This window comes from Glutamicibacter sp. NPDC088483 (genome assembly GCF_044753145.1).
Classification (GTDB): domain Bacteria; phylum Actinomycetota; class Actinomycetes; order Actinomycetales; family Micrococcaceae; genus Glutamicibacter.
The window spans coordinates 115,344-344,676 of sequence record NZ_JBIVMP010000002.1 but is presented as its reverse complement, the minus strand read 5'-3'; the positions used below and the strand labels follow the sequence as shown (position 1 = coordinate 344,676).

The 229,333-nt window shown below is 61.8% G+C and carries 215 protein-coding genes, 5 tRNA genes, 1 other RNA gene and 1 pseudogene (2 of these 222 only partly in view); 98 read left to right on the top strand and 124 right to left on the bottom strand.

The genetic code is table 11. From position 1 onward, the window contains the following. From ACIP6G_RS05805 to ACIP6G_RS05755, 11 genes are all read left to right on the top strand, one after another. Positions 1–1,147, top strand: partial view of a dihydroorotase gene (locus ACIP6G_RS05805; RefSeq protein ID WP_400289106.1) — the 3' portion only. 158 nt of this gene lie to the left of the window's left edge; the window shows 1,147 of its 1,305 coding nt (coding positions 159–1,305); its start codon lies off the left edge, out of view; its stop codon occupies positions 1,145–1,147. Then, positions 1,140–1,646 carry a hypothetical protein gene (locus tag ACIP6G_RS05800; protein WP_105658305.1) on the top strand — a complete coding sequence of 169 codons (507 nt, stop codon included), beginning with the start codon at positions 1,140–1,142 and terminating at the stop codon, positions 1,644–1,646. Before ACIP6G_RS05805 ends, ACIP6G_RS05800 begins: the two co-directional genes overlap by 8 nt. After that, on the top strand, positions 1,647–2,816 hold the full coding sequence (carA, locus tag ACIP6G_RS05795) for a glutamine-hydrolyzing carbamoyl-phosphate synthase small subunit (protein ID WP_400289104.1): 1,170 nt from the start codon (positions 1,647–1,649) through the stop codon (positions 2,814–2,816). Continuing rightward, a complete protein-coding gene (gene carB / locus ACIP6G_RS05790) occupies positions 2,816–6,094 on the top strand; it encodes a carbamoyl-phosphate synthase large subunit (protein ID WP_105658307.1) in 3,279 nt (1,092 codons plus the stop codon). Before carA ends, carB begins: the two co-directional genes overlap by 1 nt. Further along, positions 6,087–6,929, top strand: a complete 843-nt coding sequence (pyrF, locus tag ACIP6G_RS05785; protein ID WP_133833341.1) for an orotidine-5'-phosphate decarboxylase — start codon at positions 6,087–6,089, stop codon at positions 6,927–6,929. Before carB ends, pyrF begins: the two co-directional genes overlap by 8 nt. A gap of 147 nt (positions 6,930–7,076) precedes the next feature. Continuing rightward, the gene (gene mihF / locus ACIP6G_RS05780) at positions 7,077–7,412 is read left to right on the top strand and encodes an integration host factor, actinobacterial type (protein ID WP_013349055.1); all 336 of its coding nucleotides are present in this window, start codon (positions 7,077–7,079) and stop codon (positions 7,410–7,412) included. Positions 7,413–7,415: 3 nt separating this feature from the next. Beyond that, positions 7,416–7,982, top strand: a complete 567-nt coding sequence (gene gmk / locus ACIP6G_RS05775) for a guanylate kinase (RefSeq protein WP_105658309.1) — start codon at positions 7,416–7,418, stop codon at positions 7,980–7,982. 8 nt (positions 7,983–7,990) lie between these two features. After that, positions 7,991–8,251: a DNA-directed RNA polymerase subunit omega gene (rpoZ, locus tag ACIP6G_RS05770; RefSeq protein WP_286134300.1), complete on the top strand. Its 261-nt coding sequence runs from the start codon at positions 7,991–7,993 to the stop codon at positions 8,249–8,251. Between the two features lie 102 nt (positions 8,252–8,353). Further along, a complete protein-coding gene (coaBC, locus tag ACIP6G_RS05765) occupies positions 8,354–9,580 on the top strand; it encodes a bifunctional phosphopantothenoylcysteine decarboxylase/phosphopantothenate--cysteine ligase CoaBC (RefSeq protein WP_400289101.1) in 1,227 nt (408 codons plus the stop codon). 76 nt (positions 9,581–9,656) lie between these two features. Then, the gene (gene metK, locus ACIP6G_RS05760; RefSeq protein WP_105658312.1) at positions 9,657–10,862 is read left to right on the top strand and encodes a methionine adenosyltransferase; all 1,206 of its coding nucleotides are present in this window, start codon (positions 9,657–9,659) and stop codon (positions 10,860–10,862) included. Between the two features lie 9 nt (positions 10,863–10,871). Then, positions 10,872–12,833, top strand: a complete 1,962-nt coding sequence (locus ACIP6G_RS05755; protein WP_400289099.1) for a primosomal protein PriA — start codon at positions 10,872–10,874, stop codon at positions 12,831–12,833. Here the strand turns inward: ACIP6G_RS05755 and ACIP6G_RS05750 are convergent. Then, positions 12,830–13,726, bottom strand: coding sequence for an alpha/beta fold hydrolase (locus ACIP6G_RS05750; RefSeq protein WP_388022082.1), 897 nt, complete (start codon positions 13,724–13,726; stop codon positions 12,830–12,832). The two genes, ACIP6G_RS05755 and ACIP6G_RS05750, sit on opposite strands and share 4 nt — an antisense overlap. A gap of 10 nt (positions 13,727–13,736) precedes the next feature. Then, a complete protein-coding gene (locus ACIP6G_RS05745; protein WP_400289097.1) occupies positions 13,737–14,744 on the bottom strand; it encodes a sugar-binding transcriptional regulator in 1,008 nt (335 codons plus the stop codon). Between the two features lie 106 nt (positions 14,745–14,850). On the opposite strand from ACIP6G_RS05745, the gene ACIP6G_RS05740 reads away from it, so the two are divergent. From ACIP6G_RS05740 to glpK, 3 genes are read left to right on the top strand one after another with little or no spacing between them, the layout of a single operon-like run. After that, a complete protein-coding gene (locus ACIP6G_RS05740) occupies positions 14,851–16,530 on the top strand; it encodes an FAD-dependent oxidoreductase (RefSeq protein WP_400289094.1) in 1,680 nt (559 codons plus the stop codon). A 59-nt stretch (positions 16,531–16,589) separates the two neighbouring features. Then, entirely contained in the window at positions 16,590–17,318 is a 729-nt protein-coding gene (locus ACIP6G_RS05735; protein ID WP_105658317.1) for an MIP/aquaporin family protein, read from the top strand. A 17-nt stretch (positions 17,319–17,335) separates the two neighbouring features. After that, positions 17,336–18,856: a glycerol kinase GlpK gene (glpK, locus tag ACIP6G_RS05730; protein ID WP_105658318.1), complete on the top strand. Its 1,521-nt coding sequence runs from the start codon at positions 17,336–17,338 to the stop codon at positions 18,854–18,856. A gap of 111 nt (positions 18,857–18,967) precedes the next feature. Here the strand turns inward: glpK and ACIP6G_RS05725 are convergent, their stop codons facing one another. Then, positions 18,968–20,830: a hypothetical protein gene (locus ACIP6G_RS05725; RefSeq protein ID WP_400289092.1), complete on the bottom strand. Its 1,863-nt coding sequence runs from the start codon at positions 20,828–20,830 to the stop codon at positions 18,968–18,970. A gap of 289 nt (positions 20,831–21,119) precedes the next feature. Here ACIP6G_RS05725 and leuS point away from each other — a divergent pair, with 289 nt between their 5' ends. From leuS to holA, 5 genes are read left to right on the top strand one after another with little or no spacing between them, the layout of a single operon-like run. Next, the gene (gene leuS / locus ACIP6G_RS05720; protein WP_400289090.1) at positions 21,120–23,609 is read left to right on the top strand and encodes a leucine--tRNA ligase; all 2,490 of its coding nucleotides are present in this window, start codon (positions 21,120–21,122) and stop codon (positions 23,607–23,609) included. Positions 23,610–23,618: 9 nt separating this feature from the next. Beyond that, positions 23,619–24,557, top strand: a complete 939-nt coding sequence (locus ACIP6G_RS05715; protein ID WP_400289089.1) for a DegV family protein — start codon at positions 23,619–23,621, stop codon at positions 24,555–24,557. A 15-nt stretch (positions 24,558–24,572) separates the two neighbouring features. Then, positions 24,573–25,220: a helix-hairpin-helix domain-containing protein gene (locus ACIP6G_RS05710; protein ID WP_400289087.1), complete on the top strand. Its 648-nt coding sequence runs from the start codon at positions 24,573–24,575 to the stop codon at positions 25,218–25,220. Then, a complete protein-coding gene (locus ACIP6G_RS05705; RefSeq protein WP_400289085.1) occupies positions 25,217–27,484 on the top strand; it encodes a ComEC/Rec2 family competence protein in 2,268 nt (755 codons plus the stop codon). Before ACIP6G_RS05710 ends, ACIP6G_RS05705 begins: the two co-directional genes overlap by 4 nt. 34 nt (positions 27,485–27,518) lie before the next feature. Further along, complete coding sequence (gene holA / locus ACIP6G_RS05700) at positions 27,519–28,511, top strand: DNA polymerase III subunit delta (RefSeq protein ID WP_105658323.1); 993 nt, start codon at positions 27,519–27,521, stop codon at positions 28,509–28,511. Between the two features lie 175 nt (positions 28,512–28,686). Here holA and rpsT read toward each other — a convergent pair whose 3' ends face one another. Together rpsT and ACIP6G_RS05690 are read right to left on the bottom strand one after the other, a co-directional pair. Beyond that, entirely contained in the window at positions 28,687–28,947 is a 261-nt protein-coding gene (gene rpsT, locus ACIP6G_RS05695) for a 30S ribosomal protein S20 (RefSeq protein WP_105658324.1), read from the bottom strand. 170 nt (positions 28,948–29,117) lie between these two features. Beyond that, positions 29,118–29,687 (bottom strand): type II toxin-antitoxin system PemK/MazF family toxin, encoded by a 570-nt coding sequence (locus tag ACIP6G_RS05690; protein ID WP_400289083.1) that lies wholly within the window; start codon positions 29,685–29,687, stop codon positions 29,118–29,120. Positions 29,688–29,799: 112 nt separating this feature from the next. Here ACIP6G_RS05690 and lepA point away from each other — a divergent pair, with 112 nt between their 5' ends. Both lepA and hemW read left to right on the top strand, forming a co-directional pair. Continuing rightward, entirely contained in the window at positions 29,800–31,647 is a 1,848-nt protein-coding gene (gene lepA / locus ACIP6G_RS05685) for a translation elongation factor 4 (protein ID WP_105658326.1), read from the top strand. Further along, positions 31,648–32,877, top strand: a complete 1,230-nt coding sequence (gene hemW / locus ACIP6G_RS05680) for a radical SAM family heme chaperone HemW (RefSeq protein ID WP_400289081.1) — start codon at positions 31,648–31,650, stop codon at positions 32,875–32,877. 16 nt (positions 32,878–32,893) lie between these two features. Here hemW and ACIP6G_RS05675 read toward each other — a convergent pair whose 3' ends face one another. Both ACIP6G_RS05675 and ACIP6G_RS05670 read right to left on the bottom strand, forming a co-directional pair. Continuing rightward, positions 32,894–33,295, bottom strand: coding sequence for a DUF4870 domain-containing protein (locus ACIP6G_RS05675; protein ID WP_105658328.1), 402 nt, complete (start codon positions 33,293–33,295; stop codon positions 32,894–32,896). Positions 33,296–33,385: 90 nt separating this feature from the next. Beyond that, positions 33,386–34,255, bottom strand: coding sequence for a DUF3097 domain-containing protein (locus ACIP6G_RS05670; RefSeq protein ID WP_133833352.1), 870 nt, complete (start codon positions 34,253–34,255; stop codon positions 33,386–33,388). Between the two features lie 127 nt (positions 34,256–34,382). Between ACIP6G_RS05670 and hrcA the strand changes: the two genes are divergently transcribed. The 3 genes from hrcA (at position 34,383) to ACIP6G_RS05655 (ending at position 37,362) form a co-directional block, all read left to right on the top strand. Next, entirely contained in the window at positions 34,383–35,396 is a 1,014-nt protein-coding gene (gene hrcA / locus ACIP6G_RS05665; RefSeq protein WP_105658330.1) for a heat-inducible transcriptional repressor HrcA, read from the top strand. 65 nt (positions 35,397–35,461) lie between these two features. After that, on the top strand, positions 35,462–36,586 hold the full coding sequence (gene dnaJ, locus ACIP6G_RS05660; protein WP_105658331.1) for a molecular chaperone DnaJ: 1,125 nt from the start codon (positions 35,462–35,464) through the stop codon (positions 36,584–36,586). A gap of 2 nt (positions 36,587–36,588) precedes the next feature. Beyond that, on the top strand, positions 36,589–37,362 hold the full coding sequence (locus ACIP6G_RS05655; protein WP_332594745.1) for a 16S rRNA (uracil(1498)-N(3))-methyltransferase: 774 nt from the start codon (positions 36,589–36,591) through the stop codon (positions 37,360–37,362). A 330-nt stretch (positions 37,363–37,692) separates the two neighbouring features. On the opposite strand, the gene ACIP6G_RS05650 is transcribed toward ACIP6G_RS05655, so the two are convergent. Continuing rightward, the gene (locus tag ACIP6G_RS05650) at positions 37,693–38,604 is read right to left on the bottom strand and encodes a GerMN domain-containing protein (RefSeq protein WP_400289079.1); all 912 of its coding nucleotides are present in this window, start codon (positions 38,602–38,604) and stop codon (positions 37,693–37,695) included. 309 nt (positions 38,605–38,913) lie between these two features. Between ACIP6G_RS05650 and ACIP6G_RS05645 the strand changes: the two genes are divergently transcribed. The 7 genes from ACIP6G_RS05645 to ACIP6G_RS05615 all read left to right on the top strand — a co-directional run bounded on the left by ACIP6G_RS05645 (position 38,914) and on the right by ACIP6G_RS05615 (position 46,734). Continuing rightward, entirely contained in the window at positions 38,914–39,942 is a 1,029-nt protein-coding gene (locus ACIP6G_RS05645) for a PhoH family protein (RefSeq protein WP_105658334.1), read from the top strand. After that, on the top strand, positions 39,939–40,412 hold the full coding sequence (ybeY, locus tag ACIP6G_RS05640; protein ID WP_105658335.1) for an rRNA maturation RNase YbeY: 474 nt from the start codon (positions 39,939–39,941) through the stop codon (positions 40,410–40,412). Before ACIP6G_RS05645 ends, ybeY begins: the two co-directional genes overlap by 4 nt. Positions 40,413–40,416: 4 nt before the next feature. Then, a complete protein-coding gene (locus ACIP6G_RS05635; protein WP_400289076.1) occupies positions 40,417–41,703 on the top strand; it encodes a hemolysin family protein in 1,287 nt (428 codons plus the stop codon). After that, a complete protein-coding gene (era, locus tag ACIP6G_RS05630) occupies positions 41,696–42,658 on the top strand; it encodes a GTPase Era (protein ID WP_105658337.1) in 963 nt (320 codons plus the stop codon). Before ACIP6G_RS05635 ends, era begins: the two co-directional genes overlap by 8 nt. Positions 42,659–43,135: 477 nt before the next feature. Beyond that, positions 43,136–44,875: a 2-isopropylmalate synthase gene (gene leuA, locus ACIP6G_RS05625; RefSeq protein WP_400289074.1), complete on the top strand. Its 1,740-nt coding sequence runs from the start codon at positions 43,136–43,138 to the stop codon at positions 44,873–44,875. Positions 44,876–45,181: 306 nt separating this feature from the next. Then, positions 45,182–45,931, top strand: coding sequence for a DNA repair protein RecO (gene recO, locus ACIP6G_RS05620; RefSeq protein WP_400289351.1), 750 nt, complete (start codon positions 45,182–45,184; stop codon positions 45,929–45,931). Beyond that, positions 45,928–46,734 (top strand): isoprenyl transferase, encoded by an 807-nt coding sequence (locus ACIP6G_RS05615; RefSeq protein WP_400289072.1) that lies wholly within the window; start codon positions 45,928–45,930, stop codon positions 46,732–46,734. The genes recO and ACIP6G_RS05615 overlap by 4 nt, the downstream gene beginning before the upstream one ends. Here ACIP6G_RS05615 and ACIP6G_RS05610 read toward each other — a convergent pair. Then, positions 46,731–47,777: an alpha/beta hydrolase gene (locus ACIP6G_RS05610; RefSeq protein ID WP_400289070.1), complete on the bottom strand. Its 1,047-nt coding sequence runs from the start codon at positions 47,775–47,777 to the stop codon at positions 46,731–46,733. The genes ACIP6G_RS05615 and ACIP6G_RS05610 overlap by 4 nt on opposite strands. A gap of 60 nt (positions 47,778–47,837) precedes the next feature. Here ACIP6G_RS05610 and ACIP6G_RS05605 point away from each other — a divergent pair, with 60 nt between their 5' ends. Next, positions 47,838–48,902 (top strand): quinone-dependent dihydroorotate dehydrogenase, encoded by a 1,065-nt coding sequence (locus ACIP6G_RS05605; protein ID WP_400289068.1) that lies wholly within the window; start codon positions 47,838–47,840, stop codon positions 48,900–48,902. Positions 48,903–49,306: 404 nt separating this feature from the next. Here ACIP6G_RS05605 and ACIP6G_RS05600 read toward each other — a convergent pair whose 3' ends face one another. Then, the gene (locus tag ACIP6G_RS05600) at positions 49,307–49,900 is read right to left on the bottom strand and encodes a DUF3043 domain-containing protein (RefSeq protein WP_105658342.1); all 594 of its coding nucleotides are present in this window, start codon (positions 49,898–49,900) and stop codon (positions 49,307–49,309) included. 69 nt (positions 49,901–49,969) lie between these two features. On the opposite strand from ACIP6G_RS05600, the gene ACIP6G_RS05595 reads away from it, so the two are divergent. From ACIP6G_RS05595 to ACIP6G_RS05570, 6 genes are all read left to right on the top strand, one after another. Next, complete coding sequence (locus tag ACIP6G_RS05595; protein WP_400289066.1) at positions 49,970–51,379, top strand: dipeptidase; 1,410 nt, start codon at positions 49,970–49,972, stop codon at positions 51,377–51,379. 134 nt (positions 51,380–51,513) lie between these two features. After that, entirely contained in the window at positions 51,514–51,888 is a 375-nt protein-coding gene (locus ACIP6G_RS05590; protein ID WP_105658344.1) for an iron-sulfur cluster assembly accessory protein, read from the top strand. A 172-nt stretch (positions 51,889–52,060) separates the two neighbouring features. Further along, positions 52,061–52,984 carry a cytochrome c oxidase subunit II gene (gene coxB / locus ACIP6G_RS05585; protein WP_286134304.1) on the top strand — a complete coding sequence of 308 codons (924 nt, stop codon included), beginning with the start codon at positions 52,061–52,063 and terminating at the stop codon, positions 52,982–52,984. 2 nt (positions 52,985–52,986) lie between these two features. Then, a complete protein-coding gene (gene ctaD / locus ACIP6G_RS05580; protein ID WP_105658346.1) occupies positions 52,987–54,705 on the top strand; it encodes a cytochrome c oxidase subunit I in 1,719 nt (572 codons plus the stop codon). 2 nt (positions 54,706–54,707) lie between these two features. Further along, positions 54,708–55,109: a cytochrome c oxidase subunit 4 gene (locus tag ACIP6G_RS05575; RefSeq protein WP_105658347.1), complete on the top strand. Its 402-nt coding sequence runs from the start codon at positions 54,708–54,710 to the stop codon at positions 55,107–55,109. A gap of 113 nt (positions 55,110–55,222) precedes the next feature. Beyond that, positions 55,223–56,005, top strand: coding sequence for a GntR family transcriptional regulator (locus ACIP6G_RS05570; RefSeq protein ID WP_105658348.1), 783 nt, complete (start codon positions 55,223–55,225; stop codon positions 56,003–56,005). 1,057 nt (positions 56,006–57,062) lie between these two features. Here the strand turns inward: ACIP6G_RS05570 and ACIP6G_RS05565 are convergent. From ACIP6G_RS05565 to ACIP6G_RS05550, 4 genes are all read right to left on the bottom strand, one after another. Then, positions 57,063–58,733: a ubiquinol-cytochrome c reductase cytochrome b subunit gene (locus ACIP6G_RS05565; protein WP_105658350.1), complete on the bottom strand. Its 1,671-nt coding sequence runs from the start codon at positions 58,731–58,733 to the stop codon at positions 57,063–57,065. Between the two features lie 2 nt (positions 58,734–58,735). Beyond that, positions 58,736–59,785, bottom strand: coding sequence for a ubiquinol-cytochrome c reductase iron-sulfur subunit (locus ACIP6G_RS05560; protein WP_105658351.1), 1,050 nt, complete (start codon positions 59,783–59,785; stop codon positions 58,736–58,738). Between the two features lie 71 nt (positions 59,786–59,856). Further along, positions 59,857–60,651 (bottom strand): cytochrome c, encoded by a 795-nt coding sequence (locus tag ACIP6G_RS05555; RefSeq protein ID WP_105658352.1) that lies wholly within the window; start codon positions 60,649–60,651, stop codon positions 59,857–59,859. Positions 60,652–60,727: 76 nt separating this feature from the next. After that, positions 60,728–61,366 (bottom strand): heme-copper oxidase subunit III, encoded by a 639-nt coding sequence (locus ACIP6G_RS05550; protein WP_105658353.1) that lies wholly within the window; start codon positions 61,364–61,366, stop codon positions 60,728–60,730. Positions 61,367–61,652: 286 nt separating this feature from the next. Between ACIP6G_RS05550 and trpD the strand changes: the two genes are divergently transcribed. Beyond that, positions 61,653–62,720 (top strand): anthranilate phosphoribosyltransferase, encoded by a 1,068-nt coding sequence (trpD, locus tag ACIP6G_RS05545; protein WP_332594750.1) that lies wholly within the window; start codon positions 61,653–61,655, stop codon positions 62,718–62,720. 85 nt (positions 62,721–62,805) lie between these two features. On the opposite strand, the gene ACIP6G_RS05540 is transcribed toward trpD, so the two are convergent. Beyond that, positions 62,806–63,087 carry an Lrp/AsnC family transcriptional regulator gene (locus tag ACIP6G_RS05540; RefSeq protein ID WP_105658354.1) on the bottom strand — a complete coding sequence of 94 codons (282 nt, stop codon included), beginning with the start codon at positions 63,085–63,087 and terminating at the stop codon, positions 62,806–62,808. 164 nt (positions 63,088–63,251) lie between these two features. Here ACIP6G_RS05540 and ACIP6G_RS05535 point away from each other — a divergent pair, with 164 nt between their 5' ends. Further along, positions 63,252–63,848: a sigma factor-like helix-turn-helix DNA-binding protein gene (locus ACIP6G_RS05535; protein WP_332486221.1), complete on the top strand. Its 597-nt coding sequence runs from the start codon at positions 63,252–63,254 to the stop codon at positions 63,846–63,848. Further along, complete coding sequence (locus ACIP6G_RS05530; RefSeq protein ID WP_208294227.1) at positions 63,849–64,391, top strand: hypothetical protein; 543 nt, start codon at positions 63,849–63,851, stop codon at positions 64,389–64,391. It begins immediately after the preceding gene. Here the strand turns inward: ACIP6G_RS05530 and ACIP6G_RS05525 are convergent. Further along, positions 64,380–64,754 (bottom strand): DUF3054 domain-containing protein, encoded by a 375-nt coding sequence (locus tag ACIP6G_RS05525; RefSeq protein WP_105658356.1) that lies wholly within the window; start codon positions 64,752–64,754, stop codon positions 64,380–64,382. The two genes, ACIP6G_RS05530 and ACIP6G_RS05525, sit on opposite strands and share 12 nt — an antisense overlap. Before the next feature lie 148 nt (positions 64,755–64,902). Between ACIP6G_RS05525 and ACIP6G_RS05520 the strand changes: the two genes are divergently transcribed. Beyond that, positions 64,903–65,871 carry a bile acid:sodium symporter gene (locus ACIP6G_RS05520; protein ID WP_400289061.1) on the top strand — a complete coding sequence of 323 codons (969 nt, stop codon included), beginning with the start codon at positions 64,903–64,905 and terminating at the stop codon, positions 65,869–65,871. Positions 65,872–66,020: 149 nt separating this feature from the next. On the opposite strand, the gene ACIP6G_RS05515 is transcribed toward ACIP6G_RS05520, so the two are convergent. After that, positions 66,021–66,482, bottom strand: coding sequence for a DUF3817 domain-containing protein (locus ACIP6G_RS05515; protein WP_332486229.1), 462 nt, complete (start codon positions 66,480–66,482; stop codon positions 66,021–66,023). Between the two features lie 227 nt (positions 66,483–66,709). Here ACIP6G_RS05515 and ACIP6G_RS05510 point away from each other — a divergent pair, with 227 nt between their 5' ends. Continuing rightward, on the top strand, positions 66,710–67,297 hold the full coding sequence (locus tag ACIP6G_RS05510) for an HAD family hydrolase (protein WP_400289059.1): 588 nt from the start codon (positions 66,710–66,712) through the stop codon (positions 67,295–67,297). Between the two features lie 55 nt (positions 67,298–67,352). On the opposite strand, the gene ACIP6G_RS05505 is transcribed toward ACIP6G_RS05510, so the two are convergent. Both ACIP6G_RS05505 and ACIP6G_RS05500 read right to left on the bottom strand, forming a co-directional pair. After that, entirely contained in the window at positions 67,353–67,820 is a 468-nt protein-coding gene (locus ACIP6G_RS05505) for an SRPBCC domain-containing protein (protein ID WP_400289058.1), read from the bottom strand. Between the two features lie 172 nt (positions 67,821–67,992). Beyond that, the gene (locus ACIP6G_RS05500; protein ID WP_105659237.1) at positions 67,993–68,355 is read right to left on the bottom strand and encodes a helix-turn-helix transcriptional regulator; all 363 of its coding nucleotides are present in this window, start codon (positions 68,353–68,355) and stop codon (positions 67,993–67,995) included. Positions 68,356–68,673: 318 nt separating this feature from the next. Here ACIP6G_RS05500 and zapE point away from each other — a divergent pair, with 318 nt between their 5' ends. The 6 genes from zapE to ACIP6G_RS05470 all read left to right on the top strand — a co-directional run bounded on the left by zapE (position 68,674) and on the right by ACIP6G_RS05470 (position 73,322). Beyond that, positions 68,674–69,726, top strand: a complete 1,053-nt coding sequence (gene zapE / locus ACIP6G_RS05495; protein WP_400289056.1) for a cell division protein ZapE — start codon at positions 68,674–68,676, stop codon at positions 69,724–69,726. Then, a complete protein-coding gene (gene def / locus ACIP6G_RS05490) occupies positions 69,723–70,364 on the top strand; it encodes a peptide deformylase (protein ID WP_400289054.1) in 642 nt (213 codons plus the stop codon). The genes zapE and def (ACIP6G_RS05490) overlap by 4 nt, the downstream gene beginning before the upstream one ends. Then, positions 70,364–71,215, top strand: a complete 852-nt coding sequence (locus ACIP6G_RS05485) for a putative RNA methyltransferase (RefSeq protein WP_400289052.1) — start codon at positions 70,364–70,366, stop codon at positions 71,213–71,215. Before def (ACIP6G_RS05490) ends, ACIP6G_RS05485 begins: the two co-directional genes overlap by 1 nt. Positions 71,216–71,319: 104 nt before the next feature. Continuing rightward, positions 71,320–71,796 (top strand): NfeD family protein, encoded by a 477-nt coding sequence (locus tag ACIP6G_RS05480; protein ID WP_400289049.1) that lies wholly within the window; start codon positions 71,320–71,322, stop codon positions 71,794–71,796. A 55-nt stretch (positions 71,797–71,851) separates the two neighbouring features. Beyond that, positions 71,852–72,790, top strand: a complete 939-nt coding sequence (locus tag ACIP6G_RS05475; RefSeq protein WP_105657849.1) for an SPFH domain-containing protein — start codon at positions 71,852–71,854, stop codon at positions 72,788–72,790. A 184-nt stretch (positions 72,791–72,974) separates the two neighbouring features. Next, positions 72,975–73,322 (top strand): RNA polymerase-binding protein RbpA, encoded by a 348-nt coding sequence (locus tag ACIP6G_RS05470; RefSeq protein WP_105657848.1) that lies wholly within the window; start codon positions 72,975–72,977, stop codon positions 73,320–73,322. 358 nt (positions 73,323–73,680) lie between these two features. On the opposite strand, the gene ACIP6G_RS05465 is transcribed toward ACIP6G_RS05470, so the two are convergent. From ACIP6G_RS05465 to ACIP6G_RS05390, 16 genes are all read right to left on the bottom strand, one after another. After that, complete coding sequence (locus ACIP6G_RS05465) at positions 73,681–74,409, bottom strand: polyprenol monophosphomannose synthase (protein WP_105657847.1); 729 nt, start codon at positions 74,407–74,409, stop codon at positions 73,681–73,683. A gap of 411 nt (positions 74,410–74,820) precedes the next feature. Beyond that, positions 74,821–76,425: an amidohydrolase gene (locus ACIP6G_RS05460; protein WP_400289045.1), complete on the bottom strand. Its 1,605-nt coding sequence runs from the start codon at positions 76,423–76,425 to the stop codon at positions 74,821–74,823. Positions 76,426–76,481: 56 nt separating this feature from the next. Continuing rightward, positions 76,482–79,256, bottom strand: a complete 2,775-nt coding sequence (locus ACIP6G_RS05455) for a DEAD/DEAH box helicase (RefSeq protein ID WP_400289044.1) — start codon at positions 79,254–79,256, stop codon at positions 76,482–76,484. A 28-nt stretch (positions 79,257–79,284) separates the two neighbouring features. Further along, positions 79,285–80,151, bottom strand: a complete 867-nt coding sequence (gene tatC, locus ACIP6G_RS05450) for a twin-arginine translocase subunit TatC (protein WP_105657844.1) — start codon at positions 80,149–80,151, stop codon at positions 79,285–79,287. Positions 80,152–80,160: 9 nt separating this feature from the next. Further along, positions 80,161–80,376 (bottom strand): Sec-independent protein translocase subunit TatA, encoded by a 216-nt coding sequence (gene tatA / locus ACIP6G_RS05445; RefSeq protein ID WP_105657843.1) that lies wholly within the window; start codon positions 80,374–80,376, stop codon positions 80,161–80,163. Between the two features lie 32 nt (positions 80,377–80,408). Further along, entirely contained in the window at positions 80,409–80,669 is a 261-nt protein-coding gene (locus ACIP6G_RS05440) for a hypothetical protein (RefSeq protein WP_133833372.1), read from the bottom strand. 102 nt (positions 80,670–80,771) lie between these two features. Then, the gene (locus ACIP6G_RS05435) at positions 80,772–82,775 is read right to left on the bottom strand and encodes a helix-turn-helix transcriptional regulator (RefSeq protein ID WP_400289042.1); all 2,004 of its coding nucleotides are present in this window, start codon (positions 82,773–82,775) and stop codon (positions 80,772–80,774) included. A gap of 93 nt (positions 82,776–82,868) precedes the next feature. After that, on the bottom strand, positions 82,869–83,264 hold the full coding sequence (locus tag ACIP6G_RS05430; RefSeq protein WP_013348985.1) for an FKBP-type peptidyl-prolyl cis-trans isomerase: 396 nt from the start codon (positions 83,262–83,264) through the stop codon (positions 82,869–82,871). A gap of 16 nt (positions 83,265–83,280) precedes the next feature. After that, the gene (locus ACIP6G_RS05425; RefSeq protein ID WP_400289040.1) at positions 83,281–84,216 is read right to left on the bottom strand and encodes an FKBP-type peptidyl-prolyl cis-trans isomerase; all 936 of its coding nucleotides are present in this window, start codon (positions 84,214–84,216) and stop codon (positions 83,281–83,283) included. A 119-nt stretch (positions 84,217–84,335) separates the two neighbouring features. Next, entirely contained in the window at positions 84,336–85,709 is a 1,374-nt protein-coding gene (pafA, locus tag ACIP6G_RS05420; RefSeq protein WP_400289038.1) for a Pup--protein ligase, read from the bottom strand. Between the two features lie 78 nt (positions 85,710–85,787). Then, positions 85,788–85,973 (bottom strand): ubiquitin-like protein Pup, encoded by a 186-nt coding sequence (locus tag ACIP6G_RS05415; RefSeq protein WP_105657838.1) that lies wholly within the window; start codon positions 85,971–85,973, stop codon positions 85,788–85,790. 66 nt (positions 85,974–86,039) lie between these two features. Beyond that, entirely contained in the window at positions 86,040–87,656 is a 1,617-nt protein-coding gene (gene dop / locus ACIP6G_RS05410; protein ID WP_400289036.1) for a depupylase/deamidase Dop, read from the bottom strand. After that, the gene (arc, locus tag ACIP6G_RS05405) at positions 87,653–89,290 is read right to left on the bottom strand and encodes a proteasome ATPase (protein WP_400289350.1); all 1,638 of its coding nucleotides are present in this window, start codon (positions 89,288–89,290) and stop codon (positions 87,653–87,655) included. Before arc ends, dop begins: the two co-directional genes overlap by 4 nt. Positions 89,291–89,510: 220 nt before the next feature. Next, the gene (locus ACIP6G_RS05400; RefSeq protein ID WP_400289034.1) at positions 89,511–90,572 is read right to left on the bottom strand and encodes a tRNA (adenine-N1)-methyltransferase; all 1,062 of its coding nucleotides are present in this window, start codon (positions 90,570–90,572) and stop codon (positions 89,511–89,513) included. Between the two features lie 42 nt (positions 90,573–90,614). Continuing rightward, entirely contained in the window at positions 90,615–91,742 is a 1,128-nt protein-coding gene (locus tag ACIP6G_RS05395) for a site-2 protease family protein (RefSeq protein WP_400289032.1), read from the bottom strand. Next, entirely contained in the window at positions 91,739–92,452 is a 714-nt protein-coding gene (locus tag ACIP6G_RS05390) for an HAD family phosphatase (protein WP_105657833.1), read from the bottom strand. The genes ACIP6G_RS05395 and ACIP6G_RS05390 overlap by 4 nt, the downstream gene beginning before the upstream one ends. Positions 92,453–92,535: 83 nt before the next feature. Between ACIP6G_RS05390 and ACIP6G_RS05385 the strand changes: the two genes are divergently transcribed. Further along, a complete protein-coding gene (locus tag ACIP6G_RS05385) occupies positions 92,536–93,444 on the top strand; it encodes a PAC2 family protein (protein WP_332498551.1) in 909 nt (302 codons plus the stop codon). Between the two features lie 33 nt (positions 93,445–93,477). On the opposite strand, the gene mshC is transcribed toward ACIP6G_RS05385, so the two are convergent. From mshC to ACIP6G_RS05370, 3 genes are all read right to left on the bottom strand, one after another. After that, positions 93,478–94,740: a cysteine--1-D-myo-inosityl 2-amino-2-deoxy-alpha-D-glucopyranoside ligase gene (gene mshC / locus ACIP6G_RS05380; RefSeq protein ID WP_400289030.1), complete on the bottom strand. Its 1,263-nt coding sequence runs from the start codon at positions 94,738–94,740 to the stop codon at positions 93,478–93,480. A 127-nt stretch (positions 94,741–94,867) separates the two neighbouring features. Beyond that, a complete protein-coding gene (locus tag ACIP6G_RS05375; protein ID WP_105657830.1) occupies positions 94,868–95,692 on the bottom strand; it encodes an undecaprenyl-diphosphate phosphatase in 825 nt (274 codons plus the stop codon). A 78-nt stretch (positions 95,693–95,770) separates the two neighbouring features. Beyond that, complete coding sequence (locus ACIP6G_RS05370; RefSeq protein WP_105657829.1) at positions 95,771–95,980, bottom strand: hypothetical protein; 210 nt, start codon at positions 95,978–95,980, stop codon at positions 95,771–95,773. 44 nt (positions 95,981–96,024) lie between these two features. Here ACIP6G_RS05370 and ACIP6G_RS05365 point away from each other — a divergent pair, with 44 nt between their 5' ends. Beyond that, the gene (locus ACIP6G_RS05365; protein ID WP_105657828.1) at positions 96,025–96,258 is read left to right on the top strand and encodes a DUF5703 family protein; all 234 of its coding nucleotides are present in this window, start codon (positions 96,025–96,027) and stop codon (positions 96,256–96,258) included. 65 nt (positions 96,259–96,323) lie between these two features. Here ACIP6G_RS05365 and ACIP6G_RS05360 read toward each other — a convergent pair whose 3' ends face one another. The 5 genes from ACIP6G_RS05360 to ACIP6G_RS05340 all read right to left on the bottom strand — a co-directional run bounded on the left by ACIP6G_RS05360 (position 96,324) and on the right by ACIP6G_RS05340 (position 101,977). Next, positions 96,324–97,463 (bottom strand): acyl-CoA dehydrogenase family protein, encoded by a 1,140-nt coding sequence (locus ACIP6G_RS05360; protein WP_400289027.1) that lies wholly within the window; start codon positions 97,461–97,463, stop codon positions 96,324–96,326. 47 nt (positions 97,464–97,510) lie between these two features. Continuing rightward, on the bottom strand, positions 97,511–98,827 hold the full coding sequence (locus ACIP6G_RS05355) for a M20/M25/M40 family metallo-hydrolase (protein WP_400289025.1): 1,317 nt from the start codon (positions 98,825–98,827) through the stop codon (positions 97,511–97,513). 84 nt (positions 98,828–98,911) lie between these two features. Further along, positions 98,912–99,871 carry a TAXI family TRAP transporter solute-binding subunit gene (locus ACIP6G_RS05350; protein ID WP_181148863.1) on the bottom strand — a complete coding sequence of 320 codons (960 nt, stop codon included), beginning with the start codon at positions 99,869–99,871 and terminating at the stop codon, positions 98,912–98,914. Positions 99,872–99,875: 4 nt separating this feature from the next. Next, on the bottom strand, positions 99,876–101,312 hold the full coding sequence (locus ACIP6G_RS05345) for an ATP-binding protein (RefSeq protein WP_400289024.1): 1,437 nt from the start codon (positions 101,310–101,312) through the stop codon (positions 99,876–99,878). Next, on the bottom strand, positions 101,309–101,977 hold the full coding sequence (locus ACIP6G_RS05340; protein WP_105657866.1) for a response regulator transcription factor: 669 nt from the start codon (positions 101,975–101,977) through the stop codon (positions 101,309–101,311). The genes ACIP6G_RS05345 and ACIP6G_RS05340 overlap by 4 nt, the downstream gene beginning before the upstream one ends. A 243-nt stretch (positions 101,978–102,220) precedes the next feature. Here ACIP6G_RS05340 and ACIP6G_RS05335 point away from each other — a divergent pair, with 243 nt between their 5' ends. From ACIP6G_RS05335 to ACIP6G_RS05310, 6 genes are all read left to right on the top strand, one after another. Then, entirely contained in the window at positions 102,221–103,501 is a 1,281-nt protein-coding gene (locus ACIP6G_RS05335) for an Nramp family divalent metal transporter (protein ID WP_105657825.1), read from the top strand. 82 nt (positions 103,502–103,583) lie between these two features. Then, positions 103,584–104,228 carry an NADPH-dependent F420 reductase gene (locus tag ACIP6G_RS05330; protein ID WP_105657865.1) on the top strand — a complete coding sequence of 215 codons (645 nt, stop codon included), beginning with the start codon at positions 103,584–103,586 and terminating at the stop codon, positions 104,226–104,228. 45 nt (positions 104,229–104,273) lie between these two features. Then, a complete protein-coding gene (locus tag ACIP6G_RS05325) occupies positions 104,274–104,474 on the top strand; it encodes a hypothetical protein (RefSeq protein WP_400289021.1) in 201 nt (66 codons plus the stop codon). After that, positions 104,457–104,540: transfer RNA gene (locus ACIP6G_RS05320), tRNA-Leu, on the top strand. The genes ACIP6G_RS05325 and ACIP6G_RS05320 overlap by 18 nt, the downstream gene beginning before the upstream one ends. A 132-nt stretch (positions 104,541–104,672) precedes the next feature. Then, positions 104,673–105,650, top strand: a complete 978-nt coding sequence (locus tag ACIP6G_RS05315; RefSeq protein WP_400289020.1) for an alpha/beta fold hydrolase — start codon at positions 104,673–104,675, stop codon at positions 105,648–105,650. A 67-nt stretch (positions 105,651–105,717) separates the two neighbouring features. Further along, complete coding sequence (locus tag ACIP6G_RS05310; RefSeq protein WP_400289019.1) at positions 105,718–106,911, top strand: glycosyltransferase; 1,194 nt, start codon at positions 105,718–105,720, stop codon at positions 106,909–106,911. A gap of 62 nt (positions 106,912–106,973) precedes the next feature. Here the strand turns inward: ACIP6G_RS05310 and ACIP6G_RS05305 are convergent, their stop codons facing one another. Genes ACIP6G_RS05305 through ACIP6G_RS05295 form a run of 3 tightly spaced genes read right to left on the bottom strand, consistent with a single transcriptional unit; the run spans position 106,974 to position 110,461 of the window. Then, a complete protein-coding gene (locus tag ACIP6G_RS05305; RefSeq protein ID WP_400289018.1) occupies positions 106,974–107,828 on the bottom strand; it encodes a MaoC family dehydratase in 855 nt (284 codons plus the stop codon). Beyond that, positions 107,829–109,166, bottom strand: a complete 1,338-nt coding sequence (locus tag ACIP6G_RS05300) for a 3-oxoacyl-ACP reductase (RefSeq protein WP_332486288.1) — start codon at positions 109,164–109,166, stop codon at positions 107,829–107,831. It lies immediately after the preceding gene. Next, complete coding sequence (locus ACIP6G_RS05295; protein WP_400289016.1) at positions 109,166–110,461, bottom strand: acetyl-CoA C-acetyltransferase; 1,296 nt, start codon at positions 110,459–110,461, stop codon at positions 109,166–109,168. Before ACIP6G_RS05295 ends, ACIP6G_RS05300 begins: the two co-directional genes overlap by 1 nt. Before the next feature lie 75 nt (positions 110,462–110,536). Here ACIP6G_RS05295 and ACIP6G_RS05290 point away from each other — a divergent pair, with 75 nt between their 5' ends. Then, entirely contained in the window at positions 110,537–111,196 is a 660-nt protein-coding gene (locus tag ACIP6G_RS05290; RefSeq protein WP_400289014.1) for a TetR/AcrR family transcriptional regulator, read from the top strand. A gap of 52 nt (positions 111,197–111,248) precedes the next feature. Next, positions 111,249–113,264 (top strand): acyl-CoA dehydrogenase, encoded by a 2,016-nt coding sequence (locus ACIP6G_RS05285; RefSeq protein WP_400289012.1) that lies wholly within the window; start codon positions 111,249–111,251, stop codon positions 113,262–113,264. Positions 113,265–113,321: 57 nt separating this feature from the next. Here ACIP6G_RS05285 and ACIP6G_RS05280 read toward each other — a convergent pair whose 3' ends face one another. From ACIP6G_RS05280 to ACIP6G_RS05270, 3 genes are all read right to left on the bottom strand, one after another. Next, on the bottom strand, positions 113,322–113,768 hold the full coding sequence (locus ACIP6G_RS05280) for a VOC family protein (RefSeq protein ID WP_105657817.1): 447 nt from the start codon (positions 113,766–113,768) through the stop codon (positions 113,322–113,324). Between the two features lie 93 nt (positions 113,769–113,861). Next, a complete protein-coding gene (locus ACIP6G_RS05275) occupies positions 113,862–114,800 on the bottom strand; it encodes a dihydrodipicolinate synthase family protein (RefSeq protein ID WP_400289010.1) in 939 nt (312 codons plus the stop codon). Further along, positions 114,797–115,741 carry a DMT family transporter gene (locus ACIP6G_RS05270; RefSeq protein ID WP_400289008.1) on the bottom strand — a complete coding sequence of 315 codons (945 nt, stop codon included), beginning with the start codon at positions 115,739–115,741 and terminating at the stop codon, positions 114,797–114,799. The genes ACIP6G_RS05275 and ACIP6G_RS05270 overlap by 4 nt, the downstream gene beginning before the upstream one ends. Between ACIP6G_RS05270 and ACIP6G_RS05265 the strand changes: the two genes are divergently transcribed. Beyond that, positions 115,740–117,143, top strand: coding sequence for a PLP-dependent aminotransferase family protein (locus ACIP6G_RS05265; protein ID WP_400289007.1), 1,404 nt, complete (start codon positions 115,740–115,742; stop codon positions 117,141–117,143). The two genes, ACIP6G_RS05270 and ACIP6G_RS05265, sit on opposite strands and share 2 nt — an antisense overlap. Positions 117,144–117,325: 182 nt before the next feature. Here the strand turns inward: ACIP6G_RS05265 and ACIP6G_RS05260 are convergent, their stop codons facing one another. From ACIP6G_RS05260 to ACIP6G_RS05220, 9 genes are all read right to left on the bottom strand, one after another. Continuing rightward, positions 117,326–117,817 (bottom strand): hypothetical protein, encoded by a 492-nt coding sequence (locus ACIP6G_RS05260; protein WP_400289005.1) that lies wholly within the window; start codon positions 117,815–117,817, stop codon positions 117,326–117,328. 246 nt (positions 117,818–118,063) lie between these two features. Next, positions 118,064–118,624 (bottom strand): hypothetical protein, encoded by a 561-nt coding sequence (locus ACIP6G_RS05255; RefSeq protein WP_332727436.1) that lies wholly within the window; start codon positions 118,622–118,624, stop codon positions 118,064–118,066. A 76-nt stretch (positions 118,625–118,700) separates the two neighbouring features. After that, positions 118,701–119,387, bottom strand: a complete 687-nt coding sequence (locus ACIP6G_RS05250) for an N-acetylmannosamine-6-phosphate 2-epimerase (protein ID WP_332498801.1) — start codon at positions 119,385–119,387, stop codon at positions 118,701–118,703. 12 nt (positions 119,388–119,399) lie between these two features. Beyond that, complete coding sequence (locus ACIP6G_RS05245; protein ID WP_400289002.1) at positions 119,400–120,335, bottom strand: ROK family protein; 936 nt, start codon at positions 120,333–120,335, stop codon at positions 119,400–119,402. Between the two features lie 11 nt (positions 120,336–120,346). Beyond that, the gene (locus tag ACIP6G_RS05240; RefSeq protein ID WP_400289000.1) at positions 120,347–121,294 is read right to left on the bottom strand and encodes a dihydrodipicolinate synthase family protein; all 948 of its coding nucleotides are present in this window, start codon (positions 121,292–121,294) and stop codon (positions 120,347–120,349) included. Between the two features lie 43 nt (positions 121,295–121,337). Continuing rightward, complete coding sequence (locus ACIP6G_RS05235) at positions 121,338–122,132, bottom strand: ABC transporter ATP-binding protein (RefSeq protein WP_105657809.1); 795 nt, start codon at positions 122,130–122,132, stop codon at positions 121,338–121,340. Then, a complete protein-coding gene (locus ACIP6G_RS05230; protein ID WP_400288998.1) occupies positions 122,129–124,141 on the bottom strand; it encodes a dipeptide/oligopeptide/nickel ABC transporter permease/ATP-binding protein in 2,013 nt (670 codons plus the stop codon). The genes ACIP6G_RS05235 and ACIP6G_RS05230 overlap by 4 nt, the downstream gene beginning before the upstream one ends. Before the next feature lie 11 nt (positions 124,142–124,152). Continuing rightward, a complete protein-coding gene (locus tag ACIP6G_RS05225; RefSeq protein WP_332488901.1) occupies positions 124,153–125,109 on the bottom strand; it encodes an ABC transporter permease in 957 nt (318 codons plus the stop codon). 108 nt (positions 125,110–125,217) lie between these two features. Continuing rightward, entirely contained in the window at positions 125,218–126,828 is a 1,611-nt protein-coding gene (locus ACIP6G_RS05220; RefSeq protein WP_400288996.1) for an ABC transporter substrate-binding protein, read from the bottom strand. Positions 126,829–126,931: 103 nt separating this feature from the next. Between ACIP6G_RS05220 and ACIP6G_RS05215 the strand changes: the two genes are divergently transcribed. Together ACIP6G_RS05215 and pepN are read left to right on the top strand one after the other, a co-directional pair. Then, positions 126,932–127,690 carry a FadR/GntR family transcriptional regulator gene (locus ACIP6G_RS05215; protein ID WP_286172099.1) on the top strand — a complete coding sequence of 253 codons (759 nt, stop codon included), beginning with the start codon at positions 126,932–126,934 and terminating at the stop codon, positions 127,688–127,690. 44 nt (positions 127,691–127,734) lie between these two features. After that, positions 127,735–130,380: an aminopeptidase N gene (gene pepN / locus ACIP6G_RS05210; RefSeq protein WP_400288994.1), complete on the top strand. Its 2,646-nt coding sequence runs from the start codon at positions 127,735–127,737 to the stop codon at positions 130,378–130,380. 30 nt (positions 130,381–130,410) lie between these two features. Here pepN and ACIP6G_RS05205 read toward each other — a convergent pair whose 3' ends face one another. Together ACIP6G_RS05205 and ACIP6G_RS05200 are read right to left on the bottom strand one after the other, a co-directional pair. Then, positions 130,411–130,536, bottom strand: a complete 126-nt coding sequence (locus ACIP6G_RS05205) for a hypothetical protein (RefSeq protein WP_400288992.1) — start codon at positions 130,534–130,536, stop codon at positions 130,411–130,413. Positions 130,537–130,602: 66 nt separating this feature from the next. Next, a complete protein-coding gene (locus ACIP6G_RS05200; protein WP_365946128.1) occupies positions 130,603–131,658 on the bottom strand; it encodes a biotin/lipoate A/B protein ligase family protein in 1,056 nt (351 codons plus the stop codon). Positions 131,659–131,829: 171 nt separating this feature from the next. Between ACIP6G_RS05200 and ACIP6G_RS05195 the strand changes: the two genes are divergently transcribed. Continuing rightward, positions 131,830–133,428: a DUF222 domain-containing protein gene (locus tag ACIP6G_RS05195; protein ID WP_365946127.1), complete on the top strand. Its 1,599-nt coding sequence runs from the start codon at positions 131,830–131,832 to the stop codon at positions 133,426–133,428. A gap of 489 nt (positions 133,429–133,917) precedes the next feature. Here ACIP6G_RS05195 and ACIP6G_RS05190 read toward each other — a convergent pair whose 3' ends face one another. The 4 genes from ACIP6G_RS05190 to ACIP6G_RS05175 form a co-directional block, all read right to left on the bottom strand. Next, complete coding sequence (locus ACIP6G_RS05190; RefSeq protein WP_013348950.1) at positions 133,918–134,175, bottom strand: type B 50S ribosomal protein L31; 258 nt, start codon at positions 134,173–134,175, stop codon at positions 133,918–133,920. A 147-nt stretch (positions 134,176–134,322) separates the two neighbouring features. Beyond that, positions 134,323–135,156 carry an RNA methyltransferase gene (locus tag ACIP6G_RS05185; RefSeq protein ID WP_105657801.1) on the bottom strand — a complete coding sequence of 278 codons (834 nt, stop codon included), beginning with the start codon at positions 135,154–135,156 and terminating at the stop codon, positions 134,323–134,325. Positions 135,157–135,160: 4 nt separating this feature from the next. Beyond that, the gene (locus tag ACIP6G_RS05180; RefSeq protein WP_133833401.1) at positions 135,161–135,958 is read right to left on the bottom strand and encodes a sulfite exporter TauE/SafE family protein; all 798 of its coding nucleotides are present in this window, start codon (positions 135,956–135,958) and stop codon (positions 135,161–135,163) included. Positions 135,959–135,986: 28 nt separating this feature from the next. Further along, positions 135,987–136,772 (bottom strand): ABC transporter ATP-binding protein, encoded by a 786-nt coding sequence (locus ACIP6G_RS05175; protein ID WP_365946126.1) that lies wholly within the window; start codon positions 136,770–136,772, stop codon positions 135,987–135,989. 187 nt (positions 136,773–136,959) lie between these two features. On the opposite strand from ACIP6G_RS05175, the gene serB reads away from it, so the two are divergent. Together serB and ACIP6G_RS05165 are read left to right on the top strand one after the other, a co-directional pair. Then, positions 136,960–137,880: a phosphoserine phosphatase SerB gene (gene serB, locus ACIP6G_RS05170; protein ID WP_365946125.1), complete on the top strand. Its 921-nt coding sequence runs from the start codon at positions 136,960–136,962 to the stop codon at positions 137,878–137,880. A gap of 161 nt (positions 137,881–138,041) precedes the next feature. Further along, a complete protein-coding gene (locus ACIP6G_RS05165) occupies positions 138,042–139,790 on the top strand; it encodes a VanW family protein (protein ID WP_332727430.1) in 1,749 nt (582 codons plus the stop codon). Between the two features lie 149 nt (positions 139,791–139,939). Here ACIP6G_RS05165 and ACIP6G_RS05160 read toward each other — a convergent pair whose 3' ends face one another. After that, positions 139,940–140,689 (bottom strand): SDR family oxidoreductase, encoded by a 750-nt coding sequence (locus ACIP6G_RS05160; protein ID WP_105661240.1) that lies wholly within the window; start codon positions 140,687–140,689, stop codon positions 139,940–139,942. 34 nt (positions 140,690–140,723) lie between these two features. Beyond that, entirely contained in the window at positions 140,724–141,482 is a 759-nt protein-coding gene (locus tag ACIP6G_RS05155; RefSeq protein ID WP_181148862.1) for a beta-ketoacyl-ACP reductase, read from the bottom strand. Positions 141,483–141,663: 181 nt separating this feature from the next. Between ACIP6G_RS05155 and ACIP6G_RS05150 the strand changes: the two genes are divergently transcribed. Genes ACIP6G_RS05150 through ACIP6G_RS05140 form a run of 3 tightly spaced genes read left to right on the top strand, consistent with a single transcriptional unit; the run spans position 141,664 to position 143,240 of the window. Then, positions 141,664–142,086, top strand: a complete 423-nt coding sequence (locus ACIP6G_RS05150) for a DUF3099 domain-containing protein (RefSeq protein ID WP_332731728.1) — start codon at positions 141,664–141,666, stop codon at positions 142,084–142,086. Further along, positions 142,086–142,331 (top strand): hypothetical protein, encoded by a 246-nt coding sequence (locus ACIP6G_RS05145; protein WP_365946123.1) that lies wholly within the window; start codon positions 142,086–142,088, stop codon positions 142,329–142,331. The genes ACIP6G_RS05150 and ACIP6G_RS05145 overlap by 1 nt, the downstream gene beginning before the upstream one ends. After that, a complete protein-coding gene (locus tag ACIP6G_RS05140; RefSeq protein WP_365946122.1) occupies positions 142,332–143,240 on the top strand; it encodes an SURF1 family protein in 909 nt (302 codons plus the stop codon). It abuts the gene before it with no gap. A gap of 78 nt (positions 143,241–143,318) precedes the next feature. Here ACIP6G_RS05140 and ACIP6G_RS05135 read toward each other — a convergent pair whose 3' ends face one another. From ACIP6G_RS05135 to mptB (ACIP6G_RS05105), 7 genes are all read right to left on the bottom strand, one after another. After that, positions 143,319–143,765 carry a hypothetical protein gene (locus ACIP6G_RS05135; protein WP_365946121.1) on the bottom strand — a complete coding sequence of 149 codons (447 nt, stop codon included), beginning with the start codon at positions 143,763–143,765 and terminating at the stop codon, positions 143,319–143,321. A 68-nt stretch (positions 143,766–143,833) separates the two neighbouring features. Further along, positions 143,834–145,435 carry an ABC-F family ATP-binding cassette domain-containing protein gene (locus ACIP6G_RS05130; protein ID WP_105657791.1) on the bottom strand — a complete coding sequence of 534 codons (1,602 nt, stop codon included), beginning with the start codon at positions 145,433–145,435 and terminating at the stop codon, positions 143,834–143,836. 186 nt (positions 145,436–145,621) lie between these two features. Next, entirely contained in the window at positions 145,622–146,725 is a 1,104-nt protein-coding gene (locus tag ACIP6G_RS05125; protein ID WP_105657790.1) for a GTP pyrophosphokinase family protein, read from the bottom strand. An 84-nt stretch (positions 146,726–146,809) separates the two neighbouring features. Continuing rightward, a complete protein-coding gene (locus ACIP6G_RS05120; RefSeq protein WP_133833406.1) occupies positions 146,810–147,580 on the bottom strand; it encodes a DUF2637 domain-containing protein in 771 nt (256 codons plus the stop codon). 131 nt (positions 147,581–147,711) lie between these two features. Further along, complete coding sequence (locus ACIP6G_RS05115; protein WP_365946120.1) at positions 147,712–148,815, bottom strand: VanZ family protein; 1,104 nt, start codon at positions 148,813–148,815, stop codon at positions 147,712–147,714. Positions 148,816–148,872: 57 nt separating this feature from the next. Further along, positions 148,873–150,357, bottom strand: a complete 1,485-nt coding sequence (mptB, locus tag ACIP6G_RS05110; protein ID WP_365946119.1) for a polyprenol phosphomannose-dependent alpha 1,6 mannosyltransferase MptB — start codon at positions 150,355–150,357, stop codon at positions 148,873–148,875. Positions 150,358–150,362: 5 nt separating this feature from the next. Then, positions 150,363–151,913 carry a polyprenol phosphomannose-dependent alpha 1,6 mannosyltransferase MptB gene (mptB, locus tag ACIP6G_RS05105; protein ID WP_400288980.1) on the bottom strand — a complete coding sequence of 517 codons (1,551 nt, stop codon included), beginning with the start codon at positions 151,911–151,913 and terminating at the stop codon, positions 150,363–150,365. Positions 151,914–152,097: 184 nt separating this feature from the next. Between mptB (ACIP6G_RS05105) and orn the strand changes: the two genes are divergently transcribed. Both orn and ACIP6G_RS05095 read left to right on the top strand, forming a co-directional pair. Then, on the top strand, positions 152,098–152,709 hold the full coding sequence (gene orn, locus ACIP6G_RS05100) for an oligoribonuclease (RefSeq protein WP_365946117.1): 612 nt from the start codon (positions 152,098–152,100) through the stop codon (positions 152,707–152,709). Between the two features lie 158 nt (positions 152,710–152,867). Then, positions 152,868–152,943 (top strand) — tRNA-His (locus ACIP6G_RS05095). Here ACIP6G_RS05095 and ACIP6G_RS05090 read toward each other — a convergent pair. Then, positions 152,932–153,453 (bottom strand): DapH/DapD/GlmU-related protein, encoded by a 522-nt coding sequence (locus ACIP6G_RS05090; protein ID WP_365946116.1) that lies wholly within the window; start codon positions 153,451–153,453, stop codon positions 152,932–152,934. The genes ACIP6G_RS05095 and ACIP6G_RS05090 overlap by 12 nt on opposite strands. Before the next feature lie 376 nt (positions 153,454–153,829). On the opposite strand from ACIP6G_RS05090, the gene ACIP6G_RS05085 reads away from it, so the two are divergent. The 3 genes from ACIP6G_RS05085 (at position 153,830) to def (ACIP6G_RS05075) (ending at position 156,414) form a co-directional block, all read left to right on the top strand. After that, positions 153,830–153,905 (top strand) — tRNA-His (locus ACIP6G_RS05085). 763 nt (positions 153,906–154,668) lie between these two features. Next, positions 154,669–155,817, top strand: coding sequence for an acyl-CoA dehydrogenase family protein (locus tag ACIP6G_RS05080; RefSeq protein WP_400288977.1), 1,149 nt, complete (start codon positions 154,669–154,671; stop codon positions 155,815–155,817). Positions 155,818–155,841: 24 nt separating this feature from the next. Then, positions 155,842–156,414 carry a peptide deformylase gene (def, locus tag ACIP6G_RS05075; RefSeq protein WP_105657783.1) on the top strand — a complete coding sequence of 191 codons (573 nt, stop codon included), beginning with the start codon at positions 155,842–155,844 and terminating at the stop codon, positions 156,412–156,414. 12 nt (positions 156,415–156,426) lie between these two features. Here def (ACIP6G_RS05075) and ACIP6G_RS05070 read toward each other — a convergent pair. The 4 genes and pseudogenes from ACIP6G_RS05070 to ACIP6G_RS05055 form a co-directional block, all read right to left on the bottom strand. Continuing rightward, positions 156,427–157,359: pseudogene (locus ACIP6G_RS05070) on the bottom strand (winged helix DNA-binding domain-containing protein); the annotation flags it as partial. A 438-nt stretch (positions 157,360–157,797) separates the two neighbouring features. Then, positions 157,798–159,255, bottom strand: a complete 1,458-nt coding sequence (locus ACIP6G_RS05065; RefSeq protein ID WP_400288975.1) for a glyceraldehyde-3-phosphate dehydrogenase — start codon at positions 159,253–159,255, stop codon at positions 157,798–157,800. Positions 159,256–159,474: 219 nt separating this feature from the next. Further along, an RNA gene (rnpB, locus tag ACIP6G_RS05060) (RNase P RNA component class A) lies at positions 159,475–159,830 on the bottom strand. A 72-nt stretch (positions 159,831–159,902) separates the two neighbouring features. Continuing rightward, on the bottom strand, positions 159,903–161,345 hold the full coding sequence (locus ACIP6G_RS05055) for a dihydrolipoyl dehydrogenase family protein (RefSeq protein WP_400288972.1): 1,443 nt from the start codon (positions 161,343–161,345) through the stop codon (positions 159,903–159,905). Between the two features lie 117 nt (positions 161,346–161,462). Between ACIP6G_RS05055 and ACIP6G_RS05050 the strand changes: the two genes are divergently transcribed. Beyond that, the gene (locus tag ACIP6G_RS05050) at positions 161,463–162,242 is read left to right on the top strand and encodes a YaaA family protein (protein WP_400288969.1); all 780 of its coding nucleotides are present in this window, start codon (positions 161,463–161,465) and stop codon (positions 162,240–162,242) included. Between the two features lie 74 nt (positions 162,243–162,316). On the opposite strand, the gene ACIP6G_RS05045 is transcribed toward ACIP6G_RS05050, so the two are convergent. Next, positions 162,317–162,700, bottom strand: a complete 384-nt coding sequence (locus ACIP6G_RS05045; RefSeq protein ID WP_400289348.1) for a VOC family protein — start codon at positions 162,698–162,700, stop codon at positions 162,317–162,319. A gap of 12 nt (positions 162,701–162,712) precedes the next feature. After that, positions 162,713–163,666, bottom strand: a complete 954-nt coding sequence (locus tag ACIP6G_RS05040; protein ID WP_400288967.1) for a Nif3-like dinuclear metal center hexameric protein — start codon at positions 163,664–163,666, stop codon at positions 162,713–162,715. 132 nt (positions 163,667–163,798) lie between these two features. On the opposite strand from ACIP6G_RS05040, the gene msrA reads away from it, so the two are divergent. The 3 genes from msrA to epsC all read left to right on the top strand — a co-directional run bounded on the left by msrA (position 163,799) and on the right by epsC (position 166,116). Next, positions 163,799–164,326, top strand: coding sequence for a peptide-methionine (S)-S-oxide reductase MsrA (gene msrA / locus ACIP6G_RS05035; RefSeq protein WP_400288964.1), 528 nt, complete (start codon positions 163,799–163,801; stop codon positions 164,324–164,326). Positions 164,327–164,453: 127 nt separating this feature from the next. Further along, entirely contained in the window at positions 164,454–165,389 is a 936-nt protein-coding gene (cysK, locus tag ACIP6G_RS05030) for a cysteine synthase A (protein WP_105661227.1), read from the top strand. 142 nt (positions 165,390–165,531) lie between these two features. Next, on the top strand, positions 165,532–166,116 hold the full coding sequence (gene epsC / locus ACIP6G_RS05025) for a serine O-acetyltransferase EpsC (protein WP_105657773.1): 585 nt from the start codon (positions 165,532–165,534) through the stop codon (positions 166,114–166,116). A gap of 182 nt (positions 166,117–166,298) precedes the next feature. On the opposite strand, the gene ACIP6G_RS05020 is transcribed toward epsC, so the two are convergent. Together ACIP6G_RS05020 and ACIP6G_RS05015 are read right to left on the bottom strand one after the other, a co-directional pair. Then, positions 166,299–167,579 carry a dicarboxylate/amino acid:cation symporter gene (locus ACIP6G_RS05020; RefSeq protein WP_400288961.1) on the bottom strand — a complete coding sequence of 427 codons (1,281 nt, stop codon included), beginning with the start codon at positions 167,577–167,579 and terminating at the stop codon, positions 166,299–166,301. Positions 167,580–167,877: 298 nt separating this feature from the next. Continuing rightward, on the bottom strand, positions 167,878–168,390 hold the full coding sequence (locus tag ACIP6G_RS05015) for a hypothetical protein (RefSeq protein ID WP_400288959.1): 513 nt from the start codon (positions 168,388–168,390) through the stop codon (positions 167,878–167,880). A gap of 130 nt (positions 168,391–168,520) precedes the next feature. On the opposite strand from ACIP6G_RS05015, the gene ACIP6G_RS05010 reads away from it, so the two are divergent. Together ACIP6G_RS05010 and ACIP6G_RS05005 are read left to right on the top strand one after the other, a co-directional pair. Then, positions 168,521–170,782: an ATP-binding cassette domain-containing protein gene (locus ACIP6G_RS05010; RefSeq protein WP_400288957.1), complete on the top strand. Its 2,262-nt coding sequence runs from the start codon at positions 168,521–168,523 to the stop codon at positions 170,780–170,782. Positions 170,783–170,784: 2 nt separating this feature from the next. After that, positions 170,785–171,285: a GNAT family N-acetyltransferase gene (locus tag ACIP6G_RS05005; RefSeq protein ID WP_400288956.1), complete on the top strand. Its 501-nt coding sequence runs from the start codon at positions 170,785–170,787 to the stop codon at positions 171,283–171,285. Here ACIP6G_RS05005 and ACIP6G_RS05000 read toward each other — a convergent pair whose 3' ends face one another. Genes ACIP6G_RS05000 through ACIP6G_RS04990 form a run of 3 tightly spaced genes read right to left on the bottom strand, consistent with a single transcriptional unit; the run spans position 171,286 to position 173,332 of the window. After that, positions 171,286–171,819: a hypothetical protein gene (locus ACIP6G_RS05000; RefSeq protein ID WP_400288953.1), complete on the bottom strand. Its 534-nt coding sequence runs from the start codon at positions 171,817–171,819 to the stop codon at positions 171,286–171,288. It abuts the gene before it with no gap. Between the two features lie 58 nt (positions 171,820–171,877). After that, positions 171,878–172,888, bottom strand: coding sequence for an NADP-dependent oxidoreductase (locus tag ACIP6G_RS04995; protein ID WP_400288951.1), 1,011 nt, complete (start codon positions 172,886–172,888; stop codon positions 171,878–171,880). Between the two features lie 51 nt (positions 172,889–172,939). After that, entirely contained in the window at positions 172,940–173,332 is a 393-nt protein-coding gene (locus tag ACIP6G_RS04990; RefSeq protein WP_400288950.1) for a DUF1304 domain-containing protein, read from the bottom strand. Between the two features lie 92 nt (positions 173,333–173,424). Between ACIP6G_RS04990 and ACIP6G_RS04985 the strand changes: the two genes are divergently transcribed. Continuing rightward, positions 173,425–174,003 (top strand): TetR/AcrR family transcriptional regulator, encoded by a 579-nt coding sequence (locus tag ACIP6G_RS04985; protein WP_400288948.1) that lies wholly within the window; start codon positions 173,425–173,427, stop codon positions 174,001–174,003. Positions 174,004–174,504: 501 nt separating this feature from the next. Here ACIP6G_RS04985 and gndA read toward each other — a convergent pair. Beyond that, the gene (gene gndA / locus ACIP6G_RS04980; RefSeq protein WP_105657765.1) at positions 174,505–175,944 is read right to left on the bottom strand and encodes an NADP-dependent phosphogluconate dehydrogenase; all 1,440 of its coding nucleotides are present in this window, start codon (positions 175,942–175,944) and stop codon (positions 174,505–174,507) included. A gap of 208 nt (positions 175,945–176,152) precedes the next feature. Here gndA and ACIP6G_RS04975 point away from each other — a divergent pair, with 208 nt between their 5' ends. Then, positions 176,153–176,887, top strand: coding sequence for a FadR/GntR family transcriptional regulator (locus tag ACIP6G_RS04975; RefSeq protein WP_400288947.1), 735 nt, complete (start codon positions 176,153–176,155; stop codon positions 176,885–176,887). A 90-nt stretch (positions 176,888–176,977) separates the two neighbouring features. Here ACIP6G_RS04975 and ACIP6G_RS04970 read toward each other — a convergent pair whose 3' ends face one another. Further along, complete coding sequence (locus ACIP6G_RS04970; RefSeq protein ID WP_400288945.1) at positions 176,978–178,393, bottom strand: GntP family permease; 1,416 nt, start codon at positions 178,391–178,393, stop codon at positions 176,978–176,980. 66 nt (positions 178,394–178,459) lie between these two features. Next, positions 178,460–178,966, bottom strand: coding sequence for a gluconokinase (locus ACIP6G_RS04965; RefSeq protein WP_400288944.1), 507 nt, complete (start codon positions 178,964–178,966; stop codon positions 178,460–178,462). 323 nt (positions 178,967–179,289) lie between these two features. On the opposite strand from ACIP6G_RS04965, the gene ACIP6G_RS04960 reads away from it, so the two are divergent. Beyond that, entirely contained in the window at positions 179,290–179,550 is a 261-nt protein-coding gene (locus tag ACIP6G_RS04960; protein ID WP_105657761.1) for a GlsB/YeaQ/YmgE family stress response membrane protein, read from the top strand. 93 nt (positions 179,551–179,643) lie between these two features. Here the strand turns inward: ACIP6G_RS04960 and ACIP6G_RS04955 are convergent, their stop codons facing one another. Continuing rightward, positions 179,644–180,576, bottom strand: a complete 933-nt coding sequence (locus ACIP6G_RS04955; protein WP_400288942.1) for a zeta toxin family protein — start codon at positions 180,574–180,576, stop codon at positions 179,644–179,646. 110 nt (positions 180,577–180,686) lie between these two features. Between ACIP6G_RS04955 and ACIP6G_RS04950 the strand changes: the two genes are divergently transcribed. After that, positions 180,687–181,376, top strand: a complete 690-nt coding sequence (locus ACIP6G_RS04950) for a hemolysin III family protein (RefSeq protein ID WP_181148856.1) — start codon at positions 180,687–180,689, stop codon at positions 181,374–181,376. Between the two features lie 83 nt (positions 181,377–181,459). Here the strand turns inward: ACIP6G_RS04950 and ACIP6G_RS04945 are convergent, their stop codons facing one another. The 3 genes from ACIP6G_RS04945 to ACIP6G_RS04935 form a co-directional block, all read right to left on the bottom strand. After that, positions 181,460–182,734, bottom strand: coding sequence for an MFS transporter (locus ACIP6G_RS04945; protein WP_105657759.1), 1,275 nt, complete (start codon positions 182,732–182,734; stop codon positions 181,460–181,462). Next, positions 182,731–183,876 (bottom strand): acetylornithine deacetylase, encoded by a 1,146-nt coding sequence (gene argE / locus ACIP6G_RS04940; RefSeq protein WP_400288940.1) that lies wholly within the window; start codon positions 183,874–183,876, stop codon positions 182,731–182,733. Before argE ends, ACIP6G_RS04945 begins: the two co-directional genes overlap by 4 nt. A gap of 115 nt (positions 183,877–183,991) precedes the next feature. Continuing rightward, positions 183,992–184,633, bottom strand: coding sequence for a TetR/AcrR family transcriptional regulator (locus ACIP6G_RS04935; RefSeq protein WP_400288939.1), 642 nt, complete (start codon positions 184,631–184,633; stop codon positions 183,992–183,994). Positions 184,634–184,727: 94 nt separating this feature from the next. On the opposite strand from ACIP6G_RS04935, the gene ACIP6G_RS04930 reads away from it, so the two are divergent. Both ACIP6G_RS04930 and ACIP6G_RS04925 read left to right on the top strand, forming a co-directional pair. Next, positions 184,728–185,960, top strand: coding sequence for a glycosyltransferase (locus ACIP6G_RS04930; RefSeq protein ID WP_400288938.1), 1,233 nt, complete (start codon positions 184,728–184,730; stop codon positions 185,958–185,960). Positions 185,961–186,026: 66 nt separating this feature from the next. Then, a complete protein-coding gene (locus ACIP6G_RS04925) occupies positions 186,027–187,253 on the top strand; it encodes a methyltransferase (RefSeq protein WP_400288937.1) in 1,227 nt (408 codons plus the stop codon). An 86-nt stretch (positions 187,254–187,339) separates the two neighbouring features. Here ACIP6G_RS04925 and ACIP6G_RS04920 read toward each other — a convergent pair whose 3' ends face one another. The 9 genes from ACIP6G_RS04920 to ACIP6G_RS04880 form a co-directional block, all read right to left on the bottom strand. Beyond that, on the bottom strand, positions 187,340–187,534 hold the full coding sequence (locus tag ACIP6G_RS04920; RefSeq protein WP_105657755.1) for a CsbD family protein: 195 nt from the start codon (positions 187,532–187,534) through the stop codon (positions 187,340–187,342). A 161-nt stretch (positions 187,535–187,695) separates the two neighbouring features. Continuing rightward, positions 187,696–187,989, bottom strand: coding sequence for a transcriptional regulator (locus ACIP6G_RS04915; RefSeq protein WP_105657754.1), 294 nt, complete (start codon positions 187,987–187,989; stop codon positions 187,696–187,698). Next, positions 187,976–188,638, bottom strand: a complete 663-nt coding sequence (locus tag ACIP6G_RS04910) for a hypothetical protein (RefSeq protein WP_400288936.1) — start codon at positions 188,636–188,638, stop codon at positions 187,976–187,978. Before ACIP6G_RS04910 ends, ACIP6G_RS04915 begins: the two co-directional genes overlap by 14 nt. 257 nt (positions 188,639–188,895) lie before the next feature. Further along, positions 188,896–189,504, bottom strand: coding sequence for a bifunctional 2-polyprenyl-6-hydroxyphenol methylase/3-demethylubiquinol 3-O-methyltransferase UbiG (locus ACIP6G_RS04905; protein WP_105657752.1), 609 nt, complete (start codon positions 189,502–189,504; stop codon positions 188,896–188,898). After that, on the bottom strand, positions 189,501–189,653 hold the full coding sequence (locus tag ACIP6G_RS04900) for a hypothetical protein (RefSeq protein ID WP_400288935.1): 153 nt from the start codon (positions 189,651–189,653) through the stop codon (positions 189,501–189,503). Before ACIP6G_RS04900 ends, ACIP6G_RS04905 begins: the two co-directional genes overlap by 4 nt. Then, positions 189,617–189,692, bottom strand: a tRNA-Val gene (locus ACIP6G_RS04895). Before ACIP6G_RS04895 ends, ACIP6G_RS04900 begins: the two co-directional genes overlap by 37 nt. Positions 189,693–190,354: 662 nt before the next feature. Then, a tRNA-Val gene (locus tag ACIP6G_RS04890) sits at positions 190,355–190,430 on the bottom strand. Between the two features lie 115 nt (positions 190,431–190,545). Next, positions 190,546–190,998 (bottom strand): redoxin domain-containing protein, encoded by a 453-nt coding sequence (locus tag ACIP6G_RS04885; protein ID WP_332498654.1) that lies wholly within the window; start codon positions 190,996–190,998, stop codon positions 190,546–190,548. Further along, positions 190,998–191,414, bottom strand: a complete 417-nt coding sequence (locus ACIP6G_RS04880) for a DUF3052 domain-containing protein (RefSeq protein WP_105657750.1) — start codon at positions 191,412–191,414, stop codon at positions 190,998–191,000. The genes ACIP6G_RS04885 and ACIP6G_RS04880 overlap by 1 nt, the downstream gene beginning before the upstream one ends. A 362-nt stretch (positions 191,415–191,776) precedes the next feature. Here ACIP6G_RS04880 and aceE point away from each other — a divergent pair, with 362 nt between their 5' ends. Next, positions 191,777–194,521, top strand: a complete 2,745-nt coding sequence (aceE, locus tag ACIP6G_RS04875) for a pyruvate dehydrogenase (acetyl-transferring), homodimeric type (protein ID WP_105657749.1) — start codon at positions 191,777–191,779, stop codon at positions 194,519–194,521. Here aceE and ACIP6G_RS04870 read toward each other — a convergent pair. Then, positions 194,481–194,615: a hypothetical protein gene (locus ACIP6G_RS04870; protein ID WP_286134540.1), complete on the bottom strand. Its 135-nt coding sequence runs from the start codon at positions 194,613–194,615 to the stop codon at positions 194,481–194,483. The two genes, aceE and ACIP6G_RS04870, sit on opposite strands and share 41 nt — an antisense overlap. A 62-nt stretch (positions 194,616–194,677) precedes the next feature. Between ACIP6G_RS04870 and ACIP6G_RS04865 the strand changes: the two genes are divergently transcribed. From ACIP6G_RS04865 to ACIP6G_RS04845, 5 genes are all read left to right on the top strand, one after another. Then, positions 194,678–195,889 carry a PucR family transcriptional regulator gene (locus ACIP6G_RS04865; protein WP_400288933.1) on the top strand — a complete coding sequence of 404 codons (1,212 nt, stop codon included), beginning with the start codon at positions 194,678–194,680 and terminating at the stop codon, positions 195,887–195,889. Positions 195,890–196,065: 176 nt separating this feature from the next. Continuing rightward, positions 196,066–196,989 carry an ACP S-malonyltransferase gene (locus ACIP6G_RS04860; RefSeq protein WP_400288932.1) on the top strand — a complete coding sequence of 308 codons (924 nt, stop codon included), beginning with the start codon at positions 196,066–196,068 and terminating at the stop codon, positions 196,987–196,989. 219 nt (positions 196,990–197,208) lie between these two features. Beyond that, positions 197,209–197,454, top strand: a complete 246-nt coding sequence (locus tag ACIP6G_RS04855; RefSeq protein ID WP_105657746.1) for an acyl carrier protein — start codon at positions 197,209–197,211, stop codon at positions 197,452–197,454. Positions 197,455–197,574: 120 nt separating this feature from the next. Further along, on the top strand, positions 197,575–198,822 hold the full coding sequence (gene fabF / locus ACIP6G_RS04850; RefSeq protein ID WP_400288931.1) for a beta-ketoacyl-ACP synthase II: 1,248 nt from the start codon (positions 197,575–197,577) through the stop codon (positions 198,820–198,822). Between the two features lie 193 nt (positions 198,823–199,015). Then, a complete protein-coding gene (locus ACIP6G_RS04845; protein WP_105657744.1) occupies positions 199,016–199,591 on the top strand; it encodes a dihydrofolate reductase family protein in 576 nt (191 codons plus the stop codon). Positions 199,592–199,597: 6 nt separating this feature from the next. On the opposite strand, the gene ACIP6G_RS04840 is transcribed toward ACIP6G_RS04845, so the two are convergent. The 17 genes from ACIP6G_RS04840 to rpsP form a co-directional block, all read right to left on the bottom strand. After that, entirely contained in the window at positions 199,598–199,984 is a 387-nt protein-coding gene (locus tag ACIP6G_RS04840) for a VOC family protein (RefSeq protein ID WP_105657743.1), read from the bottom strand. Between the two features lie 298 nt (positions 199,985–200,282). Beyond that, a complete protein-coding gene (locus tag ACIP6G_RS04835) occupies positions 200,283–200,786 on the bottom strand; it encodes a DUF3145 domain-containing protein (RefSeq protein WP_105657742.1) in 504 nt (167 codons plus the stop codon). Between the two features lie 141 nt (positions 200,787–200,927). Continuing rightward, positions 200,928–201,923, bottom strand: a complete 996-nt coding sequence (locus ACIP6G_RS04830; protein WP_400288930.1) for a tyrosine recombinase XerC — start codon at positions 201,921–201,923, stop codon at positions 200,928–200,930. Between the two features lie 33 nt (positions 201,924–201,956). Then, a complete protein-coding gene (dprA, locus tag ACIP6G_RS04825) occupies positions 201,957–203,201 on the bottom strand; it encodes a DNA-processing protein DprA (protein WP_400288927.1) in 1,245 nt (414 codons plus the stop codon). Positions 203,202–203,209: 8 nt separating this feature from the next. Then, positions 203,210–204,769 carry a YifB family Mg chelatase-like AAA ATPase gene (locus ACIP6G_RS04820; protein WP_400288925.1) on the bottom strand — a complete coding sequence of 520 codons (1,560 nt, stop codon included), beginning with the start codon at positions 204,767–204,769 and terminating at the stop codon, positions 203,210–203,212. Beyond that, complete coding sequence (locus tag ACIP6G_RS04815; protein ID WP_332595130.1) at positions 204,766–205,128, bottom strand: YraN family protein; 363 nt, start codon at positions 205,126–205,128, stop codon at positions 204,766–204,768. Before ACIP6G_RS04815 ends, ACIP6G_RS04820 begins: the two co-directional genes overlap by 4 nt. Before the next feature lie 161 nt (positions 205,129–205,289). Next, entirely contained in the window at positions 205,290–205,610 is a 321-nt protein-coding gene (locus ACIP6G_RS04810) for a DUF2469 domain-containing protein (RefSeq protein ID WP_105657739.1), read from the bottom strand. Then, a complete protein-coding gene (locus ACIP6G_RS04805; protein ID WP_105661214.1) occupies positions 205,610–206,335 on the bottom strand; it encodes a ribonuclease HII in 726 nt (241 codons plus the stop codon). Before ACIP6G_RS04805 ends, ACIP6G_RS04810 begins: the two co-directional genes overlap by 1 nt. 11 nt (positions 206,336–206,346) lie before the next feature. Continuing rightward, positions 206,347–207,051, bottom strand: coding sequence for a signal peptidase I (gene lepB / locus ACIP6G_RS04800; protein ID WP_286134220.1), 705 nt, complete (start codon positions 207,049–207,051; stop codon positions 206,347–206,349). A 164-nt stretch (positions 207,052–207,215) separates the two neighbouring features. Then, complete coding sequence (locus ACIP6G_RS04795) at positions 207,216–207,803, bottom strand: hypothetical protein (RefSeq protein WP_400288922.1); 588 nt, start codon at positions 207,801–207,803, stop codon at positions 207,216–207,218. 173 nt (positions 207,804–207,976) lie between these two features. Then, entirely contained in the window at positions 207,977–210,163 is a 2,187-nt protein-coding gene (locus ACIP6G_RS04790) for a S1 family peptidase (protein WP_400288920.1), read from the bottom strand. Positions 210,164–210,587: 424 nt separating this feature from the next. Next, complete coding sequence (gene lepB, locus ACIP6G_RS04785) at positions 210,588–211,235, bottom strand: signal peptidase I (protein ID WP_332727385.1); 648 nt, start codon at positions 211,233–211,235, stop codon at positions 210,588–210,590. A gap of 13 nt (positions 211,236–211,248) precedes the next feature. Further along, positions 211,249–211,608 carry a 50S ribosomal protein L19 gene (rplS, locus tag ACIP6G_RS04780; protein WP_105657733.1) on the bottom strand — a complete coding sequence of 120 codons (360 nt, stop codon included), beginning with the start codon at positions 211,606–211,608 and terminating at the stop codon, positions 211,249–211,251. A 250-nt stretch (positions 211,609–211,858) separates the two neighbouring features. Continuing rightward, complete coding sequence (gene trmD / locus ACIP6G_RS04775) at positions 211,859–212,683, bottom strand: tRNA (guanosine(37)-N1)-methyltransferase TrmD (protein WP_400288917.1); 825 nt, start codon at positions 212,681–212,683, stop codon at positions 211,859–211,861. 3 nt (positions 212,684–212,686) lie between these two features. Next, positions 212,687–213,229, bottom strand: coding sequence for a ribosome maturation factor RimM (gene rimM, locus ACIP6G_RS04770; protein WP_105657731.1), 543 nt, complete (start codon positions 213,227–213,229; stop codon positions 212,687–212,689). A gap of 154 nt (positions 213,230–213,383) precedes the next feature. Beyond that, complete coding sequence (locus tag ACIP6G_RS04765) at positions 213,384–213,626, bottom strand: RNA-binding protein (protein ID WP_038991490.1); 243 nt, start codon at positions 213,624–213,626, stop codon at positions 213,384–213,386. A 2-nt stretch (positions 213,627–213,628) separates the two neighbouring features. After that, positions 213,629–214,039, bottom strand: a complete 411-nt coding sequence (gene rpsP, locus ACIP6G_RS04760; RefSeq protein WP_105657730.1) for a 30S ribosomal protein S16 — start codon at positions 214,037–214,039, stop codon at positions 213,629–213,631. Between the two features lie 250 nt (positions 214,040–214,289). On the opposite strand from rpsP, the gene ACIP6G_RS04755 reads away from it, so the two are divergent. Then, on the top strand, positions 214,290–214,919 hold the full coding sequence (locus tag ACIP6G_RS04755) for a LysE family translocator (protein WP_400288913.1): 630 nt from the start codon (positions 214,290–214,292) through the stop codon (positions 214,917–214,919). Between the two features lie 46 nt (positions 214,920–214,965). On the opposite strand, the gene ACIP6G_RS04750 is transcribed toward ACIP6G_RS04755, so the two are convergent. The 3 genes from ACIP6G_RS04750 to ACIP6G_RS04740 all read right to left on the bottom strand — a co-directional run bounded on the left by ACIP6G_RS04750 (position 214,966) and on the right by ACIP6G_RS04740 (position 218,765). Next, entirely contained in the window at positions 214,966–216,702 is a 1,737-nt protein-coding gene (locus ACIP6G_RS04750; protein ID WP_400288911.1) for a hypothetical protein, read from the bottom strand. A 63-nt stretch (positions 216,703–216,765) separates the two neighbouring features. Then, positions 216,766–217,821, bottom strand: a complete 1,056-nt coding sequence (locus tag ACIP6G_RS04745; protein WP_400288909.1) for a FecCD family ABC transporter permease — start codon at positions 217,819–217,821, stop codon at positions 216,766–216,768. Next, complete coding sequence (locus ACIP6G_RS04740) at positions 217,818–218,765, bottom strand: FecCD family ABC transporter permease (protein WP_400288907.1); 948 nt, start codon at positions 218,763–218,765, stop codon at positions 217,818–217,820. The genes ACIP6G_RS04745 and ACIP6G_RS04740 overlap by 4 nt, the downstream gene beginning before the upstream one ends. Positions 218,766–219,018: 253 nt before the next feature. Between ACIP6G_RS04740 and ACIP6G_RS04735 the strand changes: the two genes are divergently transcribed. Continuing rightward, positions 219,019–220,026 (top strand): ABC transporter substrate-binding protein, encoded by a 1,008-nt coding sequence (locus tag ACIP6G_RS04735; RefSeq protein ID WP_400288905.1) that lies wholly within the window; start codon positions 219,019–219,021, stop codon positions 220,024–220,026. 118 nt (positions 220,027–220,144) lie between these two features. On the opposite strand, the gene ACIP6G_RS04730 is transcribed toward ACIP6G_RS04735, so the two are convergent. Beyond that, positions 220,145–220,273 (bottom strand): hypothetical protein, encoded by a 129-nt coding sequence (locus tag ACIP6G_RS04730; RefSeq protein ID WP_286134218.1) that lies wholly within the window; start codon positions 220,271–220,273, stop codon positions 220,145–220,147. Between the two features lie 358 nt (positions 220,274–220,631). On the opposite strand from ACIP6G_RS04730, the gene ACIP6G_RS04725 reads away from it, so the two are divergent. Both ACIP6G_RS04725 and ACIP6G_RS04720 read left to right on the top strand, forming a co-directional pair. Continuing rightward, positions 220,632–222,440, top strand: a complete 1,809-nt coding sequence (locus tag ACIP6G_RS04725; RefSeq protein WP_400288903.1) for a glycosyltransferase — start codon at positions 220,632–220,634, stop codon at positions 222,438–222,440. Positions 222,441–222,518: 78 nt separating this feature from the next. Further along, on the top strand, positions 222,519–223,310 hold the full coding sequence (locus tag ACIP6G_RS04720; protein ID WP_400288901.1) for a CatB-related O-acetyltransferase: 792 nt from the start codon (positions 222,519–222,521) through the stop codon (positions 223,308–223,310). Positions 223,311–223,388: 78 nt separating this feature from the next. Here the strand turns inward: ACIP6G_RS04720 and ACIP6G_RS04715 are convergent, their stop codons facing one another. After that, positions 223,389–224,258 (bottom strand): VOC family protein, encoded by an 870-nt coding sequence (locus tag ACIP6G_RS04715; protein ID WP_400288899.1) that lies wholly within the window; start codon positions 224,256–224,258, stop codon positions 223,389–223,391. Between the two features lie 694 nt (positions 224,259–224,952). Between ACIP6G_RS04715 and ACIP6G_RS04710 the strand changes: the two genes are divergently transcribed. The 3 genes from ACIP6G_RS04710 to ACIP6G_RS04700 form a co-directional block, all read left to right on the top strand. Next, positions 224,953–225,999 (top strand): thermonuclease family protein, encoded by a 1,047-nt coding sequence (locus ACIP6G_RS04710; RefSeq protein WP_388021867.1) that lies wholly within the window; start codon positions 224,953–224,955, stop codon positions 225,997–225,999. 204 nt (positions 226,000–226,203) lie between these two features. Further along, positions 226,204–227,910 (top strand): AMP-binding protein, encoded by a 1,707-nt coding sequence (locus ACIP6G_RS04705; RefSeq protein WP_400288896.1) that lies wholly within the window; start codon positions 226,204–226,206, stop codon positions 227,908–227,910. A gap of 259 nt (positions 227,911–228,169) precedes the next feature. Then, a protein-coding gene (locus ACIP6G_RS04700; RefSeq protein WP_400288895.1) for a GntP family permease crosses the window boundary here: on the top strand, positions 228,170–229,333 show its 5' portion. It continues 258 nt past the right edge of the window; 1,164 of the gene's 1,422 nt are visible here — the first part of the coding sequence; its start codon is at positions 228,170–228,172; its stop codon lies off the right edge, out of view.

The following is a 229,333-nucleotide window of genomic DNA, read 5'->3' as shown; positions in this document are numbered from 1 at the left end:
CACCCACACTCACCTGCGCGAACCAGGCCGCGAAGACGCCGAAACCGTGGAAACCGGTTCGCAGGCAGCGGCCCGCGGCGGCTACACCGCCGTGCACGCCATGGCCAACTCCACCCCGGTAGCCGATACCGCCGGCGTCGTCGAGCAGGTCTACGAATTGGGCCGCAAGGCAGGCTGGGTGGATGTCCGCCCGGTCGGCGCGGTGACCGTCGGGTTGGCCGGCAAGCAGCTGAGCGAAATCGGCGCAATGGCCGATTCCCGTGCCAAGGTGAAGATGTTCTCCGATGACGGCATCTGCGTCTGGGATCCGCTGCTGATGCGCCGCGCCCTGGAATACGTGAAGGCCTTCGACGGGGTCATCGCCCAGCACGCCCAGGAACCGCGCCTGACCGAAGGCGCCCAGATGAACGAGGGCGAAGTCTCCGCCATCCTGGGCATGCCCGGCTGGCCAGCGGTCGCCGAGGAATCGATCATCGCCCGCGATGTGCTCTTGGCCGAGCACGTCGGCGCCCGCCTGCACGTGTGCCATGTGTCCACGGCCGGCTCGGTGGAGATCATCCGCTGGGCCAAGGCCCGCGGCATCCAGGTCACCGCGGAGGTCACCCCGCACCACCTGCTGCTCACCGATGAGAAGGTGCGCACCTACGACCCGGTCTTCAAGGTCAACCCGCCGCTGCGCCGCGAAGAAGACGTGATGGCGCTGCGCGCGGGCGTTGCCGACGGCACCATCGACGTGATCGGCACCGACCACGCCCCGCACCCCTCCGAGGCCAAGGACTGCGAGTGGGGCGCGGCCGCCATGGGCATGACCGGCCTGGAGACCGCGCTGTCCATCGTGCAGCACACGCTGGTGGACACCGGGCTGATGGGCTGGGAGGGCGTGGCCCGCATTACCTCGCAGGTGCCCGCGCAGATCGGCCGCGTTGCCGACCAGGGCCGACCGATCGCCATCGGCGAACCTGCCAACCTGGTGCTGGTCGATCCGGCAGCCCGCTGGATCGTCGACCCGGCCGCCATGGCCACTAAGGGGCGCAACTCGCCGTTCGCCGGCATGGAGCTGCCAGGATCGGTGCGCGCCACCTTCTTCCACGGCCATGCCACCGTGCTCGATGGCCAGCTGGCTACCCCGAGGACGGCCAATGCCTGAGGGAGCCCTGACCCCGTTGATCTGGACGATTGTCGCGATCGTCGCAGGCGTGGGCCTGATCCTTTTCGGCTGGCGGAACCTCAAGGCCAGGCAGTCAGCGATTCCCGAGCCCTTCGAGGACTTCGCCGATGAGGTGGAGCACCATTTCGCAGGCATGTACGTGGTCACCACCCGGTTCGACGACTGGCTGGCGCGCATCGCGGTCCATGAGCTCGGGGTGCGCACCAACGCCACCTTGGAACTGGGACGCGAAGGGCTGCACCTGATCCGTTCCGGAGCGCGCGACGTGCACATCCCGTGGGAGCACTACGAGGACGTGAAGCGCAGCAACGGGATGATCGGCAAGGTCGTGGAGAAGAACGGCCTGATCGTCATCACCTGGAACAAGGACGGCTTCACCTTCGACACCGGATTCCGTCCCCGCTACCACGAGGACACCCCAAAGATCTATCAGTTGCTGGCGTCGCACAACGACGTAAGCCGAGCAGGAGACAAATAAGTGAATTCCCTGAGCAACCTACCAGCCGTGTTGGTACTTGAAGATGGCCGCATCTTCCGCGGGCGCAGCTATGGCGCCGTGGGCACCACCCTGGGAGAAGCAGTGTTCACCACCGGCATGACCGGCTACCAGGAAACCCTGACTGACCCGTCCTACGCGCACCAGATCATCGTGCAGACCTTCCCGCACATCGGCAACACCGGCGTGAACTCGCAAGATCCGGAATCCACCCGCATGTGGGCTGCCGGCTACGTGGTACGCGACGCCGCCCGCCGGCCAAGCAACTGGCGCAGCGAGCGCACCCTTGATGCTGATCTGGTCGAGTACGGCATCGTGGGCATCCAGGGCGTGGACACCCGCGCGCTGACCCGCCACCTGCGCGACGCCGGCGCGATGAAGTCCGGCATCTTCTCCGGCGATGACGCCGCGAAGACCGACGCCGAGCTGGTGGCCCTGGTCAAGGCGCAGCCGTCGATGGCCGGCCGCAACATCTCCGCCGAGGTTTCGGTGGACGCCGCCTACATCGTCGAGCCAACGGACCACGGCTACGATGGCGAGGCCAAGCACACCGTGGCCGCGATCGACCTGGGCATGAAGTCGATGACCCCGCACCGCTTGGCCGAGCGCGGCCTGCGCGTGCACGTGCTGCCGTACAACGCCACCCTGGAAGATATCAAGGCCACCGGCGCTAACGGCGTGTTCTTCTCCAACGGCCCCGGCGACCCTGCCACCGCCACCGCCCAGGTGGAACTGGTCCGTTCGGTGCTCGACGCCGGCATCCCGTACTTCGGCATCTGCTTCGGCAACCAGATCCTGGGCCGCGCGCTGGGCTTCGACACCTACAAGCTGCGCTTCGGCCACCGCGGAATCAACCAGCCGGTGATGGACAAGGCCACCGGCCGCGTGGAAATCACCAGCCAGAACCACGGCTTCGCCGTCGACGCGCCCATCGAGGGCGCCGTCACCGCTCCGGTCGAACGCTTCGGCAAGGTCGAAGTCTCGCACTATTCGCTGAACGACCACGTGGTCGAAGGCCTGAGCTGCCTGGACATCCCGGCCTTCTCCGTGCAGTACCACCCAGAGGCAGCATCCGGCCCCCACGATGCCGCCTACCTCTTTGACCGCTTCATGACCGCGTTGGATTCCGCCGCAGAAAAGGACAGCAAGTAATGCCTAAGCGCACCGATCTGAAATCAGTTCTCGTCATCGGTTCGGGTCCGATCGTCATCGGCCAGGCCGCTGAATTCGACTACTCCGGCACCCAGGCACTGCGTGTGCTCAAGGAGGAAGGCCTGCGGGTCATCCTGGTCAACTCCAACCCGGCCACCATCATGACCGACCCGGAATTCGCCGACGCCACCTACGTGGAGCCGATCACCCCCGAGGTCGTCGAGAAGATCATCGCCAAGGAACGCCCTGATGCGATCCTGCCGACCCTGGGCGGGCAGACCGCGCTGAACACCGCCATCGCCCTGGACAAGTCCGGTGCCTTGGAGAAGTACGACGTCGAGCTGATCGGCGCGAACATCGAAGCCATCGAGCTGGGCGAGGACCGCGAGAAGTTCAAGGGCGTCGTGGAGCGCTGCGGCGCCGAATCGGCCCGCTCGGTCATCGTGCACACCCTGGACGAGGCCTTCGCCGCCGTCGAGGAGCTGAACTACCCGGTAGTCGTGCGCCCGTCGTTCACCATGGGCGGCCTGGGCTCGGGCATGGCCTACAACCCGGAGGACCTGCGCCGCATCGCGGGCGCCGGCCTGCAGTACTCGCCAACCACCGAGGTGCTCCTGGAGGAGTCCATCCTGGGCTGGAAGGAATACGAGCTGGAGATGATGCGCGACAAGAACGACAACGTCGTGGTCGTCTGCTCCATCGAGAACTTCGATCCGGTCGGCGTGCACACCGGCGACTCGATCACCGTGGCCCCGGCCATGACCCTGACCGACCGCGAATACCAGAAGCTGCGCGACATCTCGATCGCGGTCATCCGCGAAGTCGGCGTGGACACCGGCGGCTGCAACATCCAGTTCGCCATCGAGCCTGACACCGGCCGCGTCGTGGTCATCGAGATGAACCCGCGCGTCTCGCGCTCCTCGGCACTGGCCTCCAAGGCCACCGGCTTCGCGATCGCGAAGATCGCCACCAAGCTGGCCGTGGGCTACACCCTGGATGAGATCCCGAACGACATCACCCAGAAGACCCCGGCTTCCTTCGAACCGGCCCTGGACTACGTGGTAGTGAAGGTTCCGCGCTTCGCCTTCGAGAAGTTCCCGGCAGCGGACAAGACCCTGACCACCACCATGAAGTCGGTCGGCGAAGCGATGGCCCTGGGCCGCAACTTCACCGAAGCGCTGCAAAAGGCGCTGCGCTCCCTGGAGCAGAAGGGCTCCGAGCTGTCCTTCGAGCCGATCCCGGAATCCGAGCACGAGGCCGTGCTGGCCTCGATCGTCAAGGGTTCGACCGAGCGCCTGTCGCTGGTCCAGCGCCTGCTGTTCTCCGGCGTGTCCCTCGAGAAGCTGTTCGAGACCACTGCGATCGACCCGTGGTACCTGGACCAGCTGCAGCTGATCAACGAGGTCGCGCAGCTGGTGGCCGCGAACAAGCACCTGCCGGAACACGTGCTGCGCGAAGCCAAGCGCCACGGCTTCTCCGATGTCCAGCTCGCCCAGCTCACCGGCAAGGCCGAATCGGTCATCCGCGGCATCCGCCATGCCCTGGGCGTGCGCCCGGTCTACAAGACCGTGGACACCTGCGCCGCCGAATTCGAGGCCTTCACCCCGTACATGTACTCCTCGTACGACGAAGAGACCGAGCTGGAGCGCCACGAGAAGAAGTCGGTCATCATCCTGGGCTCGGGCCCGAACCGCATCGGCCAGGGCATCGAGTTCGACTACTCCTGCGTCCACGCGGTGATGGCGCTGCGCGCCGAGGGCTACGAGACCGTCATGGTCAACTGCAACCCCGAGACCGTCTCCACCGATTACGACATCTCCGACCGCCTCTACTTCGAGCCGCTGACCTTGGAAGATGTCCTGGAGGTCATCCACGCTGAAGAGGAAACCGGCGGCGTGCTGGGCGTGTTCGTCCAGCTTGGCGGCCAGACTCCGCTGAAGCTCGCCGCCGAGCTGAAGGCTGCCGGCGTGCCGATCCTGGGCACCTCGCCCGAGGCCATCGATCTGGCCGAGCACCGCGGCGCCTTCCAGCAGGTACTGGATAACGCCGGGCTGGTAGCGCCGAAGAACGGCACCGCGGTGTCCTTCGCCGATGCCAAGACCATCGCCGACTCCATCGGCTACCCGGTACTGGTTCGCCCTTCCTACGTGCTGGGCGGACGCGGCATGGAGATCGTGTACGACGAGGCCAACCTCGAGCGCTACATCACCAACGCGACCGAAATCACCGTGGACCACCCGGTACTGGTGGACCGCTTCCTGGAAGACGCCATCGAGATCGATGTCGACGCCCTGTTCGACGGCACCGACCTGTACGTCGGCGGCATCATGGAGCACATCGAGGAAGCCGGCATCCACTCCGGGGACTCGGCCTGCACCCTGCCTCCGATCACCCTGGGCGCCGACGTGCGCGACCGCGTTGCCGCGGCAACCCGTGCGATCGCCGAAGGCGTGGGCGTGCGTGGCCTGATCAACATCCAGTTCGCCCTCGCCAGCGACATCCTGTACGTGATCGAAGCGAATCCGCGTGCATCGCGCACTGTGCCATTCACCTCGAAGGCTACCGGCGTGCAGCTGTCCAAGGTCGCCGCGCTGATCGGCGTGGGCCGTACCCTGGCCGAAATGCGCGGCAGCTACCTGCCAGCATCCGGCGATGGCGCGCACCTGCCGGAATCGGCGGCGATCGCCGTCAAGGAAGCAGTCATGCCGTTCGCCCGCTTCCGCACCCCGGAGGGCAAGGTCGTCGACTCGCTGCTCGGCCCAGAAATGCGTTCCACCGGCGAAGTCATGGGCATCGACAAGTACTTCGACACCGCTTTCGCCAAGTCGCAGGCCGCAGCGAACAACCCGCTGCCAACCGGCGGCAAGGTCTTCGTCTCGGTCACCAACCGCGACAAGCGCTCGATCGTCCTGCCGGTCAAGCACCTTGCTGACCAGGGCTTCGAGATCATCTCCACCGGCGGCACCGCAGAAGTGCTGCGCCGCAACGGCATCCCGACCCAGGTGGTCGGCAAGCTGCACGAAGGCGGGGAGTCCATTGTCGATTTGATCGTAGCCGGCCAGATCGGCCTGATCCTGAACACCCCGTCGGGCTCGGATGCACGTGGCGATGGCTACGAAATCCGCGCCGCCGCGACGTCTGTCGGCACCCCGGTCATCACCACCGTGGCGGAGTTCAACGCTTCGGTCCAGGCGATCGATGCCCTGCGCGAGTACGAGTGGGATGTCACCAGCTTGCAGGTGCACGACGCCAACCTGAACGCAGCGCGCAATGCCTGAGCCGACCCCATTCGGTCAGCGGCTTCGTTCAGCCATGCAGGCTTCCGGCCCGCTGTGCGTGGGGATTGATCCCCACCCGGCGCTGCTGGAAGCCTGGGGGCTGGAAAATACGGCCGAGGGCGTGCGATCTTTCTCACTGACCGTCGTGGAAGCGATGGCCGGTGCGGCGGCAATCCTCAAGCCCCAGGTGGCTCTGTACGAGCGTTTCGGGTCCAAGGGATTTGCCGCATTGGAAGAAACCTTGAGTGCTGCGAAGTCCGCTGGACTGCTCACGCTGGCCGACGCCAAGCGCGGGGATATCGGTTCGACCATGGCAGCGTACGCGAGCGCATGGCTCGATGATGCTTCTCCGCTGGCCGCTGATGCCGTGACTCTGAGCCCGTACCTGGGTTATGAATCGCTGCGTCCGGCATTGGATTTGGCTGCTGGAACCGGCAGGGGAGTGTTCGTTCTCGGACTGACTTCCAACCCCGAGGGGCCATCGGTACAGCACGTAGGCGGGGAAAACTCGGTTGCTAAATCAATTATTGACCAAGTCACTGCGGATAATGCATACGCAGGAGATTTAGGACATGTCGGGCTGGTTGTTGGTGCGACCATCGGGGATGCACCGTCCAAGCTCGGAATCGATCTGGCAGCTTCCAAGGCTCCGCTGCTCACACCAGGGCTCGGCGCCCAGGGTGCCACGGCCGCGGATATTGCCAAGTCATTCGCCTCAAGCTACGGCCAGGTACTGGGCACGAGCAGCAGGGACATCCTCAAAGAGGGGCCGAGTAAGGCCGCTCTCAGGGAAAAAGCCCTGCGGGTTAGGGACGAATTGCTGGCAGCTCGCTAGCAAAAAATTCGAATAAGTGACATAGGCGCGTTGTGGCTATTAGAGTTTCTAGTAGCCACAACGCGTTTAGTCTTGCAAAAGCAGCGTTAGCTCGCTATGTTTCTCAACATAAGCCTTAGTCCACTACAACTGAAGGATGGCTGAACGATGGTACTGCGAGAACTCTCTGACGAAGATCGTATCCGCGCCCGCGCCAAGGCACTCGCCGCACGCACTCGTCGTGCAGAAATCAAGGCCGAGTTCAGTGCCGGCAAAATTTCCATCACCGAGGTACTAGACTTGGTATACGAAGATGAAGCCGTGGGACGCATGCGTGTCATGGACCTTCTGGAATCGGTACCGGGCGTAGGTGAAGTACGCGCGGCAAATTTGCTGGAGCGACTTGGCATTTCCCCTTCCCGCCGTCTGCGCGGACTGGGACGCAAGCAGCGCACCGCAATCACCGAGCACTTCAAGCAAAGCCCGCCAAAAACGAAAGTGTAGTCAATGACCGCTGCGTCGGTAACTGTTCTAGCCGGCCCCACGGCAGTAGGCAAGGGCACCGTCTCTACCTACATCCGCGATAACTATCCAGATGTCTGGCTTTCGGTGTCCGCAACGACCCGCAACGCCCGGCCAGGGGAGCAGGATGGAGTCCACTACTTCTTCGTGGGCCCCGAACGCTTCCAATCCCTGGTCGAGGAAGGCCAGATGCTGGAATGGGCTGTTGTCCATGGCCAGAACAGCTACGGCACGATTCGATCGACGGTTGAAGATGCAGTGGCAGATGGCAAGAAGGTTCTGCTGGAAATCGATCTGCAAGGTGCGCGCCAGGTCAAGGAGTCAATGCCCGAGGCAAAATTCGTCTTCTTGGCACCGCCATCATGGGAGGAATTGGTGCGCCGCCTTGTGGGACGCGGCACTGAAACGGCCGAGGAACAGCAGCGCCGCCTAGAAACCGCTAAACTAGAACTTGCAGCGGAATCTGAATTCGACGTGACCATCGTCAACGACGATGTCGCACGTGCCGCCGAAGAGCTTGTAGCCCTCATGGGGCTAAAGAACGACAAATAGGGAGTCCTGTGTCCAACCCAGAGGGAATCATTAACCCATCGATCGACTCGTTGCTTGAGACCAACGACTCGAAGTACGCCATTGTGCTGAACTCGGCCAAGCGTGCACGCCAGATCAACGCCTACTACGCGCAGCTGAACGAAGGCCTGTTCGAGTACGTAGGCCCACTGGTGGAAACCAAGCTGAACGAGAAGCCGCTGACCATCGCTTTGCGCGAGCTGGACGATAACCTGCTGAAGGTAACCGCAGCCGAGGTCATCGAAGACTAATCGAAAAGTCGGCGCCCCTGAGCGGGCGCCTTCTTTTTCGTTAAGCTCCTTTTTCTCCCGCACCCACCTCATTGCCGCACCGAATCCTCGAGGAAGTACTTCGTGAAGCGAATTGTCCTAGGCGTTTCCGCTGGTATCGCCGCCTACAAGTCCGTACTCCTGCTGCGCTTGCTGCGCGAAGCCGGGCACCACGTCGACGTGATCCCTACCCGGAACGTCACCAACTTCGTGGGCAACGCCACCTGGGAGGCCCTGTCCGGAAATCCGGTCACCTCGAACGTGTTCGACGCGGTGGATTCGGTCAATCACGTGCGCCTGGGCCAGCAGGCCGATCTGGTGATGGTCGTGCCGGCCACCGCGGACGTCTTAGCCAAGGCCGCTGTGGGATTGGCTGACGATCTGCTCACCGGAACCCTGCTGGCCACGCGGGCGCCGGTAGTGATGGCCCCGGCCATGCACACCGAAATGTGGCAGCATCCGGCCACTGCCGCGAATGTGCAGACCCTGCGGGATCGCGGCGTGCGGGTGATCGAACCCGCTTCCGGGCGGCTGACCGGCAAGGACTCGGGACCGGGCCGGCTTCCAGAACCCGATGAAATTTTCGCCGCAATCCAGGACCTGCTCGCCGAACCGGTGCTGGCCGGAGCCAAGGTGCTGATCACCGCCGGCGGCACCCGTGAACCGCTGGACCCGGTGCGCTTCCTGGGTAACCGCTCCTCGGGCCGCCAGGGTGTCGCGCTGGCACAGGCCGCCAGAGATGCCGGGGCCGAGGTCACGCTGATCGCCACCCATCTGGAAGTGCCCGCGCCGCATGGCGTGCGGCTGGTGCACGCCTCCAGCGCACTGGAGCTGCGCGAGGCGGTCTTCGACTGCGCCGAGGGCCAAGACGTGCTGATCATGAATGCCGCGGTCGCCGATTTCCGCCCGGCAAGAATCGAGAACTCGAAGATCAAGAAGCGCGATGAGCATTCGGCTCCGGTCATCGAACTGGTGCGCAACCCGGACATCCTCGCCGAGCTGGTCGCCGCGCGCGGACAGAATCCGCAACTGCCGCCGTTCATTGTCGGTTTTGCCGCCGAGACCGGCGATGAGCAGGGGACCGTGCTGGAGTACGGCCAGGCCAAGCTGAACCGCAAGGGCTGCGAAATGCTCGTGGTCAACGAGGTGGGCGCATCCCTGACCTTCGGGCAGGAAACCAATAGCATCCAGGTTCTTTTCGCCGATGGCGCCGACTCGGTGCAGGCCTCGGGCAGCAAGCTCGAGGTGGCCCGCGTGGTCATCGAACAGATTTCGAATGCAACAAAAAGTCATGCAGCTGTAACAAAGTGAGTGGCGCCATACGGTGCTTGTTCACGAAACGTACCAGATCTGCTTACCGGTCCCAGAGACCAGATAGAGTTATACGGTGACTTCAACAACCCCTGAACTTCGTCTTTTCACCTCGGAATCCGTGACCGAGGGCCACCCGGACAAGATTTGCGACCAGATTTCCGACGCGATCCTCGACGCCATGCTGGCGCAGGATCCGGACTCGAAGGTCGCCGTCGAGACCCTGACCACCACCGGGCTGGTGCACGTTGCCGGCGAGGTGACCACCAATGGCTACGTGGAGATCCCGGAGATCGTCCGCAAGACCATCCTGGACATCGGCTACGACTCCTCGGCCAACGGCTTCGACGGTGCGCGCTGCGGCGTGTCCGTGTCGATCGGCCAGCAGTCCCAGGAGATCCACGACGGCGTCTTCAACTCGCTGGAGTCGCGCGAAGGCACGGCCAAGGATCCCCGCGACATGCAGGGTGCCGGCGACCAGGGCCTGATGTTCGGCTACGCCTCGGATGAGACCGACTCGCTGATGCCGACCCCGATTTTCCTGGCGCACCGCCTGTCCGAGCGCCTGACCCAGGTCCGCAAGAACGGCCGCATGCCGCTGCTGCGCCCGGATGGCAAGACCCAGGTCACCATTGGCTACGACGGCGACAAGCCGGTCTCTGTGGACACCGTGGTCGTCTCCAGCCAGCACGCCGCCGAATACGAGCTGGCGACCCTGAAGGCCGACCTGCACGAAGAGGTTGTGACCCCGATCCTGGAGCGTTCGGGCCTGGACATCTCGAACACCAAGATCATCCTGAACCCATCGGGCCCGTTCATCATCGGCGGCCCGGTCGGCGATGCCGGGCTGACCGGCCGCAAGATCATCGTGGACACCTACGGCGGCTTCGCCCGCCACGGCGGAGGCGCCTTCTCGGGCAAGGACCCTTCGAAGGTCGACCGCTCGGCTGCCTACGCGATGCGCTGGGTGGCCAAGAACGTGGTCGCCGCCGGCCTGGCACGCCGTGCCGAGGTCCAGGTGGCCTACGCGATCGGCGTTGCCCGTCCGGTGGGCCTGTATGTGGAGACCTTCGGCACCGAAACCGTTGATCCGGCCAAGATCACCAAGGCCATCAACGAGGTATTCGACCTGCGCCCGCTGGGCATCATCGAAGACCTGGACTTGAAGCGCCCGATCTATCGCAAGACCGCTGCCCACGGCCACTTCGGCCGCGAGGACAACGACTTCACCTGGGAGAAGCTGGACCGCGTCGAGGCCCTGCGCAGCTGGTTCAACGCCTAGGACCTGAGCGTGCAGCAAGACGCCCTCATCTCAGCACCCGAGCCGGCCCGCCTCAAGCGGGTTGCCCGGGTGCTGATTGATTCTTCCGTCCCGCACCTGGACCGCTTCTTCGATTACGAGATTCCTCCCTCGATGGCCCAGGATGCCGTGGCGGGGGTGCGCGTGAAGGTGCCCTTCGGGCCGCAGCTGCTCTCCGGATTCATCGTCGCGGTGCTCGAGGACCACGCCCCGGAGATGAAACTGCGGCCGCTGGCCAAGCTGGTCAGCACCCAGGTGGCGCTGTACCCGGAAATCGTGGCCGCCGCGCAGGAGATCGCGACCCGCTATGCAGGAACCCTGTGGGATGTGGTGCGTCTTGCGGTGCCCGCCCGCGCGGCCAAGGTCGAAAAAGAGGAATTGGCCACCGTCGCGCCGTTGCTGCCCGACGCCCCGAACCAGCTCTCCCGCTACGAGCACGGCGCCCAAGCGCTTGACGCCTGGGGAAGCGGCGAAACCCTGCGCGCCGTTGCCACCTGGGTGCCGAATTTCCACGGTGCCTGGCCAGGTTTCTTGATGGATGCGGCCCGTCCGGTGCTTGAGCGCGGCAAGCGCGTGCTGCTGATCGTGCCCGACGCGCGCGACCTGCGGCTGCTGAGTGGCTATCTCGATGAGCACTTCGGCGCCGAATCCTATGCGCGGCTGCAGGCCGACGACGGGCCGACTCCGCGCTACCGCAACTTCCTGCGTGCCATCGGAGGGCATGTGCAGATCGTCATCGGCACCCGTTCGGCGGCGCTATGCCACGTGCCCGGGCTGGAACTGATGATCGTGTGGCAGGACGCGGACCAATCGCACCGCGAACAGCGCGCACCCTACCAGCACAGCCGCGAGGTGGCGTTGCTGCGCAGCCAGCAAGCAGGCATCTCCCTGCTGATCGCATCGCCATCGCGCTCGGTCGAAGCCCAGCGCCTGGTGGCGACCGGCTGGGCCACCGAACTGAAGGTTCCCCGCGACCTGTTGCGTGCGCAAACCGCCCGCATTGTGGCCACCACAAACGATTTCGAGCTCGAGCGCGACCCGGTGCTCGCCCGGGCGCGCATCCCTTCGCTGGCCTGGCGGGAAGCTAGCAAGGCGCTGGAATCCGGCCCGGTGCTGGTGCAAGTGGCGCGTACCGGGTTCATGCCGGCGCTGGCCTGCCAGGACTGCCGCACCCCGGCGCGCTGCACTGCCTGCCAAGGCCCGCTGCACATCGCCGGCAAAGGCTCGCATGTGGCTTGCCGCTGGTGCGGCGAGCAGTACCACGACTACCGGTGCGTGCACTGCGCCTCATCGAGGATCCGGGCCGCCAGCATCGGCGCCGACCGCACCGCCGAAGAACTCGGGCTGGCCTTCCCCAAGGTCAGCGTTATTTCTTCCACCGGAGCAAAACCCGTGGACAAGATTCCCGGCAAACCGGCGCTGGTGGTCGCTACGCCAGGGGTCGAACCATTTGCCGAATCCGGCTACGCCGCGGTTCTGCTGCTCGATGCCGACAAGATGATGGCCCACGATTCGCTGCGCAACCCCGAAGAAGTCATCTCCCGCTGGTTCACCGCTGCTTCCATGGCGCGTGCCGACGGGGTAGTGGTGCTCACCGGCAATCCGAGCCCCGCCGGGGCCGCGCTGGTGCGCTATGACCCGGCGAGCTTTGCCGAACGCGAATTGGCCGAGCGCCGCGAGGTGGGGTTGCCTCCGGCAGTGCGCAGCGCAGTGATTTCGGGCCTGGGCGCCGAACGGCTGGTCGCGAACCTGGATCCGCAGACCCGGCAGTGCGTGCAAATCCACGGCCCGACGGTGATAGACGGGCCCCCGGCCCAGCACCGCTACGTGCTCTTCTTCTCCTACGCCGACGGGCCGGCGGTGACCAAGGCCCTGCGCCAGCTGCGCGCGAGCATGTCCGCGGCCAAGGACCCGGTCGTGAATATCGCTATCGACCCGGACGACGCGCTCTAGGAGCCCGCCGCGGGATCCTCGGCCTGGCCGGTTGCCAGCAGCTGCAGGAAGCCATCGATGGCGGCGGCGGTTTCGGGAGCCTTCTCGTAGTGGATCAGGTGCCCGACGTTCTCGAGCATGACCAGTTGGGCGTTGGCGAAGCTGGCCCGCAGCGCCTCCTGCGTCTGCGCGGTGCCCAGTTCGTCTTGCAGGCCGCCGACCATCAGCGTCGGCAAGCCCAGCGCAGGGGAGTAGTCCCCGACCGTTGCGCTGACCGAGGCGCGGTACGACTGGGCCAAGGTGGCCCGCGAGTGGAAGCCGCCGAAGTAGGCGCGGTGCTGCTCGCGCACGTAGCGGCGGATTTCCGGGTCCCTGCTCTTGGTCATCACCAGGCTCATGGCATCGCTGAACAGCTTGGAACGCAGCAGCGGTTCGCCGATGCGGGCCGGAAGCTTGGCGCACACCTCGTAGTAGCCGCTGGTTAGCTTGGCCAGCAGCGCCTGGTCGGACTCCAACGCCGGCTCGGAGATCGGGTTGAGCAATACCAGCGAGGCAAAGCCGCGGACGGTGGCCAGCTTGGCGGCCACGATCGAGCCGAAGGAATGCCCCAGCAGGTGCACGGAGGATTCCAGCTGCAGCTCTTCGGCCAGCTGATTGAGCACCGCAGCGTACCCCTCGACGTCATGGGGCAGATCCGCCATCGAGGTCGAAGTGCCAAAGCCGGGAAGATCGGGAACGATCACCGTGTAGTGCTCCAGGTGCGAGACGATGCGCGCCAGCCCGTGGTGGTCTCCGCGGAAACCATGCACGGCGTAGATCACCCCGCGGGAGGGCTGCTGGGCCGGGTGGGTGTAGACCCGGATTTCTGCACCGTTCAAATGATGGGTGGTCACTAGCTGCTGTCGTGGGGCCATGGCTTTAACCCTACCCGTCCAGCAGCGCCAGGGCGGTGCCCTCGTCGATCACCAGATCGGTGATCAGCCCGCCTTTGAGCGCACCGCGCACGGCCTGGAGCTTGCCGCGGCCGGCGACCACGCAGAAACGGGTCGGCACCTTGCGAAGGGCATCGAGGTTCGGGCCGGTGGAGCGGGCATTAAGCGAAATGTTCGAGCTGTTCCCGTCCTTGTCGAAGAACACCGTGGCCACGTCGCCGACCACGCCGATCTCGTTGAGCTCTTGGGTTTCCGCCTTGGTCAGGTAGCCGCCGCGGTAGACCTGCGAAGCCACGGCGGAGCCGGCCGAGCCCAGGGAGAATACCGCGAGACTCATCTCCTTCTGCACCTGCAGTACCCGGCGGATCGATGTTTCCTCCCACATTGCGTCGCGGGTGGAGGCCCGGTCGAAGAAGGCCGGGACCGGGAACTGCTCGGTGCGGGCGGTGAAGGCTTGGCCGAAACGCGTGAGGATGTCGCTGGCATAGCGCACGCCGCTGGTCACCGGATTAGCCGCTCCATTGAGCTGCACGATCTTCGTGTCATGGGTCGGGTGGGAGCCCAGCGCCGTGGACACCGACTGCATGGTCGATCCCCAGGCAACACCCACCGTCATCGAGGAGGAAACCATGCCGCCGAGCAGGTAGGCCGCGTGCGCAGAAACCCGGGCCAGCAGCTCGGAGTCATCCATGTTGCCATCGGTGGGTACGACGTTGAAGCTGATCCCGTAGTGCTCGGAGAGCTGGTTTCCCAGCAGCGCCGACATGTTGGCGCTGGGGGAGATGCTGATCGAAACCATGCCGGTGCGCTTGGCGTGGGTGAGCAACCGGGAGACCGTGGACCGCGAGGTGCCCAGCTCCTTGGCGATCACTTCCATCTTCATATCCTGAAGGTAATACAGCTGGGCGGCGCGCAGCGCATCCTTGGCCTTGGGGGTGCTGTGCACAGATGTGCCAGTCGTTGCCCGCTTGTAGGTGCCCCTGGACGAGGATTTCATCATGATTCAGACCACTTCTGCACGTTTGTGCATTTTGTTTGACCGCTTTGCCGTTCAGTAACAAGACTAGCTTCAGACTCATTCAATATTTACATAAGGGGCACAAATCGTGATTCGGGAACAGCTAGCCAAACTGCGCGAACGTCCGCAGGCGCAGGTTCTGGTTGTTGGCGGTGGCATCAACGGCGTAGCGACCTTCCGCTACCTGGCCATGCAGGGGATTGATGTAGCCCTGATCGAGCGCGGCGATTACTGCCAGGGCGCTTCGGGTGCCAGCTCGCACATGATCCATGGCGGAATCCGCTATCTGGAGAACGGCGAGTTCCGCCTGGTTCACGAGTCGGTGCAGGAGCGCAATTCGCTGCTGGAGATCGCTCCGCACTATGTGAAGCCGCTGCAGACCACCATTCCCATCTTCTCCACCTTCTCCGGTATCCTCAGCGCACCGATGCGCTTCCTGTCCCACAAGTCGGGCAAGCCAACCGAACGCGGGGCGGCGCTGATCAAGGCCGGGTTGATCATGTACGACGTGTTCGCAGGGATCGGCGGACGCAACACCCCTTGGCATAACTTCAAGGCCGGCAAGGCTGCCCGCCAGGATCTTCCAGCACTGCGCGATGACGTCAAGTACACCGCCACCTATTTCGACGCCTCGGTGCACAACCCCGAGCGGCTGACCCTGGATGTGCTGCGTGAAGGCCTGAACGCCAACGACGAGGCCCGCGCCAGCAACTACGTTGAGCTGGCCGGCGTCGACGGCGGCACCGCGAAGCTGCGCGATATGCTCTCCGGCGAAGAATTCGACTTCGACGCCGATGTCATCATCAACGCCACCGGCGCGTGGGTGGATCTGACCAACAAGGACCTGGGCCGCGATACCAAGTGGACCGGCGGCACCAAGGGTTCGCACATCGTGCTGGATCACCCGGAACTGCTCGCCGCTACCGGAGGCCGCGAAATCTTCTTCGAGCATGAAGACGGCCGAATCGTGCTCATCTACCCGATGCTCGGCCGCGTGCTGGTCGGCACCACCGACCTCGAGCACGACATGAACGAGCCAGCGGTATGCACCGACGAGGAAGTCGACTACTTCTTCGAGCTGGTCCACCATGTCTTCCCGGGCATCAAGGCCACCAGGGAACAGATCGTCTACAAGTTCTCCGGCGTGCGCCCCCTGCCCAGCCATGACGACACCGCGCCAGGCTTCGTATCCCGCGATTACCAGATCAAGGAAACCCGCCTGACCGACGCGACCACCATGCTCTCGCTGATCGGCGGCAAGTGGACCACCTTCCGCGCATTGAGCGAGAACCTCGGCGGCAAGGCCCTGGAATTCCTCGGCGCCCGTGAAGTGAAGTCCACCGCCGGCGTAGCCATCGGTGGCGGAAAGAACTTCCCGGCCAACGAGGGCGAACTCGCCGCTTGGTATGCCGCGCGCGAGTCCAAGGCCGGCCGCGAACGCTTGCGCGTGCTGCTCGAACGCTACGGCACCGGAGCCGATGCCCTGCTGGAAATCATCGGCGGCAACGAAACCATGCTGGAGCACACCAACGAGCTGTCCTGCCAGGAGTTGGCCTACATGGCGAACCATGAGCAGGTGGGCCGGTTGATCGATGTCTTCATCCGCCGCACAAACCTGGCCTTCCGCGGCCTGGTCACGAAGGATTTGGTAATCGAGGCAGCTAATTGCCTTGCAGAGCCGATGGGTTGGGACCAGTCCCAGACCCAAGCCGAGATCGACCATTCGCTCTCGGTACTCGCAGAAGCCCACGGAGTCACCCTGGTCTAACCTGCATCCAGGCCGGCGGCAAGGCGCCGCTGGCACTCGAAACCACTAAGAGGTCAACGTTGTCCACTCACGTGTTTCTCGCCGAATTAGCCGGCACTTTCATTCTCCTGCTGATGGGCGGCGGCGTCTGCGCGAACGTCGCCCTGAAAGGCACTCTCGGCAGCGCCGCGGGCTGGGTAGCCATCAGCTTCGGCTGGGGCTTGGGCGTCTATTGCGGCGTCTGGATAGCTGGGATCTCCGGAGCCCACCTGAACCCGGCAGTCACCCTGGGCCTGCTGGTCAACCCGGACGTTGCCGAGTACGCCCCCGGCGTCGCCAAGACCATGGCCAATACGCTGCTCTACTTCGCGGCGCAGTTCATTGGCGCCTTCCTGGGTGCCGTGGGCACCTGGCTGTCCTACAAGAAGCACCTGGATGATCCGCAGAACGCGGGCACGCAGCTGGGCGTCTTCGCCACCGGACCGGCCATCCGCTCCTACGGCTGGAACCTGGTCTCGGAAATCTTCGGCACCTTCGTCCTGGTGTTCGTGATCGCCGGACTGGGGCACACTCCTCACGAGCTTGGCCCGCTGGCTGTCGGCCTGCTGGTTGTTGCCATCGGCCTGTCCCTGGGTGGAGCCACCGGCTACGCCATCAACCCGTTCCGCGACCTCGGTCCACGAATTGCCCACGCCATCCTGCCGATCAAGGGCAAGGGCTCCTCCGACTGGTCCTACTCGTGGGTTCCGTTGGCTGGTCCAGCCATCGGCGGTATCCTTGGCGGACTTGCCGCCGCGCCAATGTTCTAGAAAGAGAGCAGTGAATCATGAGTGAAAAATTCGTCATCGCCATTGACCAAGGCACGACCAGCTCCCGCGCAATTGTCTTCACGCACGCCGGTGAGGTGCATTCGGTAGGCCAGAAGGAACACGAGCAGATCTTCCCGGCTGCCGGATGGGTCGAGCACGATCCAGCCGAAATCTGGAGCAACGTGCGCGAAGTGATTGGCCAGGCCCTGTCCAAGGCCAACCTGACCCGCCACGACATCGAGGTCGTCGGCATCACCAACCAGCGTGAAACCGCGGTGGTGTGGGATAAGAACACCGGCGAAGCCGTCTACAACGCGATCGTCTGGCAGGACACCCGTACCCAGGACATCGTCGACGAACTGGCAGCCGATGGCGGCCTGGAACGCTACAAGCAGACCGTTGGCCTGCCCCTGGCGACCTACTTCTCCGGCACCAAGATCAAGTGGATCCTGGACAATGTCGAAGGTGCCCGGGAGCGTGCCGAAGCAGGCGACCTGCTCTTCGGCACCACCGACAGCTGGGTGCTGTGGAACCTGACCGGCGGCGTGGACGGCGGCGTGCACGTCACCGACGTGACCAACGCATCACGTACCCTGTTCATGGACCTCAAGACCCTGGACTGGGACGAGAAGATCCTGGCTGACTTCGGCGTGCCGCGCTCGATGATGCCGCAGATCCGCTCTTCTTCGGAGGTCTACGGCTCCGTGCACACCAACCAGCTGCTGCGCGAGGTGCCCGTTGCAGGCATCCTGGGCGACCAGCAGGCGGCGACCTTCGGCCAGGCGGCCTTCACCGCAGGTACCGCGAAGAACACCTACGGCACCGGTTGCTTCCTGATCTTCAACACCGGCACGGAGATCGTGAATTCGACCAACGGCCTGCTGACCACCATGGCCTACAAGCTGGGCGAAAACGCACCGGTGTACGCCTTGGAAGGTTCCATTGCCGTGGCCGGGTCGCTGATCCAGTGGCTGCGCGACAATATCGGCATGATCGCTACCGCTCCGGAGATCGAGGAACTGGCAGCAAAGGTGGAGGACAACGGCGGCGTGTACATCGTTCCGGCCTTCTCCGGGTTGTTCGCACCATATTGGCGCTCGGATGCCCGTGGCGCGATCGTGGGCTTGACCCGCTATGCGAACAAGAACCACATCGCCCGTGCGGCCCTGGAGTCCACCGCATTCCAGACTCGCGAAGTCCTGGATGCGGTCAACGCCGACGCAGAGGTTCCGCTCACCGAACTGAAGGTCGACGGCGGCATGGTGGCCAACGAAGCCCTGATGCAGTTCCAGGCTGACATCCTCGGCGTGCCAGTGGTTCGCCCGAAGGTCACCGAGACCACCGCACTGGGTGCAGCCTACGCTGCTGGCCTGGCCGTTGGCTTCTGGAAGGACCTGGGCGAACTGGAAGACAATTGGGCCGAGGACAAGCGCTGGGAGCCAACCATGGATGAGGCTACGCGTGAGCGCAGCTTGCGCCTGTGGAAAAAGGCTGTCACCCGCACCTTCGACTGGGTCGACGAAGATACCAAGGCCTAAGCGCAACCGTGGCTTGGCCGGTTCCGAGCCGGCCGCAACCGGCAACGCCCGAATCACCCGGATGGGTGGTTCGGGCGTTGCCGGTTTAACCCGCGGGGCAGCTCAATCGCCTCAATCGCCCGATGCGGCCTCAGGGGTGTCTTCCTGGCCTGGACGCGCGGTTTCCTGCGCGGCGGGTCTGCGGCGCGCGGGGGACTCGCCGGCTTGCCGGGCGTCCCAATAGGTATTGCGGCGGGGCTTTTGCTCCGGATCGACATGTGCAGGCATGACCACGTGCGGCAGCCCATCGACATCGACGACCTCGAGCTGTCCGGCATGGCGCTTGTGGTGATCGGACGTGCACATTCCCGCCCCGGACCAGACACTGGTTTCGCCGCCTTCGGACCAGGGCTTCTGGTAGTGGTCGGTTTCGACATGATCCGGCGGCGCGGTGCAGTCGGGCACGATGCAGCCGCGATCCCGGGCCATGATCGCTTCGCGGATCCGGCCTTTGTGGTAGCGCATCTTGCGCCCCATATCCAGCACTTGGCTGTTGCCGCCGAGGACCATCGGGATGATGTTCGCCCTGGCGAGCAGCTGCCGGAGTTCTCCGGGCGGGATGTCGATGCCATTTGCGGTCATGCCGTGCGCGTCCGCCAGGTTCTGCAGATCCGCGAGCCACAGGTAGACCACGAACTTCGGGATGACGACTTTTCGATCGCCGCCAGCAAATGGTGCGCGCAACAGCGCCATGAACGCGTTGAGCCGGCGACGATGCAGATCGGGCTGCCCGGCGGGGGAGTCCTGCAGGTGCGGCTCGTCTTGCGGTTCGCCTTGGGCCTCTGCCTGCTTTGCGGTGCGGCCGCCGTCCGGGTTCTGGCCATCGTGAGCTTCTGGTTCCTCTTCGGCCCACGGCGGCATGGGCTGATCGCTGTGCAGCCACGACGGCGGCTCGGGTGCGGCTCCACTTCCGTTGCCAGCGTTCTGGCCTGCCGTGGACTCCTGGTCCGCTTGGGAGTCCTGGCCCCCTCGCGGGCCGCCGCTGGCGCTGGATCCCGAACCCGCCGGGCGCTGCTGCTGGGGATCGCGATCGGCCCGGCCGGCCTTGGTTCGTGGGTTGCCGGCCTGCGTGAGCACCGAATGAACCAGCTGCGCATCGGTGGCATCGGTGCGCAGCGAGAAGAAATGCACGCCGTTTTTCACCGGGCCGATGAACATGCCGAGCTTGGGAGGCAGCTGCTTGCCGTGCAGTTCTTTGTAGGTCCTGATTGAGGTGCTGATCTGCTTCTGCGCGGCGGCGGGGCCCAGCTCCCGCAGGGAGTGGGCCGCGGCTTGGTCCAGGCTGCGGCCATCGGTGCCATGCGCCAGCAGCGGCACGGGCACGCCGTCAAAGATGGTGTCCTGCGGTTCGAGCCGTTCAAGGCGCCGCGCGGCGGAAGCGATGGCCCGGCGGTTGGCTGCGCCCTGCCCGTAGAGTTCGGCCAGATACTTGAAACGCGGCGCGCAGATGCCGCCATCGGGGGTGCGCCGGCCAATGAGCAGGTGCGCGTCGGCAATGCGCCGTTGGGCTTCGAAGTAGCTGATGCCCAGCCATGCGGCCAGCAGCTGGGCGGTGTCCTTGTAGCAGCAGCGCCCCGGGGCAAGGTCCGGTTCCCCGGCAAAGAGCCCGTCGGTGATGGCGTCGGGGTCATCCGCAGGCAAACGCAGGGCCGCGTAGCTGTCCAGTGCCAGCGCCCGGGCGCCGGTGGCCTCGGCATGCAGTGCGCCGGCGTGTTGCTCGCAATGGACTTGCTGGGCGAACCTTTCGGTGAGCTGCAGATGCGCCAGGACCAGGCGCGGGTCGCCCGCATCGCGCACCAGCTTGCCCAGCGCGGCATACAGGGCCAGGCACAGGTAGCCAAGGCGCAGCACCATGGCACCGGACAAGGCCGGTCCGAGGTGCATCGGGGCCTGGCATGCGGTGCGCAATGCGGCGATCAGGGCTGGCGCGTTCATGGCTCCATGATCGGGCGCTGGAAGCTCCTGCCCCTGCGGGCAGCTGCGGGATGTGGATAACTGCGGTGGCGCCGCGTTTGCCGCTGTGTGCAATCTTGCGCTTCATCGATGCGCGCGTGGGCAGGGGATATGCGATAGAATCGCGATATGAATCCGAAGCGCAACCTAGCCTGAGCACGGCCCGTTGGCCGTACCCCCGAGTGGAAATTTGGGGGCTTTTGTTGTGTCTGGAACCAAGAACAAGTTTTTCCTATCGGAAATTTTCCGCAAAGCGTGTGAGAAGAGCAGCGTGACATCATCGACGAACGAACCCAGGACCTACGACTTCAAGGACATCGAGTCCAAGTGGCTTCCGGTGTGGGACGAACTACAGGTGTTCAAGCCCGCCGATGATGGCAGCCGCGAACGCCGCTATGTGCTGGACATGTTCCCCTACCCATCGGGCGATCTGCACATGGGCCACGCCGAGGCCTTCGCCATGGGCGATGTGGTCGCGCGCTACTGGCGCTTGCGCGGCTATGACGTGATGCACCCGATCGGCTGGGACTCCTTCGGCCTGCCCGCAGAGAATGCCGCGATCAAGCGCAATGCCCACCCTGCCGAGTGGACTTACAAGAACATCGATACCCAGGCCGCCAGCTTCAAGCGCTACGCGATCTCCGCCGATTGGGATCGCCGCTTGCACACCTCGGATCCGGAGTACTACCGCTGGACCCAGTGGCTGTTCAACAAGTTCTACGAGAAGGGCCTGGCCTACCGCAAGGACCACCCGGTGAACTGGTGCCCGAAGGACCAGACCGTGCTGGCCAACGAGCAGGTCGTCAATGGCGCTTGCGAGCGTTGCGGCACTGCGGTGACCAAGAAGTCGCTGAACCAGTGGTACTTCAAGATCACCGAATACGCTGACCGCCTGCTTGAGGACATGGAGCAGCTCAAGGGCCATTGGCCTGAGCGCGTGCTGCTGATGCAGAAGAACTGGATCGGCCGTTCCGAAGGCGCCGAGGTCACCTTCGGGATCGAAGCGCACGAGGACAAGCCTGCGCTGCAGATCCCGGTCTTCACCACCCGCCCGGACACCCTGTACGGTGCTACCTTCATGGTGGTCGCCGCCGACGCGCAGCTGGCTAGCGAACTGGTCACCGATGAGCACCGCGCCGCCTTGGAGGAATACCAGGAGCAGGTCAAGGCCCTGTCCGAGATCGAGCGCCAGTCCAGCGAACGCGAGAAGACCGGCGTATTCACCGGCCGCTACGCGATCAACCCGCTCTCCGGGGAGAAGCTGCCGGTCTGGGCGGCGGACTACGTGCTGGCCGACTACGGCACCGGAGCCATCATGGCCGTGCCTGCGCACGACCAGCGCGACCTGGACTTCGCCAAGGCCTTTGACCTGCCAGTACGCGTGGTCGTCGAAACCGGTCTGGAAGACCCGAACGAAACCGGCACCGCCACCGCGGGCGAAGGCCAGCTGGTCAATTCGGGGCAGCTGTCCGGTTTGGAGAAGACCGAGGCGATCGCCAAGGCCATTGAGATCGTGGAAGCTGCCGGCACCGGCAAGCACACCATCAACTTCCGCCTGCGCGACTGGTTGCTGTCCCGCCAGCGCTTCTGGGGCACCCCGATCCCGATCATCCACTGCGCCGATTGCGGCGAGGTCCCGGTTCCCGACGACCAGCTGCCGGTGCGCCTGCCCGATAACCTGCGCGGCGAGCAACTGGCCCCGAAGGGCACCTCCCCGCTGGCCGCCGCCGAGGAATGGGTCAACGTGGCCTGCCCGCAGTGCGGCGGCGCCGCCAAGCGCGACACCGACACCATGGACACCTTCGTGGATTCCTCCTGGTACTTCCTGCGCTTCGTCTCCCCGCAGTACACGCAGGGCCCTTTCGACCCGAAGGCCGTGCGCGACTGGATGCCGGTAGGCCAGTACGTCGGCGGGGTCGAGCACGCGATCCTGCACCTGCTGTACTCGCGCTTCTTCACCAAGGTCATCCACGACCTGGGCCTGATCGACGCGACCGAGCCGTTCTCCGCGCTGCTGAACCAGGGCCAGGTCCTGAACGGCGGCAAGGCGATGAGCAAGTCGCTGGGCAACGGCGTGGATTTGGGCGAGCAGCTGGACAAGTTCGGCGTCGACGCGGTACGCCTGACCATGGTCTTCGCCTCCCCGCCGGAGGACGACGTGGACTGGGCCGATGTCTCCCCATCGGGCTCGCAGAAGTTCCTGGCCCGCGCCTGGCGCATCGCCCAGGACACCACCAGCGAGGCCGGCGTGGACTACGCGGCAGGGGACAAGGCGCTGCGCCAGGTCACCCACCGCACCGTGCATGAATCCGCCGCCCTGCTGGATTCGGGCAAGTTCAACGTGGTCATCGCCAAGACCATGGAGCTGGTCAACGCGACCCGCAAGACCATCGACTCCGGTGCCGGGGCAGCGGACCCGGCAGTGCGCGAGGCCGCCACGGTGACCGCCCAGCTGCTGAGCATGTTCGCCCCGTACACCGCAGAGGACATGTGGGAAGCGCTGGGCTATGCGCCCTCCGTGGTCACCAGCGCCTGGCCTGAAGTGGACGAGTCGCTGCTGGTCGATGACACCATCACCGCGGTCGTGCAGATCAAGGGCAAGGTCCGTGCCCGCCTGGAGGTTCCGGTGGACATCACCGAGGAGCAGCTGCGCGCCCAGGCCCTGGCCCACGAGTCGGTGATCCGGATGCTCGATGGCAAGGAGCCGCTGAAGGTCATCGTGCGTGCGCCGAAGCTCGTGAACGTGGTTCCCGCCCCGTAAGCTCGGCTCATGACTGAACGCCAGAAAAGCTCGCGCGCGGGCTGGCTGCCCAAGTGGCTGGCCCCGCGCGGGCTTTCGCGTACCCGCATCGGGGTCGTCTCCGATTCGGCGGCCTGCCTGCCCGGGCATTTCGGGCCGCATCCGGACTTCATCGAAGTGCCGATCCCGATCATCGTGGACAACCATGTGCACGGCGAAGACCTGCAGGCGCTGATGATGGGCCTGGCCATGGGCAAGGCGGTGAAAACCTCGCGCCCGGCGCCAGGCGAGTTCGAACGCGCCTACCGGCAGCTGCTCGACGCCGGCTGCGAGTCGATCATCTCGATCCACATGTCCGGGGCGCTGTCGGGCACCGTGGAGGCGGCCCGCTTGGCGGCCCGCAGCTTTGACGCACCAATCACCGTGGTCGATTCGCGCACCGTGTGCCTGCCCCAGGGATTTGCCGTGGCCGATGTGCTGGCTGCCCGCGCCGCCGGCGCCCCGCTGGAGATGCTCGAGCAGATCGCCGGCACGGCCACCGCCAACACCGTGTACTTCGCGGTGCCAAGCCTTGAGCAGCTGCGCCGCGGCGGCCGGATCAGCGCGCTGTCCTCCGTGGTCGGCAGCTTGCTGAATTTCAAGCCGATCCTCGGGATTGCCGAGGGCTCGATCGTCGCCCTGGAAAAGCCCCGCTCCTTCGCGCGCGCCACCGCACGGCTGGTCGCTCTGGCCCTGCGCGACGCCCGCGACGCCAGTGGCGAGGTGCGGCTGGGGGTGATGCATTTCGGCGCCGAGGAACTGGCCGAGGAAATCGCCACCGAACTGGCACCGTTCAGCGCCATGCCGGTCGTGGTCGAGTCCCTTCCGGCGGTGCTGGCCGCGCATACCGGCCTGGGCGTGATCGCCGTGTGCGTCGCCCCCAGCTATCCACAGTCGGAGTCCATCCTGGATCGGCCGCCGGCGCCATAGCCCAGACTGTGGCCCATGGGCCGCCACGACTTCTTCAGCAAGTACGCGCCACGTCCCGGTCGCCTGAGATTCGCGATCTCGCGCGTGGCCGTGCTGGTGCTGGTCATCGTGGTGCTCGCCTGGATTGCGATCTCCATCCTGCTCGCGCCACCGCCGGTCGCCCAGGAGCTTGAAACAGTTCCGCTGGTATCCGACCCGTCCGCTTCGGCGCCGGAGGACCGCCAGTCCCCGAGCCCGGCCGCGCCCGAGGTCACGGTCCACGTAGTCGGCGCGGTGAAGAAGCCCGGCGTCTACCAGCTGCCCGTGGATTCGCGGATTGCCGACGCGGTGGACGCCGCCGGCGGGCTGGCCAAGGGCGCACGTGCGCAGATGGTGAACCTGGCGGCCAAGCTGGTCGACGGCCAGCAGGTGGTCCTTCCGGGCGCCGAGACGGCCACGGAACCAGCCGCGGCACCGAGTGCGGCGGCGGGCGGGAAGATTTCGCTCAACAGTGCCGATTCCCAGACCCTGCAGGAGCTTCCGGGGATCGGGCCGGCATTGGCAGCCCGGATCATCGACTTCCGCTCCGAGAACGGCCCGTTCAGCTCCGTGGAAGAGCTGGATGCGGTACCGGGCATCGGTCCGGCGCTGCTGGGCCAGCTGAGCGAACTGGTGATCCCGTGAACACCGATTTCCGCGGCCTGTGGCTGCTGGGCGGCGCGTGGACCGCCGCCTATTTCACCCTCCCGGTCTGGTTGCTGTGGGTACTTTCCGCGCTGATGGCTATCCTGCTGTTCCTGCTATTGCGGCCCCGGCACGACCGCGCCTACGCGGCGCCATGGTTTACCGGTCCTATTATCCTGCTCCTGGGGGTGGTGGCCGTCAGCAGCCTGGCCTTCACCGACCCCCAGTGCCAGCTGCCGGGCGCCGGCGAGCAACAGCGCCGTGCCGTGGTCCGCTTCGAGGACCCGGCCACCGCGCAGGGCCAGGGGGCTGCCGCCGGCCGGGCGGAAATCCAGCGGTACTGGGCCAACGGCCAATGGGTGCCATGCCGGGTGCCGGTCTTCCTCACCATTGATTTCGGGGTGCCGGCCACTGCGGGCGAGTTCGAGACCATCCTCGACTTGGAAGCAGCAGCTGCCGGCGCCTTCGATTGGTGGGCGCATGCCGCCAGTGAACCGCAGGTGAGCTCCTGGGTTGAGCCTACCGCCGCGGATTACCTCAAGGAACGGTTCACCCAGGGCCTGCGCGGCCTGCCGGACAATGCCCAGGCGCTGCTGCCTGGCATGCTCTATGGCGATCGTTCCGGACAGGACGAAGCGGTGAGCGAGGCGATGAGATCCAGCGGGTTGAGCCACCTGACCGCGGTGAGCGGATCGAACATTGCCCTGATCGGGGCCATTGTGCTGGTGCTGCTCCGGCTGTTTTCGGTGCCACGGGCACCCAGCGCGATCTTGATGATTGGCGTGGTCGGGCTCTTCGCCTGGTTTGCCGGGCCGGATCCCAGTGTCCTGCGCGCCAGCCTGATGGGCAGCATTGCGGTCATCTCGGTGCTGCTGGGTCGTGGCCAAGGCTCTCTGGGAATACTGTGCCTGAGCGGAACCGCCTTGCTGGCTATCGATCGCTCGCTGGGTGCCGAACCGGCCTTCGCCCTGTCGATGCTGGCGACCCTGGGAATCATCATGCTCGCCCCGGCCCTGACCGAAATTCTTCTCCACATATTCCCGGCCTGGTTCGCGCAGCTGACGGCCATTTGCTGCGCGGCGCAGTTCACCTGCCTGCCGGTGGTCATCGCGTTGAATTCGGATTTCAGCCTGTACTCGCTGCCCGCGAACCTCGTGGTCGCGCCGTTGCTGCCCTTGATTACTGCGCTCGGCATGGCCTGCCTGCTGCTGTGCACGCCGTGGCCAGCGCTGGAATCGGTGCTGATCTGGGTTCCGGGGCTGCCGGCAGAAGCCATTGGCCAGGTGGCCCATTTCGTTTCCGGGCTCCCCGGTGCCGCCCGGCCGTGGCCCGAAGGCCTACCCGGAATCGTCTTGGCAGTGATGCTCTCCCTGGTGCTGTGCACCCTGCTGGTGCTGGGCCGGGAAACCGAGAGGCTCCGGGTCAGGCAGGTGTCCCTAAGCGTGCTGGGAGCGATCCTGGTATTCGCCGTAGCGCTCGTTCTGCCTGCGACGCTGTTCTACCGGGAAGATATCGCGCCGCATTGGAGCATTGCCATGTGCGATGTGGGCCAGGGCGACGCCTTCGTCATCAATCTGGGGGATTCAGAGGGCTGGCTGATCGATACCGGACCACCGGAGAGCGGGTTGCTGCTGTGCCTGGAGCGGCTGGGCATCAGCACCTTGAGCAAGGTCTTCATCACGCATACCCACAGCGACCATTTCGGGGCCGTGGGCGAGCTGGAGAATTCGCACGTAAAGATTGGTGAACGCCTGGTCTCGACTGGGTTCGACCTTGAACTATGGCCCGGTGCACGCGCCTTGGAGCCCGGTACGCGGCAGGCTGCAGGGGAGGTGGGCTTCGAAGTCGTGGGCCCCGAGGCGCGCTTCGCGAAATACGCCGAACCCAACGATACGTCGCTGGTCATCCGGTTCAGCTTTTCCACCGGGCCCGGGACCATCGATCTCTTCACAGCCGGGGACATGGAAACCGAAGCCATGGATCGCCTGCTGCGCCTGCATCCGCAAGGGCATGCAGCGATCCTGAAAGCCTCGCACCATGGGGCACGCAACGGCGGAACCGAAATCATCGAGCAGATCCGTCCGCAGATCCTGCTGGTCTCCGCGGGGAAGGATAATTCCTATGGCCATCCGCACCCCGAAACCCTGGCGATGGCGCAGCAGGTCGGCGCGACGGTGATTCGCACCGACCAATCGGGTACCGTACTGCTCACATTTACCAGCCAGGGCGTTCTGGGTACCGCCCTGGGTACGCCGGTTCGGTAGGATCGTTATATCGACCGATGCACTAAGGAGTTCGATGGCACGCGCCCAAGCAAATCCGGGTATCTCATGGCGGGAACTGCGCCCACAACCACTGATCCTGTTGACCGGTTCAGAGGATTACCTCGCTTCGCGCGCCTTCGAATTGCTGCGTTCCCAGGCATCCCAGCGGGACGATATCCAGCACACGCGTCTTGACGCGGCAAAGTACGAGCCTGGAGAGCTGCTCATGGCCACCAGCTCTTCGCTGTTTTCCAGCGCCAATCTGGTCGAGGTCCACGAACTGGCCCACATGAACGAGTACTTCCTCAAGGACGCCCTGGCCTACCTGAAAGACCAGGCTCCCGAGAATGTGCTCATCATGCATTACTCGGGTGGTACGCGCGGCAAGAAGCTGATTGACGCAATCAAAGCTGCCGGTGCCCTGATCGTCAATTGCCAACCGGTGAAAAAGGACTCCGAGAAGATCGACTTCGTCCAGTCCGAATTCAAAGCCGCCAAGCGCCGGATTACCAATGACGCGGTCAAAGCCCTCGTAGCGGCGGTAGGCAACTCGCTGGCAGAGCTTGGATCGAGCTGCTCCCAGCTGATTGCCGACACCACGGGAACCATTGACCAGGATACGGTCGACAGGTACTACGGCGGCCGGGTTGAAGCAACTGCTTTCAAGGTGGCCGATGCCGCAATTTCCGGCAACGCCCAGATGGCGCTTCGCACTTTGCGCCATGCGCTGGGTACTGGAACCGACCCGATTCCCATTGTGGCCACCTTGGCGATGAAGGTCCGCCAGATCGCCAAGGTCGCCGGCGTGAATGAACCCGCAGCTTCATTGGCATCCGAGTTGGGGATGGCGCCGTGGCAAGTTCAGCAGGCGCAGCAGCAGGCTCGCGGCTGGAAACGCAGCGATCTTGCCCTGTGCGTCGAAGAAATAGCGAATACCGACCGCATGGTCAAGGGCGGCAGCCGTTCACCGGGCTACGCGCTGGAACACGCCATCATGTTCATTGCAGGCAAGGCTCCGGGACGCTAGCCGCTGAGGTTCCAGGTGGGGGCGGGCACGATGCACTCGTGCGTGCTCCCACTGCTCTTTAATGAAGGCTAGCCATCGGCGCGTGTCTGCCTGGAAGCTTCGACGAGCAGTTCCGGGCAAAACAAAACCCCCGCACTCGATGAGTGCGGGGGAGTTGATGAAGTCTAAGCTCGGCTTAGAGGGCGTTAACCTTCTTGGCGATAGCCGACTTGCGGTTAGCAGCGTTGTTCTTGTGCAGAACACCCTTGCTTACAGCCTTGTCGATCTTCTTGCCAGCCAGGCGCAGTGCCTCGGTTGCCTTTTCCTTGTCACCGGAGACTACTGCCTCGTTGACGTTACGGATCACGGTCTTGACCTCGGAACGGACAGCTACGTTACGCAGACGTGCCTTCTCGTTGGTCAGGATACGCTTCTTCTGGGACTTGATGTTAGCCACTTTAATAAACTCTCTCGTTTATCGTTTTATACGGTCGGTAGAGGGTTCATCCTTCAAGCCATCGACTGAGCGGTGTGGGGCACCTATGGCGACCCGAAGGGGGCGTGTTGCCCAACCTGCGCAACACACAAAGATTAACTTTATCAGATAGGGAGCCTGACAACGAGTGCTTATGCGCGTTCGTTTAGGGCGTTCACCACATTTGAGAAGCGTTCGCGATCCAGGATGGCGCCTTCGCGCCGGACGGCTTGCTCGCCGACTCGGATAATGCGATCGAGCTTGACCTCGCTCGGACGCCGCTCGCGGTCCCAGTCGCCGGTACCGATGTCCATGTAGTTGCGGTCGCGGTGATCCGAGTTGTTCTTGTCCTTGCTGGTGAGCATCAACCCCAGCAGCCAGCCACTATCACGGCCGACGATCAGCACCGGGCGATCCTTGCCCTGCGAATAATCCTCTTCATAGGGAACCCAAGTCCAGACAATTTCTCCCGGATCGGCGTTGCCGTCCTTCGCCGGGTTGTACTCGTAGTGAATCTTGCCACGGTAATCACCCGGGTAGCCGGCACCCGCTGGAGAATCCTGCATGGAGTTGGCACGAGAGCGGCTTCCGGCAGTGCTCGGGGACCCGCTGGCCGCGCGGTTGCTGGCCGGGCGCTTGCTTGCAGAATTTGCGCGGACCTTGCTGATTTCCTTCAGCGCGCGCATGACGATGCTAAATATCTTCTCTGGATTCAGTGGCATGGACGACAAACTATCAGTTTCAGGCTGTCGAAATATGAGAAGACGCGGAAATCATGACAGAATGGAAGCTAATCCAACTATGTCTTTTAGTCAGCTAGTGAGGTCTGTTTAGGTGTCTCCATTGGCCCGCACCGCTCCGGTGCCTGCCGCGACCGATCCGTCGCTCATCCGTAACTTCTGCATCATTGCCCATATCGACCACGGTAAGTCGACCCTGGCCGACCGGATGTTGCAACTGACCGGCGTTGTCGCTGCCCGCGACATGAAGGCACAGTACCTCGACCGCATGGACATCGAGCGCGAACGCGGCATCACCATCAAGTCCCAGGCTGTGCGCATGCCGTGGGGAGCCGAAGATGGCACCCCCTATGCACTGAACATGATCGATACCCCCGGGCACGTCGACTTCACCTACGAAGTCTCGCGTTCGCTGGCAGCCTGCGAAGGCGCGATCCTGCTAGTTGACGCCGCCCAGGGCATCGAGGCGCAGACCCTGGCCAACCTCTATTTGGCTATCGAGGGCGATCTGACGATCATCCCTGTGCTCAATAAGATCGACCTGCCCAACGCGCAGCCGGAAAAGTACGCTGCCGAGCTGGCCAACCTGATCGGTTGCGAGCCAGAAGACGTGCTGAAGGTTTCGGGCAAGACCGGTGAAGGCGTTGAAGCACTGCTCGATGAGGTCATCAAGCAGCTCCCGCCGCCTGTCGGCGATGCCAAGGCTCCGGCTCGCGCAATGATCTTCGACTCCGTATACGACACCTACCGTGGCGTGGTGACCTACGTTCGAGTTGTCGATGGCAATCTGTCTCCTCGCGAGAAGATCCAGATGATGTCCACCGGCACCACCCACGAACTGCTGGAAATCGGCGTATCCTCGCCGAACCCCGAGCCCACCAAGGGCCTGGGCGTTGGCGAAGTGGGCTACCTGATCACCGGTGTCAAGGACGTGCGCCAGTCCAAGGTCGGCGATACCGTCACCAACTTCCACAAGCCGGCCACCGAGTCCCTGGGCGGGTACGAAGAGGCCAAGCCAATGGTCTTCTCCGGCCTGTACCCGATGGACGGCACCGACTACCCGGTACTGCGTGATGCGCTGGATAAGCTGCAGCTCAACGATGCTGCGCTGACCTACGAACCGGAAACCTCCGTGGCCCTGGGCTTCGGCTTCCGCGTGGGCTTCCTGGGCCTGCTGCACCTGGAAATCACCCGCCAGCGACTGGAATCCGAATTCAATCTGGACCTGATTTCCACGGCGCCGAACGTGGTGTACGAGGTCATGGGCGAAGACAAGCAGATGATTACGGTGACCAACCCCTCGGAATTCCCGGATGGCAAGATCCTGGAAGTCCACGAGCCAATGGTTGCCGCCACCATCCTGGCGCCAAGCGAATTCATCGGCTCGGTCATGGAACTGTGCCAGACCCGCCGCGGCACCATGCGCGGCATGGACTACCTCTCCGAGGACCGTGTCGAAATGCGCTACCACCTTCCGCTGGCTGAGATCGTGTTCGACTTCTTCGACCACCTCAAGTCCAAGACCCGCGGCTATGCTTCGCTGGACTGGAAGGCCGACGGCGAGCAGGTGGCAGATCTGGTCAAGGTCGACATCCTGCTCCAGGGCGAGCAGGTGGATGCTTTCAGCGCCATTACGCACCGCGACAAGGCCTACAACTACGGGACCATGATGACCTCGAAGCTGCGTGAGCTGATTCCTCGCCAGCAGTTCGAAGTTCCAATCCAGGCCGCGATCGGTTCGCGCATCATTGCCCGTGAGAACATCCGCGCAATCCGCAAGGACGTTCTTGCCAAGTGCTACGGCGGCGATATCAGCCGCAAGCGCAAGCTGCTGGAAAAGCAGAAGGAAGGCAAGAAGCGCATGAAGATGGTCGGCCGCGTGGAGGTTCCGCAGGAAGCCTTCATTGCCGCACTGTCCACCGACGAGCCGAAAAAGAAGTAGATGCCTTCAGTACTGCCTGACGGCGATCCGGCTCCGGCCGATGGTCTGCTCCCTGCCTCATGCGCGCATGAGGCACAGGGGCGGACCATGTCCTTTTATGTGCATATTCCGTTCTGCACCGTCCGTTGCGGCTACTGCGATTTCAACACGTACACCGCCACGGAGCTGGGCTCCGGTTCCAGCCAAGCAACCTACGCTGCCACTGTCAGCAAGGAAATCAGCTTCGCCCGCGAGGTGATGGACCGTTCGGGCCAACCGCACCGCGAAATTGAAACTGTCTTCTTCGGCGGCGGAACTCCCACGCTGCTGCCCGCCGGAGACCTGGTCTCGGTGCTCGGCCGGATCCGCGACGACTTCGGCCTGAAGCCGGGCGCGGAAATCACCACGGAGGCCAACCCGGATTCGGTGACCCGCGAAAGCCTGCAGGAGCTGGCCGACGGCGGGTTCACCCGCGTGTCCTTCGGCATGCAGTCCGCGGTGCCCCACGTGCTCAAGGTGCTTGAGCGCACCCATGATCCGAAGCGCGTTCCGCAAGCCGTTGCGTGGGCGCGCGAGGCCGGCCTGGATGTCAGTGTCGATCTGATTTATGGCACTCCGGGGGAGAGCCTGGCAGACTGGCGCGCCAGCATCGAAGCCGCGTTGAGCTACGAACCTGATCACATTTCGGCGTATGCGCTGATCATCGAGGAAGGCACCAAGCTGGCGGCCCAGATTCGCCGTGGCGAGGTACCGAACATCGATGATGACGACCATGCCGAAAAGTACCAGTTGGCCGACGACATGTTTGCCGCGGCCGGTTTCTCCTGGTACGAGGTCAGCAACTGGGCGAAGACCCCGGCGAATGCCTGCCAGCACAACATCGCTTACTGGCAGGGCGGCGACTGGTGGGGCGCAGGCCCCGGCGCGCATTCCCATGTTGGCGGGCTGCGCTGGTGGAATGTGAAGCATCCAGCCGCGTATCAGCAACGGATCGATGCTGGAATCTCCCCGGGCCACGGCCGCGAATACCCGGATGCCGAGGCCGTGCAGCTTGAGCGCACGATGCTGTTGACCCGGCTGGGTTCGGGCATGAAGATTAGCGAGCTCGATGAAACCGGACGCAAGAAAGTCGCCGGCTTGATCGCCGACGAGCTGATTGATGCCAAGGCCGCGTTCGCCGGCACATTGGTGTTAACGCAGCGAGGCCGGCTCCTGGCCGACCTCGTGGTGCGTGAACTGCTCGATTTCTAAGACTGGGAAATCACTGCTACTTCATCAGCCGCAGATTGAATTGGTAGCGGTAAGGGCGTCCCTTGTTGGCCTGGATGGCAGCAAGGGCGCCCGAGACCGTCATGAAGACCCAGAGGGCCACGGCGAGTACTGCGAAAAGCCAGCCGATCACCGGCAAGACCATGAGCACATTGAATACGATGGCGAGAATGGTCAGCGGGAACGTGAAATTGAACGCTTCCTTCGATTCCTGTGCAGTGAACGGGCCACGGTCCCGGAATACGGCAAAGACGATTGCCGAAGGAACGCAACCCAAGATGGCACCGAAGTGGGCCATCATTGCCCACTGGCGATCTTCTGAAGGAGTCAGCGGCAGCGCAGAGGTCCTGGAACCTTCGAAGCGGGAATTCTCCGATGGCTTCGTCTGGCGTGATGTCACTATTTTTCCTTGTCTTGCTAAGTGTGGTTCCTCTTATCATAGCGACCGCGGCTGGGCGCACGGGGAGATTCGCAGACTAATCTCCAACTATTAGTCAATCGTTAGGAAACCGTAATCTTCGGTCGTGAGAAAATCGATCAATTCTTCAATCCGGCCCAAGAGCTGTGGTTCAAGCTGCCCGTAATGCTGCACCGTGGACAAGAGCCGCTGCCATCCGATGCCGATGTCTTCCGCGGTGGAGTGCGGCCAGCCAAAGGCCCGGAGCACACCGGTTTTCCAATCGGTGCCCTTGGTGATCACCGGCCAAGCCTTGATGCCCAGTGTCGCAGGCTTGATCGCCTGCCATACATCCACGTACGGGTGGCCGAGGATCAGCACGTTTTGCGCTGCACCGGGGACCTTCATCGCCTCGGCAACGATGCGCGATTCCTTGCTTCCGGCAACCAGGTGGTCAACCAGGATTCCCAGGCGGCGCTGCGCGGAGGGGGCGAAGTCGCGGATAGCCCCGGCAAGATCGTCCACGCCATGCAGCGGTTCAACGACGATGCCTTCAACACGCAGGTCGTGGCCCCAAACTTTTTCAACCAGCTCAGCGTCGTGCTTGCCTTCTACCCAGATGCGGCTTGCCCTGGCCTCCCGGGCCTTCAGTCCGGCAACGGCACGCGAACCCGAAGCCGAGACCAGCTTCTGGGGCGGTGCGGCCTTGGCAACGGGATCAATGATCTCCACCGCTTCGCCTTCGAGGAAGAACCCGAAGCCCGCCTGGAAGGAGCGGGTCTTGCCGTGGCGGTCCTCGAGCACGATCACGCGCATGCCACCGGATTTCTCGGTACGGATGACTTCTCCTACCCATCCTGAGGTGGCATCTTCCAGAATCATGCCACGTTCAACAGGGACCTGGCGGAGTTTTTTCGGTGCCGGTGCACTCAGATCCCGTGGTCCCCAGGAGTAATTAGTCACGTACTGCCTTTCGCTGTGATCGAATACGCTCGAAATCCAATGCTAGCAACTGCTGAACGTATTAGACTTGGCACTTGACAGGTTAGAGTGCCAAAGCCGGGCACAGGGAATCCAAGGAGGTGCTGTTGTGACAGAGCCGCGACGCCTAGACGTTCTGCGTGCCATCGTGGAGGACTACGTCCAATCCCGTGAGCCAGTGGGCTCCAAAGCGCTCCTGGACCGGCACAACCTCGGTGTCAGCGCCGCGACGATCCGCAATGACATGGCTATGCTGGAAGAAGAGGGGCTCATAGTCGCTCCGCATACTTCCTCCGGACGGATCCCCACCGAAAAGGGATACCGCCGCTTCGTCGATGAGATCGGCGAGCTCAAGCCGCTGTCGCGGGCTGAACGCGACGCCATCAACAAGATCCTGGACAGCTCCACGGACCTGGACGAGATGCTCAAGAGCACCGTTCGCCTCCTGGCGCGGTTGACCAACCAGGTAGCAATGATCCAGGTGCCGCACTACGACACCGCTTCGTTGAAGAACCTCGATCTGGTCGGACTGGGCTCGGCCCAGGTGCTGATGGTGATGATCGCTTCCAATGGCACGGTGGATCAGCGCATGATGCCGGTCCAGCGTTCCTACAGCGATGATGAGCTGGATGACTTGAAGCTGTGGCTGCTCAACAATTTCGGGGGAGTGAAGCTTGCCGAACTTGCCGGCCGGCTCACCCGCATCGAGCGCAGTTCGACGCAGCAGGCCGACCCCCTGGTGGACCAGGTGATCGGTGCGCTGGAAGAAATGGCCCAGGCGGCCAACGCGCAACGCATCATCATGGCAGGCACCGCGAACCTCGCCCGCGTGGAAGGGGACTTCCCGCTGAGCATAACCCCGGTGCTCGAGGCGCTCGAGGAGCAGGTAGTGCTGCTCAAGCTCTTCTCCGAGCTGGAAGCCGATTCGCGCGGCGTAGCCGTGGCCATCGGCACCGAGCACCACTACGGGCAGCTGTCGGAAGCCGCCGTGGTCGCCACCACCTACGGCACCGATGTGCGCAACAAGCTCGGGGTCCTGGGCCCCACCCGGATGAACTATCCAACCTCCATGGCCTCGGTTCGTGCGGTGGCACGGTACCTGTCGAAGATTTTGGCTAACTAGCCTCGCTGGGCACCGCCCGGCACTACCGAATTTCAAGATTCTCAGGAAAGGACACGGCGAATAACGTGAGCTCGCATTACGAGACCCTAGGCGTCGCCAAGGACGCGACCCCGCAGGAAATCAAGAGTGCCTACCGCAAGTTGGCGCGTAAGCTGCACCCGGATGTAAACCCTAGCGATGACGCTGCAGAACAGTTCAAGCTGGTCACCCGAGCCTACGAAGTCCTTTCCGACCAGACCAAGCGCTCCAACTACGACGCCACCGGCGATGAGAACGGCAACGGCCACCCGGGCTTCGGCGGTGGCGGCCAGGGCTTTGGCGGCTTCGGCGACATCTTCGAGCAGTTCTTCGGTGGCGGCCAGGCCCAGGGCCCGGCATCACGCACCCAGCCGGGCCGCGACGCGCTGATCACCATCACCATCGACCTGGAAGATGCGGTCAAGGGCACGGTCTACCCGCTGGAGATGGAAACCGCTGTCACCTGCAAGACGTGCAACGGTTCGTGCACGCGCGAAGGCACCAGCCCGGTCACCTGCGACATCTGCCATGGCGCAGGCCAGGTGCAGCGTCCAGTGCGTTCATTCCTGGGCCAGATGATGACCGTGGAAACCTGTGCGGCCTGCCGCGGTTTCGGCACCACTATCCCGGACCCCTGCCTGGAGTGCAACGGCGAAGGCCGGGTGCGCGAGCATGTGTCGAAGTCGCTGAACGTTCCTGCAGGTGTCGACTCCGGCACCCGCATCCAGCTGCGCGGACAGGGCGAAGCCGGCCCGGGCGGCGGGCCTAACGGCAACCTGTTCGTCGAGATCGACGTGCGCCGCCATAAGGTCTTCGAGCGCGCCGGCACCGACCTGCACGCCAAGATGAGCCTGCCAATGACCGCCGCCGCACTGGGTTGCGAGCTGAAGCTGGAAACCTTCGACGGCGGCCAGTCCATCAATGTGGAGCCAGGCGCCCAGGATGGCGACACCGTCACCCTGCCGGGCCTCGGTGTGCCGCGCCTGCGCGGAGGCAAGCGCGGGGACATCATCGTGCACCTGCAGGTGGAGACGCCGACCAAGCTCGACGCTGCCCAGCGCGATCTGCTCGAGCAACTGGCCAAGCTGCGTGGCGAAGAACTCTCGGCCGGCCGTGTGGAGCACAGCGGCGGCATGTTCTCCCGCCTGCGCGACAAGCTGAACCAGCGCTAGGCATGAGCAACCACAGCTTCGTCATCGACGCCCAGCAGGGCCGGGACGCAACGGTCGGGGACATTCTTGAACTGGATGGCTCCGAAGCGCACCACGCGGTCACCGTTAAACGGGTCTCCGCGGGCGAGCACCTGGACCTGCTGGATGGCAAGGGGCTGCGCCTGACTGTGGAGGTCATCGGCACCGCCAAGGACCTGCTGAGCGTGAAGGTCCTGCGCCGTGCCGAGGAAGCGGTCAGCGATCACCCGGTCACCCTGGTCCAGGCGCTGTCCAAGGGGGATCGCGACCTGCAAGCTGTCGAGTCCGGCGTGGAACTGGGCGTGCTGTCGGTACGCCCCTGGCAGGCTGACCGCTCGATCGTGCGCTGGAACGCGGCCAAGGTCGACAAGGCCATGGCCAAGTGGCGCGCCCAGGTGCGCTCGGCGCAGAAGCAGTCGCGCCGCGCCTATGAGCCGGAGGTGCTGGACCCGCTGGGTTCCAAGGAACTGGCCAAGGCCATCGCGGCCGATACCGCAAATGGCGCACTGGTTCTGGTTCTGCACGAGCAGGCCGCGGAATCGGTGGCCCGGCATGTGCAGTCGTGGCTCGCCGATGCGCGGACCGGCCAGGAGATCATCATGATCGTCGGGCCAGAAGGAGGCATCTCCGAAACGGAGCTGCAGTCCTTCGTCGATGCCGGCGCCCAACCAGCCCTGCTGGGCCAGCATGTGCTGCGTGCCTCGACCGCGGGCCCCGCGGCCCTGGTCTTGATCCGCCATTTGATCGGCGAAATCTAGGTTCCAGAATTCCGGTTAGCAGGTGAATTGCTCCGCAGATCCCGGCAGGCATGTGCCTGCCGGGATCTGCGGAGCAATTTCGTCTCCGGCCGGCGCAACGGGTTCGAGCCGAGAAAAGGCCTCGGGACGGGGAACGCGAAGTCGCTGCGGGCCGGATACGCGAATGCGGCAGCCGATCGGATAAGGACGCTGTCCAAGGCAACGGCACTGGAAATCCTGCCAGCAGGCCAAGAATGCTCAGCCGCCACCAGTTCAGGAGCTGGCCCGGACAACGGGCGCCCAGGTTCATGTCCAGGACTTCCGGCGGGGGCTGCAGCGCTGGATGCTGTGTTACTCGACGCGGAAGTCGCTGGTGACCTTGCCGACCAGATGGTCCGATCCGGTCTCAACGCCCCAGAAAGTCAGCCGGTATGAGCCGGCACGCAGATCGGTGGTCAGGGTGAATGAACCGTCGGCATTGATCTGCCCGGGGTTGACCTGCTTCTGAGCGGTCATCACCGTGAGCTTGCCGTCGGCGTCCTTGCGCTGCAAGGAGTAGAAGGTGCCGATGTCGAACTGGGTGGTTCGGCCGTTAATCTTGATCGAGCCATCCGCCAAGGTCTTGTTGAACTGCGGATCGATGATCCAGATCGGTGCAATGAACGCCGCATCGCGCTCGTAGACATCCTTGAGCCGGAAACCGTCGAAGACTGTGGCATTTGCCTGGCCGTCAACCAGGATGCGAACTGTGGCGGGAAGGTCGCCCACGACCAGTCCGGCGCTGGCGGCAGCTGCCGTAGCGGTGAAGACTAGTTGCTGGATGGCGCGCTCCGACAGGCCCTGGTCGAGATTGGCGCTGAAGACCTTGGCCGGCAGATCCAAGGTGATGACATTCGCAGTATTGATTGAAACGCCGATTTCATCGGTGGGCTTCAAATGGGTATAGCGTTTCGGCTTCATCGGGTCGGCTGAGAGCAGCGTCCAGATCGCATCGCCGATGGGCTCTTGGTGGCGGGTGTCCTCGATGTACTCGCGGTACAGGAACACGCCGGTATCGGTGTTTTCCAGCCAGTAGATGGGCAGGCTAGCCGCGATGCCGACATCCTCGCCAGCGTCGGTGGCGTTCGGCAGGTTCAGCGATTCAGCCACGGCGGTCGATGGCATCTCATAGGAGCTCTCGCGATTCGTCAGACCGCAGCCTGCGGCGACGACGAGAGCGGCAGTGATTCCCAAAACGCCGAATCGGCGTGGAATCTTCCGCAAGATCCTTGATTGCACTGCGTACCAATCCGTGGTGATTTTAGCTGTTGTGGCTCCTGGCCGTATTGGAACCGCTCTCAAGCTTGCCATATCAGAAGCGGCTAACTGCAGAAAAATGGCCCAACTTACTAATCCGTAACCAAATCTATATGTTCGCCACTTGCCCCGATTAGCATCATTCAAGACTACTTTCAGGTTCTACTGCTTACGCTGAGACCTGAATTTTCTCCGGATTGGCCTGCGACTCGATAGAATGGCAAGCAGGACAAATCACGATTACCACCAAGCTCGCAAAGGGGCGCCGCGCACTGCATGCAGGTTGAACAGAATAAGGCGACAGCGGAGAACGGATCCGCATCGCTCACCATCAGTTTCGATACAGCTGAGCTCATGATTGCCACCCTCGGTCCCAATGACGAGCTCTTGCGTATTCTCTCCGGCGCCTACCCGCAGGTGAGCTTCCGCCCCAACGGCCAATCCCTGGCTCTGGTAGGTGAACCGCAGCAAGTCCGCAAGGCCCAGCGCGTCACCGAAGAAGCCCGTTCGCTGGCCACTCGCGGCTCGCGCATGAGCGCCGAAACGATCGAGCAGATCATCAAGATGCTCAGCGCCGGCAATCCGGATGCACCCACCGACGTCCTGGGCCTGAAGATCCTCTCGGGGCGCGGACGTTCCATCCGCCCCAAGACCGTGAACCAGAAGAGCTATGTCGACGCCATAGAGGATTCGACAATTACTTTCGGCATTGGCCCAGCCGGTACCGGCAAGACCTTCCTGGCCATGGCCATGGCCGTCGCCGCCTTGCAGGACAAGCAGGTCAACCGCATCATCCTGACCCGGCCTGCCGTTGAGGCAGGGGAGAAGCTGGGGTTCCTGCCGGGCTCGTTGACCGAGAAGATCGACCCGTACCTGCGCCCGCTCTACGATGCCTTGCACGACATGATCAATCCGGAAACCATTCCGCAATTGCTCGAAGCCGGAACCATTGAGGTCGCTCCGCTGGCCTATATGCGTGGACGCACCCTCAATGACGCCTTCGTGATCCTGGATGAAGCGCAGAACACCACCAGTGAACAGATGAAGATGTTCCTGACCCGCCTGGGATTCGGTTCCAAGATGGTAGTGACGGGGGATGTCACCCAGGTGGATCTGCCCAACAATGCGACCTCCGGGTTGCGCATGGCCAGCGATGTCCTTGAAGGCATCGACGACATCAGCATCTGCCGACTCGACTCTTCGGATGTGGTTCGCCACCGTCTGATTGCCGACATCGTTACTGCTTACGACCGTTGGGATGACACCCGACGCAAAGACCACAACCGGGGACGCCGCAGCAAATGAGCATTGAAGTAAATAACGAAACCGAATACGACGTCGATCTCAAGGATGTCAACGCCTTGGCAGAATCGGTGATGCGGGCAATGTTCCTGCATCCGGAAACCGAAGTATCGATCGTTTTCATCGACGAGGATGCCATGAGCGCCCTACACGTCGAGTGGATGGACCTCGAAGGCCCCACCGATGTGATGAGCTTCCCGATGGATGAGCTGCGCCCAGGAACTGCCGGTGCGCCGGGGGAGAGCGGCATCCTTGGCGACATCGTCATCTGCCCTGCCGTCGCCGAAGCGCAGGCCAAGGCCGGGGGCCACAGCACCCACGATGAAATCCTGTTGCTGACCACCCATGGCCTGCTGCACCTCATGGGTTTCGACCACATGGAGCCAGCAGAAAAGGAAGAGATGTTTGCGCTGCAGCGCCAGCTCCTAGAGAGCTACACCGGCCGCCCCGCGCCAAAGGAAACGGTGGAATAACCCCGTGGAAATAATTTTGCTGATTCTCGCCCTTGTTTTCATGGCCTTCTCGGCCGTGCTGACTGCCGCAGACTCAGCCTTCTACGCATTATCCCGGCACGCTGCTGAACGCCTGCGCGCCGAGTCCAATTCCAAATCGCTGTCCGCAATTCTGGATGAAACAGAAACCCACGCCCAGGCAGTGAAGTTCTGGCGGATCTGGTTCGAGACCGCTTCCGCTGTCGCTGTAGCCCTGCTCGTTTCGCAGTGGATCGAGAATGTGTGGCTGATCGGCATGATCTCCACTATTGCGATGGCCGCCCTGGGATTCGTCCTGGTCAGCGTGTCGCCACGTCGCTACGGGCGTTCCAACGCCCAGAACGTCGTGCAGTCCACCGCCGCCCTGGTCCGCTTCCTGCGCCTGGTTCTCGGACCCATCACCACGTGGTTGGCATCCATCGCCAAGGCACTGAGCCCCGGCGGTGTGGATGGAGACGGCTACCTGGGCAAGGAACGACTGCGTGATCTGGTGGATCGCGCCTCCGAAGGCGAGGACCTGGATGAGGAATCGGCGGAACTGATCTCCTCGGTGATCGACTTGGAGGAGACCAGCGTTCGTTCGGTGATGGTGCCGCGCACCGACATGGTGGTGCTGGATGCGGATCATTCCTTCCACAGCGCCATGGACCTGTTCATCGCCTCGGGCTTCTCCCGCATCCCGCTGATCGGCGAGGACACCGATGATATCCAGGGCATCATCTACCTCAAGGACCTGATCCGCGAGATCCACGGCCTGCAGCAGGCCCGGACCCTGGCCGAATTGGCGCGAAAGGTCCGCTTTGTTCCCGAATCGAAGTCGGCAGCAGAGCTGATGCAGGAACTGCAGAAGGAATCCATCCACCTGGCCATCGTCATCGACGAGTACGGCGGCACCGCGGGCCTGGTGACCCTGGAAGACCTGCTTGAGGAAATCGTTGGCGAAATCGATGACGAGTATGATCGTTCGAGGGCCGAATTGATCCAGAACCCTGACGGGTCGATTTTCGCCGTGGCGGCGGCATCCATTGACGATATTGCCGACCACTTCGACATGCACATCGAGGAAGAGGACGTCGACACCGTCGGCGGCCTGCTCTCCAAGGCCTTGGAATCGGTGCCGGTACTCGGTTCCACCGCTGAAGTGCACGGCCTGCGCCTGACCGTGGTAGCCCTCGCGGGCCGCCGCAACCGTATCGGCAAAATCCATGTAGAGCGTCTGGAAACAGATGCATCCGACCATATTGAGAACGACGAGGATTCCTCACATGAGTGAAAACCACAACCTGCTTGCATCCAGCGGATGGCCTGAGGGCTTCCGCTCCGGCTTCACCTCTTTCGTAGGCCGCCCGAATGCCGGCAAGTCCACCCTGACCAATGCGCTGGTAGGCCAGAAGGTGGCCATCACCTCGGCCAAGCCGCAGACTACCCGCCACACCATCCGCGGTATCGTGCACCGCGAGGATGCGCAGTTGATCCTGGTCGATACCCCGGGCCTGCACCGTCCACGCACCTTGCTCGGCCAGCGCCTGAATGACCTGGTCGCCGACACCCTCTCCGAGGTGGACGCGATCGGCTTCTGCATCCCGGCCAATGAGAAGATCGGCCCGGGCGACCGCTACATCGCCACGCAGCTGGCTCAGCTGCAGCGCAAGCCGATCATCGCCCTGGTCACCAAGGCTGACCTGGTGGACCGCGAACAGCTCGCGCAGCAGCTGGTTGCGGTGGCCGAGATGGGTACCCAGAACTTCGGCGAGAACGGCTTCGCCGCAATCGTTCCGGTCTCGGCTGTCAAGGAATTCCAGGTCGAAGAGGTGGCCAACGTGCTGGCAGAGCACCTGCCAGTGGGCCCGCCGCTGTACCCGGACGGCGAGCTGACCGACGAGCCGGAAGCCAAGATGGTTTCCGAGCTGATTCGCGAAGCCGCCCTGGAAGGCGTGCGCGACGAACTGCCGCACTCGCTGGCCGTCGTCGTTGAAGAGATGGTTCCCCGCGAAGGACGCAGCGAAAGCAATCCGCTGATCGACATCCACGTCTCGCTCTTCGTTGAGCGCTCCAGCCAGAAGGCCATCATCATTGGCCGTGGCGGTTCGCGCCTGCGCGAGGTCGGCACCAACGCCCGCCAGGGCATCGAGAAGCTGCTGGGCACCAAGGTCTACCTGGACCTGCACGTGAAGGTTGCCAAGGATTGGCAGCGCGACCCGAAGCAGCTTGGACGCCTCGGCTTCTAGGCTGCGCACCCCAGCGCTGGAAAATGCGTAGCTCGTCCCTCAAGACCAGACCGGTCTTGGGGGACGAGCTGGTTAACCGGCTGCTTGGCCCGCACTCTGGATCTCCCGGGCCAGCCTTTCCGCGGGAGAAACGCCAGTACGCAGCCCATGGGTTCCAGCGCCGATGCGGATCGTCTCCATCCATGAACCTCCCTGGCTCTTAGCTCCATGAGCCCCATTGTTCGCCTGCTTGGGCATCCTGTCCGCCGCCTTGCGCAAGGCGGACGTCCACTATGTGACACGCAAGTGACATAAGTTTCACTTGCCTCCAAAGCGCGGTGCTATGCTCATTTCGTGCATTTCGAGCTTCTACTACTACTTAGCCGCTGCGAGGATCCAAAGGACCGCTAGTGGTCTACAGGCCGACCCCTCGTCGCGGAGTAGCTCTTGTCTGGCCCCACAAACTAAGCACTAATTTTGTCTAGGGGACCCACAGAAATGCAGAACATGCAGAAATCTTCGAACATGCCAATCCACAAGTATGTTCCATTCCAGGACCAGATCGAGGTCAATCTGCCCGATCGCACCTGGCCCGACAAGTACATCACCAAGGCCCCGCGCTGGTGCGCGGTCGACCTGCGAGATGGCAATCAGGCGCTGATCGATCCGATGAGCCCGGAGCGCAAGCACAAGATGTTCGACCTGCTGGTCGAAATGGGCTTCAAGGAAATCGAGGTCGGCTTCCCATCGGCTTCGCAGACCGACTTCGACTTTGTCCGCCAGCTGATCGAGCGCGGCATTCCCGATGACGTGACCATCCAGGTGCTCACCCAGTCCCGCGAGCACCTGATCGAGCGCACCTACGAAGCGCTGGAAGGAGCCAAGCAGGCCATTGTCCACCTGTACAACTCCACCTCGATCCTGCAGCGCGAAGTCGTCTTCCGCCAGGACGAAGACGGCATCGTGGACATCGCCGTCCAGGGCGCCCGGTTGTGCAAGAAGTACGAAGAGCAGCTGACCGGCACCAAGATCACCTACGAGTACTCGCCAGAGTCCTACACCGGGACCGAGCTGGCCTTCGCCAAGCGCATTTCCGAGGCCGTAGCCGTGGTCCTGGAAGCGACCCCGGAGAACAAGATGATCCTGAACCTGCCGGCCACGGTGGAAATGGCTACCCCGAATGTGTACGCCGACTCCATCGAGTGGATGCACCGCAACCTGGCCAACCGCGATTCGATCATTCTCTCGCTGCACCCGCACAACGACCGCGGCACCGGAGTGGCCGCGGCCGAACTGGGCTACCTGGCCGGCGCCGACCGCATCGAAGGCTGCCTGTTCGGCAACGGCGAACGCACCGGCAACGTCGACCTGGTGACCTTGGGCATGAACATGTTCGGCCAGGGCATCGACCCACAGATCGATTTCTCGGACATGGACCACATCCGCCGCACCGTCGAGTACTGCAACCAGCTGCCAGTGGCTGAACGCAGCCCGTACGGTGGAGATCTGGTCTTCACCGCCTTCTCCGGTTCGCACCAGGACGCAATCAAGAAGGGCCTGGAAGCGATGGAAGCCAAGGCTTCGGCTGAAGGCAAGGACATCAACGACCTGGTCTGGGCTGTTCCGTACCTGCCGATCGACCCGAAGGACATCGGCCGTTCCTACGAGGCCGTGATCCGCGTGAACTCGCAGTCCGGCAAGGGCGGGGTTGCTTACCTGCTGAAGAACGACTACAACTTGGACCTGCCGCGCCGCGCGCAGATCGAGTTCTCCGGCGTCATCCAGCGCAAGACCGATACCGAGGGCGGCGAGATCTCCTCGCAGCGCATCTGGGACGTTTTCCAGGATGAGTACCTGCCGGTCAGCGAAGATTCGGGCATGAACCCCTGGGGCTACTACCAGATTGCTTCGGCGACCGCGGCTTCGGCGGAGGACGGAAGCTTCCGCCTGGATACCAAGCTGATCATCGACGGCGTGGCCCATGAGCGCAGCGCCCAGGGTAACGGTCCGGTCTCCGCGCTGGTCAAGCTGCTCAACGATGATGGCGTGGATCTGCGCGTGCTGGACTACTCCGAGCACGCCATGAGCGAAGGTGGCAACGCCCGTGCAGCCGCATTCGTCGAATGCGCCGTGGGCGATCGCATCCTGTGGGGCATTGGCCTGGACACCAACACCAACATTGCAGCACTGAAGGCCGTAGTTTCGGCCGTCAACCGCGCAATCCGCGACAGCAAGTAGGTCTGCGGCACCACCTCGTTGCCAGCTCGACGCCACGGCCAGCCTCACCACGCTGGCCGTGGCGTTTTGCCTTCTCGGTACTGCCAGGGCAGCTGGCAAGCAAGCGCCGACGAAGAAAAGGAACTGGCTACTGCGTCGCTGTCGGCGTTCCCGCTGAATTCAAATCAAGAGACGCCTTGAACCCCATTTCCTCGGGCCCGGTAGATGCCGGATTGCTCCTGCAGCTACCGCGCCCAGGGACGAATCGACACCCATAGGAATCGATGGATTCAGAGTTTTGGGAGTTGAAGTGGGAGAATATTGTCCGTGTCCAGATCAGGTTTCGCCTCCAAGAGCTACCACACCCGTGGTTTGGTCTTGCGTACCCACAAGCTGGGAGAAGCCGATCGCATCATCACCCTGCTGACGCCCAATGGGATTATCCGTGCCGTGGCGAAAGGCGTACGCCGGACCTCGTCGAGGATGGGTGCCACGCTGGAACCGTTCATGGAAGTCGACGCGCTTCTGGTGATGGGCCGCAATCTTGATATCGTCTCGCAGGCACAGCTTCGAAATCCTTACGGCCAATTTCTGGTCATGGATTACCCGAGCTACACGGTGGCCAACGCCATGTCGGAGATCGCTGAAAAATTGCTGGAAACAGAAAGCGATTCGGCCCTCAAGCAATATCAGCTCTTCCACGGTGCGATCGCCCTGTTATCCAAGCAGCGAGTCGATTCCGGAGCCGTGCTGGACTCCTACATCTTGCGGGCCCTCTCGGTTGCTGGTTGGGCGCCGTCCTTTACCGACTGCGTGCGCTGCGGCAAGCCTGGCCCGCATCAAGCGCTCCACGTCCAGCTTGGCGGCGTCGTCTGCCCCGAATGCCGTCCCTCTGGATCGTTATCGCCGCACCCCGTCACCATTGAATATCTGCAGGCGCTGCTGGAAGGGGACTGGTCCACCGTGGCAGAAGCAGGACCTCGAGCGCGCAAGCAAGCTGCAGATATCGTGGCCAACTACTTGCAGTGGCACCTTGAGCGTGCCGTGAATTCCCTACGTCTTGTGGAGAGAAATTGAAGAAGCTTCCTAAGATCACCGGCCGCCGAGGCCCAGTCGCTCCTTATGCGCATCCGGATAATCCGCAGATGCCCGCCATTCCGCAGGAACTCATCCCTGAACACGTAGCTATCGTCATGGATGGCAATGGACGTTGGGCGAACCAGCGGGGATTGCCTCGTACCGAGGGGCACCGTGCAGGCGAAGCAGCTTTGCTTGATGTGGTGGCCGGAGCCGTGGAGCTGGGCGTCAAGTACGTCTCTGTCTACGCGTTCTCAACCGAGAACTGGAAGCGCAGCCCTGAGGAAGTGCGCTTCCTGATGGGCTTCTCACGTGATGTTCTGCGCCGCCAACGCGATACGTTGAACTCTTGGGGCGTCCGCATACGCTGGTCGGGGCGAGAACCCAAACTCTGGAAATCGGTTATCAATGAACTCAAGGAAGCCGAAGAACTCACCAAAGACAACCTGGGTTGCCAGCTGACCATGTGCGTGAACTACGGCGGGCGCGCGGAACTAGGCGACGCTGTCAGCGCGATTGCCCGGGATGTTGCAGCCGGCAGGCTTCGCGCTAGCTCGGTTGGCGAAAAGACTATCGCCAAATACCTGCATGCTCCGGAACTGCCTGATGTGGATCTTTTCCTCCGAACCAGTGGCGAGCAACGCACAAGCAACTTCCTGCTGTGGCAGTCGGCATACGCAGAGATGGTCTTCCTCGACCAGCTTTGGCCGGATGTCGACCGGCGAACGCTGTTTACCGCCGTAGAAGAATATGCCAAGCGCGATCGCCGTTACGGCGGAGCTATCGACAAGCCACAGGCCTAGGACGTTTTCAGCGTTGTTCCCACCAATCGCAACCAGAGGCTTAGATCTCGATATGCTGCGGATCTGGCGGGTTCAGCGGAGGTGAATACATCGTGCATTGCACCAGGAATTTCGGACAAGGTAACGAAACTGCCTAGTTTCAACGCCCGCAAGCGCGTTTGCTGAACGTCGAGTACCGAATCGCAGTGCTGCATGTCAGGGGAGTAGCTCGTGCCGATATGGGTGCGATCCGAGGTGAGGATGAAGATCGGCTGTTGAATTTTCAGCCCCTTCGCAACTAGGGCATGGCCATCAAATATCGTTTTCAGCCATCCCGCGGTGTTCGGAAAAGCGATCCGTGGTCGCCATAACCGATGAACGTCCCACTGGCCGTGGCTATCAGTACTTAGCGATTGCCAGTAATGATCGAATTCTGGTCCGTTGAGCTTCCTGCGCGGATTCGTGCGGGTGATCGCTTCCATAAGGCCGTGAAAAGGAATGCGCAGGAAGGCCGTTCCCTGAAATTCAAGCCATGGAGCATTCAGGACCAGAGCTTTAATGCCCGGGGCTTGGCGCGCAAGCCACAAGCTCAGGATCAAGCCGCCCGTCGAGTGCCCTTGGGCAACCACCGGTAATTGAGGATGCTCGTTACGCAGCAGTTCCAAGCTCGCGTTGAGCTCCTCATCGAAGTCCGCCAAGTCATCGACATAACCAGGCAAAGCATGTTCGGCTCTCAGACTGCGTCCATGCCTGCGTAGATCAAGTGCGTAGAAGTGGTATCCATGGTGATGCCAGAAAGCTGCCAGTTCGCGGTTGTAAAAATAATCGCTCCAGCCATGCACGCTCAGAACAATTCCCTGGGCTCGTCGTCCGAGCCGATTCCTGAATCCAGCCGGGCGATAGCGGACCAAGGTCGCGACGGCCGGTCCTTCCGCATCGACGCCGAAATCCAAGGTTTGGTGCTCAAAATCAGGCCCGAGGGGATCTTCAACCCATTGCCCCGGCCTAGTTGAAGACATAAAGTCTGGCCAACTGGTGCTTTCTGGAACAACGAAGTGCTTCATATCTTGAATACTACCCATCTCAAGTTGTCTGTTTCGGGTTCTTCACGGGAAAATGGTTCCATGCGCATATACCCACTGGTCTTCAAGCACGTGTTCACCAAGATGGATCCTGAGCAGGCTCACCATTTTGCATTCAACGCGATCAAGATTGCGCAACGCGCAGGGCTCACTAAGGCAGCTCGCAAGTTCTTCGCTCCGGCACCCAAGCTGAAGCGCACCGTTATGGGCATCGACTTCCCGTCCCCATTCGGATTGGCTGCTGGCTTCGACAAGGGCGCCACCGGAATCCTGGCGTTGAGCGACATCGGTTTTGGCCATGTTGAAATCGGAACCGTCACCGGACAGGCCCAGTCCGGCAACCCGCAACCGCGGCTCTTCCGCTTGGTTGAGGACCGCGCGGTAATCAACCGGATGGGCTTCAACAACGAAGGCGCCGAAACTGTCGCTGCCCGTGTCGCCAGTTCTCGCCAAGAGCTCAAGGCTGGTTACGCTGGAACCCGCCCGGTCATCGGCGTGAATATCGGCAAGACCAAGGTCGTAGAGCTGGAAGACGCGGTAGGGGATTACCTCGCGTCCACCCGCCAGCTGGCGATCCACGCAGATTATCTGGTCGTCAATGTTTCGAGCCCCAACACCCCGGGTCTGCGCCTGCTCCAGAGCGTTGACTCTCTTCGTCCGCTGCTTTCGGAAGTCGGCCAGTTGGCTGACAAGGTTGCCGGCCGCCATATTCCGTTGCTGGTCAAGATTGCTCCCGATCTTAGCGATGAGGATGTCGCTGACGTTGCACGCTTGGCCATGGAACTTGAACTCGACGGCATTATTGCCACCAATACGACCATCGGTCGCGAGAACTTGACCAGCGATGCGTCCAAGGTTGAAGAGATTGGCGCCGGCGGGCTATCTGGCGCTCCGCTCAAGCAGCGATCGCTTGAAGTTCTTCGCCAGTTGCGTTCACTCGTTCCGGCCGATATGGCTCTGATCGCCGTCGGCGGCGTGGAAAATGCAGCGGATGTGAAGGAACGCCTGGACGCAGGCGCTGACCTGGTACAGGGTTACACCGCATTCCTCTACGAGGGTCCGTTCTGGGCACGTTCGATCAATAAGGACCTGGAGCGCATGCTCTAGTTCTTTGGAGTGGAATGTCCCAAATGCTCCGGTATGGCTCCGATTCGCGAAGAGTCGGAGCCATTCCGCGTTAACTGGGCCCATCTTCTGCGTACGTTCTTCCTGCAACAGCTTTGAACGCAACTTGGATCAGGAGACTAGGAGAGGGCAGCCGCGCTAGGGGAGAACGTGGCAATAGCGGTTGCCGACCGGGATGAATCCTTGTATCTGAGCCAACAAGGCCGCATGCTGCGAGCACGGACAGTGACTGGCAGAAATGCGTCGCGGCAACGATATTCCTATCGCAGAATCTGCATCAACTTGTACTTGGCTCCACAAACTTTGAACATTGTTATTCAATCAAGCAATTAACTAGAAAGGGGCAAGCTCAGCGAGCTTGCCCCTTTGCGGTCTAGCGGTATCGACTAGTCGATATTTGCGCCGCGCTTGACCTGTGGCTTTGGCAGGCGCAATTTGCGGAACTGCATTCCACGCATTGCCGCGTACATGCGTACGCCCTTTTCCATGTGGCCGAACTTGGCGACCAGGCGCTTCTTCAAGAGGATGGTCGTCACAATTGCTTCGATGATGATCAGTGCGATAACAACCCAGAGGGCTGCCTGCACAAACATCTGGATCTGCAGGTTGCGCTGGAACACCAGCGAGACAACCAAGAAGGCCAGGATGATGAACATCATGAACTCGCCGAACATCCAGCGAGAGTCAATGAAGTTACGGGTGTAGCGCTTCTGCTCACCCTTGTCGCGTGGCATCAGGTAGCGTTCATCGCCAGTTTCGTTGGCTAAGCGCAAACGATTCTGCGCTTCAACACGCTGTTGACGCTGGGCTTCCTTAGCGGCCTTGCGATCGGTAGGAACCAACGGGCGCTGACGGTTCGCCTGCTGCGCATTGCGCTTGGGCGTTGGACCAGTCTTGCGGCCGTCGGTTGTTTCCGGGGCCTGCTGGGCAGACTCCACATTTACGGGGGATTGAGGTTCATCCTTCTTACGTCCAAACACCCCTCTATTCTAGCCGGAAATAGTTAGCGGCGTGACATTCGATACGCGAGGAATTGCTAGGCTGAAGGCATGACCGAAAATACTACCTTCGACGCTGTTGCAAGCGGCGTCGATATTGCCGCGCTAAAAAGCCACATCGAAACGAACTTCGAGAAGATCCTCGAAGAGCTCACTTCCCTGGTCGCGATCCCGAGCATCGCATGGGAATCCTTCGACCCGCAGAACCTGGAAAAATCGGCTGCGGCAGTGGCCGAATTGGCCAAGTCGGCCGGGATGGAGACCGTGGAAATCCTGCGCGAGCCTGCGCAGAACGGCGCTATGGGCGCACCTGCCGTGGTAGCCCAGCGCAAGGCGGCACCCGGAAAGCCAACCGTGCTGCTGTATGCACACCACGACGTCCAGCCTCCGGGCAACGAGGCGGACTGGAAAACCCCGGTATTCGAAGCCACGAAGGTAGGGGACCGGCTGTTCGGCCGCGGTGCCGCTGACGACAAGGCCGGCATCATGGTCCACATCGCGGCGATGCGCGCCGTGCTGGACCTCATTGGCGATTTCGGCGTCGGCGTGACCTACTTCTTCGAGGGGGAGGAGGAAGCCGGATCCCCATCATTCCGCAACTTCCTCGAAGCCCATCAGGACAAGTTGGCAGCAGATGTGATCGTAGTTGCCGACTCGTCCAACTGGTCGGTTGGAACCCCAGCACTGACCAGCTCGCTGCGCGGCATGTGCGCAGCGGAGATCACCGTCCGCTCGTTGAACCATGCAGTTCACTCGGGCATGTTTGGCGGACCAGTTCTCGATGGCCCGATCCTCGCCGCCAAGTTGATCTCCAGCTTCCACAACGAGAACGGTTCTGTTGCGGTGGCCGGCCTGGTTGCCAACGACATCGCTGAAGTCGACTTCGACGAAGCCGAATTCCGCAGGGACTCCGGCGTTCTGGAATCCTTCCAGCTTGCCGGCACCGGCAAGATCACCGACCGCTTGTGGAATAAACCAGCACTGAGCGTGATTGGAATGGATATCCCGAGTGTCGACCACTCGTCGAATACCTTGCTGCCGGCAACGCGTTTCAAGGTATCGATGCGCCTGGCCCCAGGGCAGAATCCTGCAGATGCGCTCAAGGCCCTTGAAGCACACGTCAAAAGCGTTGACCTTCGCGGCGCCGAGGTTGAATTTGTCGCCACCGAAGCAGGCAACGCCTACAAGGCGAACCTGGACGCTTCGGCAAATGACACCGCGCGCTGGGCGCTTGAACAAGCTTGGGGCGTTGTACCAGTGAATATGGGCCTGGGTGGATCAATTCCATTCATCGCAGATTTACTGGAAGTTTTCCCGAAGGCGCAGATCCTGGTCACCGGTGTCGAGGATCCCGATTCGCGTGCGCACTCGGCCAACGAGTCGCTGCATCTAGGCGACTTCCAGCACGCAATTGAGGCTGAAGCCCTCATGCTGGCGAGGATCAACGCCAAGGGACTATGAACCGTGTCATACGGAGAGACGCAGGGGAAGAATTCTTCAGCGTAGCGACGTAGGATAGAAGCAAGAACAGAGGTGCCGGTTCCAGTAACAAATCTGGAGCTTGGTGCCGCATCGAGCAGTATGGGAGGAAAATCATGACTGCATCTGTTGACCAGACCAAGGGCGATCCAACTGAGGTGCCAACCCATGAGGTGGAGATTTCCGACGTGGCGGCGGACAAGGTTCGCTCGCTTCTGGAACAGGAAGGCCGGGATGATCTTCGTCTCCGCATCGCCGTGCAGCCAGGTGGCTGCTCGGGCCTTATCTACCAGCTTTACTTCGATGAGCGCATGCTCGACGGCGACGCGGTACGCAACTTCGATGGCGTTGAGGTCATCGTTGACAAGATGAGCGTCCCGTACCTCGCTGGCGCGTCCATTGATTTCGAGGACACCATCTCGAAGCAGGGCTTCACCATCGACAACCCGGCCGCATCGGGTTCCTGCGCCTGTGGAGATTCCTTCCACTAGGCCGTAGGGAACAAACGCCGCTGTTCAAACGTTGAAGAAATTTCTCGTTAGCACAGCGGCGTTTTTCGGCATTCTGACCCCAAAGAGGGTAAGCTCTACATTAAGTAGTAAAACTATGTTTCCCTTCGTGAGCCACCTCACCGTGCAACTCGTTTAAACCACGAGGTGACTTATGAAGACCACATTCTGCACCAACAAAGAGGAAGGGCCGTCTGTGAGTTCGCAAGACCGAACCGGCAGTCGCGGGTCCGCTAAAGCCAAAGTACTGGCTTTAGTCGGCACTGGCGCATTGCTGTTGACGGGATGTACAGCGGAGGCAAAACGCGGTTGGCTCCCAAACGTGGAGCGCGACACCACCAACCACACCGGGGCAATCCAGGATTTCTGGGTTAACTCGTGGATCGCTGTTATTGTCGTCGGCGTATTGACCTGGGGATTGATGCTCTGGTGCGTCATCGCCTACCGCCGCCGCAAGAACGATACGGGTTACCCGCGTCAGCTGAGCTACAACCTGCCATTGGAGATCTTCTACACGGCCATTCCTTTGGTCCTTGTTCTAGTCTTCTTTAGCTTCAACAACACCCTGGAAAAGCAGATCAACGCCCCTGTTGATTCTGAGGTCGTAGTCGATGTCCGAGCCAAGCAATGGTCTTGGGACTTCAACTACAGCTACCAGGGCACCGAGAAGTATTACGCCGGCGAACAGGCTCACCTGAACACCGATGGCTCGGAAGGCGTTCGCGAAGAACTGCCAACCCTGTACCTGCCAGCGGGCAAGTCGGTAACCCTTGAGCTGAATAGCCGCGATGTCATCCACTCCTTCTGGGTACCAGCCTTCTTGCAGAAGCTGGACATGATCCCAGGCAAGACCAACTACATCTACCTGACTCCACAGGTTGAAGGCAGCTACGACGGAAAGTGCGCCGAGCTTTGCGGCGAGTACCACTCCGAGATGCTCTTCAACGTCGAGGTTGTCAATGAGTCCGAGTTCAAGGCTCAGCTGGCAAAGATGGAAGATGGACATATTGGTGAAGAGTACGACCGTAAGCCAGATGTTGTTAACGGCGTCGTAGTAGAGCACGGGGAAGGAGAGTAATCATGACAACGTTTGAATATGCAACTGACGACGTGAAGTCGATTGCTCCAGCCGTAGTGCCGAAGTCCAAGGGTCGTCTGTTCGTCGACTACATTACTTCGACCGACCACAAGAAGATCGGGTACATGTACCTGATCAGCTCGTTCATCCTGTTCTGTGTCGGTGGCGTTATGGCGCTGCTGATTCGTGCAGAGCTGTTCGAACCAGGCATGCAGATCCTGCAGACCAAGGAACAGTACAACCAGCTGTTCACCATGCACGGCACTGTCATGCTCTTGATGTTCGCAACCCCGCTGTTCGCAGGTTTCGCCAACGTCATGATGCCCCTGCAGATCGGTTCCCCGGATGTGGCCTTCCCACGTCTGAATGCATTGGCTTTCTGGTTCTTCTCGCTGGGCTCGCTGATCGCTCTGGCCGGCTACCTCACCCCCCAGGGTGCAGCTAGCTTCGGTTGGTTCGCTTACGCTCCGCTGTCGAACACCACCTTCTCGCCAGGAATCGGCGGAGACCTCTGGGTCTTCGGCCTTGCACTGTCGGGCTTCGGTACCATCCTAGGCGCCGTCAACTTCATTACCACGATCATCTGCCTGCGTGCACCTGGCATGACCATGTGGCGCATGTCGATCTTCTCGTGGAACACCTTGATCACCTCGTTGCTGGTCCTGATGGCTTTCCCGCCACTGGCAGCTGCGCTGTTCGCACTGGGTGCAGACCGCCGCTTCGGTGCCCACATCTTCGATCCAGAGAATGGCGGTGCCGTACTATGGCAGCACCTGTTCTGGTTCTTCGGGCACCCTGAGGTCTACATCATTGCTTTGCCGTTCTTCGGCATCGTCTCCGAGATCTTCCCAGTGTTCTCCCGCAAGCCGATCTTCGGCTACAAGGGCCTGGTCTTCGCGACCATCTCGATTGCTGCACTGTCGGTTTCCGTGTGGGCACACCACATGTACGTCACTGGCTCGGTAATGCTGCCGTTCTTCGGCTTCATGACCATGCTGATCGCAGTTCCAACCGGTGTGAAGTTCTTCAACTGGATCGGAACCCTGTGGCGCGGCTCGATCACCTTCGAAACCCCAATGCTCTGGAGCATGGGCTTCATGATCACCTTCCTGTTCGGCGGTCTGACCGGTATTATCCTGTCGGCTCCGTCGCTGGACTTCCACGTATCGGATACCTACTTCGTTGTGGCTCACTTCCACTACGTAGTCTTCGGTACCGTTGTGTTCGCGATGTTCGCTGGCTTCTACTTCTGGTGGCCGAAGTGGACCGGCAAGATGCTCAACGAGCGTCTTGGCAAGATTCACTTCTGGTTGCTGTTCATCGGCTTCCACGGCACCTTCCTGATCCAGCACTGGCTGGGCGTTATGGGCATGCCACGTCGCTACGCCGACTACATGCCTGAAGATGGCTTCACCACCATGAACCAGGTTTCGACCGTCTTCGCATTCATTCTGGGTGCGTCGATGATTCCATTCTTCTGGAACGTGTGGGTAACCCACCGAAACGCCAAGAAGGTCGAAGTAGATGATCCATGGGGCTTCGGCGCATCGCTGGAATGGGCAACTTCTTGCCCTCCACCACGCCACAACTTCCACTCGATCCCTCGCATCCGTTCCGAGCGTCCGGCACTGGATCTGCACCACCCGGAACTGAGTGGACGGGTAACCCCCGAAACTCCGGTTGCGAAGATCTTCGGCTCGGCTGACCAGAAGGACGTGTAACGATGAAAGTTGAATCCTGGATTTTCCTGGGTGGCGTCTTCTTCTTCACCCCAGTAGCGATTGTCTACGGTTACATGACCAACTGGAGCGAATGGGTCGGATTCCTGGCATTGCTGATGCTGGTCGCATTGTCCGCGATGGTAGGTGGCTACTTGCTATTCACCGCTAAGCGCGTTGGCAACAGGCCCGAGGACCGCGTGGATGGCGAAATCCACGAGAACGCCGGCGATATCGGAATGTTCTCCCCATGGAGCTGGTGGCCACTGGTCCTGGCTTCGGCTGCAGCGATTGGCTTCCTTGGCCTCGCTGTGGGCTGGTGGGTCTTCTTCATCGGCGCCGGTTTGGCCGTCGTTGGCGTGACCGGCTGGGTTTACGAATACAGCCGTGGCGATCACGCTCACTAGGCAGTAACCCTAACGGGACGACAAGCAATTTTGCTTGTCGTCCCGTTAGTCTTTTAATAGGGGTTCCTCGATGGAGATAGGCCGTCAGGATATTTGGATCAAGGAGAAGCAGCATGCGCCACGCACCGCAGCCACATGTCCAGGCGCACCTTGATCCGGCCAGCCGGCAAAGCAAGTACCGGCAAATCCGAGAGATTCTCAAGACCCATGCACGCGAGGCCTGCAAACCCGGCTACAAGCTTCCGCCCGAACGCGTGCTGGCAGAGCACTTCGGCGTGGCCCGCAAGACCATCCGCCAAGCCATCGATGCCTTAGTGGATGAACAAGTGCTCAAACGCGTGGTGGGAATCGGCACGTTCGTCGTGCCCGAAAAATTGGACCTTCGTGTCCGCCTGCATTCCTACTCCGAAGATATGATGCGCCGCGGCATGGTTCCCGATGCCCATGTACTCGAATTCGCGGAGATTAAAGCCAGCGCCACCTTGGCTTCGCAGCTGATGGTGGAGGAGGGTACTGCCGTAGTCCAGTTCAAGCGCCTGCTGCTGGCCGATGGCACCCCCATGAGCCTGGACGAGAACTATATGCCTGCCGATCTCGTGCCTGGCTTTGTGGATGGCGAGCCGCCGTCAAAGCTCTATCAGGCATTGCACGAGCGCTATGGCATCTTGCTCGAATGGGGTGAGGACCAGGTGGAAAGCACTGCGGCGAGCAAGCGGCAAGCCGTGCTCCTGGGCGTAGAACCAGGCTTCCCGCTCCTGCAGATCACCCGGTATGCCTACATCGGCGATCGGCTAGCCGACTACTCGGTCTCGCTCTACCGCTCAGACCGCTACAAGCTCTTCGTGCCGTTGCAGCGAGTGGGCACACGCACGCCTCGCTACACCGATACTTTCTAGGCCTGGCCTGGCCAGGCGGCCGGCTGCTTCGATTCCAACGCGCAAGTGCCAAGCACCCCCGTCAACCATGCCCAAGGATGCCATATCTGCCGTTCAAAATGGTTCCGGGCATCAACTACTGAATAAGCACTCCCGCAGCCTGGTCCGCCGGTATGGAGCTATAGCAGGAGCAAGCAGGTCTCCCGCACACGGAAGAAGATCGCGGCGCAAGCTCAAAGCCGCTTCAAGGCAGCAGGACATGGAATGTCGACGGAAGTTGAAAAGTGGACACTCCAGCCGCCCTGTCCAGTGGGAAACCAGCCACACTGGTGCGATAGGCCGTAGCGAAGATCCAATATATCCCTAGATCACACAGTCCTGGTTGCAGCGAGATTCTGCCATCCGGTCGATGCGTCCAGAGTTATTCCGTCATCCAATTCAAACGATTCTGAAGCAGGACTGGAGGGCATGGTGCCTGCCGGGCATTCTTTCTGGCAGGGGAGCTGCATTGGAAGAACGCCCTGGCCATCGGCTCGACCATGCCGAGAGCCAAAACGGGAGTCGAAACTGCTGCATCCGAAGTCTTGGCGAACGTGATTGCGCAACTGAGCTCGTCCCCAGTCTGGAGAGCCTTCGCTGGAAAGACAAATGCACTGAGCAGCTCTCCGCTCCGGTTCGGCCCGGGACGATTCCGGGCAGCTGCACCTGTCGCAACTGGCAATGGCGTGCCGCATTCGATTCCAGCCAATCCGGAATGGCTGCACTGCAGGCCGGCAGTAGCATTCAGCCCCGAACGGCATTTCCGACTGAAGTGCCAAACAGGATGGCCAATTCTTCTCCGCACTGGGGAGCGCAGCTCGATACGCGGCTAGGGGAGCAGTATCGGACTTTCCACCCTGAGCACCCAGCAGTGCCAGATGCCGTTCTAAGCCACTGGAATCTCGATGGGCGTCCACCATGCGTCTTCGGAGCGCTCACCGGCGCTAGGCTCACTGGGACCCCTGGGAAGGCCGGGGTAACGAAAGGAGGGACACACCTTGCGGTGTGTCCCTCCTTTTGTGACTAACTCAGGTCGCTATTACTTGGCGATCGAGTCCTGCGTGTCACCCTCAACCTCATGGTGGCCGTGGGCTGCATGAGCAGCTTCCAGCTCCGATGGGGTTACCGGGGCGACGCGATCTTCGAAGAAGAACTTCGAGATTGCTGCACGACGCTTCTCCGAACCGGAGACGTGTCCTGCTGCGTCAGGCTGAGCCGGGATGTACTGGCGATCAACGTAGTTGGTCAGCAGGTAACGCTTGTAGACGTCGACTTCCTCGTGCTTCTCCGAGAAGCCGCCCTCAGGCGACATCTGGATGATGCCAGCTTCGCGGCCATGCAGGACGATCTCGCGATCCTTGCGCTGCAGCGACAGGCAGATACGGCGAGTCAACCAGAAGGCGAAGATTGGGCCCAGGAAGAACAGCGTACGCAGCCAGTAGGTGACATCGTTCAGCGACACGTGGAAGTGGGTCGCGATCAAGTCCGAGGAAGCAGCAGCCCACATGACGCAGTAGAAGACTACGCCGGCAGCGCCCACTGCGGTTCGGAATGGAGCGTTGCGTGGACGGTCGAGCAGGTGGTGCTCGCGGTTGTCCTTGGTGATCCAGCGTTCGATCCACGGCCATGCGAACATCACTGCAAACAGTGCGCCTGCAGGAACCAGTGCTGGCAGCAGTACCGACATCACCAGGGTGTTATCGCCCCATGGGAATGGAATGATCCATTCGAAGCTGAAGTTGCCCAGGTAACCTGGCATCAAGCGCAGCGCGCCATCGACGAAACCGATGTACCAGTCCGGCTGGGTACCAGCCGAAACAGGGGATGGGTCATATGGACCGTAGTTCCATACCGGGTTGATCTGGAACAGGCCAGCAATGAATGCCACGATGCCGAAGACGATGAAGAAGAATCCACCGGCCTTGGCTGCGTATACCGGACCAACCGGGAAGCCAACAACGTTGTCGTTGGTGCGGCCTGGGCCAGGGTACTGGGTGTGCTTGTGGGTCACGACCATGAACAGGTGCACAACGATCAGCAAGATAATGACCGCAGGAACAATCATGATGTGCAACGAGTACAGTCGCGGAATCACGGTATCGCCAGGGAACTCGCCGCCGAAGAAGAACATCGACAGGTAGGTGCCGACGATCGGCAGTGCCTTCATGACGCCATCGATAATGCGCAGGCCGTTACCGGACAGCAGATCATCAGGCAGGGAGTAGCCGGTGAAGCCGGCAGCAAGACCCATGATCAGCAGCACGCCGCCGACAACCCAGTTCAGTTCACGTGGGCGACGGAATGCGCCGGTGAAGAATACGCGCAGCATGTGCACGGACAGGGAAGCGACGAACAGCAGTGCCGACCAGTGGTGTACCTGTCGCATGAACAGGCCGCCGCGCACGTCGAAGGAGATATCCATGGTCGATGCCATAGCCGTCGACATGCCGATACCCTTCATCGGTACGTACGAGCCGTCGTAGACGACGTGAGCCATCGACGGATCGAAGAAGAAGGTCAGGAAGGTGCCCGAGAGCAGCAGCAGTACGAAGGTGTACATTGCCACTTCGCCGAACATGAACGACCAGTGGTCCGGGAAGATCTTGCGACCGAATTCCTTGACCATGCCCGAAGCGCCGACGCGGGAATCCACGAAGTTGGCGATGCGACCGGTAGCGGTCGATGCCTGGTATTCGTTAGTTGTCGTCATGATTAACCACGCTCCCAGTAGGACGGGCCAACTGGTTCGTGGAAGTCACTCTGAGCTACCAGGTAGCCCTCGGAGTCCACGGTAATTGGCAGCTGTGGCAGTGCGTGGCCAGCTGGGCCGAAGATGACCTTGCATTCCTGCGTCAGGTCGAAGGTCGACTGGTGGCAAGGGCACAGCAAGTGGTGGGTGTGCTGCTCGTACAAGGCAATCGGGCAACCCACGTGGGTGCAAATCTTGGAGTATGCGACGATGCCGTCGACGTTCCAGGTTTCGCGTCCCTCGGAGATCTGCATTTCTGCTGGATCCATGCGCATCAGCAGAACGACGGCCTTGGCCTTTTCGTTCAGCGGGTGCTCGGTCTCGTTGAGGCCTTCTGGGATCACGTGGAATGCGGAACCGATCTGCACATCCGAAGCCTTGATCGGGGTACCGGATGGGTCGCGGGTCAGACGGATGCCCTTGTCCCACATGGTGTGGCGCAGGGAATCGATCATCTCGTTCGCGGTGTTACCGGTGCGATCCAGGTCGCGGAACATGAAGATTGCTGGGATTGGCGCCAAGGCGATGGCACCGATCAGGGTATTGCGGATCAGCGGACGACGCTTGATGCCGGACTCTTCGAGCACGGTATCGATGATTTCGACGGCATCCTGGCGATCTTCTTCCGAGCGGATCTCGTGGCGCATTTCCATGAGCTCGTGATCCGGCATCAGGGTCTTGGCCCAGTGAACAATACCCACACCGATACCGAGCATCGCGAAAGCGGTGCCCAGTCCCAGTGCAGCGTTCTGCACACGCAGTTCAGCGAAGGTCATCTCGCCCAGGTGGCCCAGGACGAAGTAGGCCACGAAGAAGAAGAGCGTGCCGATGATGGAGATGGTAAATAGGAGCGCTACTTGACGCTCATGTCGCTTGGCTGCGCGCGGATCGCGGTCTGCGAGACGCGGACGATGGGGTGGTAAGCCCGGATCTGGGAATCGATCCTGAGCTACATCGTCAGCCTTAGCAACGGTGCCCGAGTTTTCGGGACTGCCGTGACTATGGTCGCCCATGTTTCTCTCTCATCCTTCTGTTAGGAATTTATGTACGTAGTGATGGTTACGGCCGAGGCCGCGGGTTTGCCTTAGGAAGGACGCGAGGTCAACCAAATGGTGAAGGCAATGATGATACCCAGACCTGCGGTCCAGGTGAACAGGCCTTCAGCAACTGGACCCAGGGAGCCCAGGGCTGCACCGCCAGCGGAACCATTTGCTTCAATGGTCTTCAGGAAGGTGATAACGTCACGCTTCTCTTCTGGGGTGATGTTCGAGTCGTTGAACACTGGCATGTTCTGTGGGCCGGTAGCCATCGCTTCGTAGATGTGCTTCTCGGATACACCGGTCAGGGTTGGTGCGAACTTGCCGCGGGTCAACGCGCCACCGGCAGCAGCCGCGTTGTGGCACATTGCGCAGTTCACACGGAAGACGGTGCCACCGTGGGCGGCGTCGCCCTGGGTGGTATCCAAGTATTCCTCATCAGGGATCGCTGGGCCTGCACCCAGGCTTGCAACATACGCTGCCAGCTGGGAGATCTGCTCGTCGTCGAACTGTACTGGCTTGACCTGGGCCTGCGGGCCCTGCATCTGCATCGGCATACGGCCGGTGCCGACCTGGAAGTCAACAGAAGCCGCGCCAACGCCGATCAGCGATGGACCGGAGTCAGAGCCTTCGGCATTCATGCCGTGGCAAGTAGCGCAGTTGGCGACGAAAAGCTTCTGACCTTCTTCTACATCGGCCTGCGATGCAGAAGTGGTCTCAGCTGCCTTCGCTTCGCTGATGTTACCGGCTGCAGTGTAAAGACTGCCGGTAATCAGCAATCCGAACAGAAGCAGGGCCACAGCGGCGAGCGGGTGGCGGCGCTTTTTCGAAAGAGCCTTCACTTGCTGGTTCCTCACTTAGTTTCTTTGGTGTGGTGTTGCCGTACTTCTTGTTGAGGCAACTAATGAATTTAAGTTGCTACTTCAAGAAGTAGATGATCGCGAACAGGGCGATCCAAACAACGTCAACGAAGTGCCAGTAGTAGGACACGACGATGGAGCCGGTTGCTTCGAAGTGACCAAACTTCTTAGCCAGCATCGCACGACCAATGATCAGCAAGAATGCAATCAGACCACCAGCGACGTGAATGCCGTGGAAGCCGGTCGTAATGTAGAAGGCCGAAGCGTAGGAGTTCGAGTCGAATGCCACGCCCTCGCTAACGAGGACAGCGTATTCGTAGGCCTGAACCGAAACGAAGATCGCGCCAAGGATGAAGGTAAGAATGAACCATTCAATCATTCCCCATTCCTTGAAGTTGAAAAGCCCACCGGAACGGCGAGGCTTGAATTCTTCGGCACGGAACACGCCTAGCTGGCACGAGAACGAGCTGGACACCAGGATGATGGTGTTAACCAGCGCGAACGGTACGTTGAGCTTGGCAGTTTCAGTCGCCCATAGTTCGGGCGCGGCAGCCCGGAGGCTGAAGTACATGGCGAAGAGGGCGGCGAAGAACATGAGCTCGCTGGAGAGCCACACCATCGTTCCCACCGACACCATGTTTGGGCGGTTCGGCGCATGTGGCGCCGTCGTATTTGGGGCATGAGTCGCAGTTGTCACACTGACATTATGTCTCTAAATGCCCCTCAGATACCAATGCAAAAGCGGGTTGGCAGAGGTTTGTTGCGCCACATCTTGGCAACATCCGCGGAAACATGCGGAAGTACAGAGAAAACTCTTTCTACAATTCGTAGAGCTTCATCCGGCGAGTCTCACGAAACAATCATTTATGCAACGAAAGTGTTTCGTATTTAACCCCAGAAACTAGGCATTTTTAGCGACCTGAGCCACATCATCTAACGACATGAATTGGGTAGCGCCCCGGTGTCTGGATAGGCTTTCCCATGTGTCAACGAGCCTTGTAAACGAAAAGTTCCCGACGTGGCCAGATCTATTGGCCACCCTGATCAACGGTGGCGATCTCAGCCGCGAACAGGCCGCTTGGGCAATGAATGAGATCATGTCCGGCGAGGCGAGCGACGTTCAGATTGCCGGGTTCCTGGTTGCACTGCGATCCAAGGGTGAAACCGTGGCCGAATTGACCGGCTTGGTGGACTCCATGGTCGCCAATGCGCGCCCCTTGACCATCGATGCACAAACTTTGGACATTGTTGGGACTGGTGGCGATCGCCAGAACACCGTCAACATCTCAACGATGGCCACACTGGTGTGCGCTGGCGCCGGCGTGAGCATAGTTAAACACGGCAACCGCGCATCCTCTTCGTCCTCGGGTTCCGCCGACGTGCTTGAAGCATTGGGCGTTCGCCTGGAGGTACCAATCGAGCGCCTTGTAGAGGTGTACGACAAGGTTGGGATTGCGTTCTGCTTCGCCAACGTCTTCCATCCCTCGATGCGCCACGTTGCCGGAGCACGCCGTCAATTGCGCATACCAACCGCTTTCAACTTCATGGGCCCCTTGACCAATCCCGCATTGCCCAGCGCATCCGCCATCGGCTGCTCCGACATGGTCATGGCACCAATCATGGCGGGCGTTCTTGCAAGCCGTGGCGTGCGTGGCCTGGTCTTCCGCGGGGATGACGGACTGGATGAACTAACCACCACTGCAGCTAACCGCGTCTGGGAAGTGCGCAACGGCACGGTCACTGAGTTCACGTTCGATGCCCAGGACGTGGGATTTGCCCGTGCGACGCTTAATGATCTGCGCGGTGGAGATGCACTACATAACGCAGGGGTTGTACGAGATGTCATCTCCGGGACTCCCGGACCCGTTCGAGATGCGGTCCTCCTGAACGCGGCTGCCGGAATGGTGGCTTACAGCGATACTGCTGAAGGCAGTTTCGAAGATCGCATGCGGGCGGCGATTGGGAAAGCGGCGCATTCCATCGATTCCGGTGCGGCGAAGGCGACCTTGGAAGCCTGGTCCTCAACGACCCAGGCGATCGTAGGCGCGTAGCACCGTCAGATGCCAACGAAGCCGGTCTTTGGTTCGCGATTTTACAATCGCTGAACCGAAGGCCGGCTTTGTTCTTGAAAAGTCCTTAGTCGCCTAGGCCAAGGGAAAAGGCTGCTTCAAGATCATGTTCCGAATATGCGCGGAATGCAATGTGGGTCTGGGTGCCGCGGATGCCTGGAATCTTGGAAAGCTTATTGGCAATGACTTCGGCGAGGTCCTCGTGCTTGTTGACTCGTGCAATTGCAATCAAGTCCCAGTCGCCTGCTACGGAATAGACTTCGCTGATGCCCGAGATTGCGGAGATCTGCTTAGCGCATTCAGGGATACTGTCCGTTGCAGTCTGGATCATGACGAATGCGGTGACCATCACTGTGCCTTTCGGTTCTAACTTATCGCCTGCCAGGAGGCGGCTGATCTGGAATCAACTCTAGTCGAAAAGCAGCGAATGAGAGGCATGGGCGCATCGCCCCGCTTCGCATAGTACAATGATTTTAATTTGTAGATTCAGATACAAAGTTTTACAATTGTTCCATGATTGTGTTGACCATTGACCAGCGGCGTTCACGTTCCACCGAAGATAAGGTGGAGGCTCTAGTCAAGCAAGCTAATGCTACCGTTCCAGTGGTTCGTCCCTTCCAGCGAACCGCCGGCGATGAAGTTCAAGCTGTCTTGGATAACGCCAACGAAGCTATTCGCTTGGCAGTGATGATGGCAGCTTCAGGGGACTGGAGTGTCGGCATTGGCTTTGGGCAAGTCGAAACGCCACTGCCCGAAGAAACCCGTGCCGGCAGGGGACCTGCCTTTGAATATGCTCGTGTCGCAGTTGAGCGGGCAAAGAACACCAATGCGCATCTAGCTGTTCATGGACCGTCGCATGAAGCCACCCGTCTGGAAGCCGAGCTCCAGCTGACTGCCTGCATAGTTTCAAAGCGACGGGCCACGGCATGGGAAGCGGGAACTCTGGCCGACGAAGGCCTGACCCAGCAGCAGATTGCCAAAGAATTAGGAATCACCCAGCAGGCTGTCTCTTCTCGTCTGTCGGCCGCGCTATGGTTTGAGGCGAACCGAATGATGGATGAAGCTGCCAAATCGCTGAACCGACAGCTGAAGATGCTAAAGGAGCAGTAAATGCTTTGGATCGCTTGGGGGAGTCTGAGCCTGGCGGCGTTTGTCTCTTGCATAGCTGCCTACCTTGGCTATGCCATGGGCAAACGAGCTCGTGTCCGCGACTGGCTAGTTGTGGGCTCTGCCCTGTTCGCCATTCTCTCGGCCCTGCTGGCAGTTGCTTCTCAAACTTCGTTGGAGCAGAACGGGCTTTCGCCGGTGTACGCGATCGTCCTGAGTTCCATCTTTGCCATTAGTTTCGGCGGTCCGTTTACGGAACTTGTTTTCCGGCTTGCTGCGAAGAATGATGTCGAGCTCCAAAAGGAGGAGTCCGACCCTTCACCGCTTCGAGGCGGGCTGTGGATCGGACTCCTGGAGCGCACGGCCATCGTTGGAAGCCTCTGGGCCGGTTGGCCAGAAGGCATTGCCGTCGTCTTGGCGGTCAAGGGTCTTGGCCGGTTCTCTGAACTGAAAAACCATCGCGCCGCCGAACAGTTTATTCTGGGGACTTTCGCCAGCGGTCTCGTCGCTGCCGGTTCCTACGGGCTCGGCCTGCTATTTACCTAGCCGCTTAGCCACCATTGAGGTAACCAGCCGACGCCCCATCAAGAATGCGCCCAGAACCAGTGTCGCGACGATGATGAAGGGGAGCGCCGCAGTGGAATCCATGCCAACGCGAAGCGCAAGGCCCGCTGCTACGGTCACCACCCAGACCAGTACGCCAACAGGGAAGAGCTTGTTGATCGTGGTCCAAGGCTTGGACAGCAAGGTCACGACGACGTAGGCAACCAAGAACGGCAGGGCGGTCATCAGGATGCCGCCAATGCTCAAGGCATGCTCGTGTTCACGTCGACCGAGCAGGGCGAATAGAACAATGAGAACAACGTCGACAGCCATCCACAGCGGCCACTTACGAATAGAATCCTTCATGTACTCATCATAGGTTTACCCCGGTGTCCGTGAGTAATTCGGCGTTGGCTGGATCGTTGTCGGTTCAGACACAGAAGGTCGCCATCGAGGCTCGCCCGAATGAGCTCACGGCCATGGTGGCCGCAGCTATTGTTCTAGCATTAGTCCTATGAAGATCTGGCCTGGCAATGCATGGATGCAAACGCACCAGATCGCCCTCTATTTATCCGCGATCACTGCCGGTTGCGTTCTCGGCCTGGCCTTGCCTGCCGCAAGCAAGGGTCTGGAGAACTCGGTTAACCCGTTCCTTGGGTTGCTGCTCTACGCTACTTTCCTGGGCATGCCGCTGACCCGTTTTCCGGAGGCCTTCCGGGACACTTGCTTCATGGGTGCACTGTGCGCGGTCAACTTTGCCGTGGTGCCGCTCGTGGCCTTCGGGCTATCGCGAATAGTGGCGGGGGACCAGGCACTGCTCTTCGGCGTGCTGCTGGTCTTGCTAGCGCCCTGCATCGACTACGTTATCGTCTTTACCGGCTTAGCCGGGGGAGACAGCCAACGGTTGCTGGCGGCCACACCGCTCTTGTTGATCTTGCAGATGCTGCTCGTGCCGGCATACCTCTATATATTTGCTGGACCCTCGGCGATCGACGTGATCGTGCCAGCTCCTTTCCTGGGGGCACTGCTGGGACTGATCGTGCTCCCACTGCTGGCAGCAGCACTCACCCAGGCACTCGCCAAACGATTTACCTGGGCAGAGCCCATCGGGGATTGGGCCGACTATCTAATGGTTCCGTTGGTGATGGGAACGCTATTTAGCGTGGTGGGCTCGCAGATCTTCACGGTGAGAGCAAGCCTGGGTCAATTAGGGCTGGCCATTATGGTTTTCGCTCTGTTTATCTGCATCATGAATGTCCTTGGATACTCCGCGGGGAAACTCTTCAAGCTGCCCACCGCCTCGCGGCGGGCAGTTACTTTCAGTGGCGTCACACGCAATTCTCTGGTGGTGCTTCCCCTGGCCCTGGCTTTGCCCGCGGAGCTGGAATTAGCCTCTGCCGTGGTCGTTAGCCAGACCTTGGTAGAGCTAATTGGAATGTTGGTGATGGTTCACTACGCACCGAAGCAACGCACCACCAAGTAGTTCGAGCCTTACCCTGCTATCTCCGGATTAAACAGAATTTGCCTGGCCAAGAACACATGGAAGTGACCGGGCCAGGCAAATTGGATTGAGGAGTCAGGGCATACAGTGATGCCCAGGCGAAAGCAGTCTGCTCCTCATAGAATCCATGATTAGTGCTCGCCACCTGGAGGGCCAATGAAAAGCATGGTCGAGAAGATACCGGCAATAACGACGAATAGCAGGACCGTGGTCAGCGCCGGGCGGGCAACAAGCCAACGCATCGTCGCGTCGGTCCACTTGCGATCATCTGGATGATCGGTTGCCTCGGTACGCCAGGTACCTTCCAGCTTTCCCTTGCGTTCCAGCCACTTGTCGTAAGGAATGGTCAGATATGGGACGACGGCGGTCGCGGCAGCTCCAATGATCAGCGACTTCCTCCAGCGCTGATTCATGCCAATGAGCACAGCCATCGTTGCATAAGTCAGGAAGACAAAGCCGTGGATGAAGCCGGCAATGGAAACAGGCCAATCACCAACCTTGACGACGTACTTCAAAATCAATGCAATGATCAGCATCGTCCATGTGACAGCTTCAGCGCGGGCAACTAGACGGTACAGGGCGCTTGGAGACATAGGGTGTTTTCTGTCCTTGAAGGTAGATAGGGGAGTAGTCCGGGAACTCGGTCAAGTACTAGCCTATCTGGCTCCACGGATACCGCCGACATCCTGCCCTGGAGCATGGAGTTCCCGGTTGACGCAGCACCTACTTGATTTCTAGGCAGGCCCTTGCTGCAGGAAAAGCACCGGATGCACTTGGACCCAGATGCCCCAATGCGCCTGAATCTGGCAGGATGGCACCCATGATCCACGCAGTAGTTTTCGATTTGGACGGAGTGATCCGCAATTTTCCCGAGGCCGCCACTGCTGACGTTGAAATGGAATATGGGTTGCCATCAGGCACTTTGAACGCGGCGGCTTTCGACCCTGCTCGCCTGGAACGACTCACTACAGGTAAAATATCTCGTTTGACATGGATCAAGGAGATTGGGAAGAGCGTTGGATCCACGGAAGCCGCCAACGCATGGGGTCTCATAGAGCCCGTTGTAGATCGCGATGTGCTGCAGCTACTCGACGATCTACAACGTGCAGGTATCACCACCGCCATTCTCACGAACGGCAGCGACACCATTGACATCGAACTTAAGCGGCAAGGAATCGCCACCCACGTCGCCCGAGTATTCAATTCAGCAAAAATCGGTTATCCGAAGCCAGACCGACGAGCATTTCTGCACGTAATCAATGCTCTGCGCCTGTGTGCAAACCAGATCCTCTTTACCGACGATTCCGCCGGGAAACTTGTCGGGGCGACCGATCTCGGGATCCACACACATCACTTTACTTCCGCTGCGGATTTGAGGTCGGCATTGACCGGGCGCGGTGTACTCTAGCCGGATCGATCATCGTTTGGAATAACATTAAGGGGAGTGGCAAGAGGAAAGCGCCCTAGTTCTCGAATACCTCCTGATAAACGTCCCAGAATTGGTCCATCGAGCGCGGAGCCCCAAGCAGGACGGCCTCCAGATACATGAGATGCGTTTCCCATCCCGCCAGGTAATTCGAGACGCCAACGCTGAGTTTGGAGTGGCTCAGCGCAAGTCCAGCTCCGAAGAGGCTCGACTGCAGAGTCAAACTAACCTCCGACACAGATTCTTCCGGAAACTTCCAGGACATCACGAGGGCGGATGCTGGCTCGACCTGTTCAATCCGGCTTTCGCAGATGTAGTTTTCCGCATGCTCGATCTGCACAGTAGAACCCACGTCAAGGCTTCCAGCGACGTGAGTTCCCAGCCAGAGTGGCAATGCCTGACGATCAATCATTGCGTGCCAAAGCCTGTCGGTCGATACGCCGAAGGACCACCTGAGATCCACAGATCCCGCCGAAGCGTCCGCGAACTTTCGAATGATGGGCATGAAAAGAGCCTGCTTCGATATACGGGGCAGCCAGCACAAATGGCTGCAGTGAGAGCCTGCGTGGGGAGTCGTGGATTTCCATTACTTTACATAATGTAGATTATCGGCTTATTCGCAATGTCGCTGGAAGTAGCCATATTCGTCCATTTACGCCACGGATTTCGAAGGCAGCTTACTGCTCGGCTTGTTGACGCTGATCCTGCAAATCCAGCCGGTGCCTCGCGAAGTCCAGGGTCTGCCGAATGAACTCGCGCGATCGCTCATCATGCATCGAGTAGATGACATGGCGGCCGGACTTCCTCGTTTGCAATACACCAGCTGCTCGCAGCTTGGATAGCAATTGGCCGGCAACCGTTGGACTAACGCCGATCAACTGAGCCAAATCGGACAGGGAAAGATCGTCCATGGACAGCGCCCAGAGCATCTGGAGCCTTGCCGGATCCGACAAGGTTTTGAGTACCGTTGCCGACATGTCCAAAAGATCGCTGGAGACGATCTCGTCTTCAGCCGTTGGGACAATGAATTCGCTGGTCATCTCACGCGCTCCCTCTCCGCATTTCGCCCGCCCTGGTCCGATTCAACTGCTTCAACCCAGCTCTATGGGTGTGTCCATTATGGCCACGGATCAAGATAAAGCGATAGGTATGCTCAAAATTCACAAGACTAAACAGGCTCGTAGCCATCTTTGGGAGCACTCCCCTATTTAAATCATCCGTTTCGAAATAAATCGAAGCCTTCTTGACTAGGCACTTTAACGTCGCCTCGGCACCGCAAGGCATCCCTGCAAGCTGGGATGGTGGCGATTGCATCACAGAAGATTGGCCGCGTCTGCGCTCAGTGGCAAAATTTAGATATGGCTAATCCGTTGCTACGCATTCCCCACGGGAATAAGTACGCTCTTCAGATCCGCGAAGCTCTCAAGCTGCAAGGTATCGAAGTTGACCCGGTTCAGAGTGATCTGATCGACCTTCTAGGACGTACTTTGCGTACGACGATGACGGCAAAGCACCCTGGCGTCTACATTTATGGCCCTCCTGGTCGAGGCAAAACCCTCATCATTAATACCTTGGTCTCGGTGCTGCCTGAAACCACGACAGCGCGCTTCCATTTCCACGAGTTCTTCCAGCGCGTAAATTCCCCGGTCAACCGTGTCCCGGGCCAGCCGCTGGGCGCGATTTTCTCGCAAGGGCTTGAGCGCGAGCTAGCTGGACTGCAGTTGCTGGTCTTCGATGAGTTCCATTGCACCGAACCTGGCGACGCGATGTTCATGGCCAAGCTCATTCGGCATTGCACGGAACACGAGATCCAGCTGGTCACTACGTCGAACTACGGGCCGGAGAAGCTGCTTGACGATGACACTTTCCATCACCTGGTTCAGCCAATTATTGACCGGATCCAACGGGACTTCACTGTATTCTCGCTGGATCATTCGGTGGACTACCGACAGCTCGCCGCCGATCCCGAGCAGGTCTTGGACGGGTATCGGAGAGGCACGCTAAATCTCTTCGAAGCACCAGGAGAACTGCCGGTCCACGATACGATGATCCAGATCGGCTACGACGAAATCGGGCCAGTCCACGTGAATGCGGATGAGATCTGGATCAGCTTCGATCAGATCTGCCGAACCCGCCGCAACACTGCCGACTATCTGGATTTGGCAAGCCGGTATTCGCGCTGGCATATAACCTGCATCCCAGCTAGTGCCACCATGCCAATGGATGAGGAACGCCGATTGGCGAATCTTATCGATATCTTCTACGACAAGAACGTGGAAGTTCATCTGTACGCCGCAGACAATCTGGGCAATCTTGGACACATGCTGCATGACACTGAAAAGGCCCGACTCACCTCGCGCCTGGCTCAACTTCAGCTCAACGAATACGAACGGACTAGCGCTTGCCGATGAACACCGAGTACACCGCACAGGACATCGAGAATATCGTTCGAGAAGTCCTGGAGACTGCAGATGAGAACCTCATACTGCCTATTGTCCAACTGGGACATCCCGTTCTCCGCCAGCAGGCGGTGGCCTACGAGCAGCAGCTTCCACAGGAACTGCTCGAAGAACTCCTTGAAGCAATGCGCCAGACCATGTACGACGCCCCGGGCGTAGGACTCGCCGCTCCTCAGGTGGGTATCCCCCTGCAGATTGCCGTGCTCGAAGATCTCTATCCCATTCCGGAGGAAGCTGCCTCGCACAGAGAGCGTGAGCCGCTGGAGTACTTCGAGATTTTCAACCCCGTATATACGGCATCAACAGAGCGCGCGGCAGTCTTCTACGAAGGTTGCCTGTCTTTCGAAGGATTCCAAGGCGTAGTGAGCCGGCCCGCCGATATCACCGCCACTTATAAAGACCGGGACGGTCAGGAAATAACTCGAAGCTTCTCCGGTTGGCAGGCCCGCATTGTCCAGCACGAAACTGATCATCTGTCGGGCACTGCCTATATCGACAAAGCACTTACCCGCTCCTTGATTAACGAATCCGAACTGTGGCGCCATGAAAGCATGGACGTTGCAACTGCACAAGAGGTTCTGAAATTCTAATGTTCTCCGGCACCACGAACGTTACTTGCCCGGTCTGCGAGCAACCCCTTGGCTTCGAGGAAACTCGGGATAGAACCCTGAGTTGCGAAACCGGGCATCGTTTCGACGCCGCCAAACAGGGTTACTTCAACTTCCTTACTGGCAAAGGAACGAACTTCCTCGAAGACACCTCGGCCATGGTCCAAGCCCGCGATGCTTTCCAGTCAAAGGGACATTATGAGCCTCTGGCGCGCGCGCTGTCCGAGCTGATCAATGATCATCACGACGGACATTCGCTTGACGTGCTGGATGCGGGCGCAGGTACCGGCTACTACCTGGGCAAGATTCTAGAGAACTCTCCTGCTGCTGAACTTGATGCTTTGGCTCTGGACATCTCCCGCTTTGCCATGCGTCGTGCCGCGAAGGTTCCAAGCACGCTCGCTGTGGTCTGGGATGTCTGGCGCAAATTGCCTACTGCCGACCGATCACGCGATGTGGTGATCAACTGCTTCGCACCGCATAACCCGGCAGAGTTCCAACGTGTACTGCGTACTGGTGGATTATGCATTGTCGTGACCGGCGAACCAGATCATCTCAACGAAGTCGTCGACCCGCTGGGCATGCTCACCGTAGGACAGGGCAAGCAAGCCGCCTTGGTGGAAAAATTTGCGGCTGAAGGCCTTAATCATCGCGGATCCAAGAATCTGACATATCGGATGAACCTGAATGCGGACGATCTCTATAACCTTGCATTCATGGGTCCGTCCGGGCACCACCTCTCCCCTGAAATTCTTCATCAGCAGACGCTGGCGTTGGGTTCCCAGCCTGTAACAGCTTCCTTTGGAGTACACGCATTCGTCACGCAGGGCTAGAAGATACCCCAAAATGACTACACCTTTTATCTGCCTTCTACGGCAGAATGTAGGAAAGACCAGTTACGACTGGTCAATGTCCTAACAGAATTTAGGTGAATGCCATGACAACAGCCGAATGGATCATCAGCAACGCTTGGGTGATCTGGCTGGCACTGTTCTTGCTGCTGGCGATCATCGAGATGCTTTCTCTTGATCTCTACTTCATCATGCTCGGCGTAGGTGCCCTTGGTGGTGTAGCGGTCGCACTGCTCAGTGGACCCATGTGGTTGCAGGTCCTTGTATTCTGCGTCACTTCATTGTTGATGATCTTCCTGGTTCGACCTATTGCCGTCAAACATTTACGGAAATCACCCGAGGGCTTCCGCACCAATATCGAGCGATTAATCGGTGCGGATGCACTTATTCTCGAGCCGACCTCGCGCATGTCGGGTTCGGCCAAGATCCGTGGAGAGATCTGGACCGCCCGTGCTGAATCCAGCGTTCCGACCATGAATCCCGGCACCTATGCCGTGGTTTCACGTATCGACGGGGCAACTGCATACCTCACCGCGAAGTCCCCTGACCCTGCAAACGGCTAGCTAGCCTGACGCCCCCAAATTCATCACTACTGCACAAGGAAAGAGAGTACGAACCATGAATTCAGATGGTTTTGGCTTGACTATTGTGCTTGTCGTTCTGGCAATCTTCGTGATTGTCGTCCTGCTGCGCAGCGTGCGCATCGTGCCGCAGGCACGTGCTGGCATCGTTGAGCGCCTCGGCAAGTACAACCGAACCCTAAATCCCGGTCTGACAATCCTGATCCCCTTTGTGGATCGCTTGCTGCCGCTGCTGGACCTGCGTGAACAAGTTGTTTCCTTCCCGCCGCAGCCAGTTATTACCGAGGACAACTTGGTAGTTTCGATTGATACCGTGGTCTACTTCCAGATCACCGAGCCGCGTGCCGCGACGTATGAAATCGCTAACTACATCCAGGCCGTAGAACAGCTGACCACCACTACGCTTCGTAATGTCGTCGGTGGCCTGAATCTGGAAGAGGCCCTGACTAGCCGCGACCAGATCAACGGCCAGCTGCGTGGTGTCCTTGACGAGGCAACCGGCAAGTGGGGCATCCGTGTTTCCCGTGTCGAGCTGAAGGCTATCGATCCACCGCTGTCCATCCAGGACTCGATGGAGAAGCAGATGCGCGCCGAGCGTGACCGCCGTGCTGCCATCCTGACCGCTGAGGGCACCAAGCAGTCCTCCATCCTTACTGCCGAAGGCGCACGCCAAGCTTCCATCCTCGAAGCCGAGGGCGATGCACAGGCCGCAATCTTGCGCGCTGACGGCGAGTCCCAGGCCATCCAGAAGGTCTTCGATGCAATTCACGCCGGCAAGCCGGACCATGAGTTGCTCGCCTACCAGTACCTGCAGACTCTGCCGAAGCTTGCCGAAGGCACTTCGAATACCCTGTGGGTGATTCCAAGCGAACTGACCGAAGCACTCAAGGGCATCGGCGGAGCGCTGGGCGGCAACGGATCGGGCAGCAAGCCTGCCACTCCGGAATCGCCATCGGCCCCAGGTAGCAACCTGTAGCAACAGCTGGTTTAGAACCGATTAGCCGTCTGCGGCGAGGTGCATACAATGCACCTCGCCGCAGACGCGTATAATGGATGTTTTGGCACCAAGAATTATCTTCACCTCTAGTCGGAGGGAATTATTTCCGAGTGCCAAACGTTGGTACGTGTAGCGAATTCTTCAATCATCGCGGAGGGAAAACATGAGCGATCGCAGCCTACGAGGCATGCGCCTGGGTGCACAGAGCATGGAATCTGAGGCAGGTGTGGAGCCGGCTGCCCGTCAGCGTGTGGAATACCGTACCGAAGAGGGCGAGACCGTCTTCGTCGTCTTTGCTGCCGAAGCTGAAATTCCAGCAACCTGGCACACCAAGACCGGTAAGGAAGCCAAGCTCGTCCACGGCGAAGCCAAGGCCGAAGAACCGGGCAATGAAAAGCCTGTCCGTACCCACTGGGACATGCTTCTTGAGCGCCGTTCCGAAGAAGAACTGGAAAAGACTCTGGCAGACCGCCTCCAGCAGCTGCGCGCTGCTCGCGGGGAAACTGCCTAATCTCCCCCACGCACGGTTCCATGCTGCCTTAGCATGGCCGTAGGGGCTTGGTTGAGGGCTGGGTTTGATGACCGATGGTTATCAAACCCAGCCCTCACTCTTTTGCCTGTCTGCTATGGGGCTCAAAGACCACGCCCAGTATTTTCAACTGCGTCAAAGAGCCTGCATGAAATTGCGCGGCCAGCGCCGCCGGCCTAAGCAGCTTCGTAGAAGCTATCTTCATCCTGCACAGTCCGCCTTTGGGGCGGTGGGCTGGTTTGTATTTCACTGCCTGCCCGAGACCTGATGATGATTCCTGGTTAAACGAACTGGCGTGCAACGATCCATCGTTGCACGCCAGTTCGCTTAACCACGGGTATTACTTCTTGGAAGTCAGCTTCTTCCACCGGGCGCCCAAGCCCCAGCGGGTGACATTCCACATTGCTTCGAACACAATGTTGCCGCTCATCTTCGACGCGCCCAGTTCGCGCTCTACGAAGGTCACGGGAACTTCAACGATCGTCTTGCGCAGCATGGCCACGCGGAAGGTCATGTCCACCTGGAAGCCGTAGCCGCGCGACTCAACGGCGTCAAAATCGATTGCTTCCAGGGTTTCGCGCTTGAAGGCGCGGTAGCCTGCGGTGATGTCGCGCAGAGGTAAGCCCAGCATGGTGCGCGAGTAGAAGCTGCCGCCGCGCGAGATGATCTTGCGCAGCATTGGCCAGTTCACGACTTCGCCGCCCTTGACCCAACGCGAACCGATTACGAGATCTGCGCCCGCGGCACTGGCTTCCAAAAGGCGTGGAAGCTGCTCTGGCATATGCGAGCCATCGGCATCCATCTCTACCAGTACGTCGTAGTCGCGAGCCAACGCCCATTCGAAACCTGCAATGTAGGCGGCTCCCAGGCCATCCTTGCCGGTACGGTGCAATACGTGGATATTCGAGTCCTCAGCAGCCATCTTGTCTGCAAGTTCTCCGGTGCCGTCAGGCGAGTTATCATCAACGATCAATACATCCGAGTCAGGAACTGCGGTACGCAAGCGTCCTACGGTCAGCGGGAGCGACTCCAGTTCGTTGTAAGTCGGAATGATTGTAATGACGCGCACGCGGCGGCACCTTTCTGGGTATACAACACAAAGCCTCTTGCCTGCTCGGCGTCGACTGCATGGCTTATGCAGGACACCGGGTCGAAAAGAGTTAATCCAAACTCAAAGTATAGTCATCATTTGCCAATCAGCGCGCTGGAGACACCGCATTAACGAACGATCCTCAGTGACTTCGGCCCTATTCTCCACGCCGAAAGGCACAGAGAATGTTATCTAAGGTCACTGAGGATCGTTGTTTAAATTGCGTAGTTTCCAACGCAATGCATGTGCATCTCGAAGAGGCGCTTAGACCAGCCTAGTGGGTACCCCACCTAGGCTGTCAACCATCAAATGACTTCACTCTTTACCTAGACACCACTAGTCAGGGCCAATTTTGCGAATTCATTCTGCTTATTGAGCATCTGTTTCGCTTTAAGCCGATTCGCTTGGCTCAAGGGTATTGAAAAGCGTGATTCCAGCGCGTACTGTACGCAGGCACTGCGGAATTTCCTCATCAACGACCGGAAGCATCGGAGTTCCAGCTCGTGCATCGGTACTCCAAGAACTGATTCGGACGTCCGGAGTTTGCACAGCAAGTTCAGAGGCAGTCCACACTGCAAAAGTCGCCGGCGCGCCGATCACGAGCTGCCCGGCGAACGGGTTCATCTCGCCCATGGCGCGGTAGGTGGATCGGGTTTGAGCCAAGAAGGCCGCACGAGCCGAAATGCGAGCCTCAGCATTCGTCATGTTCATGCCGGCGCGAACAACCTGCCAGCCATCAACCTCCGTTACCGGAGCATCAGAGCCAAGCACCATTGGCACACCAGCCGAAAGCATAGCGGAGAGGTTGTTCATCGATGGTGCGCGCTCCCCCAGGCGCTGCGCGTACATGCCGTTCGAGCCGCCCCACGCCTGGTCGAAGACCGGCTGCATCGAAACCATGATGGCGTACTGCAGCAAACGGGCCCGCGAGTCTTCATCAACCATCTCGACATGCTCCAGACGGTGCCGGCACATCTGCAGCTTAGCTGCCCCAATCTGCTCAGCAGCCAGGTCAAAACCTGCCAACACCTCGTCCAGGGCGCCGTCTCCGATCACATGGAACGAGGCCTGGATCCCCCGGGAACTGCAAGCGACCAGGTGGGCCGCAATTTCGTCACGCTTCAGATACAGGGTGCCGCGTTCGCCCGGCTGATCGCTGTAGTCTTCGCGCAGGTACGCCGTGTGGCTGCCTAGCGAACCATCCACGCGAAGATCGCCACCCAAGCCCAGCACCTTTCCCGTTGGGAAGGATGCGACCAGCTCCTGGGCGATGTCTGCATCGCTAACCAGTTCGCCCCAGTAGGCATGGACTTGCGGCAGTTCAGGGTTGTCGATGGCCAGCAACTGCTCCAGCGCCTCTCGGCCCTCAATATGCGGGGCCGCCATCTCCACAACGCTGGCGAAACCACGCGAGGCGTAGTGCTCCAGTGCCAGGCGCTGGTATTCCTGTTCGGCCTTCTGCGTATTGGTGAGTGCTTCACGCACGGCGTCGTGATCCGCACCAGAAATGATGCCAGCGGCGAGGTGGCCCAGGTCCAGCAGATCCAGCAGTTCCCGATTGACCAGGGCACTGTGCACATCGCGACGCGCCAGGTAATAGCCGCGGCCTTCCGCGGCACTGGTCAGGTCGGTTTCCGCGGGCAGCTGCTGGTCAGCCCAGTTCGAGTTGTCCCACCCCTGAGCCAGGACCAGCTTGGTCGACTTCTGCGCCTGCTCGGCGACGAGGGAAAGCAGCGAAGAAGCCGAGGTTGCTGCACCCAAATCGGCTCCCGAAAGGGTGCGGCCCAAGGCGGCAAGGTGCGTGTGGGATTCGACGAACGCCGGGGTAATCAAACCACCATTGAGGTCGACCACTTCGTCGACGGCAGACGCGTGGCGCTCGGCTGCGTCTTCGCCGCCCAACCATGAAATGGTGTCGCCGTCCACCACCATTGCGGTAGCAAATGGATCGGCCGCTGAGTAGATGGACCCGTTTCGGTAGAGTGTTTTTGCCATCAGCGTCTCCCTTTTCTCGTGCACTGGCTAATAAGATTTTCGGCTGGATCTGCTGGCTAGTCCAGCACGTTCGAGTAGGCCACTACACCGCGCTTGATCTGGTCTACTGCCTTGTAGGCATTGCGAACCAGCAATGGCGGAAGGTCGCTATTCTTTGCGAACTGGTCCAATGTGTCGATGACCTGCTTGGCCCAGCGCACAAAGTCACCCGGTGCCAGATCGGTACCGCGCAGCGCGCTGTTCAGGCTCGAACCGCGGGCCCACTTGTACATTGGCCAGATCAAACCGGATTCCGGTGGAGCGGTCGGGTCAAGGCCCAAGGCCTCTTCAGCGTCCGATAGCTCGCCCCAAATCTTGATGGTGCTATTCCAGATGTCATCGATCTTGCCCGTTGGCATTTTCGGATCGGCACGGTCCCCGTCGCGGCGTGCCTGGTAGACCAGGCTGGCGACAACCGCGCAGAGTTCTTCCGCATTGAGCTGCGTGAGCTTGCCGGTCTCCAGGATTTGGCTGGTGAGCAGATCTCGGTCGCCATAGATGCGGCGCAGGCGGCGGCCCGAGTCGGTCAGCGCGAAATCTTCGCCGCCCTCGGAAGGCACGAGGTATTCGAACTGCTCGAGCACTTTGCAGACCTTGTCGAACTGCGTGGCAATGGTATTGGTTCGCCCGCGGATGGCGCGACGGGCCTTGTCCGTGTCCTTCTTCAGCTTCCAGTACCTGTCGGCCCAGCGCATGTGCTGGTCCTTCTCCGAGCAGGCGTGGCAAGGATGGTCCTTGAGCTCTAGGCGCAGTGCGTTGATTTCACGCTCGAAGGAATCCGAGCCTTCGAAATCAAAGCTCTGGGCGTCCTGGCGTGGAGGACGCGACTCGTAGATCGCGTTGCGCAAGGATGAAGCAAGGTCCCGGCGCTCCTTCGGTGTGCGCCCGTTGAACCCCTTGGGAATCTTGATCCGCGAAATGATCTGCACTGGTCCGTTGAGGTCTTCCACCGAGAGCCGGCGAAGCTGCGCTTCTTCGGTCAGCACGGTGTGTCGCGGGTTGTACATGGCCTTATCAAGCTCGACGACCACGGCGCGGCCGAAGCGGCGGCCACCTGGCAGGTCCACCACGTCGCCGCGGATCACGGCCTGCAGGGACTGCTCAGCTGCCGAACGGCGCTCGTGGCGGCGGTCCTTCGCAGCGTTCTTCTCGACCTGGGCCAGGTTTCGTTGGAGTTTCAGGTACTCGGTGAAATCTCCGAGATGGCATTCCATCGACTTGGCGTAGCCGGCCAGGGATTCTTCCTTGGAACGCACCTGGCGCGCCATGCCCACCACGGAACGGTCCGCCTGGTACTGGGCAAAGGAGGTTTCGAGGATTTGACGAGTCTGTTCACGGCCAAACTGCGCCAGCAAGTTGGTGGACATGTTGTAGGTCGGACGGAACGAGGAATTCAGCGGATAGGTTCGCTTCGAAGCGAGTCCTGCCAAGGATTCCGGTTCCAGGTCGGGGTTCCAGACAACAATTGAATGGCCTTCGACGTCAATGCCGCGGCGCCCGGCACGGCCGGTGAGCTGGGTGTACTCCCCCGAAGAGATCTGCACGTGGGATTCGCCGTTGAATTTGACCAGTTTTTCCAGCACGACCGAGCGTGCTGGCATGTTCACGCCCAGTGCCAGGGTCTCGGTTGCGAACACCACCTTGATCAGGTTGCGTGCAAAGAGGTCTTCAACGATTTCCTTGAAGATCGGGAGCAGGCCGGCGTGGTGGGAAGCGAAGCCGCGAACCAGACCATCGCGCCAGGACCAGAATTCCAGTACGTCCAGGTCTTCGCTGGGGATCCGGTAGGCGACTTCATCCAGCGCTTGCGCGATCTCGGCGGCTTCTTCATTGGTCGTCAGGCGCAGGTCAGCCATGGCGCACTGCTGCACGGCCATATCGCAGCCCTTGCGGGAGAAAATGAAGAAGATAGCTGGCAGCAGAGCAGCCCGGTCAAGCTTCCCGATAACCGCTGGACGGTTGATGCGGTGCCCCATGCCTGAACTGCGCTGGGGGCCGCGACCCCGGCCGCGCTGCACTCGGCCGCCAGGGCTGTGGGAGCGTACGAGTTTTCGCAGTTCGGGGTTGACCGAGGCCTTTGAATCGTCTTCAGCCACCTTGTCGAAGGCTACGTCTTCGGCAAACAGGTCCACCACGTTAGGGCCGACCATGACGTGCTGGAAGAGCGGCACCGGGCGATGCTCGGAGACGATGACATCGGTCTGGCCCCGGACGGTATCCAGCCAGCCACCGAATTCCTCGGCGTTGGACACGGTTGCCGAGAGTGAAATGATCTGCACGTTGGACGGGAGATGGATGATGACTTCTTCCCATACGGCACCACGGAATTTATCGGCGAGGTAGTGGACCTCATCCATGATCACGTAGCCCAAGCCGTCGAGGGTTTGGGAATCCGCGTACAGCATATTGCGCAGCACTTCGGTGGTCATGACGACGATCTGCGCTTCGGAGTTGATGGAGGTGTCGCCGGTCAGCAACCCGACCTTCTGCGCTCCATAGCGATTGACCAGTTCCGAATACTTCTGGTTGCTCAGCGCCTTGATGGGCGTGGTGTAAAAAGCCTTGCGGTTCTCGCCTAGAGCCTGGTAGATGGCGTATTCGCCAACAACAGTTTTTCCGGCGCCGGTGGGCGCAGCGACCAGTACGCTGTGCCCTTCTGCGACCTTCTGGCAAGCTTCGGCCTGGAATGGATCCAGGTCGAAGGAGATGCTTGACCGGAATCCAGGAAGTGCAGTGCCGTTTTCGACCTGCCGTGCCTTGGAATTCGCGTAGCGTTCCGCGGGTGAAGTCACTTGTGGTCGTTCACTTTCTTGCCCTGGTTCAGAGCTGGGATTTAGGTTCGTCAATCGAGCTAGGGGTTTCAATGCCAGAAGTTTCACCAGCTGCTAGGCGTTCATTCTCGGCTTCCCGTGCCGCCAGCTTCTTTGCGCGCTTCTTGTCGTTGAAGTGGCAGATCAAGGTGGCAACGGCGAAGGTGAGGAACAACGGTCCAGCCAACGCGAACATGGTGATTGCATCGCCGCCTGGTGCTGCCATAGCGGCAACCAGGGCGATGAGGAAGACGGTGATACGCCAGTTCTTCAAGATGAGCTTGGCTGGCAGGACGCCAACCATGTTCAGGCCAACCATCAGTACCGGTACCAGCATGGCCAAGCCGAATGCCAGGAGCAGGCGGAAGATAAACGGCAGGTACTCGGAAATGTTCAGCAGGTTATCCGAGTTCTCCGGCGACAGGCTAATGAAGAATTCCAGCGCAAACGGAAGAACGAAGTAGGCCATCGCCACGCCGCCAAGGAACAGCGGAACCGCGGCTGCTACGAAGCTGTAGCTCAAACGGCGCTCGTTCTTTTTCAGTCCCGGCACGATGAATGCCCACAGCTGGTAGAGCCACACCGGCGAGGAAACGATCAGGCCGACGAACAGCGCCACCTTGATCATGATGTCGAAGGGTGACATCACCGCGGTGAACACTACCGAGCCGCCGGCAGCTTTCACAGGCGCGATCAGCAAGGCAAGCAGCCAGTCGTATACGAAGAAACCGGCTACCGTGCCCAAGGTCAGCGCGATGAGCGACTTGAATAACCGGTTCCGTGCTTCAATCAGATGCTCTTTGAGAGCCATCCGACCTTCTGCGTCCTTGGCCCGCTTCTTCTTGCTGCGCGGGTTCTTGTCTTTATTTGTTGCCACTGAAGAGGTCTACGAGTTGTTCTTTTCGTTGGGGTTCGGATCATTGATGGTGCCATCAACGGTTTCAGATTTAGGATCATCATCCTTCATCTGGCGAACCTCGGACTTGAAAATGCGCAGCGACTGGCCCATCGAGCGAGCCAAGCCTGGAAGCTTTGGAGCGCCGAAAAGCAGCAGTGCAAGCACGATAATGATGACCAAATGCCATCCCTGTAAGCCACCCATGTGGATTCCCTTCTCTCTATCTAAAGTCTACGTCAGAACAAGCCAAGATCGCGCATGTTCTGAGCTTGGCCGCGCTGTGCGCGACGTGCAACGCGGCGAACTCGACGCGCCTCGATTCTTTCAGCTTTGCCCTTATCGCGAAGCTTTTTGATCTTCTCCGGATCCGCGTGCGTGGCATCGGTTCCGTGCGGGTAGCGACGAGGGTTCGCAGCGTACTCGACGACGGTGCCCTCCTGGCTTAAACCGGCGCTGATGTGATCCGCAGCGTCGCCCAGGCCCTCGACGACCGCCATTCCCCGTTTGAACAAACGGAAGCCGGCAAGTGCCGCAACAAGTATTGTCGCCAAAACGAGCACAGTCCACAAAAGTACCCAAAACCACCAAGGAAGCATCTATTAATCCTCATACATTGCGATAGCCTCGTCCAACCAGTTCACTACCTGTTCGCGCGTAGCGTCAGGAGAGACCACAGTCAGTTTACCGCTATGGCGAGCCACGAGCGGCGCAGCTACCTGGTGATCCGAGAACCGGACGTTGGCCAGATACCCCGTACCGACCTTTCCCGTGGACCAGGAAAGAGGATGGAAAGCTTCGATAACCGGTAAGATCTCGGCGTCTACATAGACCATGACCTCTAAGTCATCGTCGTTGGAGGCATACCGGATCTGGACATCTTGCTGGTCTTCATGCCGAGCCGCCAGCTCGAATTGTTCACCGGCAGTTTCCACACTTAACATCCGGTCCACCCGGAAAGTTAATAGGCTCTGGCGCTTTCGGCACCAAGCCCGCAGGTACTGCACCGCTCCGTCTTCAATGAGCCGGATCGGTTCCACATCGCGAACCTGGTGAGTTCGCGAACGGGCCGAGTAGTAATCGATGCGCACGACGTCTTGGGAACGAATCGCCTGAATCAGCTGCTGCGGAATATCGTTCTCGCGCGCCTTGGACAGTGCGAAGCCCAGCGCCCCGCTCCAGCCGTCAAAACGGGCCACCGCGGAATTCACCTTGGCCAGTGCCGCGTCGAGCACCTGCTGGTGCTCGAACTCGGGAATGCTTGCCAGGGCGTTGAGCCCGCCGAGCACGGCTACTGCTTCCAGCGGCGCCAGCTTCTGCGGCTCGGCCAGCAGGGCTGCATTGGAGATCGTAACGGTATCGGATTCAACGTCGCCGTCATTGACGTTGATCAGTTCGTCATGCTGGCCGTACGGGACACCGCACATCATGATCATGGCCAGCTCTTCACGAACCTTGGCAACGCTCATGGAGTAGCGTTCTGCCAGCGCTTCGATTTCTACGGCACCATGGGCGTGCACATACTGGATCATGTCGATATTTCGCATAACCTGAGTTGTGGTGGTGCCACGGCCGGTGGCGCGATGCGGACGGAACTTCACCTCTGCGTAGGCATCCTGGTTGCCCTGGCTGGTCTGGGAGCTGCGCGCGTCGCGCAGAATCCGGCGCACCTGGGCCACCAGTTCGGAGGGTCCCAGGACTTTCACGGCCGGACCATAAGCTGCCAGCTGCTGGGCAAATGAATGCGGATCCGCATAGCCGATCTGCAGCTCATCCTGATCGCTGCGGCCATTTACTGCCTGGGCGCGCAGCGGGATTGCTTCATCGCCCAAGAGCCGCACCGTTGCCACCAGTCCCGGATTCTGCAGGTCGAAATCCTGCAAGACCTGGGTCATGTCGAAATCCTGGGGGCGGGCGTGGTACTGCCCGTTGGCGTTAGCGCCGCCATGCCGGTAATTCGTGAACTTGCCCTGAACCCGCGAGAGGCGGAAGACACGGGTATCTTTCCGCGTGTGGTCATAGCCGGTGAAGTACCAGTTGCCGTAGCGCTGCCCGATCCCCCACACATCAACAATTCGTTCGCTCTGTGCGCCGCCAGAGGACGTATAGGCGAACTTGAGCGTGTTGCGGTTGAAGACCGCCAGGGCGCATTCGCGGAAGTTCGGTTCATCCATGGAAAGGCGTGGGACCAATGAGCCGGCCAACCGAGCGACCGGCGAGGCCACGCCATCATGGCCGGTGACTCGGGCCGCGGCATTGAGCCCCAATGACTGGAGCTTGGTGTCTTTCCAAAGGCTCGCGGCCAATGCGACCAGGCCGGCTTCTGCGGGGCTGAATTCCACCGGCGGCAAGAACCACTCGGTCGTGTCGATGCTGTAGTACGTAACATCGTCGATTACTTCTTTGTCCAGCTGCAACCCGAAGTCATTGCGGATATCGTCCTTGAGGCGATCCAGCGCCTTCTCTCGGGTCTCCTTGGTACCGCCTGGCACCAAATAGGATCCAATGCGGTCGGCGTTGAACTTCCGTGATTTAGTTGCCAGCGCATAGATGAGGCTGGTCAGGCGTTCTGCCTTGCTGGGTCCCGGGGATTGCTTTGTGCTCACGTGCCTAGACTAACCAACTTTCGCCGATAAGGATGACTTCTGGGACAGCAATGGCCCCGATTATTTAATCGAGGCCATTGCCAGCACTTGGAATTACTTGGTGCCCATCAGATCCACAACGAAAATCAGTGCTTCGTTAGGCGCAATGGCGCCTGGGGCGCCACGCTCGCCGTAGGCCAGGTGCGATGGGATATCCAGTCGGCGACGGCCGCCGACCTTCATGCCCAGCAGGCCCTGGTCCCAGCCCTGGATAACCATTCCGACACCCACTGGGAAGTCGAGGGTCTGCCCGCGGCCCCAGGAAGAGTCGAACTCTTCGCCGGTGGACCAGGCAACGCCTACATAGTGCGCTTCAACGGTGGTGCCTGGGGTGACCTCGGCGCCGGTTCCCTCGACCAGGTCGGTGATGACCAGTTCTTCAGGAGCGTCGGTGCCCGGGAAATCGATCTCAGGCTTGGTGCGGTCGTAGTTGCGTTCTCCGAACGACATAGTCACGGCCTTTCTGTTACTTGCTTTCGCTTACCTTGTCTAATTCTACGTAGAAGACCAGTGGTCCTGCAGGACGCCCCTGGGCTTCAGCGGTGTCGCCGTAGGCCAAGTCCGTTGGGACAGTCAGCAAGACCTTGCTGCCTTCCTTCAGGCCCTGGAAGCCCTGCAGCCAGCCCTGGATGACTCCGCCGGCCATATCGGCTTCGAAGCCTTCTTCGTTGCCGAAGTTGCCGTCGAATTTCTTGCCATCTTCCCAGCGCACGCCGTGGTAGTGGGCAGTGACCTTGGACGTTTGGCCAACGGCTGGGCCGTCGCCTTCTTCAAGGACGTCCACTGCCAGGCCTGCCGGGGCTTCGGTGTCCTTGGGGATGGTGATCTGCGGATCGCCCTTGCCGGTCTTCACGGTGGGGAGCTTGCCGTCGTCCTTGAGCTGCTGGACTTCTTCCTTGCCCATCGTCTGGCTAGGGCTCTTGGAGTCCGCAATCTTGATCACGATCAGCCGTTCGGCACGCGAGCCTTCGGCCGGTTCGGCGATGGACCCGTCCGGCTGCTGAACGCCTTCGATGGCTGCGTAGGCGATCCAGTCGCCAATCTGGGACTTCAGCAGGGTTTCGTAGAGCTCGGGCATCTGCTCCTTGAGCGTCTCGTCAACCTTCATGGGAGCCGGATCAGCAGTGAAGTTCTCATTGGTCAGCAGGCCGTCGATGGTCTTGTACAGGCCCGACTGGATCTGGATGGTGTCGCCTTCCTTGATGTCGGAACCCTCGCCCTCCACCACGGTGACTGCTTCTGACTTTTCGGTCAGGAGCGGCGCATCGAATTTGACCTCAGGTGCGGTTTTGCTATCTTCTGCTGGCTTGACGTCGATGCCGCTCAGGGATGACGAACCCGAACCGCAGGACGCCAGGGCAAGGATGGACGCGGTGGCGCATACTGCCAAAACTTTTCGCACGAATCTTCTTTCCGGTTGGACTAGCTGGTCATGCATTGCGGGCTTGCACAGGGCAAGGCCCGTAATGATCTGCGTCCAGCTTAGAGGTTTTTGCTGTGTAAATACTTGTTTCCAGCTAGCTAAAGCTGCTGGCCCATCAGCTCAATGAGCTCGTCAATCTGTGAATTGGTGGTTGCGAACGGGTCCTTGCACAGCACAATTCCGCCCGGGCCATCCTCATACTTCATGTGGACCCAATCGGCGCTATAGCGTCGCCCATTGGCGCGGGCGGCGCGAATGAATTTGCTTCGCAGTGCCGCGCGTGTCGTGGCTGGCGGGTTGTTCACAGCCTGATTGATTTCAGCGTCGGAGACGACTGCGCTGGCCAGGCCGCGGCGCTTGAGCAGGTGGAACAGGCCGCGCTGCGGGTCGATGTCATGGTAAGTCAGGTTCAGCTGCGCGATCCGTGGCGCCGAGAGCTCCAGGGAGTTCTTCTGGGCATAGCCCGTGAGCAGCTTGTGCTTGATCGCCCAGTCGATGTCCCGGTCGATCAGCGAGAAGTCCTGGCTTTCCACTGCGTTCAGCGTGCGTTCCCACAATTCCAGGACGGTATCCACCTGGTCGTGGTGCGCGCCGTGGCGGGCGATGAATTCCTTGACGGATTCGAAGAGGATCCACTGGATCTGCAGTGCGGTCGGTTCGTCGCCGCCCATGAGCCGCACCACGGTCTGGCCAGTGAAATCGTGGGAGATCTGGCGGATGGAGCGAATCGGGTTTTCCAGTCGCAGATCGTGGTAGATTTCGCCGGATTCGATCAGGCGCAGCACCAGGTCGGTGGCGCCGATCTTCAGCAGCTGGGTGGTTTCGCTCATCGACGAGTCGCCCACTATGACATGCAGCCGGCGGTGGTACTCGGCATCGGCGTGCGGCTCATCGCGGGTATTGATGATCGGACGCGAGCGCGTTGTGGCCGAGGAGACCCCCTCCCACATGTGATCGGCGCGCTGGGAGAAGACGTACTTGGTCTGCTCTTCATCGGTGATCAGATGCCCGGCACCGCACAATAGCTGGCGGGTGACGAGGAAAGGGATGAGCATGTCAGCGAGGCGCTTGAACTCGATTTTGCGTGGAATCAGGTAGTTCTCGTGGCAGCCATAGGAGTTCCCGGCGGAGTCCACATTGTTCTTGAACATGTAGATCCGGCCTTCGTGGCCTTCCTCGGCCAGCTGGTCCTCTGCCTGGTCAACGAGGTCCAGCATGAACGCCTCCCCTGCGCGGTCGTGGGCGATCAGCTGCTTGAGCTGGTCGCATTCCGCGGTGGCGTACTCCGGGTGCGAGCCCACATCCAGGTAGAGGCGCGAGCCGTTCTCCAGGAACACATTCGAACTGCGCCCCCAGCCGACTACCGGCTTGAACAGGTGCCGTGCGGCATCCTCCGGGGTGAGCCGGCGCCCATCCGACGGGACATAATTCAGCCCGAATTCGGTTTCCAGACCAAAGATTCTGCGATCCACGCGAAGCTACTTCCCCTCAACTGCGGTTCCGCCACATTGGTCAGAACACGACTTCCAAAGCTGTGTGCCCGTTGGGGCTTACTGGCCGCCCTTTTGCACGAATCCGCGGACGAACTCTTCAGCGTTGGATTCCAGCACCGAGTCGATCTCGTCCAGCAGGTCATCCACGCCGGCGGACTGGCCGGTGGTGTTCACCTGGACCTGTTCCGTTTCGGCCTGCTGGTTCTGGGTGCTGCGGCGGGCCGAGAAGCTTTCCTGAGTCATCGTTTTCTCCTAAGTCGTCGTGAATCCCGGAATTACGCGCCGAGACTCATACCTATTCTGCGCCGATTAGCGACGCCTGGCCAATTCGTCGATAAATTCCGCAATCTCCAGCTGCGTGTCGAACAGCTCGCCAACCTGCGCACGGGTTCCGCCCAGCGGTTCGGGCATGTGGAAGCGGCTGATCTTGCGCGCCCCGGGGACGGCGAAGGACAACGCATCCCAGTTCGCTGCGACCACGTAGGGCGCATAGCGCTGCAGGGTCATGCCGCGCAGGTAGGCCCGGGTATCTTCCGGCGGGCTGGCCACGGCTTGGTTGATCTCCTGCTGGCTGAAGATCCTCTGGATGGCCCCGCGTTCGGCCATGCGGTAGTACAAGCCCTTATCGGTCCGCAAATCAGCCCATTGCAGGTCCAGCATCGCCACGCGTGGATCGGACAGCTCAAGCTGGTGGCGCTGGGCGAAGCCGTTGACCAGCTGGTATTTGGCGATCCAGTCAATCTGGTCTGCCGCGTCCATCGGGTCGCACTCGAGCAACTCCAGGATCTGCGCCCAACGGCTGAGGATCTCGGTGGTGTCCGGATCATCAATGCCGCGTGCCGCACAGTAGTTTTCTGCCGCATGCAGGTAATGGCGCTGGATTTCAATGGCGGTGAGCTGGACCCCGCCGCGCAACCGCACCTTGGCCTTCAGGGTGGGGTCGTGGCTGATTTGCTGCAAGGCCAGGACCGGCTCGACCAGTTCCAGCTGCGGGGCCATCCCCGCTTCGATCAGCGAGAGTACCAAGTTGGTGGTGCCCACGCGCAGCAGGGTGGAGATCTGCCCGAGGTTCGCATCCCCGATGATCACGTGCAGGCGGCGGTACTTGTCCCAGTTCGCGTGCGGTTCATCGCGGGTGTTGATGATCGGGCGGTTGATCGTGGTTTCCAGGCCCACTTCCGCCTCGAAGAAGTCGGCACGCTGGGAGACCTGGAAGGCGGCGCGCTCGTTGAGCATGCCCTGGCCCACCCGGCCGGCACCGCAGAAGATCTGCCTGCTGGCAAAGAACGGGGTGAGCCCGCGGACAATCGAAGAGAACTCGATGCCGCGCGGCATCAGGTAGTTCTCATGCGAGCCGTAGGAGACCGACTTGTTATCGGTGTTGTTCTTGTACAGCAGCAGTTCCCCGCTGCCCAGGCGCTGGGCGGCGGCCGCGGCGCGGCGCATCACTTCATCGCCGGCTTGGTCCCAGAGCACCGCATCACGCGGGGTCATCGATTCGGGGCTGGAGTATTCCGGGTGGGCGTGGTCGACGTACAGGCGTGCGCCGTTGCCCAGGACCATGTTCATCACGACATCCGTGGATTCCTTCTCCTGGTAGAGCGTTGAACCCAGATGCGCGTCGTTGCCATCCAGCGCAATGGATTCGGCGGTCCAGATGCCCTCGTCGTCCAGCCCCGGCTCCAGGTCGGTCAGCTGGCTCGGATGCGCTTGGGCCCGGTCCATGGCGAATCCGCGCGCATCTTGCAGCGGGGATTCGTCGCTGTAGTCCCAGCGTGCTGCCTTGGCCGCCGAATCCTGCTCGGCGACCAATTGCGCGTAGGCGTCAACGATCTGCGCCGAAAGCACCGTGGCGTTGGCCTTGGGCATGTTCGGGCGGATAATTCCGTATTCGGTTTCCAGGCCGACCAGCCGACGTGCGCTCATTTGCCGGCCTGCTGCTGGACCAGGGAACGGATGTTGCTGATCCGCTCGCCCTTGCGGCCGGAAATTCGGGCCCAATCATCGGGGTTGGTGGTGTTGGGCATGTCCTCGTGCTCGGCGAACTCCTCGCGCACCGCACGCAGCAGGTACTCCATTTTCAGTCCGCGTTCGTTCTGCGTAATCAGCGCCTTGATGGCATGCTTCTTGGCGCGGTCCACGATGTTGTGGATGACCGCGCCCGAGGCGAAGTCCTTGAAGTAGAGCACTTCGGTGGCACCGGTAACATAGGTGACTTCGAGGAATTCGTTGATCCGCTCGGTGGAGTACATTGCCTGGACGGCTCCGCGGATCATGCGCGCTATGGTGGCGCCGGCATCCCCGGCATCGGCATCGAGCTCATCGGCGTGCAGCGGCAGTTCGGTCGTCAGGTACTTGCTGAAGATTTCTGTGGCACCCTCGGCATCGGGGCGGCGGATCTTGATCTTGACGTCCAGGCGTCCCGGACGCAGGATCGCCGGGTCGATCATGTCCTCGCGGTTGGACGCGCCGATGACAATCACGTTATCCAGGCGCTCGACGCCGTCAATTTCGGCCAGCAGCTGCGGCACGATGGTGGTTTCCACATCCGAGGAGACACCGGTGCCGCGGGTACGGAACAGCGCTTCCATCTCGTCGAAGAACACCACCACCGGATCTCCATGCAGCGCCTTCTCCCGGGCGCGGGCGAAGATCAGGCGGATGTGCCGCTCGGTTTCGCCCACGTACTTGTCCAGCAGCTCCGGACCCTTGATGTTCAGGAAGTAGCTGCGGTTGCTGGCCCCTTCCTTGCGCTCGACGACGCGCTGGGCCAGGGAGTGCGCCACCGCCTTGGCGATCAGGGTCTTGCCGCAGCCCGGAGGGCCGTAGAGCAGGATCCCCTTTGGCGCGCTCAACCCGTGTTCGCGGTACAGCTCAGGGTGGGTGAAGGGCAGCTCCACCGAGTCCTTGATGGCTTCGATCTGCGAGTTCAGCCCGCCAATGTCCGAGTAGGCAATGTCCGGGACTTCCTCGAGCACCAGGGACTGCATGTCGGTGAGCTGGACGCGGGATACCGCCATGCCCGAACGCGAATCGATGGCCAGCTGGTCGCCCACGCGCAGGTGCATCTCGCGCAGCGGGCCAGCGAGTTCAACGACGCGCTGGTCATCGGCACGGGCCATGACTACGGCGTGGTGATTTTCCAGCAGTTCCTTGACCGTGACCAGTTCACCGGTCTCTTCGAATCCCAGGCCCGCGACGATCACCAGTGCTTCATTGAGCAGCACCTGCTGGCCGATGACCAGCTTGTCGAAATCCATCAGCGGGCTGACGGCCACGCGCATCTTGCGCCCGGAGTAGATGACATCTGCGGACTGGGCGCCGGTGGATTCGATGCCGAGCCCGGGCTCGGGGTGCTTGCGCGGGTGCTTGGCCACGATGGTGCCGTGGCTGAAGGGAGTGTCCCCGTCTTTTTCCAGCGCCGACTTCAGGTTGATGATCTGCTCGCGGGTGGTTTCCAGCAGGGCCACCAGGCGCTTGTTATTGCCGCTGATCCCGGCGAGTTGCTTGTCGAGGTTGCGATTCTTGTCGCGCAGCACGTTGACCTGGCGTTCGGTCATCTGCAGCCGCTCGGCCAATTGTTCTGCCTCGCGATTATCGTTCACGTTCCAACCTCCAACATCCAACGTCACCGGGGCGGTTCGTGCGCCCTGATGAGGTTTTTTCCGGTGCTTGGCGCACCGTCTTGCTTCCATCCTAGGAACTGAAGGCCCCGAGTGCAGAACACTCGGGGCCTAATGTCACATAATGAGACGCAATGTCTCAATATATGGTTGCAGCTCAGGCTTCGCCGCCAGCGCCTTCGGCGCCTTCTTCAGCGGCACGCACGCGCACGGACTGGTTGGCATCGCGGGCGGCCCGGCGCAGCTTCTTATCCGACAAGCCGCGCTCGCCCAGTGCTTCAGGGGTCCACTCGCCGTCGGCGTGATCGCGCGTCCATGCGCTCAGGTCCTCATCGGAGTACGAGTGCTCCTTGATGCGCTTGGCTTTCGGGATGCCATCGGCGGAATCGGCCAGACGGCGGCAGGTGATCAGGAATGCGGTGTGCGCCACCATCCGGTGATCCGGGCGGACAGCCAGGCCGTCGACGTGCCAGCCGCGCACCAGGGTTTCGAAGCACTCTGGCTCGGTGAACTGGCCCGAAGCACGGATGGCCTCGACCACGCGGGACATCTGGGTCACCGAGGACACATAGTTGGTCCACACGCCGCCCGGCGCCAGCACCGTAGCTACCGCATCCAGGCATTCCCAGGGGCTGAGCATGTCCAGGACCACGCGGTCGATGCTGCCCGGTTCTTCCAGCTCGACGACCTTGTCCTGGAAGTCGCCGATGGAGATCTGCCACGATGGGTGCTCGCCACCGAAGACGGTGGAGATGTTGCCGCGGGCGATATCGGCGAATTCCTCGCGTCGCTCGAAGGAGTGCAGGAAGCCCTCATCGCCGACCGCGCGCAGCAGCGAGATGGACAGCGCGCCGGAACCGACACCGGCTTCGACGACGCGCGCGCCCGGGAAGATGTCGCCGAACTGCACGATCTGCGCGGCATCCTTCGGGTAGACCACGGTGGCGCCGCGCGGCATGGAGAGCACGAAATCCTTGGCCAGCGGGCGCAGGGCCTGGTAGCGGAAGCCGTCGATATTCTCGATGACCGAGCCTTCGGGCAGGCCGATGATGGCCTCGTGCGGCAGCACGCCCTTGTGCGTGTGGAACTCTCCACCGTGCTGCAGGGTGATGGTGTTGATCCGGCGTTTCTCGTCGGTCAGCTGCACGCGGTCGCCGACACGGAAGGGGCCGCGACGGGCTGCCGCGCCGTGCGGCGCCTGGCTCTTAGCTTCGCTCACTGATGTGATCCTTTTCTTGGTGCTTTTCAGTCTGTATAGAGTTTACTTGCGGCGTCCGGTGACGGCGTTGACGATCTGCCGCTGGTGCAGCAGGCCCACCACCTGCCCGGTGGCGCTGATCACCGCGTATTCGGCGCTGTCCACGCTGGCCAGGTAGTCGATCAGTGCGCGGCCATCGGAATCCTCGGCCACGATCGCGCCCTGGCCCAGGGCACGGGACACGGCCAAGGCCGGAACCTGGGCCGCCTGGTTCGGGTCCACCCGGGACAGTGCCTGCGCATCGATGACCCCGACCGGCATCCCTTTCGGGTCGACCAGGATGATCTCTCCCCCGCGAACGTTCTGGCGGGAGAGCACGTCGGCTACGGTTGCGTGCGAAACCATGGCCGAAGCCGGGCGCATCAAGTCGGTGGCGATCACGGTGGGCAGGTTCAGCATCATCTTGGAGTGCGCAATCAGCTGCGTGGTGGCTTGCCACATGAACATCGCCACCATGATGCCGACCACCACCGTGATGATCTGGGGCTGCTCGCCGCGTACCAGAGGATAGATCACGAAGTAGAAGACCAGGCCCACGGCGATTGCCCGGCCCACCCAGCTCGAGGCGATGGTGCCCTTGAACTGGGATCCGGTGGCCTTCCAGACGATCGATTCGACCAGCCGCCCGCCATCGAGCGGAAGCCCGGGCAGCGCGTTGAAGGCGCCGAGCAGCAGGTTGGCATAGACGAAGAAGTCCAGCAGCAGGTTCGGGTACACGCCCATGGCCGCGTTCTCGATCACCAGCCAGCCGATTCCGGCCAGCAGGAAGTTCGACAGCGGTCCGGAGAGTGCCACCCAGAGCGAGGCGCCGGGCTTGGCCTTGAAGGAACCGAACTGGGTGTGCCCGCCCATCAGCGTCAACACGATGTGCGCATCGGGCCACTTGAAGGCGCGCGCGGTCATCGCGTGCGCGACCTCATGGATCAGCACGGCCACGGCAATAGCCACCGCGCAGGCCAGGCCCATCAGGTAGGCGTTCAGCGGCGGGATGATTCCGCCGCGCGAAAGCTGGATGCCAACGCTGAAGGTGATGACCGCGGTGATGATGAACCACGAGCTGGAGAGGTAGACCGGGACGCCCCCGATACGCCCCAGCTTGATTCCAGGGGACTTTTCCTGAGTGTCGCTCACGCGCTAACCTGCACCAACCATCGAGTCATTTCATGTACATCCACGGATGCCAAGCTGTCGATCCGGCGCCAATTGCCTTCTCCCGGGTCGGTGGCGTTGGGAACCAGCACCGCATGCAGCCCGGCCGCGGACGCCGAGGCGATGCCCGGCACGGAATCCTCGAAACCAATGCACCTGGCTGCTTCCAGTTCTTTCCCGGTGCACTGGCCAAGCAGCTGCAGTCCAGCCAGATAAGGTTCCGGGTGCGGCTTGCCGTTGGCGACCTCTTCACCGGTAACGCTGGCCTGGAAGGTGCCTTCGGGGATGCTGAGCATCAGTTCATCGACAATGCTGCGCTCGGACATGGTCACCAGGGCCTGCGGGATGCCTGCCTGCTTGCACGCCGCGAGCAATTCGCGGGCTCCTGGCCGCCAGGGGATCTCGCGGCGGATGCCGGCAACCACCCGGGCAGAGAGCCAGTCGATGATCTCGCGGATCTCCAGCTTGACCCCGGCCTGCTGCAGGGCCCGGGCGCCATCTGGCAAGGCGTTGCCGACCAGGGCCAGGCCTTGTTCATGGCTCCACGAGCCGCCATGGGAAGCCACCAGCTCAGCTTCGGCAGCCAGCCAATAGGGTTCGGTGTCGATCAGCGTACCGTCCATATCCCACAGGACAGCTTGCGGGGTTGCGGGCTCGGTTCCGGCGGCAAAGTCAAAACTGGTGCTTGGCATGAGTCCATTCTAGATGGAAGAGTGGGGCTAAGCCGCTTCGGCGAGCCACGCCGAGAGCATCGAGTGCTGCCAAGGAGTCTTCAATGAACGAGGAATACCACGCCCCGACGCTGAATAGCTATATTGCCAAGACCCAGCATGAGATTCGCCCCACCATCGTCTTGGCTGCCTTCGAGGGGTGGAACGACGCCGGTTCGGCGGCCACGGACGCCGTCCGCCTGCTGCTCGAGTCCAACGCCCATGAGCATGTGGCCACCGTGGGCGAGGACGATTTCTACGACTACCAGTTCACCCGGCCCAAGACCCGGCGCACCGGGACCGGGCGCGTAGTGGACTGGCCGTGCACCGAGATCTTCAAGATCCATTTGCCCCAGGCGGCCGCCGACCTGCTGGTGGTGCTGGGTGTCGAGCCGACGTTCAAATGGCAGACCTTCTGCTCGCGGATCATCAAGGTGGCCCAATCCCACAATGCCCATGCCGTGCTCACCCTGGGCGCCTTGCTGGCTGATGTGCCGCATACCCGGCCGGTGCCGACCTCGCTGGCCAGCGATGATCCGCGGTTCCAGGAGCACCTGAGGATCAGCGCCTCCACCTACGAGGGGCCCACCGGAATCCCCTCGGTGCTCGGCGTGGAGTTCGAACGGTACGGGATCCCGAGCCTGTCGCTGTGGGCGCAGCTCTCCCACTATGTTGCGCAGTCCCCCAGCCCGCGGGTGCAACTGGCCATCATCGAGCTGCTGGAGGAAGTCATCCCGGTCTCCGTGCCGGACCAGAAACTGCGCGAGGATGCGCTGGCCTGGAAGCACGGGGTCGATGAGCTCGCGGCAGCGGATCCGGATGTGGCCAAGTACGTTGAACAGCTGGAGCAGGCAACGGACACCAGCGAGCTTCCCGAGGCCAGCGGCGAGTCCATTGCCCGGGAATTCGAGCGCTATCTGCGCCGCCGGGGAAAGTACCGCAAAGACAGCCCGGGGTCCGACTTCGATATCTGAAGCCGGACCCCGGGATGCTTGGCGCGGTGCTGCCTAGAGCTTGAGCCCCAGCAGCGCGTCGATGCCGTGGCGCAACGCTTCGGCGCCGTCGCCATTCGAGCCGGCCGGCTGCGCCGCCCACCGGTCGAGTGCCTCCAGCGCGGAGGGCGCATCGATGTCATCGGCCATGTGCTTGCGGATGCTTTCCACTACCTTGGCTGCGTCCTCGTTGCTGGTGGTGGCCAAGGCCTGGCGCCAGGCAGCCACCCGCTGCTGGGCTGCGGCCAGCAATTGCTCGGTCCAGAACCAGTCGCTGCGGTAGTGCTGGGAGAGCAGTACGGCGCGGATCGCTACCGGCTCGACGCCGGCTTCGCGCAGTTTGGAAACCAGCACCAGGTTGCCCAGGGACTTGCTCATCTTTTCGCCGTCCAGGCCCACCATGCCGGTGTGCACGTAGGTCTGCGCGAGTTCCGCGTTATCGCCAGCAGCTGCGTGGGCCGCGGAGAATTCGTGGTGCGGGAAGATCAGGTCCGAGCCGCCACCCTGGACAGTGAAGGGGGCCGGCAGGGTCTCGCGGGCAATCACCGAGCATTCGATGTGCCAGCCCGGGCGGCCGGCACCGAGCTTGCCGCCATCCCATGACGGCTCGCCCTCGCGGGCGGCACGCCACAGCAGCGGGTCCAGCGCATCGCGCTTGCCGGCACGATCCGGATCCCCGCCGCGTTCGGCGAAGAAGCCGAGCATGGTCTGGCGGTCGTAGTTCGAAACGGCGCCCAGTTTCCAGGCATCGTTCTGGGCGGCCAGGGTGTCGAAGTACACGTCGCCTTCCACCCCATCGGCACCAGCCGGCACACGGTAGGCCAGATCCGCATCGAGCAGCTGCTCGACGACCGGGACCAGCCAGTGGATGGATTCCACCGCGCCGATGTAGTTCTGCGGCGGAATGACGTTCAGGGCTTCCATGTCGTCGCGGAAGAGCTGGATCTGCGACTCGGCCAGTTCGCGCCAATCGACGTTGGTTGCTGCGGCGCGTTCGAGCAGCGGGTCGTCCACGTCGGTGATGTTCTGGGTGTAGGCCACGGTGCGACCGGCATCGCGCCAGGTGCGCTGCACCAGGTCGAAGGTGACATATGTGGCGGCGTGGCCCATATGGGTGGCGTCATAGGGGGTGATACCGCAAACGTACATGCTGGCCGGCGCAATAGCCTCATCCGCTGGCGCAGTGGCCTGTCGGGCTCCGGTGGCGGTATTGAAAAGTTCCAGTGTTGGTGCTGAACCAGCCACCTGAGGTACCTCAGGGTTATTCCACGCGTGCACTTATGGACATCCTTTCGCAGATGCGACGTATTTCTTCCTTTAACTCCAAGTGAAGCAAGGCGAGGTTTATTCCCGTTAACTGCAAGATGCCCGTGAAGCAGTCCACGGACATCTTGGAAAACCTGGATCAGGCGGCCATCCAGCCCAATCCCAGAGCGACGAACAGCGCCAGGCCCAGCAGGATGCGGTACCAGACGAAGAAGCGGTAGGAGTGGGTGGAAACGAACTTCAGGAACCAGCCCACAATCAGGAAGCCGACGACGAAGGCCACGACGGTAGCGACACCGGTCTGCGCCAGGGTGTAGACACCTGGTTCGTCGAAGGACTTCACCAGCTTGTACAGGCCCGAGGCGAACACCGCCGGGATCGCCAGCAGGAACGAGTAGCGGGCTGCGGCTTCACGGGTGTACCCCATGAGCAAACCAGCGGTGATGGTGCCGCCCGAACGCGAGACGCCCGGAATCAAGGCCATGGCCTGGGCGAAGCCGTAGAAGATGCCGTGCTTGACGGTCAGCTTGTCCAAGGTGCGCTGCTGCTTGCCGTAGTGGTCGGCGATGGCCAGGATCAGGCCGAAGACCACCAGTGTGGTCGCAACAATCCACAGCGAACGGAAGTTCGTATCGATGTAGTCTTCCAGCAGCAGGCCCAGGATCGCGATCGGCAGGGAGCCGATAATGATCAGCCAGCCCATCTTGGCATCCGGATCCGAATGCGGGATCTTGCCGGCCAGCGCCTTGCACCAGGCGCCGATGATCCGCACGATGTCACGCCAGAAGAAGACGATCACTGCGGTTTCGGTACCCAGCTGGGTAATGGCGGTAAATGCCGCTCCGGGGTCTTGGGCGTTGGGCAGGAGTTCGCCAACGATACGCAAGTGGGCTGAGGACGAGATCGGGAGGAACTCGGTCAGGCCCTGGATCAATCCTAGGAAAGCTGCTTCAAACCAATTCACCCCTCGACATTACTTCACCGATTGCGACTATCTGGACTCAGAAACACGGAATAGGAAAAATTCACTCCGTGGTCGTACTCACGCATCATCCGAGGGTATGGTGAAGGGCAATAACTCGGAATACTGATCGTAGAGGGCGTCTTCATAGTCTTCGAAGGCATCGGCCAGCGCGCCAAAAGCCGCGTCGACGGATGCCTCGCCAGCACCGCGGCTCTGCGACACAATTGCCAGGTGCTGCTCCAGGCGTGCAATAAATGCTTGCAGTGCAAAACTCGGTTCAGTACTCATAGCATGAGGCTACAACGCACGGCGTTCTTTAGATAGGGGGCAGGATGCTCGAAGAAAGAATTAAGCCACCGCTGCATCATCCCGATGACCAGCGCTTTGAATACCTGGTCATAACTTCTTTCCCGGGCGAACCAAAGCATGTCGCCCGCGCCGCCCTGCGGGAGCACGCCGATAACGGCAAATGGGAGCTCATGCGCACCTGCCGCTATGAAGGCGGCGCCCAAAAATACTGGCTGCGCCGCCGGGTGATGCGCATTCGCAGCACCCTGGCTCCCTGAACCGGCAACTGGGCACATGGCTCCGTGCCCGCGATTGGCCCTCACAGCAATCGCGGGTCCTTGCCTCAGCTGTCGAGCGGGCCTACCAGCCACGAGGCCACCGTATTGGCTGCCGAAGCGGCATTGGACGGGTGGTACCAGCTGGCCTGCACGTCGCGGTAGAGCCGTTCGAACTCCGACCCCCGGAAATATCCGCCACCGCCCAGCAGCTGTCCGGCCAACTGGATGTTCTCCCGTGCAGTGTCCCCGGCCAGGGTGCGCAGCGTCACCAGCTTGGGGAACCACGCGCCCTGGTGATCCGCCTTGGCCTCCAGGTCACCGGCCACCGAGCGTTGCAGGGCATCCAGGGCCAGCAGGCGCATCGCCGCCTCGGCCAAGAGCCCGCGGGCGCGCACATCCTGCGCATACCGGGTCCCATCCTGGTGCACCCGCTGTCCCAGGGCCTCCTGGGCCAGGGTCACCGCACGATCTGCGATGCCCACGTAGACGCTTGCGGTCAGGGTCAGGAAGGATGCGAAGATGCCGAAGACCAGCGGGTCCTGATTTGGACCGGCCGGCAGCCGGCTATGCACCGATTCGCGCGGAGCCACCGCATTTTCCAGCTTCGTGGTGTGCGACTGGCTGGCCCGCATGCCCAGGGTGTTCCAGTCGTTCAGGGAATGCACGCCCTCGCCCCTGGCTACGAAGCCGTGAACCAGTTCCCCGGATTCCTCATCCTTGCCGAACACCCCCAATCGGGTGAACGCCGGTGCCAGCGAGGTGAAGATCTTCACGCCATTGAACTCCACCGAGCCATCGGCAGCAGTTCTCGCCCTGGTCTTCGAGTCGAAGAGCACCGCGTCGTTGCCGGGCTCCGAAATCCCGAACGCCATGACTTCGCCCTCGGCAATCCAATCGGCCACCATATCCAGGCGCCGGTCCCCGCGGGCCTGCAGCAAATACGCGACGCCCGCCCACACCTGGTGCATGTTGATCGCCAGGGCCGTGCCGGGTGCCGCGGTGGCCAGGCGGCGCTGGGCCAGGGCCAGGGTCTGGAAGTTCCACCCCAGTCCCCCGCGCTCTGCCGGCACCAGCGCCTTGAGGTAGCCCAGTTCCACCAGTTCGTTGAAGTCTTCGATGGCGAACGAGTTCGACTCGTCATAGCCGGCGGCCCGGTCCCGGAAACGCTCAAGCAGCTCGTCGCTCAGTATGGATTCGATGGTCAAGGATTCTGCTCCTGGATTCTGTTGTGCTGGCTGGGCCAACGCTGGTTCTAGTATTCCTGCAAGAGGTTTTGGAGCACCCGCACGCCGAACTTGATGGAGTCCACCGGCACGCGTTCGTCGACGCCATGGAACATTCCGGTGAAATCCAGCTCGGCAGGAAGTTGCAGCGGCGCGAATCCGTAGCCGGTGATCCCCAGTTTGGCCAGCCATTTGTTATCGGTTCCGCCAGAAAGCATATAGGGCAGAACCACGGCATCCGGGTCTTCAGCCAGCAACGACGCGATCATGGAATCCACCAGCGCACCGGCGAAGGGCACCTCCAGGGATTCCTGCTCATGCACCATGGACAGCTCAACGTGTTCCCCGGCCAGTTCACGCAGGGTCTCCAAGGTGGCTTCGTGCTGCTCGGGCAGGGTGCGGCAGTCGATCAGCGCTGCGGCCTGCCCGGGAATGACGTTGTGCTTGTAGCCTGCCTCCAGGGCGGAGGGATTCGCGGTGTTCTGCAAGGTAGCCCCGACGAAGCGCGAGACATTGCCCATGGCCGAGAGCAGCGGGGCCGGATCGGCTTCATCGAAGTCCAGTCCGGACAGCTCGGCCACCTGCTCAAGCAATGCGCGAGTGGTTTTGGTGTAGGACAGCGGCCATTGATGCTCACCGATGCGATGGACGGCTCCTGCCAGATGGGTGACCGCATTATCGGTGTTGAGCTGCGAGCCGTGGCCGGCCATGCCCTTGGATTCCAGCTTCAGCCAGGCGATGCCCTTTTCCGCAGTCTGCAGCATGTAGGCCCGGCGGCCGTTGATTTCGACCGAGAACCCGCCGACTTCGCTAATGGCCTCGGCCGCCCCGGCGAAGAGTTCGGGATGGTTCTGCACCATCCAGCCGGAACCATAGTCCCCGCCAGCTTCCTCATCGGCGAAGAAGGCGATGACCAGATCGCGCCGCGGGGTGATGTTCTCGCGTTGCAGGTGCCGGATGGCGGCGATAATCATCGCGTCCATGTTCTTCATGTCCACCGCTCCGCGTCCCCAGATCATCCCATCGATGATCCGGGCCCCGAAAGGATCCACGCTCCAGTCTTCGGCGATGGCCGGCACGACATCCAGGTGGCCGTGCACGACCAGGGCCGGCAATGCCCGATCGGCCCCCGGGATGCGGGTGACCACGTTGGCCCGCCCGGGAGCGGATTCATAGATCGTGGCATCCAGGCCGACGTCCTCGAGCAGCCCAGCGACATAGCGGGCGGCTTCAAGCTCCCCCGCGCCCTTGTTGCCTCCATAGTTCGTCGTGTCGATCTGAATCAGTTTCCTGCAGATCTCTACGGCTTCATTTTCCATGAGTGGAATGTCGCCAGCAGTGGACATCGCCAATGATCCTCTCGTAGCAGTGCTTTGCAATACACACTAGTGGGCAAAGCCCTCACCGTCGTGTGCGAACGTGCGCAATTTCTAGCCGTGAAGTTCCTGGTAGGCCTTCCTCGCGCCCGGGTGCAGGGGCTGGCCTCCGGTGCTGACCAAGGTTTCGGGGGTCAAGAACTGGATGCCGGCGCTGGATTCTGGCACCAGCTGATCAGCGTGGGCGACCAGGAGCTTGACGACGGCTCCGGCCAGCTCCTCGGGCATGTCCGCGCGCGCCATCAAGAGGTTGCCAACCCCGATCGTCTCCACGGACTTGATTCCGCGGTAGGTTCCCTCCGGGATGACTACCCGATCGTAGAGATCCGGGTACCGCTCGCGCAGCTGCGGCAGCACCGCTGAAACATCGAGCAGGCCCAAGTCCATGGTTGAAGCGAGCCGGCTCAGCGAAGCAACCGGCAGGCCGCCGAAAAGGAATAGCGCGTCAATGCTTCCCTTGCCCAGCGCCTCCAGCCCTGCCACGTACCCGTACTGCAGCTCCTTGGGCGCGATCCCGCGATTCTTCAGCTCCGCTGCACGCAATATGCGCTGGCCGGTCACCCACGTACCTGACCCTGGCGCACCGGTGCCGATGGTGCGTCCTGCCAGATCCTGCAGCGAGCTAATCCCGGCTGCTGTGCGGATGATGCAATGGAAATAGTTCTGGTAGACGCGGCCCAGGGCCATCGGCTGCGCCTGTGGAGCGCTGTCCTTCCGGTACTGGTCCACCGTATCGGCCAGGGCAAGAGCCAGCCCGGCCTTATTTTCTGCGAGCATCGCCAGATTCTGGGCGCTGGCCTGGGTATTGAGGGCTGCTGAATGCTCGGCGACGCCGTGGTCCACCAAGGCGTTGGAGAGCAAGGAGGCAAATTGGAAGTACATGCCCCCGTCTTCACCGGAGGCGATATCCAATCGATGCGCAATGGGCAACGAGCTGCAGGAACTCAGCGCTGGCAGTCCGGCGGCGACTGGGGCTGCCAGGAGATATCGAAGCAAGTTCCGCCGGGACGGCATGGGCTCAGGATTCATCGGGCACCTCGGGCTTGCTGCCATGCAGGGGCAGGCTGATCGTTGCTTTGAACCCTTCGCCCGGAGCCGATTCAAGCGTGAGCTCACCGGCATTCGCGCGCGCCAAGCGATCCACGATAGCCAGTCCCAAACCTGTTCCCGGACTGTGCCGCACACGTTCTGCACGCCAGAACCGCTCGCCTGCATTCGCGAGTTCAGCAGCGTTCATGCCGGCTCCGTGATCCTGTATTTGGATGCTGGCAGTTCCCGGGTTGAGCCGCAGGCCCAGGACGATCTTGCTGCCAGGGGCGTACTTGAAGGCGTTTTCCAGTAGTTCCGCGAGCATCTGCTGCAAATCGAATCCGTTGCACCACACCATGGCGGTCTGCCCCGAGGTGGCGCTGCCATCGAGCACCAGCTGGTTTCCCCGTTGCCGGGCAACCTCGGATTGGCGTTCGACTTCCTCGGCGAGCATCTGCCCGACGTCGACTTGTTGGCCGTGCACGGCTGTCTCGGGCAAGGACTCCCCCGCATTTTGCTCGGCTAGCCGATGCTCGGCGCTGGCCAAGCGCATGACGCCGTCCAGCAGGGTTTCCACCCGATGCAGTTCGTTTTCCACCGCGTGCACTCCGACGGGATCCGCTTGGTCGCCCATGCGCATCTTCAAAAGATCCACGCGCAACCGCAAGGCGGCAACGGGGTTCCGGAGCTGATGGGATGTTTCAGCAATGAGCTCCTGCTGCTGCTTCAGGCTCTCGGCCATAGTTCGGGCCATGCTGCCCAGCGACCGCGATAGCCGGCGCAGTTCCGGTGGGCCTTGCTCTTCGAGGAGAACTGGTGCCTGATGCCGCGCAATGTCATTGACGGCATCATTGAGCCGGTGCACCGGACGGAGCACCCAGAAGGTCAGGCGGTCGGCCAAGAGCAGGAGTCCAGCGCCAATGGAAATGACAACAAGCCACAGCAGGCTGGACTTTTCCAGCACCTTGGCGCGTGCAGTTTCCAAGTTCACTTGCATCGTGACAGAGCCGAGCACTTGAGCAGAATTGCCGAACGGCTGCGAGAGCAAGGCGGTGGCATCCGAGAGAGGATCGATCGGCGGGATCTGGACCAGTCCCAGATTCAGCTCTGAATTGCGCACGGTGCCAGCGACCTCGGGATCCGCAGGATCGATACTGCCCGAGACCAATTGCCGCTGGCCCAGATTGATCAGCAGCCCTTCGCCATAGAGGTCGCTATAGGTGTCCATCTCCAGCTGGAGCAGCGACATGTCATTTGCCAGATCAGCATGGGTGGCAAGCTGGACAAAGCGGTTCAATGCCGACAACCGGTTCAACTGGACTTCAGCGGTGGCATCACGGCTGACGCTCTGCAACAGCATCGCGCTGACGATGGCGACGATTGCAAGCAGCAGCGTGCCCAGGATGCCCAGTACGCGCAGCCTCACGGGTTTGGCGTCTCTAGCCGGTAACCAACTCCGCGAACGTTCACGATCATCCCGGGTGCAGCAAGCTTGGAACGCAAACCGGTGAGGTGGACATCCAAGGAGCGCGACACCGCCACGAACGCGTCGCCCCACAAGCGATCAAGAATCTGCTCCCGGGTTACCACCGCTCCGTCATGCTGGGCCAGCAATGCCAGCAGCTCGAATTCCTTGGCGGTCAGCTGGAGGTGCCGTCCATTCAGAATTGCTTCGTGCTTCCCGGTGTCCACACGCAATCCGCCGGCGATGAGCACACCGCCGTTGTCATTGGATTGGACCTTGGCGCGGCGGGCCACCGCATCGATGCGGGCCAGAAGGACCGCCAGCCCGATGGGCTTGACCAGGAAATCGTCGGCGCCCTGGCGCAGTCCCCGGACAACGCTCCGCTCGTCATTGCGCGCCGAGAGGATGACCACGGGGACTTCACTGATTTGGCGCAGTTTGCGCAGGACTTCCAGTCCATCCATATCCGGCAGGCCCAGATCCAGCAGGATCATCTGGGCACTGTGGTGCTTCAACAGCGCGTCAGCACCGCGGCTGACATGCTCGGCCTGATGTCCTGCGGCGCTCACGGCATCGATCAGGGCGCGGGCGACGGCGTGGTCGTCTTCGACGATCAACAGCTGCACGGCATCATCCTCGACGTTCAGATCCGGGCTCGGCGCCCATGGGTAACTGATCAATTCTAGCAATTCGGAACACGCCGTGTTCTCCACGTCACTGCATTCCTAAGAAAGTGTTAGTACTTGACTGAGAGTTTGCCAGTAAGAAAGATCACTACCAAGATTGAATACGATCTCACACCCCCGTGGTCCGCGTCACTGCCGATGCGACTCCGCGGCGGCATCGCACTGTGGCAAAAGGAAAATCAAATGAGCGAAAACATCCAGGCGCAACGCGCCGACCTAGACGGTGGCGGCCCACCGCGCTGGAAAGTCATTGGCCCGGGACTGGTCGTTGCGGCGACCGGCGTTGGCGCAGCCGACATGGTTGCCACACTAGTAGCAGGCAGCCAGTACGGCTATGCGCTGCTCTGGGCAGTGATTGTCGGCGTAATCCTGAAGATTGTTCTGGTTGAAGGCGCCGGCCGCTACACCCTGGCAACTGGCAAAACCATTTTCGAGGGTTGGAAGACCCTGGGCAAGTGGACCACCTGGTACTTCGGTCCCTACATCATCATCTGGGGCTTCGTTTACGGCGCTACAGCGATGAGTTCCGCTGCATTGCCGCTGGCCGCCTTGATGCCGGCAGTGGATCTGAAGATCTGGGCAGTGCTCATGGGCCTGCTGGGCTTCGCGATGGTCTGGTTCGGAAAGTACAGCTTCTTCGAGAAGATCACCGCTGTACTGGTGGGCATCATGTTCGTGACCGTGGTGGGCTTGGCTTTCATCGCTGTGCCAAACATTCCGGAAATGCTCAAGGGCTTGATCCCGATGATTCCGGAAGGCGGCGTGGTCTACACCCTGGCGTTGGCTGGCGGCGTCGGCGGTACCATCACCTTGGCCGCTTACGGCTACTGGCTGCGCGAGAAAGGCTGGTACACCCCTAAGTGGATGCGGGTCATGCGCATCGACAACTCCATGGCTTACGTCATGACCGGCGTCTTCGTGCTGGCCATGCTGATCGTGGGCGCGGAAGTTGTTCGCGCCGCCGGCGTGACCATCTCCGGTGGCGACAAGGGCCTGCTGGAACTGGGCGACGTGCTGAAAGCCGAATATGGCGATGTCGTAGGCAACGGCTTCCTCATTGGCTTCTGGGCCGCGTCCTTCTCGTCGATCATCGGCGTATGGAATGGCGTTTCGCTGATGTTCGCCGACTTCTGGGGCCATATGCGCAAGAAGCCGGCAAACCACCCGGATACGCTGACCGGTGGCAAGTACTTCAAGTTCTATGTGCTGTGGCTGACCTTCCCGCCAATGGTGCTCTTCTTGCTGGACAAGCCAATTGCCCTGATCCTGGCCTACGGCGTCCTCGGTGCGCTGTTCATGCCATTCCTGGCGGTCACCCTCCTGGGCCTGCTCAATGGCAAGCGCATCCCCAAGGAATGGGCCAACCGCTGGCACACCAACACCGCGTTGGCGATTACCGCAGTACTGTTCATCATCTTGGGTGTACAGCAGCTGTACAAGTCCCTGGCTCCGCTCTGGAGCTGATGGCCTTTCACTAGGTCCAGAAGTCATGGCGGCATGCATTGAATTGCATGCCGCCATGGCTTTCGCGTTTAGGCTGGAGGTTATGAGCATCAAGCGGATTGGAATCCTCGGAGCGGGACGAGCCGGTACAGCCCTCGCCCGCGCAGCAGCATCGGCCAGAATCGACGTACGCATCGCAGGTTCCAGGCCTCCACGGATGATGAAGTACCACCTGGCACAGTACGCATCGCATGCCACCGCCGTACTGGCCGAAGACATTGCCGAGGATGCCGATTTGGTGGTGCTCATGGTGCCCCAAGAGGAACTCGACGACATTGATGTCCCATCCCTGGCTGGCATCTTGCTGGTGGATGCGACCAATCGCTGGGAAGACGAGCCGCTTCCCGACTGGCTGGAAACATCACTTGACGCTGGCTTGTCCAGCTCCGAAGGCATTGCAACCCATTTCAAGAGCTCTCGCGTGGTCAAAGCCCTCAATCACATCAGCCATTGGGACATGGACGCGGATCGGGCAACCAAGCAATCCGCGCAACGCGCCTTGGGCGTCGCCTCGGATAACAAGCAGGATGCCCAGACGGTTTCGGAACTAACCGTCGCCCTGGGTTTCTCTCCGGTCCTCCTGCCCAACTTGGCCGCGGGCCGCGGCTTGGAACCCGGTGGCGCGATCTTCAACGAAGTTCTCGATGCGGCAACGCTGTCCGCCAGGCTCGGCCCATCTTCGCAGTAGAACCGCTAAACCCGCGTTTCACTAGGCAGATCGCATCATATTCCTGTGACGCTCGACACTGATTTTCTGATTTTTTACCTTAAACCTCTACTCAATCCCGGTTTTCCCGCGGAATTCCGGGGTTTTCACCCTCCAGTTGCGGGGAGTTTCCCGATTGGAAATCCCCTGCTGGGGGTGGTAAAGTTTTACTTCGTTGCCAGCGATAACAACGCGAACAACAGACAACCTGCGCGGGTGGCGGAATAGGTAGACGCGCTAGCTTGAGGTGCTAGTCCTCGCAAGAGGGTAGGGGTTCAAGTCCCCTTTCGCGCACAGGTAGAATCCCCGGTTGACTTCGGTCAACCGGGGATTTCTTTATTTAATCCGAACGGATCCCAGCCCTCGATTGAGGATGCGGCGCATGCCTCCGCCGCGCTTGCACGTGCGCTGCCGTAAAGTGCTTATATGACTGACTCTTCCCCGGGCAACATCCCCGCCCAGCAGGGGCTCATGCCAACTGATGATGGCCACCAGCTGTACTGGGAAGAGTTCGGCAGTCCCGAGGGAATCCCGGCACTGCACCTGCACGGTGGACCAGGAGGAACACTCGGCGCGAGCGGCTACCGGAACCGCTGGGATCTGTCCCGTACTCGCCTCATTGGTTTTGAACAGCGCGGTTGCGGACGTTCTCTCCCCTCGGCAGCCGCTGCGGATACGGACATGGGAGAATTCACTACCCAGCGGCTGATAGCCGATATCGAAACGCTGCGTGTCGGGCTGGGTATCCAGAAATGGATTATCAATGGCGTGTCCTGGGGCTCGACCTTGGCTCTCGCCTACGCACAGGCCCATCCCGAACGCGTCGTCGGCATGGTGCTTTTCGCCGTCACGACAACGAGCCGTGAAGAAGTCCAATGGATCACCGAAACTGTTGGAGCGCTTTTCCCGGAAGCATGGGACCGCTTCTCGCGATTCGCCAGCAGCCGCATTCCGGCCTACGCGGCGGGTGAACTGCGACTGGTCGAGGCCTACGCGCAACTGCTCGGCTCCACCGATCTGGAACTTCGCGATGCGGCGTCCCGCGAATGGGCGCTGTGGGAGGATACCCACATTTCCCTCGGATCGGAGAAGGTAATCCGCGATCCGCGCTGGCACGACCGCCGCTTCCGGCATTCGATGTCACGGCTGACCACTCATTTCTGGGCCCATAATGGTTTCTGCAAGCCGCCGATCATCGAGAATATGGCTGGGATCCGGAACCTGCCGGCCGTTTTGATCCACGGACGAGCCGATGTTTCCGGACCGTCAATGACGGCATGGAAACTTCACCAGCTCTGGCCAGCTTCCTCACTGGTTATCTGCGAGACCGATGGCCACGGCGGAGCAGAAATGGTCGATCACTGGACGTCGGCGAACGCGAACATGCTGGACCTGGCTTCTTGATAGCATCAGAGGCGGAGTTTTGAACGAAAAATTCCGTCACTAGCACAGCACTACTGGAGTACTGAACATGCGCATAGCCATGCTTTCCCTGCATACCTCACCGATGCAGCAGCCGGGCTCCGGCGATGCAGGTGGCATGAACGTGTACATCCAGAACCTTTCCTATGCGCTGGGCGCCCTGGGCCACGAAGTCCACATGCTCACGCGCACCGCCAACGAATCCGAGTCGCTCCAGGTCAGCGAGGGCGTATGGATGCATCAGGTGCAGATCGCTGCCCATCGGAACCTTGCCAAGGAACAGCTCCCGGCGATCATCGACGAGGCCGCGGAGGAAATCGCAACGCACTTGCACGGAGTGAAGTTCGATGTCGTCCACGGGCACTATTGGCTCTCCGGAATGGTGGGGCTGCAACTGGCGCAGCGCTGGTCCGCTCCCTTGCTGGTCTCGATGCACACCTCGGCTGCGGCCAAGGAACACGAATCAGGTCTCCCCGAGCCGGGGAAGCGAAAGGAAGCAGAGAAGCAGCTGCTCGCCGCCTGCGCGCGCATCATCGCGAACACGCCCGTCGAGGCGAAACAGCTGCAGCGCTTCTACGCCGTGGACTCGAACAAGCTCGACATCGTCCTGCCGGGCGTCAACCACCGCATCTTCCACCCGGATCAGGACAAGCTGCGCCGGCCTCTGGGCGATGATGACTTGCACCTGGTCTACGCCGGGCGCATGCAACCGCTGAAGGGAGCCCATCTTCTGCTCGAAGCCATGGGCATCGCGCGTCGCGAGGATCCAGCCCTGCGCATTACCGCATCGCTGTTCGGCGCGCTGTCCGGGGCAACGGACTACGACCTGCCAGCGCAAGTCCAACGCCACGGCCTGGAGGACGTCGTCCGGTTCTTCGATCCGCTCTCCCCCGAGAAGCTGGCGCTCGTCTTCGCCAATGCCGACGTCGTTGCGGTGCCGTCCCTTTCCGAGACTTTCGGGTTGGTGGCGGCCGAAGCGCAGGCCTGCGGCACGCCGGTGTTGGCCAATGCGGTGGGAGGATTGGCCTACGCCGTCAATGACGGGGAATCCGGTTGGCTCATGACCGAGCCTGATGCCCAGCTTTGGGCCGCTAAGCTGCTTGAACTAGCCAGGGATCCTGAACAGATTACCGCTGCCGGACATGGGGCGCTGGAACATTCGGCCCTCTTCACCTGGGAACGCGCGGCCGTGGCCACCCTGGCCAGCTACCGTGTCGCCCAGTCCGAGCGCCAAGTACGTTGAATGCAATAGTGCCTTGGCCTTCACTGGATTTCCATTGAAGGCCAAGGCACTATTGGTGGAGCCTAGCTGCGCACCAGATCCAGCTCGAAGTGGGGCTTGGACTTGCGTGCATTCCACGCGTGGACCTTGTACCCATCGGCTTGCGGCTGGAAGGCCAGGTCAACCGATGCCGGAAGCACTACCGGGGTCTTGAACTCGATGCTCCAGTGGTACGTTCCGTTGGCTGGTTCGATCCCCGCCAATGCCCGGGCTGCCAGGTAGATGCCATGGGCAATAGCCGCTGGCATGCCCAACGCCTTGGCGCTGAGCGCGGACAGGTGAATCGGGTTGTAGTCGCCGGCTACTGCGGCCCAACGACGTCCCGTTCCCTGATCCAGTTTCCAGCTCGCGGTACGCTGCGGTGCGGCAAAGGCCGGATGCGCGCTCTTCTCCAGTGTGCGGCCCTCGAGCCGCACCCCCTTGGCCAAGAACGTGCTGCGCAGCAGCACCCGGTCCTGCCCGTCAACCACGAGGCGCATCACCAAGTCGGAGGTGGCCCCATGGGGATGGGCCGAAAGGTTCTCGCTGTGCACCTCGATATCGAATGCTTCGTGCTCCCCCAGCGGCTGGTCCACGTCGACCTGGTTGGACAGGTGGATCATGCCCAGCAGCGGCAAGGGGAAATCATCTTGCACCATCAAGGACATAGCCAGCGGGAAAGCCAGCGAGTGCAGGTAGAGGCTGGGCAGCACGCCGTTCATCGGCGCGCCTACGGCCTGGCGGAACTCGGCGAGTTTCACCGGATCGGCCTTGGCGCCCTGGAAGACCAGGACGGTTTCGGGCAGCACCGGGTTCTTCGGCTTCCGCTTCAGGGTCTTCACGGCCTTGGCATAGACCGCGGCCATCGAGGGAATCCCGGTGACGATGTGCGCACCCATCTAGGCACCTACCAGCGATTGGCCGCAGACCCGCAGCACCTGGCCGTTCAACCCGGCTGCGGCATCCGACCCGAGGAAGCTAATCGCCTCGGCAACGTCTACCGGCAGACCGCCTTGCATCAGCGAAGGCAGAACCATGCGGGCAACGGTGCGGGTACCCAGCGGGATCTTCGCGGTCATCTCGGTCTCGATGAACCCGGGAGCCACAGCGGCGATGGAGCCGCCATTTTCTGCAAACAGCTTGGCGCTGGCGTGCACCATGCCGATCACCCCGCCCTTGGAGGCTGCATAGTTGGTCTGGCCGCGGTTGCCGGCAATGCCGGAGGTGGAAGCCAGCGAAACGATGCGCAAACCGGGCAGCTTGGCTGCCAGGAAGGCTTCATTCATGCGCAGCTGCGAAGCGATGTTCACGGCAATCACCGAGTCCCAGCGGCCGGCATCCATATTGGCCAGCAGCTTGTCCCGGGTGATACCGGCATTGTGGATCACCAGATCCAGCGAGCCATGGCGGCCGATCGCATGATCCATGATCTGCTGGGCGGCATCCTGGGCGGTGACATCCAACTGCAAGGCGGTAGCGCCGATGGAGTTGGCGACCTTGGCTAGCGATTCGCCGGCAGCAGGCATATCCACCACGACCACCTGCGCGCCGTCGCGGGACAGCGTCTTGGCGATGGCCGCGCCGATGCCGCGAGCGGCACCGGTCACCACCGCGACCTTGCCGGCCAGCGGCTTGGCGAAGTCGGCTGGCAGCACGCCGTCATTGGTGCGCACAGAAAGGAACTGGCCGTCCACGTAGGCGCTGCGCCCGGAGAAGAAGAAGCGCAGCGCGGCCAGCGCACTAGGGCTGGCAACGCTGGTGCCTTGGGCAAGTACGATGCCGTTGGCGGTGGCTCCCCCGCGCATTTCGCGGCCCATCGAGCGCACGATACCGTCGATCCCCTGGCGCACGGCGGAAAGCTCCGGCGCATCGTCATCGCTGGCGGGACGGGAGAAGGCCACCACGCGGCCACCTGGCAGCAGCTTGCGCAACGCCTGGCCGGCCGCCAGCATCAGCGGCGACAGCTCGGTGGGGTGCTCGAGTTCATCGAGCAGCAGCACCAGCCCGCCGAGCTTGGCATCGCCGGCGTCGTGCCGGCGCACATCCAGCCCCCAGGCGACCAGGGTGTCGCTCAGGTCCTGGGCCTTGGACGAGGCACCGAGCACCAGCACCGGGCCGGGCAGCAGTGGCGCATCGGGGCTGTAGCGGCGCAAGCGCGGAGGACGCGGCAAGCCCAGCAGGGTGGCCAGCTTCTTGGTGATCCCGGAATTAACCAGTTCCATGTACTTGTCCGCCATTAGCTGCGAGCCTCCAGAATTGCGACGACGCCCTGGCCACCTGCGGCGCAGACCGAAATCAGCGCGCGGCCCGAGCCCTTTTCATGCAGCATTTTCGCGGTGCTGGCAATGATGCGCCCGCCGGTGGCGGCGAAGGGGTGCCCTGCGGCCAGCGAGGAGCCGTTCACGTTCAGCTTCGACCGGTCGATGGCGCCCAGCGGGGCATCCAGCCCCAGCTTCTCGCGGCAGAATTCCTCGTCCTCCCACGCCTTGAGCGTCGAGAGCACGGTGCCTGCGAAGGCCTCGTGGATCTCGTAGAAATCGAAGTCCTGCAAGGTGAGGTTGTTGCGCTCCAGCATCCGGGCGGTGGCGTAGGCCGGAGCCATCAGCAGGCCCTCGGCACCGTGCACGAAGTCCACTGCTGCCGCTTCGAAGTCCACGAAATTGGCCAGCATTGGCAGGTCGTTGGCTTGCGCGTACTCTTCGCTGCCCAGCAGCACGGCCGAGGCGCCGTCGGTCAGCGGGGTGGAGTTTCCAGCGGTCATGGTCGCCGCATCGCCCAGGTTCTTGCCGAAGGCGGGCTTGAGCTTGCCCAGCTTTTCCATGGTGGAGTCGGCGCGCAGGTTGTTGTCCTTGGACAGGCCGTTGAACGGGGTGACCAGGTCGTTGAAGAAGCCGCGGTCGTAGGCGGCGGCCAGGTTCTGGTGGCTGGCCAGGGCCAGTTCATCCTGGGCCTCGCGGGTGATGCCCCACTTCTTGGTGGTGATTGCCTGGTGGTCGCCCATGGACAGGCCGGTGCGCGGTTCGCCGGTGCCGGGGGCTGCGGGGGCCAGATGGCCTGGGCGCAGCTTGGCCAGCGCGGCGAGCTTGGCCTTGGTGCTGCGGGCGCGGGAAAGCTCCATCAGGATGCCGCGCAGCGCATCCGAGACGGCGATCGGCGCGTCGGAGGTGGTGTCCACGCCGCCGCCGATGGCGGAATCTAGCTGGCCCAGCTTGATCTTGTTGGCCAGCGAGCCGATGGCTTCCATGCCGGTGGCGCAAGCCATCTGCACGTCATAGGCCGGGGTGGCGTGATCCAGCGAGGAGCCGAGCACCGATTCGCGGATCAGGTTGAAGTTCTTGGAATGCTTGAGCACCGCGCCGCCGGCGACGGCGCCGATGCGCTGTCCCTGCAGGCCGAAGCGGGCGACCAGGCCCTCGAGTGCTGCAGTGAACATGTCCTGGTTGGACGCATTCGCGTAGGCGGTGTTGGAACGGGCGAAGGGAATGCGGTTGCCACCGATGATCACGGCATTGCGCACAGAGGGCTGGCTCATGTTCGTTGAACTCCTACAAATATTCTGGTGTGACAAGTATTACTGTAACCAAGAGTACATGATACTGTGAGTTACGTGAACAAGATCACTGGGGAAATCGACCGCGAGACCGACGGCCGAGCAGCTCGCTGGGAAGCGCATCGCACCGCGCGCCACGAAGAACTGCTCAAGCTGGCGCGCAAGGCCGTGCACAAGCTCGGCCCGCAGGTCTCGATGGAAGATATTGCTGGGCACGCACGCACCTCCAAGCCGGTCTACTACCGGTACTTCGGTGACAAGGAAGGCCTGCGCCAGGCGCTGAGCGCCATGGTGATCAACGACTTCCGCAAACGCGTCATCGCCGCGGGACTGGCCAAGGAAGATGAAATCAGCGCCCTGCACGCCATGGTTTCCTCCTACCTGGAGCTGGCCGACAACAGCCCCAACCTCTACTTCTTCGTGACCTCGGCCCCGCGCTGCGCCGACGATGAATCGGCCGGCGCCCTGAGCACTTTCTTCGAGGAAGCATCCAGCTTGATGAGCGAACGCCTGCTTAAGCTCTATGACCGGCGCGCCACTTCCGCGACCCTGGAGTTGTGGCCGCGCGCGGCACTGGGCATGGTCCGCGCCGCCGGAGAGCAATGGCTGCGCCAACCGGACTCCGAAGACAAGCCGACCCTGCAGTCGCTGGCCACGGAGCTGACCAATTGGCTGGCCTACGGCATCGCCTCCACCCGGAAACCGAAAACCTGCTGAAGCACCCAGGTGCAACCCCAAACCGAGACACCACCGAAATGAAAGGTACGTCATGAGCGTGAACCGCATCAACGTCAACGCCCTGTCCGAACAGCTCTTCGGCCCTTACGCCCAGATCCGCAAGGCCTCGCGCGCCCGCGCCGCCGATCCGCAGCTGCAGCGCGACCCGCTGCTGGGCATGGATGAGCACCGCGAACGCGTTCTGGGCCAGCTGGGCATCCTGGTGCAGCAGGAAGCCGTCCAGCGCGCCTTCCCCACCGAATTCGGCGGCAAGAACGACCACGGCGGATCCATCGCCGCCTTCGAGGAACTGGTCGCCGCGGACCCGTCGCTGCAGATCAAGGCCGGCGTGCAGTGGGGCCTGTTTGCCGGGGCGATCCTGCACCTGGGCACCGAAGAGCACCACAAGGCATGGCTGCCCGGCGCGATGAACCTGGACACCCCCGGCGCCTTCGCCATGACCGAAATCGGCCACGGCTCCGATGTGGCCGCGGTGGCCACCACCGCTACCTACGACGAAGCCACCGATGAGTTCGTCATCCATACTCCGTTCAAGGCCGCCTGGAAGGAATTCCTGGGCAACGCCGCCCTGCACGGCAAGGCCGCCACAGTCTTCGCGCAGCTGATCACCAAGGGCGTGAACCACGGCGTGCACTGCTTCTACGTGCCGATCCGCGATGAAGCAGGCAACTTCCTTGAAGGCATCGGAGGCGAAGATGACGGGCTGAAGGGCGGGCTGAACGGCATCGATAACGGCCGTCTGCACTTCACCAACGTCCGCGTGCCGCGCACCAACCTGCTCAACCGCTACGGCAACGTGGATGAAACCGGCACCTATTCCTCGCCGATTCCCTCCCCGGGACGCCGCTTCTTCACCATGCTCGGCACCCTGGTCCAGGGCCGCGTATCGCTTGATGGCGCCGCCACCAACGCCTCGAAGATCGCCCTGCAGATCGCGATCACCTACGGCAACCAGCGCCGCCAGTTCAACTCCACCTCGGACACCGAGGAAACCACCTTGCTGGACTACCAGCGCCACCAGCGCCGGTTGATCACCCGCCTGGCCCGCACCTACGCTGCCTCCTTCGCCCACGATGGCCTGCTGGAGAAGTTCGACGCGGTCTTCTCCGGCCGCGAAGACACCGACACGGACCGCCAGGATTTGGAAACCCTGGCCGCTGCATTGAAGCCGCTGAGCACCTGGGATGCGCTGGACACCTTGCAGGAGGCCCGCGAGGCCTGCGGTGGCGCCGGGTACATCGCCAAGAATCGCTTCACCCAGCTCTACGCTGACCTCGATGTCTACGTGACTTTCGAGGGCGATAACAACGTGCTGCTGCAACTGGTGGGCAAGCGCCTGCTCACCGACTACGCCGCCGAATTCCGCAAGCTGGACACCGGCGCGATGGCTCTGTACGTGGCCAAGCAGGTGGGCACCACTGCGCTGCACCGTTCGGGCCTGCGCAGCGTCGGCCAGGCTTTCGCCGATATCTCCGATGAGCGCAAGAGCGCCAACTTCTTCAAGGACCCGGAGAACCAGCGTGCCCTGCTCACCGACCGCATCAACACCAAGGTGGCCGAAGTTGCCGGCGCCCTGCGTGCTGCCGGCAAGGACAAGGCCAAGGGCGCCGCGGCATTCAACGAGAACCAGGACCTGCTGATCTCCGCGGCACGCGACCACGGCCAGCTCTTGCGCTGGGAAGCGTTCACCGCCGCGTTGGAGCAGACCGGCGATGCTGCCACCAAGGAGGTGCTGACCTGGCTGCGCGATGTCTTCGCCCTGAGCCTGGTCGAAGACGACCTGGGCTGGTACCTGTCCCACGGCTTGCTCTCCATGCAGCGTGCCCGCACCCTGCCCGGCTACCTCAACCGCCTGCTCGCCCGCCTGCGCCCGCACGCACAGGACCTGGTCGAGGCCTTCGCCTACACCCAGGACCACCTGCGCGCGGACATCTCCTCGGGCGGCGAAGCCGAGCGCCAGGACGAGGCCATGGAGTACTTCCGCAAGCTGCGCGCCAGCGATGACGCGCCGGTCAGCGAAAAGTCGCTGCAGAAAGCCAAGGGCTAACCCGTAGCCACGCCGATGCCCGTATCCCAAAGCATTCTGGGTGCGGGCATCGGGTGGTTAACCGTTCAAGCGCTGGGCCAGCGCCACAATGATCCCCTCAGGTCCGCGAATGTATGCCATTTTCCACACGCCTTCATAGTGTCCGATGCCGCCGATCAGCGGATAGCCGTGCTGGTTCAAGTCATCCACCGTGGCCTGCAGGTCATCGAGCTCGAAAGCGATCGAACGCAGTCCCAATTCATTGGCCATCGCCGCACGGTTTCCCGGCAGGTGCGCTGGTCTTTCGAAACTCGACAGCTCGATTCCCACATTGGATCCGGGAGCCTTGAGCATCACGATATTCGTGCGCGAGTCGGGCACAGCGCAGACGGTCTCCAGGAACTCGCCTTCAAGCCCGTTCGCCCGGCCTTCCACTTCCAGCCCCAGGCTGACAAAGAAGCCGGTCACCATCTCGAGGTCGGCAACGGTGATGCCTACATGGTCGAATCGAATGGGTCGCGGCATGGGAATCGGTTCGCTTTCGCTCGAAGGTACGCCACAGCCTACCCCGATGGACGGCGGCGAACCAGATCGCCGCTGCCTTTTGGCACCGGCAAACTAGCTAGCCCCCAGTGAAAGCTCGTCCACCACCTTGGCTACCAGCTCCCGCTCTTTCGGGCTCACCGCCTGAACCGGCAGCGGCAAGCAATCTTCAGCTACCCAGCCGAAATGCTCGGCGATGGCGGCACTGACCCTAAGGCTCCCCCCGCAGTGTGCCATCAGCTCCCACAGCGGCTCCAGTCTCGCTGAGATCGCCAACGCCTTTTGCGGGTCTCCTGCCTGCACGGCACGGGTTATTGCCACCATCGGAGCCGAAACGGTTCCGCCCACCGCGGTAAACCACGCGTTGCATCCTGCGATCAGGCCAGCTGCCCCTAAAGCGTCGCCCGATACGCCGATACCCACGTGTTCGGGCAGCACCGCACGAATTGCGGCCACATGCTCCTTGGCCTGCACCGGATCGGCCGGAACCCCGGGAATCTTGATTGACACGATCCCGGGCAGCTGCGCGATACGCCCGTAGAGCCGGTTGCTGAAGGCGAAGTGGGTGGTTCGGGGATTGTCGTAGACAATGACCGGCAGCTCGCTGTGTTCACTGGCCGCCTTGAACAAAGCGAAGACCTCATCGTCATTCAGCTGCTGATAGCCCACCGGGGCGAGCAGCACGCCGACGGCACCGGCGTCCCGGGCATCGCCAATATGTTCCAGGACGCGGGAAGTGCGCAGTGCACCCACGCCAGCAAGCACGGGGATCCGGTCCGCGTGCTGCACGGCCAGCTCGATGACGCGCCGGCGCTCGGCGCGATCCAGGTACATATACGAGCCAGTTGAGCCCAGCACGGTGATCGAATCCACCTCGGCCCGCACTAGCCGCTGCACCAGGCCAATGAATGCCGGCTCGTCGAGCCGGTCATCGCGCAAGGGCGTGAGCGGGAAGGCACTGAGCCCGGTCCACGCAGTTGCCGGCGCCGCGTTATTCTTCGCTGCCAAGCTCATGATCCGTTCTCCTTAATGATGCGCTGGTTCCTCGATCTTACGGCGAGCAGTGCGCAGAGGATGACCGCGCATCCGCCCACAACGGTGGGCCAACCGATGGATTCGTGCAGCAGCAAGCCCGCCCAGCAGATGGTCATCACCGGTTGCGCCAATTGCACCTGGCTCACCTGCGCCATCGGCCCGATGGCCAATCCCCGGTACCACGCGATGAAGCCCAGGAACATGCTCACGACACCGAGATAGGCAAACGCAGCCCACTCGCCGGGTGTCGCCGTGGGCGGGTGCTGGACCGCTGAGACGGTGGCGAGCGTCAGCATCACCGGAGATGCGAGAACCAGCGCCCAGGAGATGGTTTGCCACGAGCCGAGCTCGCGCGAGAGCAGGCCGCCTTCCGCGTAGCCGATAGCGCAAGCCAGTACGGCGCCGAAAAGCAGCAGGTCTGCTCCGTGCAGCCCGCCCAGCCCGCCACCTTGCACAGCCGCAAAAGCCAGGGCGGCCAGTGCCCCGGCAGCTGCCGCAATCCAGAACCTGGTGCCCGGGCGTTCCTTGGTGCGCAGCACTGCGGCAACTGCCGTCGCCGCAGGCAAGATGGCGATGACTACCGCACCGTGGCTGGCCGGAGCCGAGGTCATTGCAAAAGAGGTCAGCAGCGGAAACCCGGCGACGACTCCCCCGGCGACGACAAGCAGCCGCCAGCATTGCGGCCGAGTAGGAAATTTCTGGCCGGTCAACCAGAGTGCGGCGATGGCTAGCGCTGCGGCGATCACCGATCGCCCTGCACCGGCAAACAGCGGATGCAGGTGGCCGTGCTCTACGGCGATGCGGGTGAAGGGCACGGTGAAGGAGAAAGCGAGAACGCCCAGTAGCCCCCAGAGCAGTCCGGCACCCGGGGTGGATAGCGGTTGTCGATTATTGACAGTAGCGGTACTATGTAGCTTCATGTTTAACAGTAGCAGTGAGCGTGTGGTTGCGAAACTCCAAGAGTGGATTGCGGCAGCCCCTGCCGGGAGCCAGTTGCCCTCCACGCGTGCTCTGGTGGCGGAACACGAAGTCAGCCCGGTCACGGTGCAAAAGGCTTTGCGCACGCTCATCGGCCAAGGCGTCGTTGAGTCACGCCCCGGTATCGGCACCTTCATCCGCAAGCAACCGGTAGCCCGGGCGCACGACTACGCCTGGCAAACCGCCGCGCTGGGGGTCGTCCATCGCCCGTTGCCGGAGTTGGCCGCCGCCCAGCGGGCGACACCCAATGACGTCATCTCCTTGCATTCTGGATACCCGGATCGCGAGCTGCTGCCTGAACGCCTGGTGCGCAGCGCCTTCGCCCGAGTTGCACGCAGCGACGCCGTGCTCCAGCGCACCGAAGCCGCGGGATTGCCGGAGCTGCAAAGCTGGTTCGCCAGCGAACTCGGGGCGATCACCGCGCCGGGACTATGCGCCCCGGCGGCCAGCGATGTTGTCGTGCTGCCGGGCAGCCAAAGCGGACTGGGGTCGATCTTCCGGTCGCTGGTTGGATCCGGAAAGCCGATGCTCATCGAATCCCCCACCTACTGGGGCGCCATCCTGGCTGCCGCGCAGGTCGGCGTGCAGCTCATCCCCATTCCCGCTGGGCCGCACGGTCCGGACACCGAGGTATTGGACCGTGCTTTCGAGCAAACCGGGGCTCGCGCTTTCTACGCGCACCCGAATTTCGCCAACCCCACCGGCGCCCGCTGGTCGCCCGAGGTTTCGCTGCGGGTACTGGAGATCCTGAAGCATCGCGGCGCGTTCCTGGTGGAAGATGACTGGGCCAAGGATTTCGGGATCGACGTTGATTCTTCACCGGTCGCCGCCCGTGATGACAGCGGCCATGTGGTGTATCTGCGATCCCTGACCAAGAGCGTTTCCCCTGCAGTGCGCGTGGCCGGGGTAATTGCCAGGGGCCCGGCACGTGAACGGATCCTGGCCGACAACCAAGCGCAATCGATGTATGTCAGCGGTCCTCTGCAAGCGGTCGCATTGGATGTGGTCACGCAACCCGGGTGGCGCACCCATTTGCGCTCTGTGCGCCAGCAGCTGGCAACCCGCAGGGACCTGGTCCTGGATGCTTTGGCGCAGCATCTGCCCGAAGCCCAGGTTGAACAGATCCCCCGAGGCGGGCTGAACCTCTGGGTACGGCTGCCCGATACAGCTAATCCGGCACAGCTGGTGCGCGACTGCGAGCTACGCGGTGTAGCGATCGCGGCCGGCGACAGCTGGTTCCCAGCCGAGCCGACTGGACGCTTTTTGCGGTTGAACTTTGCCGGTCCGAATCCCGGAGCCTTCAGCCAGGGAGTGGAGATCATCGGCCAGGTGCTGCACGGCTAGGTCCAATGCGGAGGGCTAACCAACATACCTGGTCTTCGTAGGGCTGCGAGGTCCGTTGGTCGAGGACAGTGCCTGCGATCATCAACTCCGTTTCGACCGGCAAGGCATTTGCCAGCGTCGCGGCATGGTCCTCGTACTCAGGATGCCAGAAGGCTTCCCAGTACCGTTTTCAGCGTTGTGGGCTACCCGTAGATATGGATGCTGCCGCCATACCCGGCGGGAAGACCTCGGCCTAGCAACCACTGGCCGAGCACTTCGGTGACCTGGGCGATGTTCAAGGATTGTGGGCCTTCGAATTCCATGTCCGTATCAGGATGGCTCGACAGAGAGTCCGGGTCGGCACCGTAGCCGACCCTGATGTTGCATGCCTGATGGCCAACGACAGCGAGCTCCAAAGTGTAGTTCCCATCAGAAAGCTTGGTGCCTTGGGCATACTTGGTCATCGGATTGTTTTCAAAGGAATAGTTTTCTCCCCATTCACGCACCATGCGCAATATTGAGGAAATCTGGGCCACCGATTCGAGCTTATGCAGCTCGTCATGCCGGCTGGTGCCCCACCAGATTTCCTCCGGAGCCACTTCATCCTCCAAGAAGGCATCAAGCTCGGTGGCGTTAAACCAGTTGAACTTCCGGCTCAAACGCAGCTGCCCGATTGAGTCCATAAACTTATCCATATTCGGATCGTAGCGATGAGGAAGGACAAATAAGACACATCCTGAGTCCGTCTGGACAGCCCAAGATACAAGCGGCACGAAACACGGGCCGATTCACTTGGCTAAGTTAGTCATAATCATGCGCGCGCCTCGTAGGTTTTGAAAGCAATAATCAGTTCGCTGCACCCCAACGACCCAAATAAGGGCACAGGCCCCGGTGAATGAAAAATAATTTCATCCACCGGGGCCTGTTGAACTCTTTGCTGGCTACAGTCCGTCTACCTCGACCAGGCCGCGGCGCGTAGGCACCGGGGCCACGTGCGTGCCGTTGGCCGCCACGCGCTGAACCGACAGCAACCGCGGCGGCGCGCCGTCGGCGGTTTGCAGGATCCACGGACCGACCATCAGGTAGCCGCGATCATTTTCGGCCTCGGTGACCACGCCGGTAATCACGAAATCACCGTAGGGTTCCTGGCTGAAGGATGCGGCAACCAAATCGCCGTGGGACAGCTCGGAAACTTCAACGTCTTCCGGGGCGAACTCGCCTTCGAAGACTGCGGGGAATGAGCGCACGTCCTTATCAGGCTGGCGGGCCATGGTTTCGCCGCCGTCGGCGTCTTTGGCTTTCTTCTTGGCAGCGGCCGCGTTCAGCCCGCCGACCATGACGTCGTCGAGCACCGTGGCGTGCGCGGCACCGGTGATCAGGAAGTTGCCGAAGCGGGCGGTCTTGTAGAGCACCGAGATCACGTCCCCGGCTTCCACCTCGCCGAAGGCCGCTTTCATGCCGGCTACATCGCGCTTGGAAGGGCCCTTGATAAAGACGTCCACGGGGTGATTCTCCGAATCTGCAGGAATTAGGTTCTGCGCTTAAGCGTAGGCCAGTTGCCAGCCACGAAGAAAACGCCTAGCCTCGCAGGGCGGCGTCGAACCATCCGGTAATGCTCGCCGGATGGGTGATCGCGGTGCCCACCACCACGGCGAACGCGCCGGCATCCAGCGCGGCTTTGGCCTGCGCCGGGGTGTGGATCCGGCCCTCGGCAATCAATGGCGGCTCCAGGCCCGCTGCTGCGATCTGCTCCAGCAGCTCAAGGTCCGGCCCCTCGGTCTTGTCCCGTTCCCCGGTGTAGCCGGCCAGCGTGGTGCCGATCAGATCGGCCCCGGCCTGCGCGGCAGCCAGCGCGTCGTCCAGCGACCCGCAGTCGGCCATTACCAAGGCGGCAGACCGTTCGTGGACCGCGCTAATGGTTTGTTCCAGGCTCTTGCCGTCGGGCCGTTCGCGGCGCGTGCCGTCCAGGGCCACGATGTGCGCCCCGGCGTTGGCCACCGCCAAGGCGTGGTGGATGGTGGGGGTGATGAACACGCCCTCATGGCCGTCCTTGAACAGCCCGATGACCGGCACCTCGACGGCGGAACGGGTGAATTGGATATCCGCGATACCCTGCACGCGCACCGCGCCGGCGCCGCCGATCACCGCCGAGGCCGCCACCTGCGCCATGGTCTGCGGGTGGCGCATCGGCTCCCCCGGATAGGCTTGCGCCGAAACGATCAGCCGCCCGCGCAGGGCTTGCAGTGCTGCTGCCGAAAGCAACATGTCTTTCTCCTCTTAGTCTTGTGGCCAGAATAGGCTGGCCGCCCCGATCAGGGCGGCATCGGTTCCCAAACGGGCAGGTTCCAGCGCGGTGCCCCGCACCAGGTCGATGGCGCTGGCGGCGAAGCCCTCGCGCAGACCCTCCCACCAGATCTTCCCCGCCCCGGCCATCCCGCCGGCAATGACGATTTTCTGCGGGTCCAGCACGTTGGCCAGCGATCCGGCGGCGGCGCCTGCGGCCAAGCCTCCGGTATGCACTGCCCGATAGGCCAAGGCGTCGCCGGCTTCGGCCAGCGCGGTGACCGCCTGGGTGTCGCGCACCTTCGGGTTGCCGGCCAATCGCTGGTAGTGCCGGTGGATCGCCGGCCCGGCGGCGATCGCCTCCACATGACCGGTGCGTCCGCAGGAGCATTCCAGCCCGGTGGCGTAGGCCGAATCGATGTGCCCCATATGCCCGGCCACGTGGTGGAAGCCGGTGACCAGCTGGCCGCCGTGCAGGTAGGCTCCGCCGATTCCGGTGCCGATGGCCAACAGCATCATCTGGCCGGTTCCCCGGCCCGCGCCGAAGCGGGCCTCGCCCAAACCGTGGGCGTGCACGTCATTGACCGCGCGCACCGCTAAACCGGTGAGCCGTCCCAGCTCGGCCGCCATGTCGGTGCCGGCCCAGCCCGCCAGGGTATCGGTGGCCGAAACCACCCTCGCGGTTTCCGGGTCGATGACCCCGGCGGCGCCGATACCCAATCCGGCCGGCTGCGCCGAGCATGCACCGCGCAGCTGCTGCACCACGCCGGCCATGGCCGCGATGATCGCGGCGGAGCCTTCGCGGGCCGGTGTGGGTGCTTGGCTGCGCGCGGTGATGGTGCCATCGCGGCGCACTACGGCGCCGGCGATCTTGGTGCCGCCCAGATCCAGGGCGAGCACCTCGCCGGCGCCTGCTAGTTGTTCTTGCACTGGGCCAGGGCCTACTTGGCGGCCACCGGCAGCAGGCCGGTTTCGGCCAGGATCCCGCGGATCGCGGCGGCCTCGGAGGCATCCAGCGACGCCATCGGGGCGCTCATGGCGTTATTGGCGATGATGCCCAGTTCCACCAGGGCGGTCTTGAAGGCGCCCAGGCCTGCAGCCCCTGGCGACACCCGGGAAGCATCCGGGGTGTAGACGATGTCGAAGACGCGGGCCAGGCGGTCCTGCTCGGCCGCGGCGCCGGTCCAGTCGCCGGCCACTGCCTTCTCGAACAGGCGGCGGTAGCCGGCTGGGTCCACGTTGCCCAGGCCCGGGACCACGCCGTGGGCTCCGCCCAGCAGTGCCCCGTCGACGACGACCTCATGGCCGGTGAACACCGAGAAGCCCTCGATGTCCTTGGTGGCCAGCAGCAGCTGGCGGAAGGACACGTCGTCGCCCGAGGAGTCCTTCACGCCCACGATGGCGCCGGACTGCGCCAGCCGGATGGCCACATCCAGCGGCAGCTTGTGGTGGGTGCGCACCGGCACGTCGTAGGCGAAGATGTCGACCTGCAGGGTGTCGTGGATGGCGGTGAAGTGCGCTTCGATCTCCGGGCCGTTGGAGATGGCATAGAACGGGGTGGTGACCACCAGCGCGTCGGCGCCCAGGGCGATCAGGCGCTGGCCCTCGTCGATGACGCGGGCGGTGGTCTGCTCGCTGGCACCGACCAGCACCGGCACGCGGCCAGCGTTGGCGGCCACGATCCGGGCGAGTACCGCGTCGCGTTCGGTATTGGCCAGGTAAGGCACCTCGCCGGAGGAACCGAGCACGAACAGGCCGGCCACTCCCCCGTCGATCAGGTGTTCCACCACGGCGTCCAGGCCGGCGGCGTCAATGGCGCCATCGGCGGTGCGCGGGGTGATGACCGGCGGGATGACGCCGGAGTACTTCGGGTTGTTCGTGTAAGCCACGGGGATTCGGTCTTTCTCTAGGTGCCGCAATTGCGGCGATTGGTTAGTGCTCCAGCAGTGCCGGGGCAGCACCCAACAGGGTGCGGGTGTAGTCATTGGTGGGCGCGTCGAATACCTGTGCGGCATCGCCTCGCTCGACGATTTGCCCGGAGTTCATCACGCAGATGGTGTCCGAAACATAGCGCACGGTCTGGATATCGTGGGAGATGAACACCATGCCCAGGTTCAGCTCGGATTTCAGGTCGGTGAGCAGGTTCAGCACCTGCGCCCGCACCGAGACATCCAGCGCGCTGGTGGGCTCATCGGCCACGATCACCGCAGGTTCCAGGGCCAGCGCCCTGGCGATGGCCACGCGCTGGCGCTGGCCGCCGGAGACCTGGCTGGGCAGGGCCGAGGCCGCCGAAGCCGGCAGGCCCACCACCTCAAGCAGTTCCAGCGCCTTGGCCTTGCGCGAAGCATCGCTGCCGATGCCATGCACGCGCAGCGGGTCGGTGAGCGTGTCCATGATCGACATGCGCGGATTCAGCGCGGTGGCCGGGTCCTGGAAGACCACGCCCACGCTGCGCCCGAACTCCTTGCGGCCTGCGGCGTTGCGCTTGCCCACCGGCTTGCCGTTGAACAGCACCTGCCCGCTGGTGGGTTCCTGCAGTCCCACCAGCACCGAGGCCAGGGTGGACTTGCCGCAACCGGATTCGCCCACGATGCCCACGGTCTGCCCGCGGCGCACCGCGAAGTCCACCCCGTTGACGGCCTTGATCAGGCGCGGGGAGAACAGCTTGCCGCCGCGGATCTTGTGGTGCACGTGGATATCCTGCAGCTCGATGATCGCGTTGCTCATTTGCTGGCTCCTTGAAGGTGGCTGCCATTGCCCTGGTGGCTGGCCCAGCGGTGCTCGCTGCCGGCGTCCACCGGGACGAAGGACAGGTGCTGGTCCGGGTCGGCGCCGGCACGCTGCGAACGCTCGGCGAAGCGGTCGCCGGCGGCGAAATCGTACGGGCTGGGGACGGTGCCCGGGATCTGGTGCAGGCGTTGCGCCTTCGACTCGATGGAGAGCACCGCGCCGAGCAGGCCCTGGGTGTATTCGTGATGCGGGTCAGAGAGCACCTCGCTGATCGGACCGGACTCCACCACCTGGCCGGCGTACATCACGGTGACCCGGTGGGCCAGCGAGGCCACCAGTGCCAGGTCGTGGGAGACGAAGACCATCGCGAAGCCCAGCTGCTCGCGCAGCTCGTTGAGCAGGTCGACCACCTGCTTCTGCACGGTGACATCCAGCGCGGTGGTCGGCTCGTCGCAGACCACCAGCTTGGGGCTGCGCGAGAGGGCCATGGCGATCAGCACGCGCTGGCGCTGGCCGCCGGAGAGCTCATGCGGGTAGGAGCGCAGGGTGCGCTTGGCGTCCAGCTTGACCAGGGCGAGCAATTCCTCGGGGGTCTTGCGTCCGCCGCGGCGGGTGAGCTGGCGCAACTGGTCGCCGATGAGCATCGAGGGGTTCAGGCTGGACAGCGCGTCCTGGTAGACCATCGCGATCTGCTCGCCGCGCAGGCCCTTGTAGACCTTGTCGTCCCCGGCCCGGGTGCCGCCATCGGAGGTGGCCGGCAGCAGTTCCCGGCCCTCGAAGGTGATGGAACCGGAGAGCTGGGCGCTCCCCGGCAGCAGCCCCATGATGGCCAGCGAGGTGATGGACTTGCCGCAGCCGGATTCGCCCACCAGCGCCATGGTTTCGCCCTCGCGCACCGCGAAGGAGACATCCTGCACGATCGGGGTGTCCCCGTAGCGCTCCGGGAAGCGGATGGTCAGGTTCTTGACCTCCAGGATGGTGCGCGGCGCGCCCTGGGAGGTATCGAGCACCAGGCGGTCGGTGCGCTGGGCCTCGGCCGCTGCCAGCAGGTCCAGTTCCCCGCGCAGCCGCTCGGCGGCCTGCGGGTCCGCGGCCGCCTTGGCCTTGGCCAGCGCAGGTTCGCCGTTCTTCTTCGCCTGCTTCCTGGCCGAGCCCTTGGTGTTCACCAGCGCATCGGTCATGCCTTCGGCCAGCATGTTCAGCGCCAGCACGGTCAGCAGGATCACCAGGCCGGCGAAGGTGGTCGCCCACCACGCGCCGTTGAGCACCAGGGTGCGGCCGTAGGAGATCACGTTGCCCCAGCTCGGGGCCGGGTCCTGGATGCCTGCACCGAGGAAGGACAGGGATGCTTCGAGGATGATCGCGTCGGCCACCATCACGGTGGCGAAGACCATCACCGGGGCCGCGCAGTTGCGCAGCACGTGGGTGCCCAGGATGTAGAAGCGCCCGGCGCCGATCACGCGTTCGGCGCGCACATAGTCCTCGCCCCATTGGGCCAGCACGTTGGCACGGACCACCCGGGCGATCTGCGGGGTGTAGATGATCGCGATGGACAAGATGATCACCGGCAAGGTGTTGCCCAGCGAAGCCAGCAGCGCGGCGGCCAGGGCGATGCCCGGGAAGGCCATCACCATGTCCATGATGCGCATGATCGTCTCATTGGCCCATTTGGCGCTGGTGGCGGCCAACGCACCGAGCAGCCCGCCCATGACCAGTGCCAGCGCCACCGACCCCAGGCCGACCAGCAGCGAGGCTTGGGCGCCGAAGAGCAGGCGCGAGTAGATGTCGCGGCCCAGCCGGTCGGTGCCGAAGAAGTGCTCGGCGCTCGGCTTCTGCGCCGGGATTCCGGTGGCCAGCGGGTCGTGCGGGGCGATCAGCGGGGCGAAGAGGGCCACCGCGGCAATGGCCAGCAGGAAGGCCAAGGCGATTTTGGAGCCTGCCGGCAGCGCCTTGAAGCGGGCGCCGGACTCGGAAAGGCGGTTCACGAGATTGTTGCGTGGGGCCATGATGCTCATCCCTACACCGTCCTAATTCGCGGGTTGATCAGCAGGTAGAGCAAGTCGACGATGATGTTCACGAGCACGAAGGTGATCGCGATGGTCAGCGTGACGCCCTGGACCAGGTTGGTGTCCTTGTTGGTAATGCCGTTCATGATCAGCTGTCCCATGCCGGGCAGGGAGAAGATCATCTCGATGACCACTGCACCGCCCAGCAGGTAGCCGATGCGCAGCCCGAGCACGGTCACCGGGGTGACCAGGGCGTTGCGCAGCACGTTCTTGGAGATCACTTCGCCGCGCGGCACGCCGTTGCCGATGGCGGTGCGCACGTAGTCGCGGTCCAGTTCCTCGACCATCGAGGTGCGCACCACGCGGGTGAGCGAGGCGGAGACCGGGATGGCCAGGGCCAGGGCCGGCAGTGCCATATGCAGCAGCCAGGTGCCCGGGCCCGATCCTTCGGGGGCCGCTCCTCCGGAGGGGAACAGCGGGCTGGAACCCAGGGCGAACCACTGGATGAGCAGGATGCCCAGCCAGAAGGACGGGGTGGCGATCGCCGCGATGGAGAAGATGCGGACCAGCTGGTCCGGCCAGCCATCGCGGTACAGTGCACCGAGCAGGCCGAAGGCCAGCGAGATGACCACGGCGATGACCACGCCCAGGAAGGTCAGCTGCAAGGTCAGCGGGAATGCGCCGGCGATCATCTGGGAGACCGATTGGGCTGGCGGGGTGGTCAGGCCGAAGTCCAGGCGGATGAGCCGGCCGATGAAGCTGATGTACTGGACCACCAGCGCGTCGTTCAGGCCGCGTTCCTCGCGGTAGGCCTCTTTGGCGGCCTCGGAGGCGCCCTCGCCCAGCGCGGAGGTGGCTTCATCGCCCGGGGCCAGCTTCATGATGATGAAGACCATGGCGGAGATGCCAAGGACCATCACCGGCAGCGCGGCCAGGCGGCGTAAGAGCAGGTTGAGGAAATTCCCCATGGAGTAGCTCCGTCGAGTATCGAAGTGTGCAGGTCATTGCGCTGTGCGGGCCGGGCGGCACGGCGTGGGTGCCGTGCCTCCCGGCCTGCTGCGCGGGGCCGGGGCCAGCTAGGCCTTGCGGTTCACGCCGACAAAGGAGATGCCGGTGGTTGGCAGCGGCGCGAAGCCTTCCAGCGCGTTTTCGTCCCAGGCCGATGGCAGCTGGCGGTGCAGCACCGGGTAGAGCGGGGCCTGGTCGGCGACGATGTTGATCGCCTTGCCCCACGCCGCCATGGCCTTGTTCGAATCATCGGTCTGGATGGCCGCGTCCAGCTGCTTCTGCAGCTCCTTGTATTCGGGTGTATCGTTCCAGCGGAAGCGGTTCTTCGGCCAGACATCGCCTCGGTAGAACCAGCTCATCAGCAGGTCCAGGTCGTTGCCGAAGACCGATGGGTCGCCCGGGGCGGCCACCACCGAGAAGGTGCCGCTGTCCACGTTGTCGGTGTACAGCGCGCCGGACTGCAGGTTCTTCATGGTGACCTTCACGCCCGGGATCTTGTTCCAGGATTCGAGGATCAGCGGGGCGATGTCCTTGACCCACGAGGTGTCGGTGGTCAGCAGCTCGAATTCCAGCTTGTCCACGCCGGCTTCGGCCAGCAGCGCCGCGGCCTTCGCCGCGTCGTAGCCGTAGACCGTGTCCGCCTTGATGTACTGCGGGTGGCTTTCTTGCACATAGGAGCTGGCCGCCTTGGCGTTGCCCAGCAGCGCGGTGCTGATGATCGACTCGGTGTCCAGGCCGTAGTGCAATGCCTGGCGGACCAGGGCGTTGTCGAATGGCTTCTTGGCGCAGTTGAACATCAGGAACAGCAGGCCGAAGGAATCGGCGCTCTTCACGGTGGCCTTCGAGGCCAGGCGGTCCATATCGAGGTACGGCACGTCCTCGATGGCCTGCACGCGGCCCGATTCCATGGCGGTCACGCGGGCGGCCGCATCGGAGAGCAGGAACCAGGTCATGCCGGTGGCGGTCGCCGGGTACTTGCCGTTGTAGCCCTCGAACTTCTCGAAGACGATCTTGTCATCCTTGGTGGCCGAGACCAGCTTGTACGGGCCGGTGCCGATCGGCGCGGCGTCGAAGCCGGCCTGGTCCTTGGAAGCCACGGCCTTCGGCACGATCTTGACCACCGAGATGCGGGTCGGGAACAGCGGGAAGGCGTAGTTCAGCGTGAACGCGACGGTCTTCTCGTCCTTGGCCTTCACCGACTTGATGAAGGGGATGAACTGGGCGAACAGCGAGGCGTTGCCGGTGTCCAGCACCCGCTCGAAGGAGTAGACGACGTCCTGGATGGTGACCGCTTCCCCGTTGTGGAAGGTGGCCCCGTCGCGCAGGGTGATTTCCCAGCTGGTGTCGTCAATCTGCTTCGGTTCTGCCGCGGCCAGCGCCAGGTACGGTTCACGAGTGGCCGGGTGCAGGTCCACCAGGCCTTCGAAGATGTGCATGTTGGCGGCGAACGGGGTCGCGCCGGAGGAGGTCATCGGGTCGAAACCGGTGGACAGGGCGTAGGAAATGCCTGCCTCGATGGTGCCCGTGCCGGCAGCTGCGGTGCTGGCCGCGCCGCCGCTGGCTCCTGGGGAGCAGGCGGCCAGGCTGGCCGAGAATGCCGCAGCAGCGCCAACCATGCCGGTGATCTTCAGGAAATCTCGTCGTGCAAAGGGCTTGTTGGCTACTTCGTTCAAAGCCATTCTTGCCACCTCCGGGAAAATGAGTGAGTGTTGTAGGACGTAGGATGTCCGATCTATGGTCTAGACTGTAGTGGACGTCACGCCGCATGGTCAACTGCGTCACATGAACTTCTCCGCCCGCCGAGGAAAGCAGGATCCGTTGAGCACGATGCCAGCCCGCCGATCAGATGCCCGTGCCCGCCTGCGCGCGCTGACCAATGACATCACCGCGCTGATCCTGGAACGCGGACTGCTGCCCGGGGACCCGCTGCCCACCGAGCAGGAACTCATGGCCGAGCTGGGCGTGGGGCGCAACTCCCTGCGCGAGGCGATCAAGGTGCTCCAGGCCCTGGGCATCATCGACACCCGCCACGGTTTCGGCATGTTCGTGGCCCAGGAAAACCTCAACGCCCTGCATGACTCCCTCGCCTTCCGCGGGCAGATGTCGCTGCGCCACCATGGCCATGAGGCCAGTGAGCTGGTCGATGTCCGCCAGGCACTGGAAACCGGCCTGATCGGCCTGGCCATCCGCGCGGTCACCGACGAGCATCTGGAGGCCTTGGAGCAGTGCGTAAGCCAGATGGAGCAGCACGCGGCGCGCGAGGAGACCTTCGTCGAGCAGGACAAGGCCTTCCACCGCATCCTCTTCGAGCCGCTGGGCAACCAGCTGCTGACCAACCTGCTCGGAGTGTTCTGGGATGTCTACCGCACCATCTACGATGCGATCGACTCCGATCTGGAAATCACCCAGCCGGCCAAGACCGCCCAGGACCACCGCGATATCCTCGACGCGGTACGCGCCAAGGACGTGGAAACCGCCCGGCAGCTGATCTCCGAGCACTTCCACGGCATTCGCGCCCTGCTGGCGAGCCGGGAAGTTTAGCAAAAAGAACCCTAAAGCATTCCTTTCACAGCTAAGCTGGGGTGGTGGACACACTTCAACGCTATGCACCCAATGAAAACCTCAGGCGCGACGAAGCGGCCTGGCGCGCACGGAATATCGAATGGCACTTCGCCGAGGTCCAGCTCGATCTTTCCAATGCCACCGATCGCACAGCCACCAGCTTCAGCTCGATCACCACGCTGAACTTCAGCTCCAAGGATCCGGCAGCCTTCATCGACTTCATCCACGAATCCGTGGACGAGGTACTGGTCAACGGCACCGCGATCGACCTGGAATCCGCAGTGCTCGATGCACGCATCTACCTCGATCAGCTGCGCACCGACGTGCCGAACACCGTGAAGATCAGCGGGCGGGCGATCTACTCGCGCTCGGGCGAGGGCCTGCACCGCTTCGTGGATCCGCAGGATGGGCAAACCTACCTCTACACCCAGTTCGAGCCTTCCGAGGCGCGCCGGGTCTTCGCCTGCTTCGAGCAGCCCGACCTGAAGACCAGCTACCGCTTCACCCTCACCGGCCCGGCAGCCTGGCATCTGGCCAGCAACCAGCCGATCGTCGATGAGGTACTGCACGATGACGGCACCAAGACCGTGGCCTGCGCCCCGACTCCCCCGATCTCCAGCTACATCACCGCGGTGCTGGCCGGACCGTACCACGTGGTGCACGGCGAGCACCTCCAGCGGCTGGATGACGGCGAAGAGCTGAGCATCGAGATGGCCGCCACCTGCCGCGCCTCGCTGGCCGGGCACTTCGACGGCGACGAGATCATCAAGCTGACCAGCCAGGGCCTGGACTACTACCACCAGCTGTTCGACTACCCCTACCCGTGGGGCAAGTACGACTCGGCGTTCGTGCCGGAGTACAACCTCGGCGCCATGGAAAACCCGGGCCTGGTCACCTTCACCGAACGCTACGTCTTCACCTCGCACGCCACCGAAGGGCAGTACGAGCAGCGCGGCAACACCCTGATGCACGAAATGGCGCACATGTGGTTCGGCGACCTGGTCACCATGAAGTGGTGGGATGACCTGTGGCTCAAGGAATCCTTCGCCGACTACATCGGCACCCTGGCCAACGACGAAGCCACCGATTTCACCACCGCGTGGACCACCTTCGCGGCGCGCCGCAAGGCCTGGGCCTACGTGGCCGACCAGATGCCCACCACCCACCCCATCGTGGCCGACATCCCGGACCTGCTGGCCGCGGACCAGAATTTCGATGGCATCACCTATGCCAAGGGCGCCAGCGTGCTCAAGCAGCTGGCCGCCTTTGTCGGCGCCGAGGCCTTCCGCGACGCCGCCCGCGCCTACTTCCGCAAGCACGCCTACGGCAATACCTCGCTGGATGACTTCCTCGAAGCGCTCGAAGCGGCCAGCGGCCGCGATATGGGCCAGTGGGCGGATGCCTGGCTGAAGACCAGCGGCGTGCCGAAGCTGCACGTCGAATACACCACCGATGCCGGCGGCACCATCACCGCGGCATCGCTGATCCAGTCGGGCACCGATCCGGTCACCGGGCAGAAGATCGCCCGCCCGCACGTGCTCTCGGTCGGCGCCTACCAGCTGGACGGGAGCCAGCTGGTGCGCACCGACTCGGTGGACGTGGAGCTCTCCGGCGAATCGGCGGCCCTGGACTTCCTGGTTGGACGCCGGATCCCGGATCTGCTGCTGCCCAACGACGGCGATGAGACCTATGCGCTGATCGAATTCGACCCGGTTTCGCGTGCCACCTTGCTCGGCCACCTCTCGGGCCTGGGCGACTCGCTGCCCCGCGCCACCTGCTGGGCGTCGCTGTGGGATGCGGTGCGTTCGGCCACCTTGGATGCGCAAAGCTACGTGCAGGCGATCCTCGATCACGCGCACGCCGTCACCGACGCGGGCGTCTTCGGGGTGCTTACCGACCAGTTGGCCACCTCGATTTCCAAGTACGTTGCCCCCGAGCTGCGCGCGGAGCTGCGCCAGAAGGCCGCCGCAACCCTCACCGGGTGGCTCACCCGGTTCGAGGCCGGCGGAGACCAGCAGACCACCACCGCGCGCACCCTGGTTCGCCTGGCCCGTGCCGGCGTGGCTCCGGAGGTGCTCGACGCCTTCCTGGGCGAGCAGCCCAATGCCTACCAGGTCACCGTCGATGAGCAGCTGCTGTGGGGTTCCTACATCGCGCTGGCCGCTTCCGGCCGGCTCGACGAGGCCGCCGAGGCATCCATGCACGAAGCGGCCAAGGCCAACCCCACCAGCGTGGCGCAGAATTCGGTTCGCACCGCGCTGGCGGCGCGCCCGGATCCGCAGGCCAAGGACACCGCTTTCGACACCGTGCTGATGGCGCGCGATGAACACGGGGAGCTGTCCAACGATGCCCTCTCGGCCACCGCGCTGGGCTTCACCATGGGTTCCTCCGCCCTGCTGGCACCGTTCGAGGAACGCTACTGGGCCGCGATCCTGCCGGTCTTCGAGACCATGGGCATGGAATTCGCCACGCGCGTGATCGAGGGGCTGTATCCAGGGCACCAGGATCTCCAGGGCGCCATCGAGCAGAACCATGCACTGGCTACCGCGACCAGCTGGCTGGAACGCCATGAGAGCGCACCGGCCGCCCTCAAGCGCATCCTGCTTGAGGAACGCGCAGAACTGGAACGCTCGCTGAAGGCCCAGGCCTACAGCCGCACCAGCCGCTAGGCGCTGGCCCTCCGAAGGCCGGCCCGCTGCTTATCCACGCAGCGGGCCGGCCAAGAGCCGCAGGCCGTTGCCGGTGGCGCAACCGGTTCCAGTGCGGGTCTGCCCTGCGGCCGAACCCGGCCGGCCCAGCGGAGATGGCAGGGCCACAGCAACCATGGCCTCAAGCGAAACAAGGGCCTGGCCTCGAACTTGATCGAGAACAGGCCCTTGGATCTTGGCTCGCTACGGAACCCGCGCGGTCCACTGCGCGGTAGCGAATTTGGCCTCGGCCAATTCCTTCGCCGCCAGACGGGATTCGGCATCCAGCTGCGCCGGCTTGGCCCCGGTGCGCTTGGCGAAGGTGTCCATCATGACGTTGATGATCTCCATGCGATCCAGCTTTGTCTGCGACTTCAGCGGATCCACACGCTTGACCGCTGAGGTGATGCCCTTGTCGGAGATCTTCTCCCGGCCAATGCGCAGCACCTGGGTCATCTTCTCCGCGTCGATGTCGTAGCTCATGGTGACGTGGTGCAGCATCGCACCGTTGGCCAGGCGCTTTTGCGCTGCGCCGCCGATCTTGCCGGCAGGGGTCGCGATGTCGTTCAGCGGCTTGTAGTACGCTTCCAGGCCGATGCTTTCCAGCGCTTCCATCACCCAGGCGTCCAGGTACGGGTAGGAATCGGCAAAGCTCATGCCGTCCACCAGGGATTCAGGAGCGTAGAGCGAGTAGGTAATGCAGTTGCCAGCTTCCATGAACATCGCGCCGCCTCCGGAAATGCGGCGAACCACCTGGATGCCGTGCTTTTCGGCTTGCTCCATGTCCACTTCGTTCTTCAGCGACTGGAAGGAGCCGATCACGACGGCGCCTTCGCTCCAGTCCCAGAAGCGGATGGTCGGCTTGCGGGCCCCCTTGGCGATTTGCCGGGTCAGCACCTCATCCAGCGCCACTTGCTCGGTGATTGGAATGATCTCCGGGCCCAGGACTTCCCACTCGTGGTCTTCCCACTTGGTGGCGTGTCCCAGCGCCCGGCGGACGACGCGCGCGATGGCGTCTTCGTCAAAACCGAACATCACTACGCCTTCACGCAGATTGTCGGTTACCGCATTGCGTATGGTGCTGTGGCTGGCGTCCGCTGGCAAACCGCGTAGCGCATCATTCAAGTCATCGAGTGCATCATCTGGTTCCAGGAAGAAGTCGCCATTCAATGACACTTCGGTGATCACGCCATCGGAAGTATCCAGATCTACAACGACTAATTTGCCACCGACTACCTTGTATTCACCATGATGCTTCATGGTTTCATTCTATCCCCGGCTGCCCACTAGTCGAATCCACGCGCCCCCGGATTCGGTGGTTCGCAGTGGCAACATTCGACGCCGGATAACAATCGAATAAATATTCGAGAATACTTCCACATTCCGCGGATTTCCGGGCCAAACTGTCTGTTGCCAGCAGGATAATTAACTATGGCTATACCCGATTTCATCCATGACGACGATGATGAACATCGTCTACCGTTGCCCCCAACTGGCACTCGCACGGAATCCCACAAGGATTCGTTATTCAGCGACCATCTCGAACATCACCTGTTCCATGGTCCGCTGAAGCAATTGGCAGATGAGCTCTTCGACGCGGGCCCGCTCAATGGCCCCGGCGACGCCCTCGAACGGCTGAAGAAAATCCAGCGCATCCAGAGCATCCTCGATGCAATGACATCTGTGCTGCTGGCCGATTCAGTAGAACAAGTCAGTGAATCATTTGCCGATATGATCGCCACCGCGGGGACCACTACCGAGGAGGAGGAACGCGAGGCTCGGAAAAGTGCTCAATACTATGGCGTTGACCGCGGCAGTGACCAGGTCATCAACTCCAACTTCATCGCAGAAGCGGCTGTCGCGCTGAGTGAGACCCCTCGCATGGTAGGCAAGCGGATGTTCTATGCCAAGGGTCTTCGCTACGCCTGCAAGGAAACCCTCACGGCTCTGGCTGCAGGAGAGATCACGCCCAAGGCAGCGCATGACATCGTGAAGTATTCGCAGGACTTGCTCCCCGAACAAATCATGCAGATGCAACGCGTGCTGTTGCCCATGGCGAAGACTGCGTCTGATGACGCGATATACCAACGCGCACGCCGGTTCCATGACAGGATGTGCCCGGAGGCCGCCGAACAAAGGCACAAGAAGTCTGAAAAGAATCGCAAGCTCACGCTATGGGATAACGAAAATGGCATGTCCACCCTCAAGTACTACAACAGTGCCGCAGTGATTCATTCCATCAAGAACTCCGTGAAGTGGCTAGCTGATCAGCATAACGATCCGCAGGATCCCCGTACCCGGGAGCAAATAGAAGCGGACGCCTTTGCAGACATCATCCTCAACGGCTGGCCGGACCGGGAAGGCACGCCCCTCAAGCCACGGGTATCCATCACGATTCCCGCGGTGGAAATGCTGGCGGATCCCACAAGGACCGTGGCTGACCTGGAAGGCTACGGCCCCATCCCACTGGGGGTCGCATTGGCGTTGGCAAAGGATGCGCCTTCGTTCCAGCGCGTGCTGACCGATCCATGGACTGGCGCCGCGATAGATGTCGAGCGCAGGCGCTACCGGCCCTCGCAGAGTCTCAAGGATCTGTTACGGCACCGCGATGAGCATTGCTGCTTCCCCGGCTGTCGCCGTCCAGCTGACCGCTCCGAGATTGACCATATAAATGGCTGGGCTCACGGAGGGCATACGACCAGGGACAATACGCATCTGCTGTGCAAGCAGCATCAAATGTTCAAGCATGCATTGGGTTGGAAAGTCGTTCCGCGTCCTGACGGATCCAAGATGTGGGTGACTCCACACGGGCTGAGCGCACTCGTTATTCCGGAAAGCGTCAAGCGTGTGGACCAATTCGATCATGTAAATGATCATTGCCCAGAGCGCCCTAAGGTCATTCCTTTGCCGCATATTCGACTCACGGCAGAAGTACGCAGGGTACTTGGGCTCAAGCCTCGCGTCGACATTCCAGACGAGGATCCCGGTCCTGAATCGCCGCCAGATGACGGCCAGAAGGAAACAGGCTGAGGACGCTATCCCGATTGACCGGTTTTTGGGTGACAGAATTTTTCAGTCACCAGCACCTCCACACCACCAATAACACCATTCACGCAACGGCGATGGAGCCAGTTGCTCGGAGCAGTGCGGCCAAGACGTCTGCTTCGACGAGTCAGCGAATCCTTATTCAGCCGCCACTGGAAACCCCGACGGCTATAGCACCGAAAAGCTCTGGGCAAACGCTCCTGACAATATTTTTCAGTCATCCCCGGCTGCCCCGACGGCTATTGCGCCGAACGACGCTGGGGCGGACGCTGCTGACAATATTTTTCAGTCACTGGCGCATCCAGGAAACTGCCAAGATGCCGCGATGCGCATCGTGGCGCGAAAAACGAATCCTCTTAGACGGTTCCGTGAAAACATTTTTCAGTCACTGATGGACAGGTGTGCTGTTAAAGCAGCAGCGGCGTGTTTCCAAATACTGGAAACACGCCGCGAAAGCTTGCTAGGTACGAAGTATTACTTCTTGCCGCCGAAGCCCTTGAAGCGGGCGTTGAAGCGCTCGACACGACCAGCGGTGTCCATGATGCGCTGCTTGCCGGTGTAGAACGGGTGCGAAGCTGCCGAGATTTCGACGTCGATTACTGGGTAGGTGTTGCCATCTTCCCATTCGATGGTCTTGTCCGACTTAGCGGTCGAACGGGTCAGGATCTTCTCGCCGGATGCCAGGTCGTTGAAGACAACTGGGCCGTACTGTGGATGGATATCAGCCTTCATAGCTATACACCTTTTTTGTTTATGGCCACTGGATTTTGCCAGTAGCTACTTACTCGGAAATTGTGTCCCGCATTCAGGGCTCCATGAAGAGACCTCAATGCACAGACAGTCCATCCTATCGCAAAAGCGGCGGCGGCAGAAACCTTCTTAGCGTGGCGCGGAGCACAAATGCCAGAATGCAATTGCGCTAGCGGCACCAACATTCAGGGAATCCACTTCGCGGTACATAGGGATGATCACGGTCCGGTCAACGGCGGCCAGAGCTTCATCGGTAACTCCCCTGCCTTCGTTGCCCAAGATCATGGCGACCTTCTGGCCAGACTTGATCTCTACTTCGTTTAGCGGGATCGCGTCCTCGGTCAGTTCCATGGCGAGCATCTCGTAGCCATGCCTCTTCAAGGTCTGGATGTCCTCTGGCCACGACAGCATGCGTACCCAAGGAAGGTCGAAGACCGTCCCCATTGAGACGCGGGCGCTGCGACGGTACCAGGGGTCCACGCATTTGGGGGTGAGCAGCACGGCGTCAACGCCAAGCCCTGAAGCCGAACGGATAATTGCGCCGAGGTTAGTATGGTCGGCGATGTCTTCCAAGATGGCAACGCGCGAACTGGCTTCAAGCACTTCGTCCAGATCCAGCGGTTCGGGACGATTCATCGCTGCCATGGCGCCGCGGTGCAAGTGGAAGCCGACCAGATCCTGGAGCTGCCGATCATCCCCAATGAAAATCGGCGCGTCTGGGAAACGGTTGAACTCCTCGGTTAGCTGGTCCAAATGCTTTTCGGCGAGCAAGAAGCTGCGCGGCACGTGGCCCGCGTTGATCGCACGCTGCACCACTTTGGTGCTCTCGGCAATGTAGAGCCCGTTTTCCACGTCAGTGCGCATACGCAGGTTCGCTTCGGAGAGCCGGAGGTACTCGTCGAGGCGGGAATCGGCCAGATCCGCGACCGGCAGGATCCGTTCAGGGTTGAGAATTTCAGCCACGAAGCTACACCAACTTGTAGAGCATGTTGCCCAAGGCAACCAGGCCCAGGATGACGATGACCAGGCGCAGCAGCCCAGGCGAGAGCTTGCGGCCAATCTTGGCGCCGGCAAATCCGCCGATCAGCGAGCCGACAGCGATAAGCAGGACGACGAGCCAATTGATGCGTTCCGGCGCAATGATCAGGTACATCGCGGCCGCCACGAGATTCACGATCAGGGAGAGGATGACCTTGATTGCATTGGACTGCTGCAGGGATGCTTGCAAGAACACGCCGAATACCGCCATCAGCAGGACTCCCTGCGCGGCGGTGAAGTAGCCGCCGTAGACACCGATGATGAACACCAGGATGTAGAGGACCATTGGAATCTGGGCGCGATCGGCATCATCCGGGTCGGTGCCGCCGGAAGCGGCCTGCCGGGTCTTCGCCCACTTGGCAAGACGGGGCTGGAAGATCACCAGCACCAGCGCGCAAACCAGCAGCACCGGCGCAACGATGCCGAAGACGGACTCCGGCAGGTTCAGGAGGAGCAAGGAACCGATCAACCCGCCGACCAGTGAAACCGGCACGAGTTTGAGCAGCGTCTTCTTGACGCTGGCAGCTTCTCGACGGTACCCCCAGGCACCGGAGAAGCCACCAGCAACCAGACCCATGGCGTTGGAGACGACGGCATTCACCGGAGCCATGCCCAACGCCACGAGAATGGGGAAAGTGACCAACGTGCCCGAACCGACGACGGTGTTGATAGTTCCGGCCCACAGTCCGCCAATGAAGACCAGGGCTTCGCGCCAAAATTCGATCACGTGGAATTTTCCCCTTTAGTTATTGCTGTTAGCTGCGTGCAAAAGCAGAGTAGCGTCCACCTTCACGGCGCAGGCTCAGCGGCATGCCGTAGGTTGCTTCCAGGTTCGCTTCGTTCAGCGTGGATTCGATCTCGCCGGCAGCGACAACTTCGCCGTCGCGCATCATCAAGATGTGGGTGAATCCCGCTGGCACCTCTTCAAGGTGGTGGGTTACCAGAACCAGCGCCGGGGCATCCTCGTCGGCTGCCAGTTCCGCCAGCTTGCCAACCAGGTCTTCGCGCCCGGCAAGGTCCAAGCCTGCTGCAGGCTCATCGAGGATCAGCAGTTCGGGATCGGTCATCAAGGCACGGGCGATCAGCACGCGCTTGCGCTCGCCTTCGGAAAGCTTGCCGAAAGGCTGGTTCATGAAGGTGGACATGCCCCAGTTGTGCAGCAGATGGAAAGCACGGCGCTCATCGAGCTTCTCGTACTTCTCGCGCCAGCGACCGGTCATGCCGTAAGCCGCGGTGAGTACTACGTTCAGCGCGGTTTCGTTGGCTGGAATGGAGTTGGCAACCAGGGCTGAGCTCAGGCCGATCAACGGACGCAGATCGAAGACCGACACCTTGCCCAAACGTTCGCCAAGGATATCCGCGGTACCGCGGGTTGGGTGCAGCCGGGTGGCCGCAACGTTCATCAAGGTCGACTTGCCGGCGCCATTGGGGCCGATCACAATCCACCGCTGTCCTTCTTTGACTTCCCAGGACACGTCCTTGAGCAGGTCTTTTCGCCCGCGTACAACGCTGACATCTTTGAAAGTTAGCACTTCGCTCATGGTATTCAAGATTAGACTTTTCGCCCCTGTTTCACTAATTGGAAATGCCGAACGGGGCCTGAGATCGCCGGATTGACCTGTATTGCGTCCAACGGCAATACTAGTTCGCTCCCCTGGGCCTGGTCAGCAGCTTTGCGCCAACACGTCATGTTTGGTCGTAAACACCGAAGCAATGAAAAATGGTTGCATGGCTTCATCATTGGTTTTCGCATCCCGCCCCGCTTTCTCCCGCACCGACTTCAACGCTGTATTGCAGCAAGCGGCCGCCGCCGGGCTCATTCCCGCCGCGGACGAGAGCCAGATCAAAGCCAGCGAAGAGCGGCTGGTCGCCAAGTTCCGCCTTGAACAGGCCGATCAGGCGAAGCTGCAGCAGGCTGCTGCGGCATTCGTCGATGCGCAGGTCGCCGACGGCGCACTGGAATACGCGGACATGTGCGTAGCGGTGGTACCGGCCGAACTCGTCGATGCTCCGCAGCTGCTCTTGCTGATGGATGTCGATTCCACCTTGATCAAGCAGGAAGTCATCGAACTGCTCGCCGCTCACGCTGGACGGGAAGAAGAAGTGGCTGCGGTGACCGAAGCCGCGATGCGCGGTGAACTGGATTTCGCCCAGTCCTTGATCCAGCGCGTAGCTACCTTGAAGGATCTGCCAGATACTGTCCTTGCCGAGGTAGGCCAGCGCATTGTCCTCTCGGACGGCGCCGAAGCCCTGGTCAAACGGTTCCACGCTGCTGGGCACAAGGTCGGCGTAGTTTCCGGCGGGTTCCAGCAGATCTTGGATCCGTTGGCTGCCCATCTGGGCCTGGACCATGCGCTGGCTAACACCCTGGGCATTTCCGAGGGAATTCTTGACGGAACCGTTCACGGCCAGATCGTCGATCGCGGCATGAAGGAAACGATGCTGCGCGCCTGGGCCGAGGAACATCAGATCCCGATGACGGCAACCGTCGCCGCCGGTGATGGCGCCAATGATCTGGCCATGGTTGCTGCCGCGGGTTTGGGCGTGGCTTTCAATGCGAAGCCTGCCCTGCGCGATGAGGCGGTCGTGCGCCTGGACTTCTCGCGCCTGGACGTCATCGCCGACCTAGTACTCAATGATTTGGCTTAGCGGAATCCAACAACTGCATAACAATTCTGCCGATAGCGGCTTTCGGTAACTTGATCGGTTGTTCCAGCGGTTAGTATTTCTATTGACGCGTTTAACGGCTGGCGGCATAAGTCCTAGCCGCGCGCGTAGCCCCTATCGCTTTCGAAAGAGCTACCAGACCAGTGCAGACCCCCTCCCCGGACAGTTCCTCAACTACGCCTACGCACTCCGCACAAGACAAGAAGAAGCCGAAGAGCAAGGCCAAGCCTTGGATCATTACCGGTTCTTGTGTCGCAGCCGTAGCCGCAGCATATTTCGGCGGAGCCGCCTATGTCAGTTCCCAGGTTCCAGCCAACGCGTCAATTGCGGGCGTGAACATAGGATCCATGAACAAGGACCAGGCTCGCGCCGAATTGGAACGCGAGGTACTCCCCCTGGCTGAAAAGCCAATGGATGTCACCGTCAACGGTGAAAAGTACACCCTGGATCCGGCCAAGGCCGGCCTGGAACTGAACGTTGATGAAACCATCAACGAACTGACTTCCTACGAAATCAACCCGGCCAAGCTCTACGAGCGGCTCACCGGCGAATTCCACGTCACCCCAGCGGTCGACGTAGATCAGGAAAAACTGGGCGCGCAGCTTGAAGCGCTGGCCAAGAAGGCCAATGCCGAGGTCGCCGAAGGAACTATCGACTTCAAGGATGGCACCTCGAAGCTGACCAAGCCCGTTGACGGCGTAGCGCTGAAGACCGAAGAAGCCGCCACACTGATCAGCGAGGAATGGGAAATTGCCGGCGCGGCGATCGACCTTCCTGCCGAAGTCAGCAAGCCGGCGATCTCTGCCGACACCCTGCAGGCGTTCTACGACAAGGACGTCAAGGCGCTGCTGAAGGACGAGGTCATCCTGGCATCGGATGACAAGAAGGCGTCCATCTCGGCCGCGTCTATTGCCGCGGCGGCAAAGTACGCGCCCAAGGATGGCGCCCCAGCGATCGCATTGGATGACGAGAAGCTCTACAAGGCTGCGACGAAGAATTCAGATCTTTCCAGCACTGCCAAGGATGCGCAGATCGTCTTGAAGGACGGCAAGCCGTCCATCATCAAGTCCTCCAAGGGCATCTCGCTGGAGACCAAGGGCCTGGGCGCCAAGGTCCTGGCCGCCACCGCTGCCAAGAACCGCACTGCCGAAGTTGAGATGACCGAGAAGGAAGCCGACTTCACCACCGCAGATGCGAAGAAGCTCGGCATCAAGGAACCGATCGTCACCTTCTCCACTCCCTACCCGGCTTCCGATACCGTACGCACCAAGAACCTGCATGCCGGTTCGGCGCGCGTCAATGGCGATATCATCAAGCCCGGCGAACGCTTCTCGCTGCTGCAGGCCTTGGGCCCGATCACCGTGGCCAACGGCTATTACAGCTCCGGGGTCGTGGAAAGCGGCTTCAGCACCGAAGCCGTAGGCGGCGGACTCTCGCAGATCTCCACCCAGATGTACAACGTCGGCTTCCTGGCCGGATACGACGACATCACCCACAAGCCGCATTCGCGATGGTTCGAGCGCTACCCCGCGGGACGCGAAGCCACCTTGTGGGAAGGCCAGATCGACATGATCTGGGAGAACAACACCCCCTACGGCGTGATGATCCAGGCCTGGGTTTCGGGCGACAAGGTCAATACCCGCCTGTGGTCCACCAAGTACTGGGATGTCTCGCAGAAGAGCTCGGGCAAGTACAACCAGACCAACCCCGAAACCAAGTACAACCCGGCCGAGAAGTGCGTCTCGGAATCTGGTGGCAAGAAGGGCTTCAGCATCGATATCACCCGCTACCGGGAAGCCTTCGATGGATCCAAGAAGCTGCCAGCTGAAACCAAGAGCTGGACCTACAGCCCATGGCACAAGATCGTCTGCGGCGACAAGCCCAAGGACTGATCCAAGCGAAATCGCCGGGCGCCTCCCTTTCGGAGGTGCCCGGCGATTTCGCTTAACCCTGCGCATTTTGCCCCAGGCACGGAAAAGCTGGCGGTCGGAACCCCTGCACGGGGTAACTGCCGCCAGCTGATGCGCGCTGCTGCGGGGGCTTACTTGCCCGACTGCTCCAGGAAGTCGCCTGCGCCGCCAACCAGCTCGGTGTGGCCGGTCTCGACGTCGGCGAAGACCATCTTGGCTACCTCGGCGCCGAACTCCTCGACGGAGTACAGCTTGCCGGCAGCTTCGCGGCGGGCGTCGATAGCACCTGGCTCCATGCGGTTGAGCAGGGTTGCGGTGATGGTGCCTTCGATCATGTCACCGGAGACCACCACGAAGGTGATGTTCTTCTCGGCCAGCTTCGGGATCATTTCACGCAGTGCATCTTCGCCGGCGCGCTTGGACTTGGCCACAGCGTCGTAGGCATCCATGGTGGTTACTTCGTTGATGAAGTGCGCCTGGTGGCTGGTAACGAAGACCACGCGGCCGCCCTCGCTCAGCTGGGGCAGCGCGGCTTCCAGCATGGCCACCTGCGCGTCGCGGTTCAGGCGCAGCGCATAGTTTTCGCCCATGGAGGTTTCCATGCCGCCCGAAGCGTTGAGCACGACGACATCCAGCGAGCCGAAGTTCTCAACAGCCGCGTCAACCAGAGCCTGCGGACCCTCAACGGTGGTCAGGTCGGCGCCCACGGCAACGGCCTTGCCGCCCTTTTCTTCAATAGCGGCAACAATCTTGTTGGCGCGCGGGGCCTTGGCGCGGTAGTTGACCACTACGCCAACGCCCTGCTCGGCCAGCAGCTGCGCGGTCACCGCACCGATGCCGCGCGAGGAACCGGTTACAACGGCACCTTTGAATTCACTCATGGTGGTACTCCTTTGGATTTCTTGCTTAAATCTTCTAGTGGCCCATGCCCAGGCCGCCATCAACCGGGATCACGGCACCGGAGATGTAGCCTGCTTCGTCGCTGGCGATCCAGCGGACCACGTTGGCAACCTCTTCAGGCTCAGCAAAGCGGTTGGCAGGGATGCTGGAGAGGTATTCCTTCTGGGTGTCCTCTGGCAGCACAGCGGTCATCTCGGTGTTGATGAAGCCCGGAGCCACAACGTTGGCGGTGATGCCGCGTGAGCCCAGTTCACGGGTCAGCGAGCGGGCGATGCCCACCAGGCCGGCCTTGGACGCCGCGTAGTTGATCTGCCCTGGCGAGCCGTAAAGGCCGACGACCGAGGAGATCAGCACGACACGGCCGCGCTTGAGCCGGATCATGCCCTTGGACGCGCGCTTGATCACGCGGAAGGCGCCGGTGAGGTTGGTGTCGATCACCGAGGTGAAGTCGTCTTCGCTCATGCGCAGCAGCAGGGTGTCCTTGGTGACCCCGGCATTGGCGACGAGGACTTCTACCGGACCGTGGGCCGCTTCAACTTCTTTGAAGGCCGCGTCGATCGATTCGCCGTCGGTGACATCGGCCTTGACGCCGAGCAGTCCGGCGGGAACCTCGCCGCTGCGGTAGGTAATGGCCACTTTGTCGCCGTTGGCTTCGAATGCGCGCGCAATAGCAAGTCCGATGCCGCGGTTGCCGCCGGTCACGAGCACACTGCGGCCAGTGGTTGGTTCCGTAGTCAATGTATTTCTCCGTTCATGCGCTCGCTGTCCTGGCATGGTAAATCTCTCCAAGGGCCAGCCGAAAAGCGCACTTTGCCTAGTTAAGTAGCTACTCCGTGAACAATCCTATTAGTTACTACCCAGTTTTACCGCTTCGACAGCGCGTAGAAATTACACTCTTCGTGCCGCAGGTGAGACAATGGGAGCAGATCCCGTACTGCGAAGCGAAGTCTTTTACATGTCCCCACAGCCCACGAATCACGGTTCCAGCCAACCGGAAGTTCACCGCATTACCGAAGCGCGCGAGTCCCATACCACCGAGCGCGATTCACGTGTGCGCAAATACACGATTTCCATGACCGTGCGCCTGATCTGCTTCGTTCTCGCTTTCTTCTTCGATGGCTGGCTGCGCTGGGTCTTGCTCGCGGGCGCAATTATCCTTCCCTATATCGCAGTGGTGATCGCCAACGGCGGTGCGGATCTGACCAAACGCGAACCGCCCGCCGAGTTCTACAAGGCTCCCGGCGCCCAGGCTATCGCCGCACCGGACGAAACCGCGCCGGCCGCGCAGCAGGCACCGGAACCAGAAGTGATCGACGGAAGCTTCGCCGAAGAAGCTGATCCGGTGCAACAGCCAACAACTGCTCCCAAGGAGGACTAGTGGATCTGCTAGGTTCGCTCGGCGGCTCCCCTGCCGCCGCCGAAATCCTGTGCTCGCGAAAGGGCTGCCGCAACGCCGCCAGCCACCAGCTGCTGTGGAATAATCCGAAGATCCACACCCCGGACCGGCGCAAAATCTGGCTGGCCTGCGAAGAGCACCGCGACTGGCTCGAAACGTATCTGGAGGAACGCCTGCTCTACAAGGAAACGCTGCCGATGCCGGGCAATGAAGGAGAAAGCAAGTAGATGTATCGTTTTCTGGCCAGTACCCGGTGGGTCGGCTGGCTCATTCTGGTGGCGATCTTCGCCGCCGCCTGCATTGGCTTGGGCAATTGGCAAGCCGACCGCCGTGCCGAAGTCCTCGAGGGCATCGAACGGGTCAACCGCAACTACTTCGCAGAGCCGGTCACCGGCACGCAGGCCCTGGAGAATTTCCAGGACCTGGACGAGGACAAGACCTGGATGACCGCGCAGCTCACCGGCCAATATCTGCCCGCGGATACCATGATCGTGCGCAACCGCATCAAGGCCGGCAGCCCCGGCTACGAGGTGCTGGTGCCGTTCAGGACCAACGAGGGCGGAACTGTCGTCGTGAACCGCGGCTACCTGCCGATCGGCAACCAGGAAGACGGCCACCCGGATGTTGTTCCAGCGCCACCTGCCGGAGAAGTCACTGTGGATGTGCGTTTGAAACCATCGGAAATCCGCTTGGACCGCGGCGCCCCGGAGGGCCAATTGGCTTCGATCCAGCTCGAAGACTACGCCAAGCTCCTGGACTACGAGATCGCCCAGGGCGCCTACGGCCTGATGTATGAAGAGGATCCGGCCCCGGCCACTGCGCCACTGCAGCTGGACGCTCCGGATATGGATGAAGGTCCGCATCTTTCCTACGAGATCCAGTGGTACATCTTTGGCGTGCTGGCCTTCATCGGCTTCTGGTATGCCGCTCGCCAGCAGAAGAAGCTGAACGCCGAGGATGCCGCCGAGCAAGCCGAAGCCGAGGCGCTGGGCCTGGACGAGCCGCTGCACAAGGTGCGCAAGATTCGCGCCAAGCCGGATAAGAAGTTCCGCCGTGACGGCACGCCGACCGATGAAGCCATCGAGGATGCGCTGCTCGACCAGGCCGACCACACGCCAGGGGGCCTCCCGAAGTAGCTGCGGAAAACAAGGAAACCGCGCGGTAGCTGGAATATTCCAGTTGCCGCGCGGTTCTCTGCTTAATGCAGTTTTCTTTCAGCTGCCGTTGGCCGGCGGAGTCCAGCGGATCCCGCTGTCGCTGCACCCAGGAGTCTTGTGCCCCTCGCCTTCGAGGCAGGAGGCATCGATGAGGGTGCGGTCCCCCACCGGCTCCTGCAGTTCCAGCGTGTAGGGCGCGGTCTCGTTGCCTTGGCAGGCATGCGCTTCGCCTTCCAGCGGTTCAACCACGATCCCGATGGCGATCTGGTCATTGGACAGCTCCACCTGGGTGGCGGTCACCTCGCCGGTCACCCCGGAGGAACAGGCAAGCCGCATGACCCCGAGGTCGAGGCTGGTGCTCGACGCGTTCACCCCGGCAGGGTCCAGCAGCGTCCACTGGGCGTTGACCTCATCGTGAACCTGTGCGGCGCAGCCGGCCAGCGCGCTGGCAAGCAGCAGCCCAGCGCCTGCGATCCGCGGTAATTTGCGTCCAAAAACACTCATGGCTTGGCAGCTCCCTTTGAAGATGGTGATCTGCCAAGCCTACGAGAGCTATTACGGGTTGTCAGGAGTTAAGTCAGCGAAACCAATTCCAGGTAATCCTCGTTGAAGAGGTCCTCATCGCCATCAGGCAGGATGACCACGCGCTCAGGCTGCAACGACATCACTGCGCCCTCATCGTGGGACACCATGACCACGGCACCCGGGAAGGTGGACAGCGCGCCCAGCACCTCGGCGCGCGAGGCAGGGTCGAGGTTGTTGGTCGGCTCATCGAGCAGCAGCACATTGGCGCTGGAAGCCACGATGGTGGCCAGTGCCAGACGGGTCTTCTCGCCGCCGGAGAGCACGCCGGCCGGCTTGGTCACGTCGTCGCCGACGAACAGGAACGAGCCGAGGATCGAGCGGACGTCGGCATCGTTCAGGTGGTCAGGCGCGTTGCGGCGCATGTTCTCCAGCACGCTGGCTTCCGGATCCAAGGTGTCATGCTCCTGGGCGAAGTAGCCGATCTTCAGGCCGTGGCCCGGAATGATCTTTCCGGTATCGGGTTCGGAGACACCGGCGAGCATGCGCAGCAAGGTGGTCTTGCCGGCACCGTTCAGGCCCAGGATGACAACCTTCGAGCCGCGGTCGATGGCCAGCGAGACATCGTTGAAGATCTCCAGCGAGCCATAGGCCTTGGACAGGCCTTCGGCCATGAGCGGGGTCTTGCCGCAGGGAGCCGGATCCGGGAAGCGCAGGGCTGCAACCTTGTCGGAGGCACGCTCTTCCTGCAGCCCGGAAAGCATGCGATCCACGCGCTTGAGCATGGACTGCGCCGCCGAGGCGCCGGAGGCGCGGGCCTTCATCTTGTTCGCCTGGGTCAGCAGGACCGAAGCCTTCTTCTCGATGTTGGCGCGCTCGCGCTTGCGGGCACGCTCATCGGTTTCGCGCTGGATCTTGTAGCGCTTCCAGTTCATGTTGTAGACATCCACCACGCCGCGGTTCGCGTCGAGGTTCAGCACCTTGTTCACGGTGGATTCCATCAGGCCGGTATCGTGGCTGATCATCAGCACGCCGCCGGGGTAGTTCTTGATGAAGTCGCGCAGCCACATGATCGAATCGACGTCCAGGTGGTTGGTCGGCTCATCGAGCAGCAGGGTCTCGGCGTCCGAGTAGAGGATGCGGGCCAGCTCGACGCGGCGGCGCTGTCCACCGGACAGGGTGCGCAGCGGCTGGTCCAGGATGCGGTCCGGCAGATCCAGGTTGGCGCAGATGGCGGCCGCTTCGGATTCGGCAGCGTAGCCACCGGCAGCGATGAATTCTGCTTCCAACCGGTCGTACTGGCGCATGGCCTTGGCGGAGACGGCAGCGTCCTCGCTGGCCATGTCCTCGCGGTTCTGGGCCAGCTTGGTGACCACCACGTCCAGGCCGCGGGCGCCAAGGATGCGATTGCGCGCCAGCTGCTCCATGTCAGGGGTCTTGGGGTCCTGCGGCAGGTAGCCGATGGAGCCCTTGAAGGTGACCTCACCCGAGGCTGGCTGGGTCTCGCCGGCGAGGACCTTGGTCATCGTCGTCTTGCCGGCACCGTTGCGTCCCACCAGTCCGATCTTGTCGCCCTTGTCGATGCGGAAGTTCACTTCGTCCATCAGCAAGCGGGCGCCGACGCGTAGCTCAAGGTTGGCTACGGAAATCATATGGTGTGGCCCTTTCATGCGGGTACAAGAATTGTGCGGCCCACAAATTGGGCAACTTGACTATTCTACCGGCCAACCACGCCGTGGCCGGCGGAACGTGCACAAACTAACAGTTTGGGGTTGAGCTGGCTAAAGAATCGAAGCCCGCACTTCCACCGCATTGGAAATCCGGGCTTCGAATCGAAATTATTCCTTGTCGCTGGGTTGCGATCGGTAATCCATCATCTGGATCAGGCGGCGGCGCAAGGAGGCTTCGCGGCGCAGGTCCCCGCCGCTGGTCTTGTCGATGTGGTCCTTGCCGAAGCGCCAGAGCAGCACGTCGTCCAGCAAGCGGTCCGGACCCGGCGAGTACCGGTGGTCCAGCGCCGCACGCACATCGGTGACCACATTCGCATCCAGCAGCTGCGCCAGCTGCCAGGTCTGGTCTATGCCGTGGGAGCCGAGCAGCTCGGCGGCCCAGGACCAATCGTCATCGCGCTTGCGGTCCACGTGCGGCAACAGCGTCTGCCATATTTCGCCGATCTTCTCGCCGGTCAACGGCTCGGATCCGGCGCCCTGCTGGTCGTGGTAGCCGTTCAGGCGGTGGTACAGCTCGTCGATGTCCGTGAAGTAGTCCTCCACGGTTTCCAGCATCGCCGCGGTGGCGGTGAAGTGGCGGTCGATCTGCGGATTCCAGGCGGCCTCGCCGGGATGCTTGAAGCGGATGTCGTGCTCCATTTCGGACCAGGCATGCTGCAGCACGGTGCGGATCTGCACTTCGAAAACGAAGTTGCCGCTGGCTACCACCGGCTTGCCCAAAGCCTCCTGGAATTTGCGTACGATCGGCTCGCTGCGGGTCTTGAGCAGCAGGTGGCGCGAGGAGTAGCCGTAGGTGCCGGACTCCACCGAGCCGATGTCCTTCTCCCGGTCGCTGCGGCAGTCGAAGGAGTCGCGGTGCGACTTGATCAGGCTGGCCACCTGCTGGATTTCATGGGGCAGCATCACGATGATGCGGATGCCCACCATGTCGTGGATTTCGCGCAGCGGGTTGGGGAATTCCAGCACCGGGGCGGTCTCGGAACTTTCCTGCAGCCGGCGCGAGGCCTTGGCCGCGAAGGACTGCGGCGATTTCACCCGGCCGGTAATGAACAGCGGTTGCACCTCGGAATTCGCGAACAACCGGCGGATCTTCGCCTTCATGGCCGACATGACGGTATTGAGTTCGCCGGTCACAGACTTGTACTGCTCAACGGCGGCCGCAATCTGTTCGGAGAACTCGTCGTTCGCCTGGCCCTGCGCCGGATCCATCATTGATGCCTCCTGGATGCTAAAGCGTTCCTGAAAATGCTGTCCTCATGCTCATGCCCTGGCGCCAGCCGGGTGCGGCGACGGCCCTTATGGGCGGGAAAGGCGCTTAGCCATGTCGTCGAACAATGGCGCCTTGTCCTCGGTCTTCTTCTGCGCTGCAGGCTTGGTTTCCTTGGCTGGCTGCGCGTTCTGCTTGATCGGGGTGACCTTCGAGTCCGATCGGCCTGCCGCGATGCCTTCGGCGCGGGCTCGGGCCAGCGCGTCCTGGTGATCCTGTTCCAGGACCGATAGGCGTTCTTCCTCGGCGGTCTTGGTGTCGGTCAGCGCAGCGTTGTAGCCATCATCATAAGCGACGCCGTACTTCTCGGCGTTTTCCCGCTCTTCGTTGTATTCCAGCTCAGCGCGCAGCTTCGCGGCTTCGGACTTCTTCTGGTACATGTGCACGGTCAGGTGGGTGATGGCCAGCAAGACGATTGGCGGCATGGCGGCAACCAGCGCGGAAACCAGCGGCGGCACTCCGTTTTCGATCGAGTCCACGGTCAAGATTGCGTGGGTGGAGTTCGCCGCGGTGGAAACGATCGCACCGAAGAACAGCAGCGACCACGGGTAGATCATGGCCTTGCGATGGAAGCCGTTCAGGGCCACGATGGCCACGGTGGCGGCCACGATCATGCCGTCAATGATGATTGGCCAGATCCAGGCCAGGCGCGGGCTGATGCCCGAGCGCTCGGCCAGGTCGGTCAATGCAGCGAACGAGAGCACGAATGCGCCGATGGCAATGAGGACCGTCGCGCCTACGGCCGTGCCTAGGACGGCGCGGTGCGGTTCGGCCGGGACCTCTGGTTTATTATCTTCCATGCTGCTGAGCAGACCTAACTTTTTGGGAATTATCGGTATGTCTTCAAACGCGAGTTTGCTGGACCGCACCCGAGGCGCAGACCACCGCGTTCCATTTTAGCGTGCGCCTTGCGGTGCTGGGGTGCCTTGGCTCAAAGGGCGCGACGGTCGATGAAACCGGTACCGCTGATTTTTCCGGCCAGTCCCCGGTGATTCGCCTCGAAGATGAAGTAGAAGGCGCTGATCGCGATATAGATCACAACGAGCATGTTCAGCAGCGGGTAGGGCGTGAAGTCGACCATGCTGGTGGAAATCTGGAAGAGGAAGTTAATCCCGCCAAATCCGAGCAGGCTGCGCAGCAAGGCCCGGCCGGCCGGAGCCGGTTGCCCCTGCCCGTCGGTGAGCATCAGCCAGGCGCAGCGCTGGCCGAGGGTGGCCCGTCCCGGCGCCAGGCTCGGCAGCCAGAAGACGCAGAAGACCACGAACAGCGGAAGCCAGAAGTTCATCCACTGTTGGCCGAACTCCGGAGCACCCAAACGCTCCAGCAGTTCCAGGGCAGCACCGATGACAAGGAGCGCTCCGGCGGTGAAGCCTGCATCGAAGATGTTGGCCAGTGCACGGCGGGCGCGGGTCACCGGCCGCGCCGGCGCATTGGCCGCGTCCGCTTCCACCGGGCCGGACAGGAAGCGGAACATCGGCAGGTAGGCGATCATCGCGCCCAGCAGCGCGCCGGCAGTGTTGGTGATCAGGTCATCGACGTCGGCCACGCGGTAGGCGCAGGTGTACAACCCCCAAATAGCGGTGTACTGGGTCAGCTCGATGGCCAGCGAGGCCGCGAAGCCGAGCAGGACACCGGTGAAGATGTTGCCGCGCAGCCAGCGCACGGCCAAGATGCCCAGGGGCATGAACAAGATGATGTTGAACAGCACCTGCCACAGGGTGAAGCTGGTGGCGAATCCGCTCAGCCCGCGTTCCACGATGGCCAGCCTGAAATCATCGACGAAACGGCCGGGCACCAGTTGCGGGATGGCCACCCCGGGACGGCAGAATTCGTCGCGCGTGGACGGCAGCGGAAGCATGGTGTAGCTGAACAGGCCGAATCCGTAGACGGCTGCGGTTGTGGTGGTGATGGTGCGGCGCCAGGACAACCGTCCATGCCGGCGGTATTGCACGGCCAGCAGGAAAACGCCGGCGGACGCCAAGAAGAGGGCGCCGCCGAGAATGGCGATTGCCGCTGGCCAGAACATTGTTTGCATATTTCTATCTAAGCGGAATATTCCGGGAGAAAGCTGGGCTGCAGAATGTGACCTTGGCTATGCTTTCGGCCCGCGCAGCACTTGCCTGGTTCTGGCATCGGCAGTGAAGAGGCCGATGAACAAGCCCGCTACGAGCACGCCAGCCAGGGTCTTCATCACCCAGGCCGAGTGCCACTGCTCGATGGAGAGCTGGTCGACGAAAACCGCCACCAGGATCAGGCTGGATGCATAGATCATCAGCTTTTCCGATCCCCAGGACACCTTGTGCGAAATGGCGAACAGCGCCATCAACCACAGGATGTACCAAGGCTGGATAATCGGAGCCAGCAGCACCACCGCCGAAAGCGCCCACGCCGCTAGGCGGACCGGGCTGGAGGTGTCCTTGGCCAGCGCCAGGCGCGCCACAATGGCCAGCGCGATGACCTGGAACACGCCCACCACGATGGCATTCACCAAGGAGATATCGGCGCCGAATATGCCAGCGAGATTGCTCAGGGACCAGCCGATCAGTCCCACGGGAGCGTACGGGAACGCCGCATCGCCCGCGGTGAACATGGCAAGCAGCCAGCCGAACCAGAGGTTGGTGACCGCACCGATCAAAAGCAGCCAGGTCAGCGAGAGTGCTGCGACCTTGGCCCAGATTTTCCACCTCTCGCGCATCGACGGGCTCCTGCCCAGCAGGACCAAGCCGATAAAAGGCAGCGCCAGCAGCACGATCGGCTTGACCGACACGGCTATGGCCAGCGCCATCGTGGCGGCCATGGGGCGGCGGTCGTAGGCATAGGCGAAGGCGCTGAAGACACCTGCGATCATCAGCGCGTCATTGTGGACGCCGCCGATCATGGTCAGCAGGAACAGCGGATTGCCCACGATGGCCCAGTTGGCCCAGTTGGCCCAGTTGGCGCTCTGCCCCATTTTCTGCGCCAGCTTCGCAGTGAAGTGATAGCAGCCCCAGACACCGAGCACGGCAACGATGCGCAGCAGGCCCACGCCGATTTCGGGAATGCCGTTGGAGGCGAAGTAGATGATGCGGGCGAGCACGAGGAAGAACGGGCCATAGGGCGAGGGCGATTGCGCCCACAGGCTGTCGGATCCGCCATCGAACCAGCCCGGAAGGGCGGACACGCCTTCGGCATACGGGGATTTGCCGGCGTGCAGCATGCGGCCCTGGGCCAGGTAGGAGTAGACGTCGCGGCTGAGGATCGGGAAGCTGAGCATCAGCGGAGCAGACCACATGGCCAGCACGCGGGCCAGTTCCCGCCCGGTGATCTCGCCGGCAGCCTGGACCCATGGCCGGGCCAGGATCCAGGTTCGGGTCAACCAGACAATTCCCACGGCCATCAGCACGATGCAGCTGATGACACCTGGCACTTCGGTTCGGAATTCTATGAAGAAGCCGCTGCGTGCCAGCGGGGACAGCTGGTTGCGCGGGAACCAGCCGATCCCCCAGGAGGCGACGGTGATCATGGCCGAGGCGGTGAACCCTTGCCATGATAGTGACCGCAGGCTAGCGCGCTGCGGTGCCAGCTTCGGCTGCTCCACTGCCACTAGGCTTTCTTGCTCTTCTTCAGCCAGTTGGTCGAGCTGAGCAGATCAGCGCAGATGTTCTTGGTCTTCGGATCGAAGAAGACAAGGTACAGGGCGCAGGCGATGGAGATGCCCCAGGAAATCAATTGGACGCGTGGAACCAGGGAATCCTGCAGGAACTGCCAAACGAAGATCTGGTCAGCGGCCTGGTAGGCCAGGAAGAAGATGGTGGTCAGGTGCAGCCAGAGCATCTGCCAGTCATCGCGCAGGCCGGTAACGGCGAAGAACGGCAGCAGCCACAGGAGGTACCACGGCTGGATCACCGGGGAGAGCACGACAATCGCCGCGAAGGCGATGGCCATGCGCTGCACCAGATGCGAGTGCTTTCCGCGGAAGATCAAGACGAAGGCGATGGCTACGCCGACCAGGCGGCCGAAGAGCTTGGCCGCGGGCAGGATCCACTCGGTGGACAGCCCGAAGGCGGAGACCAGCCCGCTCAGCGCGATGACCGCAATGCCTACCGGGGAGAAGATGGAGTATCCGGTACCGGTGAAGAGCATGACCTTCAGCCAACCGAACCAGTAGCCGTTGAGCCACCCAACCACGGTCATCAGAGCCAGGAAGATCATGCCGGTGTAGAACCAGTAGAGGATGCGGCGCGGCCAGGCAGCATTAGGCCCTGCCCAGAGCAGGCCGATAAACGGCAGCAGTACCAGGGTAATCGGTTTGACCCCGACCGAGGCCGCCAGCACCACGATGGCCCAGAAGCCGTAGCGCTTGCATGCCAGGTAGACGGCCCAGACCGACAGGCCGGTCATCAGGGCATCGTTGTGCGCACTGGCCACAAAGTTCACCAGGAACAGCGGGTTCGCCACGGTCATCCAGGCGGCTTTGGCCCCGGAGACACCGTGCAGTTCGGCAAGCTTGGGCACGTAGCGCAGGCAGAGCAGCACGCCGATGAATGCAATGGCGCGGAAGGCCAGGATCGCCGCGTCGGTCGAAGGGCCGGTCAGCTTGACCACGAGGAATTCGATGCTCAGGTAGAGCGGGCCGTAGGGGGTGCCGTCCTGCGCCCACATGGTGTCGGCACCGAGCTGGAACCAGTTATTCAGCGAGGATATTCCGTCAACATAAGGATCCTGCCCGGCATCCACCAGCCGGCCTTGGCCGATGTAGGCGAACACGTCCCGGCTCATGATCGGCAGGGTGACGAACATCGGGATGCTCCACAGCCAGACCGCGCGACGGACCACCTTCAACGAACCTTCGCCCCAGCCCTTGAGCTTCTGGCCCAGGCGCCACCAGGAACGGAAGAGGACCCAGCAACCCAGGGCCAGCAGGATCACGCAGGTGATCACGCCGGCCGGTTCGGTGCGCAGCATGATGAAGAACGGGTCGCGGTTCAGCGGGGATACGCTGGCCAGCCACCCGGTACCGAAGGATCCGAAAAGGATCAGGGAGGAACCGATGACGCCGCTGAGAAGGGTCCTATTCACTCCAGCGTAGGGCGGGGAGCTCACTGCTGCTGGCTTGCTGGCTGACACACTGACACCTCGGGCTGTAACGGACATGAGTTCGAGAGTAATTAAGCCAGCGTCGCATGTGCCGTGCCCTTGCAAGCAGGCAATTCAACAGCCGGAAATCTCAGACGATTTTAGCATCGAGCACGCGTCCAAGCCGGTTGAAACACTGTCCCTCCGCCCTGCGACGAGGGTGCGCTCCCCCACAGCGCTTCTTGAAGTGTAGATTGGTTACGTGGCTAGTAACTCAGAAAAAATTGTATGGATCGATTGCGAAATGACCGGCTTGGATCTGGTTAACGACGCATTGATCGAAGTAGCAGTGCTCATTACCGACTCCGATCTGGAGATCGTCGACGAGGGCATCCAGGTAGTCATCAAGCCCGAGCCGGCAGCTCTGGCGCAGATGGATGATTTCGTTCGCAATATGCATGTGGTTAGCGGCCTGCTGCCCGAGCTGGCGAACGGCATTCCCATGGAGGAAGCCCAGCGCCTGGTGGTCGACTACATCAAGAAGCACGTTCCGGAGCCGAACAAGGCGTTGCTGGGCGGCAACTCGGTGGGCACCGACAAGAACTTCTTGGCACGCGATATGCCCGAGGTCATCGAGCACCTGCACTACCGCATTATCGACGTGTCGACCTTGAAGGAGTTGAGCCGCCGCTGGTTCCCGAAGGCGCACTACGGCGCTCCAGCCAAGACCGGCAACCATCGCGCACTGGGCGACATCCAGGATTCGATCAACGAGCTTCGCTACTACCGCGACGCCATCATGGTTCCGGCGCCGGGACCAACCTCCGATGAGGCCAGGAAGATCGCCGCAGGGATCACCCAAAGCGCCGGCTAGCCGCCAAACGAAGGCCCCGGCGCATTGGTGATGCACTGCACAGTACCCCAGGGGCCTTCCGATTGGCATCAAGCGCGGAATTGTGTGTATAGTATTTCTCGTTGCCAGATACGGAATTGGTTCGCAAAAGCGTTCTGACTAGTAACGAAGCAAACATGGTGGGTATAGCTCAGTCGGTAGAGCGTCTGGTTGTGGTCCAGAAGGTCGCGGGTTCAAACCCCGTTACTCACCCCAGAGACAAAGACTCGATCCAGAACGAAAGTTCCGGATCGAGTCTTTTGCTTTACCCGCACGCCTGGCACCGGCAGGTACGTTTTTCGTTACGACCGCGGAGGCAGCGACAACTGCGTTCTCTCCGATCGTGACGCCGGAAAGCAGGGTCGCGTTCGCGCCAATCCAGACGTTGCGCCCTAAGATCACTGGAGCCGGAATAGTATCCGCCCACCGAGCAGGATCATGATCGTGTTTGAGTGCAGCCACAACAACGTTGTGCCCGATCAAGCACTCATCCCCGCTACGGGTACCGCCTTGGTCATGGAATTTGCGGCCAGCATTGATGAAGACGCTCGTCCCCAGTTCGATATTGCGTCCAAATTCCGGGTTGAACGGCTCGAATAGCACCACTGACTCGTCAACGTCCATGCCGGTCAACTGCCGCAGCAAATCCCGTACTTGCCCTGGGCTGCGGTAGCCGTTGGCCGGCTCCGCGCAAATGCGCAGCTCGTCTTGGCTAGTGCGATGCATGAGCGCATGCAGCTGCGAACCGGCGGTAATTCCCTGGCCGGCGTGCAAGGCTTCTCAAAGATCACCAATATCCAAGAATTCCCTCATTATCCATTCTTCACAGTGGCTCGAACCATATCGCCCCTGGACCCGCGGCAAAGCCTTTCCCTCAGGTACTGCAAGCAAAGGGATGATCACGGCACAGGGATTCATCTCATGAGGCAGCTCAGCGGCGAGCAACAGCCCCACGGCCATGAATAATGAGCATCCCGTCACAATCCCGGAGATGGCGCCATGCGAATTGGTATTTCCGGCCTGGATACGTGTATAGTATTTCTCGTTGCCCGGTACGAAATCATGAGCACTACAGCTTCTGACTAGTAACGAAGTAGACATGGTGGGTATAGCTCAGTCGGTAGAGCGTCTGGTTGTGGTCCAGAAGGTCGCGGGTTCAAACCCCGTTACTCACCCCAGATCGAAAGACCTGGTTCGGAATGAAAATTCCGAACCAGGTCTTTTCTCGTTTTCGACGCCTTGAAGCGCAATCGGCAAGGCACCGGGCCTCGTTGATTCCAGACCGAACACCCGGAATCCAGAGGCACACACCGCCAGTCCACGCCAGCGAATCCTCCTCGGCGTTCAGCATCGCGCCGCTAGCCGCCAACCCGCCTTCACCGCCGGCAATGGCCACCGCATGGAACCACCAGATGCCCAGGCACCCTGCCGACGCCGAAACAAGCGGATTCCATCATGCGACAACCGGGTCGATTTCGCGTGGAGCGATCCGCAACCCGCGGGACGGCTCCAGGGTTGCATCATTGGCACTGCGCGCCCCTGCACAACGGGCCGTTTGCCTCCACTAGGCCCCGGTCCGAATTATCGTTGGTTCCGGTGAAGCCAACGCCATTACGCGCGGATTCGAGCTGCGGATTCGTCGCCGACAGGACCGGTTGAACATGCGGTTCGAACCTACCGGCGAGCGCAGGGCTGCCCTGATGCGGTGTTAAGTCATATTTCGGTGGCTAGGAACACGGATTCGAAACTATGTTCGAATGGGTTGTGTTTTGGGGTCTATCCCCGTGTTTTTCGAGACTTTTTGCGTTATCTAGTGACTTGAATCGTTGTTTGCCCTGGCGAGTAGGCACGAATTGGCTTGAGCAACCATAATGGATGATGTACTTCGGCAAGCCAGTGAGCTTTATGCCTTCGTTCCATCCACCGAAAGGTACTCCCCCTGTGAAACGCGCGCTCTTTGAAGAGGACCACGAGCAGTTCCGTGAACTGGCTACGGAATTCAACGCCCGGGAGATTTCCGGTAAATACGCTCAGTGGGAAAAGGATCATCAGATCCCCCGCGAGGTGTGGCAGTCTGCCGGTGAAAACGGCCTGCTGGGTCTTGCAGTGCCTGAGCAGTTCGGTGGCATGGGCATCGATGATTACCGCTTCCGTGTAGTGCTTGATGAGCAGCTCGTGCGTTCGGGGCATCTGTCCGTAGCCTTGGCCTTCCACCTGCACGACGACCTGGTGCTGCCGTACCTGCTCTCCTACGGCTCTGCCGAGCTCAAGGCCAAGTGGCTTCCACGCATGGTCGATGGCTCCACCATTACCTCCTGCGCGTTTACCGAGCCTGGAGCGGGGTCCGACCTGCGTGCGGTGCGCACCAAGGCGGTCCGCGATGGGGATGACTGGCTGATTAGCGGCCAGAAGACTTTCATCGGCAATGCTGCGTTTGGCGATGCCGCTCTGGTGCTTGCGCGCACCGATGGCGAGAGCGGACGTGCGGGCGAGCAGTCATTCTCGCTGTTCATGGTCGAGCGTTCCGAGGGGTACACCAACGGCAGCCCCTTCGACAAGATTGGGCTGCGGGCTTCTGATACCGCTGAGCTGTTCTTCGACGATGTCCGCGTCTCGTCTGCGGATCTTGTTGGCGAGGCTGGACAGGGCCTGGCCTATGTCAAGGCGCAGCTTCCCCAGGCCCGTCTGGCTATTGCCGTGGCTGCCTCGGCGATCTGCACCGCGTCTTTCGAGCAGGCGCTGGAGCATGCGAAGAACCGCTCTACCTTTGGCCAGGCGCTGACCGAGTACCAGAACACCCGTTTCGAGCTGGCTAACCTGAAGACTGAGGCGCATGTCACCCAAAGCTTCGTGGACCGGGCCGTCCTGGCATTCAACGACGGCGAGCTGGATCCTTCCGAGGCTGCCGAGGTCAAGCTTTGGGCTAGTGAGAGCGCTAAAAAGCTTTCCGATCAGGCATTGCAGCTGCATGGCGGCTATGGCTACATCATGGAGTACCCGATTGCCCAGTCCTTCACTGCCTCCCGCTTGCTGACCATCTTCGGTGGCACAAGCGAGATCATGCGTGAAACTATTGGACGAGCACTCTAAGCACTTTTGAAAGGAACCGATCACGTGCCTATTCGGCAGATCACTGTTTACGGAGAACCTGTACTTCACAAGCGTGCGGTGGAGGTCACCGAGTTTGATGGCGCCTTGCGCGAGCTCGTTGCCGATATGCACCTCACCATGGATGAAGCGCATGGCGTGGGCCTGGCGGCTCCGCAGATCGGTTTGGGCCTGCGCATGTTCACCTACGTCTTCGCTGACCAGGACGATGCTCCCGAGCGGGGCGTAGTGATCAACCCCAAGCTGACCCTTTCAAAGGTGTCGCAGGCTCCTGCGGATGCTGATGACGACTCCGAGGGCTGCTTGTCCGTGCCCGGGTTGAACTACCCTCTGCAGCGTGCTGACTATGCGAAGGTGGAAGGTTTCGACGAGTTCGGCAATCCGATCTCTTTCGAAGCGCACGGCTGGTTCGCGCGCATCATGCAGCACGAGTACGACCACCTTGATGGCTACCTCTACGTGGACAAGTTGCAGCCACGCTGGGAGAAGAAGTGGAAGAAGGCCAAGAAGGCTCTGGGTTGGGGCGTGCCTGGCAATACCTGGTTGCCGGGTACCGATGAGGATCCATTCGGCCACTAGGCTTCCCGCCGCCTACCGGGCAGTCTTGAAGTCCAGATACCGCTGATGCAGCGCCGCACCGATTTTGCCGGTGGGCGCTGTTTCTGCGTTCCAGACCTTCGAAGCCCTGCCTTGTTCTAGCCAGAAGGGCAGGAACATGCCGTTCTTGCCGGGCAGGATCTGCGCAGCCATCTGCTCGTCGGCTACCAGCGTGCGATTCGCGTAGCCCAGGTAGTACTCGTCAAAGGGACCAAGCAGGCGCAGTGGCAGCCCGGCGGGCTCCATCGCTTCAAGCTCCCGGTGGGCGCGGCTGCCGGCGATGACCCAGTAGCCCTCTCCGCGCTCATCGTTGCCTGCGTCCGCCAGCAAGCCGCCGAGTGCTTCTGCGGCGGCTCTCATGGTGGTCAGCGTCTGTCCCGTGTACCAGGCTGCGTCGCGAAGGGTAGCTGGCCCATGCGAGTGCAGGTACCGGCGCAAGAGTTGCGCCAACGGATCTTCTGGTTCCCGGTGACTTGCAATCCATTCATCCACGAGCACGAAGTCCTGCGCGATGAGTTTCGCGTCTTGTGGAATGGGCCCCTGGCAGATCAACCCGTCCAGGACGAGGACCTGCAGGATAACCAGTCTTCGCTGCTGGCCCGTCTCCACTCCATTCTGGTTCAGTGCCTTGAAGAGCGCGGAGCGGCTGGCTTGCCCGTGCTCCTGCAGATGCGCGCTGATGATGCCAGCTGCCTGGTCAATGTCCTGGGTGCCGATCTGCAGTCCCCGCATCCTTGTGGCCGAGGAGCGCAAGGTGCGTTCACGTGTTGCGCGAGTCATCCAGCGCGCATCTTCGGCCAAGCAGATATGCAGCGTGCCCCGCATGGTCCATGACCGCATGAGCCGTCCTTCGCTGAAGAGCGCATCGACTTGCTGGCGGGATTCTTGCGCTGCGGAGCGCTGAGCCAGCGCGTAGCGTCCTGCAGCGAAGTCCTGGGACTTGGAACGCGAGCATGTGTTCTGCGGCCTGCAGTACGGATTCTGCCGGCTCCAGTAGCAGCTGGCTCGCCATGCGCGCCGCCAGCGTCCGGGTACTGTCTATTAACCAACCTCGATCCAATGCTTGATGGCCTAAAGCCTAGCAGTGCGGGGGTCCAGAGGTGCCCGCGAAGCGGCGCACCTGCAGTCGCCGTTGACGCAGGGGCGGCGCAGGTGGAAACGGACCTCCAAGCCCGGATGCGCGCAAAGGTCGAGACCTGCCTGGACTTTGCTGGAGAGGTGCTGGCCAGGTGCTGGTTCTCGTTGGTGCGCTGGACCCGGGAGGCCCTTTTGGAGGGCGTCGTGCCGCCCGGATGGAATAGCAGACGGGACCATCCCAGCGCGCAATGCGTTGGGATGGTCCCTTCAGCTGCAAGCAGCGGGGTCCTAGGCGGTGACGGCTTCAGCCTTCACTGCAGGCACTGCAGCCGGGTGGGTGCCGGCCATCGATTCGATGACGCGAACAACTTGGCAGGAGTAGCCGAACTCGTTGTCGTACCAAACGTAGACGACAGCGTTCTTGCCGGACACGATAGTGGCCAGGCCGTCAACGATGCCGGCGCGGCGCGAGCCGACGAAGTCGGTGGAGACAACCTCAGGCGAATCAATGTAGTCGATCTGCTTGTGCAAGCTGGAGGTCAGCGAGGTTTCACGCAGGTAGGCGTTGAGCTCTTCCTTGGTGGTCCCGTTCTCCAGGTTCAGGTTCAAGATCGCCATGGAGACATCCGGGGTCGGTACGCGGATGGCGTTGCCGGTCAGCTTGCCTTCGAACTCCGGCAGGGCCTTGGCCACTGCCTTGGCGGCACCGGTTTCGGTGATCACCATGTTCAGCGCTGCCGAACGGCCGCGGCGCTCGCCCTTGTGGAAGTTGTCGATCAGGTTCTGGTCGTTGGTGAACGAGTGAACGGTCTCGACGTGCCCGTGGGTAACACCGAACTTGTCGTTCAGGGCCTTGAGCACTGGGGTGATGGCGTTGGTGGTGCACGATGCAGCGGTAACGATCTTGTCTTCTGCGGTGATCCACGAATCGTTGATGCCGTGGACGATGTTCTTCAGATCGCCCTTGCCCGGTGCGGTCAGCAGAACGCGGGAAACGCCCTTGGCAGCCAAGTGCTGGGACAGTCCTGCCTCATCGCGCCAGCGGCCGGTGTTGTCCACCACGATGGCGTTGTCGATGCCGTGCTCGGTGTAGTCGACGGTGGTCGGATCATTCGAGTAGATGACCTTGATCAGGGTGCCGTTGGCGAGGATCGTGCTGTTTTCCTCGTCGACCGTGATCGAGCCTTCGAAGCGGCCGTGCACCGAGTCGCGGCGCAGCAGCGAAGCGCGCTTGACGATGTCGTCATCCGAGCCCTTGCGGACCACGATGGCGCGCAGGCGCAGGCCGTAGCCGCCACGCTCGATCAGGATGCGGGCCAGCAGGCGTCCGATGCGGCCGAAGCCGTAGAGGACAACGTCCTGGGGTTCAGCGTCGGTTGCGCCGGCCTGGCCAACCTTCTCGCCCAATTCATCGGCCAGGAAGGCGTTCAGATCAGCGGAACCGGATTCCTTGAACTTCTTGTTCACGCGGCCGAGGTCAATTGCTACCGAACCGACGTTCAGGGCCTCGATGGCATCCAGGATGGCCTTGGTGTCGTTCAGGTCGAGCTCTTCGCCATCGATGCGGCGCACTACGCGGTGGGCCTTGATGATGTCGATGGCGGACTGGTTGATCAGCTTGCGGCCGTAGACGGAGGTCACCACATTGTTCTTGCGGTACAGACGTCCGATCAGTGGGATCATGGCCTCGGCGAGCTCTTCGCGCCCGCTCCATTCTTGCTGGGCAACGACAGACTGCTGGGTCACAGAAAATCCTTCCAATTCAGCCGACTCGCAGATCCATAAAGTCGGTTGGCACCGTGGGAAGCACCATTGCTTTTGCGGTGGCACGAGGTAACAGGATCATCCTCGTAAGTACATGATCCATTCTAGACCGTGCGCAGAAAAACTGAGGATCGGGGACTGTGAATCATCTCACCAGCGCACTAAGGGCTGATGCCGGCGCAATCGCAGGAAGGAAGAGCGTGAATGGGATGGCCGATACGCCGGGTTTTGTCGCGCCGAAGCGGGACGGTCATCTATCTACGACTGCCGTTGCCGGCAGCCTCTAGCGGTCCACCCGACTGCATGGGGCGAACAGCCCTCATAACGCAGTCTGTCTGACCTTGCTCCGAGTGGGGTTTACCTAGCCACCCCAATCACTTGGGGTGCTGGTGGTCTCTTACACCACCGTTTCACCCTTACCAGGAAATCCTGGCGGTCTATTTTCTGTGGCACTAGCCTGCGGGTTACCCCGAGTGGGCGTTACCCACCACCCTGTTCTGCGGAGCCCGGACGTTCCTCGGGGCAATTGCTTGCCACGCGACCGTCTGGCCATCCCATTCACTACCAGTCTAATGCGTTGGGCGTGGGCTGCAGACCACTTCCGAACGCTGATTCGATCACAGCCGGCTTCACCCGAACCGCTGCGCCTCAAGCAACCGCAACCAGATTTCGCTGATCGTCGGATAGGCGGGGACCGCATGCCACAGCCGGTCCAGGCTGACCTCGCCGACGATCGCAATGGTGGCCGCATGCAGCAGTTCCGCGGCATCCTGGCCAGCGAAAGTGGCGCCGACGATCACCGAACGCGCCTGGTCTATCACCAGCTTGGCCCGCCCTGAATACCCGTCGGCGTGCAGGCTCGCCCCGGCCACCGCACCCAGATCGTGCTCGATAACCGAAATCTGCAGGCCGGCGTCGAGGGCCTGGCGTTCGGTGGGTCCGACCGCGGCGATCTGCGGATCGCTGAAGACCACGCGCGGCACCGCATGGTGGTCCGCCGTGGCCGCATGCCTGCCCCAGGGCGCATCGAGAACCCCGGTTCCATTGATCCTCGCGGCAATGGCCTCGCCCGCGGCCCGGGCCTGGTACTTGCCCTGGTGGGTCAGCGGGCTGCGCCCGCTGGCATCTCCTACGGCGTAGAGCCAGTTGGTGCCCGCCACGAGCATCGTGTCATCGACCTGCAGCCGCCGGGACGGGTCCACCCCGAGAGCTTCGAGTCCCAGGTTCCCGATCTCCGGCCGCCGCCCGGTGGAGACCAGCACTTCCTCGGCTTCCACGAGGGATCCTCCGGGCAGCTGGAGGCCGGCTATCCCGTGCTCATCGCGGTGGACCTGCAACGGCGTGGTGTCCTGGTGCACCACTACCCCGGCCTCGGCCAGCGACTGGGCCACCAGCTCGCCGGCGAACGGCTCTTCGCGGCCCAGCAGCGACCCGCGGGCAAGGATGGTGACCTTGGATCCGAGGGAGGCGAAAGCGAAGGCCAGCTCCACCCCGGCAACTCCGCCACCGATGATGGCCAGCCTCGGCGGAATCGCCTTGGCCGCAGTGGCCTCCCGGGTGCCCCACGGCCTGGCTTTAGCCAAACCCTCGATCCCAGGCAGAACCGGAGTGGATCCGGTGGCCAGGACTACGGCCCGGGCCGAGTACTCGCGATCCGCCACCTGCACCAGGCCGCGCCCGGAAAGCCGCGCCCGGCCGCGGATCAACTCGATGCCGGCCGAACGCAGCCACCGTTCCTGCCCGGCATCATCCCAGTTGCTGGTGAAGGCGTCCCTCCGCGCGAGCACCGCCTCGGGATCCAGCGCACCAGTCACCGCTTCGCGGGCCCCGGGAACCCGGCGTGCCGCGCGCAGCGCATCGCCGCTGCGCAACAGGGCCTTGGAAGGCATGCATGCCCAGTACGAGCATTCCCCGCCCACCAGCTCGGATTCGACGATGGCCGCCTTCAGGCCCTGCCGGGTGGCATAGTCGGCGGCGTTCTCCCCGGCCGGCCCGGCGCCGATCACGATCACGTCGAAATCGCAGTGCTGCCCGGAGGCAGTTTGGCTAGTTCTCGAGTTCTGCTGGGGCATCCTCTGTCCTTGCTCTGCGTGAAGCGCTGCTGGGTCGTGGGTTCAGCCTAGCCAGATCTGCGCTGCGGGTACATGCCCTGGGCAGAAGATCAGGTGAACTCCGATAAGCTGGAACGCGTGCTTATTTTGTTGCCGCCTTCCGAAGGCAAGACCGCCCACGCCGAAGGTTCTCCGTTCGAAATCGAGGACCTGTCTTTTCCGGAGCTTTCCGGGGAACGCCGCCTGGTGCTTGACGCCCTTGCTGAAGTCTCAGCCCGCGAAGATGCCATGGACCTGCTGGGAGTCGGAGCCTCGCTGGCCAAGGAAGTAGCGCGGAATATCAATCTGCACACCGAGCCCGCAGCCAAGGCGCACGATATCTACTCGGGGGTGCTCTTCGAGGCCCTGGACTACGCGAACCTGGATGAAGCAGCGCAGCGGCGCGCCGATGAATCCATCATCGTGGTCTCCGCCCTGTGGGGTGCCGTGCGTTTTGGCGATCGCATTCCGCCCTACCGCTTATCCATGTCGGTCAAGCTCGAGCCGCTGGGCAAGCTGGCCACCTGGTGGAAGAAGCGCCTGGCTCCGGTGCTGGATGCGGTGGCCGGCGACCAGCTGATCGTGGACGCGCGATCGAGCACCTATGCGGCCGCCTACAAGCCGGCCAATGGCAACACCGTTGCGGTCAACGTCTTCCAGATGCGCAATGGGGTCCCGAAGGTGGTCTCGCACTTTGCCAAGCACACCCGCGGAGAGGTCACCGGTTTCCTGGTCCAGCAACCGGTCGCACCGGAAAACCCTGGAGAATTGCTCGAGCTGGTCCAGACCAAGTGGGAAGCGTCCCTCGTCGAAGACAAGAAGGGCTTGGCGCTGAACATCCTGCTGCCGGAGGACCACCAGTTCACCACAGTGAATTAGCGTCCTTGGGCAAGTCGCCGAAGGCGGCTGGTGCCCTGCCGATGAAGCGTGCTGGCATGGCTAATGCGGCTTCGTCAAAGCGCTGCGACTAGTTCAATCTCGAATCCGGCAGCATCTTCCAAGTACGCCGCGTAGTGCTTTGGTCCCCCGGCGTACGGGTGCAGCTCCGGGAACATCAGGGTGAATCCGTGATCCAGCGCCTGGGAAGCCAACGTTTCCACCGCCTGCCTGGTGCCAGCATGGAAAGCCAAATGATTCAGCCCGGGAGTCAGGCGGTCATGCCGTTGCCTTTTGGCATCCGGTCCGGATTCCAGGACTATATAGAATCCGTCGCGGGCATAGCTGACGCCATCAGCCCATTGGGAATCCACCACATAGCCAAGGCGAGTGAGCAGCCAGCCCAGGGAAGCTGTACTGGCTGCCAAATCCTCAACCCATATTTCCAGATGATGCAGCATGGAACTCACTGACTACGGAGTCAGCACGAAGTCCCATGGATCGGAATTAACTTGGGAAACCTCGATCTCCACGGTGTGCCCAAGATCGTTGAGCACGTTGCCCAAGGCGCGGGCACCAGCCGACAGCCAGACCCATTCCGAAGCGAAGTGGGAGACATCGATCAGGTAAGGGAACCCGCCGCTGGCAGCTTCGCGTGCCTCGCTTGCCGGGTGGTGGCGCAGATCAGCAGTCACGTAGACATCGGCCTGGTGCGAGCGCACCGCGTCAAACAGGGAATCGCCGGCACCGCCGCAGAGGGCGACCTTCCGGATGATGCCCGTTCGATCTCCGGCGACACGTACACCGCCAGCCACCGCTGGGAGCACGGTGTAAACGCGTTCAGCGAAATCCTCGAGCTTCATCGGCTTCTCCAAGAAGCCCACCCGCCCCAAGCCTTCTTCTGGCAGTCCGTCCTTGGACTCGATCAACGGCACGCAGTCCTTCAGCCCGAAGGCATCGGCGAGAGCATCGTTGACTCCCCCGATGGCGCTGTCGGCATTGGTGTGCGCCGTAAGCAATGCGGTTCCGGATTCGATCAGGCGGTGAATGGCTTCGCCCTTGAAATTGGTGCCGGCAACCTGGGTGACTCCGCGCAGGAGCAACGGGTGGTGAGTGATCAGCAGATCGGCCCCACGCTCGATTGCATCCTCGATCACCTCCAGCGTTGGATCAACAGCCATCACGATCTTGGAAATCTGCTGGCTGGTACGTCCGGTCACCAAGCCAACGGCGTCCCAATCTTCGGCCAATGATTTTGGCCAAAGTTCCTCAGCTGCTTCAAGGACGTTACCCAAGGTGGTCTGCGGAACCGAGGTGTCTTCCACCGGTTGCTCAGGCGTTTCTCCGGTAACGGGCTTGAGCGTCGAGGCATCCAGGGAATCGCTGCTCTTCCCCAGGTCTTGCGAGTTATCTGCCTTGCTCTGCATACCCACCACCCTACGCGGTGGGCATGGGGATGGAACAGAATGCAACGCCGCAACGTTGTGAACTGTGTGAGTATTCCCAGCCTTCAGTCCCCTCATCAATTCAGCCCGTTCCTGGACGTCCAGGACACCAAGTTGAGCACCTTCGTACTAGCCGGCGGTTGCTTCTGGTGCTTGGATGCCGTGTACCAGCGAACGCGTGGCGTCCACGCCGTGATTTCCGGATACATCGGTGGCCACACCAAGGATCCGACCTACCGCGAAGTCTGCAGCGGCACCACCGGCCATGCCGAAGGTGTCGCCGTGATCTTTGATCCGCAAGTGGTTCCGGCCGAAGTCATCTTGGACATGTTCTTTACCGTGCACGACCCGACCACGCTGAACCGCCAGGGCTACGACGTCGGTACGCAGTACCGCTCGGCGATGTTCCCGCTCGATGACCAGCAGCGTGGCCTCTTCCAGGACGCCATCGAGAAGTTCTCGCGCGTATACCCCAATCCGATCGTCACTACGCTCGAAGAGTCCAAAGATTTCTATCCTGCCGAGCAAATCCACCAGGATTATTACTCCGAAAACCAGGAAGTCGGCTATTGCCGCGTGATTATCGATCCAAAGATCGCAAAAGTCAGGAAATATTACGCTCAATGGCTAAACGAAGCCTAGTCGCGCTTTTGGCCTACTAGGGTTAGTTGTGAACCTCATAGGTCTCCGGCGGTTACGCCAGATTCCGGCAATTATTTCGCCGCAACCAACTGCGGCCGCATAGAGTCACGTAAGGATTGCATACAAGATGGGCAAGATCTACAACAACGTCACCGAAGTCGTCGGCAACACCCCGCTGGTGAAGCTGAACCGCGTCGGCGAGGGCCTGCCAGGGAACATCGCTGTGAAGCTGGAATTCTACAACCCGGCGAACTCCGTCAAGGACCGCATCGGCGTGGCCATCGTTGATGCAGCCGAGGCCTCTGGTGCGTTGAAGCCAGGCGGCACCATCGTTGAGGGCACTTCGGGCAACACCGGCATCGCACTGGCGATGGTCGGTGCGGCCCGCGGCTACAAGGTCATCTTGACCATGCCTGAAACCATGTCCACCGAGCGCCGTGTGATGCTGCGCGCTTTCGGCGCCGAGATCGTGCTGACCCCGGGCGCCGACGGCATGCGCGGGGCCGTGGAGAAGGCCAAGGAAATTGTTGCGACTTCCGAGAACGCTATCTGGGCGCAGCAGTTCGCCAACACCGCGAACCCGCAGGTCCACGCAGAGACCACCGGTCCGGAGATCTGGTCTGATACCGAAGGCAAGATCGATGTCCTGGTTGCCGGCATCGGTACCGGTGGCACTATCACCGGTGCAGGCCGCTACCTGAAGGAAAAGAACCCAAACCTGAAGATCGTGGCCGTTGAGCCCAAGGATTCCCCGATCCTCAATGGCGGAAAGCCCGGCCCTCACAAGATCCAGGGATTGGGAGCGAATTTCATCCCCGAGGTGCTCGACACCGAGCTCTACGACGAAGTCCTGGATGCCAGCATCGAGGATTCGGTATCGACCGCTCGCGCGCTGGGCGTCAAGGAAGGTATCCTCGGCGGCATCTCTGCTGGCGCAGCCGTTTGGGGTGCGGTACAGATCGCCGCGCGTGAAGAAAACGCCGGCAAGCAGATCGTTGCGATCATCCCTGACTTTGGTGAACGCTACATCTCCACCCTGCTCTTCGACGACATCCGCGGCTAAGTAAATTTGCAGAAGCAGAATAAATCGGCGCGAGCCACTGTTGGGTCTATAGAGAGACCTGTATCGGTGCAGCTCGCGCCGATTTGCTGTGCGACATCTGCGGATTGTCCCCGAGCGAACCGCAACCCCTAAGGTAGTATTCATGAGTTTTTTCTCCCGCCTGCGTGAGGATTTGGCCAACGCACGCCAGCACGATCCGGCAGCGCGAAGCGATCCTGAAAACTTCTTCGTGTATTCCGGACTGCACGCGATCTGGCTGCACCGGTTGGCCCACAAGATGTGGCAGAACCCCTCGCTGAAGTGGCCAGCGCGTTTGCTATCCCAGGCGAACCGCGCCCTGACCGGGATCGAGATCCATCCCGGCGCCACCATTGGGCGCCGCTTCTTCATCGACCACGGCATGGGCATCGTCATTGGCGAGACTGCCGAAATCGGCGATGACGTCATGCTGTACCACGGGGTGACCCTCGGCGGCCGTTCACTGGCCAAGGTCAAGCGCCACCCGACCATCGGTGACCGCGTGGTCATCGGTGCCGGGGCCAAGGTGCTCGGCCCGATCGTGATCGGCGCGGATTCCGCCATCGGCGCGAACGCCGTGGTCGTCAAGGATGCCCCCGAAGGCTCGATTGTCACCGGAATCCCCGCACAGAACCGTCCGCGCAGGCCCGAAGAACGCAAGCCTGCAGTAGACCCGGCCGAGTACATCGACCCGGCCATGTGGATCTAGTTCTATTTCTCCTGCCACTGCGGCAAAGCAAACCCGCCCAGCACACGGATCGGCCACGGTCCGCCTGCTGGGCGGGTTTTCGCTTTCGCCCCGATCCTTGCGGGCAAAGCAAAACATCGATGCCCGGTACCACTGCGAGTCTGGTACCGGGCATCGATGCCTATGCGAGTGATGGAAGCCGTTTAGGCCAGCTTGTGGTCCGCAGCTTCGGTGCCATCGGCAAGCTCTACGACCTCGTCCTCAGGATCCTGGGGCTGGGCGCCGAGCTTGCCACGGGTCAGCTTGTGCATGATCATGGCCAGCGCGCCGTCACCGGTCACGTTGGTTGCGGTGCCGAAGCTATCCAGGGCAATGTAGGCTGCGAACATCAGGCCGACTTCGACCTCGCCGAAGCCCAGCATCTGTGCGAGCAGTCCGGCAGCGGCGGCGATAGCGCCACCTGGCACGCCTGGTGCCGCAATCATCATGACGCCGAGCATCAGGATGAATGGGAAGTAGGCGCCGAAGGAAACGTCGCCACCGGTCAGCAGCAGCACCGCGATGGAGAAGCAGGTGATCTTGACCATCGAGCCTGAAAGGTGGATGGTGGCGCACAGCGGAACGACGAAGCCGGCTACCGTGTCGGAAACACCATTCTTCTTGGCTGATTCCAGCGTCACCGGAATGGTTGCAGCCGAGGATGAGGTACCCAAGGCGGTGAAGTAGGCATTGCGCATGCCCCACAGTGCAGCCAGCGGGTTGCGCTTGTTCATCGCCCCAGCGATGGAGTACTGCACCAGCAGGACAACCAGGGTCAGTGCGAAGGAGACCACGGCGACGAAGAGGAACTTCTGCACCACGGTGACGGCGTCCCCGGCAGCGGACAGATCCAGGAAGATTCCGAAGATGAACAGCGGCAACGCTGGAACAATCACACGGCGGATCACCATCTCGATAATGCTGCGGAACTCCACTGTCCCACGGAAGATCACGGTGGATCGGAAGGCCGTCAGGCCCAGGCCCAGCATGAATGCCAGTACCAGTGCAGTCATGACGCCCATCAGCGGAGTCAGCACGATTTCGGTTGCCGCTTCGCCCGCACTGCCGACCAGGGAAATATACGGTTCGAAACCTGATCCTTCGCCTGCGCCAACTTCCTCGACGCCACCGCCGGAAAGCGACTTGGTGAATAGCCAACGGCTCACGAAGTACGCGAGCAGTCCCGCGCACAGGGTGGAGGCGTAGGCGATAACCGCGGTGATGCCCAACCACTTTCCTGCGCCCTTGCCGAGTTCAGCGATAGCCGGTGCCACCAAGCCGAAGATGATCAACGGCACGATGAACCCAAGGAATCCGGAGAAGATCGAGTTGTAGGTCAGGAATACGCTTCCTAGCCACACCGGCATAACCGGGCCAAGCAGAATACCCAGCAGGATGGCAACGAGCACCCAGCCAAGCAGTGGGATAGATTTCAGCAGCTTCATGAATGTCCTTTAAACGGTTAGGGATCGGAGCGCACTGTTGGACGGGCCACAAGTGTGTCGTGGCGCACGCCTCAATCATGATAGACGTAATTTTTGTTACACCGAAATCCTGTGAATGGATTGAGTGTTACGAGAATACGCCCTTCTGCCGAATATTCTCTACCGTAAATCGCAACACGCTCAATCAGGTTCGATCTCTGGTGCAGCAGGGGTTCGTGAGTTGAATATTCGGCGATTTTAACGGCAGCAGGGCGGGTCTGCCCCATTAAGCAGTCCCGCCCTGGCTTGGATTCATTGATTATTCGAAGTTCGCTTCGACCACGCCTTGTTCTTGGCCCTGGCCCACCACCTGGCTTTGTACGCGGAGGTTGAGCACGGATCCGTCATCGGCATTTTCATAACTCACGAAGACCGAACCGGCTCCGGCATCGCTGCCCGTTTGCGACCAGTTCGGTCCGCCCGCCGCCGAATGCCCGGTGAGCAAGGCGACCACCTGATCGGTGGCCAGCTGTTGCATCTGCGCTTCATTTCCATTGCCCCAAGCGACGACCAGGGCATCTGCATACTCGGTAGCGCTCGATGGGAGCTTGCCCAGCTCTTGGCCTCCGACAGTTCCAGATTGCTCCGACTCCCCGGCATCCCCGGGAGAGGATGCCGTTGGCGATGCGGACTGCGTTGGGCTGGCTTCAGGAGTTGACGGCTCCTGGCTTGCGGTGCCACCTGCCGTGCTGCCGCAACCGGCGAGCGCAAGGCACCCGGCCAGCGCCGCCACCGAACTGAGCTTGAGTAGTTTCCTAGGTGCGTCCGGCATGGATTTCTCCGCTCTCGCAGGGGGTCGCTGATTCCTTGTGGGTTCGATACTCCACCGGAATCGGCAGCGTTTGCAAGTCCGCTGTCCTATGGCAGGTGTCGGTTGGGGCATTTCTCAGTAGGCTAGGGGCATGAGCCAGCACCCTGCCGATAGCCATGACACCATTCGAGTACGCCAAGCCCGGGAAAACAACTTGCGAGGTGTTGACGTCGATATTCCAAAACGGCGCATTACCGCGTTTACCGGTGTTTCCGGTTCGGGCAAGTCCTCCCTGGTGTTCGGCACGATTGCCGCAGAGTCCCAGCGCCTGATCAATGAAACGTATACGACCTTCATCCAGAGCTTCATGCCCTCGATGCCCCGGCCTGACGTAGAAGTGCTGGAAAACCTCTCGACGGCCATCGTGGTCGACCAGGAACGCATGGGTGCGAATTCGCGTTCTACCGTGGGCACGGCGACCGATGCCTATTCGCTCTTGCGCGTTCTGTATTCGCGTTATTCCACTCCGAGCGCCGGCGGCGCTGGCGCGTACTCGTTTAATCTCGGCCAGGGCGCGTGCCCGGTGTGCGAGGGTTTCGGCACCGAGGCGAGCATCGACCTTGATGAGCTGCTGGATTGGGACAAGACACTGAACGAGGGAGCCATCAAGGCGCCGAACTTTGCCCCGGATTCCTGGCTGTGGCAGACGCTGACTGCCGGCACGCAGGCAGATCTGGACATGAAGCTCAGGGACATGCCCAGTGCCATGCTTGACCGCTTGCTCCACGAAGAAGCAGGCAAAGTCAAACTCAATGGGGCCAACATGAGCTACTCCGGTCTGGTCACGCGCATCAAGTCCAATTACATCCATTCGGGCAGGGAGATCAAGCAAGCCCATATTCGTGCCTGGATCGAACGCATCTCCACCACCGCACCGTGCTCTGCCTGCGCCGGATCACGGCTCAGCCAGGCCGCTCGCGCTTCGAAGATCAATTCCTTGGGAATTGCGGACATGACTGCCCTGCAGGTTTCCGAGCTGCTCGAAACCCTGGAGAAGATCCAGATCCCGGATGCCGCGCCACTGACCACCAATTTGAAAGCAGTACTCAAATCCATGGTGGATTTGGGGTTGGGATACCTTTCGCTCGACCGTCCGGCTGGGACGCTTTCGGGCGGCGAAGCCCAGCGCGTGAAGATGATCCGGCATCTTGGATCATCGCTCAGTGATGTCACGTATGTCTTCGACGAGCCCACCGTTGGATTGCATCCCCATGACATCCAGCGGATGAACGGGTTGCTGGCTAGCCTTCGGGACAAGGGCAATACCGTGCTGGTGGTGGAGCACAAGCCAGAGGTCATTGGCATCGCGGACCACGTGATCGACTTGGGCCCGGGCGCTGGTACCCATGGCGGCACCATTTGCTACAGCGGTCCAGTGGACGGCCTGCTGTCCAGCGATACGCTGACCGGAAAGCACTTCACCATGCGTGCTGCGCTCAATGCGAACCCGCGCGAGGCACAGGGGTCCATGCAAGTGCGCAGTGCCTCCTTGCACAACCTGAAGAATGTTTCCGTGGATATCCCTACCGGCGTGATGTGCGCAATCACCGGTGTCGCCGGTTCCGGTAAATCCACGCTGATCCGGTCGACAATCGCCAAACGTGATGACGTGGCGGTGGTGGACCAAACCGCCATCCGAGGCTCCCGGCGTTCGAACCCGGCCACCTATAGCGGGATCATGGATCCGATCCGTGCGGCGTTTGCTAAAGCCAACGGCGTGAAGCCTGCCCTGTTCAGCGCCAATTCGGCCGGAGCGTGCCCGGGGTGCAGCGGTGTCGGGTACACCTATACGGATTTGGCTTCCATGGCTGGAGTGGCCTTGCCTTGCGAGCAGTGCGGCGGCAAGCGATTCACCGCTGATGTGCTGGAATACACCCTGGATGGGTTGAACATTGCCGAAGTCCTGGACTTGAGCATGGAAGAAGCATTGGAGCAGCTCAAAGTGCCCAAGGCGAAGGCCGTGCTTGCGCGGCTGAACCAGGTGGGTCTGGGATACCTGAAACTGGGACAGCGGCTGAACACGCTTTCTGGCGGCGAACGGCAGCGAATCAAGCTGGCTATCCATTTGGGCCAGGGCGCCGGTACCTACATCCTGGACGAGCCAACCACAGGATTGCACATGGCTGACGTGCAGAACCTGCTGCGCCTGCTGGACGAGATGGTCGATGAAGGCAATACCGTCGTGGTCATCGAGCATCATCTGGCGGTGGTTGCCCACTGCGATTGGGTCATTGACTTGGGTCCCGGGGCAGGGCACGAGGGAGGAAGCATTGTCTTCGAAGGGACCCCGGCTGACCTTGCCGCCTCCGGCACGCTGACCGGAGTTCATCTGTCCGACTACATCAAGGGATAGGAATGGCAAAGAAGCTCAGGAAACCGCTGCCTGCCGACGCGCAGGAGCTTGCCAGGTTGCATGTCGAATGCTGGAAAGAAACCTACACGCAGCTGCTGCCGGATGGTTTTTTCGACCCTGCCCACAGTGAGCAGCGGCTGCGCATGTGGGACAGGGTTCTGGAGGGCCCGAATCCGCTCTTCAGGATTTCGGTGGCGGAAAATGAGGACGGGAAGCTTGTCGGCTTCGCCCTCAGCGCACCTCCCACCGGCAATACCGACGGGATACCGGAGAACGTTTCTCGCCAGCTGTACAACCTGTATGTGCTCAAGGACTTCCATGGCGACGGAACAGGGCAGGCGCTGCTGGATGCAGTCCTTGGCGATGAGCGAGCCGTGCTGTGGGTGGCGGCCCAGAATCCGCGTGCCATCCGATTCTACGAACGCAACGGATTCGCCTTCGACGGCGTGAGCGAGGACGACCCGGCTGCTCCGCAAATTACCGACGCAAGAATGATCCGGTAGCTAGCAAGCGGAGAGAATCCCGACGATGTCCGGGTCGCTCCCACGACCCAGTTTCGCGTCGATTTTCAGCACCAGCTGAGCCTGGCGAATCAGCGTGCCGTATTCGGGGCCAGGATCGGGGGTCGCACGGATTCCCGTGGCGCTGAGTTGGCGCGATTTGTCCATGGCCAGCTCCTTGAGCACATCACGGATCAAGGCCAAATCCTCTGGCTGCACCGCCCAGCTATCCCTATGGCCACGAAGCCAGGATTTGCGCCGCGCCCCCTCCAAGCCTTCGGGCAGCTCGCCGACGCCTTGCAGGTGGTCGAGCATCGAGGTACCGACGTTCTGCTCGGTGATGTCTTGGGACAGGCACCGGTCGATGGCGTACTGGACACGCAGCCACCATTGCCCGGCGGTATCCAGCTCCGAGCGCAGCTGCAGTGTCCGCAAGGCCAGAACAACGCCTACGGCCGCGATGAGCACTGTCAAAAGCGGGACGAGCGAGAGCAGGATCCCCAGCCCCGCGTCCCAGCTACCACCATAACCGTTCATGCTCCGATCCTAGCCCCTGAATCGGGGTCGGACCGGAGCAATCCTCGGGTTGGAAGAACTAGATGCGCACCAGCATCTTGCCGGTGTTCGCACCGCGCATCATGCCAAGGAAGGCGTCCACGGTATTCTCGATGCCATCCACGATCGTCTCGTCGTAGGCGATCTTGCCTTCGGAGAACCACTTGCCCATGCGCTCGCCGAACTCGGGGGCGAGGTCAAGGTAGCTGGAGAGGGTGAATCCCTGCAGTTTCAGGCCGCGGGTGATCAGGTTGGCCATGTTCTTCGGGCCCGGAGTCGACTCGGTGGTGTTGTAGCTGGCGATAGCGCCGCACAGCGCAGCACGACCGCCATCGTTGAACGCTGCCAGGGCGGCTTCAAGGTGGTCTCCGCCCACGTTGTCGAAGAAGACATCGATGCCTTCCGGGGCTGCGGCGGCCAGCTGCCCGCGGACATCGCCATCCTTGTAGTTGAAGGCGGCATCGTAGCCGTACTTGCTGGTCAGCAGTTCAACCTTCTCTGCACTGCCGGCCGAGCCGATGACGCGCTTGGCACCCATGAGCTTGGCGATCTGCCCGGCAGCCGTACCCACGGCACCTGCAGCGCCGGAGACGAAGACGGTCTCGCCCTCGGCAAGATTGGCGACTGCGCTCAGGCCTACATAGGCGGTCAAGCCGGTCATTCCCAAGATGTGCAGGCGCAGCGACGAGGAAACGCCGGGCAGATCAGGTGCGGACTTGAAATTGGCAGAGTCAGCCTGCACGGTGTCAGACCAGCCCAGCTGATGCTGGACCAGGGTACCTGCCGGGAACGCTTCGTCCGCGGTCTCGATGACACGGCCGATTGCGCCTCCGAGGATCTGCTCGCCAATCTTGAATGGCGGGATGTAGGAACGGGTGTCATTCATGCGTCCGCGCATGTACGGGTCCACGGAAATGAACTCGTTGCGCACCCGGATTTCACCGGTCTTCAGCTCCGGCAGCTCAACGGTCTGGACGGTGAAGTTCTCCTGCGTTGGCCAACCGGACGGACGGGAGGCGAGCAGGATCTGCGTGCTGGTTGCTTCAGTCATGGTTACCAGTTCTTTCAATTCTCGGTGATATTGGAAACTCTCGGTGTCGTTCTAGTTGCCCAGCGCCAGGCCGAGGACCAGCAGCGCAACTGACAGCAGCGGGAAAATCCCCTGCTTGACGGCCAGCTTGGCTTTGCCCGGGCTCCCCAGTGCCAGCACCAACGCAGCGGCCAGCATGGAGCCGGCTCCGGCGAAGACCAAGGTGGCGCCCACAGCCAAGTGGCCCATGCCCAAGGCAATCACCCCGGCAAGTGCGGCAACTGCCAAGAAGAGGTTGTAGAACCCCTGATTGAAGGCCATTTCGCGCGTTGCTTCTGCTTCAGCCTCGCTGGTCTTGAACAAAGCGCGGGTTTTTCCAGTGGTCCAGGTGATGGACTCCATCGAGAAGATGTAGATGTGGAGCAGGGCAGCGGCGGTTGCGAAGATCTGCGCGGCGATGATCATGGCTTGTCCTTGGTGTTGGGAAGGCAACTATTCTGTAACGACCATTTCAATATATACTGGAATGGTCGTTACGAAAAGAGGAGGTGGGTGTGATGGCGCGTACATCTGCATTCGACAAGGAAACGGCTATCCAGAACGCCCGCTCGGTGTTCTGGTCCAAAGGCTTCGAGGCCACGTCCATTCCCGAACTTGAATATGCCACGGGCCTGAGCCGTTCAAGCATTTACAACTCCTTCGGCTCCAAGCGCGGACTGTTCGACGCCGCAGTGAACAGCTACCTCAAGGAAATTGTCCGCCCGCGGTTGCGTCCGCTGCTCCAGGACCCAGTACCTTCACAGGCGTTGGGAGACTATCTGCGTGGGCTTGCTTCCGTTTTCGCGAAGCCGGAGTCCCTGCCTGCAGCCCATGGGTGCCTGCTGATCAACACCGCCAGCGCACCGATTGCAGCAGAGAACGAAATCGCCGCCATCATTTCCGCGTACCGGGAAGAACTTGATGAAGCCATGGGCCGTGGCTTGCATGCCCTTCGTCCGGATCTTTCAGTCGAACGCCATGCCCTGCTGAGCGACACCATTACCGGTCTGGTGGTAGCGGCCTTCGCACTGGTGCGCATCTCCCCCAGCCAAGCTGTTCGCTTGTTGCAATGCGCCGAGAACTTGCTAGAAGACTAGTACCGGCCTTCTGCCCCTACTCCTTTCCGGATTTAAGGCGCAAGCCCCGGGGGCACCTTTTTCCGGATTGTTTCTAGCCAGGCACTGATCCACGGATCAATTCAGTGAATGCACCGCAGAGGACTGCCGGCTCGATGCGCGGGGGCTCCGCCGACTGCTGCCAGCGGCAGATCGTTCTGCAATCACCGGCGCATGCTTGGCAGATGAGTTCGCACGCAGGGGGGCCTTATTCGTCGCGCTTGCCACAGAAAATCCAACTGGCTTTGGCTGCCGCACCGATTTTCCGCACCTCTGGGATCAGTTCCTCCATGAGCGCATGGCACTGGCCGGGATCTGCGCCTATCCCACCCAGCATTCTGCTGAGCACGCCCCACGGCTGCCAGTTCCAGCGAAGCGGGACAGCGTGCAGAAGGGCTCAAAAGGCAGAAGCCCACCAGTTCAATCGAATTGAACTGGTGGGCTTCGGATCAGCCAGCAGCTGCTAGCGTCAAATCGCTCCGCTTAGTGGGTGTCCTCGGCAGCGATCTCGGTACGGTCACCGCTCCACTGCGTGTGGAAGGTGCCTTCCTTGTCGGTGCGGCGGTAGGTGTGCGCACCGAAGTAGTCGCGCAGGCCCTGGGTCAGGGCTGCTGGCAGACGGTCGCGGCGCAGGCCATCGTAGTAAGCCAGCGACGAGGAGAACACTGGTGCAGGGATGCCCAGCTGGACAGCAACGGAAACCACGCGGCGCCATGCTGGAACTGCCTTGTTGATGGCTTCAGCGAATGCCGGAGCGAACAGCAGGTTCGAAGGCTTCTCGCCTGCCGAGTAGGCAGCGGTGATGTCCTTGAGCAGGGCTGCACGGATGATGCAGCCTTCACGCCACAGGCCAGCGATCTCGTCGAGCTTCAGGTCCCAGTTGTATTCGCCGGCAGCCGAAGTGAGCATGTCGAGGCCCTGCGCGTAGGAGACGAGCTTCGAAGCGAACAGCGCCTGGCGCACGTCCTCGACGAAGTTCTCCGGCAAGGTGACCTCGGCGGTTTCGCCGGTCAGCACCTTCTGGCCCACGGCGCGGATATCGCGCTGCGAGGAAAGGGAACGGGCGAAGACCGACTCGGCGATGGCCGAAACAGGCGAGCCCATATCCAGGCCGGACTGCACGGTCCAGCGGCCGGTGCCCTTCTGGCCTGCGGAGTCCTGGATGACGTCGACCAGCGGCTTGCCGGTGGAAGCATCGACGTGGCCGAGCACTTCAGCGGTGATCTCGATCAGGAAGCTGGACAGTTCGCCCTGGTTCCATTCGTTGAAGATCTCCGACTGCTTGGCTGGCTCGATGCCGGCAGCGCTGCGCATCAGATCGTAGGCTTCGCCGATGACCTGCATGTCGGCGTATTCGATGCCGTTGTGGACCATCTTCACGAAGTGGCCGGCGCCGTCGGTGGAGATCCAAGCGCAGCACGGTGCGCCGTCGTCGGCCTTGGCGGAGATCTTCTCCAGCATCGGTCCCAGCGACTTGTAGGATTCAGCGGAACCGCCGGGCATGATCGATGGGCCGAGCAGCGCGCCCTCTTCGCCACCGGAAACGCCGATGCCCACGAAGTGCAGGCCCTTTTCTGCCAGGGCAGCTTCGCGGCGGCGGGTGTCGGTGTAGTGCGAGTTGCCGGCGTCGATGACCACGTCGCCCTCTTCGAGCAGCGGCACCAGCTGGTCGATGACCGAGTCCACTGGACCGCCGGCCTTGACCATGATCAGCACGCGGCGCGGGGTTTCGAGGTTTGCTACCAGCTCTTCCAGGCTTTCGGTGCGAATGAAATCGCCCTCATCGCCATGAGCTTCAAGCAGCGCATCGGTCTTGCCGACCGAGCGGTTGTGCAGGGCGACGGTGTATCCGTTGCGAGCGAAGTTACGGGCAAGGTTTGCGCCCATGACGGCCAGACCTGTGACACCAATCTGTGCAGGCATAAAAATAAGTCTCCATCGATTACGGGGAGTTAAACCGCCAAGCAGAGACCGGATGAGTCACGATCCCTGTTCACGGCCACGTGACCTTTCCATCCTACAAGGGCGACGCCCGTGTTTTACAGAGGATCGCGTAAATTAAAGCATATTTATTTCGCGGATCGACTCGCCATAGTCCGATTTGGCGCAAGTCATTGGCTAAACTGACCCCATGGCAACTAGTCTGCACGCTCATGTGGTTGAGCACCTCGGCTCTCGCATTATCAGCGGGCAAATTCCGCGCGGCTCCATTATCCTCGCCGCCGACCTCGAGCAGAAGCTCCAGGTCTCGCGTTCGGTGATCCGTGAAGCCATCCGCGTTCTGGCCCAATGCGGCCTAGTCACCAGCACCAAGCGCGTGGGCATCCGCGTGCTGGGGGCCGAACGCTGGAACCCCTACGACGATCATGTCATCCGCTGGCGGCTGGCCAGCGACCAGAAGGGCGCACAGCTGCGCTCGCTGACCGAGCTGCGCATTTCCGTAGAGCCGATGGCCGCGGAACTGGCTGCCGAGTTCGCCCCCGAAACGATGCGCAAGGAGCTGATGATGCTCTCGGCGCAGATGAACCATTACGGGCGCCAAGGCGATTTGCGACGTTTCCTGGAACTGGATATCCGATTCCACGCTGTGGTGCTGGCCGCCTCCGGCAATGAGATGTTTGCGAACCTCTCCACCCCGATCGGAGCGATTTTGCGCGGCCGCACCGAATTGGGCCTGATGCCTGAACGCCCGCACGAGGAAGCCCTGCTCTGGCACCAGTCGGTCGCCGATGCCATCTCCAATTCGGACTCCGCCAGCGCGCGGAAGAACATGGAAAGCATCATGCGCCGGACGCACAACGAGATCTGCAGCCTCTGGGACGGCGCGCCGCGCTTGTTCGTGGACCCGGCCAAGAGCGCCCAGTAACCCGGCATTCCCTTCTTAAATGCGAATCCGCCGGGGCAGCGATGCAGATCGCTGCCCCGGCGGATTTTTTGTCCTGCTCGCTGCCCTTAGTTAGGCCAGCGCGGTCGCCAGGCCGTAGAGCACCATGACGCAGGCGAAGCCGACCACCGATACCAGCGCCTGGCCAACAGTCCAGACCTTCAAGGTGGTTGGCACATCGATGTCCAGGAAGCGCGAGATCAGCCAGAAGCCGGAGTCGTTGACGTGGCCGGCGAAGACCGAGCCTGCTGCCAGCGCCAGCACCATGGCGGCGACCTGGAAAGCGGTCAGCGAGGCATCCGCCAGCACCGCCGGCTGGACAATGGCGGCCGCAGTGGTCAGCGCTACTGTTGCCGAGCCCTGGGCCAGTCGGACGATGGCCGCGATCAGGAAGCCGGCGACAATCAGCGGCATGCCCACCGATTCAAGCGAGGTGGCAATGGCGTTGCCGATGCCGCTGGCACGCAGCACGCCACCGAACATGCCACCAGCGCCGGTGATCAGGATGATCGAGCAGACCGGGCCCAACGCGGAGTCCACGATGGTCTCGGTCAGGGTCTTATCCTTGCCCTTGCGGAAGCCAAGAAGGAACATTCCCAGCAGCACGGTGATCAGCAGGGCCACCGGAGTTTCACCCAGCAGACGCAGCCAGCGCACCCAGGAGGTTTCCGGGTCCACGACGCCGGCTGAGCCGAGCATATTCAGCCCCGTGTTCATGAAGATCAGCAGCAGCGGGAGCAGCAGCAGGCTGAACACCGTGCCCACGGAAGGAGAGGACTTGAACTCGTCCTTAGATGCGCCGTTGCCCAGTGCCGTATCCAGGATATTCGGTACCGGGATGTTGAACTTCTTGCCGACAAACTTTCCAAAGAGATGGCCTGCAACGAACCACGTTGGAATCGCGACGACCAGGCCGAGCACCAGCACGAGCCCGACGTTGGCTTCCAGCAGGCCGGAGGCGGCCACAGGGCCCGGGTGCGGCGGAACGAAGACATGCATCACCGAGAATGCGGTGGCCGATGGGATGGCGTAGAGCAGCAGCGAGCCGCCCAAGCGGCGGGCCACGGTGAAGATGATCGGCAGCATGACTACCAGCCCGGCATCGAAGAAGATCGGGAAGCCGAAGAGCAACGACGCAACCGACAAGGCCAGCGGTGCGCGCTTCTCGCCGAACTTGGAGATCAGCCAGCTGGTCATCACATCGGCGCCGCCACTGGTTTCCAGCATGCGTCCGAGCATTGCGCCAAGGCCGACCAGCAAGGCCACACTGGCCAAGGTGGATCCGAAGCCGCTGGTCAGCGTCGTAATGACCGATTCAGCAGGGATGCCGGAGGCCACCGCGGTCAGCAAGCTGGTGAGCACTAGTGCGAGGAACGCGTGGACGCGGAAGCGGATAATCAGCACCAGCAGCAGCGCTACCGCACCGACCGCCAGCATCAGGAGCCCGGGCGTACTTAACGTCCAGTTCAGTTCAAGCTCAGTTGTCATTGTCTTCCTTGATCAATGGGAGGCTTATGCCATGGGTGGTCTGTGGATTGCTGCCAGCGCACTGCGCTAGGACAGTTTGGCGATCAGCTGTCGAACGATGTCCTCGGGGCTATCGGCAATGTCGGCGCTGAGCACAGGCTCGTCCGCAGCTGGGGCCTCCAGCGTGGCCAGCTGGCTGTCTAGCAGGCTGGTGGGCATGTACTCGTGCGAGCGCGCGTTCATCCGATCGCGAATCAGGGTCGGGACACCGGTGAGGTGGACGAAGATCGTCGCTGGCTCCAAGCTGAGGATGAGATCCCGGTAGCTGCGCTTGAGTGCGGAACAGGCGATCACCAGCGGCGCCTGGCTTTGCTTGCTTTCGGACAGCTTGGTGCCGATCAGCTGCAGCCACGGCTCGCGGTCAGCGTCATTCAGAGACTGACCGCTGGCCATTTTTTCCTTGTTGGCCTTGGGGTGCAGGCTGTCGCCATCGATGAACTCATGATGCAGCTGGTCAGCCAGCATCTTTCCGATGGTGGTTTTGCCGCTGCCCGAGACACCCATTACAACAAGGGGCGGGACCTGTTCACTCATCCATTTACTCCGTCGTACGTGAACCTAATATATGACTTATGCTGTATCCAAAGTCATAAAGTATGATTTAACTAGAGTAAGAGTGGCGGCCGATGCTGTCAACAGGTCGCACCTGGTCCATTGCGGACGATTCTGCAAAACATGTGACCAGAGAGGGAATTCCCGACTCAATTGGCCCTAGGTTCAAGCATGGCTTGAACCCAGCCTTAGAAAATGCTGAATTTCTGCGATGTCACTGTAGAACCCCAGCTCAATGCCATGTACTCTCGGTTTTTAGGTGGATCGAACCCGACCACTGCACAGTCTGACCATTGGAGCGAATCATGGGATTCATTGGATGGATAGTTTTGGGCTTGATTGCCGGAGCGATCGCAAAGGCCATTCTGCCCGGCAAGCAAGGTGGCGGCTGGATCGCTACCCTGATTCTCGGCGTCGTAGGCGCCCTACTCGGAGGCTGGATCGGAAGTGCTATCTTCGGTGAGGGCGTGGATGAGTTCTTCTCGATCTCAAGTTGGCTTCTTGCCATCGGTGGCGCCCTGATCGTCTTGGTCATTTGGGGCTTCATCACCAAACGACGGGCATAACGCTCCTCCCGAGGGACCATTGTCCCGCGGATCTTGAATTCCCGCCGAGCAGCAGTACCAACTGCTGCTCGGCGGGTTTTTCTCTTGTGTTGGCTACTTCACCCGCAGCAGCTCAGAGCCCACGGCTTCCCTGCGCAATTCGAAAAGCAGAAGGCTCCCCTCCGTGTCCGAGGCTTCCCCAAGTGCGGTATGGAACACCTTGAAGCTCAGTACCGCTGGGCAGTTGCGTGCGAACATCTGGGCCACGGCAGCAGGCCGGGACCGCTGGCCCGGGGCGTCGAAGACCATATCGGTAAATCCTTCGGGAACCCAGCGTGCACCAAGGTTGTCGTCGCCATCCAGGGAAGCTTCCTGCTGCTTTTCCCAGCGTTCAACGATCCGTTCTTCCGAGACATCTTGCGGCGCGTACGCCTCCACGATCTGAATCTCGTATCCGGCCTCCTGCAGCTGAGCTGCCAGCTTCTGTGCTGAATCCTCGGACGCAAGGACCTTGTCAATGACGACATTCAGCCCTTGCTCGAAGCATGCGGCACGCAGGTTCTCGCTGAGCATGGAAGATTCCTCATGCACCAGGCTCGCCATGTCCATCGGGAAGAACTGCTCACCGCGCTGCTCGCGCTCTTTGACTTCCCGAGGCTTGAAGAATCCTTCGTAGGTTCCGTCTTCTTGCGCTTCGCGCATCAGATTCGCCTTGAATTCATCGGCATCGATCACCACATAGTCATCTTCATGACCGCCAAGCAGTTCGCGCAGCAGGCTGCTCTTGCCGGCTCCCGGAGCTCCGGCAAGCACAACAGCTTGGCGCTGCGCTTGGGCGCCGCCCGCTGCCCGCAGTTCCTGGTCGATCAACCGCCGATGCAACTGGTCGCGTTCCCCGATCGCCTTCCACGAGCCCGGGGCCACTTCTTCGAACCAGTCAGGGTTGCGCACGGAGATGAACGGTGAATCATTGGCCAGCACTTCTCCGGGCTCATTGAGTTGAGCAATAGTCTTCAGGTGTTCGGTGATTTCTTGGTCATCTGCCATATTCGAATCCTAATCGGGATTAATCGCGATGACCCCACAGCACGCTGACAGCCGATTATCGTATAGTTCGATGATGGGCCCAGTGCCCGCGCACGACGTTAAGGAGACCCATGGCTACCGCACCGCTACCATCTGCAGGCAAAGGCCGAGCCGGGCGAACCTTCGCGCACATCGGCACCGAGCGTACTCGCTGGCGCGGGCTGATCCATGCCTGGTCCACCCCGGGCATTATCATCATGAGCCTGGTGCTGGTCGTACTGGCCAACGGACGCTTGGCGGAATGGACCACCGCGGTCTTCGCGCTCTGCTCGATCCTGCTCTTTGGCACCTCGGCGCTTTACCATCGTGGCAACTGGACCGACAAGGTCATGGGGCTCTTCCGCCGGGCCGACCATGCGAACATCTTCCTGCTCATTGCCGGCACCTACACTCCGGTAGCGGCATTGACCTTGCCCGGTCCGCAGGCGATCATCGTGCTGTCCGTCATCTGGGCCGGTGCACTGGCCGGCATTGCCATCAAGTCATTCTGGCCCGCGGCACCCCGCTGGGTTGGAGTCAGCCTCTACATCCTGCTCGGGTGGGGCGCATTGATGCAGTTGCCAGCGTTCTGGGCCGCGAACCCCGCGGTGATGATCCTGATTCTCGCTGGCGGCTTGGCCTACACGATCGGCGCGGTTTTCTACGCCACGAAGCGGCCAAATCCGCTGCCGAGCATTTTCGGATTCCACGAGCTCTTCCATGCCTGCACCGTCATGGCCTTCCTGTGCCACTGGACGGCTGTGCTTCTGGTGGCCCTATAAGCGCGCGAACCCACTGGAAAAAGCGATCGCCGCAAGCTCCACGAGGAAGCTTGCGGCGATCATTGGCTGAATCCCAGGCCGGACTAGCGCTGGCCGTAGCGCTTTCGCACGACCACAAGGCCGATCAGCGAAATCACGGCGATTGCCATGTAGTACAGGCTCGGTGCATCCAGCGACCCGGTCAGGTCCAGCAACCAAGTCAGTACCAGCGGGGCAATTCCGCCCAAAAGGGTCACGCCCACGTTGTAGGCCACCGACAGGCCCGAACCACGGATGGCAGCCGGGAAGAGGTTGGAGAGCAACGCCGGCAGCGGACCGAAGTAGAAGGACATGATCACGCCGAGAACCGCGATCACGATCACCATCACGATCACGCTCGGGTTCGACGTCATCAGCTTGAACAGCGGATAGGCCAGCACGAACGCCGCGACCGCCGCGTAGGTCATCACCCGGGCCGGGCCAATGCGGTCGGCCAGATGGCCCACCAGCGGGACGCCGCACAACGTGATGATGCCCGCCGAGATGCCGCCCAGGAAGGCCGCGTCGGCAGGGATCTTCAGGTTCGTGACGGCGAAGGTCGGCATGTACAGGATCATGTACACCGAAATCGTGGCCACGCCAATGGTAGCCGCCGCGGCCAGCAGGCGGCCGTAGTGCTGGGTGAACAGCGTGCCCAGTGGCGATTTCTCCTTGGCGGCGGAAACGAACTCGTCGGTCTCATCCAGCTTGGCGCGGATATACAGGCCCACCGGCCCGATCAGCAGGCCGACGAAGAACGGCACGCGCCAGCCCCAGCTTTCCAGGGCTTCCTGGCTCAGGCCGGTGGTCAGGAAGTAGCCGAAGGCAGAAGCCAGCAGCATGGATGCACCCTGGCTGGCGACCTGCCACGAAGAGTAGAACGCCTTCTTGTGCGGTGCGGTTTCGATCAGGAATGCAGTGGCCGTGCCGAACTCGCCACCGGCAGAGAAGCCCTGGATCATGCGCGAGAGCAGGATGATCAAGGCACCGGCTACGCCCGCCACCTCGTAGGGCGGCGCCACGGCCATGATCAGCGTACCGAGCATCATCAGGCCCAGCGTAAGGGTCAGTGCGTTCTTGCGTCCCTTGCGGTCGGCGTAGCTGCCCAGCACCATGCCGCCCAGGGGGCGGATCAGGTAGGAAATCGCGAAGGTGGCGAAGGTGAGAATCAGGGCGAACGTGCCGTCCGATTCCGGATAGAACACCTTGGCAATGGTGGTCGCGAAGGTGGCATAGACAATGATGTCGAACCATTCCAGCGCCGCGCCAATGGAACTGGAAATGACCGCCTTGCGGGCTTTGACGATCTGCTCGGGTGTCGCCTTCACCTCTGCGCTCACGAGCTGACCTGCGCAATCAGCGAATCGATGAAGTTCTCGCACGCCACGATCTGCTCCAGCTCGATGTATTCGTCCGGAGCGTGGGCCTGGGCGATATCGCCAGGACCGCACACCACGGTGGGGATGCCGGCCGCGGCGAACAACCCGGCCTCCGTGCCATAGGTGACCTTTTCAGCGGTGGCAATGGCGCCGCAGGCGGCCGCGAAGGACACGATCCCTTCCTCCGCAGCGGTATCCAGTCCTGGAGCGCCCGCCTGCTGGGAGAACTCCACGGAGCAGCTCGGGTTCTGCTCGCGCATCTGGGCTTCCAGCTTGGCCGCTTCTTCGCGCAAGCGCGCGGTCAGCGCCTCGCGGTCCACCACCGCGAGCGAGCGGTACTCGAAGAACACCACCGCCTGCGAGGGAATGGTGTTCACCGCGATGCCGCCGTCGAACTTGTTCACGTTCATGGTGGTGGTCGGTTCGATGAACGCTTCATCGCGCGGGCCATGGTTGCGCAGCTCGGCTGAAACCTCCTCGACGAAATTCGCGAAGCGCAGCGCATAGGAAATGGCGTTGACTCCCTCGGAAGGCAGCGAGGAGTGCGCTGCGACACCGTTGAATTCGGCGCGGAAAACGTTCATCGACTTATGGCCGCGGATCGCCCGCATGCTCGATGGCTCCCCCACGAAGCATCCGCGAGGCGCCAGCTTCTCGTCAACAATTCTCTGCACCAGGGACACCGCGCCGACGCAGCCGACTTCTTCGTCGTAGGACAGCGCCAGGTGGATTGGTTCGGCAAGTTCTGCGCCGGTGAACTGGTCCAGCTTGGCCAGGATCACCCCGAGGAAGCCCTTCATGTCGCAGGTGCCGCGGCCATAGAGCTTGTCTGCGCGCACCTGGGCATCGAATGGATCGCTGCTCCATTTCTGCCCGTCCACTGGCACCACGTCGGTGTGCCCGGAAAGCACAATGCCGCCGGTGCGGGTTCCATCGGCGGCGGGGATGGTGGCCAGCAGGTTGGCCTTGGTGCCCTCTTCGTTGTGGATCAGCTGGGAACTGATGCCATAGGCGTCCAGCTTCTTCACGATATTCCCGATCAGCGCAAGGTTGCTGTCGCGGCTGGTGGTGTCCACGGCGATGAGCTCGTGGATTTCTTTCATACTTGCTTCGCTGGGCGCGGGCATTTCAGCTCCTGGATCTAGGCGATGATGCTATGGATTCATGCTTCCACATTGCTCCCGCACCACCTAGAAGATGTCAAAGAATGGCCTCTGGCTAGTCGGGAATAACGCCGGCACCACGCAGATAGTGCAGGATCGCGTTCTCGAAGGCCTCCTGCTGGTCCACGGGCCTTGCCGCTTGGCCCAGCGCGGCCGACAGGTGGGGGTAGCGGCCTGTTTCCAGCTGCGCTAACAGCGCCGCCGGGTCTTCGGGCCGCTGCTGGCTTTGCTCATTGAGCGCAAATGCTGCGGTCATGGCGTTGAGCATCGCCAGGCAATGCAGCTTGGCCCCTGCCTCCAGCCCGCTGCCTTTCAGGGCCGCTAATCCGCGTTCCAGGTAGGCCAAGGCGTTCGGCCCCATGGACGACTTGCCCATGGCCAGCGAGGGCGCCCAGGGATGCCTGCGCATGATCTGCAGGCCCTGGGTGGCCAGGCCGAGCAGCTGCTGGGCAGCCGAACCGGCCAGCGATTCCAGTTCATATTCCGCGCTGATCTGCTCAACCATGAGGCCGGTGAGCTCCTCATGGGACTCAACGTAACGGTACAGGGAGGCGGCTCCTGCTCCGATCTTTGCGGCTACGGCTCTGATGGATACCGCTCCCATGCCTTCTTCATCGGCCAGCGCGATCGCCGCCTGGGCGATCTTGGCCCGGGAGTGCCGGGGCCTGGGCCCGGTGCGAGGCTGGTTGCCGGTCATCGCTTGTCCTTTCCCGCAGGGCGCGTCGCGCGCCGTGCTCTGGCTGTATAGTTAACCGCAAACACTGTTCGCATTTAACTCTACAGGAGGAACCATGCGCTTGCTGATGATCGCACCGGGAACACGAGGCGATGTCGCGCCGATGGCCGGCCTCGGCCAGAAGCTGGCGCTCCATGGTATCGATGTATCCATTGCGGCAAACCCGGCATACAAGGACCTTGCCGTTTCCGCAGGCTGCCGATTCCGGGAGCTCCCCGGCGACATGAGCGCCTTGGTCAAGTCGGCAGCTCCGGGCGCTAAGGCCAGCCCCAAGGATCTGCGCCGGTACCTCCGGGAGCTCCGGGACTATTTCGAACTGGCAGCTACCGGAACGATGGCCGCAGCCGAGCGAGGTGCCGATATCATCATGACCAATGCGGTAGCACCCTATGCCTACGACGTGGCCGAGGCCGTGGGCATCCCCGCGATCGGCGCGCACCTGCAACCCATTGAACCCAGTGCAGCGTACTCGCCCATGGTTTTGGGTGCATCGCGCAGCTTCGGGCCACTGGGCAACAAGCTGCTCGGCCAGCTCTTCGCCGCTTCCAAGGCGCCCTACGACCTCCCAGCAAAGCGGGTACGCGAATCCCTGGGATTGCCCGCGCGCAGCCGTATTGCCTCCGAACGCCTTCGCCGCCAGCACCGGGGCCCCATTCTCCACGGCTTCAGTTCAGTTATCGTTCCACGGTCCGCTGATTGGCATGAGGGGATCGTCAATTGCGGGTACTGGTGGCCGCCAGCCGATCCGGCATGGACACCGTCGCAGCGGCTGCTCGACTTCATCGACAAGGGGCCGGCTCCAATCTTCATTGGCTTCGGCAGCACGCAGGCGCTGGAACCGGACTTCATCACGGATGTTGCCCGGCGCACCGGAAGACGGACTATCGTGCAAGGGGAACCGGAAATCGACGAACCTGGCATCCTGGGCATCGGCGCGGTACCGCACCACTGGCTGTTTCCGCAGATGGCAGCCGTCGTGCACCATGCCGGGGCCGGCACCACGGCCGCTGGCCTGCGGGCAGGCGTCCCCGCAGTTCCGGTTCCAGTCTTCACCGACCAGCCGTTCTGGGCCCAGCGCATCCACCGGCTCGGCGCGGCTGCCGAGCCCATTGCCTACAAGCACTTGACTGCGCAGCGGCTCGCGTCCTCAATTACCGGAGTCCTGGCCAATGAGGACCTGGCCGATGGCGCCCGGCGAATTGCCCGGCAGCTGGCAGCCGAAACGGACAGCTCGATTCCAGTAATAAGGATCCTCGAACAGCTGGGCGCCAGGCACCGGCCCAGCTAGCCTGGCCGGGACCGGTAGAATTGGAACTCCAGCCCCTCGCAACAGAACAGCTCATGCGCGGTTGCCATGCGCTTGAGCAACGCTGATCGACAGGGCCATCCCATCGCTTCCCATTCCGCCACCGCCCCTGTGACCGTTTCCTGGGACCACGAAGGAACCAGCACCACAGCCATCTGGCTGTCCGTCAATTCCCGCCGGGCACCAGCACACATCGTGGTGGCCGATGACCGCTTGAGCGCGGATGCGGCCATGCGCCACGCGGCCCGCGGCACGGCCATACTGTGGACCGGCGACTTCCACAACGCCAAGCAACTGCTTGCCGCCATGGACCGGCGCATGGCGGCCGCCAACGCGGCCAAGGCCAGCAGCGCGAAGGCCAAGAAAAAGGTCCTGGATGATGCGCAGAAGTTCTACGCCATCCGGCAGGCCCGGGCCCAGCGTTCGCGGATGCTGTCGCTGATCCTGATTCCCTTGGATTTCCACGCCGAGGACGGCCTGGCCGTCCTGGACTTGCCCCGGGCGCCGATCGTCGGTCCGGCGGTGGCATTCGGCTACGAGCAGGCCGCGGACCTGGCTGGACACCTGGCTGTGGCCAGCCTGCAGGAACTAGCTGGCATGCTCAGTGCCCACCAGTGGTTCCTGAAGGGTGTGGACGTTCCGGCACTGGGAGCGAAAATCCACCCGGCCTACGGGACGTTCATGCCCACCCGTCAGGAATATGTGGATCTGGTGGCGGTGGCTCCGCTGGAGGACCTCTCGCTGGCTTTCGACATCGGCACCGGAACCGGAGTGCTCTCGGCAGTGCTGGCCCGCCGCGGAGTCAAGCAGGTCATCGGCACCGACATCCACCAGCGCGCGGTGGACTGCGCCAACGACAACTTCGCGCGCTTGGGTATTTCCGGCGCCGCCCGTGCGCAACTGACCAGCATGTTCCCCGAAGGCCGCGCCCCGCTGGTCGTGTGCAATCCCCCGTGGCTTCCGGGCAGCGCGCCGAGCACCCTGGATGCGGCTATTTACGATCCCGAGAGCAAGATGCTGATGCAGTTCCTGCGCGGATTGCCCGGTCACCTGACCGAGAACGGCGAAGGATGGCTGATCATCTCGGATCTCGCCGAGCTGCTGGGCTTGCGTACCCGCGCGCTGCTGCTGGAGGCCATCGAGGCGGCAGGCCTTGAAGTCATCGACAAGATCGACACCGCGCCAAGGCACCACCGCGCACAGGATGCCCAGGACGTGCTGCATTCGGCCCGTTCGAAGGAAGTCACTTCATTGTGGAGGCTCAAGGCCAAGTAGCCCCGAGTGCGTTCCATGCAGAAACGGCAAAGGTGCCCGCGGAATTCGCGGGCACCTTTGCCGTTTAAGCTCCTGCGTGCCTGTTGCTATTTGTCCAGGCCGTCGCGTACGTCCTTGGCCGCATCCTTGACTGACTCGCCGGCCTGCTTGGCTTTCGCAGCGGCTTGGTCCTTAACGCCTTCAGCCTGCAGGCGTTCATTGCCGGTCGCATCGCCTACGGATTTCTTGGCCTTGCCCGAAACTTCTTGCGCCTTATTCTGGATCTTATCGCCTAGGCCCATTGGAAAATCTCCTTCTGCAGTTGATTCGACAGCGTACCTTCTCCAGCCTAATGGGCCGCGCAGATGATTCACCTGTCCCGGGCCTCTGCATTAGCTGGCAGATTTTCCCGGTTCCTCCCCGGCTGCGCAATTGCGTGTATCCTTACACGTTCTTCCGGCGATCACACCGCATCCAGCAGTGCGCGAAGCTGTTCCTTGTACTCTTCGAAGGCGGTTCGCCCAGCGCGGGTCAAGGCAATGTAGGTCACTGGGCTGCGCCCCTCCAGGATCTTGTCCACCTTCACGTAGTCACCGTCTTCCAGCTTGCGCAAATGCGTTGCCAGATTACCCGAGGTCATCGACAGCAGGCCCTGCAGCTTGGGAAACGAGATGCTGTCTCCGGCCCGCAAGGTGTCCAGGACCGTGACGGTCCTCAGCCGTGCCTGGGCGTGGATCAGCGGGTCAAGCTCCTGCATGCCCACCCCGGATCAACGCTCCTGAGACCAGTTCCGGCTTGCTGCCGTGCAGCAGGCCCAGCACGATGAATCCCAGCCCGCCAACGGCACCGGCCAAGAGGTTCAGCGGTGCCGGCACGGCCAGTGAGAGCAGGGCAATAGCCAAGATCCAGGACCCGAAGACCAGCTGGGCCCGGTCGTTGAAGAGCACCGAGCCGGCAACCACGAGCACGCCGATCACCAGGCACAGGCCGGTGAGGGCAAAAGTCGCCATGCCCATTGAGCTCAGCCCCTCGACATGCAGCCGCCAACCGAGCAAGGCGGTGATGATCATGCCCAGGCTGAAGGTGTTGCCGTAGATCGCTCCTTGCGCCATCGACGGACCTTTGGTCCCCGAACCGCGCTTGGCCGAATGCACGGCGGAAATCACGATCGCAATGAGGAATGAGGCAACTGCGGTGCCGATGCCAACCGCCGGCGGCAGCAGCGGCGAGCCCTGCGGCGCGAGTGCCAAGTAGAGCCCGAGGAAGGCAATGATCCAGGCACCGCCCCAGATGGAGAACAGCAGTTGCTGGTTCGGGCTCATGCCCTCGCGGGCTTGCTGTGCATCCGATTCGATTCCACGCAGAATGCGAGCCGGGTCGATGTCATTGCTGTTCGTGTTGTCCATGGCGCACTGCCTCCTTCGGCGATCACCGCCTCCGAGCCGCAAAGCAGTACGTGATGAAAACCACTTTGCATTACAAAGTTCAAGATAGCGCTAACGACGGCTTACCGCAAGAGGCGCATTCTGGCAGCTGCGCCTAATCGCACCCCGCCGTTTTCGACCCACGGCAGAAGCAGCAGGCCAGAGGCCTTTCAAGAGCAATTGCACGTCGCATGGAAGCGAAGTGGATTTTTCCTGCAGCGCTCGGTTTGCGCTTGGCGCTATTTGCGCCCGAGCACGGCCACCAGGAAATCGGCGGCAGGCAAATGGAAGTTCCAGGTCGAATAGCGTTGCTGCAGTGCCAGCCCCGCCTCCAAAGCGTCGGCCTCGAAGTCATCGAACCCGTAGCCGCGTCCCGAGCCGAAGCCGATGATCATGCGCCCGTCTGCCGCCAGATGCCCGCGCAGTTGCTGCAGCGCCGGGCGGCGTTCGGACTCGGAGAGGAAGGTGACGACATTGCCGGCAGAAACTATCAGGTCGAATTCCTGGTTCTCCCCCGCTGCGTCAGCGATGGTGAAGTCAGCCAGATTGCCGACCTGCCATTGGGCTTTGGGGTAATCTGCCCGGGCAACATCGATTAGATGCGGGTCGAGGTCCACGCCAACCACTTGGTGCCCTTGCTCGGAAAGCCAGCCGCCGATCCGCCCGGTCCCGCATCCGGCATCAAGAATTCTGCTGCCCCGGGCAACCATCGCGTCAACGGCGCGAGCTTCCCCGAAAATATCCTGGCCTTCGGCGGCAAGCGTGCGCCAGCGCTGGGCAAAATTCTGCGAGTGGTCCGGGTTCTTGCGAACGGTGGCGAGCCAAAGGTTTTCTTCTGGTGCAGTCATGCATCCAGTTTCGCACTTTCGCTGGCATTCGGCGATTGGCTGGCGCCGGCGGGGAATACGAAGAAGACCGCTTCAATCACTCTTTCCAGAGTGATTGAAGCGGTCTTCTTTTTGGTGGGCCCTACCGGGATCGAACCGATGACATTCACGGTGTAAACGTGACGCTCTACCAGCTGAGCTAAAGGCCCTCCTGCAGTGTGTGAAATCGGGAAGTTTCTTTCCTTCAGTCCTTCGCTGCAACAAGTAATAATCTAATGCATCCCGAACTGACTTGGCAAATTGAAATGGAGGTTTTCATAAAAGAGTGCCGAGCGTCACCACATCGCCTGATCTTGGAACCTACTCTCCAGTGGCGTTGCCGGCAAGTTCGAGGCTGTTCGCATGCACGGGTAATCCGCAATCGCCAGCATCGCCCCCACACCTGCTTATTCCACGCTGCACCACTGGGACCAGCACCATCGAGGCGCGAGCTCAGTCCAGCGCGGAAGAACACGAGGCGCCTGGATCTGCGGACTTGCCCCGCAGGTGGAAGCGAAGCAGCTCGATGAGCGATAGCACGTACCAGGAAACGGTGATCGAAGACGACGCCGCCACCCTCCACGGGGCATTGGAAAACAGCGATGCCAGATCGCTGTACCGGGTTCGCAGATTCGAAGCACCCTCCGGTCCCGCGCAAGGGCCACCGGCTCAGCCACGCTGGCTTCGGACGACAATGCCAGGAGTCCAGCGTCATCGAGGATCAAATATTCCATGAAGCCGGCACTATGGGCACCGCAGGACATGCCCGAGTGGAAAAATCGCCTCAAGGAGACAAAAAATCCCCGATCCGAATGGATCGAGGATTCTTATTTGGTGGGCCCTACCGGGATCGAACCGATGACATTCACGGTGTAAACGTGACGCTCTACCAGCTGAGCTAAAGGCCCTTACCATGTTCGCTTTTGCAAGCCAACGAGGAATAACTCTACACAGGTTTCTGCGTCCGGGCAAATCGGTGAGCCGACTTTTTTCGTGAACTGGAGCACAGCCCATATCGGCACGCTAAACGGCGCGTTCCACTGCCGCCTTGTAATCATCAATGCTTCTTGGCTGCGTCATCTCGCTGCGGAAAATATCGCGCACTTCACCGTCAACCAGGTACAGCGTCAATCTGGCAGCGACCCCACGCTCAGGGTCAAAGGCGTCGGCCTGTTGCGCCACCGCCCCATGAGGCCAAAAATCGGCCAGCAGCTCGAAGTCCAAGCCAAGCGACTGCGCATAGTTGCGCAGGGTGAATTTATGGTCCACCGAAATGGCCACGATGCGCACCTGGTGCTGCGTGAAGAATTCGTAGTGCTCTTGGAGTGTTGCCAGTTCCGACCCGCATACCCGCGAAAATGCCCAGGGATAAAAGACAACCAGCACCCGGCCGCTAGACAGCCCGGTACTGGTTATCGTTTCGCCGTACTGATTTTCCAGCGAGAAGTCGAACAGGCGTGAACCTGTTTGAATCATTAGTTCTTCTTACGCGGGGCGAGGCGGATTGCGGACCAATCCTCCGAAACGCCTTCACTAGTAGTTACATGCAGGCCAGCGGTTGGCGCCTCCTGCTGGATAAGTGCTGGGGATACATGTCCCTCGCGGCCCTGCTTAGGAGTAAGCAGCCAAACGATGCCACTCTCGTCCAAGCAGTTCAGCGCGTCCATCAATGCGTCAACTAGATCTCCATCGCCGTCGCGCCACCAGAAAATGACTGCGTCGACAACGTCATGGTCCTCTTCGGTGAGCAGCTCTGAACCAATCAGGTCCTCGATCGATTCGCGCAGATCGTAGTCCACGTCATCGTCGTAACCCAGTTCCTGAATAAGGTCTTCATTAGCGAAGCCCAATTTTTTGGCGGGCTCCAAGTTTGCCGATACGGCGTCGCTCACTTCATTCCTCCTGCTGGTGCAAAGCGTTACTACCAACGAAACACGGTTTTGCCGCTCCGTTCAAGCGCTACAGCGATAACACGCCGAACAAATATAACCCACATTCCAGTGACCCGCATCATATTGACATGGCCATGAGGAAGTTAGCTCCCGTACCTGGTTGCGCAAGTCACTTCAAATATCTGATTTAAAACGGTTTCTGCTGGAAAACGCGACACAAAACTGGATCGTTTAACACTAGAGTTGCATATGAACCGGCAGTGCACATCATTCCAGTGCTACTGCACCCGTTGTCCCAATACCGACGCACCGCAGCGCAAAACTGCACAGCGCCGGAGCCGCAATTCAATCAAGGAGCTTCCGTGGCTGTAGAGGAACACATCTCCCAGATCCGTAGCGGGTTGACTTACCAGCTGTCCGATCGGGATCCTGAGGAAACTCAGGAATGGATGGACTCGTTTGACTCCCTCGTAGAGACCCAGGGCACCGAGCGTGCCCAGTTCATTATCCGCTCGCTGCTGCAGCGTGCAGGTGCCAAGTCCGTGGGCGTGCCTCACGTGACCACCACCGACTACGTGAACACCATTCCTGTGGACCAGGAACCAGAATTCCCGGGCGATGAGGCCATCGAGCGCCGCTACCGCGCCTTCATGCGCTGGAATGCCGCCATCATGGTGCACCGCGCCCAGAACCCTCATATCGGCGTTGGCGGGCACATCTCCACCTACGCCGGTGCAGCGACCCTGTATGAAGTAGGTTTCAACCACTTCTTCCGCGGCAAGAACCACCCAGGCGGCGGCGACCAGGTCTTCTTCCAGGGCCACGCCTCGCCAGGCATGTACGCCCGCGCGTTCCTCGAAGGCCGCCTGTCCGAAGAGGACATGGACGGCTTCCGCCAGGAAAAGTCAAAGGAAGGCCACGCGCTTCCTTCCTACCCTCACCCGCGTTCCCTGCCTGACTTCTGGGAATTCCCAACCGTCTCGATGGGCATCGGCCCAGCTAACGCCATCTACCAGGCGCAGCTGAACCGCTACCTGCAGAACCGCGGCATCAAGGACACCTCGGACCAGCAGGTCTGGGCCTTCCTGGGCGACGGCGAAATGGACGAGCCGGAGTCGCGCGGCTTCCTGCAGCTGGCCGCCAACGAAAAGCTGGACAACCTGAACTTCGTCATCAACTGCAACCTGCAGCGCCTTGACGGCCCGGTTCGCGGCAATGGCAAGATCATGCAGGAACTGGAAGCCTTCTTCCGCGGTGCCGGCTGGAATGTCATCAAGGTTGCTTGGGGCCGCGAGTGGGATGCTCTGCTCGAAGCAGACAAGACCAACGCGCTGGTTGACATCATGAACCAGACCCCGGATGGCGACTACCAGACCTACAAGGCTGAGTCCGGCGCATTCGTTCGCGAGCACTTCTTCGGCCAGCGTCCGGAAACCAAGGAATTGGTTGCCGACATGAGCGACGACGAGATCTGGAACCTGAAGCGTGGCGGCCACGATTACCACAAGGTCTACGCCGCCTACAAGGCTGCTGCGGAGTTCAAGGGCAAGCCGACCGTTATCTTGGCCAAGACCGTCAAGGGCTACGGCCTGGGTTCGCACTTCGAGGCTCGCAACGCGACCCACCAGATGAAGAAGCTGACCATGGAGGACTTGAAGAAGTTCCGTGATCACCTGCGCATCCCTATCACCGACGAGCAGCTCGAAGCGGACCTCTACACTCCTCCGTACTACCGCCCAACCGAGGATTCGGCTGAGTACAAGTACATGATGGAGCGCCGCGAGGCCCTGGGCGGTTCGGTGCCTACCCGCCGCCAGGAAGCTTCGAAGAAGCTGGCCCTGCCAGGCGAGAAGACCTACGCGATCGCCAAGCGCGGTTCGGGCAAGCAGCAGGCGGCCACCACCATGGCCTTCGTGCGCCTGCTCAAGGACCTGATGCGCGACAAGGAATTCGGCCACCGCATCGTGCCGATCGTGCCAGATGAGTCCCGTACCTTCGGCATGGACTCGTTCTTCCCGACCGCGAAGATCTACAACCCGGGCGGCCAGAACTACCTGTCCGTGGACCGCGACCTGGTCCTGGCCTACAAGGAATCCCCTCAGGGCCAGCTGATCCACCCGGGCATCAACGAGGCCGGCGCTGTCGCAGCCTTCACCGCTGCCGGCACCAGCTACTCGACCCACGATGAACCGCTGATCCCGATCTACGTGTTCTACTCGATGTTCGGCTTCCAGCGCACCGGCGACCAGTTCTGGGCAGCCGGGGACCAGATGACCCGTGGCTTCATCATCGGCGCTACCGCCGGCCGCACCACCCTGACCGGTGAAGGCCTGCAGCACGCAGATGGCCACTCGCCAATTCTGGCCTCGACCAACCCTGCTGTGATCACCTACGATCCGGCCTACGGCTACGAAATCGGCCACATCATGCGCTCCGGCCTGGAACGCATGTACGGCGGAACCCACGCCGATCCGAACGTGATGTACTACCTGACCGTGTACAACGAGCCGATCAGCCAGCCAGCTGAGCCGGAGAACGTTGACATCGAAGGCATCATCAAGGGCATCCACCTGCTCAAGGAAGCTACCACCGACGGCCCGCGCGCACAGCTGCTGGCCTCGGGCGTGGCCGTGCCATGGGCGCTGGAAGCCCAGGCCATCCTGGCCGAGGAGTGGGGCGTTTCGGCTGATGTCTGGTCGGTCACCTCGTGGAACGAACTGGCCCGCGACGGCCAGCGCGCCGACGCCGACGTGCTCGTGGATCCATCGAAGCCGCGCCGCACCCCGTACGTGACCTCGAAGCTGGAGTCCACCCCGGGCCCAGTCATCGCGACCACCGACTACATGCGCGCCGTGCCCGAGCAGCTGCGCCCGTACGTGCCAGGTGAATTCCACACCCTGGGCGCGGACGGCTTCGGCTTCTCGGACACCCGTGCCGCGGCCCGCCGCTTCTTCAAGATCGATGCGCACTCGCTGGTCGTGCAGACCTTGCAGTCGCTGGTTGAGCGCGGCGAAATCCCTGCGGACACCGCAGTGAAGGCGCACGCCAAGTACGACCTGAATAACGCTAACGCCGGCCAGTCCGGCAACGCTGGCGGCGACGCCTAGGCCCCAGGGTCCAGGTGCCCGGAGCTTGCTCCGGCGCCGCATTGAGCAGCTGCCCGATGACGAGGTTTTCCTCGTTGCCGGGCAGCTGGCTCATTTAATCTCACCTTTACCTGCTGTGCCGGGCGCGGGGGAAGAAAAGAAACTAAGCTGGAACCCATGAGTCCTGAAATGGATGCCGCCGCAGCTCCGAAGAACCGTCCCAGCCGATCCCAGGCACCCAGCAATGAAACGCTCAAGCGACTCAAAAGCCATATTGGCGTCCTGTCCACCACCGCGCTGAAATACCTGGACCAGCAACTGCCCTGGTACCGATCGCTGGCGCCCAATGAGCGCGCCGCCTTGGGACTGATCGCCCAGAAGGGCATCTCCACCTTCGTTACCTGGTACGAGGATCCCTCCTCCACCCCGTCCTGGGTGGTGACCGACGTCTTCGGCGCCGCTCCCACGGAGCTGACCCGATCCATCTCCCTGCAGAAGGCCTTGGGCCTGTTGCGCACCATCGTGGAAGTGGTCGAATCCCAGGTGCCCGACATCGCCGCCGAGCATGAGCAGGCAGCCCTGCGCGAAGCGGTGCTGCGCTATTCGCGCGAGGTCGCTTTCGCCGCCGCCGATGTCTATGCCCGCGCCGCCGAAACCCGCGGCGCCTGGGACTCGCGCTTGGAGGCCCACGTGGTCGACGCGGTGCTGCACGGCGAGGCCCACGACTCGCTCTCCTCGCGCATTGCGGCCATTGGCTGGAAGTCGCAGAAGAATATCCGCATCCTGGTGGGCACCACCCCTTCGTCCAACCCGGCGACCTTTGTCTCGGCCCTGCGCCGTATTGCCATCCGCTACTCGCGCGATTCGCTGGTGGGCGTGCTCGGCGACCGCTCGGTGCTGATGCTTTCGGACACCGAATTCGAAGAAGCGGATCTGAGCCGGCTGACCCGGTTCTTCGGTCCCGGCCCGCTGGTCTACTCCCCCATGGCTCCGACGGTGAAGGAAATGCACCACGCCGCGGTGGCAGCCGTGGCGGGATTCAGCGCTGCCAAGGCCTGGCCGCAAGCGCCGAATCCGGTCGGTGCCGATGACCTGTGGCCAGAACGCGCCTGCAACGGCGATGAATTGGCCCGCACGGCGCTGGTGGACCAGGTTTACATTCCGCTGCAGCAGGCCTCCAATGGCCTGGCTGAAACGCTCTCCAGCTACTTGGCGCTCGGCCACTCGCTCGAAGGCACCGCCCGGGAACTGTTTGTCCATGCAAACACGGTGCGCTACCGGCTCAAGCGGGTCAGCGAAGTCACCGGTTGGGATCCACTGGTTCCCCGGGATGCCTTCGTCCTGCAAACCGCGCTGCTTTTTGGACGGCTCCACGAATCGAACTTGTAGGCTTCAACCAAAGAGCGTCGAGCTCCCGACACCGATAATTCCGAGTTGATCGCGCATTACAGCAGAATTCAGCTTCTGGATACGCTAGGCTTTTGTAGAGATCCTACAAACAGTCACCACGAGCTTGGTACTCAAATGAAGCGCCAAAAGCTCCCAACATTTGGAAAGCTGTAAGAGTGTTAGCAATCGTTTGCCCCGGACAGGGCTCCCAGACCCCAGGTTTCCTCACCGAATGGCTCGACGTCGATGGCGTGGCCGAGCATTTGCAGGCGCTCAGCTCGATCACCGAGCGCGACCTCACCGCCCACGGCACCACCTCCGATGAAGAGACCATCAAGGACACCGCCGTCGCCCAGCCGCTGATCGTCGCTGCCGGCCTGGTCACCGCCCGTGCGCTCTTTGGCAGCTCGCTGCCGGCAGGCGCCGTTGTGGCCGGCCACTCGGTTGGCGAGATCACCGCGTCGGCCCTGGCCGGCGCGCTGGACGAAGCTGACGCCATGAATTTCGTGAAGGTCCGCGCCAACGCCATGGCCGAAGCCGCTGCGGCGGCTCCGACCGGCATGGCAGCAGTGCTCGGCGGCGACCCGGATGAGGTCCTGGTCAAGCTCGACGAACTGGGCCTGACCCCGGCCAACGCCAATGGCGGCGGCCAGATTGTGGCCGCAGGAACCATGGAGCAGCTCGCGGCCCTGGGCGAGAACCCGCCGGCCAAGGCTCGCGTGATCCCCCTGAAGGTTGCCGGCGCATTCCATACCGCGCACATGCAGCCCGCAGTTGGCATCCTGGAGGAACTGGCCGGAACCATCACCCCGAAGGAACCAGCGGAAACCCTGCTCTCGAACTTCGACGGCAAGGCCGTAGCCGATGGCCAGGCGAACCTCGATTCGCTGGTCGCCCAGGTATCGCGTCCGGTCCGCTGGGACCTGTGCATGCAGACGCTGGCCGAAGCTGGCGTGACCGGTGTGCTGGAACTGGCACCGGCCGGAACCCTGGTGGGATTGGCCCGCCGCGGGCTCAAGGGCGTGAAGACCCTGGCGGTGAAGAGTCCAGCGGATCTGGAAGCTGCCAAGACGTTCATCGCCGAGCACACCGCCAACTAGGCTTTTGCGCCGTTCACAGATTGTGCACGCCGGGAACGTCATGTTGCGTCCGCCGAGCGCGTCTCTGGCCTAAGCTTTAAACCGACGAAACGTGCCGCGCATTCTTGATGCGCCACCAAAGTTTCATTAAGCCGGCTGGAACCGGTTCCTGGAAACAGGATCTGCACCCAGCCACAAAAATGACCGGAGTCCTCCGGCTAAGAAGAAAAGGAGCCATCCATGGCTAGCAACGAAGAAATCCTGGCGGGCCTCGCCGAAATCGTCAACTCCGAGACCGGCCTGGACGAAGCAGACGTGCAGATGGACAAGTCCTTCACCGAGGACCTGGACATCGACTCGATCTCGATGATGACCATCGTCGTTGAGGCTGAGGAAAAGTTCGAGGTCAAGATCCCTGACGAAGAGGTCAAGAACCTGAAGACCGTCGGCGACGCCGTCAACTTCATCGCTGCGGCACAGGCCTAAGCTTCCCGGCGTTTTTCGCCACACCGTTGTGCGGGCAAGCCGCGCACACCGGCCGGTACGTCAAGCCGGCCCCCTGAATTTCCAAGCACAGTTCTTATTCGCACAGTAGAGAGTTTGATGATGGCGCGCAAAGTAGTGATCACCGGTCTCGGAGCCACCACCCCAATCGGCGGGGATGTCCCCACCCTATGGGAAAACGCCCTCAAGGGCGTCTCCGGCGCCGTAACCCTGGAAGATGACTGGGTTAAGGAATACGACCTGCCGGTCACCTTCGCCGCCCGCGCTGCTGTGCAGCCGACCGAGGTACTCTCCCGCCCGGAGACCAAGCGCATGGACCCATCGACCCAGTTCGCTGTGGTTGCGGCCCGTGAAGCCTGGGCCGACTCAGGCCTGGTCAAGGAAGAGATGGACCAGAACAAGCTGGCCGTTGCCTTCGCTACCGGCATCGGCGGCGTCTGGACCCTGCTCAACGCCTGGGACACCCTGCGCGAAAAGGGCCCACGCCGCGTCCTGCCCATGACCGTGCCAATGCTGATGCCTAACGGCCCAGCAGCTGCCGTGTCGCTGGACCTGGGTGCCGCCGGTGGCGCGCATACCCCGGTTTCGGCTTGCGCTTCGGGTACCGAAGCGATGCACGTTGGCCTGGAGCTGATCCGTTCGGGCAAGGCCGATGTGGTCATGGTCGGTGGCGCAGAAGCCGCGATCCACCCCATGCCGATGGCCGCCTTCGCGTCCATGCATGCACTCTCACGCCGCAACGATGATCCGGCCAAGGCTTCGCGCCCCTACGACACCGACCGTGATGGCTTTGTCATGGGCGAGGGCGCTGGCGCGCTGGTACTGGAAGCCGAAGAGCATGCAATCGCCCGCGGCGCACGCATCTACGCCGAGCTGGCAGGCTCCTCGGTCACCTCCGATGCGCACCACATCACCGCACCGGATCCAGAAGGCATGGGTGCAACCCGTGCGCTGAAGGCTGCCATGTTCGATGGCCGCATCCAGCCAGAGGACGTAGTCCATGTGAACGCCCACGCAACCTCCACCCCAGTTGGCGACAAGCCGGAATACGCTGCGCTGAAGAACGCCCTGGGCGATCACCTCGAGAACGTGTGGGTATCCGCGACCAAGTCGCAGATGGGCCACCTGCTAGGCGCCTCCGGTGCCGTGGAGTCCGTGCTGTGCGCACTGGCCATCTACAACCGCAAGGCCCCGGTGACCATTAACCTGGACAACCAGGATCCAGAGATCCCGTTGAAGGTCGTCACCGGCCAGCCTGCGCAGCTGCCTGCAGAGGGCTCCATCGTTGCGCTGAATAACTCCTTCGGCTTCGGCGGCCATAACGCCGTGGTCGCCATCCGCAGCGTCTAGCCGTTCCGGCAGCTGCAGGCGAGCGCGCCATTGGGCTGGTTGAAGATTACTCTTCAACCAGCCCAGTGGTCTTTAACCCCGAAAGAATTGGCTCAGAGCCATTGCTTCGGTCCTGACATGTTCGTTAAGCTCAAGTACCGCCTCATGTCGGAGGCAACTGACGGTACTTGCCACGAGCAAAGGATCCCTTCCCATGCGCACCCTGATCGCCACTTCCTTCGTCTCCTTGGACGGTGTCGTCCAAGCCCCGGGCGGCGAACCCGGCTACCGCAATTCAGGCTGGACGATGAACTCGGTCGAGTTCGACCCCGCCGCCTACGAACTGAAGGGCGCCGAGCAAGAAGAAGCCAGCGCCATGCTCTTGGGCCGGCACAGCTACGAGGCCTTCTGCGCGGTGTGGCCCTCGATGACCGAGCAGTTCCCGCAGTACAACGCGATGCCCAAGTACGTGCTCTCCACTACCTTGCGGGAGAAGGACTTGGCCGGGAACTGGGGCGAGACTGCGATCTTGCGCTCGGTCGCCGATGTGGCGCGGCTTCGAGCCGGCGACGGCGGCCCGATCAGTATCCATGGATCGGCAACGATGGTCCACTCGCTGCAAGAACATCAGCTCATCGACCAGTACAACCTGCTGGTCTTCCCGGTTTTGCTTGGTGCAGGCAAGCGCCTTTTCAGCGACGCGAGCCTGGACGCGCAGAAGCTGGCCCTCATTGATTCGCAGGTCTACTCCAACGGCATCCAGAAGAACGTGTTCAAGGTTCAGCGCTAGCTGGTCCTAGCTGGCTGCGGGCAGGTAAGGCCGGGTGATCAATTCCAGGTAGTGCCCGGAAGGATCAAGCAGATAGACTCCCCGGCCGCCGTGTTCATGATTAATCTGCCCTGGCAGCTGCCGTTGGGGATCGGCCCAATGCTCCATTTTCCCCTCGCGGATAGTCGCGTAGGCGCGGTCGAAATGCTCGTCATCGAGCAGGTAGGCATAGTGCTGCGCTGGGAAGTCCATCGGTGGTGCAGCGAATTGAAGCAGCACCCCGTGGGCCAGGCTGATGTTGGTAAATGGTCCCCAGCTTGATTCCGCGCGGGCTTCGAGCAGCTCAAGATAGAACTTTGCCATGCGTTGCGGGTCGAGTGAAGCGATGATGGTGTGGTTGAACTGTGCGGTCATGTCTCCCTTTCGTGGTTCAGATGTGCTGTTCTTTGGTGGAATGCATCTGGCACGGGAGGGCCGCGGATCAGGGAACGACCAGTTTGCCGTTCCGGGAGTGGCCGCATGCGGCCTGACTGGTCTTCATCGCCATCGAGCATAGCACTGCGCTTCTGCGCTTCTCCACAACCGCAGTTTTTAAAGCAAGAAGTGGGATCCCCGGCATGGGATCCCACTTCTTTTGGGTAACAACCCCGCACCATCGGGGTTGTATCTGAGTGCCGGTTGATAAGTCACTCAGGGACTGGATAACCAGTTGCTAAACCACCTGGTTGAGCCATCGAACAGGCGCGTCTTCGCCTGCGTGACGGAAGGGTTCGAGTTCTTCATCCCAGGGCTCGCCGAGAGCGATGGACATCTCCTGGTAGAAGACCGAGGGATTTCCGTCGCCCTTTTCATAGGCCCACCGGATGCGTTCTTCGCTGACCATGACGTTGCCAGCGCAATCAACGGTGGCGTGGAAGATGCCAAGATCAGGGGTCACGGACCAACGGCTGCCGTCGGCACCCGGGCTTGGGTCTTCGGTGATTTCGAAACGAAGGTGCTGCCAACCATGCATCTCACTGGTCAGCAAAGCGCCGGTACCTTGCGTACCTACCCACTCGATTTCGGCGCGACAAAATCCGGGTGCGACGTGCTGTTCGGTCCACTCCATTTTTACTGGAGTACCGAGCACGGACCCGATTGCCCATTCCAGATGTGGGCATAGCGCTGCAGGGGCGGAATGAATATAAATCACGCCTCTGGACATCGGTGCAGACATGCCATCCTCCGTTGCGGTGTTGATCGTCTTCCCCTACGTCAACATCGTTCCGGTGCCATCGCCGCCGATACTTCCATTTTGCCCGATGAAGAGGCCTTTCGCCACCCAGAAAGGCTATTTTTGCAGATTGGTACCAAATAGTCAGGCTCGGGGATGGGCTTGGCGGTAGCTTTGCCTCAATCGGTCAACCGAAACGTGAGTATATAGCTGGGTCGTTGCCAGCGAAGCATGCCCGAGGAATTCCTGGACAGCACGCAAATCTGCGCCCCCATCCAGCAGATGCGTGGCTACGGTGTGCCTTAAGGCATGCGGGCCGCTGGCAGCGGTATCCCCCAGCGATTGCAAGGCCTTGGAAATGACCTCTCGTGCCTGGCGTACATTCAAGCGCGCACCGCGCACCCCTACGAGCAAAGCGCCTTGAGCTTCCTGGCGGGCCAGGACCTTGCGATGCGACCGAATCCACCCGATGATCACGCGCTCGGCGGGCTTGCCAAACGGAACAACCCGTTCCTTGTTGCCCTTGCCGAGAACCCTGACGGTGCGTCGTTCGAAGTCGATGTCGTCAACGTCCAAGGCCACGAGCTCGCTGATACGCAGGCCGGATGCGTACAGCAACTCGGCGATGACTTTATCGCGTGCCGCTACGGCCTGGCTCTTGGCATCGGGGGCAGGTTCCGGCTTGCTCTCGCTGACTTCATTTCCAGCAGGCGGCTGGGCTGTTTCGGAGAGCAAGCGGTCGATCTGGCTTGGCTGCAAAACATGCGGAAGACGCCGTTCCTTCCTGGGCGCGGCCAGCCGCAGGGCAGGGTCCGCGTCGATCAGCTGATGCTTCAGCGCCCACGCGAAGAAGCTCTTCACCGCAGAGATCCTGCGGGCCAAGGTGGTGCGGGAAATCTGCGATTCATGAAGCTGTGCCAACCAATCGCGGAGCGTATCAACTGAAATCTGCTTGAGGCTCGGATCCTGCGCATGGTGGAGCAAGAACTGGCCGAGGTTCCGCAAATCCACTTCGTAGGCTCGCAGGGTATTAGTGCTGCGGCCGCGTTCGCGTTGCAGGTACTCCAGGTAGTCTGCCACCGGCTCAGCGAATTTTGCTGACATCGCATTGCTGGCGTGCGTCGTTGATTCTTGCTTCATCACTATTGAGGATACCCTCAGCTGCGTCACCGGTCAGTTTTGGCGCACCAACTTCCATGCCAGGCCATCGGTGGCAGCCATTTGCAGTGTCTCCAATCGATTGATGGCGCGTAGCGTCTGGATCAACGGCACCCCGCTGCGGGCAGAGATCTCATCAACCAGCAATCCTTTGGTGAAGGACATGATGTCGTACACCATTGCTTCGTCCCTACCCAGGATGTCCGTCGGGCGTTGCTGAACTTTGGCACTCCGCGGCTCTGCTTGGCAGTGGTGGCCAACCAGGCCCAGCGCATCTTGCGGGCTGGCGAGCAAGGCCGCACTGCCTTCTGCAATCAATCGGTGGCACCCTGCGGAGTTGGGCGCGAAAACGCTTCCGGGAACGGCCGCTACATCGCGTCCCAACTCGACTGCATGGCTGGCGGTGTTCAGCGCTCCTGAGCGGTGGCGCGCTTCGCTGACGATAACCAGCCTGCTCAATGCCGCGATCAGCCGGTTGCGGTTCAGGAAGCGGAAGCGTGCTGATGTGGTTCCGGGAGGCACCTCTGAGATCAGCACGCCGCGAGCAATAATCTGGTTGAGCAGGTTGCTGTTGCCCGAAGGGTAGAGCCGATCGATGCCGCCAGCCATAACCGTGATCGTTGGCGGGTTCGGATGCTGCCAATCGTCCACGCTCAGAGCGGCCCGGTGCGCGCTGGCGTCAATGCCGTAAGCGCCACCCGAGACAATGGTGTACCCGTTCAGGGCCAGGGTCCGGCCAAGATCGAAGGTGACTTGATCACCGTAGTCACTGGCATCGCGGGAGCCGACGATGGACACGCTGCGCGCCAGCTCTTGGCCTTCGAGCAATTGCGGGTTCGCTGAACGCCACCACAGGCACAGGGGACGTCCCAGTTCCAGGTCGGCTAGCTGTCGAGGCCACGAAGCATCGTCCGGGATCAGCAATCCGCCACCCGCGCGCGCAGCGGCATCCAAGGCTCCCGCTGGGTTGCTCAGCGACAGGCGCTTTCTCCATCGGGCCAAGGCTACGCTCAAGTCTTGTGCGCCATCCCCGGGCGGGTGGAATCCGAGGATTCCGTCGACCGGCGCTTTGAGCGCGGCCGGGTAGAAATCCTCTCGCTGGATCAGGCGCAGCAGTTCCTGTGGGCTCATCAGTTCCAGCAAGGCCGTGGCCACATAGTCGTTGGGCTCGATAAGTTGGTTCAATTGGGCGTAGACCCGGCGCTCCTGGCTGGTTGGAGCCGAGGCTTTTCCGGCAGTGTTCACATCGTTGAAAGTCATGGCCTTACCTAGCTATTTTCCAAGTTCTGGCGAAGGTGAGCGGCGATGGCCAGATCATCCTCGGTCGGTGCTGCATGCCCTTGCTGGTCTGCAACCGTCCACGCGACCCGCAGGAGGCGGTGGATGGCGCGCGCAGAGAGCCCGCGTCGTGTGGCGAGTTGTTCAAGCGCCGCCCGGGTCTTGGCCGGGTATTCCAGTTCATTCCTGAGGATCTGAGTTGGTATTTGCGCGTTGCAAGCAATGGAGAACTTTCCCAGCCGCTCCTTGCTGCGTGCCCGGGTGGCCAAGACGCGTTCACGCACCTGTGCACTGGATTCATTTGGTACTCCGCTAAGAAGCTGTGCTTGCGCTACCGGATTGACTCTGACTTGCAGATCCACACGGTCGAGGATGGGTCCTGAAAGCCGGGCGAAATAGCGCCGGCGGGCCATGGGCGTACAGGTGCACCCGGTACCGGTGCCGAAGTTTTTTCCGCAGGGACACGGATTGGAGGCCATGATGAGTTGGAAACGGGCCGGCAGCCGCTGGTGGCCGCGTATCCGCGCGAGGTTGATATAGCCTTCCTCGATCGGTTGGCGAAGCGCATCAAGTACTCCGGTGTGGAATTGCGCTGCTTCATCGAGGAATAGAATGCCCTGGTGCGCGCGGGTAATGGCCCCGGGAATGAGTTGGGCGGTTCCGCCGCCAATCAGGGCTGAACGGGACGCGGTGTGGTGCGGCGCCACGAAAGGCGGGGTGCGTTGCAGCTGGTCCAATTCCCCGGATCCGCCCCGAGTAATGGAATGCACCGCGGTGGCTTCAAGGGCTTGCAGGTCATCAAGTGGCGGCAGAATCGATGGCAGGCACTTGGCCAGCATGGTTTTGCCGGCACCGGCCGGTCCGACCATGATCAGGTGGTGCCCGCCGGCCGCGGCCAGTTCCAAGGCGAGCCGAGCTTCCTGCTGCCCGTTGACCAGGCCCAGGTCCGCATCGCCCGAGGCAGCAGTTCCTGCGGCAGGGCCAGCAGATTCGGTAGGCGCCTGCGGCTGCCGGTGGCGCAGGTAAGTGGTGACATGTTCGGCTGGGGCACCGCAGCAGGTGAGGACCTGTCCCAGATGGCGTAGCGCCATGACCTCGATTCCATGCACCAGCCTCGCTTCGGCCCCGTTAGCCTCGGCCACGATCACCCGGTCGAGACCATGGACCTTGGCTAGCTGCACCGCTGGCAGCACCCCGGGTACTGGCCGCAAGGTTCCATCCAAGCCGAGTTCCGCCATGAACAGCGTGCTCGGTGACGCGAACAGCTGTTGATCAGCGGCCAAGGCGGCGATGACGATGGCCAGATCGAAAGCTGATCCATACTTGGGCAGGGTGGCTGGCGAAAGATTGACCGTCAGTTTCCGGTTTGCCAGAGGAATCCCTGAATTCCTTGCCGCGGCTTTGATTCGTTCACGGGCCTCGCTCAAAGATGCATCGGGCAAGCCCAGCAGGACGAATCCTGGGATGCCGTTGCCGAGGTCGGCCTCGACTTCCACCAGTGAGGCGCTGACCCCGTGCAGTGCCACTGCGCTGGTCCGGGCGGTGCTCATGAGCGCACGTTCTCATGCAGCCGGCATTCGAACCCTGTTGCTGTCAGATAGACCTCGACGATGTCCACGCGAAGTTCGGCAAGAAACATGCGATGGCATTGGGCCCAGGAAATCAGCAGCCTGTTGAGCCGGCGGAATTTTGCCGCGCTGATCGCCTCGAAGCCCGATCCATAGCGTTGCGAGGACCTGGTTTTGACTTCGACGGCGGTGATCTGGCCGTTGCCGGCTCTTGCCACCAGGTCCAGCTCCCCTGCTGGGCATCTCCAATTGCGATCGAGGATTTCGTAGTGCTGCCCGGTGAGAAATGCGGCGGCAGCTTGTTCGCCATCGGCCCCTAGGCGTTGCTTCGCGGTCTGCATGTTTGCTCCTCGATGTCTGCGATCCGTAATGGAAACATCGTCGGAGAATTATGGTCCACAGCGGCGGCGCCCGCCGCGGAATGTGGACAATTCGCTTTAAGCGAGATCGCCGGCTTTGTTCCAGGAACAGAGCCGGCGATCGAATGCCACAGTGCCTCGCGCTAGGAGCCCAGCCCATCCTTCGGGATCTGGAACTCGTCAGGGTTGAGTTCTTCGACGTTGACGTCCTTGAAGGTCAGCACCTTGACGGACTTCACGAAGCGCCCTTGGCGGTAGATGTCCCAGACCCACGCGTCGGTGAGGTTCAACTCGAAGTACACTTCCCCGGCGTTGGACAGGGTCTTCACGTCCACTTGGTTGGCCAGGTAGAAGCGGCGCTCGGTCTCGACCACGTAATTGAACAGCCCCACCACGGTCTTGTACTCGCGGTATAGCTGCAGTTCCATGTCGGACTCGTAGTTTTCCAGGTCGTCGGCAGCCATCACTTTGCTTTCTTTGTCGTGGCTTCACCTTGGGCCTGATCAGCACCCGAAGTCAAGTTCCAGCTCTTGCGGTGGTAGTCGCAGGGACCCTGCGCAACGATCGCGGCACGATGCGCAGCGGTGGCATACCCCTTGTTGATCTCCCAGCCGAAGGCCGGATGCTCGGTGGCCAGATCAACCATGATGCCATCGCGTTCGACCTTGGCCAGGATGGAAGCTCCGGCGATCGCCTGGCAGGTCATGTCGCCTTTGATGATGGTCGTCACCGGGATGTGCAGGCCCACGGGTTCGCGGTCATCGGCCAGGATGTCGAAGAGATCCGGTTCCGGTGCGGTCAGCCAGTCGTAGCTGCCATCCAGAAGCGCCGCCTCGGGCTGTACCGCGCACAGCTCCATGGCCCGCGATCCGGCCAGGCGCAGGGCGCCAGTAACTCCCAGCTCATCGATTTCAGCCGCAGAGGCATGCCCAACGCCATAGCCCACGGCCCACTGGCGAACTGGATCGACCAGTTCCGTACGGGTTTCCGGGCTCAGCAGCTTGGAGTCGCGCAGCGCTGGGAACTCCGTGACCTGCTCAATATCTATTACCGTCATGCCGACGGTAATCGGACCAGCCAAGGCGCCGCGTCCCACCTCATCGACCGCTGCGATATAGCGGAACCCATGCTTGGCTGCCAAGGCGCGCTCATGTTCTAGCGTGGTTGCCTTGCTCTTCAAAACGGCCATGGGCGGTGCCCCTACTTCGCCACTGCGTGCGGGACGTTGGCGAAGACTTCTTCGTGCGAGTCGACGATGCCCCAGCGCGAGGTTGGCCAAGAGATCACCGAAGCGCGGCCCTGGACGGATTCGAGGTCGACGAAACCGCCCTGGCGATCGGCGTGGAAGCGGGAATCCGCGCTGGCACCTCGGTGATCACCCATCACCCAGATTTTTCCTTCTGGGACGGTCGCCTTGAATTCCATGTCTGACGGGCTGTCGCCGTCAAAGATATACGGCTCGTCAATGGGCTCGCCGTTGATCGTGATGGCGCCTTCCGCGGTGCAGCATTCCACGGTGTCACCGGGCATGCCGATGATGCGCTTGACCAGGTACTGCTCATCAGCCGCTGGCAGCACGCCGACAAAGGAGAGCACATTCTGGAACGCGGTGGGGTACTCGGTCAGCGGTGGCAGCCATTCCTGGTCATCGCGGAAGACGACGACGTCGCCACGTTCCAGCTCGAACGGCCCGGGAACCATGAGGTTGGCGAAAATCCGGTCGTTGACCTCGAGGGTATGCTCCATGGAGCCTGATGGGATGTAGTAGGCACGGAAGAAGAAGGTCTTGATCACGAACGAGAGCAACAGCGCGATCGCGATGATGATGACAATCTCGCGGACGAAGCGCCATATTTTGTATAGGGGTCCCCTGCTTGGAGGAGTCTCTGCTGATGCTGCGCTCACGATTCGATTAGTACCTTCCATTGTCGCGTGTAATCCCCATCTTACGTGTCTTGCCAGGCGCAACGGATCATTGCATAGCCACGGCCAGTTGCCCAGAAACGCACCAATGGCCAGGTCCGTCGCCGGGCCTGGCCATTGGTGCGTCCGTTCAAGCGGGCTGCGGGCTACTGGGTGGCAGCAGGCGACATGATGCCACCGCTCTGCTTGTAGTCCACGGGGATTTCGCCGATGGGCTTCTCAGCGTCAATCAGCTTTTGGACTTCGTCCAGCTGGCTCTTATCCACCGACAGGGTGATGCCGCCCGTTTCAGGATTCAGCGTGTATGCATGGATGGCAGTGCGCACGGGGTTTTCCTGCTTGCCCTGCCACTTCATGATTTCGGAAATCGCCGAACGAAGCTCCTCGCTGCTGAATTGGACTAGGTGCCCGATAGCCCCGGCTTCTTCAATAACGGATAGCTGCTCTTCGCTGGTCGTCGAAACATTCAGCTGCCCGTCCTTGATCCAACCCTGGACGTATTCATCGCCCAAGGCTTCGGAGAGCTGGTCATTGGTCTGGAGCAATGCGTCTTGGTCCACGGTGTTCCCGCTCGATTTTTCTGTTTGCTGCGAGGGTTCCGATGCCGTGGCGCTGGCCCTAGCCTGCGCACCTGGATCGGTTCCCTGACCACAGCCGGTTAGCAATAGGGCAGCCATGGCGGCAGTAGAGGCCAGCATGATTGGCGTGCGTGAAGTTCTAGCGTTGAAATTCATAATTTACACCTCGGTGATATTCACGTTGCCGCAACGATCTTAGCTTTGAGACTAGTGCCGAAATCGTAGAGCAACCAAGGAACTACATGTGTGCCAAGTAAAAATGCCCCGCTACTTGTTCTCAAGTAGCGGGGCATTTTCAGCAGGACCCAGTCCCGCCGGAACAGAATCCCTTAGCCGTGGCGACGTGCGTTGCGGCGGAACAGCAGGAATGCCGCACCGGCCAGGGCCATTGCGCCACCGGCGGCGATCAGCGGAACGCTGTTCGAACCGGTATCCGCCAAAGGATCGTCCTTCTTAGGAGTTTCCTTTGGAGTTGCAGACTTGCTTGGCTCGTCGTCCTTCTGGTCCTTCGGAGCTTCCGACTTATCGTCCTCCGAAGCGGAAGGAGAGGTGCTCTCCGATGGCTTGTCGCTTTCTTCTTCGGAAGGCGATGGCGAGGTGCTCTCGGAAGGCTCCGTAGTTGGTTCCTCAGTAGGTTCCTCGGTAGGCGCCTCAGTAGGTTCCTCGGTAGGCTCCTCAGTAGGTTCCTCGGTAGGCTCCTCAGTCGGTTCCTCGGTAGGCTCCTCAGTCGGTTCCTCGGTAGGCTCCTCAGTCGGTTGCTCGGTTGGAGTCGGCGTCGGAGTCGGCGCAGCAACGATCACGACGTTGGCGTTGACCCGCTCAGAGGTGTTGAAACCGTTCTTGGCCACAACGCTGAACGCAAACTTTCCTGGTTCTTCCGGGGCAGGGAACGAGAAGTTTCCTTCAGCGTCCAGCTCAACCTTCTTGTAGAGCTTGCCGTCAACGACCACACGGATGATGGTGCCAGCCGGAGCATTGGCAAGGGTACCGGTGATTGCTTCACCAGGTTCAACTTCAGTACCGTTTTCCACCGTGATGGCAGGGGTATTGATATGGAATTTCAGCGTGTAGCCATCAATGTAGCCCTTGTCGAAGACATCATCGAGCGAGGTGTACATGGCGATGTCATCAGCGGTGTTTTCCGTCAGGTCTTCACCTGCGGCGTTGGCCGAGTTGATGCCTGCCGCCTTGCTGCCTACGAGCATTGGGCCACCGGAGTCACCCTGGTCAAGCACGCTCTGGCCAGGATTTTCAGCGACATAGCCAGCAACTGAACGGTAGGTCTTATCCGAGCCACCAACGAAGAAGACGCCTTCACCGATAATCGGGGAGCAGCTCCAACCGGTCGTACGACCCGAAGAGCAAGCTTCCGACCCAACTAGTGCCTTGGTCGTGCCAGTCACGTTGATAACTTCGTCGCGAGGTTCCTTGCCGTCAACCCATTCGGACACAGCAGCATGCAGGTTCAGCGCAGGATTGATGTTATCGATCACCGAGATATCCGTGCCTGGTTCCAGGTTATTGAACTCTTCCTCGGTCAAGGAGTTCAGTTCTTCGGCAGATAGGCCCGAATTACCCGGACCACCGAACTGGTTGAATCCAAAGGTACCCAGCTCGGCACCCAGCGTTGGCGATTGGCCTGGTACCGACTGTTCGGCAAGGCCCAAAATCTTGGTGGCGCCATCTTCCGAGCAGTGCCCAGCCGAGATGATGGCATCTTCGCCCTCTGCGGTCCACGCGGTGAATCCGAGCGAACAGACGGTCGACTTACTAGTAGGTGCGCCGGACTTGTCCATTGCGTAACCCAAGGCGCCGTAAATATCCTCTGCGGCGGTGGTCTTGGCAACACCCGAGCTTTCTACACCGTCAACGTGCGTAGCTTCGCTGACGAACTGCTCAACGGTCAGCTTCTCAGGCAGGGAGCCAGCGGACTTGGACTTCAGGTCGTCCGCAGCTTCCTTCTCGTCGAAGCCCTTTGCATAGATCTTCAAGCCATCGTTGGTCTGAAGGATAGCGGTGATGCGCTTCAGTTCCTTCGGCTCGATGTTGGCCAAGAGCTCGGTGTAGACCTTGTCTACGGTCTTGACCTGCGAGTCGACTTCGGTCACCACGATTGGAGCCGGAGCTGCACTAGCCTTGACGATTTCCTTGGCCTTGGCAGCGTCCTTCTTGCTTACGGTGATCTCGGCTTTGCCGTTCTTCACCGAGGCAGTGGCGTCAATGCCTTTAGCATTCAGTTCGTCGCGGACCTTGGAAGCAGCGTCGCTGGTCTCCCCGTCCTTGACGTACTCTTCAACGGACTTATTGAGGTCCTTCTCAATAGCCTTGTCGAGCCCCTCGGTGTCCAGAGCGGTTTCGCTGGCCAAAGGCTTCTCGCTTGCCGTAGCGGACGCAGACGGTGATTCGGAGGCCGTTGGCGCCGCTGCGGCAGGCATGAAGCTAGAGCCGACCACCAAGGCGGTCGCGGCTGCTGCAACGATGCCGCGTTGCGCAGTCTTCTTTTTTGGATGTGGCATTAATGCTTCTCCCAGATTTATGGTGCGAGTGCCCGCGCGTCCCCTTACCTAAGGGCGCGCGCGTAAGCACAGGTGTTGTTACCAAAATGAAACAATACTTGGTTCCGACACAGCTTTTCAACCATCGAATCCAACAAAAATATAAATTCCAGAACCCGTTTCACCTAGTCAAATAGCTCTACCCTCATCGAGCTTGGTTACAACTTACGTGCCAGTAGTATTGGTTTAAGATTGGACTTCTCTTTCTAATCCCTAGTCAGCTTGGTGGATCCTGAGTGTTGTCGCGAAATTTACACACCAATTGCACAGCAAATCGGGTGGGATGGAAATCCATCCGAATTAGTTCCATTAACCTAGAAAAATAGCGCCAGATGGGTAGTTCTACCCATCTGGCGCTATCAAAATCGCCGGTTGCTACGGCGTGTCATCTGATTACTGAACGCTGATCGAGCGGCCAAATCACCTCGGTCGCTTTGCCCGTGACGCGCTCGACGCTGATCATTCCGCCGCCGCTTGCGCCCAGCAATGCCCGCGAATCCTTGGAAGTGGAGCGGTGATCGCCCATGACCCACAAGCGGCCAACCGGCACTTCTACGGAAAACTTCTGTTCGCTCGGAGCATCCCCGGCGAAGATGTACTGCTCGTCTGCAGGCTCGCCGTTGACGAGCAGTCGCCCATCGGCGCTGCAGCATTCCACGGTGTCTCCCCCAACGCCAATGACGCGCTTGACATACTTATTGCTGCTCCCGGTGAGGCTGAACGCCCCCAGCAGATCATCAGCGAAGCTGGCCTTGGCGTAGGGCAGGAACGAGCCGCGGCCATCGAAGACGATGATGTCTCCGCGTTGCGGTTCGGCATCCGAGTAAGCGCGGCGGTCTACGGCGATGCTCTGGCCAGGATTGAGCGTGGATTCCATGGAGTTGGACTCGATATGGAAGACGTCGATCAGGGTGGCGCGAATGACGATGGTGGCCAGCAGACCAAGAATGATGGCGAGTACAGCGAAGCGCCAGACCCATGAAAAGGCCCGGCGCTTCATTGTTGCCCGCTCAGTGCGTGCAATCCGGTTCATTGAAGAACGCAGATTACTTCTTTGCGCTGAAGTCGCGCTTCTCGCGGATGCGAGCAGCCTTGCCGTGACGATCGCGCATGTAGTACAGCTTTGCACGACGAACGTCACCCTTGGTCACAACCTCAATCTTGTCGATGATTGGGGAGTGAACTGGGAAGGTACGCTCAACACCGGTGCCGAAGGAAACCTTGCGAACGGTGAAGGTCTCGCCAACACCCTGGCCCTGGCGACCAAGGACGTAGCCCTGGAAGACCTGAACACGGGAGTTCTTGCCTTCGATGATGTTGACGTGAACCTTCAGGGTGTCGCCTGGGCCGAAGGCTGGAACGTCGGAGCGCAGCGAGGCTGCGTTAACAGAGTCAAGAATATGCATAGTGCATCTCCTAGGATCAATGCCGCAGGTCACCGAATCCTCGTAGCGGGGCCCGACACCGGTCGGAACCAGTGAAATCCCCGGAACGTTGTACCACCGATTGCCTCTAGCAAACGGTGCGGCGGTCTTCTGTGGCTCGAACTTCCCCCTGCGGCAGGAGTCGAACAAAAACACACCAAGAAACAATTATGCCGTATCAGCGAAGCCGATGCGAGTTTGCCCGAAATGGCTTTCGAGTGATTTTGGCCTCTTAGTCGCTCTCGGTGCCAGCGCCGGTAGCCCAGTCCAATTCGGACTTGGGGGTTATGGCACCGTCAACGAGCGCGAATCCGCTGTGCCATAGGGCATCGCGGTCCCTGCGGTTCAGGCTCTCGGCATCCAGCTGCGTGATCAGGTCGGGGCGACGCTCTGCGGTGCGCTTGATCTGCTCGTCGCGGCGGAACCGTCCCACCCGCTGGTGGTTGCCACCGAGCAGCACCTCGGGGACATCGCGGCCGCGCCAGGAGGCCGGCTTGGTGTACACCGGGTATTCCAGCAGAACATCCGAGTGGGATTCTTCTACCAGCGATTCCGGGTTGCCGATGACTCCTGGGATCAGCCGGGCGATGGCTTCCACCATCACCATCACGGCCACTTCTCCCCCGTTGAGCACGTAATCGCCGATGGATACGGGGATGACGTTGAAGTTCTCGTGCGCGTATTCGATGACGCGCTCATCGATGCCTTCGTAGCGGCCGCAGGCGAAGACCAGATGCTCTTCCTCGGCAAGGTCGTAAGCCATCTGCTGGTTGAAGACGGCGCCTGCAGGCGAAGGGACAATCAGGGTTGGCTTGGTGCCGCCAGCATCGGCTGGGCGCACCGCGTCCAGTGCCTGTCCCCATGGTTCCGGCATCATCACCATGCCGGCGCCGCCACCGTACGGGGTGTCGTCGACCTTGCGGTGCTTGTCGGCAGTGAAGTCGCGCAGGTTGGTGACGTTCAGATCCAGGATGCCGTCTTCGGCGGCGCGGCCGATCAGCGAAAGCGAGAGCGGCTGGAGGTACTCAGGGAAAATCGAGATGACGTCAAGGCGCATGGCTTACTTTTGTCCCTCTTCGTCGCTGCCGTCTTCATCGCTGTTCAAGGTCAGCAGGCCTGCCGGCGGGGTGATGACCACGATGCCGGCTTCCGGATCGATCTCTGGGACGAATTCGTCGACGAACGGGAGGTAGATCTCCTGGCCGTCAGCGTCTTCGAAGACCAGCAGGTCCTGGGCGGGGTTGGTGCGCAGTGCGGTGATGGTACCGACCTGCTCGCCATCGAGCATGACCTTCAGGTCCAGCAGTTCATGCTCGTACCATTCATCCGAGTCGTCTTCCGGCTCGTCGGAAACTTCAATCTCAAGGCGCGCGCCGCGCAGGGTTTCAGCCTGGTTGCGGTCGGCGATTTCCTTGAAGGAGAGCAGCAGGATGGTCTTGTTCCAGCGCGCATTGGCGATGGTCAGCGTCTTGACCGGGCCGTCGACGACGATGAGTTCTTCGCCAGCGGTGAAGCGCTCTTCCGGGGTGTCGGTCATGACCTGGGCGGTGACTTCACCACGGATGCCGTGGGGCTTGCCGATGCGGGCAACCTGCAATCGCATAGTCTGCTGCTCTTTCTGCACTGTGTTCCGTGGCGTGTGCCGGGAGACTGGAATGGAAATTCTAGGGGTAAACACGAAAGGAGTTTCCGTCACTAGTTAGGACGGAAACTCCTTTCGTTTCGAAGCCAACTTAAAAGCCAGACCTCTAAGTTGCTTAGCCTCGGCGACGGTCGGTGTCGATTACATCGACACGTACCGGCTCCTTGGCCAACGCTGCCATTACGGTGCGCAGTGCTCGTGCGGTGCGTCCCTGGCGTCCGATCACACGACCGAGATCCTCAGGGTTCACACGTACTTCGAGCAGGTCGCCGCGGCGGGTGGACTTCAAGGCGACCTTGACGTCTTCCGGTTCCTCGACAACCCCGCGTACCAGGTGGTCTAGCGCGTCAACGAGCACTGTTACTCAGCCTCGGTAGCTTCGGCCTCTGCCTCTTCAGCAGCTGGCTTTTCAGCCTTCTTGGTGATTGCCTCTGGGAGGATCACCGAACCCTTGTCAGGAGCAACGAATGCTGGCTTAGGCTCGGCAACCTTGTAGGTGCCTTCCTGGCCATCGATGCCCTTGAACTTCTGCCAGTCACCGGTGATCTTCAGCAGTGCGTGTACCTGCTCGGTTGGCTGAGCGCCAACGGACAGCCAGTACTGTGCACGATCCGAATCGATCTCGATAACCGATGGGTTCTCGGTTGGGTGGTACTTGCCGATCTCCTCGATGGCACGGCCATCGCGCTTAGCGCGCGAGTCCATGACGACAACGCGGTAGAAAGGTGCGCGCATCTTACCGAAGCGCTTCAGACGAATCTTTACGGCCACTTTTGTGGTCTCCTGTTTCTCAACATGGTCGAATCCAATTTTTAGCACCTGTGGGGCAGGCCTTACTGGTCGGATTCTAAAAGGACAGGACTCATAGCGGAGAGAGGGGCCACTGCGAATCGAGTACCCTGCAATTATGCCAGAGAGCGTGCGCGGTGGCCAACTCTAATTGGCCCCGCGCGTCGGGCGAAGATCATGAGCTTGCTCACCCTGGGGCCTGCGCCCAGCTGCAGCTTCTAGCATTGAGTGCATGACCGTTGCTTCCGCCTTGCTGGGTTTCAGTATAGTTGCCGCCCTGATGACGTTGATTCCGGGTGTCGATACCGCGCTGATCCTGCGATCGGCCATTGCCCGGGGACGCGGTGAAGCGCTGCTGGCGGCGCTGGGGATCTGCACGGGAGTATTCGCTTGGGGTGTGGCCGCGGCCGCGGGAGCTTCGGCAATTCTGGCCGCCTCTTCTCTGGCCTACCAGGTGCTGGTCTATGCCGGTGCAGCCTATCTGGTGTTCTTGGGCGGGCAGATGATCCATCGGAGCCTGCGGGGCAAGCAGTTGGCCACGATCCGAGTCCCGGTATCGCACAGCAGGTATCGAACCTACCTGACCGGGCTGGTGACCAACGTGCTGAACCCGAAGATCGGCGTCTTCTATATCGCCGCGATCCCGCAGTTCACCCCGGCGGGCACCAACGCCCTATTCATGGGCATGGGGCTATCGGCGGTGCATGTTGCACTGACCCTGGTGTGGGCAGTGGCCTTGGTATACGGGGTTCGGATCGTTGGCCGCTGGCTGGGCTCAGCGAAGTCGGTGTCCTGGATGGACCGGATCACCGGGACAGTGCTGATCGGGTTCGGACTGAAAGTTGCGCTCTCGCGCCCATAGCATCTTGGCCACGCCGGCAGGTGCAGCAGTTCGCGGCTCCGGGTGCTCAGGCGGCCACCGGAACACTGTTTCTTCGCGGTACCTGCATCGGGTCCAGGTGCTTGGGCAGCAGGATGTGAGCCAGTCCCCCAACGGTAACCAGGGTCAGCAATCCTGCATGAATGGCATGGTGGTGCCTCCGGCACAGGCAGCTGCCATTGCGCGATGAAGTGCACCCGCCACGTTCCCACCAGTTGTCGTGATGGTATTCGAGCATTTCAGGCGGTGCGGTGCATCCCGGGACGATGCATCCGCGGTCGCGGGCGAAAATTGCGCGCTTCATTGCATCCGTGAAGAAGCGTTCCTTGCGTCCTACATCCAGCGGTTGCCCATCGGGTCCGAAGACCACCCGGTAGATCTCGCCTTGGCAGATCAGCTGTGCGGTGTCCGCGGAATCGAGTTTCACCCCGTGGTCGGAGGTGGCGCGAAGCTTGGCCGGATCTCCAAGATCCTGCGGATCGCGCAACTGGATATGGATGCCGATCCTTGGAATGATTCCATTGGGCGCGGCACCTGCCGTGCGCCCTCTCATCGCGGCCAATAGTGCGTTGAGCCGGCGCTGGGCCACCGGAACCTCCCCATCGCCAAGCAGCAGGTACGCTTGGAGGCCTTCGCCTGCTCCGCCTGCGCCGCGCGTTTCCTGCTCATCAACAAGCTTGTCAGGTTGTTGCTGTGCTCCGGACAAGGATTCTTCCTCCCCGTGCCCGTCCTGGGCCCATGGCGGTGGTGGTTCCTTGCTGCTGAACAGGTCGTCGGTGGCTGATTGCCCGGCATTTGCCCCGGGATCCGCTTCCTGCTGGTCCTCTGAGGCGTTCTGGCCATCATCAGGGGCAGCGCCTGAACCGGATTTGGCGGCACGGGCGGCTTTGCCTGCCTTGGTACGCGGGTTATCGGCCTGGGCCAGGGTGGAGCGGAATTCCTCGCGCTGGGTCCCGGCGATGTAGAGCTCGTACTTGTCGCAGTCGCCCACGGTGCCTCGCGGATAGATTCCGGGTGCCGGGTTCCTGGTTTGCTTGCGGGCCCTGCGCTCGGCGGAAAGCATCGCCGCGAGCTGGGTCTCGCGTGTGGCACGGTCAGGTTCCTGCAGCAGGGCGGCGGCTTGGTGATCGAGCAGCTGGCCCTGTTCATTGCGGGCGGACGATTCCAGCGGCCGGCCTTGGAAGCTCGTGTCAGCCGGCTCGAATTTGTCCAGTGCGCGGGCCGTGCGGGCAATCAGCCGCGGGTCCAGATCCGGCGCTTCGGCGTAGAGCCTGGCCAGCTGGGACAAGCGCGGGGCGGCGGTGCTGCCATCCATGAGGCGCCGGGCGATGAGCAGGTGCGCGTCATTCACCCGGTGCTGCCCCTCATGGGCGTTGATCCCCAGCCAGCTGGCCAGGAAGTCGCCGGTGTTCTGGTAGTGGGCGCGGCCTGAATGCTGGCGGGCGGGGCGGTCGTAGCTGGTCCGCGATGCGGAAACGGCCGCCAGCTCATCGTCTTCCAGCAGGTGGGCGCCGGTTGATTCGAGATGGATAGCGCAGTGCAATTGCTCCCGCAGGGTGTAGCGGTAGAGCGTTTCAATCAGCCGTGCATGCCCCGCCGCCACCCGCGGGTCATCGGACTCGCGCAGGGTGCAGGAGAGCTTGGCCAGCAGCGCGCAGCAGGAAGCCATCAGCTCAAGGAGCACTTGGATCGCTCCGCGCGGGAGCGACCCGGTGATGGATTCGCGCAGGATCTGGATCGCTGCGGCTAGCTGGTGGATGCCCATGGACCCATCATGGGCACGGCCAGAGGCCCGAGCTGGCAGCCATCGCCAACTGTGGATAAACCGCTAGCCGCGTTGGCGGACCTTGGATTGGCGGATGACCAGGAAGATCAGGTACGGGGCGCCAATCACCGCGGTGGCCACCCCGGCGGGCAGGATCACCGGGAAAGCCCGGGCCGCAACCAGGTCGGCCAGCAGCACGAAGATCGCCCCGATCAGCGCGGCATGGGGCACCGGCGGGATGGTGCCGCGGGCCACCAGCCGCGCGGCATGCCCGCTGGCCAGCGCAACGAAGGCCAGCGGCCCGGCGATCACGGTCGCGGCGATGGCCAGCAGCGAGGCGATGCCGAGCATCAGGACCCGGTCGCGCCCCAGGTTCATGCCCAGCGCGCGGGAGGTATCCGAATCCAGCGCCAGCACCTCACGCTGGCTGCGCAGCAGCGCGGCCGCGGCCAGTCCCAGCACGATGACCACCGGCGCGAAGGCCAGGTCGGCCCAGGAGATCGCGTTGATGGTCCCGGCCAGCCAGGTCAGCGCCTGCTGGGCGTTGTAGATTTCTCCCAGGGTCAGCATCCAGGAGGTCAGTGCGGCGCACAGCCCGGAAAAGCCCAGGCCCACCAGCACCAGCCGGTTGCTTTCCAGGGAACTGTGCCAGACCAGCGCGAAGACCAGGGTCGAGACCAGCAAGCCGCCCAAGGTGGCGGCAATGGGCAGCCCGTAGTGCACCAGCAGTTCCGAACGCCCGCCGGCGTGCACGCTCAGGGCCAGCACGGCCACTGCGCCCAGGGCCGCGCCGTTGGTCACCCCGAGGATGTCGGGGCTGGCCAGCGGGTTGCGCGCCACGTTCTGGGTCAGCGCCCCGGCCACTCCGAAGCCGGCCCCGGCCAGCACCGCAGCCACGCTGCGCGGCAGCCGGAACTCGATGATCGACAGCTCGGTGCGCGGATCCGGGGCCGCGCCGAAGAGCGTGGCCACTACATCGCCCAGCGCGATCGGGGTGCCCCCGATGGCCAGGTGCAGGCAGAAGGCCGCGAGGGCCACGGCCAGCAGGACCAGGCCAGTGGCCACAGCGCGCCGGGCGCGCACCGCGGAAGCGGGGGTGCGGATCGCCGGGGCGCTCATACGGTGACCGCCTTGCGGCGCCGGGCCACGTAGATGAAGAAGGGCGCGCCGAGCATCGCGATGACCACGCCCACGGGCAGTTCCCCGGGGCGGGCCAGCATGCGGCCGAGCACATCGGCCACGCACAGCAGCAGCGCGCCGCACAGGGCCGAGCCGGGAATCACCCAGCGGTAGTCGGCGCCGAAGATGCGCCGGGAAATATGCGGTACCAGCAGGCCCAGGAAGGCGATCGGCCCGGCCAAGGTGACCGCCAGCCCGGACAGTGCCACGATCGCCGCCAGCCCCAGCCCGCGGGCATGCAGGGCGGTGACCCCGAGGCTGCGGGCGGAATCCTCGCCCAGGGTCAGCGCGTTCAGCCCGCGGGCATTGGCCAGCGCCAGCACGGTGCCGGCCACCAGCAGCGGCCACAGCGACAAGAAGGATTCGTAGCCTTGGACCACGGAGCCGACCTGCCAGAAGCGCAGGGTTTCCAGGGCGGCTTCGCTCAGCAGCACGATGGCCGAGACCACTCCGGCGCAGAGCGCGGTGACCGCAGCGCCCACCAGCAGCAAGGTGATGGGCGATCCCCCGCGCCCGTCGATGCGCCCGATGCCGAAGACCACCAGGGCCGCCAGCAGCGCTCCGCCCAGGGCCAGCAGCGCCTGGGTCCACGCCGGCAGCGGGCCGGTGAAAGCGGCGACCGAGACGATGGCCAGGGCCGCGCCCTGGTTGATGCCCAGCAGGCCGGGTTCGGCGATCGGGTTGCGGGTGTGGCCCTGGATCAGCGTGCCAGCCATCCCCAAAGCGGCGCCAGCAGCCAGCGCGGTGACGGTGCGCGGCCAGCGGATCTCGCGGATGGCGATGTCGCTGACCTGGCCGTCGGGGGCCAGCAGCGCGTGGCGCAGCTCGGCGAAGCTGGAGGTGGTGCTGCCGATCCACAGGCTGAGCCCGATGGCGGCGCCCACGCCGGCGGCCAGGGCCAGCAGCGAGCTGATGCGCGGTGTGGTGCGGTCGATGGTCGGTGGCCTTTCTCGGGCCGCGGAGTGCGCGGCGGGTGCGTGCAGGATATGCGAAGCAATGATGTCGCAGGACCTTGACCAGGACGGCCGGATCCATGCTACTGTTCTTCTCGCGCGCTAAGCTTACCCTTGCCTAAGTGGGGCAAGCAAAAATACATCATGCGCTAATTAGTCAATCACCTTCATGGAAAGCACTCGCATGCACACTCCCCGCATTCTCGCCCTGAGCGCCGCCCTGGCCGCGGCCACCCTGGCCCTATCCTCCTGCGCCAGCTCCTCCCCGAGCACCGAGCCGGCAGAAACCGCCGCCACCGCGGAAGCCGATTCCAGCTTCCCGGCGGCCATCAAGCACTTCCGCGGCACCACCGAGCTGGCCGAACGCCCGCTGCGCGTCGCCGCACTGGACCCTTCCTACGTGGATGCCGCCATGCTGCTGGGAGCCGAGCTGGTGGCCTACACCGAATACCGGAAGGGCAACAACCCCTTCCCCGAGTACCTCGGCGACATCACCGAGCAGACCGACGAAGCCGTGAACGTCGGCACCATCACCGAACCGGATCTGGAAGAGCTGCTGGCCACCGAGCCGGACGTGATCATCTCCGCCGACGTGCGCCAGGGCGCCATGTACGACCAGCTGAACAAGATCGCCCCGACCATCTTCTCCGAGTCCACCGGACCAACCTGGAAGGAAAACGTGGTGCTGCTGGGCGAGGCCCTGGGCAAGAAGGAGCAGGCCGAAACGGCCGTGGCTGACTACGAGGCCCGCGCCTCCGCGGTGGGCAAGGAAATCCTGGCGAAGAAGCCCGAGACCACTTACTCGCTGGTGCGTTTCGCCGGCGAGGACACCGCGCGCCTGTACGCCACCGATTCGTTCATCGGCGAGATCATGGTGGACATGGGCATTCCGCGCCCGGAGGATGCCCCGGATACCACCGAGTCGATCTTCGTTCCGCTGTCGCCGGAGGAAATCCTGAAGGCCGACGCCGAAGTGATCTTCCAGTCCACCTGGGCCCCGGAAGGGGCCGAGGGTGACGCGTCGCGCGCCCAGGAAGACAAGTTCACCTCCAACCCGTTGTGGGAGAAGCTGGAAGGCGAGGTCATGCAGGTCGACGACTCGATCTTCCTCTCCTCGGTGTCGCTGCAGGGTGCCAATGAGGTCATCACCCAGGTGGCCGAGCACTTCGAGGTCGACCCGCAGCTGCCCTAAGCGGCACCCGGAAAACCGGCAATTAACATACTCGAGTCCCTGCCCGGCGTCATTCGCCGTAGGCAGGGACTCGATTCATTTACCGGCTCGGTGCGCGGGAGCCGGTGCCAATCAGTGGTTATCTGGCAGCTTTGCGCACCGGATCGACAGCGACCTCCGCGTGCTTCAGCCGCTTCTCAGCGCGCTTTTCCTTGATGCTCTTGCCTGGTTTTTTCGCTTCGCCCTTGCGTGGGGATTTGCTCGACATGACGTGCCGTCCTTTACCGGAGACGCGCTGCGCCTCCAACAAGTGTGGGGAGAGTACCCCATAACCTGAACCATAGGAACTTTCGCACCGAAGAGCAAGGGCTGGAGCCTTCCCGGCGATTCTCCCGCGGCGTTCGGCGAGCGCCATGGCGTTTTCGAAGATACGTTCTAATCCACGTTGGCCGCCTCTTCGGCCACTGGGCCTGTCATGCGGTGCAGATCAAGGAAATCGAGACCGACACGACGGCGCCTTCCCAGCGCCCGCCTAGCTTCACCGCGTAGTCTGGAACTTGGCGCGAGGAACTGCATATCTTCGCGCGAAATTAACTTTGCCGTGGTCAAACTAAGGATCATTCTCCGTGGATATCAGGGAACAGCAGCTGGACGCCTACATGGTCACGTGGAAGCTTGAGCGCGAATTCGGCGGGATGACCACGGTCTGCACCCAGCGCGCGGCCGCTTTCGCCCAGCGGCACGGTTCTGCCGCGGTGGTGACCTTCGGCCCCAACGAACAGCTCCCGCAGATCGTTGGGGAACTCGTGGAGCGCGGCAAGCTTTCGCCCAAGGTCCGGGTGCTCAATCCCTACCTCCACCTGGCGGAGCATGACCTGCAGCCGCAGGCCAGCATCCCCCAGCGGAAGGCCGAACCGGCCTGCCTGGACTTCACGGTACGCCAGTCCGTCCACCACCCTGGCCAGGATTCCGCCTTGTTCTGCGAGCACAGCGTTGCAGGCCCCGAAGGCGGGATCAAGAAGACCACGTACTACCGGGCCGATGGCACCGCCTTCTTGTCCGATATGAAGTTCCACGACGGGAAGGCCCGCCGCATCGTTGAGGCTTTTGACCGCAACGGAACCCTGGTGGCCCGCTTCCCCAGCGCGGCGGCTTTCTACCGCCATTGGCTGTCGCAGATCGTCGACCACCCGAACTCCTTGGTGGTCATCGACAGCAAGTACACCGCGGCCATGCTCGCTTCCTGGAAACCGGTGCATGTGCCCAAGGTGTTCGCGTTCCACAGCATCCATGTGGCCAAGGGGCAGGACCTTGCCAGCGGCCAGCTCTCCAAGGGCCACGAACCCATCATCGAAGAACAATCCAACTGGGATGCTTTTGTCTTCCTGACCCACGCCCAGCGCCAGGCCTATGTCGACCGCTTCGGCGCAGCAGACTCGGCATTCGTCATTCCCAACCCGCTGAACCCGTCCACCGTGCAACCTCCGGTGCCGGCACGCAGCTCGACCGACCTCATTGTTGCCGGCTCGCTGACCCCCAACAAGAACGTAGCCGCCGCCCTGGATGTCCTCCACGAGCTGGCCCTTCGCGGCAAGCGGCCAACCCTGCACATTGTGGGCAAGGGCAGCGAACACGCCGCGCTCACCGAACGGGCCGCCGAGCTGGGCCTGCGCGAGTCGGTCATCTTCCATGGCTATTCCGACCAGCTCCCCCGCCACTTCGCTTCCTGCACGGCCCAATTATTCACCTCGACCAACGAGGGCCAGGCGCTGGTCATCCTCGAGGCCCAGGCCCAGGGATGCATCCCGGTGTCCTTCGACATCAACTTCGGCCCAGCCGACAGCATCACCGACGGGCATAACGGCTTCCTGGTCCGCCATGGCGATATCCAGGCCATGGCCGACCGGGTGCAACAGCTCATGGACGATCCCGCCCTGGCCGCCCGGATGTCGCAGCAGGCCCGCACTTTTGCCAGCGAGTACCAAGCTCGCGATCTAGTCTCACTTTGGGAGGACACCATGTCCATAGCCAAGATGCTCAAGAAGCTGGGCGCGAAGAACCGCGTCCCGCATTTCGAAGCAAAACTGCGGGGCGTCGACTTCCCTGACGGCCAGGGATTGCAGGTGCGGGTGGAGCATCGGGCCCACGTCGAAGACCTACCCGAACCGGCAACCTTCGAACTGGTCTTCGTCAATCGGGACAGCAAGGAAGAAATTGCGGCCGTGGCCAGCAGCAGCGTGGACGAGCAGCTGGCGGTCTTCGATGTGGAACCGCAGCTCTTGGGCGAGACCCAGGAACAGGATGCAGCGGTGGACGTGAACCTGCGCCTGCGCGTGGGCAGGGCCATGGAAATGAAGCGCCTGGGTCTGCCCGAATCAATGATCCTGCCGTACTTCACCACGCAGAAGAACCTCTCCTTCCGCCCTAAGCAGTAGCCGGGCAGCAGGTCGCATCCAGCGCGCGTTCGGGACTTGCTGACAATTCTCCAAATCCGGTCCCATAAAGTCGATCGCATGCGAATTCAGATGTCCCAACTGCGGCCGCTGCTCAAAAGCCACCGGATCCTCATGACGGTTCCGGGCATGAAGGATTTCGAGAACACCGGAAGCACCTACAATCCCGAGGCGTGGATCAGCTACCAGGAAGACCTCGCGCTGGATCCCTACACCACCTTCTGGGGAACCAGCGGAACAGCCCTTCCGCGCATGGGCGCGTTCTCCTACACCCATTCAAAGCTCAACAAGGCCATCAGCGTCGGGCGGTTCACCTCGATCGCCAAGGGCGTGACGGTCATGGGAGCCAAGCACCCCCTGGAGTGGGCATCGACCAGCCCGGTGTTCTACAACCAGCGGCTGCTGATGCGCACCTACGCGGCTGATCACGGCGCGGAACTGGGGACGACGAAGTACGGCTACACGCCGGGGAAGATCTCCATCGGCAACGATGTATGGATCGGCGAAAAGGTCACGCTGGGCCATGGGGTCGCCATCGGCGACGGCGCGGTCATCGCCTCGAATTCCGTAGTCACCAGCGACGTCGAGCCGTACACCGTGGTCGGCGGCCTGCCGGCCAAGAAGATCCGCGACCGCTTCGATGCGCCGACCGTCCAGGCCCTCCAGGCATCGCAGTGGTGGCAGTACGCCCCGGAGAACCTGACCCACCTGGACGTGGCCAACCCGGCCGCCTTCGCCCAGCAGGTGCTAGAGCAGGCCGAGGCAGGGAATGTACGGCCATTCCAGACGAGGCCCTTGACCGCCAAGACCATTGCCGAGCACCTGCAGGGCCTGGGCACCGGAACCGGGTGAAGACAGGAAGTGCCCCCGGGCGCTCGCCGCTTCAGCGAGCGCCCGGGGGCAATGAAGCCTCGGTGCGTTGTCTCCGCGTTAGCCTACGGCGACGCGCAGTTCGTTGTTCCAAGGGTCCCGGAAGCGAAGTTCGGCTCCGGTGTGGTGGTTTGCCACCTTGGCGTAGGCCAGCCGCTCGGCGAGCTTGCCCACTTCTTCTTCGGTCGGGACGTTGATCAGCACTTCGCCCAGCCCCAGCGTGTCCTTGCGCGGGCCGGCTCCGCGCGAGTTCCAGACGTTCATGGCCATGTGGTGGTGGTACCCGCCGGCCGAGACGAACAGTGCCTGCTCGCCCAGGGTGGTGGTTTCGTCAAAGCCCAGGGTGCTGACGTAGAACTGGCGGGCGGTTGCGACATCGCCCACCTGCAGGTGCACGTGGCCTACATCCGCGGCGGCCTTGCGCTGTTCGGCAATGGCCTGCTCGGTCAGGTGCTCATTGAGGAACTTGTTCGGATCCAGGTAGATGGTGTCCATGGCCACCTCGCCGCCGCTCCAGCTCCAGGTATCGCGCGGGCGGTCCCAGTACAGCTCGATGCCGTTGCCCTCCGGGTCGGTGAAGTAGAACGCTTCGGATACCAGGTGATCGGAGCTGCCCACGAAGCGGCTCTGGTCGAACTGGGCTGCCGACAGGACGGTCGCAGCCAGATCAGCCTTGGTGTCGAAGAGCAGCGCGGTATGGAACAGGCCCGCTTCGTTGCGCGACGGGAGCTGCAGTCCTGGCGCGTTCTGCAAGTTGACCAGTTCCTGGGTACCGCGGCCCAGGCGGGTGCCTTCGGCTGATTCGGCCAGCACTTCAAGGCCCAGGGCCTTCTGGTAGTACTCGCTCATGATTTTCATGTCGCCGACCTTGAGCTGGACTGCGTTCATGTGGGTGGTGGCCGCTAGTTTGTCTTGCTGGAGTACTGACATGGCAAGCTCCTTTTCCAAGTGCATCGATTCCTTATTGATTAACAGCCTATCGCAAATTACTTGATGCTTCAATGAAATTGGGATGTTCAGCCGATCACAGCGAATTCTGTTCCGGAACCCCGGCTGCACGGAATCCATCCGCGAGGATTGATGAAACCGCGACCCTAGAAGTCCAGCACAAACAGCGACTGACTTCCCTGGCCAAAGAACTCAAAACCAAAAAGGAAGTAGCCCGCGAGCTGCCCGAGGATTCTGGAGGCGGGAATCCGATGGCCGAGCTCCCGCGCATGAACCATCCGCGGGGCAACTTTGCCCGCGAGTCCTAGCCATGCAACCCCAACAAGGAGAAGCCTGGCCCCTAGCAGCGGGACGCGCAGAAGAACGAAGGGCCAAACCGCTAGGCGCACCCTGGTTACCTCCTAGCAAACGACCGGATTCAGATTCGGGCCGGCCTTGCCCCTCAATCTAGGCCAATCAAATCCATGCTGGCAGACACCTGCGAAGCGAAAACACTTGCGGTCATAATAAAAGCTGGTTGCCAATCCAATTGCCAGTTCTTGCAACCAGCATCCGAAAGTCATATGCGTCAAAGAATTTGAATATTCAATAAAAATGCATAACTTGAGAACATCACTAGACTGCCCTGCAAAGCCTTCAGGGCATCCTCACTCGCACAACAAGGAACCAATAAGAATTGAAGAAAACAACTGCATGGATATCCATTGCGCTCACCGGGTCGCTGGTCACTGCAGGAGCCGTCGTCGCGGCCACGCACAATTCAGACAATCACGGAATCGTCACGCGCGTAATTGACGGTGACACCGTAGATATGACCATCGCCGGCAACGAGACGCGGGTGCGCTTGCTGAACATCGACACTCCGGAAACCGTAGACCCAAATAAGGCCGTAGAGTGCTTGGGCCCCGAAGCTTCAGAGCATTTGGAATCATTGCTTCAGCCTGGGGACAAAGTCGACCTGGAGTACGACATCGAACGAGAAGATCGCTACGGCCGCACACTGGCCGCCGTCTACAAGGACGATGAGTTCATCAACAGGTCCATCGCCGCTGCTGGCCTAGGCATCGCCGTGAAGTACGAGCCGAACACCAAATTCTACAACGAGGTGCTCGAAGGGCAGAACGAAGCCGAAAAACGCACCTCTGGCCTATTCAGTCCGGAAGTATCTTGCACAATCGCCTCGCAAGCCAGTAATGCAATCTACGCGCTCAATCAGGTTCCAGACGAAGCCGCCACGGCCATCGACGAAGCCGAGTCCTTGGCGGGAGAAGCTGCAGCCGCCGTGGCAGCAGGTCTCGCGACCAGCAAGGCACTCAAGTCCATAACTCCCAGCTCCCACCCAGTTACGGCGGCCCTGCTCGCAAGTTCATTCAAGGACGCGGTTGGCACCCTCGAGCACTCAATCAAAGAAACCCAGAAGCTAGAAGACAAGCATTCTGAGCGCCGCAATGAGCTCATCAAGGAAGAAAAAGAACGCAAGAAAAAAGAGGCCGCAGCTAAAGCCAAACGCGAGGCCGAAGCCAAGCGCAAAGCTGAAGAAATTGCGGAACGTCAGGCCGCGCAACGCGCGGCCGAACGTCAAGCCGCAGAGCGACAGGCCACATCGCAACCAAGGGCCACTACGCCACGACGCAGTACGCCAATACAGCCTTCGGTACCTAAAAATTACAATGGCCCACGCTGCTACGCACCAGGGGGAAAAACATGGAAGCCCTGTGGTTAGCTCATCAGGACTGCTAAGCGACAGCTAGTAATTCAAAGCCGGCCGAGCCTCGCGCATTCCAGTATTGCGCGGGGCTCGTCCATTTATTCAGGTCAAGTACCAGCACGCTTCCTCTTCCACTCGCTAGGACTTCCAAGTATATTGACTGGTGATCCACCTCACCTTGGGTTTTGGTGGTTTACCCAGAGCTACGGAAGGTTAGTTGTGAGCGTTACCGAAGAATTCAGAGCAGCCCGTGACCGTCTCCTGGAGCTAAGGGAGGATTACCACCAGGCTCGCGCCGAGTTCGCATGGCCGGAATTCACCGAGTTCAATTTCGGCTTCGACTGGTTCGACCACGTCGCCCGGGATCCGCAGCGCTCCGAGCGCCCAGCACTGGTCATCGCCGAATCCGACGGCAGCTGCACCCAGCGGACCTGGGCAGAACTATCAACCCGGTCCACCCAACTTGCGCGCTGGCTCAGCGACCAGGGTATCAAGCGCGGGGATTCAATCGCCATCATGCTGGGCAACCAGGTCGAGCTTTGGGAATCGATGCTGGCAGGCATCAAGCTGGGTGCGGTCATGGTCCCCTGCACCACGCAGCTGACGCCCACCGATCTGGCCGACCGCATTGCCCGCGGCCATATCCAATGGGTCGTCACCAACGAGGGCGAAATCCCCAAGTTCGAATCGGTGCCGGGCGATTACACGCTGATCCAGATCGGCGGGCAGCCACCGGCTGGCATCCTCGACTACTCCCAGTCATCCTCGGCAGAAGCGGCCTTCGCCCTGGAGCCCCCGACCCGCGCCGATGAAACGCTGCTGCGCTATTTCACTTCCGGCACCACCTCAAAGGCCAAGCTGGTCGAGCATACGCATACCTCGTATCCGGTCGGGCACTTGAGCACGATGTTCTGGATCGGCCTCGAACCAGGCGATGTCCACCTGAACGTCGCCTCGCCGGGCTGGGCAAAGCACGCGTGGTCCAACTTCTTCACCCCGTGGATCGCCGAAGCGACGGTCTTCATCTACAACTACGACCGCTTCGACCCAGTGACCCTGATGACCCAGATGGACGCCCAGCAGGTCACCAGCTTCTGCGCGCCGCCGACCGTCTGGCGCCTGCTCATCCAGGCCGACCTCGGCGCACTGGAGCATCCGCCGCAGAAACTGGTCTCGGCCGGCGAGCCGCTGAATGCAGAGGTCATCGACCAGGTCCACAAGGCCTGGGGGCATGTGATCCGCGACGGGTTCGGGCAGACCGAAACCACGGTGCAGATCGCCAATCCCCCGGCGGAGCCCATCACCATCGGCGCCATGGGACGCCCGATGCCCGGCTACGAGATCGTGCTGCGCGATCCGGCCACCGGGGAAGAAGGCGATGTGGGCGAGATCTGCCTGGTCACCGCCCAGCGCCCGCTGGGTCTGATGAAGGGCTATTTCGAGAACGAGGAAAAGACCAATGAGGTCTTCCGGGACGGGGTCTACCACACCGGGGATATCGCCGAGCGGGACGAACGCGGCGTCCTGACCTATGTGGGGCGCGCCGATGACGTCTTCAAATCCAGCGACTACAAGATCAGCCCTTTCGAACTCGAATCGGTTCTGATTGAGCATCCGGGCGTGGCCGAAGCGGCCGTCGTTCCAGCACCGGATGAGCTGCGGCTGACGGTGCCCAAGGCCTACATCGTCGCTTCCGGCGGGCATGAGCCCGGACCGGAATTGGCCGAATCGATCCTGGCGTACTGCCGCGAGCACCTTTCGGCTTTCAAGCGCATCCGCCGGCTGGAATTCGCGGACCTGCCCAAGACGATCTCGGGCAAGATCCGCCGGGTGGAGCTGCGCCAGGCCGAAGAGGACCGGCACCGCGCCGGCGCCCCGGCGGGCACCGAATACAGGGACACCGACTTCCCGAATCTCAAGGGGTAGAGACCTCGAGCATCCAGGGCGCTTTCCGGACATGGCTTCGGCAGGCGCCCTGGATTTTCCTCTTCCCTCGAAACGTCCGCCAGCCCATCGCTACTCCCCTTCCTCGCGTCAAGCCGCCCGGGCTCGCTTCGGGTTTATTTCCAGAGGTTTCCCGCTTAAGAAGCCAATAGTTTACATCGTGAGCTGACACTCATACTATGAGTTCTCATGCCGTGGCTTATGTCACACTGCTCCCCGATTCCTCTAGAACGGATCCAACATGTCCGATATCGCGATTCTGATAAATACCGCGGTGGCCGTGCTTGCCGCCGTGGTGCTTATCGTGAGATTCAAGGTCAACCCAGTCATCGCCTTGGTCATTGGCTCGCTCTACCTGGGCCTATCCACCGGCTTGGGAGTCACCAAGACCATCGAGACCATCACCCAGGGTTTCGGCGACATCATGGTGGAAGTCGGACTGCTGGTGGCTTTCGGCGTGCTGATGGGTTCCATCCTCAATGAGACCGGCGCCATCCGCCGCCTGGTCGAGCACCTGCTGAACACCTTCGGCCCCAAACGGCTGCCATACACCATGGCGTTGGCTGTCAGTACCGCGCTGCAGACCATTTTCCTCGATGTGCTGCTGGTCATCGCGGCCCCCTTGGCCCGGCGCATGGCGCCGAAAATCGGCAAGCACGGAACCGCGCGCATTGCCACGGCCATGGCCATCGCCGGCGAGGTCGGCATCGTCCTCATGGTCCCTGGCGTCGGCGCCGTCGCCTTGGCCGGCATGCTTGAAGTTCCCCTGGGCAAGATGCTGATCTTCGGCCTGCTGGTCGTCGTGCCCACGGTCTTGATTTCCGTCGCCATCATGTCCTTCTTCTTCGACCGCGGCTTCTGGAAAGCCGAGAGCGATGAGCAGCTGCTGGAGCAAGACGAGCCGACACCGGGAACCCGCAAGCTGGAGCGCGGCGAAGGAACCGGCCAGGATGCGGCACGCACCGGCAACGCCGGAACAGCCACCGCGGCCACCGCGGTGCAGACCGGGCAGCGCCGCGAGGCGCCCCTGTTCCTGCTCTTCCTGCCGCTGCTCGCATCCTTGCTGCTCATCGCCAGCGGCGCGCTGGCCGAAATCCTCGGCTATGAGGCCAGCTGGATCCAGCTGGTCGGCAATCCGGTAGTTGCCCTGCTCATCGGCCTGGTCGGAACGATTGCCGTGGCACGCTTCACCATCGGCCAGAAGGCGATTGACCGCGGCGTGGCCAGCGGGTTCAGGGAAAGCGGGCAGATCCTGCTGCTGACCGGTGTCGGCGGCTCCTTGGCAGCCACGGTTTCCACGGCTGGATTGGGCGACATCATGGGCCAGTTCTTCTCGGCCAGCACCGTTGCACCACTGGTAGTGGTCTGGGGCATCGCGGCCCTGCTTCACATTGCCGTTGGCTCG

Bases quoted from the DNA above. Each gene is read 5' to 3' on its own strand.
- ACIP6G_RS05800 (WP_105658305.1), top strand. From the start codon at position 1,140: ATGCCTGAGGGAGCCCTGACCCCGTTGATCTGGACGATTGTCGCGATC.
- carB (WP_105658307.1), top strand. From the start codon at position 2,816: ATGCCTAAGCGCACCGATCTGAAATCAGTTCTCGTCATCGGTTCGGGT.
- pyrF (WP_133833341.1), top strand. From the start codon at position 6,087: ATGCCTGAGCCGACCCCATTCGGTCAGCGGCTTCGTTCAGCCATGCAG.
- mihF (WP_013349055.1), top strand. From the start codon at position 7,077: ATGGTACTGCGAGAACTCTCTGACGAAGATCGTATCCGCGCCCGCGCC.
- gmk (WP_105658309.1), top strand. From the start codon at position 7,416: ATGACCGCTGCGTCGGTAACTGTTCTAGCCGGCCCCACGGCAGTAGGC.
- ACIP6G_RS05750 (WP_388022082.1), bottom strand. From the start codon at position 13,726: ATGGCCCCACGACAGCAGCTAGTGACCACCCATCATTTGAACGGTGCA.
- ACIP6G_RS05745 (WP_400289097.1), bottom strand. From the start codon at position 14,744: ATGATGAAATCCTCGTCCAGGGGCACCTACAAGCGGGCAACGACTGGC.
- glpK (WP_105658318.1), top strand. From the start codon at position 17,336: ATGAGTGAAAAATTCGTCATCGCCATTGACCAAGGCACGACCAGCTCC.
- ACIP6G_RS05725 (WP_400289092.1), bottom strand. From the start codon at position 20,830: ATGAACGCGCCAGCCCTGATCGCCGCATTGCGCACCGCATGCCAGGCC.
- ACIP6G_RS05715 (WP_400289089.1), top strand. From the start codon at position 23,619: ATGACTGAACGCCAGAAAAGCTCGCGCGCGGGCTGGCTGCCCAAGTGG.
- ACIP6G_RS05710 (WP_400289087.1), top strand. From the start codon at position 24,573: ATGGGCCGCCACGACTTCTTCAGCAAGTACGCGCCACGTCCCGGTCGC.
- holA (WP_105658323.1), top strand. From the start codon at position 27,519: ATGGCACGCGCCCAAGCAAATCCGGGTATCTCATGGCGGGAACTGCGC.
- ACIP6G_RS05690 (WP_400289083.1), bottom strand. From the start codon at position 29,687: ATGCCACTGAATCCAGAGAAGATATTTAGCATCGTCATGCGCGCGCTG.
- hemW (WP_400289081.1), top strand. From the start codon at position 31,648: ATGCCTTCAGTACTGCCTGACGGCGATCCGGCTCCGGCCGATGGTCTG.
- ACIP6G_RS05655 (WP_332594745.1), top strand. From the start codon at position 36,589: ATGAGCAACCACAGCTTCGTCATCGACGCCCAGCAGGGCCGGGACGCA.
- ACIP6G_RS05645 (WP_105658334.1), top strand. From the start codon at position 38,914: ATGCAGGTTGAACAGAATAAGGCGACAGCGGAGAACGGATCCGCATCG.
- ybeY (WP_105658335.1), top strand. From the start codon at position 39,939: ATGAGCATTGAAGTAAATAACGAAACCGAATACGACGTCGATCTCAAG.
- era (WP_105658337.1), top strand. From the start codon at position 41,696: ATGAGTGAAAACCACAACCTGCTTGCATCCAGCGGATGGCCTGAGGGC.
- leuA (WP_400289074.1), top strand. From the start codon at position 43,136: ATGCAGAACATGCAGAAATCTTCGAACATGCCAATCCACAAGTATGTT.
- ACIP6G_RS05610 (WP_400289070.1), bottom strand. From the start codon at position 47,777: ATGAAGCACTTCGTTGTTCCAGAAAGCACCAGTTGGCCAGACTTTATG.
- ACIP6G_RS05605 (WP_400289068.1), top strand. From the start codon at position 47,838: ATGCGCATATACCCACTGGTCTTCAAGCACGTGTTCACCAAGATGGAT.
- ACIP6G_RS05595 (WP_400289066.1), top strand. From the start codon at position 49,970: ATGACCGAAAATACTACCTTCGACGCTGTTGCAAGCGGCGTCGATATT.
- ACIP6G_RS05590 (WP_105658344.1), top strand. From the start codon at position 51,514: ATGACTGCATCTGTTGACCAGACCAAGGGCGATCCAACTGAGGTGCCA.
- coxB (WP_286134304.1), top strand. From the start codon at position 52,061: ATGAAGACCACATTCTGCACCAACAAAGAGGAAGGGCCGTCTGTGAGT.
- ctaD (WP_105658346.1), top strand. From the start codon at position 52,987: ATGACAACGTTTGAATATGCAACTGACGACGTGAAGTCGATTGCTCCA.
- ACIP6G_RS05575 (WP_105658347.1), top strand. From the start codon at position 54,708: ATGAAAGTTGAATCCTGGATTTTCCTGGGTGGCGTCTTCTTCTTCACC.
- ACIP6G_RS05570 (WP_105658348.1), top strand. From the start codon at position 55,223: ATGCGCCACGCACCGCAGCCACATGTCCAGGCGCACCTTGATCCGGCC.
- ACIP6G_RS05565 (WP_105658350.1), bottom strand. From the start codon at position 58,733: ATGACGACAACTAACGAATACCAGGCATCGACCGCTACCGGTCGCATC.
- ACIP6G_RS05560 (WP_105658351.1), bottom strand. From the start codon at position 59,785: ATGGGCGACCATAGTCACGGCAGTCCCGAAAACTCGGGCACCGTTGCT.
- ACIP6G_RS05540 (WP_105658354.1), bottom strand. From the start codon at position 63,087: ATGGTCACCGCATTCGTCATGATCCAGACTGCAACGGACAGTATCCCT.
- ACIP6G_RS05535 (WP_332486221.1), top strand. From the start codon at position 63,252: ATGATTGTGTTGACCATTGACCAGCGGCGTTCACGTTCCACCGAAGAT.
- ACIP6G_RS05530 (WP_208294227.1), top strand. From the start codon at position 63,849: ATGCTTTGGATCGCTTGGGGGAGTCTGAGCCTGGCGGCGTTTGTCTCT.
- ACIP6G_RS05525 (WP_105658356.1), bottom strand. From the start codon at position 64,754: ATGAAGGATTCTATTCGTAAGTGGCCGCTGTGGATGGCTGTCGACGTT.
- ACIP6G_RS05520 (WP_400289061.1), top strand. From the start codon at position 64,903: ATGAAGATCTGGCCTGGCAATGCATGGATGCAAACGCACCAGATCGCC.
- ACIP6G_RS05515 (WP_332486229.1), bottom strand. From the start codon at position 66,482: ATGTCTCCAAGCGCCCTGTACCGTCTAGTTGCCCGCGCTGAAGCTGTC.
- ACIP6G_RS05510 (WP_400289059.1), top strand. From the start codon at position 66,710: ATGATCCACGCAGTAGTTTTCGATTTGGACGGAGTGATCCGCAATTTT.
- ACIP6G_RS05505 (WP_400289058.1), bottom strand. From the start codon at position 67,820: ATGCCCATCATTCGAAAGTTCGCGGACGCTTCGGCGGGATCTGTGGAT.
- ACIP6G_RS05500 (WP_105659237.1), bottom strand. From the start codon at position 68,355: ATGACCAGCGAATTCATTGTCCCAACGGCTGAAGACGAGATCGTCTCC.
- zapE (WP_400289056.1), top strand. From the start codon at position 68,674: ATGGCTAATCCGTTGCTACGCATTCCCCACGGGAATAAGTACGCTCTT.
- def (WP_400289054.1), top strand. From the start codon at position 69,723: ATGAACACCGAGTACACCGCACAGGACATCGAGAATATCGTTCGAGAA.
- ACIP6G_RS05485 (WP_400289052.1), top strand. From the start codon at position 70,364: ATGTTCTCCGGCACCACGAACGTTACTTGCCCGGTCTGCGAGCAACCC.
- ACIP6G_RS05480 (WP_400289049.1), top strand. From the start codon at position 71,320: ATGACAACAGCCGAATGGATCATCAGCAACGCTTGGGTGATCTGGCTG.
- ACIP6G_RS05475 (WP_105657849.1), top strand. From the start codon at position 71,852: ATGAATTCAGATGGTTTTGGCTTGACTATTGTGCTTGTCGTTCTGGCA.
- ACIP6G_RS05470 (WP_105657848.1), top strand. From the start codon at position 72,975: ATGAGCGATCGCAGCCTACGAGGCATGCGCCTGGGTGCACAGAGCATG.
- ACIP6G_RS05460 (WP_400289045.1), bottom strand. From the start codon at position 76,425: ATGGCAAAAACACTCTACCGAAACGGGTCCATCTACTCAGCGGCCGAT.
- tatA (WP_105657843.1), bottom strand. From the start codon at position 80,376: ATGGGTGGCTTACAGGGATGGCATTTGGTCATCATTATCGTGCTTGCA.
- ACIP6G_RS05440 (WP_133833372.1), bottom strand. From the start codon at position 80,669: ATGGCGGTCGTCGAGGGCCTGGGCGACGCTGCGGATCACATCAGCGCC.
- ACIP6G_RS05430 (WP_013348985.1), bottom strand. From the start codon at position 83,264: ATGTCGTTCGGAGAACGCAACTACGACCGCACCAAGCCTGAGATCGAT.
- ACIP6G_RS05415 (WP_105657838.1), bottom strand. From the start codon at position 85,973: ATGACTCAGGAAAGCTTCTCGGCCCGCCGCAGCACCCAGAACCAGCAG.
- dop (WP_400289036.1), bottom strand. From the start codon at position 87,656: ATGAGCGCACGTCGGCTGGTCGGCCTGGAAACCGAATACGGAATTATC.
- arc (WP_400289350.1), bottom strand. From the start codon at position 89,290: ATGACCGAACGCCAGGTCAACGTGCTGCGCGACAAGAATCGCAACCTC.
- ACIP6G_RS05390 (WP_105657833.1), bottom strand. From the start codon at position 92,452: ATGCCAAGCACCAGTTTTGACTTTGCCGCCGGAACCGAGCCCGCAACC.
- ACIP6G_RS05385 (WP_332498551.1), top strand. From the start codon at position 92,536: ATGAACGAGGAATACCACGCCCCGACGCTGAATAGCTATATTGCCAAG.
- ACIP6G_RS05370 (WP_105657829.1), bottom strand. From the start codon at position 95,980: ATGAGTACTGAACCGAGTTTTGCACTGCAAGCATTTATTGCACGCCTG.
- ACIP6G_RS05365 (WP_105657828.1), top strand. From the start codon at position 96,025: ATGCTCGAAGAAAGAATTAAGCCACCGCTGCATCATCCCGATGACCAG.
- ACIP6G_RS05355 (WP_400289025.1), bottom strand. From the start codon at position 98,827: ATGTCCACTGCTGGCGACATTCCACTCATGGAAAATGAAGCCGTAGAG.
- ACIP6G_RS05350 (WP_181148863.1), bottom strand. From the start codon at position 99,871: ATGCCGTCCCGGCGGAACTTGCTTCGATATCTCCTGGCAGCCCCAGTC.
- ACIP6G_RS05335 (WP_105657825.1), top strand. From the start codon at position 102,221: ATGAGCGAAAACATCCAGGCGCAACGCGCCGACCTAGACGGTGGCGGC.
- ACIP6G_RS05330 (WP_105657865.1), top strand. From the start codon at position 103,584: ATGAGCATCAAGCGGATTGGAATCCTCGGAGCGGGACGAGCCGGTACA.
- ACIP6G_RS05315 (WP_400289020.1), top strand. From the start codon at position 104,673: ATGACTGACTCTTCCCCGGGCAACATCCCCGCCCAGCAGGGGCTCATG.
- ACIP6G_RS05310 (WP_400289019.1), top strand. From the start codon at position 105,718: ATGCGCATAGCCATGCTTTCCCTGCATACCTCACCGATGCAGCAGCCG.
- ACIP6G_RS05305 (WP_400289018.1), bottom strand. From the start codon at position 107,828: ATGGGTGCGCACATCGTCACCGGGATTCCCTCGATGGCCGCGGTCTAT.
- ACIP6G_RS05300 (WP_332486288.1), bottom strand. From the start codon at position 109,166: ATGGCGGACAAGTACATGGAACTGGTTAATTCCGGGATCACCAAGAAG.
- ACIP6G_RS05295 (WP_400289016.1), bottom strand. From the start codon at position 110,461: ATGAGCCAGCCCTCTGTGCGCAATGCCGTGATCATCGGTGGCAACCGC.
- ACIP6G_RS05285 (WP_400289012.1), top strand. From the start codon at position 111,249: ATGAGCGTGAACCGCATCAACGTCAACGCCCTGTCCGAACAGCTCTTC.
- ACIP6G_RS05280 (WP_105657817.1), bottom strand. From the start codon at position 113,768: ATGCCGCGACCCATTCGATTCGACCATGTAGGCATCACCGTTGCCGAC.
- ACIP6G_RS05275 (WP_400289010.1), bottom strand. From the start codon at position 114,800: ATGAGCTTGGCAGCGAAGAATAACGCGGCGCCGGCAACTGCGTGGACC.
- ACIP6G_RS05265 (WP_400289007.1), top strand. From the start codon at position 115,740: ATGTTTAACAGTAGCAGTGAGCGTGTGGTTGCGAAACTCCAAGAGTGG.
- ACIP6G_RS05270 (WP_400289008.1), bottom strand. From the start codon at position 115,741: ATGAAGCTACATAGTACCGCTACTGTCAATAATCGACAACCGCTATCC.
- ACIP6G_RS05260 (WP_400289005.1), bottom strand. From the start codon at position 117,817: ATGGATAAGTTTATGGACTCAATCGGGCAGCTGCGTTTGAGCCGGAAG.
- ACIP6G_RS05250 (WP_332498801.1), bottom strand. From the start codon at position 119,387: ATGTTGCTTTCGGCAGCAGCACTGCAAGCCCTGCGCGGGCGGCTGATC.
- ACIP6G_RS05235 (WP_105657809.1), bottom strand. From the start codon at position 122,132: ATGAGCAACGCGATCATCGAGCTGCAGGATATCCACGTGCACCACAAG.
- ACIP6G_RS05230 (WP_400288998.1), bottom strand. From the start codon at position 124,141: ATGGCCCCACGCAACAATCTCGTGAACCGCCTTTCCGAGTCCGGCGCC.
- ACIP6G_RS05225 (WP_332488901.1), bottom strand. From the start codon at position 125,109: ATGGGGAATTTCCTCAACCTGCTCTTACGCCGCCTGGCCGCGCTGCCG.
- ACIP6G_RS05220 (WP_400288996.1), bottom strand. From the start codon at position 126,828: ATGGCTTTGAACGAAGTAGCCAACAAGCCCTTTGCACGACGAGATTTC.
- ACIP6G_RS05215 (WP_286172099.1), top strand. From the start codon at position 126,932: ATGAACTTCTCCGCCCGCCGAGGAAAGCAGGATCCGTTGAGCACGATG.
- ACIP6G_RS05205 (WP_400288992.1), bottom strand. From the start codon at position 130,536: ATGGTTGCTGTGGCCCTGCCATCTCCGCTGGGCCGGCCGGGTTCGGCC.
- ACIP6G_RS05200 (WP_365946128.1), bottom strand. From the start codon at position 131,658: ATGAAGCATCATGGTGAATACAAGGTAGTCGGTGGCAAATTAGTCGTT.
- ACIP6G_RS05195 (WP_365946127.1), top strand. From the start codon at position 131,830: ATGGCTATACCCGATTTCATCCATGACGACGATGATGAACATCGTCTA.
- ACIP6G_RS05190 (WP_013348950.1), bottom strand. From the start codon at position 134,175: ATGAAGGCTGATATCCATCCACAGTACGGCCCAGTTGTCTTCAACGAC.
- ACIP6G_RS05175 (WP_365946126.1), bottom strand. From the start codon at position 136,772: ATGAGCGAAGTGCTAACTTTCAAAGATGTCAGCGTTGTACGCGGGCGA.
- serB (WP_365946125.1), top strand. From the start codon at position 136,960: ATGGCTTCATCATTGGTTTTCGCATCCCGCCCCGCTTTCTCCCGCACC.
- ACIP6G_RS05160 (WP_105661240.1), bottom strand. From the start codon at position 140,689: ATGAGTGAATTCAAAGGTGCCGTTGTAACCGGTTCCTCGCGCGGCATC.
- ACIP6G_RS05155 (WP_181148862.1), bottom strand. From the start codon at position 141,482: ATGCCAGGACAGCGAGCGCATGAACGGAGAAATACATTGACTACGGAA.
- ACIP6G_RS05150 (WP_332731728.1), top strand. From the start codon at position 141,664: ATGTCCCCACAGCCCACGAATCACGGTTCCAGCCAACCGGAAGTTCAC.
- ACIP6G_RS05140 (WP_365946122.1), top strand. From the start codon at position 142,332: ATGTATCGTTTTCTGGCCAGTACCCGGTGGGTCGGCTGGCTCATTCTG.
- ACIP6G_RS05135 (WP_365946121.1), bottom strand. From the start codon at position 143,765: ATGAGTGTTTTTGGACGCAAATTACCGCGGATCGCAGGCGCTGGGCTG.
- ACIP6G_RS05130 (WP_105657791.1), bottom strand. From the start codon at position 145,435: ATGATTTCCGTAGCCAACCTTGAGCTACGCGTCGGCGCCCGCTTGCTG.
- ACIP6G_RS05125 (WP_105657790.1), bottom strand. From the start codon at position 146,725: ATGATGGATCCGGCGCAGGGCCAGGCGAACGACGAGTTCTCCGAACAG.
- ACIP6G_RS05120 (WP_133833406.1), bottom strand. From the start codon at position 147,580: ATGGAAGATAATAAACCAGAGGTCCCGGCCGAACCGCACCGCGCCGTC.
- ACIP6G_RS05115 (WP_365946120.1), bottom strand. From the start codon at position 148,815: ATGCAAACAATGTTCTGGCCAGCGGCAATCGCCATTCTCGGCGGCGCC.
- mptB (WP_400288980.1), bottom strand. From the start codon at position 151,913: ATGTCCGTTACAGCCCGAGGTGTCAGTGTGTCAGCCAGCAAGCCAGCA.
- ACIP6G_RS05090 (WP_365946116.1), bottom strand. From the start codon at position 153,453: ATGCATCGCACTAGCCAAGACGAGCTGCGCATTTGCGCGGAGCCGGCC.
- ACIP6G_RS05055 (WP_400288972.1), bottom strand. From the start codon at position 161,345: ATGCCCCAGCAGAACTCGAGAACTAGCCAAACTGCCTCCGGGCAGCAC.
- ACIP6G_RS05045 (WP_400289348.1), bottom strand. From the start codon at position 162,700: ATGCTGCATCATCTGGAAATATGGGTTGAGGATTTGGCAGCCAGTACA.
- ACIP6G_RS05040 (WP_400288967.1), bottom strand. From the start codon at position 163,666: ATGCAGAGCAAGGCAGATAACTCGCAAGACCTGGGGAAGAGCAGCGAT.
- cysK (WP_105661227.1), top strand. From the start codon at position 164,454: ATGGGCAAGATCTACAACAACGTCACCGAAGTCGTCGGCAACACCCCG.
- epsC (WP_105657773.1), top strand. From the start codon at position 165,532: ATGAGTTTTTTCTCCCGCCTGCGTGAGGATTTGGCCAACGCACGCCAG.
- ACIP6G_RS05020 (WP_400288961.1), bottom strand. From the start codon at position 167,579: ATGAAGCTGCTGAAATCTATCCCACTGCTTGGCTGGGTGCTCGTTGCC.
- ACIP6G_RS05015 (WP_400288959.1), bottom strand. From the start codon at position 168,390: ATGCCGGACGCACCTAGGAAACTACTCAAGCTCAGTTCGGTGGCGGCG.
- ACIP6G_RS05010 (WP_400288957.1), top strand. From the start codon at position 168,521: ATGAGCCAGCACCCTGCCGATAGCCATGACACCATTCGAGTACGCCAA.
- ACIP6G_RS05005 (WP_400288956.1), top strand. From the start codon at position 170,785: ATGGCAAAGAAGCTCAGGAAACCGCTGCCTGCCGACGCGCAGGAGCTT.
- ACIP6G_RS05000 (WP_400288953.1), bottom strand. From the start codon at position 171,819: ATGAACGGTTATGGTGGTAGCTGGGACGCGGGGCTGGGGATCCTGCTC.
- ACIP6G_RS04995 (WP_400288951.1), bottom strand. From the start codon at position 172,888: ATGACTGAAGCAACCAGCACGCAGATCCTGCTCGCCTCCCGTCCGTCC.
- ACIP6G_RS04990 (WP_400288950.1), bottom strand. From the start codon at position 173,332: ATGATCATCGCCGCGCAGATCTTCGCAACCGCCGCTGCCCTGCTCCAC.
- ACIP6G_RS04985 (WP_400288948.1), top strand. From the start codon at position 173,425: ATGGCGCGTACATCTGCATTCGACAAGGAAACGGCTATCCAGAACGCC.
- gndA (WP_105657765.1), bottom strand. From the start codon at position 175,944: ATGCCTGCACAGATTGGTGTCACAGGTCTGGCCGTCATGGGCGCAAAC.
- ACIP6G_RS04975 (WP_400288947.1), top strand. From the start codon at position 176,153: ATGGCAACTAGTCTGCACGCTCATGTGGTTGAGCACCTCGGCTCTCGC.
- ACIP6G_RS04970 (WP_400288945.1), bottom strand. From the start codon at position 178,393: ATGACAACTGAGCTTGAACTGAACTGGACGTTAAGTACGCCCGGGCTC.
- ACIP6G_RS04965 (WP_400288944.1), bottom strand. From the start codon at position 178,966: ATGAGTGAACAGGTCCCGCCCCTTGTTGTAATGGGTGTCTCGGGCAGC.
- ACIP6G_RS04960 (WP_105657761.1), top strand. From the start codon at position 179,290: ATGGGATTCATTGGATGGATAGTTTTGGGCTTGATTGCCGGAGCGATC.
- ACIP6G_RS04955 (WP_400288942.1), bottom strand. From the start codon at position 180,576: ATGGCAGATGACCAAGAAATCACCGAACACCTGAAGACTATTGCTCAA.
- ACIP6G_RS04950 (WP_181148856.1), top strand. From the start codon at position 180,687: ATGGCTACCGCACCGCTACCATCTGCAGGCAAAGGCCGAGCCGGGCGA.
- argE (WP_400288940.1), bottom strand. From the start codon at position 183,876: ATGAAAGAAATCCACGAGCTCATCGCCGTGGACACCACCAGCCGCGAC.
- ACIP6G_RS04935 (WP_400288939.1), bottom strand. From the start codon at position 184,633: ATGACCGGCAACCAGCCTCGCACCGGGCCCAGGCCCCGGCACTCCCGG.
- ACIP6G_RS04930 (WP_400288938.1), top strand. From the start codon at position 184,728: ATGCGCTTGCTGATGATCGCACCGGGAACACGAGGCGATGTCGCGCCG.
- ACIP6G_RS04925 (WP_400288937.1), top strand. From the start codon at position 186,027: ATGCGCTTGAGCAACGCTGATCGACAGGGCCATCCCATCGCTTCCCAT.
- ACIP6G_RS04920 (WP_105657755.1), bottom strand. From the start codon at position 187,534: ATGGGCCTAGGCGATAAGATCCAGAATAAGGCGCAAGAAGTTTCGGGC.
- ACIP6G_RS04915 (WP_105657754.1), bottom strand. From the start codon at position 187,989: ATGCAGGAGCTTGACCCGCTGATCCACGCCCAGGCACGGCTGAGGACC.
- ACIP6G_RS04910 (WP_400288936.1), bottom strand. From the start codon at position 188,638: ATGGACAACACGAACAGCAATGACATCGACCCGGCTCGCATTCTGCGT.
- ACIP6G_RS04905 (WP_105657752.1), bottom strand. From the start codon at position 189,504: ATGACTGCACCAGAAGAAAACCTTTGGCTCGCCACCGTTCGCAAGAAC.
- ACIP6G_RS04885 (WP_332498654.1), bottom strand. From the start codon at position 190,998: ATGATTCAAACAGGTTCACGCCTGTTCGACTTCTCGCTGGAAAATCAG.
- ACIP6G_RS04870 (WP_286134540.1), bottom strand. From the start codon at position 194,615: ATGAGCCAGCTGCCCGGCAACGAGGAAAACCTCGTCATCGGGCAGCTG.
- ACIP6G_RS04865 (WP_400288933.1), top strand. From the start codon at position 194,678: ATGAGTCCTGAAATGGATGCCGCCGCAGCTCCGAAGAACCGTCCCAGC.
- ACIP6G_RS04855 (WP_105657746.1), top strand. From the start codon at position 197,209: ATGGCTAGCAACGAAGAAATCCTGGCGGGCCTCGCCGAAATCGTCAAC.
- fabF (WP_400288931.1), top strand. From the start codon at position 197,575: ATGGCGCGCAAAGTAGTGATCACCGGTCTCGGAGCCACCACCCCAATC.
- ACIP6G_RS04845 (WP_105657744.1), top strand. From the start codon at position 199,016: ATGCGCACCCTGATCGCCACTTCCTTCGTCTCCTTGGACGGTGTCGTC.
- ACIP6G_RS04840 (WP_105657743.1), bottom strand. From the start codon at position 199,984: ATGACCGCACAGTTCAACCACACCATCATCGCTTCACTCGACCCGCAA.
- ACIP6G_RS04835 (WP_105657742.1), bottom strand. From the start codon at position 200,786: ATGTCTGCACCGATGTCCAGAGGCGTGATTTATATTCATTCCGCCCCT.
- ACIP6G_RS04830 (WP_400288930.1), bottom strand. From the start codon at position 201,923: ATGAAGCAAGAATCAACGACGCACGCCAGCAATGCGATGTCAGCAAAA.
- dprA (WP_400288927.1), bottom strand. From the start codon at position 203,201: ATGACTTTCAACGATGTGAACACTGCCGGAAAAGCCTCGGCTCCAACC.
- ACIP6G_RS04820 (WP_400288925.1), bottom strand. From the start codon at position 204,769: ATGAGCACCGCCCGGACCAGCGCAGTGGCACTGCACGGGGTCAGCGCC.
- ACIP6G_RS04815 (WP_332595130.1), bottom strand. From the start codon at position 205,128: ATGCAGACCGCGAAGCAACGCCTAGGGGCCGATGGCGAACAAGCTGCC.
- ACIP6G_RS04810 (WP_105657739.1), bottom strand. From the start codon at position 205,610: ATGGCTGCCGACGACCTGGAAAACTACGAGTCCGACATGGAACTGCAG.
- ACIP6G_RS04805 (WP_105661214.1), bottom strand. From the start codon at position 206,335: ATGGCCGTTTTGAAGAGCAAGGCAACCACGCTAGAACATGAGCGCGCC.
- ACIP6G_RS04795 (WP_400288922.1), bottom strand. From the start codon at position 207,803: ATGAATTTCAACGCTAGAACTTCACGCACGCCAATCATGCTGGCCTCT.
- ACIP6G_RS04790 (WP_400288920.1), bottom strand. From the start codon at position 210,163: ATGCCACATCCAAAAAAGAAGACTGCGCAACGCGGCATCGTTGCAGCA.
- lepB (WP_332727385.1), bottom strand. From the start codon at position 211,235: ATGAACCGGATTGCACGCACTGAGCGGGCAACAATGAAGCGCCGGGCC.
- rplS (WP_105657733.1), bottom strand. From the start codon at position 211,608: ATGCATATTCTTGACTCTGTTAACGCAGCCTCGCTGCGCTCCGACGTT.
- trmD (WP_400288917.1), bottom strand. From the start codon at position 212,683: ATGCGCCTTGACGTCATCTCGATTTTCCCTGAGTACCTCCAGCCGCTC.
- rimM (WP_105657731.1), bottom strand. From the start codon at position 213,229: ATGCGATTGCAGGTTGCCCGCATCGGCAAGCCCCACGGCATCCGTGGT.
- ACIP6G_RS04755 (WP_400288913.1), top strand. From the start codon at position 214,290: ATGACCGTTGCTTCCGCCTTGCTGGGTTTCAGTATAGTTGCCGCCCTG.
- ACIP6G_RS04750 (WP_400288911.1), bottom strand. From the start codon at position 216,702: ATGGGCATCCACCAGCTAGCCGCAGCGATCCAGATCCTGCGCGAATCC.
- ACIP6G_RS04745 (WP_400288909.1), bottom strand. From the start codon at position 217,821: ATGAGCGCCCCGGCGATCCGCACCCCCGCTTCCGCGGTGCGCGCCCGG.
- ACIP6G_RS04735 (WP_400288905.1), top strand. From the start codon at position 219,019: ATGCACACTCCCCGCATTCTCGCCCTGAGCGCCGCCCTGGCCGCGGCC.
- ACIP6G_RS04730 (WP_286134218.1), bottom strand. From the start codon at position 220,273: ATGTCGAGCAAATCCCCACGCAAGGGCGAAGCGAAAAAACCAGGCAAG.
- ACIP6G_RS04720 (WP_400288901.1), top strand. From the start codon at position 222,519: ATGCGAATTCAGATGTCCCAACTGCGGCCGCTGCTCAAAAGCCACCGG.
- ACIP6G_RS04715 (WP_400288899.1), bottom strand. From the start codon at position 224,258: ATGTCAGTACTCCAGCAAGACAAACTAGCGGCCACCACCCACATGAAC.